We start from the raw sequence: 230,193 nt of genomic DNA, 5'->3' as shown, positions 1-230,193 counted from the left end.
GCAGCCGGGTCGTGGTCATCGGGTGCGGCGGGCTCGGCGGATACCTCGTGGAGCAGCTCGCGCGCATCGGCGTCGGAGAGCTGGCGCTGGTGGACCCGGACGTGTTCGAGGAGCACAACCTGAATCGCCAGCTGCTCTCGTCGCCCGCGCACCTCGGGCGGGCGAAGGTCGAGGTCGGCTGCGAGCGGGTCGCGGCCGTCAACCCGGCGGTCACCACCAGCGCGCACCGCGTCGCGTTCTCCCTCGAGAACGCGCGAGGGCTCCTCGCCGGCAGCGCCGCCGTCGTGGACGGGCTCGACAACACCCTCGTCCGGCGCGATCTCGCCGCGGTCTGCCGCGAGCTCGGAGTGCCGCTCGTGCACGGCGCGATCGCCGGCTGGTACGGGCAAGTCGCGGCGCAGCTGCCCGGGGACGATCTCTCGCCGCTGCTGCGGTCCGCGAGCGCGAGCGGCAGGGGCGTGGAGGCGACGCTCGGCAACCCGTCCTTCACGCCGGCGGTGATCGCGAGCCTGCAGGTCGCCGAGGTCGTCAAGGTCCTGCTCGGGCGAGGGCGCCCGCTCAGCGGCCGGTCGCTGTTCGTGGACCTGCTGGACATGAGGTTCGAGGAGATCGGGCATGCGTGACGGCCCTTCGCGCGAGCGGTTTCACATGATCGACGTGGGCGAGAAGCCCGCCACGCGCCGGCGCGCGGTGGCGCGCGGCAGGATCGAGATGAGCCGCGCCGCGTTCGATGCGCTCCGGGGCGGGGCGAACCCGAAGGGCGACGTCCTCGCCCAGGCCGAGGTCGCCGGCATCCTGGCGGCGAAGCGGACCTCCGAGCTGCTCCCCCTCTGCCACCCGCTGGCGCTGGACCGCGTCCGCGTGGGCTTCGAGCTCGTCGCGGGGACCTGCTCGGTGATCGCGTCCTGCGAGGCCGCCGCGACGGCGCGCACGGGCGTCGAGATGGAGGCGCTCCAGGGCGTCACGGGCGCGCTCCTCGCGATCTACGACCTCTCGAAGGCGGTGGATCCGGTGCTGACCATCTCCGACGTCCACCTCGACGTGAAGGAAGGCGGCAAGAGCGGAAGGTGGGTGCACCCGCGAGCCGTGGCGCGCGCCGCGGGCGGGGCTGACGAGGAAGGAGCGACGACGTGAAGCCGATCCAGGTGCGTGTCCGGCTCTTCGGGGCCTTCCGCAAGTACTCGAGCGGCGCGGAGCTGCGCGTCGACGTGCCGTCCGGCACGACGGTGTCGGCGCTGCGGGCGCGCGTCGGCGAGGCGCTCCGTGCCGCGTGCCCGACGTTCGGGGACCAGGGGCTCCTCGACGTCTCGGTGCTCGCGGACGACGAGCGGATCCTCGACGAGGACCAGGCGCTCGGCGACGGGCACGACGAGATCACCCTGGCGGTCCTTCCGCCGGTGTGCGGGGGCTGACGTGGGCGCGGTGCTGGCGCGGGTGGTGAGCGAGCCCATCCACCACGAGCAGGTCGCCGCGGCCCTGTCGGCCCCGGCGCACGGCGCTGAGCTCGTCTTCTGGGGCGTCGTGCGCGACGCCAACGAGGGACGACGGGTCCGGGCGGTGAGCTACGACGCGCACGTCCCGCTCGCGGAGCGGACGCTCCACGACATCGCCGAGGAGGCCGTCGCCCGCTCCCGGGCGGCGCTCCGGGTCGTGGTCATCCATCGCACCGGCCGGCTCGAGGTCGGCGAGGCGAGCGTCGTCGTCGCCGTGGCGTCACCTCACCGCGACGAGGCCTACGAGGCCTCCCGGTACGTCATCGAGCAGCTCAAGGTGCGCTCCCCGATCTGGAAGCAGGAGCACTACGCGGACGGCGACAGCGAGTGGCTGCGGGGGCACACGCTGCGCAGCCCCACGGCCGCGGAGTAGCGCCCGGCACGCCGCCGAGGAGGTCCCATGCGCTCCGTGCCCGACGCGGCCCAGCCGACGCCCCGTGCGCTGCGACCGCATCCGTCGAAGCTCTTCGTGGAGGTGACGACGCGCTGCAATCTCCGGTGCGCGATGTGCGTGAAGGAATCCTCGGGCCAGGGGATCCCGGAGGGCCACATGACGCGCGAGACGTTCGCGCGGCTCGCGCCCGCACTCCCCCACCTCGACGCGCTCGTCCTGAACGGGATCGGCGAGCCGCTGCTCCACCCGCACCTGGAGCACTTCGTGGAGCTCGCGCGGCGCGACATGCCCAGCGCGGGCTGGATAGGCTTCCAGACGAACGGGCAGCTCCTCGGGCCGACCCGGGCGCGGGCGCTGGCGCGCGCGGGCGTCGATCGCATCTGCCTCTCGGCCGACGCGGTCACCCCCGAGCTGTTCGGCGCGCTCCGCGGCGGCGGCCGTCACGACGCTGTCGAGCGCGCCGCCGCCTCGCTCCACGACGCGGCGCGCGAGCGCGGACGGCCGATCGTGCTCGGGGTCGAGTTCGTGGCGATGCGGGACAACCTCGACCAGCTCCCCCACGTGGTCCGCTGGGCCGCCCGGAGGCGCTTCGGGTTCATGATCGTCACGCACATGCTCCCGTACGCGGAGGAGACGCGGGGCGCGGCGGCGTTCGACCCGAGCACCGATCGCGCGCGCGAGGTGTTCCTCGCCTGGAGCGCGCGCGCCGCGGCGGAGGGCGTCGACCTCCGCCGGTACTTCGACGTCTTCCTCAAGTTCCGCCCGACCCCCGCCGACCGACGCGTCGTGTCCCTGGTGAAGGACCTCGTCGCGGACGCGGCCGCGCAGGGGATCTCGCTCAGCGTGGACCGGCTCCTCCGCGCCGACGAGGCGCTGCGTCGCCGGGTCTCCGAGGCGTTCGCCGAGGCCGACGCCATCGCGCGGGCCGAGGGGCTCGAGCTGAAGCTCCCCGCGATCACCCCGACCCGCGCCCGCCGGTGCGAGTTCGTCGAGGACGGCGCCGCCTTCGTCTCATGGGACGGCGGCGTGCACCCCTGCTACTTCCTCTGGCACCGGTACAGCTGCCACGTCGGTGGCCTCGTGAAGCACGTGCACCCGAGGTCGTTCGGAAGCGTGGCCCGCGAGGAGCTGCTCGCGCTCTGGCGCGGCGACGCGTCCCGCGGGTTCCGCGAGGAGGTGCTGAGGTACGAGTTCCCGTTCTGCTACGACTGCAGCGTCGGCCTCTGCGACTACGTGCAACCGGGCGACGCCGCCGCGGACTGCCACGTCGGCGCGGTGCCGTGCGGCGCGTGTTTGTGGTGCACGGGGGTGTTCCGGTGCCTGCAGTAGGCGCGCCGGGGACCGGCTACTTGCCGAGCATGACCTCGGTCGACTTGATGATGACGGTCACGGCGTCGCCGGTCTTGAGCCCGAGCCGCTCCGCCGACGACTTCGTGATCTCGGAGACCATGTCCTGGCCGGCGAAGTCCACCACGACCTCGGCCATGATGGCGCCGAGCTTCACGGACTTCACCGTTCCCTTGAACTGATTGCGCGCGCTGAGCTGCATCGTCGCCTCCTGCCCTGGGTGCAGCGACGTTAAGGGGAGCGATCCCCGCGGCGCAATCGATCGACGTCGCCGGGCCCGTCAGGAGTCCCGCCCCGGCGGTGTGCTCAGGCCCCCTCGGGGCGACGCGCGATCCCGCACCGGCTGAGCCGGCGATACAGCGTCATGCGCGAGACGCCGAGCTGCTGCGCGGCGCGCGCGTAGTTCCACGCGCAGGCCTCGAGCGCCGCGAGCAGCGCCTCCCGCTCCGAGTGCAGCACGGTCGCGCGGAGCGTGCCGCGAGACGCGCCCGGCGAGTCCGGTGCGCTCGGCCGGACCACCACGCGGTCTGCAGGGGGCTCCGCCCCCGCGCCGCGGGACGCGGGCGCGGCTGGCGCGTCGGGCTCGACCCGGTCGAGCAGGAGGTCGGACGCCGTGATCCGGGGACGCGGCGCGACCGCGGCGGCGCGGAGTATCACGTTCCGGAGCTCGCGGACGTTCCCCGGCCAGCGGTGCGCCTTCAGCGTGGCGATCGCGTCCTCGCCGAGGCTGAGCCCGCGCCGGCTCACCTCGCCCTCGGCCTCGGCCAGGAACACCTGCGCGAGGAGCTCCACGTCGTCGCCGCGATCGCGGAGGGGCGGAACGGCGATGGAGAGGACGTTCAGCCGGTAGTGGAGGTCGCGCCGGAACCGCCGGGCCGCGATCTCCTCCTCGAGCGGCTTGTTCGTCGCGGCGACGATCCGGACGTCGACGGCGATCGGCGTGCTGCCGCCCAGGCGGACGACCTCCTTCTCCTGGAGGACGCGCAGCAGCGCCGTCTGGGCCTGCGGCGGGAGCTCGCTCACCTCGTCGAGGAAGAGGGTCCCGCCGTCGGCGTCCTCGAACTTCCCCGCGTTCCCCTCCCGCCGCGCGCCGGTGAAGGTCCCGGACTCGTACCCGAACAGCTCCGCCTCGACGAGCTGCGCCGGGATCGACCCGCAGTTCACCGCCACGAACGGCCCACCCTGGCGGTCGCTCGCCGCGTGGATGGCCTGCGCGAATAGCTCCTTGCCCGTGCCCGACTCTCCCGACAGGACGACCGGCAGCTGGTTCCGCGCCGCGGTGCGCGCGAGCTCGACGGCCCGCCGCAGCGGCGCCGAGCTCCCCAGGATCCGCCCGAGGTCGTACCGCGCGGACGGGCGGGTGCGTGCCCGGCTCGCGCGTGACGGCGCGCTCGCGGGCGCCGGGATGCGAACGATCGTGCCGACCCGCGACCCCTCGTACTCGACCGGCGAGGTGATGAACGCCGGACCGTCCGGGGGCTCGACGCGCACCGGCGCCGCCGGGAGCTGCGATCGCGCGGCGCGCGACAGCGCGACCCGGATGGCCGCTGGCAGCGCGCCCGCGTCGAGGATCCGCCGACGGGTCGCGGCGTCGTTCGCGGCGATGACCTGCCCTCGCGCGTCGACGGCGACGAGCGCATCCCCCGACTCGTGCGCCGCCCGGAACGCGTACTTCACCACCTCGTCGCGGATGCAGACGGCCGCGCGCAGGCGCTCCTCCACGGCGCGCGCGATCGCCTTCGCGACGAGGATCGCCTGGCGGCGCTGGACCTCCCACGGGCCGGTGATGTCGATGACCGCGGCGGGCGCCGACTGGTTCAGCCGCCGGACCGGCGCCGCGGCGCAGCTCCACGGCTGCCAGGCCGCCACGAAGTGCTCCGAGGCGAAGACCTCGATCGCCTTGCCCGAGGCGAGCGCGGTCCCGGGGCCGTTCGTGCCCGCGTACTCCTCCGACCAGTTCGCGCCGGGACGGAAGTTGATGCCCTCGACCAGGTCGACGACGCGCCGGTCGCCGTCGATGGAGAGCATCCAGCCGTCCCCGTCGAAGTAGGCGAGGACGTGCCCCGTCAGCCCGAGGCGCCCGGCGAAGTCGCGGAGGATGGGCGAGGCGAGCGCGAACACCGCGTCCCCGTCGCACCGCTCGGCGAGGGCGTCCGGGGGGAGGATGCGCTCGGGGCGCTTGATCGCCGGATCGATCTGGTAGGACTCGCGCGCGCGGCGCCAGGAGCTCGAGATCTCCTCGCTCATCCCGGCCGGCTCGAGGCCGTCCTGGACATACCGCTGCCACGCACGGTCGACGAGCCGTCGCCGCTCGAGTCGCGTTCCTGGCGTCCCGAACAGGCGCATTCGGATCAGGACCGTAACAGAGTCGACCGACGCGACACCAGCGCGCACCCCGGTCGAGCACGGCGAGGGGGCGTATGACCGGGTGGCCGGTCCATGGCTCGGCCAACAGGCTAGCGAGAGCGTGACGCGCAGCGTCGTCCGGCAGACGACCCTGGCTCCGCGCTCCCTCGCCTACCCCGCGAGCGCCTCGACGCGGCCTTCCGGCTCGCGGCACTCGACCTGGACGATCCGGCCGCTCGCGTCGTGATGCACGACGCACACCGCCGCCCGGCGCCCGGCCTGGAGCTCGTGCACCGGCAGCTGGAACTGCCGGGCGTACTCGCGGACCGACAGCGCCTCGCCCGCCCGCGGCCGGCGCGCCGGCAGCCGGTTCCACACCATCAGCGTGCCCGACGTCCCGACGAGCGCGAAGAGGGAGCGCCGGAACCCACCGCCGCCCGCGGCGGTGGCGAGCATCAGCGAGTTCACCACCGGGAACGATCGCGCGCCGAGGTCCGCCAGCCAGGAAGACGAGTTGAGGATGGGCGACCACAGCCACAGCCAGCCGCCCCACATCATCGCAGTGGAGGCATCGGACACGAGGCGCTGGTGCCAGGCGAGGCGGTGACGCGCGTTGATGATCAATGGACCGCTCATGTTCTTGCGCTCGACCGTCGTCGCTTCGAGGGGCGGACCTTCCGCCGGTCTCGAGCCACGATCACCATCCGTGCACGGCGTCCGTTCACCGGGGTTCACGGTGGATGGACTCCGCGGCGCCTGGGCGTATTCAAGGACGGATGCCGCGGTCCGGGCTGATCCAGCGCGCGCGCTTGCCGCGGCTGCGCAGGAGGACCTTCGGATATGCGACGACGGTGGAAGCACAGTTGATGGCCCAGAACGCGATCGGGTACCAGATCATCCAGAACAGGTTTCGCCCGAGTCCGCGGTCGTAGCGGCTGTCCAGCCAGCTACTGAACGCGAACTGGAGCAGGCAGGTGGCGCCGAGCAACAGGCCGCCCCCCTGCGGGCTGAGCGGGGAAACTACCACCGGAAGGGTGCCGGGTGGAAGAACGAGACCGAGCACCCACATCACCGACAGCAGCAGCATGGTGTACGCCCAGACCACACTGGCACACATCTCGAGCAGCAGCGGCCAGAGGAAGCTCTCCCCCGGGACGAGCCAAGCGTCGAGGTTCTTGAGCAGCACCTGCGCGCCGCCCATCGCCCACCGGAGCCGCTGCTTCCAGAGCCCGCGGAGCGTCTCCGGCATGAGGATCCAGGTGAGCGCGTTGGGCTCGAACCGCACGTCCCAGCCCGCGCGGTGGAGCTTCCAGGTGATGTCGATGTCCTCGGTGAGCATGTCGGCGCTCCAGTAGCCGACGTGGTGCACCGCGGACTTCCGGAACGCGGTGATGACCCCGCTCACGGTGAAGATCCGCCCGAAGCTCCGCTGCGCGCGCTTGATGATGCCGACGAGGGAGGAGAACTCGCCGACCTGGACGCGCCCGAGCAAGGTCGAGCGGTTGCGGATCCGCGGGTTCCCCGTCACGGCGGCGACGTCCGGGCTCTCGACGAAGTGGCGCACGAGCCACCGCGCGGCGTGCGGGTCGAGCAGCGCGTCGCCGTCGATGCAGATCAGGATCTCGTGCCGCGCGAGCAGGGCCCCGGCCTGCAGGCCCATCGCCTTGCCCTGGTTCTCCGCGAGGTGGACGACCCGCAGCCGCGGGTGCAGCGCGGCGAGGCGCTCCAGGACCTCGCCCGTGTCGTCCGTGCTCCCGTCGTTGATCGCGATGACCTCGAACTCGGGGTAGTCGAGGGCGAGGGCGTGGGTGACCGTCTCCTCCGCGTTCTCGCCCTCGTTGTACGAGGGGATCAGGATGCTCACCGGCGGCGTGTCGGGGATGACGCGCGGCCCGTCCCAGTCCGGCTCACCGCGCTCGAAGCGCCACCAGAAGAGCGCCGCCCCCGTCATCCACAGGAACGACATGAACAGCGGGTAGTAGAAGACGAACGCCAGCAGGCCGTGCCACGCGGTGGTCTCGGGGGGTCCCATCACGCGGCGGTCCTCAGCGCATCTCGGGCGCGTTCGGCTTCGCGTCCAGCGCCGGCTTGAGGACGCGGGGGGACGGATGATCGCGGAAGAGGGCGTCGGGATAGAAGCCCACGTGCTCCACGCCCATGCCGTAGAGGCTCCGGATCGTGTCGGCGAGCTCCTCGCTCGGGACGAGCCGGCTGTCGTTCCGCCAGTCCACGGTCTGCAGCTCGAACACGACCTTCTTCATGGCGTCGCGGTAGTCCACCGCGTGCACCAGGTCGTGGAAGAACGCCGCCTGATCCGGCGCCTTCTCCATGTACGGCATGGCCATGATCGCGGTGAAGTCGTACCGGGCGATGGAGTTGTCGAGCGACTGCGAGTACCAGACCTCCGCCTTCGGGTTCAGCGCCACGCGTGCGTAGAGGTTCCGCGCGACGCGCAGCGCAGGCTGCTGCCGGCGCACGACCGCGGCGAGGTCCAGGGCGAAGTCGTCGAGCGCGTTGATCTTGAAGATGGTCCAGCGCCCGAGCAGGTCGTCGCTCTTCCGGATCTCCTCGACGGATCCCGGCAGCCCCCACGCCCGGTAGGTGGCGAGCGCGGACGGGCTCGCGTCCTCGTAGTCGGACAGCGTGAGGTCGTCGTGGAACAGGATCCCCTCGAACGGCGCGGCGCGCGCGAGGTCCTCGTAGATCTCGCGGATCGCCTCGCGGGCACGGGGCGAGAACGGCGAGAGCCGGCGGTACCCCATGTTCACGCGGTCGGTGTGATCGCCGGCCACCGTCTCCACCCGGTCGTGTGCGGCCGGGTCCGTCGCCGGCAGCTCCCACGCCAGCGCCGGCATCCAGGCGTAGAGCCGCTTCACCTGCGTCCGCGTCCGGATCTGCCACGCGGCGCGGTTGAACAGATCGGCGCGCATGGGGAGGCGCCGGCACGGGAAGTAGACGGAGTCCGCGGAGCCGTTGCCGTCCGGATCGGAGAACGCCTGCAGGTAGACCGTGTTCACCCCCATCTTCTCGATGCGGTCGAGGAGGTGGCCGAGGTTCCGGTCCTGCTGCGCGGGATCCGCGTCGTACACGTAGTCGAGATCCACGTGCATGATCTTCTGGGGACGGTCGTTGTCCGAGAGGTTCTGGTTCCGGATCGCGATCTCGCGCGCGAGGTCCCAGAGCGCCATCCCGCTCTCGACGAGGATCCGGCGCAGCGCCCAGAGCGGCGTTTCGTGCACGTTGGCGCCGTCGTCGAGCGTGAGCCCGATTGGCATCCCGAGCTTCGCGGCGATCTCGCGCGTGATCTCGTTGTAGCGGCCGTACGGCCACGCGATCACGCGGGGCGCCTTCCCGGTGTGGCGCCGGATGAGGGAGTTGTTGCGCTCGAGGTCGGCCTCCACGCGCCGGCGGTAGGTCGCCTCGTCCTCGTAGCGCTTCTCATCCGGCAGGTACCTCCGGGTCGTCGCCGCCGGCTCCAGGTTGCCCTGCGGGTTGCCGACGATGCCGCGGTGGAGGTCGCAGCTGTGGCTGCCGATCTCGACGAGCCCGCTCTCGCTCATCTCGCGGAGCTCCGGCCACGACAGGAGCTTCCCGCGCGGCAGCTCCTTGCCGTCGAAGTTCACCCTCCCCTTCTCTTCCAGCCAGCCGCCCACGACGTTGATGACGGCGGGGATGCGGAACATCTTCAGGACGGGCCAGGCGTGGTCGTACACGGACTGGTACCCATCGTCGAAGGTGACGAGCACGGCCTTCGGCGGGAGCGGCGCGCGGCCCTCGCGCGCCGCGAGCAGGTCCCGCACGCCGACGAAGCGGTACCCGTGGTTCCGCAGCCAGTCCATCTGCCGCACGAAGTTGGTCGGGGTCACCGCGTACTGCGGGACGAGCGCCTCGCCGCGCTCGGCGACCTCGTGATAGCTGAGGACGGTGAGCTCCTCCTCGGTGTCGGCGCTCGCGCGCGGCGCGGGAGCGAGGAGCAGCAGCGCCCAGAGCAGGGACACGAGTCGCGTCTTCATCGGCGTGTGGTCGTCGGTCGGTTGAGCGCGGTGGACGCCGCGACGTGTGCGGAATGCCCACCGCCGTCGGGGCGAACGGTGACGCGTGCGGCGGCCGCATGATCGCCGCGACATCGAGGCGGCGTCAAGGCGCGGGGCTCCTACCTGGCCGTGGCGCCTGGAGGTTTCGGCGGCGCGCCGGCCACCGGCGGCGCCGGGAGCGGGCCGGCGCGCGCGCCGGGGATGCTCACCACGACGAGCTGCCGCCCCGTCTCCGGGTGGTCCGCCGTGAGCAGCAGCGTGTCGCCGAGCACGATCAGGTCCGCCGGGCTCGACGAGCGTGCCCCCGGCGCGAGGTCCACCACGCGCCGCGTGCCCTCCCGGGAGCCGTCGGTCGTCCAGAGCTCGTCGCCGCTCGCGCCGTCCGAGGCCGCGAAGAAGAGCGGCCCGTCCGGACCCGCCGGGACGAGCCGCGCGTCCGGCGCGACGGAGGGCGCCGGTCCGGGGTTCAGATCCGCGAGGAGGTGCGTGCCGTCGGCGGTGCCGTCCGTCACCCACGGCTCGCGCCCGTGCGCGCCGTCGTCGGCGAAGAAGACGACGCGCGCGCCGATCGCGGCGAAGCCCGACGGCGCCGAGCCCGCCGGCCCCGGGAGCAGATCGCCGAGCGGGACGGTCCCGGCCTCCGTCCCGTCGCTCACCCAGGGCTCCGGCCCCGTGTCCGCCTGGTCCACGCTGAACCAGAGGCGGCCCGCCGCTCCCGCGAGCGACGCGAGCGACGCGAAGCCGCGCGGATCCGGGAAGCGGCGCACGAGCACGGGCGCCGTCTCGGAGCCGTCGCTCCGGAACAGGCCGGCCACGCCCGGCTCCGCCTCCCCGACGAGGTAGAGCGCGCCCGCCGCGGCGGTGAGCGCGGCGGGCCGCGCCGGGAACGGCAGGGGCCGGATCGCGTCGCCGCGCGTCGCGAAGACGCCGTCCCCGCTCACGAAGAAGAGCCGGTCGCCGAGCGTCGCCGGCCACGCGATCGGGTCGAGCGCGCCGCCCGGGACCGGCGCCGAGGTCGTCCCGTCGTCCGCCCAGACCTGCGGCGCCAGCGTTCGCGGATCCTGCACGACGTAAAGCGCCCGGCCGCCGACGGTGACGGGTCCCGGCGCGCAGGGCGGGCCGATGCAGCCGGACGTGAGGAACGCGTCGCGCCGCAGCACCGTCCCGGCCTCCGTCCCGTCCGTCGCGTGGAGCCGGACGGACGACGTCGGGTACCCCTGCCCCGCGAGCGCGGGATCCGACACGTCGAGGAACCACGCGCGCCCGCCGGATACCGCGTACCCGCGCGGCTCGCCGCCGGCCGGGCCGGACCACAGGTCCGCGAGGAGGTGCGTCCCGGCGTCGGTCCCGTCGGTCCGCCAGGGCTCGGAGCCGTGCACGCCGTCGTTCGCGGTCAGCAGGACCTGCTGGCCGAGCACGGTCAGGCCCGCCGGCTCGGCCCCGAGCGCCGCCGCCGCGACGCCCACCGGCCGCGTCCCGGCCGACGTCCCGTCGGTCCGCCACGGCTGGCCGTCGGGACCGGCGAACCACGCGTCGCCGCCGCCGACCGAGGTGAGCGCCGCGATGGGCGCGGCGAGCGGGGCGAGGACCGCCGTGCCCGCGACGGTGCCGTCGCTGCGCCAGAGCCCGAGCGCACCGTCCGCTGCGCGCGCCTGGAAGACCACGCCGCTCCCGAGCGGCACGAGCGCGGGGACGTCCTGCAGGCCGGTCGCGAGCGCGCCCGTGCCCGCCGACGTGCCGTCCGACGCCCAGAGCGCGAGCGGGCCGGCCCCCGTGCCTCCCGGGTCGACGAGGAAGAACACCCGCCCGCCCGCCGCCGCGAGCCCGTGCAATCGCGGCGTGCCCGGGGCGGGCACGGGATCCGCGACGCGGCGCGTCCCCTCCGCGGTCCCGTCGCTCCGCCACAGCTCCGACGCTTCGCGGCCGATCGAGCCGCCGCCGGCGGGGAACAGGAGGACGTCGCCGAGCGCCGCCGCGTCGCCGGCGGGGCCGTTGCGGACGTCCGCGTCCGATACGCGCCGAGCGTCCGTTCCGGTCGCGACCCAGACGCCGCCCGCCTCGTCGTCGCGCGCGAAGAAGACACCCGCGCCGCTCCACCCGACGAGCCGGCGCACCGGGGTGCCGACGAGGACGGCCTCTCCGGAGCCGTCCACGCGCCACAGCTCGCCCGGCCGCGACTTGAAGAACAGCGACACGAAGAGGCGGTCGTCGATCGGCACCACCGCGCCGACGCCGCACGGGCCCGGGCAGGCGCGCCCGAGGAGCTTCGTCGCGGGCGCGGCCCCGTCCGAGCTCCAGACCGACGCCTCGGGCTCGGAGGTCGTCACGGTGAGCCGCCCGGGGACGGCGCCGAGGAATACCGTGCTCTGCCGGTCCGACTCCGGGAAGAGCGCGGTCGGGCGCGTCCCGGCGCTCGTGCCGTCGGTGACCCAGATCCGGCGAGTCCGGCCGTCGCTGGCGGGGAAGAAGGCGCGGTCCCCGACGACGGTCACGTCCGTGGGATCGGAGCTCCCCGTCCCCGGCATGGCGTCGAGCACGAGCGTCGTGCCCTCCGGCGTGCCGTCCGAGCGCCAGAGCTCCCGCCCCTCCGCCGGCGTCGAGCCCTGGAACAGCACGGCGCCACCGAGCCGGGCGAAGCCTCTGGGCTCGAGGCCCGCCGTCCCGGGACGGCGGGCGATCTCGACACGCCGGACGGACGGCGCGGGCCGCGACGGGGAGCACGCGGCCGCGAGCGCCAGCGCGGCGGCGACGGGACGCACCACGCCTGGAATGTGCGCCCGGCCCGGCTCAGGCGCCGGAGACGCTCGCCCCGCCCGGCGGCGCGCCGCACGACGCGCGCACGACGAGCGAGCCGTGCAGCAGGATGTCTCGCGTGGGCAGGTCGGCGCGGGCGACGCGGTCGAGCATCGCCGCGAGCGCCGCCGCCCCGATCTGGCGCGTCGGCTGCCGGAACGTGGTGAGGGGCACCGGGAGGAGCGGCGCCCAGGGGACGTCGTCGATCCCGACCAGGCGGACGTCTCGCGGCACCGCGATCCCGAGCGCGAGGAGCGCGTGCATGAGGCGCGCGGCGGTCCAGTCGTTGGCCGCCACGATCGCGTCGGGGTGATCGGCGTCGAGGAGCGCCCGCACCTGGGCGACGTCCGTCGGGTCGAGCCGGTGCACCAGCGAGGTGTCGCAGGGGAGCCCGCGCGCGTGGAGCGCCTCGCGATAGCCCGCCTCGCGGGCGTCGACCGTCGCCGCCGCGTTCCGGAGTCCGACGAACGCGATCCGGCGCGCGCCGAGGCGGACGAGGTGGTCGGTGACGACGTGGCCCGCGCGGCGATTGTCGATCCCGACGAGATCGTGGTGCCCGCGATCGGGGTACGGGGCCGCGGGCCGGTCGAGCAGGACGATGGGGATCCCCGCCTCGTCGAGCGCGCGCGTGATGCGCCGGTTCATCTCGTCCTTCGCCGGCGTGAGCTCGAGCGGCGCGAAGAACACGCCCGAGACCCTGCGCTCGATGTACTGGCGGCAGATCCCCCAGGCCTGCTCCTCCTTCGAGCCTGCCGAGCTGCCCCAGACGAGCGCGTGCGCGCGCGCCAGCGGCGAAGAGGCGATGCCCTGCCAGATGGGCTCGAAGATCTCCGTCTCGCCGAGATCCGGGACGAGCATCCCGAACGAGAGCGCCGCCGGGTCGCGCGCCCCCTTCACGAACGTCCCCGAACCGGCGCGGCGCTCGACGAGCCCCGCGACCTGCAGGTCCCGGACGGCGCGCCCGACGGTGATGCGTGACGCGCCGAACTGGCGGACGAGCTCCGCCTCGCTCGGCAGCCGATCACCGCTCTTCCAGCGGCCCGAGTGGATGCCCTCCTCGAGCATGGAGGTGACCTGCTGGTATTTGGGGATCCTCGCTGCCCTGGAGGTCATCACGAGTTGATATATCAACATCGACCGCGGTCGCACAAGCCCGCACATCGCGCACCCATGGCCGCACTTTTGGGCGATTTGTGACGATTCGGGGCCGAGCGTTGCTTTGCCGCAGTGCGGCGGTTAGGGTCACGGGACACATCGAGGCGGACCTAGTTGCCATGTCCAGTGTTCATGCTGTCATGTCCGCTTCGCCAGCCGCACGAAACGAAAGGAGCCGTCGTGGTAACCACCTCCAACCGCCCGAAGCACTTCCTCCTGGTCTCGGACTTCGACCAGACGCTCAGCTTCAACGACTCCGGGCTGATCCTGAGCGAGCTGCTCGGCGCGCCCGGGTTCCAGGGGAAGGTCGACGGCCTCGCGCGCTCCCACCTGGTCCAGCAGGGCGCCGAGCTCGCGTACCTGATCCGGCACGACCCGGACTTCCGGGGCGTCCGCCGCGAGCACCTGGTCGAGACCGGCCGCCGGGTCCGCCTCCGCCCCGACATCCGCCCGCTCGTCGAGTTCCTGCAGCGCGGGATCGACGGCGTGCAGTTCTCGTTCTTCATCGCGTCCGCCGCGCCGCGCGAGGTGATCCAGTCCGCGCTCGACGGCGTCGTGGCCCCCGAGCACATCTTCGGGACGGAGCTCGAGTTCGACGAGCGGTCGGGCGAGGTCACGTCGATCCGGCGGGTGCCCGCCGGGTACGGCAAGGTCTCGGTCGTCGAGGAGCTCGAGGCGCGCGTCGGCACGGAGCCGGAGCGGACGATCTACGTGGGCGACGGGGGCTCCGACGTGCACGTGATGCTGCACGTGAACAACCGCGACGGCCTCACCATCGCCGTCTCGGAGAACCGGCTCCTCGCGCGGATCGCGAAGAGGACCGTCCTGAGCGACAGCGCGTTCGGCATCCTGGTCCCGATCCTCGAGCAGACCGCCGGGTGGCGCTCGCCCGAGATCCGCGAGCTCTTCGAGACGTACGGGCTCACCCTGCAGGACTGGGAGAAGGCTCGCACCGACCGGATCACGGTCGCCGACACGGCGCCGGCCGCGCTCGTCGCGGGGGCCGCATGACGGTCCAGCCCTCGACGCTCGTGGAGGCGCTCGGGTGGGCCGCGACCGCGACGTTCATCGCGTCGTACCTGTTCTCCCGCACCGAGCTCCTCGTCCGCGCGCAGATGGTCGGCGGCGTGATGTGGGTGATCTACGGCGCCCTCGTGCACGCGAAGCCGGTCGTCGCGGCGAACGTGCTCGTGGTGTGCGCGGCCGCGTGGAAGGCGTGGCGCCCGAGCGGTCGGCGCGGCGCGGATCCCGCGGGCGCCGTGGATCCCGCCGCTGCCGGCGGGTGAGCCGCTCAGGTCCCGCGAGCCCGCGGGGCGAGCGCGGCGCCGGGTGGGCACGCGCGCCCGCCCGCGCCGCGCGCGAGCGGCCGAGGGGCCGCCTTCCACACGAGAGACACGTTGCACCTCGTGCGACTCCCTGGTGCGCCGGTTAAAAGACCTCCTTGCAGACACTCCACACCACGACCGCAGCCTCGTCTCGGAGCATCCCGCTCCCTCACCCGGCCGGCCCGAGGGAGACGAGATGAGCACCGAAACCTCCGAGAACCTGGTTCACTTCTACGACACCGACGAGCACGCGATCCTCTGCGGACTGCGTGGCTTCGCCCACCGCTCGACGAAGCATTCACGCGGCGTGACGTGCCCGGCGTGCGTCGCGCTCCTCGCGGACCGCCGCGAGGCCGAGCGGCACGGCGACACGCACGCGGCGGCCGAGAGCAGCGTCGGCGCGTAGCGCGACACCCGTAGCCCCTCGTCGGCTGGCCTGGCGCCGGGCACGAGCGCGCTGACCTCCGGGTCGGCGTGCCGATGCCCGCCGCCGGCCTCCGGGTCGGCGTGCCGATGCCCGCTGCCGGCCTACGGATCGGCGTGGCCGATGCCCGCCGCCGGCCGCCACACGACCTCCTCCGCCCGGGACGCACGGAGGGGTGTCCCCATGAGACGGGTTGCCGGGCCATCGGGCTCCGGAAACGCTGGCGCCGCAAAGCCCCTGCCGCAGGCGGGCACGACGCTCCGGGAGCCGAAGTTCCCCCGCGCCAGAGCGCCCCTCGCCGGAAAGGGTCGTCATGAGGCTCAGGCCGGCGCTGTCGCTCCACCTCGCCCTCTTCGCCGCCACGGTGGCGATGCCCCTGCGGTCCGACGCGATCCCCGCGTTCGCGCGCAAGCACGGCACGAGCTGCCTCACCTGCCACAGCGTGTATCCGCGGCTCACGCCGTTCGGCGAGGCGTTCCGCCGGAACGGCTATCGCTTCCCCGGCGTCGACTCCGACTACGTGAAGCAGGACACCGTCGCCCTCGGCCAGGAGGCGAACAAGAAGACGTTCCCGAACTCCGTCTGGCCCGGGACGATCCCGATCTCCGTCCCCATCGCCGTCGGCGTCAACGGCCAGGCCTTCGTCTATCCCGACAAGGGTGCGAGCTTCCCGCGCGCCAACCAGGGGACGCAGTTCGTGCTCGACGATCTCGTCGCCGAGGGGCACGTCTGGCTCGGCGCGTCGCTGGACGACACGATCACGCTCTGGGGGGAGCTGACCTTCAGCGGCGCGGCTGAGGTGGAGCACGCGCAGGTGCTGCTGAACGACCTCGTGGGGCCGAAGCACGCGGTGAACCTCTACGTCGGCCGCGGGTTCCCCACCCTCACCAGCTTCGGGCCGCACTCGAGCTACCTCGGGGACGCCCGGATCACGACCGTCCCGATCACCGGCATCTACGGCCTTTCGACCGACCCGTTCACGCTCGTCGACAACTACAACGGCGTGGAGCTGGCCGGCGTCGTCGCGGGCTACGTGGACTATTCGGCGGGCGTGAACGCGGGGAAGAACGCCACCGCCGTCCGCCTGAACAGCGAGAACTGGTACGCGCACGCCGGCACGAAGCTCGGCGGCCTGCGGCTCGACGGCGAGGGCTCGCAGGGGCCCAAGGACGCGATGCGCCCCTGGGCCGAGGACGCCTTGACCCTCGACGCGTTCGTCTTCCACTCGCGCGAGTACTACCCCGCGCCGGGCGGCGGCGCGTCACCGCCGCCGCTGGGCGACACCTCGTTCACTGCCGGCGGCACGGTCCGGGGCCAGCTCGGCTCGCTCGAGCTCGACCTCGGCGGCTACGACCAGAAGCACGATCGCGGGACGAGCGGCCTCGCGTCCGTGTCCACCGACGTGGAGTGGGCGGAGCTCTCGTACGTCCTCTTCCCGTGGATGGTGCCGGCGGTGCGGGTGGAGCGGATCGGGCTCCGCCCCGCCGGCGGCCCTGACGTGATGGCGTACCACTTCATGCCGGGCTGCGCGTTCCTGCTCCGCGCGAACGTGAAGGCCGTGCTGGTCCTGAACGTCGAGACGGCGAGCGGCTTCCCCGCCGACTCCGGCGGCGCCCCGCTGGGCTGGGCGGGAGGGAACGCCGACTGGGGCGGCTTCATCAACGCTCCGAGGTCGACCGCCACGCCCACCAGCCACCAGGCCGAGTTCGAGTCCATCGCGCTCTTCCTCGCCTGGGCCATCTGACCGCCACCCGCACCCGAGGACTCACGCCATGACCCGCCATGCCCGTCTCGCCACCCGCCTCGCGCTCGCGCTGCTCGCGGCGCACGCGCTCCCGGCCCTCGCCCAGACCGGGACCATCACCGGCAAGGTCGACTCCACGCCGCCGAAGTACCTCCCGGACACCGTCGTCTACGTGAAGCAGGCGCCAGGGACGTTCGCCCCGAAGAGCGAGGCCATGGATCAGAAGGGGCTCGCCTTCGTCCCGCACATCCTCGTGGTCACGAAGGGCGACACGGTGAAGTTCCTGAACCACGACACCGTCGCGCACAACGTCTACTCGCCGGACGAGGACGCGTACAACCTCGGCACGTTCAAGCCGAACGAGGAGCGGGCGCACACCTTCGCCAAGGAGGGCGCGTACACGCAGCTCTGCAGCATCCACCCCGAGATGCTCGGCTACATCTTCGTGAGCCAGAACCCGTACGCGGCCGCGGTGGACGCGAAGGGGAGCTACACGATCAAGAACGTCCCGCCGGGCAACTACAAGCTCGCGGTGTGGAACGCCAAGCTGAAGGCGCCGGAGCAGTCGGTCACGGTCGCCGGCGGGAAGACCGCGGAGGCGAGCTTCAGCCTGAAGCGCTGAGGCGCGACGTGGTGCGCTTCCGGCCCGGCGCCGCCGCGGTCCTCGTCGCCTCCGGCATCGCGCTGGCGCGTCCGGGCGCGGCGGCCCCCGCCGGGCCCGTCCAGCCCGTCCCCTTCAGCCACCGGGTCCACGCCACGGACGCCGCCATCGGCTGCACCTCCTGCCACGTCTACGCCGAGCGCGGGCCCGTCGCCGGCGTCCCGTCGATGGCCCGGTGCCAGGGCTGTCACAAGTTCGTGAAGGAAGACCCGGAGCACCCGCAGCTCGACGCCCAGCTGAAGCCGTTCGTGAAGCTGCTGCGGGACGGCAAGCCCATCGAGTGGGTCCGCGTGACGCGCCTGCCGGACCACGTCTACTTCACGCACGAGCGGCACGTGAGGGCCGGGGTCCGGTGCCAGGAGTGCCACGGCGAGGTGGAGAAGATGGAAGCCGTGCGGCAGGTGGCGCCGCTCACGATGGGCTGGTGCCTGGAGTGCCACCACCGGAAGCAGCGCGAGAAGCCCGGAGAGCGTCGCAAGCTCACCGAGTGCGTGACCTGCCACAAGTGAGGAGCGGATGTCGGATCCGAGCGAGCGGCGCCTCGGGAGGAGGACGTTCCTCCAGCTCGCCGGCGGCGCGGGCGTCGCCGCGGGGTGCTCGCCGAAGGCGGCTACCGAGAAGCTCGTGCCGTGGATGGTGGCGCCCGAGGAGATCGTCCCCGGCCGTCCGCTCTTCTACCGGACGGCGTGCCGCGAGTGCGGCGCCGGCTGCGGCGTCACGGCCCGCACGCGCGAGGGCCGCGCGACCAAGCTCGAGGGCAACCCCGAGGATCCCATCGGCCGGGGCGCGCTCTGCGCGCGAGGCCAGGCGGCCATCCAGGAGCTCTACCATCCCGACCGCTTCAAGGGCCCGCTGCGGCGGGGGAAGGACGGCGCGCTCACGCCGGTCTCGTGGGACGAGGCGGAGGACGCGCTCGCCCGGGCGATCGCGGCCGCGCAGGCGAAGGGACCGGGCCGGGTCCGCCTCCTCACGCGCCTCGAGCCCGGCAGCACCGGCGCGGTGCAGCGCGCCTTCATGAAGGCCGCCGGGGGCCGCCCCGAGGACCGCGTCGTGCTCGCTCCGCTCGCCCCCGCGCCGCTCCGGGCCGCGAGCGCGGCCCTCCTCGGCGTGCCCGAGCTGCCGGTCGTCGACCTCTCGGCGGCGCGGTCCGTGGTCGCGTTCGGCGCCGACCTCGTCGAGACCTGGAGCTCGCCGGTGGAGCTCGCGCGCCAGCTCGCCGAGGGGCGCGGTCGCCTCGGCGCGGAGCGGAGGAGGCTGACGTGGGTCGGGCCGCGGCTCGCGCTGACCGGCGTGAGCGCGGATCGGTGGATCGGGTGCCGGAGCGGCGGCGAGCTGGCGGTGGCCCTCGGCCTCCTGCGCTGGCTCCTCGACCCGGCGAGCCGGGTCTCCGTGGCCGACGCGGTCCGGCCGCTGGCCGCCCCGGTGCTCCGCCACGCGCCGGCCGAGCTCGCGGCCCGCGCCGGCGTCGAATGGCGCGAGATCGAGCGCGTCGCCCGGGAGCTGGCCGTGCGGCGTCCGTCGGCCCTGCTCGCGCCCGGGCCCCAGAGCCAGGGGCCGGACGCGACCGCGCTGGCCGCGGTCGTGCTCGTGGCCAACCTCGCGCTCGGGAACGTCGGGCGCACCCTGCGGTACGGGCTCGATCCGCGGGAGGACGTCCCTTCCTCGGCGGCCGAGGTGCGCGCGCTCGTGGCCGCGATCGGCTCCGGCGGCGTCGACGTGCTCCTGCTCCAGCACGCCGATCCCGTCGGGACCCTCCCCGCCGCGCTCGGCTTCCGCGAGGCGCTCGCGAAGGTGCCGCTCGTGGTCAGCTTCGCGCTCCGGCCCGATCCGACCACGGATCGCGCCCACCTCGTCCTCCCGGATCACCACACCCTCGAGTCGTTCGAGGACACCGTACCCCGCGCCGGCGTCGTGAACCTCGTCCAGCCGGTGATGACGCCGCTCGCCGACACCCGCCAGTCCGCCCAGGTGCTGATGGAGGTCGGGGCGAAGCTCCCGACGCCCGCGCCGTTCCCCTCGACGGATCCCTGGGACGTCGTCCTCGCCCGGGCGGCGGAGCACGCGAAGGCCGCGCTCGGCGCGGCGCCCGCCGACGTCGCGCCGGTGCACCGCGCGGCGTTCCAGCGCGGCGGGTACTGGTTCGAGCCCGCGGCGACGCCTGCGCCGACCCTGCGCGCGGCCGCGGCGGAGCCGTTCCTCGAGCTGCCCCCCGCGGCGCCCGCCGCGGCCGGAACGCTCGACCTCGTCGTCTTCCCGACCCCGCTCCGGGGCGACGGCCGCGGCGCCGATCTGCCCTGGCTGCGCGAGGTGCCCGACGCGCTGTCGAGCGTCTCCTGGAGCCCGTGGGTCGAGCTGTCGCCGGCGACTGCGCGCCGGATCGGCGTGTCGACGGGCGACCTGGTCGTCCTCGGCACCGCCGCGGGGCGCGTCGAGGTGCCGGCGTACCTCTTCCCCGGGATCCGGGACGATGCCGCGGCGCTGCCCATCGGACCCGAGGCGCTCGCGCTCCTGCCGGAGGGCGCCGGGGACCAGCACGTCTGGGCCGGCGTCCGCGCGACGGTCGCCGCCGCGGGGAAGCGGACGCGGCTCCCCGTGCTCGAGGGGAGCCCGTACCAGCACGGGCGAGAGATCGTGCCCGCCGTCTCGGCCGCGGCGCCGTCGCCGCGGCGCCCCGACCTGTCGGCGAAGATGTACCCCGAGCCGGCGCACCCCGAGCACCGGTGGGCGATGGCGATCGACCTCGACCGGTGCACCGGGTGCCAGGCGTGCATGGTCGCGTGCCACGCCGAGAACAACGTGCCGGTGATGGGGCCCGAGGCGGCGCGCGCCGGGCGCTACATGGGGTGGATCCGGGTGGAGCGGTACCTCGGCGACGAGCCCGGCGGCGCGCTCGACGTGCGGCTGCTCCTGATGCTGTGCCAGCAGTGCACCAACGCGCCCTGCGAGCCGGTCTGCCCGGTGTACGCGACCTATCACACGCCGGAGGGGCTGAACGCGCAGATCTACAACCGCTGCGTCGGCACGCGGTACTGCTCCAACAACTGTCCGTACAAGGTCCGGACGTTCAACTGGCGCGACGCCCGCTTCGAGCGCCCCCTCGACATGCAGCTCAACCCCGACGTCACGGTCCGCTCGCGCGGCGTCATGGAGAAGTGCACCTTCTGCATCCAGCGGATCCGCTACGCCGAGAACGAGGCGCGCGACGCGGGCCGCCCCGTCGCGGACGGCGAGATCGTCCCCGCGTGCGCGCAGACCTGCCCGAGCCGCGCCATCGTCTTCGGAGACGCTAACGATCCCGCGTCGCGCGTCTCCCGCCTGGCGCGCGACGGGCGCGCGTTCCGCGCCCTCGAGGAGGTCAACGCGCAGCCCGCGATCACCTACCTGGCGCGCGTGGAGGACGGCGAGCCATGAGGGCGAGCGACTCCTTCAGGTCCATCGAGGAGACGGTCCGCGCCACGCACGAGCGGCCCGGCCCGGCGTACTGGCTCGCGCTCGCCATCGCCGGAGGCGTCGCAGCCTTCGGCGCCTGGTCGTACTCGCTCATCGTCCGCGGCGGGCTCTACTGGACGGGCCTCGAGCGGCCCGGGATGTGGGGCAACCTGATCACCGACTTCGTGTTCTGGGTCGGCATCGCCCACTCCGGCACGCTCATCAGCGCGATCCTGTTCCTCTTCCGGGCGCGGTTCCGGACGGCCGTCTACCGGGTCGCCGAGATGATGACCGTGTTCGCGGTGATGACGGCGGGCCTCTACCCCATCCTCCACCTCGGCCGGCCGTGGTTCGCGTACTGGCTCTTCCCCTACCCGAACCAGCGCGAGCTGTGGGTGAACTTCCGGTCCCCGCTGATCTGGGACGTGTTCGCCATCTCGACGTACCTCATCGTCTCGACCGTGTTCCTGCTGGTCGGGGTCGCACCGGACGCGGCGGCGCTGCGCGGCCGCGCGACCGGGTGGCGCCGCAGGCTCTACGCCGTGCTCGCGTTCGGCTGGCGGGGCACCGACGAGCAGTGGCGCCACTACACGCGCGCGTACCTGTTCTTCGCGGCGTTCGCCACGCCGCTCGTCGTCTCCGTGCACAGCGTCGTCTCGTGGGACTTCGCGGTGTCGGTGCTCCCGGGCTGGCACTCGACGCTGTTCCCGCCCTACTTCGTGGCCGGCGCGATCCTGTCCGGCGTGGCGATGGTCATCACGATCCTGATCCCGCTCCGGCGCGCGTTCCGGCTCGAGGCCCTCATCACGCCGCGCCACCTCGACATGCTCGCCCGGCTCGTCGTCCTGACCGGCCTCATCGTGACGTACTCGTACGCCACCGAGATCCTCCTGGCGCTGCAGGAGCCGGCGCACGATCCGGAGCGGAGCACGTTCCTCTACCGGATGTCGGGGCCGTACGCGCCGGTGTTCTGGACGATGGTGACCTGCAACTGCCTCGGGCCGATCCTGCTCCTCTCCCGCCGGATCCGGCGGCGGACGCCCGCGCTCCTCGGGATCTGCGTCGCCGTCAACGTCGGCATGTGGCTCGAGCGGTTCAACATCGTGGTGACGTCGCTCTCGCACGACCGGCTGCCGTTCGACTGGCGCGTCTACGTCCCGACGTGGGTCGAGTGGGCCATCACCTTCGGCGCGTTCGGCTGGTTCTTCCTCCTGTTCCTGCTCGGGCTCAAGATCCTCCCGCCCGTCTCCATCTCGGAGCTGAAGGAGGAGGCCGCCCACGACGCGGCGCACCCGGACCCAGGGGAGGAGGCCACCCATGCCCGGTGATCGCGCCGTCCTCGCGACGTTCGCCGAGCCGTCCGACGCCGCGCGGGCGGTGCGCGCGCTGCGCGCGGCCGGGTTCCAGGTGCAGACGGCCATGCCGGCCCCGTTCCCGGAGGTGATCGCGGCGCTGGGGCGGCCGCGGAGCCGGCTCGGCCTCGCGACGCTCCCGGGCGCGATCGCCGGCCTGCTCGCGGGCGTCGCCCTGACGGTCGGCACGTCGCTCGCGTGGCCGCTCGTGACGGGCGGGAAGCCCGTCGTGTCCGTCCCGCCGTTCGTGATCGTCATCTTCGAGATGACCGTGCTCGTGGGCTCGCTGACGAACCTCGTGGCGGTCGTCGTCGGGAGCCGGGCCGGCGGCCGGCGCCAGGCGGCGGTCTTCCGGCCGCGCGCCGTGGAGGACCGCGTCGCGGTGCGCGCGGTGGTCGGGGCGGGCGCGGACGGCGCCGCGGCGCTCCGGATCCTGCGGGAGAGCGGCGCGGACGAGGTGGGCGATGCGTAGCGCGCGCGCGCTCGGGCTCGTCGCAGCGGTGGCGCTCGCGGCGCCGGCGTGCCGCAACGACTGGCGGACGGACATGTGGTACCAGCCCTCGATCCGGCCGGAGCAGGCGCCGCGGCCGGAGCCGGAGCGCTCGGTGCCGCTCGGCGCGGAGCCGCGGTACGAGAGCCGGGACGACACCGAGGACCTGAAGGACCCGTTCCCCGCGACGGCCCGCTCGCTCGAGCGCGGGCACGCCCTGTTCCTCGCGCGGTGCGCGCCCTGCCACGGCAAGGAGGGGCGCGGCGGCGGGCCCGTCTCGAGGTTCTTCCCCCCCGCCCCGGACCTCGCCTACGTGAAGGTGCGCGAGCGGACCGACGGCTTCATCTGGGGGACCGTGAGCTACGGCGGCAAGGCGATGCCTCCGGCGCGCGAGGGGCTCACGGCCGAGGACCGCTGGAACCTCGTGAACTGGGTGCGGGAGATCCAGCGGACCTCGCCCGTCGTCACGGTGCCGCCCCTCCCGCCCGAGCCCCCCGCCGGAGCGGGGAAGCCATGACCCCCGATCCCGCCGTCCCCGCCGGCCCGGCGACCTCCCCGCCCCTCGCGCGCCTCGCCCGCGCGGCGGTCGCGGTCGGCGTCGTCGCGTTCGTCGCGGGCGTCTTCTCCGGCCATGCCCTCGCCGCGCTCGCCGCGCTCGACGCGAGCTGGCTCTTCTTCGCCGGTCTCTCGGCTGGCGCCGTCGCGCTCGCGGCGGCGGTGCGGATCGCGCACGGCGGCTGGGCGCGGACGGTCCTCCCCGTCGCGGACGCGGCCGCCCGCTTCTTCCCGGTCGCGCTCGTCCTGCTCCTCGTCCTCCTCCTCGGCGCGCGGACCCTCATCCCCTGGACGCGCGACGCCTCGGCGCTCCGCGTGGGCGGGCTCGCGCTGCGACAGCTCCTCTCGAGCGCGCTCGTCTTCGGGCTCGGCGCCCGCGCGGTCGCCGTGGCGCGCCGGGCCGGGCCCGGGGTGCGCGATCCGGAGCGCGTGCGCGTGGCGAGCCTCGTCTACGTGCTCGGGTACGTCGTGGGCCTCTCGCTCTGGTCCTTCGACCTCGTGATGTCGCTGTCCGACGCGCCGCCCTACACGGTGCTCCCCGCCTACTACTTCCTCGGCGCGTTCCTCTCCGGGCTGGCGTGGGTCGCGGTCGTGGCGGCCGTCCAGGATCGGGGCGGCCCGGATCTGCGCCACGACCTCGGGAAGCTGCTCTTCGCGTTCATCGTGGTGTGGAGCTACCTGCTCTGGGCGCTGTTCCTGCCGACCTGGTACGGCAACGTGCCGGAGGAGTCGGCGGCGCTGCTCCGGCGCTGGACCGGGCCGTTCCGGCCCGTGTCCGCGGCGGTGCTGGTCGCGGTGTTCGCGTGGCCGTTCTGGCTGCTCTTCTCCGAGCGGCTGAAGCGGCGCCGCGCGACGCTCGCGGCCGGCGCCGGTGCGATCCTCGTCGGTCTCTGGGCCGAGCGGTTCCTGCTCGTCGTGCCGTCGCTGCCCGCCTCCGCCGGCGGCGCGGCCGCCGTCCTCGTCGGCGGCGGCGTCGCGATCGGGGTCGCCGGGCTCTTCCTGCTCGCGACCTCGGGTGGCATGGCGCGCGGCGCCCCGACGCCAGGGTGAGCGCGATGTACGCGGGCCTCGCCCGCGGTGCGCGGCCGCCCACGCGGAGGTCGCGCGGCCGCCGATTCCAGGGTCGGTGGACGCGCGAGCGGGCGAGCCTCCGGAGGAATGCCCGCCTGCCCTTGCGGGTTCCCGTGAACGCCGCGACGCCCTCGACCTGCACCGCACGGAGCCCCCTTGAAGCTCGTCCCATCGCGCATCGCGCTCGTCCTCGCGGCCGTCGCCGTGGCGACGGTGGGTGGCGGTGTGCTCGCGTACCGCATCCTCGCCCACGCGCGCCTCGACGCCGCCGCGGCCGCCGACGCGTGGCAAGCGAGCTGGTCGATCGAGCCGCTCGTGGCGGAGCTCGACCTCGCCACGCGCATCGTCATCGCAACCGGGATCGCCGTCCTCCTCCTCGTCGTGATCGCGGCGTTCGCCGTCCGCCGCCACCTTCGCGAGCGGGAGCTGCGCGACCGGGAGCATGCCCGCGTCGTCGAGCTCCAGAACCAGCTCCTCGCGATGGTCGGCCACGATCTCCGCACGCCGCTCAGCGCCATCGCCGGCTCCGCGGCGCTGCTGGCGCGCGCGCCGGACCTGCCGTCGAACCGCGTGAACCTGGCGCAGCGCATCGTCTCGAGCGCGGGCCGGATGTCCCGGCTCGTGCGCGACCTGCTGGACTTCACCCGGGTCCGGACGGAGGGGCACCTGCCCGTCTCACCGGAGCCGGTGAACCTCGGGGCGCTCTGCCGGCGGGTCGTGCAGGAGGTCCAGGCCGCCCGCCCGGGCACGACGCTCGACCTCGAGGTCGAGGGCGACGTCACGGGCGAGTGGGACCCGGCGCGGCTCGAGCAGGTCGTCTCGAACCTCCTCACGAACGCGTGCCACCACGGCGCCGCCGGCCGGCCCGTGCAGGTCAGCGTCACGGGCCTCGACGACGCGGTCCGCATCGCGGTGCACAACGAGGGCCCGCCCATCCCGGAGGACGTGCTGCCCCACATGTTCGATCCGTTCTGGCGGGGCGACGGAGGAGCCGATCGCGCCGGCCTGGGGCTCGGCCTTCACATCGTCCGATCACTCGTGGAGGCGCACGGCGGGACCATCGAGGTGACGTCCGGCGCCGGCGGCACGACGTTCTCGGTCGTGCTCCCGGCGCCGGTGGCGCCACCGCCGCGCCGCTCCGATCCGCCAGGCGAGGCGCTGGCGCACTGAGCGGCGCGGCGATCGGCGGCCGCCTGTCACGGCTTCGGGCCGCCGCCACCACCCGCGCCGCCGGAACCGCCGCGGCCCGGCCCACCGCGGCCCGGCCCACCCCGGCCCGGACCACCGCGGCCGCCCGGTCCGCGCGCGCCGCGCTCGCCCCGGCGATCCTCCCGGACGGCATCCATGGAGAACCCGCCCGTCGTCCCGGCGCCGGCACCGCGTCCGCCGCCGCCGCCGCGCCCCCCTCCTCCACCACCGCCGCGACCGCCGCCGCCGCGCCCGCGACCGCCCCTCCCGCCCCGGTCGTCCCGGGACGGGCCGGAGCCCTGCCGCATGCTCGGGGGGAAGAGGTCGACGAGGTACTGGTGACCGCCGATCGTCTTCGCCCCGGCGACGGGCTCGCCGGCCTCGAACACCCGGACCAGCCGCACGTCCGCGGTCCGCCGCCCCGCGACCTCGACCGCGGCGCGCAGCATCGCGAGCCGCTCGCCGGAGAGCCCCGTCGCCTGCGCGACCGCCGCGTCGAGCGCCGCCTTCACGGCGTCGCTCTCCCCGGCCGGCGCGGATGCGGCCGGCTCGGCGGCCGGTCCTGCCGCAGGCGCGTCCGTCGCCGCCGCCTCGGTGGCGGGCGCCTCCGTCGCCGGCGCGTCGGGCGCCGGCACGCCGGCGGCCGTCGTGATGTCCTCGGACGGAGCGTCCGGGGCGACGGCCGCAGCCGCCACGGGGGACGGAGCCGCCTCCGATGGGAGCGTGCGCCGCGCGTCCGCCAGCGCTGCGGCGGCCTGCCTGATGAGGGTACCGCTGAGCTCGGTGAGAGTCTTCATCGCGTAGCCATATACCCTCCGCAGCCACCGCGAGAACCCCAAAGTGCCGCCATCGCTCAGGTGGCGGCCGCGTGAGGCGGCCCGCCGGCACGCGTCCGGGAGAGTGCTCGCTTCTCCGGCACCACGCCCGATCACCCGGCACACGGCGCCGAGAGCTGCCCCGTTTCACGGCACCCCGCCCGGTTCTCCGGCATCCCGCTGCCCGCGTATTGCGCAATGACCTGGGCGAGTTGCCAATCGCTTCGGGGATCGGCATTGTCCGGCGCCCAAACGGGGGCAGTTGCCCCAGAACGAAGCAGCAGGCCGCCGGCGCCGCGGGCTCCTGCGACCGCCGAGAGGAGCTTTCGATGAAGTTCGTGATCGCGATCGTGAAGCCGAACCGGGTCGAGGACGTGCGCGAGGCCCTCTCCGCCGTGGGCGTGAGGGGCATGACCGTCACGGAGGCGAAGGGCTACGGACGGCAGAAGGGACACACCGAGATCTACCGGGGCGCCGAGTACAGGATCGACTTCACGCCCAAGGCGAAGATCGAGGTCGCGGTCGACGACGCCGAGCTGACGCCGGTGCTCGAGGCGATCCGGCGCTCCGCCAGCACGGGGAAGATCGGCGACGGGAAGATCTTCGTCCTCGAGCTGCTCGAGACCATGCGCATCCGGACCGGCGAGACCGGCTCCTCGGCCCTCTGATCGCGAGCCCGCCATGACCACCGCGCTCGACACCGGCAACACGGCCTGGGTCCTCACCGCGACGGGGCTCGTGCTGTTCATGACGCTGCCCGGCCTCGCGCTCTTCTACGGCGGCCTCGTCCGGACGAAGAACGTCCTCTCCGTGCTCATGCAGTGCTTCTCCATCGCGTCCGTCGTGACCGTGCTCTGGGTCGCGGTCGGGTACTCGCTCGCGTTCACGCCCGCGGCGGATCCCGGCCTGAACGGCTTCATCGGCGGGCTCGGGAAGGCCTTCCTCGCGAACGTGCCCCGGGGCGCGCTCACCGGCTCGATCCCGGAGACGGTGTTCGCGATGTTCCAGCTCACCTTCGCGATCATCACCCCCGCGCTCATCATCGGAGCGTTCGCGGAGCGCGTGAGCTTCGGGGCGATGCTCCTCTTCATGGGGCTCTGGTCGCTCGTCGTCTACGTCCCCGTGACGCACTGGATGTGGGGCGGCGGCTGGCTGCAGCGGCTCGGCGCGCTGGACTACGCCGGCGGGATCGTCGTCCACGTGACCGCCGGCATCGCCGGCCTCGTCGCCTGCCTCTACGTCGGGAAGCGGAAGGGCTACCCGACGACGCCGATGCCGCCGCACAGCCTCACGCTCTCGGTCGTCGGCGCGGGCATGCTGTGGGTCGGCTGGTTCGGGTTCAACGCGGGGAGCGCGCTCGCGGCGAACGGGATCGCCGGGATGACGCTCACGGCGACGCAGGTCTCGGCGGCGACCGCCGCGATGGTCTGGTCGCTCATCGAGTGGCAGCGCCACGGGAGGCCGAGCGTGCTCGGCATCATCACGGGCGCGGTCGCGGGCCTCGCGACGGTGACGCCCGCCTCCGGCTACGTCGGGGTCGCGGGCGCGATGGCGATCGGCGCCGCCGCCGCGGTCGTCTGCTTCTTCAGCGCGACCACGCTGAAGCGCCGGCTCGGGTACGACGACTCGCTCGACGCGTTCGGCGTCCACGGCGTGGGCGGCCTGGTCGGCTCCATCCTGACCGGAGTGTTCGCCTCGGTGTCGCTGGGGGGGACGGAGCAGATCTCCATCGGGCGGCAGCTCGGGGTCCAGCTCCTCGCGTGCGCCGTCACCGCGGCGTGGTCCGGCGGCATGACCTGGGTGCTGTTCAAGGTCGCCGACCTCGTGGTCGGCGTGCGCGTGGACGACGAGCAGGAGTCGGTCGGTCTCGACCTCTCGGACCACGAGGAGCGTGGGTACGATCTGACCTGACCGGAGAGGGGCCGCGTCCCCGTGGTGCACCTCGCCTCCCGGCGGGCGCGCGCGAGGACCGTTCTCTCGCACCCCGACGACGGACCCCACCGGACCCGCTCCGCGCGTCCCTGCCCCCGGCGTTAGGATGGCCGCGCTCGGGGAAGCGAGCCGCACAAGGGGGGACGCGTGCTCCGGCGCGCGCCCATGCGAGCCATGAACGTCGCCAGACGCGCGTCCGTAAGTTTCGCCGCCTTCGCAGCCGTGCTCGCGCTGCCGCTCGCGAGCTGCCGCCATTCCGATCCCGGGGTGTACATCTGGGCGGAGGACGCCCGCCAGGCCGCGCGGCGAGAGACGGGGTACGTCATCGAGCCGGGCGACGTCCTGAGCGTCCGGGTCTGGAATCAGGAGCCGATCTCCACGACCCGGGCTCGCGTCCGCACCGACGGCAAGATCTCGCTGCCGCTCCTGCAGGACGTCCAGGTCGTCAAGACCACCCCCGACGAGGCGGCGCGCCTGATCTCGGCGAAGCTGAAGGCTTTCGTGGCGAACCCGGTGGTCACCGTGACGGTCGAGGAGACGTCGCCGCTTCGCGTGACGGTGGTCGGCGAGGTCACTCGCCCCGGGCGGTACGATCTCGAGGCCGGTGCAGGGGTGCTCGACGCGCTCGCCGCCGCCGGCGGGTTCACCGCGTTCGCCTCCCCGGACGGCATCTACGTCCTCCGTCGCGGCTACTACGAGGACGGCCGCCAGGAGCGGGCGCGCATCCGGTTCCGGTACGACGCGCTCTCGCGGGGCGGACGCGCGGCCTCGTTCCAGCTCTCGCCTGGCGACGTCGTCGTCTTCGAGTGACCCATGGCCCCGGCCGGCCTCGCCGCGGTCGCGCTCTGGGTGCTCGCCGCGGCGCCACGTGTCGAGCTCGACGCGGGGATCGAGCTCCGCACGGAGTCCGCGGGGAACACGCTCGGCGCGCCCTTCGAGCAACAGGTGGTCGAAGCTCGGCCGAGCGTCGCGCTCCGGCTCGAAGGGCCGCGCACGCGCGCGGCGGCGACGTACGCACCGTGGTTCCTGCTCGCGAACCCGGGCGCGGAGACGGGCACCATGCACCGGATCGACGCGACCGTGCGGCAGGCCTTGAGCGCCGCGTGGAACGCCGAGCTGCACGGCGCCGCCGCCGGCGGGGTGACCCCCTCGTGGCGTTCGCTGCTCGGCGGACCGCTCGAGACGGCGCCGACGGCGCTGCTCATCCGCCGCGAGCAGGCGCAGCTCGACGCGCGGGTGACCGGCCTCCTCTCGCCGCGCGCGTCGCTGTCGATGGACACGAGGCTGCTCGCCGGCCAGGGGTCGGCGCCGACCGTGCGGGCGCTGCGGGTCGGCGCGGGCCTCGAGTGGCTCGCGACGCCGCGCGATCGGCTCGCGGGCGGGGGGTTCGGCGAGGTCGCGGACGCGTCGGGGCGCCAGTCCGCGGCCGTCGCCGTGCTCGGCGGGCCAGCTCGGCGTCTGACGCCGAGCGCGGAGGGCTCCGTGCAGGTCGGCGTGGGCGCGCTCAGGGACGGCGCACCCGGCGCGCCCACCACGGTGCTCCGGACCGCGCCCACCGCCTCGTGCGCGGGGACGCTTCGCCTCCTCGAGAACCGGCTCACGACGGACGCGTCGCTGCGGTTCGTGCCGGCGCTCAGCACGTGGGACGGGCGGGCGAGCTGGCGGACCGAGCTGCTCGCCACGATGCACGCGGTGGTGAGCCGTACCTGGGCGGCGTCGGTGTACGCGAACGGCGCCCGCATCGAAGGGCCCTACCAGCCCCTCGCGCACGTCGGCGAGCTCATCGTGTCGACCACGTGGGCGGCGCCCGGCGGGCGGGCGGCCGTCACGGGCGGCATCCTGACCCGCTTCCAGCGCGGCGGGGGAGTCCCGGGCGTCGTCGAGACGGGTGCGCTCGTCTCGGTGTCCCTGTTGCGCATCCCGGTGACGGAGGCGTCCCCGGGCGGCCCGAGGTAGCCGGATCAGGACGCTGCGGAGTGGTGGCGGGGCACGCGCTCTCCTCCGTGGGCCGCGCGCGGCGCCGCGCGGTCGCGCCCCCGGTGACCGATCACGGACTCCTTCAGCCTCGCTGCGACCGGTACTCGTAGCGCCGATAGCGTCCGTACCCGTACCGACCACCCACCGAGCGAGCGTCGTTCAGCACGGCGCCCGTGATCGAGGATCCCGACCGGGCGAGCACCTTGAGTGCCAGGTTGATCTCGCGAATCGGGTGCTCGCCTGCGCGCAGCACGAACAGGGTCGCGCCCGCGAGGGGCGCCACGAGCGCAGCGTCGGTCACGGCGAGGACGGGCGGCGTGTCCACCACCACGAGATCGTACCGCTGCCGGGCCAGCTCGATCGTCTTTCCGAGCGCGGCGCCGCCGAGCAGCTCCGACGGATCCTTCGGAAGCGAACCGGTCGTGAGCAGGTCGACGCCGGCGATACGCGTCGGCCGGACCGCCTCCTCGAGCGGATGCTCGCCGCGCAGGACCTCCGCGAGGCCGGTTCCGCGATGGAGGCCGAAGAACTGGTGGACGCGGCCGCGACGAAGATCGGCGTCCACGAGCAGGACGCGCTTTCCTTCGGCGGCGTACAGCTGCGCGAGGTTCACGGCGACGAAGGTCTTGCCGACCCGGGGTGAGGGCGCGCCGATCACGATCACGTTCCGGCGAGCGGCCGCGAGTGCGGGCTGCACGGCGGTGCGCACCGCACGAAGCGCCTCCACGGCCGGGTCCTCCCGCGACGCCTCCGCGAGCGCGGGTCTCGAGCGACGCCGACCGCCGGCGGCGCGCTCCAGCGTGCGTTCCGCGCTGCTCCGGACGATCGTGGCGAACACGGGCACGCCGACCGCGGCCTCGATCTCCTCCGGATCCTCCTCCCCCTCGCTCAGCACGCGGTGGCCGAGCGCGAGCGCGACGCCCGCCCCCAGCCCGAGGAGCAGCCCGACGGCGAGCACGATCGCGGGGATCGGGCGTACCGGGTCGACCGGGACGCGCGCGATGTCGATGAGGCTCACGGCACCCGAGACACCCGCCCGCGCGATCCGGATCTCCTGCGCCTTGGCCTGGAGATGGAAGTAGAGCCCGGACGCAACCTCGACGTTGCGCGAGAGCCGCGCCGCCTCCGCCTCGCGGAGCGGCAGGTCCCGCATCCGCCGATCGATCGCGGCGCGCTGGTCCTCGAGCAGCTTCATCCGGCCCCGGATCGTCGGCAGCTCCGGGTGGCTGTCGTTGAACTGGAGCCGGAGCTCGGCTTCCCTGGACCGCAGGTCCGAGAGGCCGCGCTCGATCCCCACGATGCGCTCGAGCAGCGACTGCGTCTCCTGCGAAACGTTGACGGCGCCGCGCCGGACCTGGAATTCGTTCAGCGCCTGTTCCGCTTGCACGACGCCCTTCTTGAGCGTCGGGAGCTGCGTCTCGAGGAAGTCGAGCTGCCGCGAGAGCTCGGCGGTGCGGCGCGCGATCTGATGCTGCGCGTAGGCGGCCGCGAGCGCGTCGAGGGTCTGGGCGAGCCTCTCCGGATCCGCTCCCTCGAGGGAGACGGAGATGACGCCGGACCGCTTCACCTTCTCCTCTACCCGGAGCGCCTTCTGCAGGTCGTCGATGACGTCGTCGCGCGACCGCACCTGCGCCGTGAACGACGTTCCGGGCCGGGCCACGAGCTCCGCCAGCTGGAGCGTCAGCGGCCTTCCGCCCACCGAAGCGACGAACGGCACCCCGACCCGGCCCTCGCCGAGGTCGGTGCCGTCGGGACCGGCGAGGCGGAACGCTGCGTCCTGCAGCGCGGTCACCCGGAGCTCCCGCCCGACGAGCGACGGGGGCACGTCGAGCCGGGTCACCCGGATCCGCTCGCCCCCCCACGCCCACCCGTCCAGCCCGAGCGGCGCGGCCGCTGGCTCCTGGCGCGGCACGCGCCGGGCCATCGCCGCGCCGAACACGGGGAAGCTCCGGGGCGAGGCCTCGACGGCGAGGCGAAGCTTGTCGACGACCTGGCCGAGGAGGGTCCGCGAGCGGAGCACCTCGATCTCGCCGTTCGCGACGGTCGGATCGGCCGTCGCGGGGAGATCATCGATGCCCGCCACCGCGGGCGGCGTCCGCTCGGGCAGCTGCAGGATCACGGTCGCCTCGTACGTCGGCGCCGTGGCCACGACCCACGCGGCCGCCGCGACGAGCGCGACGACGGTCGTCGCGGCCACCGTCGTCCACCGGTGGACGAGCATCCGGACGAGGTCGGCCGGCGTGACCTCGCGCGCCCCCCGGCGGTGCGTCGGCTCAGGGGATCCGCTCGGCAACGCCGTTCCTACGACCCGCAGGCTCTCCCGCTCGGTACCCATGACGTCCTCCCAGGTTGTTCGGCGCTGCCGGCTCGCCCGCGCCCTCGCGCGGTGGCGCACGGAGCTCGCTCCCGTCCTGCGTCGAGGCCGCCGACGGGTCCGGCGATCGGTAGGTCGGCACGAGTCGCCGCAGCGCGACGACGACGCCCGCCGAGTCTCCCGCGTCCGCGAGCCGCCGCAGCTCCGCGAGGCGTGCCTCGAGATCCGCCGGAGGCGGCGGGCTGCTCGTGACGTGGATCCGTCCCCGCGCGACGAGGACGCGCTCCTCCTCCTCCGTGAGGACCTGCTCGTGCAGCTTCTCCCCGGGGCGCAGCCCGGTGTACGTCAGCGCGACGTCCTCGCCCGGGACCCGTCCCGAGAGCGCGATCATGTTGCGCGCCAGGTCGACGATCCGGATCGGCTCGCCCATGTCGAGCACGCAGAGCTCGCCGTAGTTCCCGAGCCCGGCGACGAGGACGAGCCCCACCGCCTCCCGGATCGTCATGAAGTACCGCGTGCACTCCGGGTGCGTCACGGTCACCGGCCCGCCGTTGGCGATCTGCTGCTTGAACAGCGGGACGACGCTCCCCGCCGACCCGAGGACGTTCCCGAACCGGACCGCGGTCACCCGCGTCGACGTGCAGGAGCGCCCGAGATCGCGCACGACCAGCTCGGCCACCCGCTTGCTGGCGCCCATCACGGACGACGGGTTCACCGCCTTGTCGGTCGAGATGAGGACGAACCGCTCCGCGCCGCAGTCGACGGCCATCCGCGCGACGTTGAGGCTGCCGAAGACGTTGTTCTTCACCGCCTCGTCGGCGGCGCACTCCATTAGCGGCACGTGCTTGTGGGCGGCGGCGTGGAAGACGTCCTGGGGGCGGTACCGCGCCCCGAGCCGGAGGAGCGGCCCGGCCTCCCGGACGTCCGCCACGACCGCCTCGACGTCCGTTCCCGGGTGAGCGTCGGAGAGCGCTCGGGCGCGGAGGTAGAGCTCGTTCTCGTTCATGTCGACCATCACGAGGCGGCGGACGCCGGCGCGCGCGAGCTGACTGCACAGCTCCCCGCCGATCGAGCCGCCCGCGCCGGTGACGAGGACCCTTCGGCCGGACACGAGCGCCCGGACGTCGCCCTCCGAGAAGGCGACCGCGTCGCGAGGGAGGAGGTCGTCGGGCGAGAGGTCGGCGAGGATCGCACCTGGCGAGCCCGGGCCGATCCGTGCGAACGAGGACGGGACGATCTTCAGGCGGACGCGGCTCTTCGCGCACAGATCGACGAGCTCGCGCATCCGCTCCGCGGGCTGGAGCGCGTCCGAGAGCAGCACGGCGCCGATGGACCTGTGGCGGAACAGCTCCGGCAGGTCGCGGAGCGTCCCCAGGACCCGGTGGCCGTCGATGCGGCAGCCCACCATCTCGGCGTCCGCGCCGACGAAGCCGACGACGCGGTACGGCGCGTCCGGCGCGCGCGCGATGGTGCGCGACAGGAGCTCGGACGCTTCCGCCGGGCCGGCGATGAGCGCGCGCGGCGTCCGCGCCTGCATGCCGTTCCACGCCGCCCGCCACCCGAGCGCGGCACGAGGGACGAAGCGGACCATCATGAGGAGGGCGCCCGAGAGGAGCAGCTCGAGCGCCAGGACCGCCCGCGGCATCAGGAAGCCGACGGTCGAGAGTGACGCGACGGCGAAGAAGATCGACCCGAGCACGGCCGCTGCACCGACGCGGATCGCGTCCGAGAACCCCGCGAGCCGATACGACCATTCGTGAATCCCGGTCACCGCGCCGGCGATCGTGCGGCTCGTCGCCACGAGCAGCACGGCCGTCGGGAGCACGGCGGCGTACTCCGCTTGCGGTGCTCCATCGAAGCGGAGCCACGACGCGGCGCACAGCGCCGTCGCCGCGATCGCAGCGTCGACTGCGGCGAGGCCCAACCTCCGCGGCAGGCGGATCCTCGCGCGGGGCACTCCCGGGATCCCGTGGGCGAGCCTGGCATCCGCCGCTGCTCCGCGTGCACGCCCGCGGCCGGCCGCCGGAGCGGCTTCCTCCCGAGTCATGTGTCTTCCCCCCGTCGATGGCCGAGAAGGCGAGCCCCCGACGCCACGGCCCCTTATCCCACACGCCGATCGCGGCACGCGTGGATTGCAGGGGTCGCCACCACGGTGGAACCGATCCGCAGCAACACGCGCGGGCCGAGCGTGATCCGGCCGCACCGCCGCGGGGCAGCTACGTGCTGCCCTTGCGGCGAGCACCGGCGCCGCAGGCGTCGACGAGCGATCGGTATTCGATGGCGAGCGCATCCCAGATGCGCTCCCGCTGGTACGCGGCGACGACGCGTCGCCGCGCCGCCTCGCCGTGGGTCACCCGCAGCGCGGGATCCGCGACGTACCGCGCCAGGGCCGACGCGAGCCGCCCCGGATCGCCCGGTGGGACGAGCAGCCCCGTCTGCCCGTCCACCACCGCGTCGACGCACCCTGGTACCCGGGTCGCCACCACTGGGAGCGCCATGGCTGCGGCCTCGAGCGCAACGCGCGAGGAGGTCTCTCCACGCGGGGGCAGCGCGAGGACGTCCATCGCCCCGTACGCGCTGGCCAGATCCTCGACGTCACCCGCGACATGGACACACGGCTCGCCGCGGAGCGTCGCGACGATCAGACCCGAGCGGACATCTCGGGGGTCCGCGTTTCCCACCAGCACGAGGTGGAGCCGACGATCGGCGTCGCGGAGGCGCCTGAACGCCGCGTCGAGCTCCGCGATCCCCTCGTCGCGCGCGAGAGTGCCGACGAACCCGACGACCACTGCGTCCTCGGGGATGCCCAGGCGGGCCCGAGCCGCGCGCCGGCCCTCGGCGTGGAGCGGCCTGAAATTCCCCGCCGCATCGACGCCGTCTCCGCACCCGTCCGCCAGGACGAGGATCTTCGCCGTCGGGCAGAGCCCCTCCCTGATCGCCTCGAGCCGGAGCGACCCGTTCGCCGCCAGCACGCGATGCGCGAGGGCGCACGCGACCCACTCGTCCGCCCAGAGGAGGACCCGGCGCGGAAGCGTCGCGGCACGGAGCTGGAGGCGGCGCATGCCGTAGACGCGAACGGGGGTCCGCGCGAGGCAGGCGGCAAGGAGGGCGAGCCGAGCGCCGGCCGGGGCGTCCGCGTAGACGACGCTCGCACGAGCGGCGGTGATGACCCGCCAGAGCCGGAGCACGGCGAGCGCGGCGCGGAGCGGAGCGAAGCCGGACGGCATCGGCACCGCCGAGACGTCCGCTCCTTCCTGCGCGGCGAACGCCTGGAGGTCCGGGCCAGGCGACGAGACGGTTCGGAACGCGAAGCCGTGCGCACGGAGGTAGGCGGCCTGCCCGCTCACGGAGACCAGGGAGGCCGCGTTCGTCGCCACGTGGACGACCGTCACCTGCCGTCGGAGCTGCGCGACCTCCGCATCCTGCTCCGCGCACGGCGCTGCGCCCGTCCGCTCCGGCGGGGCACGTCCCGGGCGTTCTCGCGCGCGAGCGCGATACATCGCCACCGCGAGCACCACGGCGCCGATCGCGAAAACCATCGTCCAGACCGTGGCGATCGGTCGACCGGCGGCGCGAACCACATACGCGTCGGCCCTCGTGAACAGCACCAGCACGCCGAGGATCGCCAGGACGCGCCCCCCGGCCGCGAAGAGCGTCGAGGACGCGCCGCGCGGTGCGCTGCGGTCCTTGCGTCTGGCACGGCGCCTCGCGCCGTGTTCGTTCGTGCGCGGACCCACGTGGTCCCCCAACCACGAGCTGGATGCTCGAGCCGGAAGCTAGCACCAGCGTGTGCAGCGGACCTCCCTCGTCGTACCGGCCCCGCTCGCGGCCTGACGTTCCGTGAATCCTCGCCCGGAGCGCGCGGCTCCTCGGGGCCAAGCCCTCGCGCACGCGGCTTCGCCGCGCACCTCGACCGGATCCCGCGCACCTTGAGAGGTCGGCTACCGCCGCGGCGTTCATCGGGCGCTACCATGTCGCCGATCCGGAGACGACCCGCGTCGTGCTCGCGCCGCGATGTCTCCCGGAGCGGGGGGGAACATGCGCTCGCGCGTTGGGATCCTCGCGCTCGTCGTGCTCGGGGCGACTCCGGGGGCGAGCCTCGGCCAGACCGGCCCCGCGGCCGGCGGCGCAGCACCGGTCACCCACGCGCGTCGCCTCGCGCTCGCGCCGAAGCTCGGCGTCGCGTGGTCGCCCGGGGGCATGCGTCCGCTCACGGTCGCGGCGGAGGCGACGTGGCAGACGGCGCTCGCCGACGGGCGCGTCGGGCTCGCGCTCGAGGTCGGCAGCTACGCGCACCACCGGACCGACTCGGTGCTGCTCTCGGGACGCGCGGTGGAGATCAGCGGCGACGCGCAGTACGTCCCGATCCTCCTCTCCGTGGCGTGGCGCGACGGAACCGAGGGCTGGCCGATGTGGGGGACGGTCGGCGGCGGCGCGGCGCACGTCGAGGGCGACGTGACCGTCGCGGGGAGCGACGCGCCGCCGGAGGCCGGGTGGGTGCCGGTCGTGCACGCTTCGATGGCCTGGGGCCTCCGGCTCGGTGACGCGACCCCGTTCGCCGAGGTCCGCGTCGCCTGGCACGGCGATCCGGGGTTCGCGAGCCTCGGAGGATCGCTCACCACCGTCGGGCTCGCGCTGGGGTTCCGCTATGACGCGCTCTGAGCTCCTCGCCGTGGCGGCCGCGGCGCTCCTCGCGGGCTGCCAGCGCGCGGCCACCCCGACACCGCCGCACCCGACCACCGTCGAGCCGCCGGCGGGGCTCGCGGGCGCGCCGCAGGAGGTCACCATCCGCGGCGAGGCCTTCCGGCTCGAGGTGGTCCAGAGCGTCGATCATCGCGAGAGCCGGGTGGCGGGCACGTACCGCGCCTGGCTGGATGCCGTGGACCTGGAAGCGGTGGAGTGGGTCGACCCCGGAACCCTCCGGGCGCGCGTGCCGGCCTCCATCGCGCCCGGCCTCCACGACCTCGTGGTCGAGGGGCCCTTCGGCCGCGGCGTCCTCGCCGGCGGCTACCGCGCGCTGGCGGACGCGCCCAGCATCCTCGCGGCGACGGGCAGCCTGGTGCCGGCGCTCGCGAGCACCGGGCAGACGATCACGGCGACGCTCACGGTCGAGCACCGCGGCGGAGCTCCCGTGGAGCTCTCTCCTGCGATGGACGTCGGCGGTACGGTCACGCTCGTGCAGACCGGCGCGCCGGCGGCGCGGCGCCTCGACGAGGGCGCGCGCGCGGTGTTCACGTGGACGTACCGGGCGGAGACGGCTGGCGACGCGGCGCTCTCGCCGAGGGTGGACTGCGTGGACGCCGCGAGCGGGGCGCCGTTCTCGGCCCCGCCGGCATCGGCCCCGCTCCGGCTCGCCGCCCGCGTCGAGCGGCGGGCCGCCCTCGAGGCGGCGCTCTCGCTTCCGGACGCGATCGCGGCGGGGGCCTTCGCGGTCACGATGACGGTCGCGAACCGCGGGGACGCGGCCGCGCTGGGCGTCGCGCCGGCGCCGCTCGCGCCCGCGCCGGGGAGCACGGCCGCCGTCTCGCTCGTCGCCGCGCCCGCGGGCCCGGTGGACGTCGCCGGCGGCGCGGTGGCGACCTTCTCCTGGACGTACCGCACGGAGGCGGGCGGGCTCCTGCGGCTCTCCGGGTCCGCGAGCGGCACCGACGCGAACGACGGCGGGCCATGCCTCGCGGCGGCGATCTCCAACGACGGCGTCGTCGCGGGCGTGACGGTGCCCGGGGTGAGCGCCAGCGTCGTCGCCGTGGATCCTCTCGGCGACGCGAGCACGTTCGCGTTCGTCGCGCCGCTCGGCGCGGATGTCTACCTAGGTCCGAGCCGGACGGGGACCGGACTCGCGCGGATGTCACCGGACGGCGGCGCGCCTGCGTCCGTCGCGCTGTCCTTCCCGCGAGACACGACGGGCAACCTCAGCCGGAACGCCCATCCGCCGTACACGTCCGTCGGGTTCTACGGGTGCGTGCGCGACGCCGCGGCGGACACGTGCGGACCGGACGACGAGGACGGACGCGGGCTCCTCGCGACCGCCGTCGTCGGCGGGCAGGAGTGGCTGCTCCTCGGCGGCGCCCGTGCCGCCGGAGATCTGGATTACGTCTACGCGAGCCAGCCCGGAACGTCGCCGCTCGCGTTCTCGTACGTCGACCTCTCCCAGCTCCTCGGCGGCGCGACGCGGAGCCTCACCGCCGCGCTCTCGAGCGGCGGGTGGCTGTACCTCGGGTTCTCCGATACCGGCGGCAGCAGACCGTACGGGATCGCGCTGAAGACCACGCCGCGCGCGCCGGGGCTGGACGCGCGGGTCGGCTCCGATGCCGTCGACCTGCGCGTCGATGACGCGTTCCGGGCCGCGACGGCCACGTTCCCGCCGATCGCGATGGTCGACGCGCTCGCGGAGCACGCGGGCCGGCTCTACGCCTTCTCGAGCGTGGGCTGCATCGTCTCGAGGACGTCGACGCCGGCGGGGCCGGCCGACTTCGCGGACTGCGCGCCGGCCTCCTCCGCCGGGTACGACGCCGGCGCGTCCGTCGCGCCGGTGCGCGCGGCCGACCTCCTGCCGCGCGACCGTGCGTGGCCGCAGGTGGCGAGCTGGAACGGCCGGCTCTACGCGATCCGCAACACGAGGTCGGGGCCGCAGCTCTGGGCGTGCGACCCGGCCGGCGGCGCCGATCCCGTCGCCTGCGAAGGCGGCGACTGGGCGCTCGTCGCGGCCGACGCCGCCGGCCTCGCTCGGCTCGGGCAGCCCGCCGCGGACGCGGCCACGCTGCTCGTCGCCACGCCCGCGGCGCTGTACGTCGGTCTCGACGACGCGGTCTCGGGGGTCCACGTCTACCGGACGACGGCGGCCGTCCCGGCCCTGATCACCGACTTCGCCGGGGAGGACGGCTGCGTGGCGGGCTCGGCGGGGTGCGCGGGCATCGGCGGGGACGGGTTCGGGGCGCCGGCCGCGCTCACCCGGATCTTCGACGCGAAGGCGGTCACGGGGACCGACGGACGGAGTGGCGTCGTGCTCACGGCCGGGAACGGGGTCGCGCCGGTGCAGGTGATCCGGATCGCGGAGTGAGGACCGAGCGCCGCGCCGGGCCGGTGGTTATGAGGGCCCCATGCAAGTCGACCTGAGCTACGGGCGCGGCATGCTCCCGGTCCGGCTCCCGGACGACCTCGACGTCACGATCGTGCGGAAGCCGCCCATGCCGCTGCTCCCGGACCCGGTCGGCGCCGTGGCGGGCGCGCTCGAGGCGCCGGTCGCCGCGCGCCCCATCGTCGAGGAGGCGCGCGGCGCCGCGAGCGCCTGCATCCTCGTGTGCGACATCACGCGGCCGGCGCCGAACGGCCTCGTGCTGCCACCCCTCCTCCGGGCCCTCATCGCGGCAGGCGTGGAGCCGGCGCGCATCCGGGTGCTCGTCGCGACCGGGCTCCACCGGCCGAACGTGGGCGCCGAGCTCGAGGAGCTGATCGGCGATCCGTGGGTGCTCCGGACCGTGTCCGTCGAGAACCACGACGCGCGCGACGACGCCGCCCACGTCGATCTCGGCGCGACCGCCGCCGGGACGCCCGTCAAGATCGACCGGCGCTTCGCGGGGGCGGACCTGAAGATCGTCACCGGGCTCGTCGAGCCGCACTTCATGGCCGGCTACTCGGGCGGCCGGAAGGTGATGGCCCCGGGCGTCGCGCACAAGGACACCATCACGACGTTCCACAGCGCGCGGTTCATGGCGCACCCGCGCGCGGACAACTGCGTCCTGGACGGGAACCCGCTGCACCGCGAGCAGCTCGAGGTCGCCGGCAAGATCGGCCGCGTCCTCGCCGTGAACACCGTCATCGACGAGCAGCGGCGGCTCTCGTTCGTGAACTTCGGCGAGGTGGTGGCGAGCCACCGCGACGCGGTCGCGTTCGTCGAGCGCTACGCCATGGTGCCCGTGTCGCGCCGGTTTCGCACGGTGGTCACGAGCGCCGCCGGGTACCCGCTCGACAAGACCTACTACCAGACGGTGAAGGGGATGGTGGCGCCCCTCGAGATCGTCGAGCCCGGCGGCGACCTGATCATCGCCTCCGAGTGCTCCGAGGGGATGGGCTCGCGCGCGTACGTCGACGCCCAGCGCCGTCTCGTCGGGCTCGGGCCGGATGGGTTCCTCGCCGACATCGGCCGGAAGCGCTTCGCGGACGTCGACGAGTGGCAGACGCAGATGCAGCTCAAGGCGACACGCCGCGCGCGCGTGCACCTGTACGCCCCGGCGCTGAAGCCGGAGGAGCGCGCTCTCACCGGCGTGGAGGTCGTCGCCTCCGTCGAGGCCGCGGTCCGCGCCAGCGTGCGGGACAGCGGGGATCGCCACGTCGCCGTCATCCCCGAGGGCCCGTACGTCGTCCCGGTGCACCGGCCCGGCCCGTAGACCTGGCCCCCGGTCCGCCGGACTTCCCCGCCGCCTCCGGCCGTGCTCTCCTCTCCTCCGGGAGGGAGTCACGCATGGTCTACGTCGGCTTCTCGACACCGCGGCGCTGGAACCCGCTGTCGGCGCTCATCCGCGCCATGACGCACTCGAGGACGAGCCACGCCTGGCTCCTCGTCGAGGATCCCGTGTTCCAGCTCAGGCTCGTGCTCGAGGCGCACACCACGGGGTTCCGGCTGGTGTCGCTGACGCGCTTCGTGAAGGACAACAAGGTCGTCGCGCTCGTGACGCCCGATCCCTCGCACCCGCTCGACGAGGGCCTCCCCGCAGCCGGCGAGTGGCTCGGAGCGAAGTTCGACGTGCTCGGGCTGTTCGGCATCTTCCTCACCCTCCTCGCGCGGTGGTTCCGGCAGCGGCCGTGGAGGAACCCGTTCCCGACGCCGAGCGCCCTGTTCTGCTCGGAGGCGGTCGTGCGCGTGCTCAAGGAGGCGCACTACCCCGGGAGCGCCGCGCTCGGCGACGAGACCACCACGCCCGCGGGGCTGCTCGAGTGGCTCCGGGCGAGCGGCAGCTGCGTCCTCGAGCGGGACGACCTCCAGCTCTGGCGGAGCATGAAGCCCCACCGTCGCGTCATGCGGCCGCTCGCCGAGGGAGCGCCGCCGGCCGAGCCGGGCGCCGCGTCGCCGGAGCGGCCGCGGAGCGTGGCCTGATCCGGCCGGTGCGCCCCCGGCCTCCGTCAGCGGAGCGCATACCGCGGCAGCGCCATCAGCACGGACTGCAGCCCCTCGGCGAACGCCGGGTGGATCGCCTCCATGTCCACGATCGCCCGCGCAGGCGCCCCTGCCTGCATGAGCGCGACGAACACGTGCACGAGCTCGCCGGCCTCGGCGCCGACGATCCGCGCGCCGACGATCCGCTCGGTGCCGGGGTCGACGAGCACCTTGAGGAGCCCGGCGGTCTCGTCCGTCTCGATCGCGCGGGCGATTGCACCGAACGGCAAGCGTGCGACCTCGACCGGCACCCCGCGCGCCCGCGCCTCCGCCTCCGTCGGTCCGACCGCGCCCACCTGCGGATCGACGAAGACCGTGTAGGGGACGATCCGGTCGCCGCGGCCCCGCCCCGGCCGGCCGTCGAGCACGTCGAGCAGGAGGCGGTGATCGTCCCACGCGGCGTGCGTGAACTGCGGCCCGCCGGTGCAGTCGCCGACCGCGTAGACGCCGGGCGCGCTCGTCCGGTACCGGTCGTCGACGGTCACGAACCCGCGCGCGTCGAGCGCGACGCCGGCCGCGGCGCACCCGAGATCGTCGGTGTTCGGGCGGCGGCCCGTGCAGACCAGGAGGTGCGAGCCCTCGAGCGTCGCGCCCGTCGAGAGCGTCAGGGCGACGCCGCCGTCACGCGACGCGACCGCATTCACGCGCGTCGCGAGGTGCACCTCGAGGCCCTCGGCCCGGAACACCGCCTCGACCGCCTCGGACACCTCCGCGTCCTCGCGACCCAGGAGGTGCGGCCCGGGCTCGACGATCGCCACCGCCGCGCCGAGCCGCCGGTAGGCCTGGGCCAGCTCGCAGCCCACGTACCCGCCGCCGATCACGAGCAGCCGCCGCGGCAGCTCGCGGAGCTCCATCACGCGCCGGTTGTCGAGCCACGCCACGCGCTCGAGGCCCTCGATCGGCGGCACGGCGGGACGGCCGCCGACGTCGAGGACGATCACCGGGGCACGATGCTGCTCTCCGCCGACCTCGACGACGCCGTCGCCCGCGAGCCGCGCCTGCCCGCGGGCGACCGTCAGCCGATCGCCGGCCTCCGCGAGCCGGCGGGCGACGCCCTCGCGCCACTTCGCGACCATCGCGTCCTTCCGCGCGATCACCGCCGGGAAGTCCACCTCGACCGTGCCGGCGCGGACCCCCAGGCGGCCCGCCGTCCGCGCGACGTGCGCGGCGCGCGCGCTCGCCACGATGGTCTTCGTCGGCGTGCACCCCGTGTTCGTGCACGTGCCGCCGAGCTCGCCTCTCTCCGCGAGGAGCACGCGCTTCCCGCGGCCGGCGAGCCGCGTCGCGAGCGGGACGCCCGCCTGCCCGCTGCCGATGACGATGACGTCGAGATCCATGGCCTCGCTCTCCCGTCCACCCCGTTGCGCCCGCCCCCCGGCGGCCGCCCATCACGTTGAGCCCGGCCGCGGGCCGGCGCCCGGCCGCGAGGGGCCCCACCGCGAGGCGCGCGCTCGCCCTCCCCCTCCCGGGTCCCGCCACGGCGGTGCCGTGCCGCCCGCCGCGCCATAAGAAGAGGACGGACATGCGCCCGCCCGCGAGAGCCGTCCCCGTCGCGCTCGTCCTCGCCGCCGCCTGCGCCGGCCACGCCGGGGCCCCTCCGCCGCCGGAGGCGGCCTTCGATCCCGCGCGCGCTCGCGCCGAGGTCGGCTGGCTCGCGGACGCGGCGCGCACCGGCCGCGGCGTGGGGACCCCCGGCGGCGCGGAGGCGGCGGACTGGATCGCCGCTCGCTTCCACGACGCCGGCCTCGCGCCCGCGCTCGAGGGCGGGTACCTCCAGCGATTCGAGGCGCCCTTCCGCGCGACGCTCGAGAAGCGAAACGCGCTCACGATCGGCGCCGCGGCCGCGACGCTCGGGCCGGACTTCCTCCCGTTCGGCTTCAGCGACGACGGCGCGGTCGAGGCGGAGGTCGTCTTCGCCGGGTACGGCATCACCGCGCCGGATCTGGGCTACGACGACTACGCGGGCGTCGACGTGAAGGGGAAGATCGTGCTCGTCGCGCAGGACTTCCCGCGAGAGGCGGATCCCGCGTCGCCGTTCCGCGATCCGCGCCACTACCGCTTCTCGGAGTGGCGCTACAAGGCGATCAACGCGCGCGACCACGGCGCGGCGGCGATCCTGGGCGTCCGCGACGTCTGGGGGCACGACGGACCCGACGACCTCCCGCCCTGGCGCGGGCAGGTGTCGTCGCGCGCCGGGATCCTCGCGGCCCGCGTGACCGCCGCGGCGCTCGGGCGCGGCGGCGTCGACGTCCGCGCGCTCGCCGCCGCCGGGGAGGTGGACGGCCGCCCTCATCCGCGTGCGCTCGGCGTGCGGGCGCGGCTCGAGGTCGAGGTCCGCCACGAGCGCGCGCCGACCGCGAACGTCGTCGCGATCCTGCCCGGCCGCGATCCGGCGGTCGCCGGGGAGTGCGTCGTCGTGGGGGCGCACCACGATCACCTCGGCTTCGGCGGCGACGCGTCGCTCGCGCCCGAGCAGACGGGCACCGTCCACCCCGGCGCGGACGACAACGCGAGCGGGGTCGCCGCGCTCCTCGCCGTCGCGCGGGCCTTCGCGGCGGAGGGGCCGGCGCGGCGGACGGTGCTGTTCGCGGCGTTCGGCGCGGAGGAGCTGGGGCTGCTCGGCTCCGCCCACCTCGTGAAGAACCTGCCCGCGCGCTGCCCGGTCGACCGGCTGCAGCTGATGGTGAACCTCGACATGGTGGGCCGGGCGCGCGGCGGGAAGGTGTACGTGGACGGCGCCGACACGGCGAAGGGGCTCCGCGAGGAGGTCCGCGCCGTCGCGGACCGCGCGCCGCGCCTCCCGCTCGTGCTCGCGTTCGGCGGCGATGGGTACGGCCCCTCCGACCACACGAGCTTCTACGCGCGCGGCGTGCCGGTCCTGTTCCTCTTCACGGGGGCGCACGCCGACTACCACCGGCCCTCCGACACCGCCGACAAGATCGACGCCGAGGGCCTCGCCGCGGTCGCCCGGCTCGCGTACCGCGCCGCACGGGACGCGGCGGATCGCGACGGCCGGCTCGAGGTGGTCCGCGCCGCGGCGGCGCCGCCGCGGGAGCGGACCGGCGAGCGGGGCTACGGCACGTACCTCGGCGCGATCCCCGACTTCGCCGAGCGGACCGACCCCGGCGTCCTCCTCACCGGTGTCCGGCCGGGGAGCCCCGCCGAGCGCGCCGGGATCGCGGGCGGCGACGTGCTCCTGCGCGTCGGCCCGACGAGGATCATGAACCTGCAGGATCTCGCGTTCGCGCTCCGATCCCACCGCCCCGGCGACCTGGTCGAGGTCGAGTGGAGCCGCGGGGCGGAGCGCCGGACAGCGCAGGTGAAGCTGGAGGAGCGCCGATGAAGCGGACCGCCCCAAGCCTCGTCGTCGTCCTCGTCGTCGTCCTCGCCGCGGCGTGTGCGGCCTCGCGGTCGCCCGCCCCGGCCTCCCCGCCGGCGAAGCCCGCATCCGGCGCGCCGGACCTCGCGCTGCCCGGCGAGAGGCACCTCCGGAACGTGCGCCAGCTGACGTTCGGCGGCGAGAACGCCGAGGCGTACTTCTCGTTCGACGGGAAGGAGCTGGTCCTCCAGTCGACGCGCGACGGCGCCGGCTGTGATCGCCTGTACGTCATGAACGCCGACGGGTCGGGCGTCCGCCAGGCCTCCTCCGGGCAGGGGCGCGTCACCTGCGGCTACTTCTTCCCGGGCGGCGACCGGATCATCTACGCGTCGACCCACGCCTCGGGCGCGGAGTGCCCGCCGCGGCCGGACATGTCCCAGGGCTACGTGTGGGCGCTGTACGACTACCAGCTCTACACCGCGCGCCCGGACGGCTCCGAGCTCCGGCCCATCGCCCCCGCGCCGGGGTCCTACAACGCCGAGGCGACGATCTCGCGGGACGGCTGGATCGTCTTCACCTCCACCCGCGACGGCGACCTCGACCTGTACAAGATGCGGCTCGACGGCTCGGGGCTCGTCCGCCTCACCGACACGCCGGGCTACGACGGCGGCGCGTTCTTCTCCGCGGACGGGAAGCGGATCGTGTTCCGGGCGAGCCGCCCCCGGACCGACGCGGAGCTCGCAGAGTATCGCGCCCTCCTCGCGCGCCGGCTCGTCCGTCCCGGCCAGCTCGAGATCTACACCATGAACGCGGACGGGTCGGACGTCCGCCAGGTCACCCACCTCGGCGCGGCGAGCTTCGCGCCGTTCTTCCACCCGGACGGCCACCGGATCGTGTTCGCCTCGAACGTGGGCGATCCGCGCGGGCGGAACTTCGACGTCTACCTCGTGAACGACGACGGGACCGGCCTCGAGCGGATCACGACGAACGAGACGTTCGACGGCTTCCCGATGTTCTCGCCGGACGGCACAAAGCTCGTGTTCTCGTCGAACCGCAACGGCAGCCGCCCGGGGGAGACGAACGTCTTCCTCGCGGACTGGGTCGAGTAGCCGCGCGGCACGCCCGCCCGCTCGTTTCCGAGTGTCATCGGGTCGGCGCCCTTGTCGTTTCGCCCAGGTCCGTTATGATTCTGGTCGCTCCGGGACGTCGCGGGAGGGAGAGCGCCCAGCGACTCGACCCCGGACGCGCGACGCTCTTACCACCATCCTCGACGATGTCCGGCGCCGACGGCGGCCGGGTCGGGCCGCCGGGCACGGAGCCTCGGGCGGCCAGCGCGCCGGGCGGGTCGAGCGACCGCCGGATGGCCAACTTCAGCAGCAGGAGCACCCACGTTGAACCAGCCACATCGTGATTCGAACCGGCAGCAGCCCCGGGGGCGACGCCGCGACCGGCGCGCCGGGCGCGTCGTCCTCCACCACCGGGTCGCGCCCATCGCGCTCACGGAGGAGGGCGTCCCGGCGGCGGTCGCCGACGCACCCCCCACCTCGCCCGTCGTCTTCGTCTCCGACGCCAGCCGGGCGCGCTTCCCGTGGCTGCCCGGGCGCGTCATCGCCGGCAGTGTCTGGCGCGGCTCGGGGCACGAGCGCGTGCGCATCGACGAGCACGGCGAGGCCCAGCTCTGGCGCTGCCCGGCCGCGTTCGGCCGGTAGAGCGGCCCGGCCCCCGTGGCGCCGGACCGCACCCGGCGCGACCCGCGCGCTAGTGCAGCTTCCGCTCGGCCTCGTCGCCGAGCTCGCTCCAGAGCTCGTCGAACCTCGCCCGCAGCACCGCCGCGCGATCCGCGCGCGCGTTGCCGATCTCCTCGATGATCCGGTACAGCTCGGCGCGCTTCTCCTCCGGCGTGTCGCGCAGGGTCGTGGGGGCGCTCGCCTCGTGACCCGTCTGCTGCATGGCCATGGTCGACTCCTTTCGCAGCCTCCCGGGCGAACGCATGCCGCGGGGGCACGGCCCGCGCGCGGCCAACATGGGCCGACCCCTGCGCGTCTGCACGCCGGGGTCGGCGTTGCCCGGGGAGGAGCCGCCGCCTATGGCTCGTCCGTGAGCGCGAGCGAGCTCGACGTCCTCGAAGCGAACGCGGCGTTCTACCGGGCGTTCGCGAGCGGCGACGCGGACGCGATGGGGTCCGTGTGGTCCGAGCAGCACCCCGTCGCGTGCATCCACCCGGGCTGGGACGTCCTCGACGGCCGCGATCGCGTCCTCGAGAGCTGGCGGGGGATCCTCGAGTCCGACAACGCGCCGGAGGTCTCGTGCTCGGTCGCCGAGGCGCACGTGCTGGGCGACGTGGCGTTCGTGACCTGCCACGAGGTCATCGAGGAGGGCGGCCGGCTCGCGGCGACGAACGTCTTCGTCCGCGAGGACGGCACCTGGCGGATGGTGCACCACCAGGCCACGCCGATCGCGCCGGGGCAGGCGCGATCGCTCCCGCGGCGGGGCCCGGCGAACTGACGCGCGCCCGCCCTGCGGGACGGCCGACGTGCCGCGGCTGCCGGACCCGCCGGTCCCGACCGATCGGCCCCATCGAGGCTGGACCTTCTCCCGCTCGGAGCGCCTCCGTGCTCCCGTGACAAACCCGTGGCGCAAGGCAACCATCGTCGGTGTTCCAGCCGATGCGAGGAGCCATGCCGCCGAGCGCCGCCACCCCCGAGATGCCGACCCCCGGCGCCGCCGCGATGTCCGCCGTGCAGCTCGCCGCCCCCGCGAAGCCGAAGCTCCGCGGCGTCTCGCATCAGATCGCCGCGTTCGCCGCGCTGCCCGCCGCGGTCGCGCTGGTGCTCCGCGCGAGGACCGGTACCGCGGCGCTCGGCGCCCTCGTCTACGGCGCGAGCCTCGTCCTGCTGTTCTCGGTCAGCGCGACCTACCACAGGATGCACTGGCCGATCGCCGCGCGGCGCATCATCGCGCGCGTGGACCACTCCGCGATCTTCGTCCTCATCGCCGGGACCTACACGCCGTTCTGCCTGCTGCTCGGCCCGGGGACCGGCCACCGGCTCCTCGCGATCGTCTGGGCCGGGGCGGCGGTGGGCATCGCGATCGTGATCTGGCTCACCGGAACGCCCAAGCCGGTCCGGGCCGCGATCTACGTCCTCCTCGGCTGGTTCATCGTCCCCGTCGCGGGGGCGCTCCGCGCGGCGATGGGCGATCACGCGCTCATGCTGCTGTTCGGCGGCGGCTTCTTCTACACCGTCGGGGCGGTGATCTACGCGCTCCGCCGCCCCGACCCGTTCCCGCGAGTCTTCGGGTTCCACGAGATCTTCCACCTGCTCGTCGTCGCCGCGGCAGCGTGCCACTTCGTCGTCGTGGACGCGGCGCTGCGCGCAATCCGGTGACGCGGGATCACCGGCGGCGCGCGTCTTCGGCTATCGTCGGGGCGTGCCGACCCCCGATCCCTCCGAGAGCGGAGTCCGCCGCGCCGCCGCGCAGGCCGGCGTCGTCGCGAGCGCGCTCGCCGTCTTCACCTGCGGGTGGCTCGCGATGCGCGCGCAGGAGTGGCCACGGATCCTCCTGTACTCGGTGCTCGCGGTCGGCGCCGCCGCCCTGGCGTCGTGGTTCCGGCGCGCGGCGCGCTGATCCGGGACCCTTCGCCCCGGGCCGCGCGGCGGCTACGGGCGGCCGAGCGGGTGCCGCCAGACGCTCACGAAGATGACGCAGGGCACCTCGCCCTCCGCGTCGTAGCCGGTCCTGCCCGCGAGCGCGTCGGCGAGGGCGTCCATCTCCATCCAGCGAGGGTCCTGGTGGAGCGGGTCGCCGATGACCGCGTGCCCGATCTCGTGCACGAGGACCGTCTGCTCGACGCACGAGAACGTCCCCGCTCCCACGTCGTTCGTCGAGACGCGGATGTTCCCGTCGTAGCAGCCGATCGCGGAGGCGTTGCCCTCGCACGCGACGTGGGTCCCGCCGTCGAGCGTGATGGTCCGCCCCGCGACGTCGGTCCAGCTGCCCTGCCAGTAGTCGAGCGCGGCCTGCACGGTGCTCTCGAGCCGCGTCTCGAGGTCCCCCCGCTGCGCGAACGGTGCCGTCGTCTCGACGTAGACGGCGACCCCGTGCACGTGCAGGTCCGGTGCGCGACCGCACGAGGCGAGGAGCACCGCCGTCACGAACCAGCGCACGCCGTTCACCGGAGACACGCGCCCACCCCCCGGCCGTCCCGTGTGCCGAACGGTAGGACATGGAGCGCTCCCCCGGTAGACGCCCGGGACGCGACACCGGATCAGGTGACGCCCCCGCGCCGCACTCGCGGCTCGGGTCCCTCCTGCGAGGCTGTGGGTTGGGGTCGCCTGTCGTCTCCCGACCTTCCGCGGGTTTCCGCGGAATCGGGATGATGCGAGGGTGCCATGCGTTTCACTGACACCCGTTCATGTGACGCGCGCCGGGCCGCCGGTGCGGTCCGCTACACACGAAAGGCGCTGCCGAAATGCACATGCTCCGACGCGTCGTCGCTGGCCCCGCTCTCCTCGCCCTTCTCGGCGCCCTGTCCGCATGCGACGGCACCGCGAGCCATGCTCCCTCCAGCGCCGCCCAGGACGTCTCCGTCCAGGTCGCCCCCGGCGACGTGCAGGTCGCCCCGGCCGGGACCGTGGCGTTCACGGCGACCGTCACGGGCACCATCGACACGAGCGTGGTCTGGGACGTCGTGGAGACGGGCGGAGGCGCCGTCGATGGCGCCGGCCTCTACACCGCACCGGGGGCCGCCGGAACCTTCCATGTCCGCGCGACGAGCAAGGCGGACGCGCAGAAGCAGGCGACGGCGACCGTGACGGTCACGCCGTCCGCGCCCCCGCCGGTCGTCGCGATCGCCGTGACGCCCCGGACGGCGACGGTCGCCGCGTCCGGCTCCCTCGCGTTCACCGCCGCGGTGAGCGGCACCTCGAACACCGCGGTCGCCTGGTCGCTCCAGGAGGCGAGCGGGTGCGGGACCATCTCGCCCACCGGCCAGTACACGGCGCCGGCCGCGGCCGCGACCTGCCACGTCGTCGCGACCAGCGCGGCCGACACGACCAAGCGCGACGTCGCGACCGTCACCGTGACGGCCCCGGCGCCCGCCGTCGCGGTGAGCGTCTCCCCGGCGTCGGGCAGCACGAACGCGTGCCAGACGCTCCGGTTCACGGCCGCGGTCGCCAACGCGACGGACACCTCCGTCACGTGGTCGGTCCAGGAGGGCACGACCGGCGGCGCGGTCGCCGCGGACGGGACGTACACGGCGCCTTCGGCCGGCGGCACTTACCACGTCGTCGCGACGAGCCACGCGGACCCGACCAAGCGGGCCATCGCCACGGTCGTCGTGACGGAGAAGGTGCTCTCGGTCGCGGTCACGCCCGCGGACACGACGGTGACGGCGGGCGCGTCGGCCCAGTTCACCGCGACGGTGACCACCACCTGCGGCGCGTTCAGCTCCATCAAGACGATCGCCGCGGCCGGGACCGTCTCGCCGAACTAGCTACGCGCGCTTGCCGCGGTTGCCCGTGCCCCGCTTCGCCTTCGGGCTCCCCTTCCGCGGCGCGCTCTTCTTCTTCCCGGCGTTCCCGGCGCGGCCGCGGGCGGCAGCCCCGCGCGCCGCGGTCCGGGCGCCGGCGGCGCGCGTCGAGCGCTTCCCCTTCGCCTTCGCGCCGGTGCGCGCCTTCTGACGACCGCGCGGGCCGGCGGGCGCCGCGCGCCGGACGCGCCTCGCCGCCTTGGCGCGCCGCGGCGGGGCCTGCTGCTCCGGCGTGGGCGCGGCGTCAGAGCCCGCCGGCGGCGGGCTCTCGATCGGCGCGTCGCGCGGGCCGGTGGGTGGGGTCTCGATCATTCGGAGCTCCTCGAGGACGTTGCGACGACGCGTCGAAGATGCGCATCGCGCGGAGGCGACGCGAGGCGTCGGCTCCGGCGCTGCTCCGAGGTGTACCGGCCGTCGACCGGAGAGTTCGAGGCGAGCGCGAGCCGGCTTCCGTCGGGGCGGATGGGGCTCGCGCTGGTGCGCTTCGCGGACGGGCGCGTGCTGGTGCACGGCGGCCGTCCGGCCGGCGGATTTCCGGACGGTGCTGCGGGCTTGTACGGGTAGGGGAGCGGATCAGCGGGTGCGGCGGTCCATCAGGTTCAGCACGAGAGCCATGCGACCACCCGACACGTGCAGCTTCGCGAGGCGCCGGCGGGCGAGCATCTTGGAGCCGGCGACGTAGGCAACCACCGCGAGGACGAGGACGGGGAACAGCGCGGACTGCATTGCGAGACACTCCTGAGCGACGGACGGCGGGTGAGTTGGGAAAAGCGCGCTCGCGCGCGCGAGGGGACTGCGCGGACCCTAGACCCCTCGCAACGAGCGGTCAAGGTGGCCCCCCGGCGGCCCGGCGAGCAAGCAAGCAGGCACGCGACTCAAGCACGCGGATCGCTATGGGAACGTGCGCCGACGGGCTCGCGCACGCGCCGCGCCTCCCACGAGACGACGTACTCGCAGCAGGCGCGGCGGCTCTCCGGGAGCGACGACACGTACTCGAGCGCGCCGCGCGAACCGCCGAGATCCGCGAGGTCGAAGGTGCTCACCGGTAGACGAGCGAGATCGTCCGGGCGCTCCGGAGAGTCGCGTCGAGCTACCCCGGAAGCGGTATCCCACCGTCGGGACGGCGGGGCGCGCAGGCTCACCAGGGGAGGCGCGAACTTCGTTCGCGGGAGGTCGAGCGCGCTCAGTGGATCCGCTTCGCCTGCCCCGCCCACTCCTTCTCGCGCAGCTTGAACTTCTGCGTCTTCCCGGTGGAGGTCTTCGGCAGCGGGCCGAACTCCACCTTCTTCGGGCACTTGAAGTGCGCCAGGTGCTCGCGGCAGTAGCCGACGATCTCGGCCTCGCTGGCGCTGCGGCCGGGCCGGAGCGTGACGAAGGCCTTCGGCACCTCGCCCCACTTCTCGTCGGGCACGCCGATCACCGCGGCCTCGAGCACGGCGGGGTGGAAGAAGAGGACCTTCTCGACCTCGACGGTGGAGATGTTCTCGCCGCCGCTGATGATGACGTCCTTCTTCCGGTCGCGGAGCTCGACGTAGCCGTCGGGGTGCATGACGCCGAGGTCGCCGGAGTGGAACCAGCCGCCGGCGAAGGCGGCGGCGGTCGCGTCCGGATCGCGGAAGTAGCCCTTCATGACGTTGTTCCCGCGCATCACGATCTCGCCCATGGTCTCGCCGTCGGCGGGCACGTCGTTCAGCTGCGCGTCGACCACGCGAAGCTCCGGGGCATGCACGTACCCGACGCCCTGCCGCGCCTTGAGCGCCGCCCGCGCGGAGATCGCCTTGCCGTCCCACTCCGCCTTCCACTTGCAGACGGTGTGCGGCCCGTACGTCTCCGTGAGGCCGTAGACGTGGGTGATGACGGCGCCGAGCCCCTCCATCCGCTCGATGACCGCCGGGGGCGGCGGCGCGCCGGCGGTGACGGTGCGGAGCGGCTGCGGGAAGCGGTAGCCGGGCGACGGCAGCTCGGACTGCAGCATCACGAGGACCGTCGGCGCCCCGCAGAGGTGGCTCACCTGCTCCTGCTCGACGAGCTCGAAGACGCGCGCAGGCTCGACCTTCGGCACGACCACGTGCCGCGCTCCGGCCGCCGTCACGGCCCAGGTGAAGCACCAGCCGTTGCAGTGGAACATCGGCAGGGTCCAGAGGTAGACGCTCTCGGCCTGGAGCCCCGTCTCGACGATCTCGCCGAGCGCGTTCAGGTACGCGCCGCGGTGCGTGTACATGACGCCCTTCGGCTGCCCGGTCGTGCCGCTCGTGTAGTTGATGGTGATGGTCTGGTCCTCGTCGTCGACGTCGGGCGCGAAGGGCTCGGGCGAGCCGGTCTCGAGGAAGCCCTCGTAGCCGATCTCCCCCCACGCCGGATCCCGGCTCCGGCCCTCGCCGGTCCAGACCACCAGCGAGAGGTCGAGATCCCGCCGGAGCGACGCGACCGTGTCGGCCAGCGACGCGTCCGCGACGAGCACGCGTGCGCCGCTGTGCCGGACGATGGCCGCCACCTCGCTCGGCGAGAGCCGGACGTTGATCGCGACGAGGACGGCGCCGATCTGCGGGACGCCGAAGTGCGCCTCGAGCACCTCCGCCGCGTTGGGCGAGAGCACGGCGACGCGGTCGCCCTTGCGGACGCCGGCGCGCCGCAGCGCGCTCGCGAGGCGGTACACCCGCTCGCCGACCTCCCGGTACGTGAAGCGGCGGTCGCCGTCGACGATGCCGATCTTCTCGGGGAACACGTGCAGCGTGCGCTCGAGGAACGACAGGGGCGTGAGGAGGGATCGATGGACGGGGAGGCCGGCCCAGCCGTCGCGGGACCAGATCTTCTGGAAGAGCGTGCGATCCATGCCGGCAGCCTAGCAGCGCGGCCGCCGCGCGCGGGAGCGACCCCGCGTGGGTTTCTCGCGGCCACCGACGCGGCGCGTCGCGAGGCGCCCCGCTTCACTCGACGGGCAGCCGCGCTCCCCCGGCGAACGCCGACGCGCGCGCGGGGTCGGCGAGGAACAGGCCCGCCATCGCCGAGACGTCCCGGGTGCGGGCGTCCAGGCCGTACGCGGCCAGCGCCTCGCCGAGCGCGCCGAGCGCGACGTCGTGCACGGCGCGCTGCAGGAGGCTCATCCGGACGAACCCCGGCCCGTCGTCGTCGGCGCGCTCGGCCAGCGCGCGGCGGCAGTCGGCGGCGTCGAGCGACGACACCCCCCGGCACGCGAGCGGCCGCACCGGATGGATCGCGCACGCGCCCCGCTCGTCCAGGAACGGGCAGGCGAGCCGCGCCCGGATCCGGTCCGCGTCGTCGAGCCAGCGGACGCGGGCGTGGAACTCGAGCAGCGTCGTGCCCCGGCGCCGCGCCTCGTCGGCGCCCAGGCGGCGGCGCAGGAACGCCGCGATCGCCGCGCCCTCCACCGCGAGCGTCGCGACGTTCACCGTGCAGCAGGTTGCGCACCCCGGGCGGCACGCCGGCTCGGGCTCGTCCGCGGAACGCGCGCGGAGCTCGATCGCGACGCGCCGCTCGACCGCCGCCATGAGCTCGGCCAGCGCGACCTCGCCGCGGGGCGTCTCCCGCAGGATCCGCTCCGTCATGCGGCGCACGTCTCGCCCGCACTCCGCCACGCGCTCGGTGTCCATGGGTCCCCCACCCCGGACGCCGATGATGCCACCTCGTGCGCGCGTCAGGAGGCGCACGGCGCCGCGGGAGCCCCGCCGGGCCGCTCCCCCGGGGGACCCCTTTCGTGCGAGAACGCCGGCCGTGCGCCGGCTGATCACGTCGCAGGTCGCAGGGTTCCCCGCCACGTTCTGGTGGCTGTGGGCGGGGGCGCTCCTGTCGGCGCTCGCGTCCTTCGTGTTCGTGTTCCTCGCGGTCTACCTCACCGCGCGCGGGTTCGACGCCCGCACCACCGGGCTCCTCGTGTCGGCGATGGGGGTCGGGACGCTCGCGGCGGGGCCTATCGGCGGTGCGCTCGCCGACCGGATCGGGCGTAAGCCGACCCTCCTCGCCGCGCTGCTCGCGACGGCGGCCTCGGCCGCGTTCCTCGGCGCCGTCCGCGCGCCCGCCGCGATCGCGGCGGGGGTCCTCGGGTTCGGGCTCTCGACCGCGACCATCTTCCCCGCCGTCCGCGCGATGGTCGCGGACCTCGTGGCGCCCGCGGACCGGACCCGCGCCTTCGCGCTCCTCTACTGGGCGAACAACCTCGGCGCCGGCCTGTCCGCGGCGGTCGGGGGCGCGGTCGGCGAGCGGAGCTGGCTCGGCCTGTTCCTCGCGGACGCCACGACGACGCTCGTGTTCGCCGCCGTCGTGTGGCGCCGCGTGCCGGAGACGCGGCCGGCGCCCGCCGCGCCGGGCGCCGGCAGCGCCACCGCGCCCGCGCGCGGGTACGGCGCGGTCCTGCGAGACCGACCGTTCGTGGCGTTCGCGCTCGTCTTCGTCGCCTTCATCACCGTCTTCTGGCAGTTCGCGGCCGCGGCGCCCATCGCGATGACGCGCGCCGGGCTCCGGCCCGCCGAGATCGGGCGCGTGCTCGCGGTGAACGGGTTCCTCATCGTCGTCCTGACGCCGCTCGTCTCGCGCGCGGTGGCCCGGCTCGATCCGGCGCACGTCCTCGCGGTGGGCGCGCTCGCGGTCGGCGCCGGCTACGGCGCGTACGCGCTGTGCGACGGCCCGGCGGGCTTCGCGGCCGCGACCGCGGTCTGGACGCTCGGCGAGATCGCGTCGCTGCCGGTCGCCGCGGCCCTGGTCGCGTCGCTGTCGCCTCCGGACCTGCGGGGCCGCTACCAGGGGATCTACGCGCTCTCGTTCGGCGCCGGGCAGACGCTCGCGCCGATCGTGGGCGGGTCCGTGCTGGAGGCGGCCGGCCCCGCCGTGCTCTGGCCCTCCTGCCTCGGCGCGATGGTCGTCGTGGCCGGCGCGCACCTCGCCCTGGGCGCCGGCCGGCGCTCCGCGGCGTCGCGGACGAGCGAGGCGCCGTGATCGCTCGCGCCGCCACGACGGCGCCGTGCGGCGGCGCCGACGGCTGCCGCGCCGGCTGGATCATCGCGACCGCACGCGGCCTCGACGACGCGCCCACGTTCCGCCTCTTCGGCGACTTCGACACGCTCGCCCGCGCCGCCCTCGCCGACGGCGGCCTCCTGGGCGTCGACATGCCCATCGGGCTCGCCGACGGACCCCGCCGCTGCGACCGCGAGGCCCGCGCGCTGCTCGGTCCGGGGCGCGCCTCGAGCGTCTTCACCCCGCCCGCGCGCGCCGCGCTCGCGGGCCGGACCGCGGCGGAGATCCGGGCCCGGAACGTGGCCGCCACCGGCCGGAGCCTCTCCGAGCAGGCCCTCAACATCCTCCCGCGGATCCGGGAGGTGGACGCGGTGATGACGCCGGCGCTGCAGGTGCGCGTCCGCGAGGTCCACCCGGAAGTCGTGTTCGCGTCGCGGTCGCCGGGCGGCCGCGGGCTCGCCGCGCCGAAGCGGACCGCCGCGGGCCGGACCGCACGCCTCGCGCTCCTCCCGCCGGCGTTCGCCCGGGCTGCGCCGTCGGGCCGGGGCCGGCCCTTCCCCGCGAGGGACGTCGCGCTCGACGACTACGTCGACGCGCTCGCCGTGCTCGTGACCGCGATCCGGATGGCGCGCGGCGAGGCCGGGCGGCTCCCCGCGGCCGGCGAGGAGCGCGACGCGCGCGGGCTGGTGATGGAGATCGTCTACTGACCGGTCGGGACGACCTTCCCGCCGCCGAGCTCGTGGTCCCCGAGCAGCTCGAGCGCCTTCACGAGCGCCGAGTGATCCCACCGCGCCCCGCCGTTCGCGCGGCACGCGTTGAAGAGCTGCTGCACCAGCGCCGTCCCGGGCAGTGCCAGGCCCATCCGCCGCGCGCTCGAGAGCGCCAGCTCGAGGTCCTTCTGGTGCAGCTCGATCCGCGCGCCCGGCTCGAAGCGCCGCGCGATCATGCGCTCCCCGTGGACCTCGAGGATCCGGGAGGACGCGAACCCGCCGAGGAGTGCCTGGCGGACCTTCGCCGGGTCGGCGCCCGACTTCGAGGCGAACAGCAGCGCCTCCGCGACCGCGGCGATACCGAGCCCCACCGCGATCTGGTTCGCGACCTTGCAGGTCTGGCCGGCGCCGTTCGCCCCTACGTGGGTGACGTTCTTGCCGAGCAGGTCGAGGAGCGGCTTCACGCGGGCGAAGCCCTCGTCCGTCGCGCCGACCATGATCGTGAGCGTCGCGCTCCGCGCGCCCACGTCGCCACCCGAGACCGGCGCGTCCACGTAGAGGCACCCGCGCTCCGCGAGGCGCGCGGCGAAGTCGCGCGTCGCGTCCGGGGAGATGGAGCTCATGTCCACGAGGAGCTTCCCGGCGGCGAGCCCCTCCGCGATGCCGTCGGCCCCGAACAGCGCCTTCTCCACGTCCGGCGTGTCGGGGAGCATCGTGAACACGACCTCGGCGTGCGACGCGACCTCGCGGCCGCTCCGGCACGCGCGACCGCCGGAATGGGTCAGGTCGTCCGGGACGCCGCTCCGGCTGTGGAGCCACAGCGTGTGACCACCCTTCAGGAGGTTCGCGGCCATCGGCCGCCCCATCACCCCGAGTCCGACGAAGCCGATCTCGCTCATCACGCCTCCCCGCGCCCGCCGGGGGCGCGCTCCATCCACGGCCGCATCCACCCGAGGCCGGCCTCCGTCGTCGTCGCCGGCCGGTACTCGCACCCCACCCAGCCCCGGTAACCGAGCGCGTCGAGCCGGCGGAGGAACCCGGCGAGATCGATCTCCCCCGTGCCGGGCTCGTGCCGCCCGGGCGCGTCGGCGATCTGCACGTGACCGACCTGGCCGAGGTTCCGCTCGAGCGTCTCCAGCGGCGGCTCACCCATGACGTGCAGGTGATACGCGTCGAGCTGGAACCGGAGGTTCGGCGAGCCGATCGCGCCGATCACCTCGAGCGCCTGGCGCGCCGTGGTGACGTGATAGCCGGGCATGTCGCGATCGTTGATGGCCTCGACGAGCAGCTCGAGCTCCTCGCGCGCGAGCGCGTCCGCGGCGAGGCGGAGGCTCGCGCGGTACGTCGCCTCGATCTCGTGCAGGTGGACGCCCGCCGGCCGGATCCCTGCCATGCAGTGGACGCGCGGACAGCGCAGCGCCCGCGCGTACGCGATCGCCAGCGGGATGGAGTCGCGGAGCTCCGCCGCACGGCGTGGATCGCAGGCGAGCCCCCGGTCGCCGTGCTCCCAGTCGCCGGGCGGCAGGTTGAAGACGCTCACCTCGAGGTCGTGCGCACGGAGCCGTGCCGCGATCGCCTCGGCCGGGTGCGCGTAGGGCGAGACGAACTCGACCGCGCGGAAGCCCGCGGCGGCGGCCGCCGCGAAGCGATCGAGGAACGGGACCTCGGTGAAGAGCAGGGTCAGGTTGGCGCTGAAGCGCGGCATGGGCGCAGGCCCCCCGCCGGCATTACCGGCGGGAGGGCGCGCCGGCCACGGCCCGAAGCGGGGTCGAGCTCGGCAGCTCGTCCCTTCGGCGCGGCGCCCCCGCGGGCGCGCCCGCGGCCGGGCGTCCGGCGCGGGCGCACGTTACGAGTGCCGGACGATGCCCGCCCTCCGAGAGAAGGCCGAGATCCTGCGGAAGCTCCACGCCGGACCCCGCATCCTCGTGCTGACGAACGCCTGGGACGCCGCGAGCGCGCGCGTGATCCAGGCCGCCGGCTTCCCCGCCGTCGCGACCTCGAGCGCCGGGATCGCGTACGTGCTCGGCTACCCGGACGGCCAGCGGATCTCGCGCGCCGAGATGCTCGACATGGTGCGGCGGATCGCGGCCAGCGTCGACGTGCCGGTGTCGGCGGACGTGGAGGCCGGCTACGGCACCACCGCGGACGCCGCCGCCGAGACGGCGCGCGGGGTCGTCGCGGCCGGCGCGGCGGGGATGAACCTCGAGGACGTCGACGACCGGGGCGAGCTCCTCCCCGTCGACCGGCAGGTGGAGCGGCTCCGCGCGGTGCGCGCCGCCGCGGACGCGCTCGGAGTACCGCTCGTCGTGAACGCCCGGACGGACACGTTCGGCGTGCCGAGCCTCGCGCCGTCGGACGCGCCCGACGAGGCGGTGCGCCGGGCGAACGCGTACCTCGCGGCGGGCGCGGACTGCGCCTTCGTCCCGTTCGTGCGCGACCGCGACGCGATCGCGCGCCTCGCCCGCGACGTCGCGGGTCCGCTGAACGTGCTCGGCCTCCCCGGCGCGCCGCCGGTCGCGGAGCTCGAGAAGCTCGGGGTCCGGCGCGTCACGGTCGGCTCCGGCGTCGCGCGCGCAGCCTACGGCCTCGCGCGCCGGATCGCGCTGGAGCTCCGTGACGCGGGCACGTACGGCGCGCTGGGCGAGGGCGCGCTCTCGTACGCCGAGATGCAGGCGCTCATGTCGTGACGCCGGACACGGGCGCGCCGGCGCTCGCGGCCGGCGCCGACTTCGCCGTGCCGGCAGGATCCTTCGAGGACGGGCCCGGCGACGTCGCGGCGCCCTTCGCGGGTGCGGCCGTCGCGTCCTTCGGCGCCGCGCTGCGCTCGTGCTCCTCCCAGCGCCGCGCGACCTCCGGCGGCAGATCCTCGAGCTTCGGGTACACGTCCTTCCGCCCGACGACCTGGTGGCAGAGGATGCACTGGTGCAGGCCGCCGTCCACCGGCCGGATCCAGCTGATGTGATGGACGCAGGTCAGCACGCGATCACGGATACTCCCCGGCCGCGTCCGGGGCACGCGCCGGGCGGGGCGTACCGCCTCCACTCACCCTCCGCGCACCGCCCTCTCCACCCACCGTGCCACCCCGGCCGCCGTGCGGAAGTCCTCGACCGACCGCGCTGCCACGCCCGGCAACGCCTCGGCGGCCATGCGCGTGAGTGCGCTCCCAGGCCCGAGCTCCAGGAACACCTCGCACCCCATCTCCCGCGCCACCGCGAGGCACCGCGCCCACTCGATCCGCTTCGCCACCTGCCTCGAGAGCGTCGCGATCGCGTCGCCCCGCGTCCGCACCGGCTCGCCCGAGATCCCCGCCAGCACCGGGATCGCCGGGTCCGCGAGGGGCGAGGCCGCGAGCGCCGCCGCGAACGGCGCCACCGCGCCACCGAGCGCGGCGGTGTGGGCGGCGACCGCGATCGGGAGCCGGTGCACGAACGCGCCCGCCGCCTTCGCCCGCGCCTCCACGACCTCGAGCGCGGCGACGGGACCGCCCGCCACGACGTGATCGGGGCCGTTCACGATGGCGAGCTCCGCGCCGGCCTCCGCCGCGAGCAGCGCCACGGTGCCCACCGGCAGCCCGCGGATGCCGGCGAGGCCCCCCGGCTCTCCGCTCGCGGCGTCCATCGCCGCCGCACGGCGCGCCGCGAGCGCCACGAGGTCCTCGACTCCGAGCGCCCCGGCGCAGCCGTACGCCGCGAGCTCACCGACGCTGTAGCCGGCGGCGAGGCGCGGCGCGGGGAGCAGGTCCCGCAGCGCCGCCCAGGTCGCGGCGGTGGCGGCGCACACGAGCGGCTGCGCCGCCGCGTTGGCGAACGCGCCATCGCCGCGCGCGAGCGCGACGAGGTCGACCTCGCCGAGCGCGGTGCCCGCGCGGCGGACGGCGTCGGCCCCGGCGGGCGACGCGAGCGCCAGGTCCAGCATCGCGGGGTGCTGGCTCCCCTGCCCCGGACAGAGCAGCGCGAGCCCCCTCACCCGGGCGCTCCCATGCGGTCGAGGCGATGGACGAACAGGGACGCGGCGAGCAGGTCCGCGCTGCCGCCCGGCGAGATCCCCCTCCGGACGAACGCCTCGTGGATGGCCCTCGCCCGGACCTCCCACCCGTCGCGGTGGACGCCCCCGTCCCTCAGGAAGACGCGGGCCGCCGCGCGCGCGAAGGCGAGGCCGGTGGGTCCGCCGCGGTGGAGCACGTTGGTGTCGGGGACGGTCGCGACCAGCGCGAGCAGGCACTGGACCGCCGCGGCGCGCCGGCCGGCGCCGCGGGCGAGGCTCGCGCGGAGCGCCGGAACCCCGACCGCCATCACGTGCGGGAAGCCCGCCGCCGCCTCCTCACGGGCGCCGCCGGCGCCGTACCGCCGCGCGACCCCGGCGCCGTGGCTCCCCGGCGCGGGCGGCAGCGCCGTCCAGATCCCCGCCGAGAACGCCTCGCGCACGGTGTCCGCCAGCGCGGGCGCCGTCCACGGCCGACCGGCGGCGGCGAGGCGACCCGCGGCGGCGGCGAGGAGGCCCAGGCCGAAGATCGCGCCGCGGTGCGTGTTCACGCCGCCGGTCGCGACCAGCATCCGCGCCTCCGCGGCGCGGCCGAGCGCCCGCAGCGCCTCGAACGGCGCGCCCTCCACGCCCGCGCACGCCGCGGCGGCGAGGTCGGGCCGGAGCGCCCGGAGGCTCGCGAGGAACGTCCGGGCGTCCATGTCCCGGTGCGCGCCGGGGTCCCGGAGCGTCACGAGTCCCGGCTTCGGCGCGGTCGCGAGCTCCTCCCGGAGCGCGGCGGCCGCCGCCCGCGCGATCACCTCGGCGGCCTTCGCGAGGCGCGGCTCCCGCGTGGCCGGCGCCGCCGCCTTCACGGCTCGCCTCCCGCCCGCGCCGGGCGCGGCCCGAGGACTTCCTCGAGCGGCACGAGCGAGACCCCGTCGTCGCCCTTCAGGAGCACGCGCGCCGGAGCGGCGAGGAGCTCGCGCCAGGCGACGCCGCCGGCGGCGACGACGAGCTCCCCGTCGAGGGGCGGCGGTGCCCGGGACGCCCACCGGCCGAGCAGCGCCAGCGCGCGCGCCACCGCGGCGGCGCCGCGGGCGGGCACGAGCAGGTCCACGTCCGACCCGTCGCGCAGGTACGCGTCGCCGGTGAGGGCCTGCCACGCGAGCGAGCCGTGGACCCGGAGCACGAGCCCGGCGGCGCGGGCCTCGGCGGTGAGCTCCGCGAGGGGCGCGCGCCAGGCGCACGGCGCGGCGCGGATCGCGTCCCGGAGGCCGAGCGGCGCAGCGACGCGGGCGAGCGCCGCCGCCTCCGCGGCGAAGGCGATCCGCGTCCCGCCGCGCGCGGGCGGGAGCGGCACGCCGAGCGCGACCTCCGCCGCGCCGAGGCCGGGCTCGTGCCGCCGGACCACCGCCGGACGCGCGAGGTCGAGCCAGCGCGCGAGCTCCGCCGCGCACGCGGCGTCCGCGGGGAGGCGCACCGAGGCGCGCCAGCCCGGGCCGAGCCACGCCAGGTCGTGGCGGCGGGGACGTCGCTCACGCGCCGTGGCCGCCTCCCGCCACCGCGCGCGCGACCGCGGCGGCCAGGGTGCGGCCGCCGCGCTCCCGGCCACGCTCCGCGCGCAGGTCCGGTCCCGCCGGCCGCGCCAGCGCCCCCTCGAGCGCGGCCGAGAGTGGCGGGGGCCACACCGACTCGACCGCGCCGAGCGACACGAAGCTCTCGAGCCCGGGCGCCAGGACCGGCGTCGTCGCGGAGAGGGCCTCGAGCCGCTCGACGGGGATCTTCGTGACGCGCGCCATCGCGGGGAGGGACATGACGCCGAGGCGGGCGCCGGCGAGGGCGTGGACCTCGTCGGCGACGAAGCCGAGCGCCAGCGCCCCCGCGCTCACCGCCTCGCCCGTGACCAGCGCGACCGTGCGATGGCCGCGGCGCCGCGCCAGCTCGATGGACGACGCCAGGTGGCCGAGGAAGCCGTTCAGGCCGAGCAGCTCGTCGCGCCGGCTCATCCGCTGGCCGCGGGTGTCGACGAGCAGGAGGATCGGCCGCCGCGGCGCCGCCCGGACGACGGCGAGGATCGCCCCCGCGAGCGCGAGCGCATCCTCGGCGCCGACCTCTAGCCCGCCGCAGGTCCCGACCACCGCGACCTCCCCCGCCGCGGCGGTGCCGCCACCGGCGAGGATCCCTCCCTCGCGCGACACCGAGTGCCCGCGCGGGAAGAGGTCGTCCAGGACCGCCCGGACCTCCGGCGGCGGCGCCTCTGCCGGAGCGGCGCGCAGCGGAGCCCGCGCGCCGGCCGGGGCGCGGGCCGCGCCGGCGACGCGCCGGAACGCCTCGGCGCCGAGGAGCGACGCCGCCGCGGGATCGGCGACGCCGAGCGCGCGCCAGATCTCCGGCGAGTCGGACGCCGCGCCGTGCTCCGCGAGGCGCCGCGCGAGCGCGGCGTGCTCGGCGTCGAGCGCCTCGAGCGTGATCGGCCGCGGCCGCGCCGCGAGCTCCAGCGCCGCGGCGCGGAACGCGTCGACGTCGTCCTCCACGAGGAGGTCCGCCTCCCCGAGCAGCACCCGGTGCTTCCCGCCGTACAGGCGCCAGACGAGCGCGCGATCCTCGGCGTCCAGCTCCTCCACGCCGCGCGTCTCCTCGATCACGTCCGGCCCGGAGAGCCCCACCCGCCCCTCCTCGCTGACCGCGATGCGGTCGCAGCAGCGCGCGACGATGCCCATCCCCCCGAAGCAGCCCCACCCCCCGCCGACGAGCGCGACCACCGGGATGCCCTCCGAGCGCGCCGCGAGGACGCCGCGCATCACCTCGGAGACCGCCACGAGGCCGGCGTTCGCCTCCTGCAGCCGCACGCCGCCCGTGTCGAGGAGGAGGAGGACCGCCGCGGGCCGCTCGCGGCGGGCCCGCGCGAGGAGACCGGCGAGCTTGGCGCCGTGAACCTCGCCGACGCCGCCGCCCATGAAGGCCCCCTCCTGCGCCGCGACCAGGACCGCCCGGGCGCCGAGGCGACCCGACCCGACGACGACGCCGTCGTCGAACGCGACGGGCAGGTCGAGCGCGGCGAGGTGCGGGCTCGTGATCCGGTCCGCGGGGCCGAGGAGCTCGACGAAGGTGCCGGGGTCGAGCACGCCCGCGAGCCGCCGCCGCGCGGGCGCCTCCCGGAAGCTCCGCGCGAGGCCGGGGACGCGCGCGGTCATCCGGCCTTCCCGAGCCACTCCTCGACGGCCTGGCCGAGCCGGAGCGTCACGACCGCGGGCGTCGCGCCGGCGTCGTTCACGGACAGCGCCAGGCCCCCCACCGCGTGCAGCGCCGCGAAGTCCTCGAGCACGGCGCGCCAGATCTCGCCGAAGCCCACCGCGGAGGTCGCGACCTCGACGTGGCAGCGGCCCGGGGGCGCGGTGCCCTCGACGAGCACCTCCAGGTTCCCCGACGCGACCACGCCGACGACGACCGGCGCCGCGCGCTGCGCCGGCGCGCCGGGGCTCTCGAGCTCGAACGTCAGCCGCTCCATCCGAAGGCCTCCTACCACCGCCGGAACCGCGCCGGCGGGTCGTACAGCCCGCCCGACCACGACACGAGGTCCTTGACCGTGCGGGCGGCGAGCAGGTCCCGGGTCGCGTCCCGGAGGTCGATGCCGAGATCCTCGGGCCGTCGCACGATGCCGAGCGCCCGGAGCGCCTCCACGGCGCTCCGCGACCGCGCCCGCCCCACCGGTGTGTAGCCGGCGACGCCGCGGATCGCCTCGGCCCGCTCGGCGTCGCTGCGGCAGAGGAGCAGGTTGGCGATCCCCTCCTCCGTGACGACGTGGGTCACGTCGTCACCGTAGATCATCACCGGCGGCAGCGCCGTCCCCATCCGCTCGGCGAGGTCCCACGCGTCGAGCCGCTCCACGATCGCGGGCTCCATGTGCTCGCGGAACGTCTCGAGGAGCTGGACCACCAGCTTCCGGCCGCGCGGCATCCCCCCGGGGCCGGGCGGCGCCTCGCGGCCGGCGCGGAGCCACGCCGGGGTGGCGTGGCGGCGCCCGCGCGCGTCGCTGCCCATGTTCGGCGCGCCGCCGAACCCGGTGATCCGGCTCGCGGTGGCGGTGGAGCTGTTGCCGGCTAGGTCGAGCTGGAGCGTCGAGCCGACGAAGAGATCGCAGCCGTACAGGCCCGCGGTCTGCGCGAGGGCGCGGTTCGAGCGGAGGCTCCCGTCGTGCCCGGTGAAGAAGACGTCCGGGCGGGCCGCGACGTACGCCTCCATGCCGAGCTCCGAGCCGAACGCGTGGATCGACTCGACGAAGCCGGCCTCGATGGCGGGGATGAGCGTCGGGTGGGGGTTCACCGCCCAGTGCCGGCAGATCCGCCCCCGGAGCCCGAGCGCCTCGCCGTAGGTGGGGAGGATGAGCTCGATGGCCGCCGAGTCGAAGCCGATGCCGTGGTTGAGGCTCTGGACGCCGTACTCCGCGTAGATACCCTTCACCACCATCATGGCCATGAGGACCTGGATCTCGCCGATCTCCGCGGGATCGCGGGTGAAGAGTGGCTCGATGGTGCTCGGCGCCGGCGCGAGCGTCAGCACGTCCACCCAGTCGCCGGGGATGTCGACGCGTGGGAGCCGCTCGAGCCGCTCGTTCACCTGCGCGACGACGATGCCGTCCCGGAACGCCGTCGCCTCGACCACCGTCGGAGTCTCCTCCGTGTTCGGGCCGGTATAGAGGTTGCCGGCCGCGTCCGCGGCCTGCGCCGCGACGAGCGCCACGCGCGGGGTGAGGTCCACGAAGTACCGCGCGTACAGCTCGAGGTAGGTGTGGATGGCGCCGATCTCGATCTTCCCGGCCTGGACGAGCCCGGCGAGACGGAGCGCCTGCGGGCCGGAGAACGAGAAGTCCAGCCGGCGCGCGATGCCGCGCTCGAAGAGGGCCACGTGCTCCGGCAGCGCGAGCACCGAGAGGACGAGGTGGAGGCCGTGGACGCGCGCCGGATCCACGCGCGCGAGCGCGCCGGCGAGGAAGTCCGCCTGCTTCTGGTTGTCGCCCTCGAGGCAGACCCGGTCCCCCGGCTCGAGGATCGCCTCGAGCAGCGGCGTCACGCGTTCGGGCGGCACCCACCGGTCCGGCCAGACGCCGCGCGCCCGCTCGAGCCGCGCGCGCCGCGCGGCGCGGGCGGTGTCCCAGGGCGCGGTCGGATCGCGGCGCACGGTCATGACGCGTCAGAGCCCCAGGTACGTCTCGCGGATCCGCGGGTTCGCCGAGAGCTCCGCGGCGGTCCCCTCGAGCCGCACCTGCCCGGTCTCGATCACGGTGCCGCGGTCCGCGATCTCGAGCGCCTTGCGGAGGTTCTGCTCGACGAGCAGGACCGTGACGCCGCCGCGGTGCAGCTCGGCGATGACTCCCATCACCTGGTCGACGATCACCGGCGCGAGCCCCAGGCTCGGCTCGTCGAGCATGAGGAGCGCCGGCTCGCTCATGAGCGCCCGGGCGATGGCGCACATCTGCTGCTCGCCCCCGGAGAGGCTGCCCGCGAGCTGCCGGCTCCGCTCCGCGAGCCGCGGGAAGAGCGCGAGGACGCGCTCGAGGTTGCGCGCCGCGACCGCGCGGGCCCTCCGGCCGTAGGCGCCCAGCTCGAGGTTCTCTTTGACCGTGAGCTGGCCCCACAGCTCGCGCCCCTCCGGGACGAGCGCGATGCCGAGCCCGCTCCGCGCGGCGGCGGGCACCGCCGCCAGCGACGCCCCCCGGAACCTGATGTCGCCGCGCCGCGGCGGGCGGAGCCCGGCGATCGCGCGGAGCGTCGTGGTCTTGCCCGCGCCGTTCGAGCCGAGCAGCGTCACGATCTCGCCCTCGCGCACCACGAACCCGAGGCCGTGCAGCACCTGGACGTCGCCGTAGAACACGTCGATCCCGTCCACCTCGAGGAGCGGGGCGGTCATGGCGGTGACGCCTCCGCCGCGCCCTTGCCGAGGTAGGCCTCGATCACCTGCGGCGCATGCACGACCGCCTGCGGCGTCCCCTCCGCGATCCTCCGGCCGTGGTCGAGGACGACGACGCGATCCGACAGGCTCATCACCGCCGGCATGACGTGCTCGATCATCACGATGGACACGCGGCGCTCGTCGCGGATCCGCCGGATGAGCGCGGCGAGGGCCAGCGCCTCGGTGGGGTTCACGCCCGCGATCACCTCGTCGAGCAGGAGGACGCGCGGCGCGGTGGCCAGGGCGCGCGCAAGCTCGAGGCGCTTGCGGCCGGCGAGCGTGAGCGTCGCGGGCAGCTGCCCGGCGCGATCCGCGAGGCCGGCGAACGCGAGCACGTCCTCGGCGCGTTCCCGGGCGCCGCCGCCGGCCCGCCGCGCGCCGTGGATCGCGCCGACCATGACGTTCTCCGCGACGGTGAGGTTCGGGAACGGCCGGACGATCTGGTGCGTGCGCACCACTCCCGCCCGCACGACCCGGTGTGCGGGGAGCCCGCTCAGGCGGCGACCGTCGAGCAGCACCTCCCCCGACGTCGGCGCGAGCGACCCCGCGATGAGGCTGAAGAGCGTCGTCTTGCCCGCGCCGTTCGGCCCGATGACCCCCAGGATCTCGCCCTCCGCGAGCGCGAGGTCCACCCCGTCCACGGCCTTGAGTCCGCCGAAGCGCCTGGAGACGGCGCGCGTCGCGAGGAGGGTCGTCACGGCGCGCGCCCCTTCCCTCCGCCGCGGGCCTCGGGCCCCGCGGGGCTGCCGGCCGCCGACGAGGCGAGCGGCGAGATCACGGGCCCGGCGCGGCCGCCGTGCCCGAGCCGCCGCGCGAGCCGGAGGGCGAGCCCGGTGAGGCCGAGCGGCTCGAACAAGATGATGAGGATGAGCAGCAGGCCGTAGAGGCCGAGGTAGAGCTGCGGGTACGACGCGAGGAGGAACTGGCGGAGCAGGACGAACACGATCGCACCGAGCACCGGGCCCAGGACGGTGCCCACGCCGCCGATCACGCACATGAGGACGAACGAGATCGACCGATCGAAGCCGAACATGTCGTTCGGCTCGATGTAGCTGAAGTACGAGGCGTAGAGGCCGCCGGTGACCCCGACGACGGCGCCGGAGATCGCGAAGACGAGGTCCTGGTGGAACGTCGCCGACACGCCCACGTCCGCGGCGGCGTCCACGTCCGCCTTGATGGCGAGGAGCTGCAGGCCGAGGCCGGAGCGGCGGATCGTCCACGACGCCGCGACCGCTGCCGCCGCGAGCGCCAGCGCCCAGAGGTAGAGCGCCTCCTTGCCGCCCGCGACGATGGGGAGCGAGAGCCCGGACGCGCCGCCGGTGAAGCGCTCCCAGTAGGTGAACACCAGGCGCGACGCCTCGCCTACGCCGATGGTGGCGATGGAGAAGTACGGGCCGCGCAGCCGGAGCGTCGGGTGCGCGCCGAGAGCGAAGATCCCGGCGGCGAGGCCGCCGGCGAGCCAGGCGAGCGGCGCGGGCAGCGGCGTCGCGAGCAGCAGGCGCGCCGCGACGAAGCCGCCGATGCCGAACATCGCGGCGTGGCCGAAGCTCACCTGGCCGACGTAGCCCCCCATCCAGTTCCAGGCGAGCGCGCCCGCGATCATGACGAAGGCGAGCGTGAAGAGGTTCAGCACGTAGACGTCGAGCAGGAGCGGGAGCACCGCGAGCGCGACCACGACGGCGCCGAACGGCGCGGCCGCGCGGAGTGGCACGCCCGCGACGGCGCGCGGGGTCACCCGAGCACCCGCTGCCCGAAGAGGCCGCCCGGCCGGACCACCAGCACGAGGACCAGCATCACGAACCCGACCGCGGACGTGAGGTACGCCGGCAGGACGAGGATCGCGAAGACCTCGACGACGGCGAGGACGAGGGCGGCGACGCCGGTGCCGACGACGCTCCCGAGGCCGCCGAGCACCACCACGACGAACGACTTGAGGAGCTCTCCCGCGCCGAACGTCGGGTTGAACGCGAACAGCGTCGCGAAGAGCACCCCCGCGAGGCCGGCGAGCGCGGTGCCGATCCCGAACGTCACGGTGTAGATGCGCTCGACGTCCACGCCGACGAGGGTGCAGCTGTCGGCGTTCTGCGCGACGGCGCGGATCGCCTTCCCGAGGTACGTCCGGTGGAGCACGCCGTGCAGCGCGACGGGGATGACGAGCGCGATCCCGAGGACGGCGAGGCGGTTCACCGAGACCCACGTGCCGAGGAACGGCAGCGCGTGCGTCGAGTACGCCGTCCGGATCGCGCGGTCGTTGCCGGTGAAGAGGAGGTAGGCGGCGTTCCGCAGGACGAGCCACACGCCGAACAGCAGCAGGAGCGACGCCGGCCCGCCCGCCGCCCCGCGCGGCAGGTGGCGAACCAGCACGCGGTACAGGAACGCGCCGAACGCGAAGGTCGCGACGAGCACGAGCGGGATCGAGAGGTACGGATCGAGCCCGAGCCAGCCGTGCAGCACCCACCCCAGGTACGCGCCAGCCATGATCACGCCGCCGTGCGCGAGGTTCACCACGCGGAGCACGCCGTAGATGAGGCCGAGCCCGTAGGCCATCGTCGCGTACAGGCCGGCGAGGAGGACGGCCGAGATCGCGAGGTCGAGCAGGCGCGCCATCGAGGACCGCTACCTCGCGCAGCGCGGGTTCGGGACGATGCCCTGGCCCGTGGCGACGACGGGCGGGAACACGATCGGCGACGTCCCGTCCGGCATGTTCTGCTGCACGACGAACGGGTAGTAGGCCTGCTGCCCGTGCTCGGCGGCGAAGGAGAGCTTGCCGCCCGGCAGGATGGAGTCCATCTGGAGCGCCGCGAGCTTGCTCCGGACCGCCTCCCGGTCGGTGGAGCCCGCCTGCTGGATCGCGGTGAAGAGCGCCCGCGCGGTCTCGTACCCGAGCGCCTGGTACCACTCCGGCGCGCGACCCGCGTACTTCGCCTTGAAGGCGTCGACGAACGCCTTCGCGGGGCCGCCCTTCGCCGCGAGCTGGGCGCTCCACCACACGGCCGAGAGGATGCCGTTCACGTTCTCCTGCCCGAGCGCGTCCACCGCGCCCTTCTCCGAGCCGCGGGCGCCGTAGCTGATCACCTTGTTGCAGAGGCCGGCGCTCACGTACTGGCGCTGCATCGTGATGTAGTCGGGCAGGTGCGCGTCGGCGAGGAAGAGGTCCGCGTTCGACGCCTTCACCTTCCCGAGCAGCGCGCCGAAGTCCTTCCCGGAGAGCTCGAACGACTCGTCGACGACGATCTCGTAGCCGCCCTTCGCGCCGTTCACGAAGTCCTGGACGCCGCGGCGGAAGTCCTTCCCGTGCGCCGTGTTCTCCCAGACCAGGGCGATGCGCGAGGGCCTCGGCAGCTTGCCGGCCTTCTCCTGCTCGTCCACGAACTGCATGAGGGTGTTCCCGAGCAGCTCGACGGGCGCGAGCAGGCCGAAGACGTACTTGTAGCCCCGCTTGTAGATGTCGGTCGCGCCGCCCCCGCCGTTCACGTAAGGCATCTTGTTCTGCTCGGCGACCGTGCTCTGCGCCTCGACGAGGTGGCTCGCGTAGGTGCCGAGGAGGAAGTCGACCTTGTCGCTGTTGACGAGGCGATCCGCGAGGCTCACCGCCGTCGCCTGGGTGGACGTGTCGTCGAGCAGCACGAGGGTGACGGGGAGCTTGCGATCTCCGACCTGGAGCCCGCCCTGCCGGTTCACCTCCTCGAAGGCGAGATCGTAGCCCTCCTTGTAGAAGCCGCCGATGCGCGACTCGGCGCCGGTGAGCGGGAGGGTCGCGCCGATCCGGAGCTCCTTCTTCTCCGCCTGCGAGGAGCGGGACTTGCAGCCGGTGCCCGCTCCCAGCGCCGCCACGACGACGAGGAGGGGCGCGGACCAGCGGTGAATCCAGCTTCGAGGGAGCATCGGTCCTCCGGGGTGCGCGACGGCGCGTGACTGTCGGTTTACGTCCGGGCGCCGCGAGTCGCAGCGGGGCCTCGCGTCCCGGGTGGGCCCGCTCCCGCCCGCGGGGGGCTCGCCGGTCGTCCGTCCCCTCCCCGTCGAGGCCGTGACGGCGCCGGCCGCCGGCCCGGCCGTCCCTTCGCGCGCCGCCGGCGGCGCCCGTCGCGGCGCAGGTGAGTACCTTCCCGGTCGAGCCCGCCGCCACCGAACCGAGGAGCCCCTCGATGCAGGTCGAGACCCCCGCCCCGCGCCCGGGACCCCGCGCGCAGCTCCGCGTCGAGGAGATCGCCTCCGTCGAGCGGCTCGAGGCTCTCCGCCCGGCGTGGGACGCGCTCTGGGCCAGCGCACCCGCCGCGACGCCGTTCGCCTCGCCTGCCTGGCTCCTGCCGTGGTGCCATCACCTGCTGGAAGGCGCGCCCTGGGCGCTCGCCGCCTGGCGTGGGCGGGAGCTCGCGGGTCTCCTCCCGACGTTCGTCTATCGCGTCGGCCCGCGCCGCGTGCTCGGCCTCCTCGGCGGACGCGTGTCGGACTATCAGGACGTGCTCGCGGAGGACGCGCCCGCGACGGAGGCGCTCCTCGCGTTCGCGGCGGGGCACCGTGACCGGTTCGACGTCGCCGACCTGGAGGCGCTCCCCGCCCGCTCGCTCCTCCTCCGCACGGCGCCGCCACCGGGCCTCGAGGCGGCCGTGCGCGACGAGGACGTCTGCCCGGTCCTGGCGCTGCCCGCGCGCGTCGAGGACCTGACGGCGCGCGCCTCGCCGAAGCTCCTCTCGGACGTCCGGTACCGGCGGCGCCGTCTCGCGGCGCGACACGGACCGGTGGAGCTCCTCGCCGCGGACGCGCGAACGCTCGACCGGATCGTCGGCGACCTCGTCCGGCTGCATACCGCGCGGTGGGGCACGCGCGGACGGCCAGGCGTGCTCGCGGACGAGCGGCTCGTGCGCTTCCTCGCGGAGGCCGCGCGAGGGCTGCTCGCCCGTGGCCTGCTCCGCGCGTACGCGCTCCGCGCCGCGGGCGCGACGCTCGGCGTCCTCCTCGGTTTCGCGGCGCGGGGACGGACGTACGCGTACCTGCACGGGATCGCTCCGGACGCGGCGCGCCACAGCCCGGGGAGCCTCCTCTTCCTGCACGCGATCGAGGCCGCCATCGGCGAGGGGCACCGCGAGCTCGACTTCCTCCGAGGCCGCGAGCCCTACAAGTACCGCTGGGGCGCCGAGGACCGGCCGACGCGCCGGCTCGTGCTCGCGCCTCGACCGGAGCGCGCCCGTGGCTGAGGAGGCTCGAGCCTCCGGGGCGGCGGGCCCGGCGGACGCATGGTGGTCGGACGCTGCGTTCTGGGACGAGATGTTCGACTTCATCTTCCCGCCCGCGCAGCTCGCGCTCGGGGCCGACGTGGCGGCGCGCGCCTCCCGGCTCCTCGACCTCGCGCCCGGGTCGGCCGTGCTCGACCTCGGCTGCGGCCCGGGCCGCGTCGCGGTGCCGCTCGCGCGGATGGGCCACCGCGTGGTCGGCGTGGACGCGCAGCGCGGCTACCTCGCGCGGGCCAGGGCGTGGGCGGCGCGCGAGGGCGTGACGGTCGAGCTGCGGCACGCGAACGTGGCCGAGCTGGAGCTGCCGCCGGTGTTCGACGCGGTCCTCTCGGTGTTCACCTCGTTCGGCTACTTCGCGGATCCGGAGCGGGACGGCGCCGTCCTCGCCCGCGCGCGGGCCGCGCTCCGCCGCGGCGGGCGGCTCCTCCTCGAGACCGCGCACCGCGACGGGGTCGTGCGGCTCATGCACGTGCGCGAGACCGAGGCGCCCGACGGGCGGCGCTGGCGCGAGGAGCCGCGGTTCGACCCGGTCACGGGGGTACTGGAGGCACGCTGGACCCTCACGTCGCCGGCGGGGACGCGGAGCTACCTGTCGCGCATGCGCCCCTACTCCGCGACGGAGCTGGACGCGATGCTCCGCCGGGCGGGGTTCAGGGGCGTGACCTTCCACGGCGACCTGGACGGCGGGCCGCCCTCGCTGGACACCTACACGATCGTGGCGATCGGCGAGACGTAGGGCACGCTGGCTCGGAAGCGGGCCCGCACGGTTCGTCGCGCTACGGCCCCGCCGACTGCGCCGCGGCCGCCCGGGAGCCCTCGGCCGGCGCGAGCGGCAGCCGCACGGTGAACGTGGTCCCGCGCCCCGGGCCGCCGCTCTCGACCGCGACCGTGCCGCCGTGCAGCTCCACCATGCCCTTCACGAGCGACAGCCCGAGGCCGAGCCCGCCCTTGCTGCGGTCGAGCGTCCGGTCCGCCTGCGTGAACGGCTGGAAGATGCGCGCCTGCAGCTCCGGGGAGATGCCCACGCCGTCGTCGGTGACCCGGATGACGGCGGCGACACCGTCGCGCTCGAGGGCGAGCGCGACGTGCCCTCCCCGTTCCGTGAACTTGAGCGCGTTCACGAGCAGGTTCCCGACCGCCTGCGCGAGCCGGGTCGGATCCGCCTCGACCCACACCGGCTCCCGCGGCGCCTGCGCCGTGAACGCGATGCCCGCCTCCGCGAAGCTTGCCCGGTGATCGTCGGAGGTGCGGCGGACGGACTCGGCGAGGTCGAGGCGCTCGCGGTGGAGCTGGACCTTCCCGCTCGTGATGCGCGTCACGTCGAGCAGGTCGTTCACGAGTCGTGACAGGTGAGTCACCTGCCGCTCCATCACCTGCTGCGCGCGGCGCGCCTGCTCGCTGCCCGCCGGGGCGCGCTGGAGGATGTAGAGGCCGTTCCGGATCGGCGCGAGCGGGTTCCGCAGCTCGTGGGAGAGGAGCCCCAGGAACTCGTCCTTCCGGCGCGCCGCCTCGCGGAGCTCGCCCTCGGCCTTGCGGAGGTCCCGGAGCTGCTCCGCCAGGAGCAGCTTCTGGCGGTGCAGCTGGAGGAAGACCTGCACCTTGCTCCGGAGGACCCGCGCGTCGAGCGGCTTGTGGAGGAAGTCCACCGCGCCCGTCTCGTAGCCGCGGAAGATGCGGGACTGATCGTGGAGGCCGGCGGTCACGAAGATGATCGGCACCTCGCGCGTCCGCTCCGCGCCGCGCATCAGCTCCGCGAGCTCGATCCCGTCCATCTCGGGCATCTGCACGTCCACGAGCGCGAGGGCGACCTCCTGGACGAGCAGCAGCTCGAGCGCCTCCCGCCCGGAGCGCGCCCGGAGGAGCACCGCGCCCTCGCCGGCGAGGAGCGCCTCGAGCGCGACGAGGTTCTCCTCGAGATCGTCCACGAGCAGGATGCGCGGCGCGGCGGGCATCAGGCGTCCCTCCCGGCGCCGGCCGGGGCGAGCGCGACGAGGAGCGCGGAGAGCTCCGCGACCGGCAGCGCGGCGGCGCATGGGCAGCGGGCCAGCGCGGCCGCCGGCATCGTCGGGAGGGCGGCGCCCGCCGGCGCCTGCACCGCGACGACGCCGCCGGCCGACTCGATGGCGGCGAGCCCCGCCGCGCCGTCCGCGCTCGCTCCCGAGAGGACCACGCCCGCGACGCGCGGGCCGCACGTGGCCGCCGCCGACTCGAACAGCACGTCGATGGACGGGATCGAGAAGTGCACCGGATCGTCGACGGACAGCGCGAGCGCCGGCCCGGCCTCGACGAGGACGTGGTACCCCGGGGGCGCCACGTGGACGACGCCCGGGGCGAGCGGCGCCTTGTCGACGGCCTCGCGGACGGCGAGGCGGCACCCCGCCCCGAGGACGTCGGCCAGCGCGCTCGGCCCGGTCCGAGGCAGATGGAGCACCACGACGACGGGGACGGGGTACCCGGCCGGGAAGGCGTGGAGGAGCTCGCGGAGCGGCTCGAGCGCGCCGGCGGACCCGCCGATCACGACGACGGCGGGCGCGGCCGGAGCGAGGCTCGTCTCGACAGTGGCGATCACGTCAGCGCTTCCGGAAGATCCGGACCTCCGGGACGAACGGGGTGAAGGCGTCCGCGTGCCGCGAGAAGCGCAGGGTCTCCTTCGAGCCGAGCCCGAGGAAGCCCCGGTGACAGAGCGCGTCGCGGAACAGGCCGACGGCCCGGTCCTGCAGCTCGTGGTCGAAGTAGATGAGCACGTTGCGGCAGGTGACGAGCTGGACCTCGGCGAAGACCTGGTCGGTCGCGAGGCTGTGGTCGGCGAAGACGACGTTCCGCCGGAGCGCGCGGTCGAACACGGCCGCCCCGTACGCCGCGGTGTAGTAGTCGGAGAGCGACCCGCGGCCCCCTGCCGCGACGTAGCTCGCGCTGAACTCCGCGATGCGCTCGAGCGCGTAGATCCCCTCCTCCGCCGCCCGGAGCGCCTGCGGGCTGATGTCGCTCGCGTAGATGAGCGTGCGATCGAGCAGCCCCTCCTCCGCGAGCAGGATCGCGACGGCGTGGACCTCCTCGCCCGTGCTGCACCCCGCGATCCAGACGCGGAGCGACGGGTACGTCCGCAGGTGCGGCACGACGTCCTCGCGCATCGCGCGGAAGAACGCCGGGTCGCGGAACATCTCGCTCACCTGGACGGTGAGGAACGGCAGCAGCTGCTGGAAGAGCTCGGGGTCGCGCAGCACGCGCTCCTGGAGCGCCGCGAGCGACGGGATCCGGAGCCGCTCCATCGCCTGCCCGACCCGGCGGCGGAGCGACGCCATCGCGTACCGCCGGAAGTCGTGCTGGTACCGGAGGTAGATCGCCTCGAGCAGGAGCCGCAGCTCGAGATCGAACTCGGTCTGGGTCGGCTCCTGCGTCATCTCGGCATCCAGACCCGCATGAGGGACAGGAGCTTCTCGACGTCGAGCGGCTTCGCGATGTAGTCGTTCGCGCCGGCCTCGAGGCACCGGTCGCGGTCGTCGGCCATCGCCTTCGCGGTCAGCGCGATGATGGGGAGCTTTCGCCACCCGGGGCGACCGCGGATCTCGCGGATCGCGGTGAGCCCGTCCATCACCGGCATCATGACGTCCATGAGCACGAGGTCGACGCCCGGAGCCTCCGCATCGGCGGCGCGGGCGAGCGCGTCGAGCGCCTCGCGGCCGTTCCGCGCGATGTCGAGCCGGGCGCCCTTCGGCTCGAGGACGCTCGTCAGCGCGAAGATGTTGCGCACGTCGTCCTCGACGAGCAACACGCGCCGGCCGTCGAAGACCGCCTCGCGGTTCCGGGCCTCCCGGAGCAGCCGCTGCTGCTCGCGCGGGAGGGAGGCCTCGACGCGGTGCATGAACAGCGTCACCTCGTCGAGGAGCCGCTCCGGCGACCGCGCCCCCTTGATGACCACCGACGTGGAGTACCGCCGCAGCCGGACCTCCTCCTCGGCCGAGAGCGCCCGCCCCGTGTAGACGATCACCGGCGGGAACGAGAACGCGGCGTCCTCCGACATCCGCTCGAGCAGCTCGTACCCCGAGATGTCCGGGAGCCCGACGTCGAGGACCATGCAGTCGAAGGTGCCGCTCCGCAGCTCGCCGAGCGCCTCGCCCGCCGTCGCGACGGGCACGATCTCGACGCCCTCGCTCTGGAGCAGTGCGCGGAGGCTCTCGCGCTGCGCCTCGGCGTCCTCCACGACGAGGACGCGACGCGTCCGCTGCGCGAACTTCTCCTCGAGCTTGCGGATCGCCTCGGCCAGCTCTTCCCGCTTCACGGGCTTGAGCGCGTAGCCGACCGCGCCCATCTCGAGCGCGCGCTGGGTGTAGTCCACGACGGACACGACGTGGACCGGGATGTGGCGCGTCTCCGCGCTCCGCTTCAGCTTCTCGAGCACGGCGAGGCCGGACTCGTCCGGCAGGTTCACGTCGAGGACGATCGCGCTCGGGCCGAACCGGCGCGCGAGCTCGAACCCCTCGGCGCCGGTGGGGGCGACGAGGCACCGGAACTCCTGCTCGTGGGCGAGGTCGCGGAGGATCTGCGAGAACCGCGGATCGTCCTCGATGACGAGGAGGGAGCGCGTCCCCGGAGCGAGGCCGTCGCGATCGTCCGGCACGGACGGTACGGCCGCCCGGCGCGCGCGGGGCGGCGACGGCGGGGCGTCCGGCGCCGGAGCGGGCACTGGCGCGGGCGCCGCGAGCGCCGGCCGCGGCGGGGGGAGGTCGGCGCCGAGCCGGAGCGGCAGGACCAGGCTGAACGTGCTCCCCTCCCCCGGCGTGCTCTCCACGAACACGTCCCCGCCGAGCCGGCGCGCGAGGTCCCGGGAGATCGTGAGGCCGAGCCCGGTCCCGCCGTACTGGCGGTGCGTGCTCCCGTCGAGCTGCCGGAAGGCCTCGAAGATCACGGCCAGGTCCGCCCGCGCGATGCCGATCCCGGTGTCGCGCACGACGAACGCGACCCGGTCCCGGCCGGACGGCGAGACCCGCAGGGTCACCTCCCCGCGCTCGGTGAACTTGATGGCGTTCGAGAGCAGGTTCTTCAGGATCTGCTGCAGCCGCTGGAGATCGGTCTCGAAGGTGTCCGCCAGCGCGGGATCCACCTGCGCGGAGAAGCCGAGCCCCTTCTGGCGCGCCATCGGCTCGAACTGCCGCGCGAGCGAGTCGACCGCCGCGGCCAGCCGGACGCGCTCCGGCTTGAGATCGAGCCGGCCCGCCTCGATCCGGGACAGGTCGAGGATGTCGTTGATGAGCTCGAGCAGGTCGTTGCCGGCGGAGTGGATCGTCTCCGCGTAGCGGACCTGCTCCGGCGTGAGGTTCGCGCCGCGGTTGTCGGCGAGCAGCTTCGCGAGGATGAGCGTGCTGTTCAGCGGCGTCCGCAGCTCGTGGCTCATGTTCGCGAGGAACTCGGACTTGTACTGGTTCGCGCGGGCCAGCAGATCGGCCTTCTCGACGAGGCCCGCCTGGGCGTGCTCGAGATCGTCGCGCTGCGCCTCGAGCTGGCGCGTCTGCTCTTCGAGCTGCGCGTTCGAGACCCTGAGCTCCTCCTGCTGCGCCTCGAGCTGCGCCTGGGACTGCTGCAGCGTGCGGCTCTGCTCCTGCAGCTCCTCGTTCGCGACGCGGAGCTCCTCCTGCTGGGTCTGGAGGTCCTCGGCCTGGCGCCGGGTCTGCACGAGGAGCAGCTGGAGATGGGCGCGGTACCGCGCCGAGCGGAGCGCGCCGCCGCCGACCTCCGTGGCGGCGCGGAGGTACTCGAGGACGCGGGCCTCCGGCGCCGCGAGGAACCCCAGCTCCACGACACCCGTGACGCGGCCGCTCGCCGTGAGCGGGGCGACGACGAGGTGGCGCGGGCTCGACCGCCCCGTCCCGGTCGCGATCTTCACGTGATCCGCCGGCACGTCGTCGAGCTCGACGACGCGATTCTCCTCCGCGACCCGCCCCACCCAGGACTCGCCTGGCTGCACCGTCGCCGGCGGCGCGCCGTCGCCCTCCGCGCAGCCGATCGTCGCGGCGCGCGCGAGCGGCCCCTCCGCGTCCGGCGCCGCGTAGAGCACCCCGACCTGCGCCTGGACGTAGCGCGCGATCTCGGCGAGGAGCCTCGCCGCGAGCGCCTGCTCCCCGAGATCGCCGCGCACCACGTCCGCAAGCTGCGCGCGCCCGCTGCTCACCCACTCCTGCAGCCGGAGCACCTCGGACTGCCGCTGCTCGGCGGAGAGCGCCGCCTCGTGTCGCGCCGCGAGGCCGACGAGCCGCCGACGCCCGGACACCGCGATGCCGGCCCCGGTCGAGAGCGCGAGGAGCGCCGATCCCCAGAGCGCCGTACGCCCCGCCGTGTCCGCGTCGCGGCTCCGCTCGACCCGGAGGGCCTGCTCCGTCTCGATGAAGTCCGCCATCAGCGCGCGGAGGCCGTCCATGATCCCCTTGCCCTCCTCGGCCTCCTCGAGCGTGATCGGCTGCCGGCTCTCGTCCCGGGCGATCCGCGCCCGCGCCGTCGTCGTCCACCGATCCCAGCGCGTCGAGACCTCGTCCACGCGCGCGACCTGCCCAGGGTTGTCGGAGGCCAGCTCGCGGAGGCGGTGCAGCTCCGCCGGGAGGGCGGCCTGCGAGGCGTTGTAGGGCTCGAGGAACACTTGCGCGTGCGTGAGCAGGAACCCCCGGAGGCCGGTCTCGGAGTCGAGGAAGAGCTTCTGGACGTGGTTCGTCTGCGCGAGGACCCGGTCGGTGTGGTCGACCCAGCGGTTCAGGTTCCGCAGGTGGACGATCTGCGCGATGAACGCGACGCAGACGAGCGACAGCAGCACGAGCGGCAGCGCGACCGTGCGGTTGAGCAGCCGGCGGAAGGACGAGTTCTCGTCGGGGGCGTCGCGGAGCATCGCAGGAGTGCCCGCCACCTGAGGGCGCGGGTTGGTCCCTCTGGCTTATCGCCGTGGCGCGGCCCCTGCCACGCGCCGTGAGGCAGTCGCGCGGGGGCGTGCCGGCGAGGCGACCGAGCGCCAGGCGCGCCCGCTCCCGGGCCCGCTCCCGACCGGGAGGACGAGCGGGACCCGGGATGCGGCTCGAGGAACCCGGGCACCTCCGCCTACACCGGATTGCGCCGCGCGTACCTCCCGTCCGGGATGCCGCGACGTCTCCGGACGTGAAACAAGCGATCCCGTCCGGGCCGGGTCGACGCGCGGCGAGGCCAGCTCGACCTCGCCGCGCGTGACCTCCGCCCGCCAGTCCCGGAGGGACACATGCCGACGCCGCGCCTCGCCGCCGTGCTCGCCGCGCTCCTCGCCGCGCCCGCCGCCCGCGCCGGCACGCCGCCGCAGGGGGCCGTCGATCCGGACGAGCAGACCATGCAGGAGCTCGAGTCGGCGCTCGATCGCGAGACGTCGGTGGCGACGAGCCGGATGCGGCGGCTCCGCGAGACGCCGGGCGTCGTCACGATCCTGACCCGCGAGGACCTCCTCGCGAGCGGCGCTCGCGATCTCGCCGAGGTCCTGGCGCGCGTGCCCGGGTTCCAGCTCGGCGTCGACGTGTCGAACGGGCTCGGCGCCGGGTTTCGCGGCATCTGGGGCCAGGAGGGGAAGATCCTCTACCTCGTGGACGGCATCGAGCTGAACGACCTCTCGTACGGTGCGTTCCAGCTCGGGGAGCACATCCCCGTCGATCAGCTCGACCGGATCGAGATCATCCGCGGGCCGGGCTCGGCGCTCTACGGCGGCCACGCCGAGCTCGCCGTCGTGAACGTCGTCACGCGCGCGACGCACCTCGAGGGCGTCGGCGTCTCCGCGACGGGCGCCCGCGTCGCGCGGGCGACGTCCACGAGCGGGCTCACCGCCGCGGCGGGGACGACCGCGGGCGGCGTGCAGATGGGCGCGACGGCGGCGCTCGCGACGGGCGTCCGCAGCGACCGGACCTACACCGACTTCGGCGGCGGGCAGGTCGACCTGGCCGGCGCGTCGCGCGTGACGCCGGCGACGGTCACGGCGCGCGTCACCTGGAAGGCGCTGGACGTCCGCGCGCTGTACGACGACTACCGCGTCGTCGCCGGCGACGGATACGACGCGGTGGCCCCGCGGAACGTGTCCGTCCGGTGGCGCTCCGCCGCCGTCGACGCGCGCGCCGCGCTCGAGCTCACCGACCGGCTGACGCTCACGCCGCAGCTGACCTACCGCTGGGAGCAGCCCTGGCAGTCCACGGCGCCGGACCTCCCGGACTTCTACTACGACGTCACGAACCAGCGCGTCACCGGCCGGCTCGCCGCCGCGTGGGACACCGTCACCGGAGCGAGCGTGGTCGCGGGCGCCGAGGCCTACGCGGAGCAGGGCCGCGTGAACGACTTCGCGAACGGCCTCCTCTCGTACCAGGGCAAGCGGACGACCACGAGCACGAACGTGGCGGGGTTCCTCGAGGTCGCCGCGGACACGGACTGGGTGAACCTGCTCGCCGGCGTCCGCGCCGAGCACCACAGCGCGTTCGGCTCCGCCTTCGTCCCGCGCCTCGCGCTCACCCGCGTCTTCGACCTCGTGCACGTGAAGCTCCTCGCGAGCGGCGCGTTCCGCGCGCCGTCGATCGAGAACGTGAACCTCGCGTCCGAGCCGATCCGCCCCGAGCGGACGTGGACGTTCGAGGCCGAGGTCGGGTGGCAGCTGTCCGACGCCGTGTACGCGGTCGCGAACGTGTTCGACGTCACGGTCCTGCGGCCGATCGTGTTCGCGTTCGACGGGTCCGAGGCCTACTCGAACGAGGATCGCACGGGCAGCCGCGGCGTCGAGGCGGAGCTCCACGTCCGCCGCGGCGGCAACTCGGCCCTCGTCTCGTACTCGTTCTACTCCGCGCGCGGGAAGAACCGCGTCCCCGCCTACGCCGTCGCGGGCGACCCCGGCCTCCTCGTCGGCTTCGCGGGCCACAAGGTCGTCGCCTCCGGGCAGGTCCGGCCGTTTCACGGCATGTTCGTCTCGCCCGCCGTGACGGTCCTGTCCTCGCGGGCCGCGTACGACGGGACCGAGGCTCCCGGCGAGCCGGCCGCCGGCCGGGTCGGCGCCCGCGTCTACCTGGATCTGTTCACGGGCTGGGAGAACGTGGGCGCGAAGGGCGTCGAGCTCGGCATCGGCGTCCGCGACGCGCTCGACCAGGGCACCCTCTTCGTCCAGCCGTACCCCGGCGGCCACGCGCCGCTCCCGGGCAACGGGCGCGAGGTGTGGCTCCGGTTGCGGTACGACCGCGGCTGAGCGGCGAGCCGGCGCTCGCGGGCGGAGCGGCGCGCTCCGGTGTACGATGGTTGCTTCACCCCTCGCCGAGCGCCCATGCCCTTCACCACCGACGACCTCCGGATCCGCGACATCAAGGAGCTCGCGCCTCCATCCCACCTCATCCGCGAGTTCCCCTGCACCGAGAAGGCGTCGACGCTCGTCCACGACACGCGCCAGGCGATCCACCGCGTGCTGCACGGGATGGACGATCGCCTGGTGGTGGTCGTCGGGCCCTGCTCGATCCACGACGTGCGGGCGGCCAAGGAGTACGCCGCCCGCCTCCTCGAGGAGCGCCGCCGGCACGCCGCGGACCTCGTGATCGTGATGCGCGTCTACTTCGAGAAGCCGCGCACGACCGTCGGCTGGAAGGGCCTCATCAACGACCCTGACCTCGACGGCAGCTTCCAGATCAACCGCGGCCTGCGCCTCGCGCGCGAGCTGCTCCTCGACATCAACGAGCTCGGCGTGCCCGCGGGGTGCGAGTACCTCGACATGATCACGCCGCAGTACATCGCGGACCTCGTGTCGTGGGGCGCGATCGGCGCGCGCACGACCGAGAGCCAGGTGCACCGCGAGCTCGCCTCGGGGCTCTCGTGCCCGGTGGGCTTCAAGAACGGCACCGACGGCAACGTCCGGATCGCCATCGACGCCATCAAGGCAGCCCAGCAGCCGCACCACTTCCTGTCGGTCACGAAGGGCGGCCACTCCGCCATCGTGTCGACGAACGGGAACGAGGACTGCCACATCATCCTGCGGGGCGGGAAGGCGCCGAACTTCGACGCGGCGAGCGTGGAGGCCGCCTGCCAGTCGATCGCGAAGGCCGGCCTCGCCCAGCGCCTCATGATCGACGCGAGCCACGCGAACTCGAGCAAGAAGCCGGAGAACCAGATCCCGGTCTGCGCCGACGTCGCCGCCCAGGTCGCGCGGGGCGAGGAGCGGATCATCGGGGTGATGATCGAGAGCCACCTCGTCGCGGGGCGCCAGGACCTCGTGGCGGGGAAGCCCCTCACCTACGGCCAGAGCATCACCGACGGCTGCATCGGCTGGGAAGACACCGTCCGCGCTCTCGACGCCCTCGCCGCCAGCGTCCGCGCGCGGCGCGTGGCGGAGGCCGGGTTCAACGCCGAGGCAGGGCCCGCCTGACGCGCCGCGGCGCCATTTGGTCGCACCACCAACGGGTTACCCCCACCGGCCAACCGGTCGCCCTCCCGGCACCGCGAGCGTCACACCCCGAGGCGTGATACGCCCTCGGTCATGGTCCCCGGCCATCTGTTCGAGAGCGTCCTCGAGACCCTCCCGAACCCGGTGTTCGTCAAGGACGAGGCGCACCGCTGGGTGCTCCTGAACGACGCGTACTGCCGGTTCATGGGGCTCCCGCGGGAGCGGCTGCTCGGGAAGTCGGATCACGACTTCTTCCCCGAGAGCGAGGCGCGCGTCTTCTGGAGCAAGGACGACGCCGTGTTCCGCACCGGCGAGCTGAACGAGAACGAGGAGCGCTTCACCGACTCCTCCGGGCGGCGCCACGTCATCCTCACCCGGAAGTCCCTCCACGTCGACGCGGACGGCAGCCGCTGGCTCGTCGGCGTCATCACCGACATCACCGACCGAAAGGACGTCGAGGAGGAGCTCCGGCGATCCCGCGACGAGCTCGACGTGCGGGTGCGCGAGCGGACCGCCGAGCTCGAGCGGCTGAACGCGCAGCTCGAGGAGGAGTCCCGGCGGAAGACCGAGTTCCTCGGCGTGCTCTCCCACGAGCTGCGGAACCCGCTCGCCCCGGTCCTGAACGCCCTCGAGCTCCTGGACCGCGCCGCCCCCGGCAGCGAGCGGGCCGGGGCGGCGCGCGCCGTCATCGGGCGCCAGGTCGGCCACCTCACGCGCCTCGTCGACGACCTCCTCGACCTCACCCGGATCTCCCGCGGGAAGGTGCACCTCCGCCGCGAGCGGCTCGATCTCGCCGACGCGGTCCGGCGCGCGGTGGAGGATCACCGGCCGCTGCTCGACGCCCGCGGCGTCGCCCTCGAGCTGCGCGGGCCGGACCGCCCGCTCGCCGTCGACGCGGACCCCACGCGGATCGCCCAGATCATCGGGAACCTTCTCCAGAACGCGGCCAAGTTCACGGCGCCGGGCGGCCGCGTCCGCGTCACCGTGGACGCGGCCCCCGACCGGCGCGCGCGCATCCGCGTCGAGGACACCGGCATCGGGATCACGCCGGCGATGCTCGGCCGGCTGTTCCACCCGTTCACGCAGGCCGACGAGAGCCTCCACCGCAGCAGCGGCGGCCTCGGCCTCGGCCTCGCGCTCGTGAAGGGGCTCGCGCTCCTGCACGGCGGCGACGTGTCGGCCCGGAGCGCCGGGACGGGTCGAGGCGCGGAGTTCGAGGTGCTGCTGCCGCTCGTCTCGGAGGCGGCGTCCGCGGCTGGGTCCGGCCCGCCGCCGCCGCGCCCCACGCGGCGGCGCGTGCTCGTCATCGAGGACAACGTGGACGCGGCCGAGACGCTGCGGCTCCTCCTCGAGATGGGCGAGCACGAGGTCGCGGTCGCGCACGACGGCGTGACGGGGCTGGCCCGCGCGCGCGCCTTCCGCCCGGACCTGATCCTGTGCGACCTCGGGCTCCCCGGCATGGACGGGTACGCGGTCGCGCGGGCGATCCGAGCCGACCCCGCGCTCGCGGCCGTCGACCTCGTGGCGATCTCGGGCTACGCGCTCCCCGACGATCGCCGCGCCGCGCTCGAGGCGGGATTCGACGCCCACCTCGCGAAGCCGGTGCCGCTCGACCGCCTCGAGGACGCGCTCCGGACGCGGCGCCGCTGACGTCCGGGCCCGCTCCTCGCCGGGGGCGGCAGGTCGCCGCTCCCACCGAGCGCCCGCTGCCGCACTCGCGCCCGGTGCGCCGCGCCGCTATATTGCCCGGCTTGACCACGTTCAGAGACCTGAAGCTCTCCGAGAAGATCCTGCACGCCCTCGAGCGCGCCGGCTTCGAGCACCCCACCCCGATCCAGGCGCAGGCGATCCCGCCGGCCCTCGCCGGCAAGGACGTCATCGGCACCGCGGCCACCGGCACCGGCAAGACCGCCGCGTTCCTCCTCCCCATCGTCGAGCGGCTCGCGGCGCGCCCCGGGCGGCCGGGGCCGCGCGCGCTCGTGCTCGCGCCGACCCGCGAGCTCGCGGTCCAGATCGAGGAGCAGCTCGAGCGGTTCGGGAAGACGCTCCACGTCCGCGGCGCGCTCGTCATCGGCGGCGTCGGGATGGGCAACCAGACGCGCACGCTCCGCGAGCACGAGGTCGTCGTCGCCACGCCCGGCCGCCTCGTCGATCACCTGCAGCAGGGCACCGCCCGCCTCGACGGGATCGAGGTCCTCGTGCTCGACGAGGCCGACCGCATGCTGGACATGGGGTTCAAGCCGCAGCTCACGCGGATCCTGTCCCGGCTACCGAAGGTCCGCCAGACGCTGCTCTTCTCCGCCACGATGGCGGGCGAGGTCGCCGACTTCGCGCGCGCCCACCTGAGGGATCCCGCAAAGGTCGAGGTGGCGCGCAGCGGGACGACCGCGGAGCGCGCCGAGCAGCAGGTCTTCCACCCCGGGCAGCACGAGAAGCTGCCGCTCCTCCTCGCGCTGCTCGAGGACGACGAGCTCTCGACCCTCGTCTTCACCCGCACGAAGCGCCGCGCCGACAAGGTGGCGAAGGTGCTCCAGCGCGCCGGCCACAAGGTCGCGCGGATCCACGCGGACCGCTCCCAGGCGCAGCGCCGGATGGCGCTCGACGGCTTCAAGGACGGGACGTACCGGGTGCTCGTCGCGACGGACATCGCCGCCCGCGGGATCGACGTCGCCGAGATCGGGCACGTCGTGAACTTCGACCTGCCGCACGTGCCCGAGGACTACGTCCACCGCGTGGGCCGGACCGCGCGCATGGCCGCGAGCGGGCGGGCCTCGAGCTTCGCCTCGCCCGAGGAGCTGCCGCTCCTCAGGGACATCGAGGGCCTCACGCGGAAGGCGCTGCCGAAGGTGGAGGTGCCGCGCGACCGCGCAACGTTCCAGGCCGAGCTGAAGCGCAGCGCCGAGGCGCAGGCGAGCCCCGGCGCCGGAGCCCAGCCCGCCGGCTTCAACCGGAACCGGCGCCGCGCTGCGGCGCACAACGCCCGGCGCGGTGGCGGTGGCGGAGGCGGAGCCGCGCGCGCGAGCGGCGCCGCGAGCGGCGGTGGGCACGCGGCGCGCGGCGGTGGGCACGCGCCGCAGGGTGGCGGCGCCGCGGGTGGCTCGGCGAAGCCGAAGCTCGTCGGTTCCTGGGGCGGGAAGCGGCGGCGGTAGCAGGCGGTGAAGATCGCGCGGAGGCGGCCAGGAAGTCCGCCTCCGCCGCCTCGGCGCTCGCGTCAGCACGAGCGCTCGCGAATCTTGAATTGGGCACATATTCGTGAGCGGCGCTGCGCCGGGCGGGAAGCGGCCGCGCACTCGGAGCGACGCCCCACTCGCGACGGACGGCTCAGAACGGCGCCCTGATCACGAGCAGGTCACCGGGCTCCGCGGTTCCGGACGCGTCGGGCCCGAACGCGTAGGCGCCAGTAGGTTGCGATGAACAGCGCGTCCGGCCCCACGGCGACGCTCGCTGCGCGCTGCCGCCGCTCGGGGCGATGCTCACCGGCCGAGGATCCGGGACCGGCCGCCTCCCCTCTCCCCCGGTTGGCTCATGATTCATCACGAGTCGATCGAGAACCGCCGCCGCGCGCCCAAGGGTCTCGAACGGTGAACGTGAAGGGGGCTGAGAAGAAGGGGGACGGCCGAGGCGTCTTCCGCGGTGGGGAGACGTCGACCGCGTGGATCGGCTTGCAGTGTTGCAGGGCCTGCGAGGTCGCGGCGCAGCACGGGAGCCGCGGGCGGCGAGGCGTTCGGGGGAACCCAACGGATCGCATCGGGTGGTTGACGTGACTTCGGCTCGCGCGCGCGTCGCGGGTCGCGTTCGCGCAAAAAGGCCGCTCTCGCAGCGCATCGCGCGCGTGAGGCGGCGCGCGCGGGCTTCGAACGTCCGTGCGAGGGTCGGGACCCGTTCTCGCGAGTGGCGCGCTCCTGGTGCGTTTCCGGAGGACGAGAATTCGCGTGCGACGATGCCCGCATGCACGCCCGCGATCTCTCGAACCTCTCCGATCTCCTCCCGCGAGCAGGGCGCCATGGCGGAGTTCCTCGTCGCCCTGGCCGAGTTCGACGCGAAGCGCGTCTGGGTCGAGCTCGGCTATCCGAGCCTCTTCGCGTACCTGCACCGGGAGCTCGGGGTCTCCAAGGGCGCCGCCTTCTACCGGAAGCCCGCCGCCCAGCTCGTCCAGCCGCTTCCGGGAGATCGACCTCGGTCCGGGCGGCCTCGCCGTGACCGGCGCGGTGCGCCCGGAGCCCCGCCGCCGGAGGAAGGCGCGTCCGGTTGACCGCTGGGTGGTACGCGCCGCGGCACAGGCATCTTGCAGGCCGATCCACGCGGCGACGTCCCGTCCCCGCGGGTCCGCCCCGGCCGTCCTCTTTCGTCTCAGCCCCTTCCACGCCTCATCTATCGGTCACGCTGCTTTCCGCGGTCCGCCGCACCGGGTTTCGCGGCGAGATGTGATGAATCCTGAGCCCGGTGGGGGAGAGGGGAGACTTCACCAGGCGCGTCTTCGCGCGGCGGGGCGCGGGCCGCGGACGTCGGCGGGCTCGCCGCGCTCGGCGCGGGCGCGCAGGAAGGCCACGATGCTCACCGGCGCGGCGCCGCCGCCGAGCGTCCGCGCGGCTCGGTCCGAGCGCGCGCGCCGGTCTTCCGCGGCGCGGCCTCGAGCACCTCGCGGCGCGCCCGCTCCGCGAGCTCCGCGGCGCGCGCCTCGCCCTTGCGCACCGCTGCGAGCAGGAACGGCGCGGCGCGGGCGCGATCCCGCGGCGCGCCCATCCGTCCCCACCAGTACGCCTGGCCGACGAGGTAGGCGGCCCCGGCGTGACCGCGGGTCGCCGCGCGGCGGAGCCAGCGGAGCGCCGCCGCGTCGTCCCGCTCGACGCCGGCGCCCTGCCGGAGGCACAGGGCGAGGTCGTGCATCGCCGAGACGGCCCCGGCGACCGCCGCGCGCCGGAAGAGCCGCACCGCCGCCGGACGGTCCCGCGGGGCGCCCTCCCCGTGCTGGAGCGCGGCGGCGAGGCTGGCCATCGCGTCGGGGCGCCCGCGCTTCGCCGCCTCGGCGAACCAGCGGACCGCACGGGAGAGATCGCGCCGCCCGCCGCGGCCATCGCGGAGCATCTCGCCGAGCAGGGTCATCGCGTCCGCGACGCCCGCCTCCGCCGCGAGCTCGCAGGCGCGCCGCGCGGCGGCGTGATCGCGCGGCGGGTCGCGATCGAGCGTGCGCGCGAGGGCGAGCGCGGCGCGCGCGTCGCCGCCACGGACGCGGGTCCGGAGGATGGCGCGGCGTGCGAGCAGCTCGGCGCGCGAGGTCACCGGCGCATCGTGCCACGCGGATCGCGCCGCCGCGAATCCGCGCCCTTCGACTCCGCGGCGCCTCGCGCCGCGCTCAGGGCGAAGGGCCGGTCATTTCCAGCCGGGGAACGGGTAGACCGGCTTCCCGTTCGCGATCTTCGGGGGGTAGACCGTCACGATCTTGCCCTGCTGGTACTGGAACACCGGCATCTGGTGGTCGTTCTGGTTCGTGAAGCCCTCGCCGTCGGTGAACTTCACGTTCCCCATGATGCCGGTCCAGCTGCCGGTCTCGAGGGCCTGCTTGATCTTCGTCCGGTCGCCGCCCGCCTGCGCGACCACCTGGCCCATGATCATCATGGACTCGTACGCCGTCGCCGCGTGGTAGGTCGGGCGCTTCTTGAAGCGCGCCTCGTAACGCTTCGCGAAGTCCGGCGCGGCGGGCGCCATGTCCGGCGTCCACTGCGTCACCGAGAAGACGTCGTTCGAGATCTGCTGCTCGCTCTGGAACTGCTGCGTGTCGAACCCCGCGCCGCCGCCGAGGAACGCCTGCGGGGAGAGGCCCACCTCGCGCGACTGGCGCATGAGCAGGATCGCGTCGGCGACGTACGACACCATGAAGACGAGGTCCGGGTTCGCCGCCTTGATCTTCGTGAGCGTCGACCGGTAGTCGGGCGCGCCCTTCTGGTACGCCTCGTCGCCCACGATCTTGAGCCCCTTCTGCTGTGCGTACGCCTTGCCGAGCGAGCTCACGGAGGTGCCAAAGTCGGTGGACTCGTAGATGAACGCGATGGACTTCGGCTTCCCGAACGCGAGGGCCGCGTCGATGAGCTTCTGGGCGTACTCGTGGGCCGGCGCGCAGAGCCGGAACACCCAGTCGTAGCCCTGCTTGGTGATCTCCTCCTTCGACGCCACCGGGATGAGGAGGGGCACCTTGTACTGCTGCGCGAACTTCGCCAGGGCGTTCGCGGGCGCGGACGAGTACGGCCCGACCACCGCCGGCACCTCGTCGCCGGACGCGAGCTGCTCGAAGGCGCTCATCGCGACCTGCGGCTTGCCGGTGTCGTCCTGCCGGATGAGGGTGACGTCGATCCCCTTCTTCTTCAGGTCGTCCAGCGCGAGGTCGACGCCGTTCGTGAGGGCCTCGCCGATCGGCGCCTCCGGCCCGGTGATCGAGTTGATGAAGCCGATCTTCACCTTCTGCTGCGCGTGCACGCCGCCCGGCGCGGCGAGCGCGAGCACGGCGAGGAGTGGGGCGAGCGTCTTCGACACGGGGACCTCCGCTGAGAATGCCCGTTCATTGCGCACCGGGGCCCGCCCGCGCCGCGACCGTGGGGCGTCTGCCCCGCGCGGGACCCCTCCCGTGGTGAAACACCGGCCGGGCGGCCACCGCCCCGCGACGAGGCTACGAGGGAGCGGACGTCACCCCGCCGGGGTCGCGGTAGCAGACCACCTCCTGCCGGACGCAGCTCGCGTTGAGCCAGAGCGTCCGCGCCTCGCCGGGCAGCGGGAAGTCGATCACCCGCAGCACTTCGGCGAGCCGCGCGTCGTCCGGGAGGAGCTCCGGGAGCCGGTTCGGGGCGGCGCGGAGCCTGGCCTCGTCGAGCGCGTGCCCCGGGTACCCGGGGTAGAGCGCGACGTACAGCATGTTCTCCTCGACGAGATCGTTGAAGAAGTGCGAGCCGAGCGAGACGTCGGGGATGACGTCGCCGATCTTCATGATCTCGCAGAGCGCCGAGACCCGCTGGATCTCCGGGAACGAGACCGGCACCCCGAGCGCCGGCGTCGTCGTGCCCCACCGGCCCGGCCCGAGGAGGAAGATCTTCCGGGCGCCCGCCGCGTCGAGGCGCGTCACGCGGCCGATGATCCGGGCGACCTCGTGCCGATCCTGCGTGCCGAGCCGGGCGTACGCGTCCGGGTCCACGTAGACGATCCGGTCGATGGGCGTCTGCGTGCTGGGGCCGACCACGGGGCCGCGGCTCGCGAGGAGGACCGCGTCCTCCGGGAGCCCGGGCGGCGGCGGCACGATCGCCCCGCCCTCGCGGACCTGGAGCGGCCGGCACTGGACGAGGTTCAGCCTGAGCTCGCCGTCCGCGAGGAAGTTGCCCGTGAACTCCACGTCGACGGGGTAGCGGTAGGCGTCGCGCAGCACCGCGAGCAGCGCCCGGATCTCCTGGACGAGCGGCGTCGACCAGAGCAGCTCGTCGAACGTGAGCACCCAGCCCCCGCCGGCGCGGCGCGTGGCGAACCGCTGGATCGGCAGATCGGGGCTCTCCGCCACCACCTCGTCGATGCCGAGTGCGCCGAACCGGCGCTCCTCGAGGTCGATGACGTCCACGCGGCGCTGCGCGTACTCGGTGGCCTCGTCGAGGCTCGCCTCCGGCCGCAGCGAAGGCGCGTTCAGGGCGACGATGCGCGTGTAGTCGTCGTCGGAGCGCTCGACGGCGCGCGTCCCGAGCCCGAAGACGAGGCGGACGACGCCCGCCTGCGGATCGATGGCGTGGTTCCAGACGTAGGGGTTGTACGAGAGCGCCACGCCCGCGAGCTGCGGGTAGAAGAGCCGGCCGTGCACCGCGCCGGACACGCGCTGCACCAGGATCGCCATCTGCTCGTCGCGGTCGAGGAGGCCGCGCCGCTCGCGGTACCGGAGCGCGTCCTCGCTCATCGTGCTCGCGAACACTGTCTTCACCGCGGCGAGGAGCTGCTCGAGCCGCTCCTCCGGCGAGCCCTGGTTCGGGCAGAAGACGCTCTCGTACTTGCCGGTGAAGGCGTTCCCGAACCCGTCCTCGAGGAGGCTCGACGACCGGACGATGATGGGCGACTGGCCGTAGAACTCGAGCATCGAGACGAGCTGCCGGAGCACGAAGTCCGGGAAGGCGCCGGCGAGGATCCGCTCCCGCGCCGCCGCCGCGCCCTCGAGCCACCCGGCGCGGCTCCGCTGGTCCCGGCGCGCGCCCCAGCAGCCGTTCCGGACGAGGTAGGTGTAGAACACGTCCGAGCCGAGGAACCACGAGTCGTGCGGCTCGAGGCGGCGGTTCCACCCCGGGCTGGTCTTCTGCAGGATCGCCCGCGCGACCAGCATGCCGGCGGCCTTGCCGCCCACGAGCCCGGTCCCGATCATCCGGCGCCGGATCGCGAACAGGTCGTTCAGGTCGAGGTAGCGGGCGGCGAGCTCCGCGAACCGCTCGTCGCGCGTGAGCATCATCCGCAGGATCGACTGGAAGACGGCCTGCTCCTCCTCCCAGGGCCGCGCGCCGGCGAGGACGCTCGCCTGGAGCTCGCGGGCCTCCAGGAAGCGGCGATCCCACACGTCGAGGTGCGAGACGGCGTCGAGCCGCCGCTCCGAGACGTCCGCCAGCGCCTCGGAGACCGCGGCGCTCTCGGTGAGCGCCCGGAACGTGCCGTCCTCCCCGCGCACGTGCGGCAGGTACATCGTCGGGGAGTGGCGGCCCTGCACCTTGAGCGGATGGACGTGCAGCGCGCGGTGGTGGCGGAACACGTCGATGAGGAGCTGGGTGGTGCTCCGGATCGCGTCGACCGCCTGGTGCGAGTGATCGTCGCGCAGGAGCGCGAAGTACGTCACGGTCTCGAGCTCGTAGAGGTACGGGCACGTGACCATGAAGAAGTTGCCCAGCATGAGGTCGCTGTACCAGTCGGCCGCGAGGTCCGAGAGGCAGTCGAACACGTAGAACGTGCCGCGCCCGCAGGACTCGATGACGTCGTGGATCGCCGCCGTGAAGCTCTCGAACCCCAGCGCCGGCGACAGCCGGTGGATCTCGGCGCCCGCGCCGTCCTCCACGAGCGGCTCGTGCCGGGCGAACCGGAAGTAGACGACGCGCCGTCCCTCCGCGAGGGCGCGCTCGACGAAGGGGCGCGCGAGCGGCGGGTAGTCGTCGACGGTCTCCACCTGCCAGACGACGTTGTCGCCGGCGCGGAGGCTGCGGAGGACGGCGTCGAGCGAGTCGATGCCGGTGCTCGGTTCACGTGCAGGCGTGGTCATCGTGGACCCGGCATCCTCTCAGCACGTTTCGCCCGTGTCGACGGGCCCCTCCGCGACCGGGGGCGACGAACGGTCGCGCGGCCCCCGGTTGATGGGATGCCGCCCGATCGGGCACAGTGCCGGGCTTTCGGGCAGGGATCGCGCCCACAACCGAAAGGAAGCAGCGATGACGACCAAGATGGACGAGCGGCTGGAGACGATCTACCAGGACGTGCTGAAGCGGAACCCCGGCGAGGTGGAGTTCCACCAGGCCGTGCGCGAGGTGCTCGAGACGCTCGGGCCGGTCCTCGCGAAGTACCCCGAGTTCCGCGAGCGCAAGATCATCGAGCGGATCTGCGAGCCGGAGCGGCAGATCATCTTCCGCGTGCCGTGGCAGGACGACCGCGGCGAGGTCCAGATCAACCGCGGCTTCCGCGTGCAGTACAACAGCTCCCTCGGCCCGTACAAGGGCGGCCTCCGCTTCCACCCGTCCGTCTACCTCGGCATCATCAAGTTCCTCGGCTTCGAGCAGATCTTCAAGAACGCCCTGACCGGCCTGCCCATCGGCGGCGGCAAGGGCGGCTCCGACTTCGATCCGAAGGGCAAGTCGGACAACGAGATCATGCGGTTCTGCCAGAGCTTCATGACCGAGCTCTGGCGGTACATCGGCGAGCACACCGACGTGCCGGCCGGCGACATCGGCGTGGGTGGCCGGGAGATCGGCTACATGTACGGTCAGTACAAGCGGCTCACCTCGAGGTACGAGGCGGGCGTGCTCACCGGCAAGGGGCTCGACTACGGCGGCTCCCTCGTGCGCACCGAGGCGACGGGCTACGGTGCCACGTTCTTCGTGCAGGAGATGCTGAAGGCGCGCGGGAACGACTCGTTCGAGGGCAAGACCTGCGTCGTCTCCGGCTCGGGCAACGTCGCGATCTACACGATCGAGAAGATCGCCCAGCTCGGCGGCAAGATCGTCGGCTGCTCGGACTCGAACGGCTACATCCACGACGAGAAGGGCATCGACCTCGAGCTCGTGAAGCAGCTCAAGGAGCGCGAGCGGCGCCGCATCAAGGACTACGTCCAGTATCGCAAGCACGCGCGCTACGTGGAGGGCGGGAACATCTGGGAGATCCCGTGCCAGGTGGCGATGCCGTCCGCCACGCAGAACGAGATCAACGGCAAGGACGCCGCGCTCCTCGTGAAGAACGGCTGCATCGCGGTGGGCGAGGGCGCGAACATGCCGACCACGCCCGAGGGCATCAAGGTCTTCCTCGACGCGAAGATCGCCTACGGCCCGGGCAAGGCCGCGAACGCCGGCGGCGTCGCGACGAGCGCCCTCGAGATGCAGCAGAACGCCTGCCGCGACAGCTGGACGTTCGAGTACACCGAGAAGCGCCTCGCGAACATCATGAAGAACATCCACCAGACCTGCTGGGAGACGGCGGAGGAGTTCGGCGCGACGGGCAACTACGTGGTGGGCGCGAACATCGCCGGCTTCATCAAGGTCGCGAAGGCGATGGTCGCGCACGGGCTGATCTGATCTAGCGAGGGCTGCGCCCCTCCCCCCACCCTGCGTGCGGGTTCCGCGCCGGCGTCTCCTTCTGGAGGCGCCGGCGCTCTTCCTTGACGCGACACGTCACCCGAGCGCGAACCCGCGGGCTGGGCTCGTGACGCCGTCCCCTGGCGCAGGGCCCGCGGCCCGTCAGGCGGCGCCCCGTGCCCGAGTCAGATCGAGGTGAGGGTCAGGCTCCAGCTCGCGGGCGGGATCGGGGTCCGGCAACGGCTCGGGCCAAGGCCGACGGGCCGCGGGACCGGGGTCGCGGGCACGGAGACGCTCGGGTTCGGGTGCGGCGCGTCACGCACAGGTCCCTACGCCGATCCGGCCGCGTTCTCCGCACCTGCAACCACATTCCCCTCCATCGATCCCGGACCGTCGGTCCGTGGTCGGTCGATTTTCGCTGCCCACCTACACTTTCCGACAACCAACAGCGGAATTCCGGCGAGGCCGGGAGCCGTTGGTGGGGATGCAGCAGCGACGTTCGAGCAGGCGCCGCTTCGCACATCCGCCCACCGATGACCACCGCGCTCCTCCTCCTCGCCACGGCCCTCGCGACCGCCGCCCCCGCGCCGGCCGCGCGCGCCGCCGACGCCCTCGCGACCGCGGCTCCGGCCGCCGTCGCTCCGGCTTCCGTCGCGACGTCGACCGTCGCGCCGGACGCTGACGCGTGCCGGAGCGTCGACGAGCTCGAGACGCCCGCCTCGTGCGGCGACGCCCCGCTCTGCTCGGCGCGCAAGCGGGTCCGGATCGCGTGCGAGCTCCGCGACGCGATGGAGTCGCGCTACGTGTTCGAGTCGGTCAAGGCGCGGATGCTCGCCGCCGACGGGCGCCCCGCGTTCGACGCGCGGCGTCACCTCGAGGCGTGCGCCGCGGCCGAGCGCGCGATCCCGGCCGAGGACGATCCGCTCCGCTTCTACGACCGCATGCGCCGCTGCACCGCGGCGTTCGAGGACGGCCACCTCATCCTGACGGTGCCCCGCGGGATCCCGCAGGTCGCGCTCGGGGTCTCGCTCCGGCTCACCGCCGACGGCCAGGTCCGCGTCGCGCACCGGGACCCCGGCCTCGTCACCGCCCTGGACGCGGTCTCGCGCGCGACCGGCGCGCCCGGGTCGGCCGCGCTGGCCGTCGGCACCCGCGTCGTCGCCGTCGACGGCCGGCCGGTCGAGGCGCTCGTCGACGAGCTCGGCCGGTACGTCCCCGCGTCCTCCGAGGGCGCGCGGCGCGAGCGGGCGGTCGACGCCCTCACCCGCCGGAGCTTCGCGTTCCCCGCGCGCCGGACCGCCACCCTCACGGTCGAGCGCGGCGGCTCGACCGAGGACGTGACGCTCACGTGGTGGCTCTCGCCGGGCGGCGAGACGCACCCCCTCACGGTCGCCTTCGCGCGCCGCACCGGCGTTCGCTCGAGCGCCGTCGTGGACTGGCGCCCCGAGGCGAGCGGCGCCTGGCTGCGCGACGGCGACGCCGAGGGCCTCGTGCGCGGCGATCCCATCGTCCCGCCCGACGACGCGGCGCGCCTCCAGGCCTGGCGCGGCGACCGCGGCCAGCTCGCGGTCCGCCTCGGCGACGCCACGCCCCCCGGCGCCCCCCGGTTCTGCTACGCGCAGATCCTCACCTTCCACACCGAGACCCTCGCCACCGGCGACGAGGCCGCGCGCCCGTTCCCGGCGGTCCTCGAGGACTTCGTGCACGACTGCGCGGAGCGCCACCTCGATCTCGTGCTCGACCTGCGCCAGAACGAGGGCGGCTACATCAACCACTCGACGGCGCTCGCCGCCCTCCTCACGCCCCCGAACCAGACGTCGCCGGGTGGCGTGCTCCTCCTCCGCGCCACGGCGCAGACCGAGCGCGTGTACCGCGAGCGGGCTCCGATGCTCGGCGGCGAGCCGACCGGCGCGCCCGCCCAGGAGAGCTCGGAGCCGCAGAGGATCCTCCGCGCCATCGAGGACGCCCGCCGGGATCGTCGCGAGTTCACGCCGGCGTTCTTCGACCCGCCGCTGCGGTCGTCGGCCGAGTTCGGCGGACGGGTGGTCGCCCTCGTCTCGCCGACCTGCATGAGCGCCTGCGATCGCATCGCGGCGATGCTGAAGGGCGCCGGCCGGGCGGTCCTGGTCGGCGGGCCGACCGAGGGGGCCGGCGCGAGCCAGCAGGAGGCGCGCGGCCTCTCGGTGCGGTGGTCCGACGCGGACGGTCTCCTCGCCGTCGCGATCCCGAACGCCGCGATGGGCGTCCAGCCCGCGCCTTCCGGCGGCGCCCGCGACGCCACCGCGGACGAGTTCTTCGCAGCGCTCGCGTTCGAGAACCGCCCGGTCGAGCCGCAGGTGCATTACGCCACGCGCCTCGAGGACCTCACCGGTCACAACCGCGGCTGGCTCGAGCAGACGGTCGCGGCGCTGCGGGTCGCGCCGGCGGTCGCCCACGCGCCGGATCCCACCGCCGCGCGCTGAGGAGCACCTGCGAACGTTCCCTCTCTCTCCCGGGCAGAGGGCAAGGGTGAGGGCTCGGCTCGGCGACGGGTTCGGGCCGCGCCGCAGCGCTCGGCGGCGAGCTTCACTTTCCCGGACTCTCGGCGGCGGCGTGCTTCGAGAGCGCGCCATCCACCGCGTCGGCGAGCGCCGCCGGCGTGGCTGGCGCCGGGACGAACACGTCGACACCGGCGGCCGTGAAGCCGACCCGGGTCCGCGCCGTCGCCGTCCCGACGATCACCGCGTCCCGGAGCGCGCGGGTCGCCGACGCGCGGATCATCGACACGAGCTGCGCGCCCGAGATCCCGGGCAGGTCCTGATCGACGATCCAGGCATCCGGCGGGCGTGCGGCCGCGAGCCGCAGCGCCAGGTGCGCGGCCTGGACCGCCGTCGCGGCGAACCCGCGGCGGACCAGCGCGGCGACGATCGCGGCGCCGCGCTCGCCGCTCGGGTCCGCGACGAGCACGGTCCGGTACGCGAGCGCGTCCGTCATCACCATGATCGACAGATGGGCACGCTCGCCTGCCCGGACACCGCCCGTCCGGGGATGGATTCCGCCGCAGCTCCGGGTCCATGCCCGGGGTCACCCGCTGGAGCGGCGCCGTTCGGGCGGGCCGCATGAGAGCGGTGTCGGCGCGCCCCCGTCGAGGAAGACGATGCTCCGACGTGCGCGGCGCAGCGTTTCCCGCTGGAGCGCGCGCGGCGGAGGCCACATGGCAGGGATCGTCGTGTCGGGGCGGATGGCAGTCCTGTTCGACAAGGTGGCGCTCGACGTCGGCGGCGATGGCCAGGAGCTGGTGGACGGGTACCGGTGCCGGTGGTGCGACTGGACGTACGTCGTGGACGACCCGAAGCTCATCCCGGATCACGAGTGCCACGGCGCATCCGGGGTGCAGGGCAAGGCGCGCGCCGGGGCTTGACGCGCGCCCGGACGCTCAGGTCGCGTGGGCAGGCCGCGGCCGCCGCCGGATCCGCGGCACGAGGATGAGCGCCGCCCCGTAGCAGGCGAAGCCGGCGACGAGCGTCGCCGGCCGGCCGCGCGGCAGGTCCTCGAGCAGGATCTTCGCGCCGATCGCCGCGAGCGCAGGGACCGCGAGCCAGCCCGCCTCGCTCCACGCGTCCCGCCGTCCGAGCCACGCCGCGCCGAGCGCGACCGCGACGAGCGCCGCCGTCCGGACCGCGGCGACGGCGCCGGGCGCCGCGTCGCGCCCCGGCGAGCCGGCGACGATCGGGACGACCCAGCCGATCACGACGCCCGCGGCGCAGGCCGCGACCGCAGCGACGAGCGCGAGCTGCGGGAGCCGCTCGACCGCTCGACCGCGGTCGACGCCGGCGCAGAGCCAGGCGGTCGCGGCGGCGGCGACGAGCGCCGGGACCGCGACCGCCGGCGCCGGCGTCCACGGCGACCAGGGCGACGCGACGATCGCCTCGGCCGCGTGCGCGAGCAACCCGGAGGCGCCGGCGGCGACGAGCGCGTAGGCTGCGGCGTGGCCCGCGAGCGTCCGGCGGTGGAGGCGGCGGGCGAGCGCGGCCGCCCCGATCGCGAGCCCGGACGACGCGATCCCCAGGGCGGGCGCCGGCAGCAGGAGCGCGACGCCGGCGACGAGGAGGAGGAGGGCGAGCGACGCGTAGAAGACGAAGTTCCCCCGGTGCTGCTGGTGCCGCTCGACGAACGCGAACGCGACGCCGTACGCGGCGAGGCCGAGGACCACGGCGGACGCGCCGAGCCCGACCGACCCCATCCCGGACCGGAGCGCGACGACCGCGGCGCCGCCGAGGCCGACCGCGATCGCGGCCACGCCCTGCACGATCTCGAACGGCACGACGCGGCGCCCGAGCAGCAGCGTGCGCGTCGCGATGCTCCCCAGGTACGCCGCGACGAGCACGACCTGGATGGCGAGGGCCGCGACCGGCCCCTCCGCGGCCCCGGTCAGCGCACGGAACGCGAGGATCGTCACGGCGAGGTCCGCCGCCGCCGCGACCGGGCTCCGGAGCGCGTGCCAGTCGAGGACGTACGCGATCCAGAGCGTCCCGACGCCGAGGGCGACGAGGTAGAGCGCGGGCGGGACGAGCCGGCCCGTCACCCCCGCGAGCGCGGCCGCCGCCACGATCCCGCCGAGCGTCACGATCCAGGCGAGGGCCTGGAGCCGCCGGCGGATCGCCACCGCGAGCGCCGCCCCGGTGAGCGCGGCGAGCAGCGCCGACGCGAGCGCCGGCGAGAGGAGCCGGAAGCGCGACGCCGCCTCGACCACGAGCGGGAACCCGATCATCACCGCCGCGGCGCCGTGGAACCCTGCGCTCGCGCCGCCGCCGGTCCGGCCGGCGCGGTCGGCGAGGGCGATCCACGTCCCCGCGTAGGCGAGGCCGAGCGCGACGCCGAGCGCGCCGGGGAGCGTGCCCGCGTCGGTGAGCGCCCGGAGCACGAAGGCGCCGGCGAGGACGAGGAGCGTCCGTCCGACGAGCGAGACGCTGCCGACGGCCGCGGCGAGGTCGGAGCGGGCCTGCGCGACGTCCGCGTCCCGCGCCGCCGCCGCCGGCCGCGGGCGCGGGGGGCGCGGGGCGGGCGCCGCGGCGGCCGCGCGCTCCAGGGCGCCGAGCCGCTCCTCGATCCGCCGCAGCGCCTCGTCCTGCGCCGCGAACCGCGCCTCGAGCTCCGAAAGCCGATCCGGCACGACCCCCTCCTCCGGGCGCCGCCGCTCCGGCGGCGCCCGCGACCTCTACGCGGTGCCCGGCGACGCCTCCGGGGCGGACTCCGGCGGGTGCGCCGGCGGAGCTGCGGCCGGCTCGATCGGCAGCACGCGATCGAACACCCACAGCAGCACGAACGGCAGGATGAACAGCGCCACCGCGACGAGCACGCCCTCGCGGTCGAAGAGCTGCGGCGTGTAGCCGGAGCGGAGCCCGCGGAAGGACTTCGAGAGGAGCTGGCCGCCGATGACGACGTTCCAGCGCATCGAGAAGACCTGCACGAGGAGCAGGATCGATGCGACCACCGAGAGCGTGTTCCGCACCCGATCGTGCAGGTAGCGGTTCATGAGCACGACGATGGCGAGGAGGATGAGCGGGATGAGGCTCCCGACGATCATCTGCATCGAGATGAACGAGAACTCCAGCCGCGTGGTGAGGAGCTGCGAGATGATGTGCCACGCGTCGGACTTCTCGTACGCCAGCAAGACGATCTCGAGCAGCTCGAGCGTCACCGTCAGGATGAGGAAGAACCAGAGCCAGCGCGCCATCGCCTGGACCGTCTCGCGCTCCACGGCCCGCCGCCAGAGCTTGGCCGTCACCTGGTACAGGATGACGAGGAGCGCGATCCCGGAGACCGCGGCGGACAGCAGGAAGATGACCGGCATGAGCGGCGTCGACCACCACGGGTTCGCCTTGATGCCGCCGAAGATGAAGCCGACGTAGCCGTGCAGCATGCACGCGGCGGGGAGGCCGATGCCGGACAGGATCTTCACGGCGCGGTGATCGACCTCGAGCGCCTCCGGCGAGGTGTCGTAGGTGCCGAGGGCGAGGACCGCGTAGACGAGGCGCTTCACGCCGCGGCTCCGCCGGGCGGTCTCGATGATCTCCCGCCGGTGCACGAACCACACCTCCAGGCACAGGATCACGAGATACCCGGAGTAGAGGAACCCGAACCCGGCCATCGCCGAGGAGAGATTCGGGGTGACCATCACGTACCAGCTCCGCTCCGGGTGGCCGAGGTGGAGGTTCAGCGGGAACGTCGCGATGGCCATGAAGCAGAAGGAGGTCGCCATCGCCAGGCGCGCGACGGGCTCGAACTCCTTCTTGCCGAAGAGGTGGTAGAGCGCGGTGACGATGAACGCTCCAGCCACGAAGCCCGTGATGTACGGGTACATCACGATCATCAGGCTCCAGTGGACGTGGATGTCGTTCGGGAAGGCGTAGCCCGTGATCTCCGGCATCACCGCACCTCCTTGTCGAGGCCGAGGTAGTAGCACTGCGGCTCCGTGAGGAGGTGCGGTTGCAGCACCTCCACCCGGCCGCGCGCGATGGCGAGGCGCACCGGATCGTCCTCGCGCTGCATGTCGCCGAACCGACGCGTCCCGGTCGGGCAGACCTCGACGCACGCCGGCTTCATGCCCTTCGTGATCCGGTGGTAGCACCAGGTGCACTTCTCGGCGGTGTGCGTCGTCGGCGACAGGAACCGGCTCCCGTACGGACAGGCCTGCACGCAGTAGCCGCACCCGATGCACCGCTCGCCGTCGACGAGCACCACCCCGTCCTGCGTCCGGTACGACGCGCCCACCGGGCAGACCTGGACGCAGGGCGTCTCCTTGCAGTGGTTGCACATCTTCGGGACGAAGAACGACTTGGTGGGCGTGAACGGCGTCTGGATGGGCGGGAAGCCCTCGAGACCACCCTTCGGCGAGTCCACGTGCGACGCCTCGGGGGAGACGAGGTAACGCTCCACCCAGGTCCGGACGAAGCCGTCGGGGACGGCGTTCTCCGCCTTGCACGCGCGCACGCACGAGCCGCAGCCGATGCACTTCTCGGTGTCGATGAGGTACGCCCAGCGGTGCTGGGTCCAGTCGTAGCCGTCGGCCACGTGGTCCGCCCCGCCGTGCTCCGCCGCGCCGACGGGCACGCCGGCGAGGAACACCAGCACGCCGCCGCCGAGCCGCAGCGCGCCCGCAAGGAAGTCGCGCCGGCCCACCGGCCGCGGCGCCGGGTCGGGCGCCGGCGCGGGGGCGTCGCCTCTCGTCGTGTCGTCCATCGAGCCTCTCCTCTCCTAGAGCTTCGGGCTGTGCGGGTCGTGGCACTCGATGCAGGCCTTGCCCTCGACGCCGCCCTGGTGCTGGCCGAGATCGATCTGCGGGAAGCCGGCGGGGCGGCCGTCGATCTTGCGGTGGCAGCGGGCGCAGAGCGTGAACGAGCGGTCGATCCGCATGTCCGCGATCTTCGTCGTGCCCTTCGCGTGCTGGGCGAGCGGCGCGTGGCAGATCTCGCAGGACACCTTCGCGTGCGCGCCGGCGCCGACGGCCTTCAGGCGCTCCGCGTGGCAGGCGCCGCACGACGCGGCGCCGCCGTGCTGCGGGACGCGGGCGGCCGCCTGCTCCGCCACGTTGTCGAAGCGGTACGGCCCGTAGGCTCCGTACGACCGCGGCACGAGCAGCGACCGCCCGAGCACCACGACCACCACGGCGACCAGGAGAAGGAAGAAGACTCGGAAGACGTGCCGGGCGGACTCCATGTCGGCCTCCTCAGGGCGGGTCGAGCGGCTCGGGCGCGAACAGCCACCGCAGCCACCGGCCGCGGCGCCGCGGCGTCGCGGGTCCGGACGCGGGCGGAAGGGTCTCGACCGCGAAGAGGAGCCGGAGCGCGCCGCGCCTCGCACGCGGCGGTCGCTCCGGCTCCCTCGCGAGCGGCTCCGGCGCGAACAGGAAGCGCGCGACTCCGCGGGTCGTGCGCGGCGGCGCCAGGGTCCGCTCGGGTGGCGGCGGTAGCGGCTCGAGCGCGAAAACCTTGCGCAGTTGCGAAAGAATCGCGGCCGCTTTTTTCGTCACGAAGGAAAAGCAATCACAACGACCGCAGGCGACGCAATACCCCCCAATCCCTCGTACCTCCGGGAATATTCGCTCTGACCCAGGTCCTCTCGCGCGGATCCCCGGGTAAACATGCGTCAATTGACGCACTGGGTGCGCGAGAACGCGCAGGTCCACGATTGATCCACGTCAATCAATTCTCTGCCACTTTAGGGCTACTGCGAAGCGCGCTCGACCGCGAGTCCATCCGGCCCGAACAGATGGCACCGGCGCGCCTCGACACCGACGGTGACCGGCTCGTCCGCGGCCGCCGCGGCGCCACCCTCTCGCCGCGCGACCAGCGTCTGGTCGCCGGCGCTGCGGAGGTACACGTACGTCTCCGCGCCGAGCCGCTCGACGACGAGGACGCGCCCGGAGATCGCAGCGTCGCCCTGCCCCCCGAGCATGACGTCCTCCGGCCGGACGCCGAGCGTCACCTTCGTGCCCGGGGCCAGCGCCGGCGCGGTCGGGGCGACGGGGACGGTCACCTTCGTCCCGCCCGGCAGCACGACGGCGAGCGCGCCGGGCCGGGCCGCCTCGACCGCAGCCTCGAGCAGGTTCATGCGCGGCGACCCGATGAACCCCGCGACGAAGAGGTTCCGCGGGCGCCCGTACAGCTCGAGCGGGCTCCCCACCTGCTCCACGCGCCCGGCCTGCAGCACGACGATGCGGTCGGCGAGCGTCATCGCCTCCACCTGGTCGTGCGTCACGTAGATCATCGTCGCGCCCAGCCGGTCCTTGAGGCGCGCGATCTCGAGGCGGGTCTGCACGCGGAGCGCGGCGTCGAGGTTCGAGAGCGGCTCGTCGAAGAGGAACACCTTGGGCTCGCGGGTGATCGCGCGCCCGATGGCGACCCGCTGCCGCTGGCCTCCGGAGAGCGCCTTCGGCTTGCGATCCAGGAGGTGCTCGATCTGGAGGATCCGCGCCGCCTCCCGCACGCGCTGGTCGATGGTCTCGCGGCGCGCCTTCGCGAGCTGGAGCCCGAACGCCATGTTCTCGTACACCGTCATGTGCGGGTAGAGCGCGTACGACTGGAACACCATGGCGATCCCGCGCTGTGACGGCAGCGCGTCGTTCACGCGGGCGCCGTCGATGAAGAGGTCGCCCGACGTCACGTCCTCGAGTCCCGCGATCAGCCGGAGCAGCGTGGACTTCCCGCAGCCGGACGGCCCGACGAACACGACGAACTCGCCGTGCGCGACGTCGAGATCCACCGCGTGGATCACCTCCGCCGCCGCGAAGGACTTCGACACGCCCCTCAGCTCGACCCGCGCCACGTGAGCCTCCTCCCTACCCCTTCACGGCGCCCGCGGTGAGCCCGGAGACGATGCGGCGCTGGAAGATGAGGACCAGGACGACGAGCGGCACGGTGACGATCACCGAGGCCGCCATGACGCGCCCCCACGGCAGCTCGAACTGCGACGCGCCGCTGATGAGCGCGATGGCGACGGGGACGGTGCGGCGCTCGTTCGAGAGCGTGAAGGTGAGCGCGAACAGGAACTCGTTCCACGCGGCGATGAACGCCAGCAGGCCGGTGGTCGCCAGGGCCGGCCACATGAGCGGCAGGAAGACCCGCGTCACGAGCGTCCTCGGCCGCGCGCCGTCCACCAGCGCCGCCTCCTCCAGCTCCTTCGGCAGCTCCCGCATGAACGTGGTGAGCACCCACGTCGTGAACGGCAGGGTGAAGATCATGTACGAGAGCGTGAGCGAGAGCAGGTTGTTGTAGAGGCCGAGGGCGCGGATGAGCTCGAACATCCCGGAGAGCACGGCGACCTGCGGGAACATCGAGACCGAGAGGACGACGAGGAGCAGCGTGGCCCGCCCGCGGAACTGGATGCGGCCGAGGGCGTAGCTCGCCGTGATGGCGAGGCCGAGGGAGAGCGCGACCACCGTCGTCGCCACGAAGACGGAGTTGAGGATGTTCCGTCCGAAGGGCTGCTCCCGGAAGATGCCGACGTAGTTGTCCCACTCCGGGTGGCGCGGCAGCGGCTCCACGACGTAGAGCGCGCTCCCCGCCTTGAGCGACGAGACGATCGCCCAGTAGAACGGGAAGACCGTGTAGACCACGATGACCGCGACCAGCAGGTAGAAGAGGATCCGGCCGACCACCCTGCGCGCACGCATCGTCACTTCTCCGTGAAGCGGACGCGGCCCGCCGTGATGTAGATGACGGTGAACACCGCGACGACCAGGAAGAGGAAGGTCGACGCCGCCGAGCCGTAGCCGACGTCCTGGAACTCGACGAGCTGCTGGCGGGCGTAGATCGCCATCGACGCGGTGTACCGGCTGTTGCCCGTGAGGACGTACGGGAGATCGAAGATCCGGAGGGCGTCGAGGGTCCGGAAGATGATCGCCACCATGAGCGCCGGCCGGATGAGGGGCAGCGTCACGCGCCAGAACACCTTCCGCGCCGGGATGCCGTCGACCCGGGCGGCCTCGTAGATCTCCCCGGGCAGGAGCTGCAGCGCCGCGAGGATGAGGAGCGCCATGAACGGCGTGGTCTTCCAGACGTCCACCGCGATGACCGCGAACAGCGCCAGGCTCGGGTCGGCGGTCCAGGCGTGCGGCTGGTGGGTGATCCCGACCGCGAGGAAGACCGCGTTCAGGACGCCGTAGAGGTCGTTGTACATCCAGTTCCACATCTGCGCGGAGACCACCGTCGGGATCGCCCAGGGGATGAGGACCGCGGCGCGGAGGAGCCCCCGGCCAGGCAGGTGGGCGTTCAAGGTGAGGGCGATGACCATCCCCAGGATCGTCTCGAGGGTCACGGAGACGAGCGCGAAGACGACCGTGTTCAGCACCGCGCGCCACCAGTCGCCGTCGCTCGCGAGCGCGGCGAAGTTCGCCATCCCCACGAGCTCGTGGCCCTCGAGGTTCGAGAGGTTCGCGTTCGTGAACCCGAAGTAGATGGTGCGGAGGAGCGGCCAGCCCGCGACGGCCGCGAGCACGGCGAGCATCGGCAGCACGAACAGCCAGGCGGCGTTCCGCCGCTGCCGGGTCAGCCGCGAGGGCGCCGCGGTCGGGCGCGCGCCCGGACGGACCGGGTGCGCGCCGGACGGCGCCGCCGCGGGCGGGATCGCGCCCATCCGCCCCTACCACTTCCCGCCGCGCGAGAGCCGATCGAGCCCCTTCGAGAGGCGGGCGAGGCTGTCCTGGGCCTTCGAGCGCCCCGTGAGCGTCTCGTGCACCGCGTTCCAGAACTCGCTCGAGACCTGGTTGTACTTCGCGCCGGTCACGCGCGACGGCCGCGCCACGGCGCTCGTGAACGTGTCGAGCAGCTCGCCGAAGAACGGGTTGGCCTTGAGGATCTCCTCGTCCTTGTAGAGCGCCGGCCTCGTCGGGTTGAGGCTCGCGGTGAGCGCGGCGCGCTTCTGCTCCTCGGGGCCAGTGAGCCACATCGCGAGGTCGATCGCCGCCTTCTGGTTCTTCGAGTACTTGTTCACGGCGAGCTGCCAGCCGCCGAGCGTGCCGGTGTGCTTCCCGTCCGGTCCGCCCTTCGGCAGCGGCGCGACGCCGACCTTCCCCTTCACCGGGCTGTCGGCGGCCTGCGAGAGCGCCCACGCGTACGGCCAGTTCCGCATGAACACCGCGTTGCCGGACTGGAACCCCCCGCGCGCCTCCTCCTCCGCGTAGTTGAGGACGCCCTCGGGCGAGATGGTCCTGATCCAGGACGCCGCGAGCGTCAGCGCCTGCGCCGCCTTCGGGTTGTCGATGGTCACCTTGCCCTTCGGGTCGACGATCTGTCCGCCCCCGAAGCTGTCCACCCACTCGAGGGCGTTGCAGGTGAGCCCCTCGTACGCGCGACCCTGGAAGACGAAGCCCCACATGCTCGCGTTCCCGGCCTTGCGCTCGCCGTCCTGGACGAGCTTCGCGGTCTCCGTCAGCTCCTGCCAGGTGGCCGGGACCTTGCGCCCGTACTTCTCGAGCAGGTCCTTGCGGTAGTAGAGGAGCCCCGCGTCCGTGAACCACGGCAGCGCGACGAGCTTCCCGCCCACGGTGTTCGCCTGGATGATGGCCGGGAAGTGCTGGCCGATGACGTCCTTCGGCACTGCCTGGCTCAGGTCCGCGAGGTGCTGCGCGAGGAGCCCGGGCCACACGACGTCGATGCGGAGCACGTCGATGTCGCCGGACTTGGACGAGAGGAGCTGCTGGTACTGCGCGAGGATCTCGTTGCTCTCCTTCGGCGTCGAGACCACGCGCACCTGGTTGCCGGTCTTCTTCGCCCAGGCCTCAGCGCCGCTCTTGCAGAGGTCGAACTCGACCCCGACCGAGCCGCACGCGATGGAGACCGTGGCACCTCCCTGCGCCGAGGCGGTACCCGCGGAGAGGACACCCGCCGCGAGCCCCGGGACGAGCAGCGCGTGGACGAGGAGGGCGAGGCGACGAGCGAGCATGGGGATCTCCTTTCGAGGGCGGCGCGGCGGTCGCGTCCGGAACGACCCGCGCGCGGCGCGCGCCGGTGGTGACACCGAGTGGATCAACGATGTGAACTGTGGACGGCTTTGGACCGCGTCAACTGAAAGAGCACCTCGTGTAGCACCGTGAGTGCGAGCGCGACGAAGAGCACCGCCGGCGCGATCGCGCCGACCCCCGCCCGGGCGGCCAGCACCCCCAGCGCGCCGGGCAGCGCCGCCGCGGCCAGGGTCGCCGCGGTCACCTGGAACCCGACCGCGTGCGGCGTCGTGTCGTGGCCCAGCCGGTCCGGGGTCCGCGCCATGAGCGTCGGGTACACCGGCGCGAGGCTCGCCCCGAGCAGGACGAGGCCCAGCCGGCCGGCGAGGCCGGCGCTCGCCGCGAACGCGGCGCTCCCGGCGACCGCCCCGGCCGTCGCCAGCCGGAGCAGCCGGTCCGGCCCGACGCGCTCGACCACGAAGCCGAGCGCGATCCGCCCCGCCGCGATGCTCCCCCAGTACGCCGCGGTCCAGGCCCCGGCGCGCTCGACGTCGAGGCCGCGCGCCTCGCGGAGCACCGTGAAGCACCACTGCCCCGCCCCGGCCTCGAGCCCCGTGTAGACGAAGAAGATCCCGATCTGCAGCCACACGCGGCCGCGCCGGAGCGCGTCGCGCGTCCGGACCGGCGCCGGCGCCGGCTCGCCGCCCCCCGCGGCCGCGGCCGGGCCGCCCCACCGGCCCCGCGTCGAGAGGAACGCGAGCGCCATGGCGCCGAGGGCGGCCGAGAGCAGCGCGTAGCCGGCACGCCAGGGCGCCCCGCGCGCCAGGACCGCGGTCATCGCGAGCGGTCCCGCCGTCGCGCCGAGGCTGTACGCCGCGTGCATCCAGTTCAGGTGCCGCACCGGGAAGTGCCGCGCCGCGTACCCGTTCAGCGCCGCGTCGATCGCGCCCGACCCGAGCCCGACGAGCGTGCCCATGCCCAGGAACGCGAGCCACGCCGGCGCGAGCGCCTCGCCTGCGAGGCCGAGCGCCACGAGCCCGCTGCTCCCGGCGAGCAGCCCGCCCACGCCGACCGCGGCGACCAGCCGGCCGGCGAGCGCGCCGGACACGGAGTAGCCGGCGATGGTGGCCGCGAGGGCCAGGCCGAGCTCCGCCTGCGACCGGCCGAAGGTGGCGCGGAGCGAGGGCCACGCGACCCCGATGACGGTGTCCGGGAGGCCGAGTGACACGAAGGCGGCGTAGGCGAGCGCGAGCAGGGCGGCGGCGGGGCGGCGCATCGGGACGCCGTGTCGGTAGCCGATCCCGGCCGCCGCGGCAGCGGAATCGAAGGGTGCGGCGGGAGGTCCGCCGGGCACGTCTTTTGCGACTTCACCGAAGGTCCCGTATACTTTCGGCGCACACGGACGCTGCGGAGGTCGGGCTGCTCACGGACGGCGAAACCTCCACGCTGGTGGCGCGCCTGGGCGTCGAGGACCAGCGCAGCGGCGGCGTGCTGCTCGTCGACGACGAGGCCCTGAACCTCAAGGTCCTCGCCGACCTGCTCGCCGACGACTGGACGGTCCACTGCGCCTCGTCCGGGGCCGAGGCGCTCGAGCTCGCCGCGCACGTCCCGCTCGACGTCGTGGTCGCCGACCAGCGCATGCCGGGCATGACGGGCGTCGAGCTGCTCGAGGAGCTCCGGCGGCGCCGCCCGGACCTCGCCGGGATCGTCCTCACCGCCTACAGCGACCTGCACGCGCTCGAGTCCGCGATCAACCGCGCGAACGTGTTCCGCTTCATGAGGAAGCCCTGGGAGGCGGCGGAGATCCTCCGCGCGCTCGAGCAGGCGGCGGCCCACGTGGTCCAGCGCCGGACCATCGACCGGCTCGTCACCCTGCTCGCGAACCGCAGCGAGGAGCTGCGAGCGTCGCTCGATCAGGTGCAGCACCAGCAGCAGGTCATGCTGCACCTCGAGCGGCTCGGCACCATCGGGCAGCTCTCGGCCGGCGTCACCCACGACCTCCGGAACGTCATGGTCGCGCTCCGCAGCGCCGACTGGGAGATGACGAACGCCGCGGTGTCGCCGGCGATGCGCGAGATCATCGGCCTCGGCCTCGCCGGGATCGACAACCTCCTCCGGACGCTGCAGACGCTCCACGAGTACGCGCGCACCGGCGCGCTCGAGCTGCAGCTCGCGCGCGTCGATCCGGCGACGGTGCTGCACGACGCCATCGCCATCGCCCGGATGGACCTCGCCTTCAAGCTCCGGCGCGTCCGGAGCGAGGCGCCCGCCGGGCTGCCGCCGGTCGCGGCCGACCGCCAGAAGCTGACGCAGGTCCTCGTGAACCTGGTCCGGAACGCGCTCCACGTGACGCCGAACGGCGCGTCCGTGCGCGTCCTCGCGGCGTCCCGCGACGACGGCGCGGTGGAGTTCGTCGTCGAGGACGAGGGGCCCGGCGTGCCGCCCGAGATCCGCGAGCGCCTGTTCAGGCCGTTCGTGTCGACGAAGGGCGACCAGGGGCTGGGGCTCGGGCTCTACATGGCGCGGCTCATCGTCGACTCGCACGGCGGCCGGATCCAGGTCGCGGATCGGGCCGGCGGCGGCGGCAGGTTCGAGGTGATCCTCCCGGCGGCACGCGCCGCGGAGGACGTGCGGGGGCACGGAGAGGGAGGGTGACGTGGCGATGAGGAAGGACAACGTCGAGCGGGACGCCGCGCCGCCCGACGCGGGGAGCGGCGACTTGGCGTCGCGGGGCGCCCGGCCCGCGCCGGCCGCGCGTCCGGTGGGCGTCGGGCGCGTGCGCACCTACGAGGAGCTCGACGGCGCCGAGGGGCGCGCCGTGTTCTTCCGGCCGCACCGGTACACGGCCGCCGACCTCGCGCCGGTCCGCGGAACGGTCCTCCTCGCCCTGGGCGGGCTCGAGCGCGTGTGCGCCCTGCACGACGTGTCGCAGAACGGCGCCGCGTTCTTCTGGCCGCGCGGCGTGCCCGTCGAGGCGCGCCAGCGCGTGGAGCTGACGGTCCTCTTCGACGAGCACCAGGCCTTCCGCGGCGCGGGCGTGGTGGGATCCGTGCGCGACCAGGGCGGCGCCCCGCTCGTCGGCGTCTCGTTCGAGGACTTCCTCCTCGACGTCGACGAGGTGCTGCAGCTCCGCGCGGTCCAGCGCTGGGCCGCGGAGGATGCCCAGCCGGCGAGCACGGAGCGCAGGTGGTCCGTCGCGGGCTGCGAGCGCTACAAGGCGCTCGTCGCCGAGCTGCGCCTCCTCCTCGAGGACGCGCAGCGCGAGCTCTCCGCGCTGGAGGCGCGGCTGCCCTGGCACGTGCTCCACGGGAAGGACAACCCCGCGCGCGCGGCGCTGGTGGACCAGCTCCGGACCGACTTCGTCCCGGAGACGATCCGGCTGACCGAGGCGCTCGACGTGGCGGTCCGCGAGCTCCCGGAGGGCCACCGGGATCCTGCCGCGCGGGAGTGGTCGTACCGCTACCTCGACGAGTTCCTGATGCAGTCGCCCGGGTGCCACCGCGCGCGCCACAAGCCGTTCGGCTATCCCGGCGACTACCAGGTGATGAACTTCATCTACGGCCAGCCGTTCGAGGGCGCCTCGCTCTTCGCCCGCGCCGTGGAGCTGGCCTTCTGGCACTCGCGCTCCGCGATCGCCGTGCGCGCGCGGAAGGATCTGCTGAAGCGCGAGCTCCGGGCGCTGGTCTCGCGGCGCGACGGGGGCGAGGGGCCGGTGCGCGTCCTCTCCATCGCCTCGGGGCCCGCGCAGGAGCTCGTCGAGCTCCTCGACGAGCTCGAGGACCTCCCGCGCGCCGTCGAGATCGTGTTGTTCGAGCAGGACGAGAACGCGCTCGCGCACGCCTGGCGGCGGCTCCAGCCGGCCGCGCGCGCCCGGTTCCCCGGCCTCGTGTCGTTCACGTTCCTGCACGACTCGATCAAGCGCCTGCTCCGCGACCCCCGCCTCTTCTCGCCGTTCGGGCACTTCGATCTGATCTACTCGGCCGGGCTCCTCGACTACCTGCAGGCGCGGACCGCGGCGGTGCTCACGCGCCACCTCGCCCAGGCGGCGGCGCCCGGCGGGCGCGTGCTCGTCGCGAACATGGTCGACCACCCGGCGCGCTGGTACCTCGAGGTGCCGCTGGACTGGCCGCTCGTGTATCGCACCCACGACGAGCTCCTCGAGATCGGCGCGGCGGCGTTGCCCCGCGCGGCGCTGCGGATCCTCGAGGAGGACAGCGGCGCGAACCCCTTCCTCGAGCTCGTCCCGCCGTAGATGGACCCGAGCCAGGCGGAGATCGAGGCGCGCTGGCGCCGCTGGCTCGTCGAGCGGAACCGCCGCGGGCTGCGGATCGGGCTGATCATCATGATCACGCTCTATCCGGCGTTCGGGCTCCTCGACTGGCTGCTCGCGCCGCCGCGCGCGGTCCCGTGGCTCTGGGCGACTCGGGCCCTCGTCACGGTGGTGACGCTGGTGCTCTTCCCCGTGCTGCGGACGCGCTTCTTCGAGCGCTGGGGCGAGCTCGTGAGCGCGACCTACGTCTGGCTCGCGGCCGGCGCGGTCGCGGCGATGACGTCCACGCTCGGCGGCCTGTCCTCGCCCTACTACGCCGGGCTCTCGCTGATCCTGCTCTCGGCGGGGCTGCTCCTCGTGTGGCGCCTCCCCGTCGTCGTCGTCACGCACTCGGCGGTCGTCGCGACCTTCATCGTCGGGAACGCGGTCGCCGGCCAGATCGGCCCGGCCGCCACCGTCTCGTCCAACCTCGCCTTCCTCTGCACGACCGCGCTCGTCGCAGCCGTCGGTCAGGTCCTGTTCTACCGGACGCAGCGGGAGCAGATGGTGCAGCGGGTGCGGCTCGAGCGGATCACCGCGAACCTCGAGCGCGCCCACGCCGACCTCCAGCAGCTCGATCAGTTCAAGTCGCGGTTCTTCGCGAACATGACCCACGAGCTGCGGACCCCGCTCGCGATGGTGCTCACGCCGCTCGAGCTCCTCCTCCAGGGCGAGATGGGCACGTTCAGCGAGGCCCAGCGGAACGCGTTCGGCAGCATGTTCAAGAGCGCGCTCAAGCTCCTGAAGCTCATCAACGACCTCCTCGACCTCTCCCGGCTCGAGGAGAGCCGGCTCCGGCTCGACATCGCGGACCACGACCTCGTCGCGCCCCTGCGGACGCTCACCGAGCAGACGCAGGTGCTCGCGCAGCGGAAGGACATCTCCCTCGCGTTCCGCGCGAGCGCCGACCGGCTGGTGGTCCGCGGCGACCTCGAGCGCCTCGAGCGCGTCTTCGTGAACCTGCTCTCGAACGCCATCAAGTTCACGCCGCCCGGCGGGCACGTGCGCCTGTCGGCGCTCGACGGCGAGGGCGCCGTATCGGTCGTCGTCGAGGACGACGGCCCCGGGTTCCCGCCGGAGGCCGCGGAGAAGATCTTCGAGCGCTTCTACCAGGTCGACATGGCGGGGACGCGCCGGCACGGCGGCGCCGGGATCGGCCTCGCGCTCGCCCGCGAGCTGGTCCAGCTCCACGGCGGGACCCTCGTCGCGACGAGCGATGGGCGCTCCGGCGCGCGGTTCGTCGCGACGCTCCCGAAGGACGCCGCCCACCTCCCCGCCGCGACCGCGCCCGAGCGCGCCGCGGGCGCGGACGGCGGGCTCGATTGGGCGGTCCAGCTCGCGAACCGGACGGAGTTCCGGCTCCTCGACATCGACGAGGCCACGGAGCGCCGCGTCGTCGAGCGCGACGCGGACGAGGAGGCGCGGCCGTACACGGCCATCGTGGTGGAGGACAACCCGCAGGTCATCCAGGTCGTCCACATGACGCTGCGCCGGGAGTTCAAGGTGTTCACCGCGCCGGACGGCCTGAAGGGGCTGGAGATCGCGCTCCGGGAGCGGCCGAACCTCGTCGTGACGGATCTCATGATGCCGGGCATCGACGGGCTCGAGCTCACGCGGCGGCTCCAGGCCGACCCGCGAACGCGCCACGTCCCCGTCCTGATGCTCACGGCGCGCGGCGAGCTCGACGACCGGGTGCAGGGGCTCGAGACGGGCGTGAGCGCCTACCTCACGAAGCCGTTCTCGCCGCGGGAGCTCGTCACCTGCGCCCGGCAGCTGGTCCGCGCCGAGGAGCAGACCGCCGACCTCGTCCTCACGCACCGGATGGAGTCGGTGGAGATCGTCGCCGCGGGGCTCGCGCACGAGCTCAACAACCCGCTCAACTACGTGAAGAACGCCCTCGCCCGCGTGCGGGACGACGCGGCGCAGGCGGTGGAGCTGGTCCGCGCCGCGCGGTCGCGCGCGCTCGAGGAGCGCGAGCTGGCCCGGCTCGACCGCGCCGCCGAGCGGATCGCGGACATGCTCTGCGTGGCGGACGCGGGGCTCCGGCGCATCGGCCAGACCGTCGAGCTCATGGGCCGCTACGGCCGCGCCGGGTTCCGGCGCGAGGTCGTCCCGCACGATGCGTGGGCCGCGGTGCGCACCGTCGTCGACGTGGTCCTGCCCGCGACGGGACGCCCGGTCCAGGTCGACGTGGAGCTCTCGGGGGACGGCACCGTCGAGTGCGTCCCGGAGGAGCTGAACCAGGTCGTCACGAACCTCGTCCAGAACGCGATCGAGGCCGCGCCGGAGACCGGCGGCCGCGTGTCGGTCACGGGGCGCGCCGACGATGGCGAGCTGGTGCTCTCGGTGAAGGACAACGGCGGCGGGATCCCGCCCGCCGTGCTCGGGCGAATCTTCACGCCGTTCTTCACGACCAAGGGTCCGGGCCGCGGGATGGGGCTCGGGCTCACGATCACGCGGCGCGTGGTCCAGGGGCTCGGCGGAAGCCTGCAGGTGTCGAGCTTGCCCGGCGAGGGTGCCGAGTTCGTCGTACGCCTTCCGCGGCGACGCGGATAGGTCCGCGCGCCGCGGCGCGCGACCATCTGCCTCGTGCGGTGATGAGCCGCTCCCACTTCGGGCGTCTTCCTCCGCGCGCACGCGGATTGGTACGGTGCCCACCTCCGCTGGAAACGAATGGGGATCCGCGCGCTGCGCGGGAAGGGGGACCCGCCATGACCACCTTACCGACCGTGAAGATCGCGGCAGAAGGCCTCCGCACGCTGCCCGGCGACGACGTGCGCCAGCTGCTCTGGCGCTTCGCCGACCGGTTCGATCTCCAGATGCTCGTGCAGTCCGCGCGCGGTGTCGCGCGCGGCCCCGTCGCGCGCCTCGTCGCGGGGGGCGGCCGGAACGTGCACGAGTGGACCCCGGAGAAGGGCGCGCTCCTCGAGGCCTACGACGCGGCGGGGATCACCTCCGCGTTCATGGAGCCGGCCGACGGCGGGTTCATCGAGGGCCCGAAGAACCTCGCGCTGGCGCTCATGGCGTTCGAGCTCGCGTGGGTGGACGCGGGGGCGGCGACCGGCGCGCTCGCGGGCTTCCTCGGCCTCTCGCCGATCAAGGAGCGCGGGACGCCGGAGCAGGTGCACCGGTACATGTCGCTGGCCTCGACCGGCGACGGCAAGAAGCCGTGGCGCGCCGCGTTCGCGCTCACCGAGCCCATCCCGTACGTCGGCGTGGACACCGGGATGCTCTCCGGCCGCGTGCGCGTCCTCGAGTGGAAGGAGGGCGCCGAGCCGGTGCTCCACGTCGAGAAGCGCGGCCGGTTCATCACGAACATGGGGTTCGCGAACTTCGTCACCGCGGCGGTGGACTCCGGCGACCCGCGCATCAAGGGCAGCTGCATGGTGATCCTGGAGGAGACGGATCCGGGCACCTTCGACCGCGGCACGCCCACGAAGAAGCTCGTCCACCAGCTCTCCTCGACGAACGACCCCATCTTCAGCCTCGACGTCCCCGCGAGCCGGATCGTGGGCGGCTACGACGTGAAGGACGGCGTCATCGTCCCGCGCTTCTCGCACTCCGAGGTGATCGAGGCGGTGTTCCGCCGGACGCGCGTCACCGTCGGCGTCATGACCGCGGCGAAGCTCCTCTCCGCGATCGAGCCCATCATCCGCTACCAGCGCGGCCGGTTCCGGGGCGCCGAGCAGGCCGCGCCCGGCTCGCTGCGGTGGGAGCTCGGCATCCAGCAGCGGGAGGACGCGCTCCACCGGCTCGTCGAGATCTGGGCCACCGGCGAGGCCGCCGCGTCGCTCGGATTCGCAGCCGCGCGGACGTTCGACGCGCTCGATCCGCTCGAGCGGGAGAAGGAGGCGCTGCTCGCCGCCGAGTGCATCCGCGGCGGGCGCGCGGAGCTGAAGCGCATGAAGCTCGTCGAGGCGTCGGCCCTCGAGCTGCTCGCGCTCGAGGCGCGGCCGCGCGGTGGCCGGGACGAGGCGCGGCTCGCGGCGCTGCGGGCGGATCCGCTGGTCCGGTACGCGCTCCTCGACGCGCAGGCGAACGTGCTCTGCCCCGCGGCGAAGCTCTGGAACACCGGCCACGGCGCGACGGTCCTCCGCGAGGCCGTGTCGCTCATGGGCGGCTACGGCATCACCGAGGACTGCCCCGGCTTCCTCGGGCAGAAGTGGATGGACGCGCAGCTCGAGGCGACGTACGAGGGCCCGGAGGCGGTGCAGCGCCGTCAGCTCTCGGTGACGATGACGCAGCCGCTCTTCCTCGCGCAGGTCCGCGCCTGGGTCCGCGAGCTGCGGCACGTCTCGGCGGGCCGGCCGGGCACGGGCGCGTGCACCCTCGCCACCGCGTTCGAGCTGTGGCTCTGGACGATGCGGCACGTCGAGGGCGCCACGGACGCCGCCGGCGCCCGGCTCCTCCAGAGCCCGCGCCAGGGCGTCTCGTTCCCGCTCGCCGACGCGCTCTCCTGGCTCGTCGCGGCGCGCCAGCAGATCCTGGACGTCCTCGAGCTCCAGGAGAAGGGCGCCGCCAACGCCGCCCTCGCCGAGGCGCTCCCCGGGCTGGTGTCGTTCCTCGGGGACCTCTCCCACGTGCAGGCCGCGCGCGCGGCGGGCGAGGTCGGGCGGATCTGCGCCGAGCTGGTCCACGGCTACAACCGCCACCCGGCCTGGGACGCGGACGGCCTGACCGCCTGCTGGCAGGCCCAGGACCTCGACGCGCTCGAGGGCATCTTCCCCGGGCTCGCCGGCTGCGCGCTCGATTCGGTCTCGGGCGAAGCCCACCCGGACAAGGAGGGGCCGTGCGCCTCGTGCCGCGGCGCCTCGGACTTCCGCGCGCTCCGGGTGAAGCTCGACGGCTGCCTCACCGGCGCGAAGCTCGCCCAGGACCGGGCCGCGGAGGCGCTCTCGAAGGTGATGATCCCCGAGGCCCTCGACTACCCCGCGTAGCGGACGAAGGAGCGAACCTTGGAACGCCCGTCGATGGCGGTGGACGTCGCCTGCGTCGGCTTCGGCCCGGCGATGGCCGGCTTCCTCCTGACCCTCTCCCGGCGCCTGGCCGATCCCGGGAAGCCGCCGCTCGAGAGCGCCGCGGCGCCCGGTCTCCCGCTGCAGGTCGCGTGCTACGAGCGCGCGGACGGGCTCGGGTTCGGCGTGTCCGGCGCCGTGACCCGCGCGCGCGCGATCCGCGCCGCGATCCCGGATCTCGACCCCGCCGCGATCCCCATGGCCGCGCGCGTGGTGAACGAGAAGGTCCTGTACCTCCTCGATCCCGTCGGCGCGAGCCGGCGCTCGGCGGCGCTGCGCGGCGCCGACGCCACGATCCGCGCCCTCCGCTTCGCCCTCCCCTACGACGCCGAGGCCCTCGAGCTGCCCTGGACCCCCGCGTTCCTGCACAAGTCCGACGGCCTCGTGCTCTCGCTCGGCCAGTTCATGCAGTGGGCCGGCGAGCGCGTCCTCGCGACCGGCACGGTCCAGCTCTGGCCCGGGACGCCGGTGGCGGGCCCGCTCGTCGAGGACGGCCGCGTGAAGGGGATCCGCCTCGTCGACCAGGGCGTCGATCGCGCGGGACACCCCGAGCCCGGGCACGCGCCCGGCATGGACGTGCTCGCGGCCCTGACGGTGGTCGGTGACGGCCCGGTCGGCCCGGTGGGCCGCGAGCTCGATCGCGCGCTCGGCATGCCGGACGGCCACGCGCGGCGCGAGTGGGCCGTCGGGATGAAGCTCGTGGTCGACCTCGGCCCGGGCGTCGACCTCCCCGCCGGCACGGTCCTCCACACCTTCGGCTTCCCGGAGCCCGAGATCTTCGGGTTCCTGTACGTCCACCCGGACCGCGTGGCGAGCGTCGGCGTCTTCGTGCCCTCGTGGTTCGAGAGCCCGGCGCGGACGACGTACCGGTACCTGCAGCACTACGTCCAGCACCCGTACCTCGCCCGCATCCTCGCCGGCGCGCGGCTGCGGTCGTTCGGGGCGAAGTCGATCCTCGAGTCCGGCCGCCGCGCCGAGCCCGCCCTCGCAGGCGACGGCTTCGCCCGGATCGGCGAGGGCTCGGGATCGACCAACGTGCTCACGTCGTCCGGCGTGGACGAGGCCTTCGCGACGGGCGTCCAGCTCGCCGAGGGCGTCGTCGAGCTGCTCGAGGCGGGCAAGCCGTTCACGCGCGAGAACCTCGCGGCCGCGTACGTCGCGCGGCGCCGGGCGAGCGCGTTCGAGCGAGAGGCGCGCGTCGCCGAGCGCGCCCGCGACGGCTTCCACCGCGGGGTCGTGACGGGCCTCCTCGGGATGGCGCTCGCGGGGCTCACGAAGGGCAAGGTCGCGCTCGGGCACGAGCCGCCGCCGTCGCGGGAGCAGCTCGACGGCCTGGAGGGGTTCTACGCCGGCAAGATCCCGCCCGCGGAGATCGCCGCCCTCCGCGCCGCGTGCGAGGCGCGGGGCGTCCCGCTGCACGACGCGCTGATGGACCGCGCCGGGTGGCCGCCGGTCGCCCACGACGGCGCGCTCCTCGTCTCGCACCAGGACGCGCTGCTCATGGGCGGCAAGGTACAGGCGCCGTCCGGCTACGCGGACCACGTCGTCTTCCGGGATCCCGGCGTCTGCCGGTCGTGCGGCGCGCGGGTGTGCATCGAGATCTGCTCCGGCGAGGCGCTGCGGCCCGGGCCTGACGGCGTGCCCGCGTTCGACCGGGAGAAGTGCCTGCACTGCGGCGCGTGCCTGTGGAGCTGCAGCCAGCCCGCGGCGCCCGGCGCCGAGGAGCCGAACCTGGACTTCCGAGCGGGGGCGGGGGGCCTCCACTCCGCGGAGAACTAGAGGAGAGCCATGACCGCCGGATATCAGCTCGTCGTCCTGGGGAGCATCGTCCCCGACCCGCTGCAGACCCTGGAGCCCGTGCCCGGCCCGGCGCTCCGGAACGAGATGATGCTGCCGGCCGTGCTCGATCCGTGGGCGGCGCACGCGCTGTTCGAGGCGGCCCACCTCGCCGCCGGGGCGCCCGGCTCGAAGGTGACGCTCGTCTCGCTCGGGCCGAAGGCGAAGCTGCAGCAGGTGATGATGGCCGTCGGGCAGAAGGTGCCGTTCGAGCTCGTCGCGCTCGACGGGCCGGCGTCGGGGTTCGTCGACGCGCACGAGACGGCGGCGCGCCTCGCCGACGCGGTGCGCGCGCTCCCGGGGCTCGACCGGTCGCGGCTGCTGCTCTGCGGCGGGTGGGAGTCCGCGTCCCGCGGCGCCGGGGTGACGCTCCAGCTCGTCGGCGAGCGGCTCGAGATCGCCGACCAGTTCCAGGGCGTCGACGCCGTGAAGGTGCTGCCGGACGGCGCGCTCGAGATCCTGGAGCGCGTCGAAGGCGGGCGCCACCTCGCCTCGGTCTGCGCCGGTCCACCGGCGGTGCTCGGGTTCGCGACGGGCAGCCTGCCCGAGCCGCGGAACGATCCCAAGGTGGGGATGGCGAACATGCGGGCGCTCATGCCGGCGCTCCAGAAGGCCGGGGCGGCGCCGGTCGGCGGCGGGGGCGTGGAGTGGGTGGAGGTCGCGCTCCCGAAGCAGCTCCGGGAGACGCGCATCGTGAAGGACCGCTCGCCGGCGGAGATCGCCGCCGAGATCGTCGAATGGATCGGGCGCGACTGACGCCGGGGGACGCCATGGAAAAGGTACTCTTCCTCTGCCACACCGACGCCTCCGGCGCGCTCCCGCGCGCCGCGCTCGAGGCGCTCTCCGCCGCGAAGGAGCTCGCGAGCGCCCCCGGGGCCACGCTCACCGCGGCCGTGTTCGGCGCGGGCGCCGGCGCCGCCGCGGCGACGCTGGGCGGCGCCGGGGCCGCGCGCGTGCTCGCCACGGACGGCAACGACGTCGAGGTCCCGCGCTTCGCGACCGACGCCGCCGCCGCCACCGCGCTCGCCCGCGCGGCGGAGGCGACCATCGTCGTCGCGCCGCACACGTCGCGGCTCGCCCGGGTCATGGCGGCCGTGTCGCTGCGCCTCGGCGGGAAGATCGACACGCACGTGACGGCGATCCGCCCGGGCGCGGCGCCCGCCGCGACGCGGTGGCTCTACCGCCAGCGCATCGAGGCGACGCTCCGGCGCGCCGAGCGCCCCTGGATCCTGCTCGTGGATCCCGGCGTCGCACCGGCGTGGCAGCCCGGCGGAGAGGCCGGCGCGGTCGAGGCGATCTCCGTGACCGCCGCCGCGACGCGGACGCGCGTCGTCGGCGAGCGCACGCCGGGCTCCGGCGCGTCCACCATCCGGCCCGACGCGAAGCTCCTCTTCGTCGCCGGCGCGGGGTGGACCAAGAAGCAGGCCGACGGGAAGATCCACGGCGAGGACGCGGAGACGCTCATCCTCGGGTTCCTCGAGCGCGCGGGCGCGTCCCTCGGCTCGTCGAAGTCCCTCGTGGACCAGGCCGGCGAGGGTCACGCCGTGCTCCGGTTCATGAGCCACCTGAACCAGGTGGGCCAGACCGGCTCGACGCCCCGCCATCCGAAGGGGCTCTCCACCTGCTGCCACGGCGAGGAGCCGCACGTGGTCGGCTGGCGGTTCGTCCGCGAGCGCCGCGCCGTGAACCTGGACCCGAGCTGCGGGTGGGCACGCGGCAAGGCGGACGTGCTCTACGTCGCCGACGCGTTCGCCGTCATGGAGCGGGTGAACGCGCTGCTCGTGGCGAAGGCGGCGGGGAAGTAGGTCGGCGCGCCGCGGCGATCCGGTCGTCATCGACCGGAGGAGCCCGGTTCCCGCTGCCGCGCCGGGGTGCCTCGACGAGGCGGCCCCGTGATCCGGCGCGGCGTTCCGTTGTACGGTGTCCGTCCACCCGAACGCGGAGCAGCGCGTCGTGCCCGGAACGGACGAGCCGAGCCCAGGAGGCGCGAAGGGAGCCGGCGCTCCCGCGCTCTCCGTGCTCCTGCGCGAGCTGGTCTCCGCGCCCGCCGCTCCGATGCCGTGGGCGGAGGGGCTCTACCCGGGACGGGTCATCGGCCGCTTCGAGCTGGTCCGGGAGCTCGGCCGCGGCGGGTTCGGGGTGGTGTTCGAGGCGCGCGACCGGGAGCTGGGCAGGTCCGTGGCGTTCAAGGCGGTCTACCCGGGCACCTCGCCGCGCGCGGGCGAGCAGCTCCTCCGCGAGGCGGAGGCCATCGCGCAGCTCCAGCACCCGAACCTCGTGACGCTCTTCGACGTCGGCCGGTGCGCGCTCGGCCCGTTCCTCGTCCTGGAGCTGCTCCGGGGCCGCACGCTCAAGGACCGGATCGAGCTCGGGCCGATCCCCGTCCCGGAGGTGCTGGCGATCGCGATGGACGTCGCGGCCGGCCTCGCCCACGCGCACGCCGCGGGCGTCGTGCACCGGGACCTGAAGCCGTCGAACGTCTTCCTCTGCGAGAGCGGCGCCGTGAAGGTGCTCGACTTCGGGATGGCGCACGCGTTCGGCCGCCAGCGCGTGAGCGGCGGCACTCCCGCGTACATGGCGCCGGAGCAGTGGCGCGAGGAGCCCGACGACGCCCGCACCGACGTCTTCGCGCTCGGGGTCCTCCTCCACGAGATGCTCTCCGGCGACCTGCCGTTCGGCCCCGAGGGCGAGGCGCTCCGCGCCGGCACGCCCGCGCCACGCCTCGAGGTGCCCGGCGCGCCCGCGCTCCCGGAGCTGGTCGCGTGCTTGCTGGAGCTGGATCCGGCGCGCAGGCCGCGCGACGCCGCCGACGTGCTCGACCGCCTGCGCGCGATCGCGGCGCCGGCGCCGGGCCCCGCCGCGCGGCGGCGGCTCGCCCGGATCACCGCCGCGGTGCTCGCGTCCGGGCTCCTCGCCGGCGCCGTCGCGCTCACGCTCCACCGCGGGCACGCGACCGCGCGGCCGGCGGGGCCGCGCACCGTCGCGGTGCTCCCGTTCGCGAGCCTCTCGGCCTCGCAGGACGACGCGTTCTTCGCCGACGGCGTGCACGGAGAGCTCATCACGCAGCTCGCGCGCCTCTCCGGCCTCCGCGTCATCGCCCGCGGCTCCGTCCAGCAATACCCGCCCGGCGCGCGGGACCTCCGCGCCATCGGGGCGGCGCTCGGGGCCGACACGATCCTCGAGGGCACCGTGCAGCGCGCGGGCGACCGCGCCCGCATCGCGGTCCAGCTCGTCGATCCGCGGAGCGGGACCGAGCTGTGGGCGAATCGGTTCGATCGGGCGGCGTCCGACGTCTTCGCGATCCAGACGGAGGTCGCCCTCGAGATCGCGGGGGCGCTCGGCGCGACGCTCAGCGCCGCCGAGCGCCGGGCCATCACGCGCCCCCCCACGCGCGATCGCGAGGCGCACGACCTGTTCCTGCGCGGGCTCTACTACTGGCAGCGCTCGATGGGCGTCGAGTCGGACAACCGAACCGCGGAGGAGCTGCTCGAGAAGGCCGCCGCGCGCGATCCGGCGTTCGCCCTCGCCGAGGCGTGGCTCGCCGCGGTCACCGTCGAGTGGAAGGAGGACTGCGACGCGGCCCGCCGGCACGCGGCGGCGGCCGCCGCCCTCGAGCCCGATCTCCCCCAGCTGCACGTCGCGCTGGCGGAGATCTGCGACGTCTGCGACCACGACACGCGTGCGGCGATCCGGGAGCTCGAGCACGCCGTCCGCGCGGCCCCCGGCGACGCGACCGCGCGCGCGCTGCTCGGGACGATGCGGACCACCGTCGGCGCGTACGACGCCGGGCTCGACGACCTGCGCCTCGCGCTCGCGCTCGACCCGCGCTCGTACCTGGGCGCGATCGGCCTCGCACGCGAGCTCGTCATCGTGCGGCGGTTCGACGAGGCGGAGCGGGCCTGCGACCGCGCCCGCGAGCTCGCGCCCGGCGACGTTCACGGGCTGGTCCTCTGCGCGCTCGTCCCATTCTGGCGCGACGGGGACCTCGCGCCCGCGCGGCACGCGCTCGACCAGCTCCCGCGGGAGCTGCCGAGCGCCGGCAACGGTGCGTGGTCGCTGTTCCAGCTGCTCGCGGTGTTCCCCGACGAGGCGCTCCGCCTCGCGGCGCAGGACCGGCTCGCGTCGCCGTTCTCGTCGCGGCCGCTCATCCCCCGGGCGTACGTGGTCGGCGCGGCGCACGCGGCCCGGGGGGAGCCGGAGGCGGCGCGGGCCGCGTTCGCCGAGGCGCTCCCGGACCTGGAGGCGCGGGCGCGGGCGGAGCCCACGAGTATGCTCGCGTGGCTGTTCCTCGCGCGGGCCGAGGCCGGCGTCGGGCGCGCGGACGAGGCGCTCCGCGACGCGGGCCGCGCGGCCGCGCTCGCGTCCGAGCCCGAGCACCGCGCGAGCGCGCAACGGTTCGTCGCCGAGATCGCGGCGGCGGCCGGGCGCCCCGCCGACGCAGTCGACGCGCTCCGCGAGGTGCTCGCGCGGCCGGACGGCCTCGTCACTCCCGCGGCGCTCCGCGTCGACCCGCGGTTCGCGCCGCTGCGCGGCGATCCACGGTTCGACGCGCTGGTCGTGGACGCCGCGGCGCGCCAGGCCGGCGGCGCTACTCCGCGAGCCCTTCCTCCCGGAGCCGCTCCGCGAGCCGCTCCTTGAGCCGCTCGTAGCGCTTCCGGAGCGCGGCCGGCTCGACCGGCGCGCCCTCCGCGGAGAGGACCTCCGCGACGTCCGCCCACTCGAGCTCCTGGTCCAGCCGGAGGAAGAGCAGCGTCTGCTCCTCGGCCGTGAGCGAGCCGCGGATCCGATCGAGCGCGCGCCGCCGCTGCTCGTCCCGGATCACGGAGCGGGTGCGGATGTCCTCGGCGAGCCGGGAGGCCTCGCCCGTCTCGAAGCGACGGCCGCGCCGGCGCCAGGCGTCGCTCCGGACGTGCATGGCGGCGCACCACGCGATCTTGTACGCCCACGTGCGGAACGACGCCTCGCCGCGGAACCCCTCGATGCCGCGCCAGAGATCCTCCGCGAAGTGGCTGAACGCGTCGGCGGCGTCCTCCTCGTCGCGCAGGATCGAGCGGAGGTAGCCGAACACGCTCGGCCCCAGCTCGCGGATCGCCTCGGTCGCGGCTGCTCGGGGGTCCCCGGCCGCGATGAGCGCGCGCACCCGCTGGTCGACCGACATGTGCGGAAGGGTACCCCGGCCGAGCCGCGCACGCGAGAGGGCGACAGGCAAAACCGAGCGACGGAGGCGGGATCCTGAGGATCTCCGCCCCGTCGCTCACCCACCCCGCCACGCGATCGGTGGACGCCGCGTGGCGTCCCGGAAGATGAGACCCGGGACGCGGGCGCGTGTGACGCGTGGCACGGAAGATCCCGGCCAGGGCGACGACGCGCGCCACGCTAACGGGGCGACGAGCGACTCCGTTCTCCGTTGCCGTTCTCCGTTGCCGTCACCGGACCCGTTTCCGTGGCCCGCTTCCCGTCTGCCCGGGACAGGGGACACGGGACTCGAATCACGCTGAACGGAGAAGTCGGCAACGGCAACGGCGACGGCGACGGCAACGGCGACGGCGAAGCGCGGCCCCGTTACCCGATGATCGCCAGCGAGAACTCAGCGCCGTTGCAGACGATCCTCGCGGAGCGACCGGTCTTCGTCGCGGTCACGGCGCCGAGCCGCGTCTCCCCGGCATCCCACTCGGAGCCGAGCGCCTTCAGGAGGTCCTCGCGGATCTTCTCGCAGCCGGACTTCGGGGACGGGGCGGAGAGCGTGACGGAGCGGACCGCGTCGCGGTCGGCGAGACCTGCGATCGCAACCTGGTCGAACCGGTACCCGGCGACGACGACGCTCGACTTGGCGGTCGCGGTCCGGCCGCCCAGTCCGGCGGCGTCGCGGAGGTGCGGGTCGAGCCGCGCGAGCGCGTCGTGCGCGGACGCCCACGCCTGGCCCGGGGCGGCAGGCAGCGCGGCCTCGACGGTCGGCTGCGCCGCCGTGCGGGAGCAGGCCGCGGTGACGAGAAGGAGGAGGGGGAACGAGAGGCGCAGCGCGCTGGGGATCGAGATCATGGTCGGTGACTCCCGAGTCAACGGCGGGGCGATATACACCCGCGCGCCGTCCCAGGGAAGCCCCGGCGTCGGCCGAGAGCGGACGGAGGGGATGGGGACCCCACGGGGTGGGTGAGGGCAGCCCCCGCAGACCTACAGCGTCATCCGTTCGCCCTGAGCCGTCTCGAGGGCGGCTCGCCGCGCTCGTTCGTGGTTCGACAGGCTCACCACGAACGGTTCTCGCGCTGGACCGCCGCCGCGACGTCTTCCGGGCGCTCGACCAGCGCGTCCGCCCCGGCGGCGCGGAGCTCGTCCGCGCTGCCGTAGCCCCAGAGGACGCCCACGGCTCGCAGCCCGTGCGCGCGCGCCGCCGCGACGTCGTGGAGGCGATCCCCGACCATCACGGCCGCGCTCCCGTGAAGCCCGGTCGCCCGGAGCAGGTGCGCCATCAGCTCGCGCTTGTCGGTCCGCGTCCCGTCGAGCTCGCTCCCGTGGATCGCCTCGAAGAAGCCGGCCAGCTCGAAGTGCCCGACGATCCGCTCCGCGAAGACCGTCGGCTTCGACGTGCAGACGATGAGCCGGTGCCCGGCGGCGCGGAGCGACCCGAGCAGCTCCCGGATCCCCGGGTAGACGCGGTTCTCGTACATCCCCACGGGCGCGTAGCGCTCGCGGTAGAGCGCGACCGCACGCGACGCCTCCGACGCGCGCGCAGGTCCGAGCAGCTCGGCGAAGGACTCGTGCAGCGGCGGCCCGATGTACCGCTCGAGCGCGGCGTCCGGCGGACACGCGATGCCGAGCCGCTCCACGGCGTGCCGGATCGATCGGACGATCCCGTCGCGCGGATCGGTCAGCGTGCCGTCGAGGTCGAAGAGGATGGCGGGGAGCACGGGCGGTCGTGTACCGGAGGCACGTGACGGGGGCAAGCGACCGCCGGTTCCGCGCTTCCGGCGCGCCGCGCGACCTGCCACAATGAAGACCATCCGTACGTCCGACCCGGGTGCACGTTGCACGGCTCCTCCACCTCCCCTCCCCGCCGCTGGCTCCCACCGACGGCGTTCGCCCTCGCCGCGGCCGGCCTCGTCGTCGCCGCGGTGATGATGGCGGTCTGGATGCGCGCCGAGACGCGCCGCCGCGCGGGCGCGGAGCTCGACGCGGTGGCGGCGCTGAAGGTCGAGGCGCTCCAGGAGTGGCGGGAGGACCACCTCCGGAACGCGAGGTACGCGGCCCTGTACCCGTCCATCGCGCGCGCCGCCCGGGCCTCGGCGACCGGCACGCTCGAGCCCACGCTCCGCGCGCACGTCATGGAGATCCTGGGTCATCTCGCGGCGCGCCAGGGCTACGCGTCCATCGCCCTCGTCGGGGCCGACGGACTTCCGCTCGCCGCATGGACGCGGGACGGGCGTCCGGCGAGGCCGGTCGATCCCCGGCTCCTCCGCGCCGCGCTCGCGTCGCCGGACGGCGCCGCGGACGCCCTCCTCGCGGAGGCCGGCGAGGAGCCGCACCTCGACGTGGTGGCCGCCGCGCGCGCCGACGGCGGACCGCCGTGCGCCGTCGCGCTGCGCGTCGACGCGGCCCCGCTGTTCGAGGAGGTCCTCGACCGCTGGCCCGTGCCGACGCGGACCGCGAGCGCCGCGCTCGTGAACGCGGGCGGCGGGGAGGTCCGCGTCTTCTCGTCCGGGCGCGAGCTCCCCGGCGGGCACGCGGCGCTCCTGTCGGCATCGTCGCAGCAGGAGCTCCCGGCGTTCAAGGCGGCGCACGGGGCGATGGGGATCATGCAGGGCGTCGATCCCCGGGGCACGCCGGTGCTGATCGCCATCCGGCCCGTCCCGAGGAGCGACTGGAAGGTGTGCACGGAGGTGGCGCTCGCCGAGATCGACGGGGCGATCCTGCGCCCCGTCGGCGTCATCGCGGCGCTCGCGCTCGCGCTCCTGCTCGCGGGCGCCATCATGCTGGCGCTCTGGTGGCGCCAGGAGTCGGCCCGCGCCGCGATGGAGACCGAGCTGCGCGAGGGCCGCGAGCGGCTCGAGCTCGCGCTCGCGGGCACGCACCGCGTGTGGGACTGGGATCTCACGGCTGGCCGCCTCGAGATCCACCGGCGGTGGGGGCTCGCCGCGCTCGCTCCCGACGCGCACCACGGGACGGTGAGCGAGGTCCTCGCCCGGCTCGTCCACCCCGACGACGCCGCCGAGGTCCGGGCGCGCGTCGAGGCACACCTGCGCGGCGAGACCGCCGTGTTCGAGTCGGAGCACCGGATCGCGTCTCCCATGGCCGAGGTGCGGTGGGTCTTCGTCCGCGGCCGGGTGAGCCGCCGAGACGCACACGGGCGGGCGCTCCGCTTCACCGGCGTCTCGTCCGACGTCACCGAGCGCCGGGCGATCCAGGCGCGGCTCGAGCTCGCGCAGCGGATGGCCGGCCTCGGCATGCTCGCGGCAGGCGTGGCGCACGAGATCAACAACCCTCTCGCGTCTGTCTCCGCCAACCTGGACTTCCTCGCGGCCGAGGGAATCCCGCCGGGCGGCGACCCGGAGCTCGCCGCGGCGCTCTCCGAGGCGCGCGACGGCGCCGACCGCGTCCGGGACGTCGTGCGCGGCCTCCGGGCGTTCTCCAAGCCCGGGCCCGAGGATCGCGGGCCGACCGACCCGGGCGCCGAGCTCGAGGCGGCGCTCCGGCTCGCGCACAACGAGCTCCGCCACCGCGCTCGCGTCGAGGCGCGGATCGCCGACATGCCGCCGGTCGAGGCGGGCGGCCACGAGCTCGGGCAGGTGTTCCTGAACCTGCTCGTGAACGCCGCCCAGGCGATCCCGGAGGGGCGCGCGGATCAGAACGTCGTCCGCGTCGAGGCCGGCACCGACGCGGAGGGGAGCGCGTTCGTCGCGATCCGCGACACCGGCGCCGGGATCCCGCCCGAGGTGCTGCCGCGGATCTTCGACCCGTTCTACACGACGAAGGCGAGCGCCGGCGGCAGCGGCCTCGGCCTCGCCATCGCCCACCGCATCGTGTCCGGGGCCGGGGGCCGCATCGACGTCGAGACGCAGGTCGGGCGCGGCACGTGCTTCCGCGTCACCCTGCCCGCCCGGCGCGGGCCGGTCGACGCGTCGGCCGAGAGCGGCGTCGGCGACGCGACCCCGCCGTCGCGCCGCCGGCTGCTCGTCGTGGACGACGACGCGCTCGTCCTGCGCGCGCTCGTCCGGTCGCTGTCGCGCGCGTACGTCGTCGAGACTGCGAGCTCCGCGCCGGAGGCGCTGGCGCGGCTCGACGCCGGCGAGCGGTTCGACGCGGTGCTCTGCGACCTCATGATGCCGCAGGTGACCGGCATGGAGCTCCACGCGCACATCGCCGCGCGCGATCCGGCGCTCGCGTCGCGCATGGTCTTCATCACGGGCGGCGCGTTCTCCGACGCGGCGAGCCGGTTCCTGGCCGAGACGCGAAACGCCTGGGTCGAGAAGCCCTTCGAGGCAGCGCGCCTCGAGGAGGCGATCGCGCGGGCGCTCGCCGCGGCCGCCTGAGCGCCGGCGTCGAGAGGCGCGGCCGGGCGGTCGGGCCGGCGCCACGCGACGGCCTCACCTTCGGATCACTGGAGGTCGGCATGCTCCGCGTCGTCCCGCCCGCGCTGCACGGCGTTCTCGACTACGTCGTCGCGGCGGCGCTCGTCATCGCGCCGACGCTGCTCGGCGCGTCCGGCGGCGCCGCTGCCATCTGCTTCGTGCTCGGCGTCGGGCAGGCCGCCATGAGCCTCGTGACCGCCTACCCGCTCGGCGTGGTGCCGGTCGTGCCGTTCTGGGCTCACGGGGTGGTGGAGGTCGGATCGGCGGCGCTCCTCCTGTTCCTCGGCCTCCTCACCGGCCCTGCGAGCGGGCTCTTCGTCGTCGTGGCCCTGGCGATCTTCGGCCTCGCGGCGCTCACCGACTACCGGGCGACAGATCGCGATCCGGCGCTCCGCCGTCCCGCGCATGCGCGGGTCTCCGCGCGCCGGCGCTCCTGAGAGCTCGCGCGAAGGGGACGGCCCGGCTCACCCCACCCCCTCCCCTGCCGCCAGCACCTCCTGGACCACCTCCTCCACGTCGGCGTCGGTGGTCCGGTGGTTCACGAAGCACGCGCGGAGCGCGAAGACGCCGCCGACCACCGCGTTCGACAGGTACACCCGCCCGCGCGCGTTCACCGCCCGCAGCAGCGCTGCGTTCCGGGCGTCGGCGTCCGCCGGCCAGCGGTGCCGGAAGCAGACGGCGGAGAGGTCGCCGGCGGCGAGCAGCTCGAGCCGCGGCTCCGCGGCGACGCGCGCCGCGAGGGCGCGCGCGTGCGCGAGGTCCCGGGCGATGGCGGCGCGGAACGCACCCAGGCCGTGGAACTGGATCGACGTCCAGAGCCGGAGCGCCCGGAAGCGCCGCGACAGCTCGACGGACTCGTCGAAGAACGCGAAGCCCTCGACGGCGTCGTCGGAGCCGGTCTTCACGTACTCGCCGGAGTCGGAGAACGCGCGGCGCGCGGCGGCGGCGTCCCGGAAGAGGAGGCACCCGCAGTCGACGGCCTGGTAGAGCCACTTGTGCGCGTCCACCGAGAGCGAGTCCGCACGGCGGAGCCCGGCGAGCCGGTCCGGCGCGGCGAGCGCGGCGAGCGCGCCGTACGCGCCGTCCACGTGGAGCCAGGCGCCGTACCGCGCCGCGACGTCGGCGATCGCGTCGAGCGGATCGATGGCGCCCGTCGCGACGGTGCCGGCCGTGGCGACCACCGCGATCGGGCGCCGCCCCGCCGCGACGTCCTCCGCGAGCGCGCGCTCGAGGGCGTCGACGCGCATCCGCTGCGCGCCGTCCACCGCGATCCGCCGCAGGTTCCGCGTACCGATCCCGAGGAGCGCGACCGCCTTCGGGATGGACATGTGGACCTCCTCGGACGCGTAGACGACGCCCTCGGGGCGGCCCGCCTCGCGCGCCGGCGCCCGCCCCTCCCGCGCCATCGCGAGGCCCATGAGGTTCGCGGCCGAGCCGCCGCCGGTCAGGCTCCCGCCGAACCCGCCGCAGCCGAGCGCGGCCGCGAGCCAGCTCACCACCGTGCGCTCCACGGTGACCGCGGCGGGAGAGGACCGCCACGCGGTGACGTTCTGGTTGAGGACGCTCGCGAGGAGGTCCGCGACCGCGCCGGCCGGCTCGCCCGATCCGAGCACGTACCCGAGGAACCGGCCGTTCTGCGCGCGGGCGCGGGGCAGGACCTCGCGCAGGCGGTCCACGACGGCGTGCCCGAGCCCCACCTCCGGCGCCTCGCCGCCGAGGGCGGCGATCGCCTCTGCGCCGCGGGTCCGCGGCGCGATGGGACGGCGGTCCAGGTCGTCGAGCCAGTCGCGGGCGAGGCGCGCGACGGCGTCCGCGAGGCGAAGCCACTCGTCCGTCGGGAGATCGGTGGGCATGCGCCGTTGCATGCCCCTTCGCCGCGGACGACGCAAGCGCGCCGTCGCGGCGACGCGTCTGCGGCGGTGCTCCGCCCACGGATGAGGGGGCTAGGGCGCGGGCGAGTGAGCCGCCGCCGCGGCGACCCGCCGGCGCACCCCGCGCGACTCGGCCAGCACGGAGCCGGTCACCGCGTCCCGGGTCCGGAGCGCGACGATGTTCACGACGAGCGCAGGTGCGGGCGCGGCCTGGGCGCCGACCACCTCGACCTCGAGCTCGTGCACCACGCGCCGAGCCGGGTTCGTGCGGACGAACTCGAGCGCCTGCTCCCGCGGGACGGCCACGCTCGAGAACGCGCCGCCGTTCTTGAACACGACGAGGTACCCGAGCTCCTCGTTGCAGTAGTCGCCCGTGCCGAACCGCACGACGGCGCCCTCGTGGAGCGAGGTCGGGAAGCCGCCCACCGCGAGGTCGTACCCGCCGAGCGCCTGCGACACCGGCACGAGCCAGCGCGCCGTCGCCGCGGCCTCGGCGCTCGCCTGCGAGAGCGACGCGCGGGCGCGCTCGGCCGCGGCCCGGCGGGCGGCCGGATCGAGCTCGCCGCAGACCTCGCCGTACCACGAGACGAGGCGATCGTCCGGCGCCGGCGTGGCGGTCTGCTGATGGTAGAGCAGCGCGGTCTGGAGCGGGCCGAGGATGGGCCGGTCCGACATCGGCACCGACGGCGGCGTCGGCCGGGGCGCCGGGACGGCGGCGCAGGACGCGAGCAGGACGGCGGCGAGGACGGCGAGTCTCATGGTTGCACGCTCCGGGGGCGACTCCGGGTATTATCCACCGAAGGTGCGGGGCCGCGCCGCCCCGCGCCGACGTGACGGCGACGCGGACCTCGGGTCACTGGCGCACCGGCACATCTCCTGGAAAGACGTGACCGTCCGCCGACACGGCGGGTCGGTCGCAGCGTCTCGGACGTCCAACACCTCGTCAGAATGGAGCACGCGAATGTCACGAAACCTCCGACCTTTCCTGCTTGCCGCTGCGCTGCTCGCGGCCTGCGGAAAGAAGAGCAACGGCTGTGACCTGGCGGCACGCTCGGGCTGCAGCGACGGCCTCGTGTGCGAGGCCGTGGTCGGCGGCAGCGGCGGCGCTTGCTTCGAGCCGGTGGTGCTCGAGGGGACGGTGTACGACCTGTCGGTCGGGAAGGCGACCGGCGCGATCTCCGGCGCGCGCGTCGTCGCGGTGGACGTGAACGGCGCGCCGGTGGCGCCCGTCGCGATCTCCTCGGCGACGGGCTACACGGTGCAGGTTCCGGCGCCCCGGGCGCCCGACGGGACGCCGGCCGATCCCGACGTCACCCTGCGCGCCGACGCCAGCGGGTTCGAGCCGTTCCCCGGCGGCATCCGCGTGGCGCTGCCCGTCTCCGCCGCCGGCGCCGTCCACGGCCAGGGGCGCTGGACGATCTCGAACCCCCTCACCGACGTGGGGCTCGTAGCGCTCGCGCCCGCGGACGCCGCGGCGCGCTCCGCGGCGCTGCACGGCCACGTGGCGGTGCCGCCGGACCAGGCGGGCGTGATGGTCGCCGCGGAGACGACCGGCGCGACACCGAAGGGCTACACCACCGTCGCGAGCGCCGACGGCGCGTACGCCGTCCTGAACCTCCCGCCGGGCGACTACACCGTCCGCGCGTACGCCCGCGGCTCGAGCTACGAGTCGAAGGCGCAGACGCTCCAGGCGGGCGACGACGCCCAGGTGGACCTCGCGCGGACGGGCGCCGCGACCGCGACGGTGCAGGGCAGCGTGAAGCTCGTCTCCGGCTCGCTTCCGGTCGGCACCACGTTCCACACGTCCGTCATCCTCGTGCTCGCGTCCACGTTCGACGATCCGGCGGGCACGGGCCAGACGCTCGGCCGCGGCGACGCCATCCCCGGCCTGCGCGCTCCGGACGGCGGCGCGGCGCCGTCGATCACGTCCGCGTACTCCATCGCCGGCGTTCCGGACGGCCGCTACGTCGCGCTGGCCGGGTACGAGAACGACGACGTGGTCCGGCAGATCTCGGGCCAGGGCGGGACCGCGCCGGTCTTCCTCACCGTTGCGGGCGGGGTCGTCACCGGCGATCAGGTGACCGCGGGCGCGGTGAACGAGTTCAAGATGGTCGCCGCGGTCCCGCTCTACGCGCCGGGCGCGGACGCGCCCGCGGACGTGATCGGCGCCCCGACGTTCGACTGGGGCGACACCTCCTCCACGGACTTCTACCGGGTGCGCCTGCTCGACACGTCCGGCAACGAGGTCTGGACGGCCGATCTGGACCCGAGGACCACCCCGCTCTGCGTCGCGAAGCACTGCACCGTCGCCTACCCGTCGGCGGCGCCCTCGCTCTCCGACGGGCTCACGTACCAGCTCCGCGTCGAGGCCTGGGGGACCAACGCGAGCCTCCCGGTCATCAACAGCCGGACCGAGGACCTGCGCGGCATCTTCACCTGGCACGCGCCGGCGCCGTAGCGACCGCGGGCCGGCGGCGCCGTTCTCCCGGTCGCCGCCGGCCGCGCCCCCTTCACCCCACCCGCCGCAGCCGCTCGGCCGCCGGGTCCGCGAGCGCGGGCGCACCGCGCGCGACCGCCGACCGCTCGTCCCGAGCGTCCCGCACCTGGAAGTACGCGACGAGCTGCTGCAGCGCCTCCGCCTGCGAGGCCAGCTCCTCGGCCGTGGAGGACAGCTCCTCGGCGGCGGCCGCGTTCCGCTGCGTCACCTGGTCGACCACCGACATCGCCGTCGTCACCTGCGCGACGCCGGCGGTCTGCTCCGCGGACCCCGCCGCCACCTCCTCGACGAGGTTCGAGGTCCGCCGGATGGCCGGGACGAGCTCCACGATGAGCTTGGCCGAACGGCCCGCCACGTCGACGCTCGATCCCGCCAGCGCCCCGATCTCCTTCGCGGCGCGCTGCGATCGCTCCGCGAGCTTCCGGACCTCGCCCGCGACCACCGCGAACCCGCGACCGTGCTCGCCCGCGCGCGCCGCCTCGATCGCGGCGTTCAGCGCGAGCAGGTTCGTCTGGTAGGCGATCTCCTCGACGATCGAGGTCTTCTCCGCGATGGCCTTCATCGCGTCGGCGGTCTCGGCGACGATGCGGCCGCTCCTCTCGGCGTCGTCGGCGCCCTGCTTGGCGAGGTGCTCCGTCCTGCGCGCGCTCGCCACGTTCTGCTCGATGGCGGCGCTCATCCGCTGCAGCGCGCCGGTCATCTCGTCGGCGCTCGCGGCCTGCTCGCCGGTACCCTGCGAGAGCGCCTGCGAGGCCGTCGAGACGTGCTGGGAGGCCGTCGCGAGCGCGTCGGCGCCCGCGCGGACCTCGCCGATCACGTCGGCGAGGCGCCGGGCCATCGCCGCCATCGCCCCGAGGAGGCGCCCGAGCTCGTCGTGGCTCGTCACGGCGATCTCCTCGCGGAGATCGCCCGCGGCGATCCGGTCGGCGGCGGCGACGGCCCGCGCGAGCGGCCCCGTGATGCTGCGCGCGACGATCCAGGCGAAGGCGGCGAGGACGAGCAGGATCAGCGCGCCCGCTCCGAGGACGCGCCGCGCCTCCGCCGCCGCCGCCGCGTCGAGGTCGTCGAGGTACACGCCGGAGCCGACCACCCATCCCCACGGCGCGAAGAGCTTCACGTACGAGATCTTGCGCACCGGCACCGACGAGCCCGGCTTCGGCCAGAGGTACGCGACGTACCCGCCGGCCGCGTCTCGCCGCGCCACGTCCACGAACTCCACGAAGAGCCGCTTGCCCGCCGGGTCGACGTCGCGAGAGAGATCCTTCCCGTCCAGCTCCGGCTTCACCGGGTGCACCACCATCCGCGGCTCGAGGTCGTTCACCCAGAAGTACTCGCGCCCCTCGTACCGGACCGCGCGGATCGCCTCGATCGCCGCGCGCTGCGCGTCGGCGACCGCGAGCCGGCCCTCCGTGACCTGGCGGCCGTAGTGCGCGAGGACGCCGTGGATGGTCTCCACCGCGGCGCGGACCTTCGCCTCGCGCTCCGCGAGCATCCGCGCCTCCAGCACGTGGATCGACTCCCAGCCGAGGAGCGCGAGCCCGATGGCCCCGGCGAGCAGCATCAGCCGGAGCTTGGTCGCGACGTTGAAGGTTCCGGACGATCTACCCATTCGACGCTCCTCGGTGCCGTGGGGTGGGTGGTTGCAGGGAGCCGGTTGGAAGACCCGTACCACCTGCACGCGTCGAGTAAGGATCCGCGGCCGCGCGCATCCGTTTCCAGCAGTTTCGGGGAGTTCGCCCCGTGCGCCGGTCCGGCGCAAGCGCTGCGGTGCGCGCAACGTCCGGGAGGCCTTCCGGACCCGGGGTCGCGCGCGCCCCGGAGGAACCCGACACCGGCGCACGCGCTCGGAGCGCTCAGCCGGCCCGCTCGCGGCTGCCGAACCGGATGAGGTCGCGCTCACCTCGCGCGAACGCGGCGAGGAGCGGCTCGGGCCCGCGCGTCCGCGCGTCGGCGAGCTCGCTCGGCGAGAGGAACGTGGCCATCGACACCTGCACCACCTCTGCGTCGAACCGGACTGCGTCCGGAACACCCGGGAACCAGCGGCCGGAGCCCGGGGGCAGGAGCGCCACGCCGGCGCGCCCATGCCCGGCGAGGTACGGATCGTCGAGCGCGAGCACGTGGACGTCCGCGTCGGCGGGCGCCTCGTGCGCGGCGCGGGCGAGGATCGGGCCGACGCGCACCGGGTCGGCGCCCGTCAGCGTGAGCACGACCCGGCGGCTCGCGCGCGCGAGGGTGAAGACCGCGGACGTGCCCGGGACGGCCGCGAGCGGCGCGGCCGCGATCACCTCGGCGCCGCCGCCGGCGAGCGGCGACACCCAGCAACGCCCGCGCGTGGAGATCGGGAGCCGCTCGAGGAGGTACGCGAGGATCTGCGCCTCGAGGCGGCTCAGGGTCTCCATCCGCGGCGAGCTTGCCACGTCGGGCGGCGGCTGTCGCGAGGGCGTCCCGCCGCGGGGGCGCGGCCGCCGGCCGGCGCCTCATCCGGGCGGGCGAGCGGGGTGGACGGCCCCCGTGCGGCGGATCGCTCCCGCGCGCTGGCCGCGGCCGCCGCCGGGCCCATTTTCCGGTGGCGACGCTACGGCGCGGCCGCCTCGAGCGGCGCGTCGAGCGCGCGCGCATCGACGGACGGCAGCTCCACGCGGAAGGTCGCGCCCTGCCCGGGCGCGCTCTCGAGCGTGAGGTGCCCGCCGTGCGCCTCGGCGATCTTGCGAGCGATGTACAGCCCGAGCCCGAGGCCGCCGCTCGCCGCGCGCCGCCCCTGGGCGAAGGGATCGAAGATGCGCGCGCGCTCGGCCTCGGAGATGCCCGGGCCCGCGTCAGCCACGAGGACGAACACGCCGTCCTCGCCGCGCCCGGCGCGGACGGCCACCTCCCCCTTCCCGCCGTGGCGCACCGCGTTCGCGACCAGGTTCGTGAGGAGCTGCTCCACGCGGGTCCGGTCGCAGCGCGCGACGAGCCCGGGCTCCGCCTCGACGCGCAGCGTCCGCCCCTCCCCCGTGAGCACGTCGTCGAACCGGCCGGCCACGTCCCGGACGATCTCCGCGACGTCGCACGTCGCGAGCTCCAGCGTCAGCCGCTCGGAGCGTGCGCGGGCGAGATCCAGGACGCTGTTCACGAGGGCGGAGAGCCGTCCCACCTGTCGCGCCATGGAGCGAACGCGCTTCTGGAGATCGTCCTGCCGCTCGGGGGGGACGCCGAGGCGCCCGTCCGCCACGAGCTGCTCGAGGAGCCGCGCCTGGAGGTTGAGGGCCGTGAGGGGCGTGCGCAGCTCGTGCGACGCGACCGACAGGAACTCCTCCCGGGCTTGCACGGCGTTCCGCGTGTCCTCGTGCAGGAGCGCGTTGTCGACCGTCTGCGCGACGCGGGCGCCGAGCTCCTCGGCCGTGTCCCGCGGCCGGCCCACGAACCGGAGCGGATCCTCGGCGAGCAGGCAAAGCGTGCCGATCCGCTGCGCGCGCACGACGAGGGGCACCACGAGCGCGATCCGCACGCCGAGCCGGGCGACGGCGGCGCGCGCGTCCTCCGCCCCGTCCTCGAGCGGCGCGTCCGCCGCGAGCACGTCGGTCACCTCGACCGCGCGGAGCCGCTCGAGCGAGAGGCCCGCGAGCGCGGCGCGCACGTCGCGCTCCCGCGCGGGGTTCGCGTGCGCGACGGCGACCACGGGGGCGGCGCCGGCCGGCGCGACCTCGACGAGGCAGGCGTCCGCGAGCGGCCCTGCCGCCATCCGGCACGCGGCGTTGACGCTGCTGCGGACGTCGAGCGAGCGCGACAGCTCGGCCGACGCCGCCGACAGGAACCCGATCGCCTCGCGGCTCCGCACCGCGTCGGTGACGTCCACCGAGAGCCCGTGCAGCTCGAGCCGCCCGGGCTCCTCGCCCACGAGGAGCCGCACGGTCGTCTCGAACGAGGCCACCCGCCCGTCCGCGCGGAGGAAGCGGTGCTCGAGGGACGCGGGCGCGCCGCCCGCCTCGAGCGACCGGACGACCGCGACGAACCGCTCTCGCTCCTCTCGCGGGAGGCGCTCCATCCAGAGGCGGGGGTCGGACAGGCACTGCTCGGGGCTGAAGCCGAGCACCTTGCGGACGCTCGGGCTCGCGAAGGTGCAGGCGAGCGAGACGGGATCCAGGAGCCACACGACCGCATCCGTGAGCGCCTGGACCACGGTCTGGTACCGGCGCTGCATGGCCTGCTGCCGCCGCAGCGCCCGGAGCTCCAGCTCCGCCAGCGCGTGCGCGTGCTCGCGCCGCTCGGCTTCCCGCAGCAGCTCCGCCTGGCGCTGGATCTCGAGCCGCGCGCGGTGGAGCGCCACGAAGCCGGCGACCTTGGAGCGGAGCACCTCCGGCTGGACGGGCTTCAGGAGGTAGTCGATCCCGCCGCTCTCGTAGCCGGCGAGCACGTGCCGCTCCTCCGCGCCGAACGCGGTGACGAACACGATGGGGATGGTCCGCGTCCGCTCGTTCCGCCGGATGAGCCGGGCCGTCTCGTAGCCGTCGAGCTCCGGCATGTTCACGTCCATCAGGATCACCGCGCACTCGTCCTTGAGCAGGAACCGGAGCGCCTCGGCGCCCGACTCCGCCTTCACGATCCGGTAGTTCGGGGACGCGAGCGCCGACTCGAGCGCGAGCAGGTTCGCGGGGCGGTCGTCGACCAGGAGGATGGTCGCGGTGCTTCGATCCGGTGGGCTCATGCGTGGGCCTCCGACAGGTGGGCCCGGAGCGCCTCTGCGCCAACGACCCGCTTGGCGCTCGCGCGCCTCACGCGCGGGCACTGTACGCCCCCGAGGTACGAGCCCAAGGTGACGCGTTTCCTGCGGAGGCTCCCCGAATGAAGAACCGATCCCGGACGACCGGCTCGCGGCTCGGCGGCCCTCACGGCGCCCGCTCGCCGGCCGGCGGCACCGCGTCCCGGACCGCCCCCGGCGGCGCGCCCCGGAAGAGCGACGCCGCGCCCCCGCCGCCGGGCTTCGCGCGCAGGCGACCGGACGAGACCGAGTGGGATCTGCTCTCGCGCGGGAGCCAGGAGGAGGTCGCGCAGCTCGTCGACGTCCTCAAGGCGGTGAAGCAGGGCGACTTCAGCGTGCGCCTGCCCTACGAGAGGGACGGCATCCTCGCCCGCGCCGGCGAGCTCCTGAACGACATCATCGGGCTGAACGAGCACCTCGCGCACGAGCTGCTCCGCGTCGGCAAGATCGTCGGCCAGGAGGGGCGCATGACCGAGCGCGCCTCCGTGGGGCCCGCCAAGGGAGCGTGGGCCACGAGCATGAACGCCGTGAACCAGCTCATCGGCGACCTCGTGGCGCCCACGAACGAGGTCGCGCGCGTCATCACCGCCGTGGCGAAGGGAGATCTCTCCCAGAAGATGTCGCTCGAGATCGAGGGCCGCCCGGTCCGGGGCGAGTTCCTGCGCATCGGCACCACCGTGAACGCGATGGTGGACCAGCTCAACTCGTTCGCGGCGGAGGTGACCCGCGTCGCGCGGGAGGTCGGCACGGAGGGCAAGCTCGGCGGCCAGGCCGACGTAAAGGGCGTGTCGGGCACCTGGCGTGACCTCACCGACAACGTGAACGGCCTGGCCGCGAACCTCACCGCCCAGGTGCGGAACATCGCGAAGGTGACGACCGCCGTCGCGAAGGGGGACCTGTCGCAGAAGATCACCGTCGACGCGAAGGGCGAGATCCTCGAGCTCAAGAACACCATCAACGTGATGGTCGACCAGCTCTCCTCCTTCGCCGCGGAGGTGACCCGCGTCGCGAAGGAGGTCGGCACGGAGGGCAAGCTCGGCGGCCAGGCCGACGTGAAGGGCGTGTCGGGCACCTGGAAGGACCTCACCGACAACGTGAACGGCCTCGCCGCGAACCTGACGAGCCAGGTCCGGAACATCGCGAAGGTGACGACCGCCGTCGCGAACGGCGATCTCTCGCAGAAGATCACCGTCGAGGCCAAGGGCGAGATCTACGAGCTCAAGAACACGATCAACACAATGGTGGACACGCTCCGGTCCTTCGCGGCGGAGGTGACCCGCGTCGCGAAGGAGGTCGGCACCGACGGGAAGCTCGGCGGCCAGGCCGACGTGCGCGGCGTGTCCGGCGTCTGGAAGGACCTCACCGACAACGTGAACACGATGGCCTCGAACCTCACGGTGCAGCTCCGCGACGTCTCGAAGGTCGCCATCGCCATCGCGCACGGGGATCTCGGCCAGAAGATCACCGTCGACGTGAAGGGCGAGATCCTCCAGATCAAGGACGTCATCAACCGGATGGTCGATCAGCTGAACTCGTTCGCCGCGGAGGTGACACGCGTCGCGCGCGAGGTCGGCACGGAGGGCAAGCTCGGCGGCCAGGCCAACGTGCGCGGCGTGTCCGGGACGTGGAAGGACCTCACCGACAACGTGAACGCGATGGCGTCGAACCTCACCGTCCAGCTCCGGGACGTGTCGAAGGTCGCGACCGCCATCGCGAACGGCGACCTCACGCAGAAGATCACCGTCGACGTGAAGGGCGAGATCCTCCAGATCAAGGACGCGACCAACAAGATGGTCGACCAGCTGAACTCGTTCGCAGCGGAGGTGACCCGCGTCGCGCGCGAGGTCGGCACCGAGGGCAAGCTCGGGGGCCAGGCCAACGTGAAGGGCGTGTCGGGCACCTGGAAGGACCTCACCGACAACGTGAACGCGATGGCGACGAACCTCACCGTCCAGCTCCGGGACGTGTCGAAGGTCGCGACCGCCATCGCGAACGGCGACCTCGGCCAGAAGATCACGGTCGACGTGAAGGGCGAGATCCTCCAGATCAAGGACGTCATCAACAAGATGGTGGACCAGCTGAACTCGTTCGCCGCGGAGGTGTCGCGCGTCGCGCGCGAGGTCGGCACCGAGGGCAAGCTCGGGGGCCAGGCCAACGTGAAGGGCGTGTCGGGGACGTGGAAGGACCTCACCGACAACGTGAACGGCCTCGCCGCGAACCTCACCAACCAGGTCCGCAACATCGCCCTCGTGACGACGGCGGTCGCGAACGGCGACCTCTCCCAGAAGATCACCGTCGAGGCGCGCGGCGAGATCTACGAGCTCAAGAACACCATCAACGTGATGGTGGACCAGCTCCGGTCCTTCGCGGCGGAGGTGACGCGCGTCGCGAAGGAGGTCGGCACGGAGGGCAAGCTCGGCGGCCAGGCCGACGTGAAGGGCGTCTCCGGCACGTGGAAGGACCTCACCGACAACGTGAACGTCCTCGCCGCGAACCTCACCACGCAGGTGCGCAACATCGCGAAGGTGACGACCGCGGTCGCGAAGGGCGACCTCTCGCAGAAGATCACGGTCGAGGCGAAGGGCGAGATCCTCGAGCTCAAGAGCACGATCAACGTGATGGTCGATCAGCTGAACTCGTTCGCCGCGGAGGTGACCCGCGTCGCGAAGGAGGTCGGCACGGAGGGCAAGCTCGGCGGCCAGGCGGAGGTCGAGGGCGTCAGCGGCACCTGGAAGGACCTCACCGACAACGTGAACGTCCTCGCGGCGAACCTCACGAATCAGGTGCGGAACATCGCGAAGGTGACGACCGCCGTCGCGAAGGGCGACCTCTCGCAGAAGATCACCGTCGATGCGAAGGGCGAGATCCTCGAGCTCAAGAACACCATCAACGTGATGGTCGATCAGCTGAACTCGTTCGCCGCGGAGGTGACCCGCGTCGCGAAGGAGGTCGGCACCGACGGGAAGCTCGGCGGCCAGGCCGACGTGCGCGGCGTGTCGGGCGTCTGGAAGGACCTCACCGACAACGTGAACTTCATGGCCTCGAACCTGACCATGCAGGTCCGGGGCATCATCAAGGTCGTGACCGCCATCGCGAACGGCGACCTCACGCAGAAGTTCGTCCTCGAGGCGAAGGGCGAGGTCGCCGCGCTCGCCGAGACGATCAACGACATGACGGACACCCTCCGGACCTTCGCGGATCAGGTGTCCACCGTCGCGCGCGAGGTCGGCATCGAGGGGAAGCTCGGCGCGCAGGCGCGCGTGCCCGGCGTGTCGGGCGTCTGGAAGGACCTCACCGACAACGTGAACTTCATGGCCTCGAACCTCACGAAGCAGGTGCGCGGCATCGTGAAGGTCGTGACCGCGGTCGCGAACGGCGACCTGTCGCAGAAGTTCGTCCTCGAGGCGAAGGGCGAGGTCGCCGCGCTGGCGGAGACCATCAACTCGATGACGGACACCCTCCGCATCTTCGCGGACGAGGTGACGACGGTCGCCCGCGAGGTCGGCATCGAGGGGAAGCTCGGCGGCCAGGCGAAGGTGCCGGGCGCGGCGGGCACCTGGCGCGACCTCACCGACAACGTGAACCAGCTCGCCGGCAACCTGTCCTCGCAGGTGCGCGCCATCGCGGAGGTCTCGACCGCGGTGACGAAGGGCGACCTCACCCGGTCCATCACCGTCGAGGCGCAGGGCGAGGTCGCCGCCCTGAAGGACAACGTGAACCAGATGATCGCGACGCTGAAGGAGACGTCGCAGAAGAACAACGAGCAGGACTGGCTGAAGACGAACCTCGCGAACTTCTCCTCCATGATGCAGGGGCAGCGGAACATCGTCTCCGTCGCCCAGGCGGTGATGTCCGAGCTGACCCCGCTCGTGAACGCGCAGCACGGCGCCTTCTTCATCGTCGAGCCTGGGACGGACGAGAAGGCCGGGGCGCTCCTGAACCTGGTGGCGAGCTACGGGTTCGGCGGGCGCAAGACCCTCTCGCACTCCTACCGCCTGAAGGAGAGCCTCATCGGGCAGTGCGCGTTCGAGAAGAAGCGCATCGTGGTGACGCACGTGCCGGAGGACTTCATCTACGTCGCGTCCGGCATGGGCGAGGCGCGCCCCCGCTGCGTCGTCGTCCTGCCGGTCCTCTTCGAGGACGAGATCAAGGCGGTCATCGAGCTCGCCTCGTTCCGCGACTTCAGCCCGAACCACCTCGCGTTCCTCGACCAGCTCATGGAGAACGTGGGCGTCATCCTGAACATGATCTCCTCCTCGATGCGCACGGAGGAGCTGCTGCAGGAGCTGAAGCGATCCAACGCCGAGCTGGAGGCGCAGGCCGCCGAGCTGAACGAGAAGGCGCGGCTGCTCGAGCAGAAGAACTCGGAGGTCGAGCTCGCGAGCCGGAGCCTCGAGGAGAAGGCGGAGCAGCTGCAGCTCATCTCCAAGTACAAGTCCGAGTTCCTCGCGAACATGTCGCACGAGCTGCGGACGCCCCTGAACAGCCTCCTCATCCTCTCGAAGATGCTGGCCGAGAACCGCGACGGGAACCTCACCGCGGAGCAGGTCAAGTTCGCGAGCACCGTGTACACGTCGGGGCACGAGCTCCTCGGGCTCATCAACGAGATCCTCGACCTCTCGAAGGTGGAGGCCGGCAAGATGCCCATCGAGCCGCGCGAGGCCCGGCTCGAGGACGTCCGCGAGTACCTCGAGCAGACCTTCCGGCACGTCGCCGAGCAGAAGGTGCTCGAGTTCCGGATCGAGATGGGCACCGACCTGCCGCCGTCGGTGTACACGGACGTGACCCGGCTGCAGCAGATCCTGAAGAACCTCCTCTCGAACGCGTTCAAGTTCACCGACCGCGGCGGGGTCACGCTCTGCGTCGAGCGCGCGCGCCGCGCGGGGTCACCCCAGCCCGGGCTCCTCGCGTTCGCGGTCCGCGACACCGGCATCGGGATCCCGAAGGACAAGCAGAAGATCATCTTCGAGGCGTTCCAGCAGGCGGACGGCACGACCAGCCGGAAGTACGGCGGCACCGGCCTCGGCCTCACCATCAGCCGCGAGATCGCGCGCCTCCTCGGCGGCACCATCGACGTCGACAGCACGCCCGGCGCGGGCAGCGTCTTCACCGTCGTCATGCCGGAGCGCTACGTCGGGCCCGAGCCGGCCCGGGACGGCGAGGGGCGGGCCACCGAGGACCAGCCGGACCTGAAGGCCTACCCCGCGCTGCCGCCCGGCACGGACCTCTCCGGCCGCACCGTCCTCCTCGCCGACGACGACATGCGGAACCTGTTCGCCATCAACAGCGTGCTCGAGTCGGTGCACCTCAACGTGATCCACGCCCAGACCGGCAAGGAGGCGATCCGCCTCCTCGAGGAGAGCCCGCACGTGGACCTCGTCCTCATGGACACGATGATGCCGGAGATGGACGGCCTCGCCGCGATCCGCGCGATCCGGAAGACGCCGCGCTTCGAGCGGCTGCCGATCGTGTCGCTGACCGCGAAGGCGATGAAGGGCGACCGCGAGAGCGCGATCTCCGCCGGCGCGACCGACTACGTCGCGAAGCCGGTGGATCCGGACCGGCTGATCTCCGTGATCCATCGCTGGCTGTCCGCGGCCGGCGCCGGGGCCGGGGCCGGGGCGGCGACGCTCCAGGCCGCGGAGGACGCGCCATGAAGATCCAGCTCGAAGAGGGATCCCTGGCCGCCGCCGCGGCGGCGCTCGAGGCGGAGCTCTCCGCGCTCGAGGCGCTCGCCCGGGAGGCGGCCCGCCCCTCGCTCACGTCGCGGCGCGCCGTGGAGCAGAGCTCGGCGCGGCTCGGCGCGCTCGCCTCCGCGGAGGAGCGGCTCGCGCCGCGGCTCCAGGCGCTCACCGCGGCGTTCGCCCGGATCGGCGCCCGCCAGCAGGCGCTCGCGGACGCGGTGACCGCCCGCGCCGCCGAGATCCGCGACCGGCGCGCGACGCTCGCCGCGCTCCTCGAGCGCTACGACGGGCTCGGCCGCGGCGCGGCCGAGGTGAACGCGCTCGCCCGGGACGCGCAGGCGGCGCTCGGGCGCGAGGACGGGCCGCCCGCGGTCCTCGACCTCGTGCCCATCGCGGACCGCGTCGCCGCGCTCCTCGACGGCGCCCGCGCCCTCTCCGAGGCGTCGCAGGCGAGCGGGTTCGCGGACCTCGCCTCGGAGGCGCACGCGCTCGAGCAGCAGCTGCTCTCGATGAAGAACCGCCTCGCGCTCGTCGGCGAGCGCGCCCGGGCGGGCCTCGGCGCCGCGAGCTGACCGTGAACCGCTCGTGGTGAGCCTGTCGACCCATGCGCCGGGGCGCCCCCGAGGCTCGGGACGAGCGGGAACCGCGACGAGCGCGCCCGTCAGGGCTTCGCGTCCACCTTCGCCGGCGCCCCGGAGTCGCCCGAGCGCGCAGCGCCGCCGGGCGGCGTGGGCGTACCCGCCGGCTTCGCCGAGGCCTGCTCGGCCACGACGCCCGCGCCGCCTGGCGCCGGCTCGCAGCGCGGCAGCGTCCGCGCGCGCGCCGCCTTGCGACCGAGCGCGGCGCGGAGCGTCCCCGCCGTCCCCGGCTCCGCCGGCGCGGCGCACGCCGGCGACACCGAAAGGGCGGGCGCGGCGGGCGACGTGACGACGGTCGTGGCCGGCGGCGCCCCTTCCGTGCTGCCGCTCAGCTTCCCGTCCGAGGTCGCGCTCGTCGTCGCCGTGGCCGTCGCGGTCGCCGGCGGGAGCGGCTTCTTCGCGGCCTCGCCGAGGTCGCCCGCGATGCGATCGAACGCCTGGAACATGCGGGAGCGATCCTCGTCGCTGCGCGCCGCCAGCGCGGCCCGGTCCGCCTTCACCTCGTCGAGCCGGCTCCTCGCATCCTCGAGGCGGTCCTTGGCGGCTTCGGCGCGCGCCTGCAGCTGCGCGTCGTGCGCGAGCGTGGAGAGCGCGGACTCGTCCAGGCACGCCTTCAGGAGGACGTCCGCCGGCGCGCGCTCCGGGACCGGCTCGCCGCGGCTCCACGCCGCCAGCGCCTGCGTCTGCCACCGCCAGTCCGCCTGCGACACGCACTCCTGGACGATCCGCGTCACGCGGTCGTCGGCCCACTTCGGCTCGGGGCGCTGGCACGGCCCGAGCTCCTCCTTCACGCTGCCGGGCCGCTCGGTGCGGCGCACCCAGCAGCCGTCGCGCTGCACGAGCTTCACCGTCGAGCAGGCGGTCGTGACCGCGAGCGCGATGAGCGCGATCGTCCTGTTCATGGCTCCCTCCCCCCGTGCGGAGCGCGCGCCCAGGCGCGGCCGCCATCGAGGTTAGTGCTCCGGTGTGCGTGCGGGCGACGCCCCACCGGCCCGTGCCCCGGGCGGGCGCGGGGGCGCTGCTACCGCTCGGCGCGCCGTTCCCTGAGCAAGCGCCGGCCGGCGACGTGCGGATCGTGACAGCGGGTGCACGCCGCGTCGGGCGCGTGCCCCGGCACCGCGAGGAACGCCGCCGCCTGGACGTCGTGGCAGCGGCCGCAGAGCGCCGGCGGCGCGGCCGCGAGCAGCCGCGCGCCGGCGGACGCGTGGTTGCGATGACACTCGAGACACTCGCCCGCGCGCGCGGGCAGGTGGGCGACCGCGCCGGGCGCAGCGAGCCGGGCGCGCAGCTCGGAGTGGCAGCCGAGGCAGAGCAGCCCCGCGGGGAACCGCAGGTCCTTCCCCTCGGCGGAGCCGTGTGGATCGTGGCAGAAGGTGCAGGCGCCCGCCTCGAACGGCGCGTGACGCGAGCCGGCCCGCGCCGAGGCGCTCGCCACGCCGGCGTGGCAGCCGGTGCACCGCGCGGCGCCGGACCTCGCGACGAGCGCGGGCGCGTCGCCGTGCGCGGCGTGGCAGTCGAGGCACGCTCCGCGGGCGAACGGCGCGTGCAGGTGCCCGGCGCGCCGCTCGAACATCGCCTCGTGGCAGCCCCGGCAGAGCGCCTCGCGCGGCCGCGCGAGGAGCGCGCGCGCGTCGGACGCGTGCGGCGCGTGGCACGAGGTGCAGCCCGCGGCGGCAGGCGGCGGGTGCGGACGCGCCCCGAGCGCGCCCGCGTGGCACGCGAGGCAGGCCGGGGCGAGGTCCCGCGCGACGAGGTGACGCTCGCCGCCGTGCGGGTCGTGGCAGGCGCCGCACTGGCCCGTCCGCGCGGGCGCGTGGACGAACGCCCGCCGCGCCCACTCCGCCGGCTCGCGGTGGCAGCGCAGGCAGAGCTCCCGCGCCGGCGCCACGAGCAGCCGCGGCTCCGCCGCGCCGTGGGGATCGTGGCACGCGGTGCAGGCGCCGCTCGCCGCGGGTGCGTGAGCGGCGGGAGCGCCCAGCCTCGCCTCGATGGCCGCGTGGCACCGGGTGCAGAGCGCGCGGGGCGGCGCGCGGAGGAAGGCCCTCTCGTCGGAGACGTGCGGGTCGTGGCAGCCGCTGCAGCGCCCCTCCGCCGCGGGCGCGTGCACCACGTTGCGCCGGAGCGGCGCGTCCGCGTCCGGGTGGCACCCGAGGCAGAGCGCCGGCTCGGGCGTCGGACGGGCGAACGGCGCCGAGGACGCCGCCTGCGCGTGGCACGCGGAGCAGTCGGCGACGGCGGGGTGCGGGACCGCGCGCAGGAGCTTCTCGCTCGCCGACGCGTGCGGGCGATGGCACTCGACGCAACGCCCGGGAGCGGGCCGGTACCCGCCGTGCGCCTTCGCGGCGTCGGCGTGGCAGCGCGCGCAGAGCGCCGCCGGGGCATATGCGAGGAGCCGGTCGCGATCGGAGGCGTGCGGCGCGTGGCACGCCGTGCACTTGCCCGCCGCCGGCGCGTGGACGCGCCCGCGGAACGCCTCGCGATCGTGGCACCCGAGGCAGAGCCCCGGCTGCGGCTCGACCAGCGACGCCTCGCCGCCGCCGGGGCCGTGCGGAGCATGGCAGGTCGTGCACGCGCCCCGGTACGGCGCGTGGACGACGCGGCGGGCGCGCTGCTCCGCGATGGCGCCGCGATGGCACGTCACGCACGGCCCGGCGCTCCCGGCGTCGGCGGCCGCGCCGGGCCCGCGGGGACTGCCCGCGCAGGCCGCGAGGGCGGTCGCGGCCGACACCACGAGCGCGGCGACGAGGCGGGCTCCGCGCGCGAGACTCGGGTGGGCGAGCGAGCGATCGGAGGAGCGCATGGGGAGCCGGAGGTTTACCACCCGGCACCGCGGGGCTCCACCGCCGGGGCGCGGAGCCCGCCGTCACCGCGCCTCCCGGCGAGCGGCGCGCCGGGCCGGCCCCGCGCCCTTGTGCCCAGGGCCGGCCGTCGGCAGCTTTTCCGGGCGAGACACTGACCGAGGAGGCGCGGCGTGGCGGACCAGGAACGGAAGGACCCCGAGAACGAGGGCGAGGGAAACCGCAGCGCCGACCGGCGCTACCGCGAGGGCGTCGCCGAGCACCTGCGGAAGGGGAAGGTCGAGCAGGAGGCGGAGGACGCCCGGCGAGACGTGGAGGCGAACCCGGACGAATTCCGGCGCGCCGAGGAGGAAGGGAAGCGGCACAGCGCGGGCGATCTGCCCGACGATCTCGCCGGGAAACCATCCGGGGAGTGAGATCGCGCGCGAGCGCGGATGCGTCGGGGACGGCGGGTTCCACCCGACCCGCGCGAGGGGGTGCACCCGGCGTGCTACCCTCGCGCGGTGCAGCTCCTCGCGTTCGATGCCGGCGGCCTCGCCTGCGCGCTCGACGTGGCGCGCGTGCGCGAGGTGCTCGATCCGGTGGAGCCGACGCCGGTGCCGGGCGCCCCCGCGGCGGCGCCGGGTGTCGTGGCCGTCCACGGCGCGGTGCTGACGTACGTCGAGGTCGCGATCCGGCTCGGCCGCGCGCCCGCCGAAGGCGCGCGCGGCGCGCTGCTGGTCGTCGAGGGGCCTGGCGACGTCGGTGCGTGCGCGCTCCGGGTGGACGCGCTGCGCGGCCTCGAGGCGGCGTCCGAGGGCGACGTGGTCCCGCCGGAGGGAGCGCTCGGCGCGGCGGCCGACGTGCTCGCCGGGATCATCGTGCGCGGCCGACCGTCGGTGCTGCTCGTGCTCGACCTCGACCGGCTGCTCGAGGCGGGGGGCGTACGCGCGAGCGGGCCCGCGAAGCCGGGTGGGAGCGCGGACGCGAGCGACGCGAGCGGGAGGGGGACTGCGAGCGCGGGTGGGACTGCGAACGCGGGCGGGACTGCGAGCGTGGGCGGGACTGCGAGCGTGGGCGGGACTGCGAGCGCGGGTGGGACTGCGAGCGCGGGTGGGACTGCGAACGCGGGTGGGACTGCGAACGCGGGTGGGACTGCGAACGCGCGGGGGACTGCGAACGCGGGCGGGACTGCGAACGCGAGGGGGACTGCGAACGCGAGCGCGAGACTGAACGCGACAGGTCCCGCCGAAGGAAGTTCCCCCTCTCCCCCCGCGCAGCGCAGCGAAGCGGGGGGAGAGGGTCGGGGTGAGGGGGGCGCGTTTGCGAGGACGACGCCGGGCACCGGAGGGTCCCTTCGAAGCGCCGACGCGGGGAGAATGACGAGCGGGAAGGTGCTCGTGGCCCGAGCGGCCCCCCTCACCCCTGCCCTCTCCCCCCGCGCGCAGGTGGATCCTGTATCCGGAGCGCGGGGGGAGAGGGAGAATTCCCGGTGGACCTCGACTTCGACCTCGACCTCGACCTCGACCTCGACGCCTCCGCGAGCGTCGACGCGGACCACCACGTTCACCCCAGCGGTCGCTCCGTCCTCGACTCCCGCGCGCTCGCGTCGGTCGGCATGGCTCGCCGCCATGTTCGTCTGCGCTGCGATCTCGGCCGCGCTCGTGGCCATCCTCGCGTCCGGGCGGGACCACCCTGCCGCCCGTGGCGCGCCGGTGTCCGAAACGTCGAGCTCCGCATCTCGAGTAGCCCGCCCCGTGTCCGCGCACGCGTTCGTGACACCCGCCGCGCCAGCGCGCCCTGCGCTCTCCGACCCGCGTCCGCCGCTCCCCGACCCGCGTCCGCCGCTCCCCGACCCGCGTCCGCCGCTCCCCGACCCGCGTCCGCCGCTCCCCGACCCGCGTCCGCCGCTCCCCGACCCGCGTCCGCCGCTCCCCGACCTGCGCCCTCCGCTCCCCGACCCGCGTCCGCCGCTCCCCGACCCGCGTCCGCCGCTCCCCGACCCGCGTCCGCCGCTCCCCGACTCGCGTCCGCCGCTTCCCGACTCGCGTCCGCCGCTCCCCGACCCGCGTCCCGAGCTCCCCGACCGGCGTCCGCCGCTCCCCGATCGACCGCGCGCGCCCGCCGGCGCGCTCCGCGTCGCGCCCGGCGACTCGCTCTGGCGTCTCGCCGCGATCCACCTCGGCGACCCGCGCGCGTGGCCGCTCCTGTTCGACGCGAACCGCGACGTGGTCCTCGACCCGGACCTGATCACGCCCGGGCAGCGACTCGCGCTGCCGGCCGCGGCCGGCGGCGCCGGCGCACCTAGAGCCGCCGCACGCGGGCGGTGAGCGGCGGCTGCTGCGCCCCGGCCGGCTCCGCCGACGCCGCACCGCCGCCGCGCTCGACCGTGGACCGGAGCGCTGCCGCCTGCTCCGCCACGGCCACCACGAAGTACGCCCAGAGCAGGATCCAACCGAGCACGAGGACGATCGCTCCGCGCGCCACTCCCGGGCGCCGCGGCGTCGAGAAGGGCGCCTGGCCGGACCGTGGGGCTGCCGGAGGCGCCGGGTCGGCGCGCAGCGGCGCGAGCGCCGGTGGCGTGCGCCGGATCGGTCGGGCGCCCCACGCGGGCGACGAGAGGGAGGTTCCGCGGGCCGTCGTCATCGGGTATCTCCTCCTGCAGCGAGCTCCGGACGCTTCGCACGACCGGCGCTTCGATGGGAGGAGTAGCGATGTCCAGGGCGCAGGTGAACGCGCAGGCACGCGCCGCCCCCGCGCAGGAACGCGCGGGGGCGCTCGACTGGGGACACCTCCGCTTCTTCCTGGAGCTGGTCCGCACCGGGAGCCTCTCGCGCGCGGCGCAGCGGCTCGGCGTCGATCGCAACACCGTGGGCCGCCGCGTCGTCGCGCTCGAGGAGGAGCTCGGCCTCGCGCTGTTCGAGCGCGGGCCGCAGGGCTGGACGTGCACCGCGGCCGGCCACGAGCTGTCCGCGCTCGCCTCGCGGGTCGAGGAGGACGTGCTCGCGCTCGCGCGCCACGCCGACGCCCGCGATCGCGGCGTCGAGGGTTCGGTCCGGCTCACCACCGCGACCCATCTCGCCGCGCACCTGCTCGCGCCCGCGCTCCCCGAGCTGCGCGCGCGCCACCCCGCGCTCCTCCTCGAGATCGCCGCCGACCAGCGGACGTTCGATCTCACGCGCCGCGAGGCGGATCTCGCGCTGCGGCTCGGCCGTCCGCGCGACACCGGCCTCGTCACGCGGAAGCTGTCGCCCGTCGCCTACCGGGTCTACGGCTCGCGGGCGTTCGCCGCGGAGCGGCGCGGACGGATCGAGCTGGAGCGCGACCCTGTGGTCGGGTTCGAGGAGAGCCTCTCGCGCACCCCGCAGGAGCGCTGGCTCGACCGGGTGGCGCCGTCGCGGCGCGTCGTCTTCCGCTGCAACAGCACCGCCTCGCTCGTCGCCGCGGCGCGTGCCGGGATCGGAGCCGCCGTCCTCCCCTGCTTCGTCGCCGAGCCGGATCCGGAGCTGGTCCGGCTCGACGGCCCCGAGCCCGTGGACCACGAGCTCTGGCTCCTGGTGCACGGGGATCTCCGCCGGGCGCCGCGGGTCCGCGCCGTGATCGAGTGGGTGGACGGCGTCGTCGACCGCGCCCGCGCCCTCCTCGCCTGCGCCCGGTGACGCCGCTGCCGGCGTGGGGAGCGCACGCCCATCGCCCGAGGTCCACCCACCTGGACAGGTCCGCACGCCCCGTGCTCTCCTTCACTCATCGCGCGGGCCGGGGGGACCGCGGGGAGCGTTCGCGATGGCCTACCCCGATCCCACACCCGGCAACCACGCGCTCGAGCTCATCAGCGAGGCGATGGAGGCAGAGGACGGCCTCGACGTCGTCGCCGATTCGCTGGCCGCCGCCACGTCCGTGGGCGACTGGCTCGAGATCCCCGACGCCGCCGCCGCGCTCGCCGCGGCGGAGCTGGTCGCCGCCGCGCGCGGCGCGCCCTCGCCCGTCCTGCCGGCGGAGGCGGTCGCGTGGGCGGCGCGCACGCCCGGCCTCGCCGCGCTCGCGCCCCGCGCGCGCTCCGCGTGCGAGGCGGTGCGCCGCGGCTCCGAGCTGCGCGAGCGGTGGGAGGAGTCCGGCGGCGTCGCCGCGTGGGACGCGGCCGTCGCCGCGCTGGCGCGCCGGCTCGCGTAGGCCGGCCGCGGCGCTACCGCCGCGCCTTGCCCGGTCCCCCGTGGGGATCGTGGCACGTCGTGCAAACGTCCGCCGTCGCACCGCCGTGCGCCTTCTTCGTGCTCGCCGCGGCGAGGTCGTGACACCCGAGGCAGAGCCCCGGGACCGCGTCCGTGAGCAGCCGCGGGTTCGCGGACGCGTGCGGCGCGTGGCACGACGCGCAGTCTCCGGCCTTGAACGGCTCGTGCACCCAGTCGGCCCGGGCCCGCTCGCGGAGCTTCGCGTGGCAGCCGAGGCAGAGGTCCGGCTCGGCCTTCACGAGGATCTTCGGGGTGCTCGAGCCGTGCGGCGCGTGGCACTTCAGGCACGCGCCGGCCCGAACCGGCGCGTGGACGGACACGCCCTCGAACCTCCGCCGCGCGTCGGCGTGGCAGCCGTGACAGAGGTCCGCGCCGCCCTGGAGGAGCAGGTGATCGCGGGAGGACGCGTGCGGGCTGTGGCACGCGACGCAGTCGCCGTCGCGGGCGGGCGCGTGCGGGACCTTCGCCACGCGCTGGGCGAGGTCGTGGCACTCGGCGCACGCGGTCATGAGGTCCTTCCGCACCTGCGCCGGCGCGGGCCCCCCGTCGGCGGGCGGGTCGTAGTGGCAGCGCGCGCACTCGCGAGCCCCGAACGGCGGATGGACGTTCGAGGGCGGGAGCTTGCTCGCCTTCGAGACGTGCGGGTCGTGGCAGGACGTGCAGCGGGCGCCCGCCACCGCGTAGCCGCGATGTGCCTTCGCGAGGTCCGCGCCCTCGACGTCGTGGCACCCGCCGCACAGCTCCGCCTGCTCCTTCACGAGGAGGCTCGGGGCCGTGGAGGCGTGGCCGCGGTGGCAGTCGAGGCAATCTCCGCCCGAGACCGCCTCGTGCACGACGGCCTTCGGCGCCGCGAGGCGCGCCGCCAGCTCCCGGTGGCAGCCGAGGCACACCTTCGCGGGCTCGGCCCGCAGCAGCTTCGGCTGGCCGGAGCCGTGCGCGTCGTGGCAGGACGGGCAGGCCCCCTGCGCGAACGGGACGTGGCGCGACCGCCCGCGGTCCCAGACCTTCAACACGCCCACGTGGCACTCGAGGCACGCCTTCGCGGGCTCGCCGCGCAGCAGCGCCTTCCCGTCGCCGTGCGCGACGTGGCACGCCGTGCACGCGCCGCCCGCGAACGGGTTGTGCCGGTGCTCGGGCTTCCGGCTCTCGAGCGTCCTGGCGTGGCACCCGAGGCACAGCGTCTCGGGGCCGGCGACGAGCAGCCGGGGACGGTCCCCCGCGTGCGGGCCGTGGCAGCTCGTGCACTCCGCGGCGGGGTGGCCGCGCTTCCCGACGTCGCCCCGGTGGCACTCGAGGCAGAGCGCCCGGCCCGGCCGGACGAGGAGCTTCCGCGAGCCGCCGTGAGGATCGTGGCACGCCGTGCAGTCGCCGGAGCGCACCGGCTCGTGCACCGTGGGCTTCGCGAGCCACTCGCGCGCCTGGCGATGGCACCCGCTGCAGAGGGCATCCGGCGCGACGAGCAGCGCTTTGCGGTCGGCGCCGTGGACGTCGTGGCAGCCGTCGCAGCGCCCCTGCGCGGCGGGCGCGTGGGCCTGCTCTGCCGCGAGCTTGCGCCCGATCTCGCCGTGGCAGCGGACGCAGAGGGCGGGCGGCGCGGCCGCGAGGAGCGGCGCCGCGTCCGCGGTGTGCGGGCGGTGACACTCCGTGCAACGGCCCGCCTTCACCGGCGCGTGAACGACCTTCCGGCTCGCCTTCTCCTCGATCCCGGAGTGGCAGCCGAGACAGAGCGCCGGCAAGGCGTCGGTCGCGAAGGGCCGCGCCGACGCCGGCGCGGCGTGGCAGCTCGAGCAGTCCGGCAAGACCTCGTGCCGGACGTCCCGGAGCAGCTTCTCCTGGGAGGCCGAGTGCGGATCGTGGCACGCGGTGCAGCGCGAACCGCCCACCGGGTACCCGCCGTGCGCCGCGACGACGTCCGGGTGGCACCCCGCGCAGAGCGCGCCGATGGGCTTCCGGAGTAGCTTCGGCTCGGCGGAGGCGTGAGGCGCGTGGCACGCGGTGCAGTGGTTCGCCGCCGGCGCGTGCAGGACCGCCTTCGCGAAGAGCTCGTCGTCGTGACACTCGAGGCAGAGCCGCGACTCGCTCGCCTGGAGGAGCAGCTCTCCCTGGACGCCGTGGGGCTTGTGGCAGGTCTCGCACGCGGCGTCCGCGAACGGCGGGTGCACGACGCGGAGCCCCGTCGCCGCCCGGATCGCGGGGCGGTGGCAAGGGCTGCACGCCGAGGTCGCGGCGGCTGCCGGCCTGGCCGGCCCCTGGCTCGCGCAGGCGATCGCGACGAGGAGGGCCGGGGCGAGGGGGAGACGGGTCGAGCTCACGGGTCACCGGGGGTGCGACGGGCGAGCAGGTATGCCATGGAACGACAGGGTCGCGAATTGACGTCAGGCAGGAGGGGTGGGGGGTGGATCCGCGCGCAGCACGCGTGGCATGCTCGATGTCGGCCGGCGCGCACCGAGCGCGAACCCGGCGATCGTCGGCGCCCTCCGCGCCGGCATCGGATCGAGTCGGTCCACTCCACGCGGTCGCTCGCACGTCCGCGCCGCTCTCCTGACACGCGAATCCGCCGCCGTGCGTCGAGAACGCGACGCCGCGCGTCGCTCACGCACGGCGAACCGGGGCGAATGGCGATGAGGCTCCAACGGGGGCTCGACCCGGGCCTCTTTCCGCCACACAATCACCTCAGCAGCTGACCAACCAAGGAGGTCTCATCGTCGAGCAAACTGCAGGAGACATCGATCGAATGCAGACCGGCGCAAGCCGGTGATCGCTCGCCGCAATGACGAGCTCGTAGGTGGTCGAAGAAGTAGTCGAAGGGGCCCGCTCCGGGCCCCTTCGTTCGTCGAAGGGCGGCTTCGCGCCGCCGCTCCCCCCGAAACCCCGCGCTGCGTGGCCGCGCGCCCGTCAGGGCGCCGTCGCGACCACCTCGCGCGCCCACGGGATCGACGGCTGCGCCCCGGGCCGCGTCACGCTGATCGCCGCGGCGGCCTGAGCGAACCCGATCGCGTCCGGGAGCGGGCGGCCGCGCGCGAGCGCGGCGCACAGCCCGCCGATGAACGTGTCGCCCGCGGCGGTCGTGTCGACCGCCTTGACGCTCCGCGCCGGGAAGTGCCGGGCCCCCTCCGCCGAGACGAGCACGACCCCGCGCTCGCCGAGCGTCACGAGCACGGTGTGCGCGCCCTGCTCGCGGAGCCGCGCGCCCGCGTCGAAGGCCCGGTCGATCGAGTCGACCGCCACGCCCGTGAGCATCCCCGCCTCGATCTCGTTCGGCACGAGCAGGTCCGCGTCCGCGAGCAGCGCCGGCGGGAGCGGCCGCGCCGGCGCGGGGTTCAGGACCACCGTCCGTCCGAGCGCGCGGGCCCGGCGCGCCGTCGCCTCCACGACCGCGAGCGGCACCTCGAGCTGCAGCGCGACCACCGACGCGCCGGCGAGGACCGCCTCCGGGACGTCGTCCGGGGCGAGCCGCGCGTTCGCGCCGGGCGCGACCACGATCCCGTTGCGGCCGTCGTCGTCGACGACGATGAGGGCGACGCCGGTCGCCTCGCCCCGCAGATCCCGGACCGCCGCGCAGTCGATCCCGTCCGCCTCGAGGCCGGCGCGGAGCGCGCGACCGAACGCGTCGTCGCCCACGCGGCCGACCATCGCGGTCCGCGCGCCGAGCCGCGCGGCGGCGACGGCCTGGTTCCCGCCCTTCCCGCCGGGGACCGTCGCGAAGGCGCCGCCGAGGATCGTCTCACCGGGCGCCGGCAGGCGCGGCGCGCGCACCACGAGATCCATGTTGAGGCTGCCCACCACCACGACGTCCCCGGCGCTCATCTCTTCCCTCCCCCGGCGCTCAGGGCGATCCGCCCGGCTCGAGGGTCCGGAAGAACGCCTTGGCGCGGTACTTGTCGATGACCACGGCCACCACGATGATGAGCCCGGTCACCATCATCCGGGCGAAGTCGCCCATGCCGAGCAGCAGGAGGCCGTTGTTCAGGACGCCCATGATGCAGGCGCCGAGGAAGGTGCCGGTCATGGAGCCCTTCCCCCCGCTCATGCTGGTCCCGCCGATCACGACCGCGGCGATGGCGTTCAGCTCGAACCCGACGCCGAGGATCGGGCTCGAGATGTTGAGGCGCATCATGTACATGACGGCCGCGAGCCCGACCATCGCGCCGCACACGGTGAACGCCGCGACCTTGTACAGGCGCGGGTCGTGCCCCGAGAGGCGCACCGCCTCCTCGTTGTTCCCGATCGCGTAGATCATCCGCCCGAACACGGTGCGGTTCAGGATGAACCGCCCGGCGAGGACCACGGCCGCGGCGATGACGAAGATCACCGGGACGCCGGCGAAGGTCATCGAGCCGACCGCGTTGAACGCGTCCGGGAACGAGAAGATCGTCCGGGAGTTCGAGATCTCCAGCGCCGCGCCGCGCGCGATGTTGAGCATCCCGAGCGTGACGATGAACGAGTGGATCTTCCACCGCTCGCAGACGAAGCCGTTGAACAGCCCGCACAGCATGCCGACCGCGCAGCTCGCGAGGATCGACAGCGTGATGGCGGGGCCGGTCGACCAGCCCTCGTGCGTGATGACGAGCCCGCCGACGACGGTCGCGAGCGCGAGCACCGAGCCGACGGAGAGGTCGATCCCGCCGAGCAGGATCACGAACGTCATCCCCACGGCGATGACGGTGTTGATGCTGATCTGCGTGAAGATGTTCGTCAGGTTCGCGAGCGAGGCGAACCGGGGCGAGATGAACGAGAACAGGAACGCCATGAGCGCGAGGGCCAGCCCGATGCCGGCCTCCCTCATGAGCAGGTTGAAGAGCTGCTTCGCGCGCATGTTGCCTCGCTAGCCGGCGCCGGCGGCCGCGGTCCCCGCGGTCGCCGCCTCCCGGCGGTCCCGGACGTACTCCTGGTAGGCGAGCGACAGGATCCGCTCCTGGCCGAACTCCGCCCGCGGCACCTCGCCGGTGATCCGTCCCCCCGAGAAGACGAGGATCCGGTGGCAGATCCCCATGAGCTCGGGCAGGTCCGACGAGACGATGAGGATGGCCTTCCCCTCCGCCGCGAGCCGCCACAGGAGGCCGTAGATCTCGTAGCGCGCGCCCACGTCGATCCCGCGGGTCGGCTCGTCGAACACGAGCACCGCCGCGTCGCGGAACAGCCACTTGGCGATGACGAGCTTCTGCTGGTTGCCGCCGGAGAGGTTCCGGGCGAGCTGGTCCACCGAAGGCGTCTTGATGGCGAGCTCCGCGACGAGCCGCTCGGCGGCGGACCGCTCGGCGCGGACGTCGAGGAGCCCCGCATGGGAAACGCGGGCGAGGTCGGTGAGGGTGACGTTCACCGCGCAGGACATGTCGAGCACGAGCCCGTGCGCCTTCCGGTCCTCGGTCAGCAGGGACATGCCGTGCCGGACCGCCTCGCGCGGGCTGCGGATCGCGACCTCGCGTCCGTCGCGCAGGACGCGGCCGGAGGCCTTCCGGTCGGCGCCGAACAGCGCCCGCATCGCCTCGGTGCGCCCGGAGCCGACCAGCCCCGCGACGCCGACCAGCTCGCCGCGACGGACCGCGAACGACAACGCGTGCCGGCCCCCCACCGTCCGCAGGTCCTCGACCCGCAGCGCCTCGGCGCCGGGCGCGACGTCGGCGCGGAACGGGTACTCCTCCGAGACCTCCTTGCCGACCATGAGCTTCACGATCTGGGGGATCGTCGCCTCGCGCGCCGCGAGCGTCTGCACGGTCCGCCCGTTCCTCAGCACCGTGATCCGGTCGCCGATGTCGAAGACCTCCTGCAGGCGGTGCGAGATGTAGACGATCGTGACGCCGCGCGCCTTCAGCCGCGCGACGATCTCGAAGAGGCGCCCGATCTCCCGGGGCGTGAGCGTCGCGGTCGGCTCGTCGAGGATCAGCACCTTGCTCCGGGTCGAGAGCGCCTTCGCGATCTCGAGGAGCTGCATCTGCGCGACCCCGAGCGTCTCGACCCGCGCGCGGGGCGAGACCGCGAGGCCGACCTCGGCGAGGACCGTCTCGGCGTCCCGGTAGAGGCGCGCGAAGTCGACGATCCCGAGCCGCCGCGGCAGGCGCTGGAAGAAGATGTTCTCCGCCACCGAGAGGTACGGCAGCAGGTTGAACTCCTGGTACACGACCCGCACCCCCGCCCGGATGGCGGCGAGCGTGCTCCGCGGCGCGTACGGCGCGCCGTCGAGGAGGATCCGCCCCTCGTCCGGCGTGTAGACGCCGCAGAGGAGCTTCACGAGCGTGGACTTCCCGGCTCCGTTCTGGCCGACCAGGACGTGGACCTCGCCCCGTCGGATCGCGAGGTCCACGCGGTCGAGCGCGACGACCCCGGGGAACCGCTTGGTGATCCCCGAGAGCTCGATGAGATCCGCCCCGCCCGCCGTCGCGCCCGCGTCCACGCTCTCCTCCGCCGCCGCGCGCCGGGCCGTCTACCCCGCGGCCCGGCCCGCGCGCGGGACTACATGACGAGGTCCTTCGCCGTGACGAGCTTCACGGGCGTCTTGATCCACCCGTGCAGCTTCTCGCCCTTCTTCATCTTGAACCCCGTCTTGATGCAGTTCGTGGCCATGTCCGGGCCGAACTGGTCGATGGTCGCGAGCACCTTCCCCTCGTGGATGAGCTTCTGCACCGCGGGGATGTTGTCGAAGCCGACCACCTGGATCTTCCCGCTCTTGCCGGCGGCGTCGAGCGCCTTCACGACGCCGAGCGCCATCGAGTCGTTGGCGGCCATGACGCCCTGGACGTCGGGGAACCGCGTGAGGAGGTTCGTCATGAGCGTGTTCGCCTCCTCGGTCTCCCAGTGCGCGGTCATCGACGTGAGGACCACGAGCCCGTGCTCCTTCGCGGCGCGCTCGAACCCGGCCTTGCGCATCTTCGCGTTGTCGGCGCCGGGGTTGCCCTCGAGGATGACGACCTTGCCGCCCTTCCCGAGCTTCTTCGCGAGCGCGGTGCCGGCGAGGTAGGCGCCCTCGGCGTTGTCCGGGCCCACGAAGACGAGGTCCTTCAGCCCGGCGGCCGCGAGCGCCTTGTCGTCGAGCTTCACGTCGAAGTTCACGACCGTGATGCCGGCCTGCACCGCCCGCTTCACCGGGGCGACGAGCCCGACCGAGTCGGCGGGCGCGACGCAGATGATGTCCACCTTCTGCGTGACGAAGTTCTCGACCGCGGCGATCTGCGTGTCGATGTCGGTCTCGGAGTTCATGCCGACCGGGATGAGGGTGAAGGTGCCGTCCTGCTTCGCGTACTTCACGGCGCCCTCCTCCATGCTCTTGAAGAACTCGTTCGCGAGGGACTTCATCACGAGCCCGACCACGGGCTTCTTGCCTGCGTCCGCCGCGTGCGTGGGAAGGGCGTGAGCGACGAGCGCGAGCGCGACGACGAACGGAACGGCCAGGATGCGACTGAACGTCTTCATCGGTGCTCCTCCTCCGACCCGGCGACGCCGGGTCGCTGCTGCTGCGGCCGCGCCGGCGCCCTCGCCCCCGTGGCGGCGGCGGCCGGCGCGCCCCGCCGGGACTGTAGGCCCGGCCGGAGGGGGGTGACCGGCGCGGATGGGGCCCTGCGGCGGTCCGGCCGAGCGGCGCGTCACCGCGGGGCGCACCGCACGCGAACGACCCGTGCGAGCCGTGCGCGGCGGCCCTACAACCACGGCGCGCTCCGCCTCGGGCCCGGTCGCCCGGCGAGCGCGGGGGCGGCGACATCCATGGACGGTTCGGCGAGCATCGGGCGGATCGCGGTGCTGGATCGCGGCGAGCAGGGGCGGCGGGTGCTGCGCGCGGTCCGGGAGCTCGCGCGCGCGGGGCGCGCCGGCGCGGCGGTGGCCGTGGTCGCGCCCGGCGAGCGGGACACGGCGTTCGCGCGCGACGCCGACGAGGTGATCGTCATCGACGGCTCGCGCGAGCTCGCGCTCGGGCTCGCCCGCGCCGGGGCGGCTTGGCTCGGCGTCGGGTCGCTCGAGGCGCGCGCGGTCTTCGCCGCGTCGTGCGACACCCTCGGCGTCCTGCACCTCGGCTGGCCCGCGGAGGCGCTCGCCCGCCTCGCCGGCCCCGGGGCGCTCGCCGAGGTGGCCACCGCGGTCGGGGCCGAGGTGCCCGGCGCGGCGCCCGATCCGCGGTCCCGCCTGGTGGAGGTCGTCGTGGCGCGCGACCGCTCCGGCGGCGCCCTGGCGCTCGGGACGGCGGACGCGTCGCTCCGTCGCGGCGGCGTGGCAGTGCTCGCGGAGTCGCCCGCTCCGGCGCTCGGCGCGGACCTCGACGCCGCGGCGCGGGCGCTCGCGGTGAGGGCGGCCGCGACGGCCGGGGTGGTCGGCGTCGCGGCGGTGGAGCTGCTGCTCGAGCCCGGCGCGCGCACGCTCGCCCTCGTCGGGATCGACCCGGTTCCCGCCGCCGCGGCCGCCGTCGAGGCCGCCGCCGCGGTGGACCTCGTCCGGCTCGCGCTCCACCTCGCGATGGGCGGCCCCCTCCCGGCGGCGATGGCGCCCGGCGGCCACGCTGCGGCCGCCCGGATCGAGGCGCGCGACCCCGAGGGCTCCTCGGCCCTGCCGGGCCAGGTCGTGCTGCTCCGGCTGCCCGCGGACCCGGACGTCCGCGCCTCCGCGGCCGTCGAGGTGGGCGATCCGGCGCCCGTCGACGCGCCGCTCGCGACGATCGTGGCTCGCGGCCCGGATCGCGACGCCGCGCTCCGCCGCCTCGCCCAGGCGCTCGCGGACTCCGACGTGCTGGTGTCGGGCACCGGCACGAGCCGCGCCTGGCTCCTCGCGCTCCTCGAGCGGGCCGAGGTCCGGGCGGGCGAGGCCGGGATCGGCCTGCTCCCGCGCCTCGCCGGCGCGGGAGAGCGGCTCGTCGTGCCGCGCCCCGGGCACGCGCTCCTCGCGGCCGCCATCGAGGCGTACGAGGCGGACCTCGACCTCGAGCGCGCGCGCTTCCTCGCGGAGGCGCGTCGCGGGCGGCCGCGCGTCGGCCCTTCCAGCGGGCGCGCCGTGGACCTCCGCCTCGCGGGGCGCCGCCACCGGCTCGACGTCCGGCAGACCGGCCCCGACGCGTTCCGGGTCGCGTCCGGCGGCTCGGCCATCGACGTCCGCGTCGAGCGGCTCGGGAAGCGCGAGCGCCGCCTCGACGTGGGCGGCACCCGCGTCCGGGTGCTCGTGGCCACCGAGGGGGCGCGTTTCCTCGTGGACGTCGAGGGGATCCCGCACGCGGTCGAGCGCGAGCCCGCCGGGCTCGTGGTCTCGCCCCTCCCGGCGGTCGTCGTGGCCCTGCCCGTCGAGCCGGGTCAGCTCGTCTCGAAGGGCGAGCCCGTCGCGCGCGTCGAGTCGATGAAGGTGGAGCTCGTCGTGCCGGCCCCGGAGGACGGCGTGGTGCGCGAGGTGCTCACGGTGCCGAACGCGCAGGTCGACGCCGGGGCGCCGCTGCTCCGGATCGAGCCCGCGAGCGAGGCGCCCGCCGAGGCGGGCGCACCGCTCTCGTTCGGCGCGCCCGCGGTGGAGGCGCCGCCCGACGCCGGCGTCGCGTACCTCGCCGCGCTCGGCGAGCTGAGCGCGCTCCTGCTCGGGTTCGACCTCGCGCCCGCGGACGCGCGCCGGCTCACCGCCGCGCTCGCGGAGCGCGCGCGGGCCGTCCCGGCCGACGACGCCGCCGCGCTCCGCGCGGAGGAGGACGTCCTCGCCGCGTACGCGGATCTGCTCGTGCTCTTCCGCCGCGCGCCCGAGGCGGGCGCCGCCGCCGGGGCGCGGCCGCCCCTCGAAGAGCTGTGGCGGTACCTGCACGAGCCGGAGGCGCGCGGCGCAGGGCTGTCCCCCGCGTTCGTCGCCCGGCTCCGGACTGCCCTCGCCCACTACGGCGTCTCGCTCGACGCGCCCGGCCGCGCCCTGGAGATCGCGCTGCTGCGGATCCAGAAGGCGCACGAGCGCGCGGAGCTCGCGGTCGCGGCCGTGGTCGCGATCCTCGATCGCCGCCTCGCCGCCGGCGGCACGCCGCCCGGGTTCGAGGGCGACGCTGCGCGCGGCCTCCTCGACCGCCTCGCCGACGTCGGCGAGGAGCGCGCCCCCGCGATCGCGGATCTCGCGCGCGAGCTCCGCTACCGTCGCTTCGACCGGCCCGCGTTCGAGCGCGTCCGGGCCGACGTGTACGCGCAGGCGGAGTCGGACCTGGCGGCCGTGTCGCGCCCCGGCGCGCAGCGTGAGGAGGCCCTCGCGCGCCTCGTCGCGTGCCCGCAGCCGCTCGCGACCCTGCTCGTCGCCCGGATGGCTGCCGCGGACGCGCCGGTGCGGCCCGCCCTCGTCGAGACGCTGCTCCGCCGCTACTACCGGATCCGCTCCCTCACGGGCGTCGCGACGCGCGAGGTCGGAGGGCTCGCCTGCGCGACCGCCGAGTACGAGCTGGACGGGCGCCGGATCCGGCTGGTCGCCGGGTTCGCCCCCGCCTCCGAGGCGCCCAGGCTCGCGCGGGCCCTCGCGCGCCTCGCGAGGGAGGTGCCGGCGGGCGTGGACGTCACCGCCGAGCTCTACCTCTGGTTCGACGGGCCGGCGGAGCCGACCGACGCCCTCGTCGAGCCGCTGCGCGCCGCGCTCGCCGGCGCCGGCTTCGGTCGGCCCCTCCGCCGCGCGTCGTTCGTCGTCGCCCGCGCCGGCCGGGGCCTCGGGCGCCAGGAGAGCCAGGCGCACCTCTCGTTCCGCGGCGGACCGGAGCGGTTCGAGGAGGAGCGCCGGTACCGCGGGGTCCACCCGCTCCTCTTCCGGCGGATGCAGCTCTCGCGGCTCTCGCGATTCGACCTCGAGCGGCTGCCGTCCGTCGAGGACGTGTTCCTGTACCGCGGCGTCGCGCAGGGGAACCCGAAGGACGAGCGCCTCTTCGCCGTCGCGGAGGTGCGCGACCTCACCCCGGTCCGCGATCCGGCCGGGCAGGTCGTGCAGCTCCCGCAGCTCGAGCGGATGCTGCACGAGGCGCTCGCGGGCATGCGGCGCTTCCAGGCGACCCGCGCGCCGCACCAGCGCCTCGAGTGGAACCGCGTGCTCCTCACGCTCGAGCCGCCGTTCCTCCTCTCCCGCGACGAGCTGCGCCGGCTCGCGACGCGCCTCATGCCCGCGGCCCAGGGGCTCGGCCTCGAGATGGTGATCCTCGCCGCGCGGATCCCCGACCCGCGCACGGGCGCCCTCGAGGACACGCTCGTCCGGATCACGACGACGGGCCAGGGGCTCTCCATCCGCTACGACCCGCCCCTCGACCGGCCGATCCTGCCGCTCGAGGAGTACCAGCAGCGCGTCATCGCGCTGCGGCGCCGCGGCCTCACCCACCCGTTCGAGCTCGTCCGGATGCTCGCGCCCCCCCGCGGCGCCCAGGCCGACGTCCCGCCCGGCGAGTTCGTCGAGCACGACCTCGATCCGTCCGGCGCGCTCGTGCCGGTGATCCGCCCGGCGGGGAAGAACACGGCCAACATCGTGGCCGGCGTGGTGCGCACCTTCACGGATCGCTACCCGGAGGGCATGCAGCGGGTCGTCCTGCTCGGCGACCCGACGAAGGCGATGGGCTCGCTCGCCGAGCCCGAGTGCCGGCGCATCGCCGCCGCGATCGATCTCGCCGAGCGGCTCGGCGTCCCCCTCGAGTGGTTCGCCGTGTCCGCCGGCGCGAAGATCTCGATGGAGAGCGGCACGGAGAACATGGACTGGATCTCGCGGGTGCTGCGCCGGATCATCGAGTTCACGCAAGATGGCGGCGAGATCAACGTGGTCGTCGCCGGCATCAACGTCGGCGCCCAGCCGTACTGGAACGCCGAGGCCACGATGCTGATGCACACCCGCGGGATCCTGGTCATGACGCCCGGCTCCGCGATGGTGCTCACCGGGAAGGAGGCCCTCGAGTACTCCGGGTCGGTCGCCGCCGAGGACAACCTCGGGATCGGCGGGTACGACCGGATCATGGGCCCGAACGGCCAGGCGCAGTACCGGGCCTCGAGCCTCGCCGACGGGATCCGCATCCTCCTCGCGCACTACGACCACACCTACGTGGCGCCCGGAGAGCGGTTCCCGCGGCGGGCGAGGACCACGGATCCGGCGACCCGCGACGTCCGCGCGTCGCCGCACGGGCCGGAGGGCGGCGCCGGGTTCACCACGGTCGGCGACGTGTTCAGCGCCGAGCGGAACCCGGACCGGAAGAAGCCGTTCGACATCCGCCGGGTCATGGCGGCCGCCGTCGACCAGGACCACGCGCCGCTCGAGCGCTGGCGCGACGTGCGCGGCGGCGAGACCGCGGTGGTCTGGGATGCGCACCTCGGCGGCTGGCCGGTCTGCCTCCTCGGCATCGAATCGCGCCCGCTGCCGCGCCTCGAGTTCGTCCCCGCCGACGGCCCGGAGCTCTGGTCGGCCGGAACCCTCTTCCCGCAGTCCTCGAAGAAGATCGCGCGGGCGATCAACGGCGCGAGCGGCAACCGGCCCGTGGTGGTCCTGGCGAACCTCTCCGGCTTCGACGGCTCGCCGGAGTCGATGCGCCGCCTGCAGCTCGAGTACGGCGCCGAGATCGGCCGCGCGGTGGTGAGCTTCCGGGGACCGCTCGTGTTCTGCGTGGTGTCGCGCTACCACGGCGGCGCGTTCGTGGTGTTCTCGAAGGCGCTCCGCGAGGACATGGAGGCGGTCGCCGTCGAGGGCGCGCGCGCGTCGGTGATCGGCGGCGCGCCTGCGGCCGCGGTCGTCTTCGCCCGGGAGGTCGAGACCCGCGCCCGCAAGGACCCGCGGGTCGTCGACGCGGAGAAGGCCGCCGCGACCGGCGGCGGCCCGGCCCGGGCCCGGCTCGCCGAGGTGCTCGCCCAGGTCCGCTCGGAGAAGGTGGGCGAGGTCGCGGAGGAGTTCGACACGGTCCACACGGTCGAGCGCGCGCGGCGGGTCGGCTCGCTCGACGGGATCATCGCGGCGAAGGATCTCCGGCCGTGGCTGGTCGGCGCGGTGGAGCGCGGGATCGCGCGGCACGGGAACGGCGAGCTGCGACGCCGGGCGGGCGAGCTCGAGGTCCCCGCGGGGAGCGGCCCCGAGGCACCTGTGACGCACTGACCGCTCGGGCGCCTCCGCGCGGTGTAGGATGCCCGCGTGCTGGCGCTCGACGCGGTTCACAAGCGGTACGGCCGGACCGTCGCCCTCGACGGCCTATCGCTGTCGGTCGCGCCGGGCGAGATCCTCGGGCTGCTCGGGCCGAACGGCGCCGGGAAGACCACCGCCGTCCACCTCGCCGTCGGGCTGCTCGCGCCGGACGCGGGCCGCGTCACGGTCGAGGGGCGCGATCCGCGCGACCCCGCCGTCCGCCGCGCGATCGGCCTCGCCCCGCAGGCGCTCGCGATCTACGAGGCGCTCACCGCCGAGGAGAACCTCCGGTTCTTCGGCGAGATGTACGGGCTCTCCGGTCCCGCCCTCGGGGCGGCCGTCGACGCGGCGCTCGCGCTCGCGGCCCTCGGCGACCGGCGCAGGGACCGCGCGGCGACCTTCTCCGGGGGCATGAAGCGGCGGCTCAACCTGGCCGCGGCCCTCGTCCACGGGCCGCGCCTCCTGCTGCTCGACGAGCCGACCGTCGGCGTGGATCCGCAGTCGCGGAACGCGATCCTCGAGCGGATCGCCGAGCTGCGCCGGTCCGGCCTCACCGTCGTCTACACCACGCACTACATGGAGGAGGCGGCGCGGCTCTGCGATCGCGTGGCGATCCTCGATCGCGGCCGCGTCCTCGCGCTCGGGACCGTCCCGGAGCTCCTGCGCACCCACGGCGGCGATCCGGTCCTCGTCGCGCGGACCGGCGGCGAGACGCTCCGGATCCCGACCCGCGATCCCGCCGGCGAGCTGGCGCGCCTCGCCGCCGCGCGCCCGATCGAGGACTTCCACGTCGAGCGCGCCGATCTCGAGGCGGTGTTCCTGTCGCTGACCGGCCGGAGGCTCCGCGACGTATGAGCGCGCGCGACCCGATCCTCCGCCCGGTCCTGGCCCTCGCCCGCAAGGACCTCGTGCTCCTCCTGCGAAGCCGCGGGCACCTCTTCTTCTCGTTCGGCTGGCCGATCCTGATGGCGGTGCTGTTCGGCCTCGTCTTCGGCGGCCGCGCCGGCGGGGACGGCACGATTACGGTCGCGATCGTGGACGAGGACGGCTCGCCCGCGGCGGCGCGCCTCGTCGCGCGGCTCCGCGCCGAGCCCGCCCTCGAGCTCGTGCCGGCGGCCGGCGCGGAGGCGGAGCGGCTCGTCCGGAGCGGCGAGCGCGTCGCGGCGATCGTCGTGCCCGCCGGCTACGGCGACACCGCGGACCGGCTGTTCCGCGGCCAGCCGCTCCGGCTCGAGCTGCTCGTCGATCCGAGCCGCAAGGCCGAGGCCGCGATGCTCGAGGGGGTCCTCACCGGCGCCGCGTTCGGGACGATCTCGGAGATCTTCACCGACGACGCGCGGGCGCGGGCGCTCGTGGACCGCTCCCTCGCGGACCTCCGCGCGGCGCCCGCGGATCGGCAGGATCGCGCGTCCCTCGAGCGGTTGCTCCGGGAGCTGGGGACCTTCCTCGACGCGCGCCCCGCGGCGCCGGCGGGAGCGCCGTCGGCGCGCCCCGCCTTCCAGCCGGTGGCGATCGCCCGCCGCGCGCTCGAGGCCCGCGAGGCGCGCCCCGGGAACGCCTTCGACTTCACGTTCCCGCAGGGCATCCTCTGGGGCGTGATCGGCTGCGCGCTGGGGTTCGCGCAGAGCCTCGTCGGCGAGCGGACGCGCGGCACCCTCGCGCGCCTCCAGGTCGCGCCGCTCTCTGCCGCGCACGTCCTCGCGGGGAAGGCGCTCGCGTGCTTCGTCACGATCGCCGCGCTCGAGGCCGCCCTCCTCGCCGCGGGCCGCGGCCTCGGGATGCGTCCCGCGTCGTGGCCGCTCCTCGCGGTCGCCGCGGTGTGCGTCGACGCCTGCTTCGTCGGGATCATGATGGCCGTCGCCGCGGCGGGCCGGGACGAGCAGGCCGCGGGCGGGCTGGGCTGGGCCCTCATGATGCCGCTCGCGCTCTTCGGTGGCGGCATGATCCCGCTCTTCATCCTCCCGGGGTGGATGCAGGCCGTGGGCGCGGTGAGCCCCGTCCGCTGGGGAATCCTCGCGCTGGAGGGCGCGATCTGGCGCGGCTTCGGCGCGGCGGAGCTCGCGCGGCCATGCCTCGTCCTCCTGGCGTTCGGCGCGATGGGGTTCGCGCTCGGAGCCCGGACGTTCCGCGCGCGGCCGTGAGCCACCGGGCGCCCGCTCGCTGGAGGGCCCTGCCGGGGAGACGTCCGGGAAGGCGGGCGCCCCGCCGAGGGTTCCCTTCCGGTACCCTCGACCGGAGGCCCGCATGCCCAACGCTCGCCCGCTCGCCTGTGCCGTGCTCCTCGCGGCCGCCTGCTCCTCGTCGACCGTCCGCACACCGTCCGCGGGGCCGGTCGCGTACGGCGCCCCCGAGCTGCTCTGGGCGCGCGGCGGGTGCTTCGAGTCGTGGTGCCAGACCGGCTGGTACGCCTCGCCCGCGCTGGCCGATCTCGACGGCGACGGCGTCCCCGAGGTCGTCTGGGGCGCGTCCGACGTCGTCGCGCTCCGCGCGTCGGACGGCGCGCTCCTCTGGCGCGCGCCGGGCTCCGGCCGCGTCTGGGCGCCCATCGCGGTGGCCGATCTCGACGGCGACGGGAAGCCGGAGATCGTCGTCGGGCGCAACGGCGATCTCCTCACGGTCTACGGGCCCGACGGGCAGGTCCGCTGGAGCCGCAACCCGTTCGGCGCCGGGGAGCTCCGGAGCGTCGCCGTCGCCGACCTCGACGGCGACGGCAAGCTCGAGATCGTCGTCGGCCGGGCGAGCGGAGGCGACACCGAGCAGGTCGCGGCCTACTCGGCCGCGGGCGTCCTCCTCCCCGGCTTCCCCGCGCGCCGCGCCGGCGAGCCCGGCAACGGCTGGGGGATGTACAACCAGAACCTCGCGATCGCGGACCTCGACGGCGACGGCACCCGGGAGATCGTCGCGCCGACCGACACGCACTACGTCACCGCGCTCGACCGGCTCGGGAACCAGCTCGGCGTGAACGCGCGGTACGCGCCGCGCGCGGTCTGGGCGGAGGTCGGTGTGCACGTGGACGACGCCGTCGATCTCCGCGGCTACGCGCTCTGCGGGACCGAGCACCGGCCCAACTTCGCGATGTCGGCGCCGGCCATCGGCGACCTCGACGGCGAGGGCACGAAGGAGATCGTGGTCGTCGGGGACGTCTACGACTGCGGCTCCGACCCGTACCGCAGCCTGTACCACATGCCGTTCGTCCTGAACCGCGACCGGAGCCGCTGGAAGACGGCGGCGTACGACTGGACGGTGATCCCCTCCCCGCGCGCCGACGCCGGCCCGCGCTCGCAGGACGACGCGGTGATCTTCCCGGCGCTCCCGAACGCGGTCCTCGCGGACCTGGACGGCGACGGGAAGAAGGAGATCCTCTTCGCCTCCTGGGACGGGAAGGTGCACGCGTTCGGTCCGGACCGGAAGGAGCACGGCGCGTGGCCGTTCACCGTGCCGGGCCCTGGCGCGATCCGGTTCGCGAGCGAGCCGGCGGTGGTGGACCTCGACGGCGACGGCCAGGCGGAGGTGATCTTCGCTTCCTGGCCCGACGTCGCGAGCGGCGCGACGGGGAAGCTGTACGTCCTCGACGCGCTCGGCCGCCTCGCCTACGCGGTGGACCTCCCGCCGTCGTTCCCGGCGGGCGACTGGAACGGCGGGCTCGGCGCGCCGACGGTGGCGCGCCTCGCGCCGGGCGGCGACGTGTACGTCTTCCTCGGCACCGCGCAGTCGGGCGTCGTCGCGTTCCGGATCCCGCACAGCGCGGGCGCGCGCCTGCTGTGGCCGACGGGGCGCGGCAACCTCCGGCGGGACGGGACCCCGCCCGCGTAGCTCACGGCGCCGCGCTCCGCGACCGCGCGCGCTGCTACGATGCCGGGCATGGAGCGGCTCTCGCTCGAGCTCACCGACCGCTGCGCGAAGGCGTGCGCCTTCTGCTACGCCCGCGCGCGGCCCGACGGGACGCGCGCGTGGGCTCCGGAGGACGTGATCGCCCTCGCGCTGGACTGCGCCGCGCACGGCACGCGCGCGATCTCGTTCGGCGGCGGCGAGCCGCTCGAGTACCCGCACCTCGGCGCGGTGCTCGCCGCGACGCGCGGCCGCCTCTTCCGCTCGATCACCACGAGCGGGCTCCTCCTCGACACGGCGCTCGGCGCCCTCGCGGCGGCCGCGCCCGAGAAGGTCCACGTCTCGATCCACCACCCCGGCGATGGCGCCGAGGTCGCGCGCGCGATCCGGCAGGTGGCCGCGCTCGAGGCGCGCGGGATCCGGGGCGGCGTGAACGTGCTCGTGCGGCGCTCCGGCCTCGCCGCGGCGCGCGCCGCCGGCGCGGCCCTCCGCGCCGCCGGCATCGGCGAGGACCGGATCGTCTGGCTGCCCATGCGCCCGGACGACACGCCCTCCCCCGCCGAGCTCGCCGCCGCGGCGGGCGGCCCGTTCCAGTCGGCGACGTGCCTCGGCGGCTGCGCCCCGAGCCCGCGCTTCGCCTCGCTCGCCGCGGACGGGACCGTCGCCGCCTGCTCGTACACCCGGAGCCGCGCGCCGCTCCAGGCCATGACCCACCGCGCGCTCCGCGCCGCGCTCGCGGTCGCGCCGCTCGTCCCCTGCGGAGGACCCCCGCCATGAGCGATCGCCCCGACTTCCCCGCCGCGCACAGCATGGACACCGCCTGGTTCGCGGTGGACCGGGACGGGCACGTGGCGTTGTTCCAGACCGGCGAGTCCGGCGCCGTCCCGACGGACGCGTACCTCGGCGAGGACGGCTTCGCGCCGCTCGAGGCGCTGCCGGTCCGCGGCGAGGCGCTGCGCGTCGCGCCGCTGCCCGGCTGGAAGCACGAGACGCAGCACGGCGTGAGCGCCAGCCTGCTCCAGGCGGCGATCTTCCACCTCCGCGACGAGGGTCCGGTCGCGGCCGAGCTCGCGGCGGGGAGCGCGGCGCGCGTGCCGGCCGCGGGGACCGTCGCGGTCCGCGTCGCCGCGCCGGACGCTGCGCTCATCGAGCGCCTCCACGCCAGCGGCGCCTGCCTCGCGTGCGCGTACCACTTCGAGGAGGCCGACGAGCTCACCGGCGCGCCGCGCGGCCTCTACGACTACGAGCACGTCACCGAGAACTGGATCGCCGGCCCGTACCGGCTCTCGGCGAAGCCGTCGAGCCCGGCGCGCCTCGAGGATCTCCCCCGCGACGTCCGGAAGCACGTGGTGAGGTTCGAGGGCCGCTTCGACGAGGCGCCGCTCGTGAACCCGCCGGCGATCTGGCCGTGCGAGTCGTGGGAGGCCATCTGGATCGACCTCGACGGGAAGACGGTCCGCCCCGTCCCGGGTCGGGAGGGGGACTACGACGAGGCGGCGGCGAACGCCGCGGACGGGTTCGCGGAGGAGGGGCTGGTGTTCGATCCGCCCCCGCACCCGCCCGCGCCGAAGCCGCAGCGCGCCACGCGGAGGCCCTGGTGGAAGTTCTGGTGAGCGCCGCGCCCGCCCCTCGCGGCGGCCCGGGCGTCAGCGCTTCCCGCCCGCGAGCGGATCCTCCCCCTCCGACCACGACGGCAGCACCTTCTCCTCGAGCTGGAAGTGCTCGCCGTCGTGCTCCGTGTACACGACGTACACCGCCTTCTTCGGCACGCCGAACGCCTCGTTCAGCTCGTCGATGATCGCGAGCGCGAGCCGGCGCTTCTGGTCCTTCGTCCGGCCCAGCCGGATGTCGGCGTTCAGGATGGCGATCCCCTTCGCCGGATCCACGGCGCGGCCGAACACGAGGTCGTCGCGCCCGTAGCAGCGGAGCGTGATCGCGATGTGGTCGGTGCCGGTGTCCATGATCGTCGAGAAGTGCCGGACCACGGCCTTCCCGAAGCGGGCCTTCTGCTCGGGCGTGGGCGTGAAGTTGAGCTCGAACTGGAGGTGGGGCATGGCGGCCTCGGAGTCGGGGATCCGCCACCTGGCGTAATCGGGGGATTCGCCGCGCGCCACGGCGGCGGACCGTGGAGCGAACGTCACCGGACGAGCGCGGGGCCGCGTCTCGTCGCGCCGCTCCCGAGGTAGGCGGCGACGGCCGTCCAGAGCTCCTCGAACTGCGCGCGCGTGAACCCCGTCCCCGAGGTGAGCCAGTCGAAGTGCGGCGGCACGTGCGTCGGGAGGTTGAAGTGTCCGATCACGTCGAGGTGGTCGGCCCAGACCGCCCGGATCACCTCGCCCCAGACCTGGCTCCGGGTCGGGACCATCCCGTCGTTCGCGCGGGCGTCCGGGAGCCGCCCGTACGCGAGCCGCAGCGGGTACGCCTGCTGGAGCGTGAGGGGCGGCTCCTTCTTCCGCGGCGTCCCCGACGCGACGCGGTACAGCCCGACGTAGAGCGCGTGCGTGGCCTGCCCGTAAGGCGAGAGCCCCGCGCCGATCGCGGAGCGGAGGCCGGGCGGCCGCGCCTGGCTGACGACGCAGCCGTAGCGGACCCCGGGGCGGTCCTCCGTCGAGGCGTTGAACACGTCCATGCCGGCGGGCGTGATCTGCCCCACGAGATCCTGATCCTGCCCGAGGCTCTCGAAGAACCGCTCGAGGCGGTGGCGGCGCTCCCGGGAGAAGTCGGCGAGGAGCTGCCCGAAGAGCTGGTCGACGACGCCCTTCGGCGCCACCCGCGGCCGCCGCACGATCCCCGCGAGCCGGAGCACCGCGCTCATCGGCAGCCGGCCCGCGCGGATCGAGTAGATGGTCGCGAGGGACAGGATGCGGAGCAGCTGCTGGCCGAGCAGGTTGTTGAAGAAATGCGCGACCGGCGTGCCGTAGTGCGGCGCCGACACCGTGACGACGCTGTGGACGGCTCGCGCGCACGACTCGACGTCGACGTCGGTCGGGAGCTTCACGTCGGGCGACACGACCAGCCGCGCGTCGAGGCCGCCGCTCGAGTGCCCGACGATGGAGATCTCGCCGCCGGCGCGCTCGAGCAGGTCCGTCATCGCCTCCGCGAGGAGCGCGGCGCGGCGGGAGAGCGTCGCCGTCGGAGCGGTCTTGATGACGCGGATCTCGCCGTCGAGCCCCTGGTCCGGCCCGATCTCCGCGAGGAGATCCTTCACGTGCGCGAAGTAGGCGAAGTCGCCGAGGTTCGCGAACCCGAAGAAGCCGGGGACGAGGAGCACGTGGTGCGGCGCCGGCACCGGGTGAGTCTAGCGCCCGGGCCTCGAGTCCCGCGGGATCGCGGCGGGGCGCGCGATCGCCGGCCCTGCGGCCCCGCGTGACCTCTGCACGGTGGGTGACAGCTCCCCACGCGGGGTGCGGCGAAGCGGCAGCTCCTCCCGTCCGCGACGTGGGCACCCGTGCGTGTTGTCAGGCGCTCGTGTGACTGACGGCGCTCGTGTCAGCACGGGTAGGCTCCCGACACACGTGGGTTCCGCCTCCTGGCGGATCTCGAATACGCAGCGATCGACGCGTCCTGGGGGGGCCATGTCACGATCGTCTCTGTTCGCACTCGCCGTGCTCGTCTCGACGACGTCGGTGCAGGCGCAGGATGCGGGTGGACCGGGGCACGCATCCGCGCTCCTGCCGGACCAGACCGTCGTGGTGATCGGCGGCACCGGCGCGGACGGCACGCCCACCGGCGCCACGCTGACGTACGCGCCGCTCGACGCGGCGGGCTCGCCGGCTGGGGCGCTCGGCGTGCCCCGGGCCTACCACTCCGCGACCTCGCTCTACGACGGCCGGATCGTGGTGATCGGCGGGAACGACGGCGCCGGGGCGATCGGCTCGATCGAGCTCTTCGATCCGCTGCTGAACGGGTTCCGCCCGAGCGCCGCGACGCTCGCGGCGCCGCGCCAGCAGCATCAGGCCATCGCGCTCGCCGACGGGCGCGTGCTCGTCCGCGGCGGCCGCGACGGAGCGGTGCCGGTCACGACGGACGAGGTCTACGACCCGCGGACGGACACCATCGGTCCAGCGCCGGCGGGCCTGGCGGTCGCGACCGTGACGACGGACCGCCCCGACTACCTGCCGGGAGACACCGTGTACGTGAGCGGCGCCGGGTTCGCGCCGGGGGAGACGGTGCTGCTGCTGATCGACGAGGAGCCGCTCCAGCACGTCCCGCGCGTGTTCACGTCGGTCGCGAACGACCGCGGCGAGGTGTGGGACTTCACGACGCTGCTCGTCGAGCCGCGCGATCTCGGGGCGAGCTTCACGCTGCACGCGGTGGGCGCGTCGTCGGGGCTGACGGCGGACGTTGGATTCACGGACGGTGCGGTGCTGCAGGTCACGGGGCTGCCGGGGTCGCTCTCGCTCGTCGTCGGCGACGTCCAGACGTTCACGTTCCGCATCAGCACGAAGAAGGACGCGCCGTTCAGGAACGTCCAGGTGTCCGTCGCCCTCCCGGCCGGGCTGGAGGGCGCCTCCGCGATCCCTCCGCCGTTCGACCTCGGCGCCGGCGCGGACGTGACGTTTCCGTTCGCGGTGCGGGCAGCCGCCCCCGCGTCGGGCACGATCACGATCGGCGTGGCGGGCACCTCCGCGAACCCGGCGGTCGTGTGCTCCGACAAGAACGATCCGTGCAGCGACGCCAAGACGCTGGGCTTCACGGTCACCGCGCGGTCGGACACGACGCCGCCCGTCGTCACCGTACCGGGCGACATGACGGTCGAGGCGGCCTCGCGCGATGGCGCCCTCGTGACGTTCTCCTCCTCCGCGACGGACGACGTCAGCGGCTCCGTCCCGGTCACCTGCACCCCTCCGTCCGGTGGCACCTTCGCGCTCGCGACGACGACCGTGACCTGCCGCGCGAACGACGCCGCCGGGAACACCGGGACGGCCTCCTTCACGATCACGGTCCGCGACACGACCAGGCCCACCTTCGGCGTGCTCCCGGCCCCGGTCGTCGAGGCGACCGGCCCGGACGGCGCCGCCGTCGACTTCGGCGCGGTGAAGGCCACGGACGCCGTCGACGGCGAGATCACCGCGACGTGCGTCCCGGCCTCCGGGACCACGTTCGCGGTGGGCAACACCGAGGTCACCTGCACGGCCGCCGACCACGCCACGAACGCCGCCACCGCGAGGTTCACCGTCACCGTCCGGGACACGACCCCACCCGCCTTCGGCGCGCTGCCCGCGCCCGTGGTCGAGGCGACCGGTCCGGCCGGCGCGGTCGTCGACTTCGGCACGGTGAAGGCCACCGACCTGGTCGACGGAGAGATCACCGCGACGTGCACCCCCGGATCGGGCACGACGTTCGCGGTCGGACGGACGCAGGTCACCTGCACCGCGACCGACCGCGCGACGAACTCCGCGGCCGCGACGTTCACGGTCACCGTCCGCGACACCACCCCGCCCGCATTCGGAGCGCTCCCGGCGCCCGTCGTCGAGGCGACCGGCCCGGGCGGCGCCCTCGTCGACTACGGCGCAGTGAAGGCGACGGACGTCGTCGACGGCGAGGTCACCGCCACCTGCACGCCCGCGTCGAACACGACGTTCGCGCTCGGGAAGACCGAGGTCACCTGCACCGCCGCGGACCGCGCCACGAACTCCGCGACCGCGAAGTTCACCGTCACCGTCCGCGACACGACGCCGCCCATCTTCGGTGCGCTGCCAGCCCCCGTGGTCGAGGCGACCGGCCCCAACGGCGCGGTGGTGACCTACGGCGTCGTCGACGCGGCCGACCTCGTGGACGGTACCGTCGTTGCGAGCTGCTCGCCCGCGTCCGGGTCGACGTTCGCGCTCGGCGCGACGCCCGTGAGCTGCACCGCGACGGACCGAGCGGGGAACTCCGCTCCCGCGACGTTCACCGTCACCGTCCGCGACACCACCCCGCCCGCCATCTCCGCGCCGCCGGACCTGGTCGTGGAGGCGACCGCGGCGACCGGCGCGGTGGTCGCCTACGCGGACGTCTATGCGACTGACCTCGTGTCCGGAGTCTCGAAGGCGAGCTGCACCCAGGCCTCGGGGAGCACGTTCGCTCCGGGCGTCACGGTGGTCACGTGCGCCGCGACGGACGGCGCCGGCAACACCGGCCACGCGAGCTTCGACGTGTGGGTCCAGTTCAGCTGGTCCGGCCTCCTGCAGCCGATCGGACGCGAGAACAACAGCGCGTTCAAGGCGGGCAGCACCATCCCGGTGAAGTTCACGCTCGACGGCGCCAGCGCCGGGGTCACGGAGCTTCGCGCCGCGATCGCGGTGTTCAGGGTGGGTAACGAGCCGACCGGCACGGCTCTCGAGGACGTCACCGAGACCGTCCCGGACACCGGGACGCTCTTCCGCCACGACAGCGGGCAGTACATCTACAACCTGTCGACGAAGGGCTACGTCGGAGGCGATTACTGGATCTACGTGAACCTGGGCGACGGCCTCGCGCGGGCGACGAAGATCTCTCTGCGGAAATGACGGGTCGAGGTCGCTCGATGAGGAAGTCCTCCCTCTCCCCCCGCGAAGCGAAGCGCAGCGGGGGGAGAGGGCCGGGGTGAGGGGGGCCGCGGGCCGTCGCCGGTCCGGACGCGGGCCAGGGTCCACGGGCCACGCGACGCGGGTCACGGGCACGGAGCGGCCGGGTACGTTCACGGGCACGGGTACGGGCACGCGGAACGTGGCCGAGGGCAGTCCGGCTCGCGCCGTGCACTCACACCCCCTCGCCGCCCGCAACCGCCCGGAAACTCCGGGCGGCGCGGCCGGCGGGACACGGCCCCCGGTGGCCGGGCGGACACGGAGACCCCCCATGCCAGCCCTCTCGCTCGTCGCAGCCCTTCTCCTCGCCGCGGGTAGCCCGACCCCGGACGCTGCCCCCTCCCCCGCGCCGCGCCCCCCGGCGCTCGTCTGGGTCGAGCACGATCTCGGCTGGGCGACGGTGCGCGTGCCGTCCGGCTGGATCGCCGTCGCGCGGTGCGGTCCGGAGGTGCCGGACAACCCCGCCTGTGGCTGCGCGCTCTCCGCGGCCGAGTTCCAGGACGGCGACGGCGCCTTCTTCGTCGTCGCGCTCGACCGCGACGGCTGCAGCGGCGGCAGCGGTGCCTGGGAGCTCGGCCTCGCCCCCACGGGCGACCGCGTCCGCGTGGTCGCGGCCCCGCCGCCCGGCTGCTTCGCGACGGATGGCGTGATGGACGACGCGGACGCCGACTGCACCGAGCCGACCGTGCTCGTCACCGCGGCGACGGCGGCCGCCGGCCACGGCTACACGTTCCAGTTCGGGCACGAGGCGGGCCGTGACCGGTTCGACGCCGCGCTCTTCCGGACGATGATCGAGTCCACGCGGCTCGCGCCGCGCTGGGCGGTCGCCGCGGTCCTCGAGCGGTGACGAGCTCCGGCGGGCCGCACCGGCCGGCCCGGCTCACCCGACCGTCTGCAGCCCCGCCGCGATCCCGTTCACCGTGAGCAGGAGCGCTTCCCGCACCCGCTCGCGCGCCTCGCCCTCCTCCTGCTGGAGGCGCGCGAGCAGCTCGATCTGCACGTGCGAGAGCACGTCCACGTACGGGTTCCGGCGCGCGGCCGCCCGGGCCACGGCGGGCCACGGCGTCATGAGCCCTGGATCGCCGGTCACCTCCAGGATCCGCTCCACGGTCCGCCGGTGCTCCGCGGCGATGAGGTCGAAGACGTCGCGGTCCGCGGGCGCCGCGAGCCGGGCGTACTGCGCCGCGACGTCCAGGTCGGCCTGCGTGAGCGCGAGCCGCGCGTCGTCGACCAGGGCACGGACGAGCGGCCACTCGCGGTAGAGCGCCTGCGCCGCCTGCAGCCCGTCCTGCTCGACCAGCGCCGCGAGGGCGGTGCCGAGGCCGAACCAGCCCGGGAGGCCGTGCCGGCTCTGGTTCCACGAGAAGACCCAGGGGATCGCGCGCAGGGCCTCGAGCGTCACCTTCCCCGTCCGGCTGGCGGGGCGCGACGCGAACCGCAGCTCCGGGACCTCCGCCATGGGCGTCGCCGCGAGCGCGTACCGGGCGAGCCGGTCGGGATCCGCGACCAGGCCCCGGTAGGCGTCGAGCGCCGCGGCCGCGGCGCGCTCGAGCCGTCGCTCCCGCTCGTCCCCCGCGTCCGCGGCGGCCGGCGCGCCCGCCCCGAACGACGCGACCAGCACCGCGTTCACCATCTGCTCGAGATCGCGCCGGGCGATGTCCATCCGCCCGTAGCGGGCTGCGATGGTCTCGCCCTGCTCCGTCACGCGGAACCGGCCGCGCAGCGCCGCCCGGGGCTGCGCGCGGATCGCGCGGTTCGCCGGGCCGCCGCCGCGCCCCACCGCGCCACCGCGGCCGTGGAACACCGTGAGCGTCACGCCCTGCGACTCCGCGACCTGCGCGAGCGCGAGCTGCGCCTTGTGCAGCGCGACCCGGCTCGGGACGTAGCCGACCTGCTTGCCGGAGTCGGAGTAGCCGACCATCACCTCGAGCTCGCCGCGGAGCGCGGCCCGGAGCGGCGGGATCGAGAGCACCTGCTCGGCGAGCGCCCCGGCCGCCTCGAGGTCCTCCAGCTGCTCGAGGAGCGGCACCGGCCGCAGCTCGTCCGGCGCGAGCCGCGCCGCGCGCGCGAGGAGCAGCACCTCGAGGAGGTCGCTCGCGGTGCTCGTGAACGAGACGACGTACCGCTCGCACGCCTCGGGCCCCGCGATCCGCCGCGCGCGCCCGACGACCACGAGTGTCTCGACCGCGTCCCGCGCCTCCGGCGGGAGGCGCGCGCGATCCGGCGCCGGGAGCGAGGGGCGCGCCAGCAGCTCGCCCAGGACGGCCACCCGGCGCGCCTCGGGCAGTGCCGCGTAGCCGGCGAGCCCGCCCTGCGCGAGGATCGCGTCCACCGCGCGCGCGTGGACGTCCGAGTGCTGGCGGACGTCGAGGGTGGCGAGGTGGAACCCGAACACCTCCGCGCGCCGGCGCACGTCCTCGAGCCGCCCGCGTGCGAGGCGCTGGAGCCCGCTCGCGGAGAGGGCGCGCTGCAGCAGCTCCAGGTCGTCCTGGTACGCGCGCGCGTCCGCATATCCGCCCTCGCCCGCGCCCCTCGAGGCCTCGAGGCGCGCCGCGACGAACCGGAGCTTCTCCCGGAACCGCTCGTCGGGCCGCAGCGACCGGTTGTCCGAGGGCGGCTCCCCGAGCCGCTCCCGGTCGGCCGCGATCGACGCCTCGAGCTCCTCGAGCGCGGCCGCGCCCGCGGGCGCGGCGGCGGACAGCTCGCGCCAGAGGGCCCGCGCGTCCGCGGCGTGGCGCGCGAGCGCCGTGGCGCGCTGCCCGGCGAACGCGGCCCGGGTCACGTCGGCGGTGACGAACGGGTTGCCGTCGCGGTCGCCACCGATCCACGTCCCGAAGCGGAGGAACGGCGGGATCCGCAGCGACACGCCCGGCCACGCGGCGGCGAGCGCGTCGGCGAGCGACCGGTACACGGCGGGCACCGCGTCGAGCAACGTCCGCTCGAACACGAGCAGCCCGGCGCGCACCTCGTCGTACGGCGTCGGGCGCGCGGTGCGTGACGCGCGCGTCGCGGCGAGCGCGGTCACCACCTCCCGGAGGCGCTCCTCCGCCGCGCGGCGCCCGCGGTCCCCGCCACGCGGGTCGTCGAGGCGGTCGAGCGCCGCCGCGACCTCGGCGAGGTGGTCGAGGACGGTCCGGCGTCGCGCCTCGGTCGGGTGCGCCGTCAGCACCGGCATCACGAGCATCCGGTCGAGCAGCGCCTGGACGTCCTCGGCGGTCGCGCCGGCGCCGCGCAGCTCCTCGCACGCCGCCGCCACCGAGCCCTCGATGGGCGCGTCGAGCCGGTCGCGCGCCCGGATCGCGCGGGCCCGGTGCTGCTCCTCCGCGGAGTTGATGAGGTGGAAGAAGTCGGTGAACGCCTCGGCGAGGAGCGCGAGCTCCGGGACCGAGCGCTCGCGGATCGCGCCGGCGAACGCGTCGCGCCCGCCCGGCAGCCGCCCCTGGCGCAGGGCGACGGCGGACTGCCGGACGCGCTCGACGAGCTCGAGCGCGCCCGGCCCGCTCAGCTCGGAGATGGTCTCGCCGAGGATGCGGCCGAGCTGCCGGATCTGCTCCTGCAGGACCTGTTCGCCTTCCGCCATCCCCCTCTCCTGCGAGGCGGCGGGCCCGGCGTCAAAGCGGCGTGGCGCGGCACCCGTTCCGGGGGGACGGGCGGGCGATCAGCCCCGGCGTGCGGTGACGGGCTCCTACCCGATCGCGCGCGGCCGGCACCGGCACCGCGCTCGCCTCCATCGGCCGTCATCCCGCGCCGCGGATGGGGATCGCCGCCCCGGTCACCGCCCGCGCCGCGTCGGAGCAGAGGAACAGGATCGCCGCCGCCACGTCCTCGGTCCGTGCCCAGCCGCGCCGGTCCGCGTCCGGCATCGCCACGCGGTTCGCCGGCGTGTCCATCGTCCCGGGCAGCACCACGTTCACCCGCACGCCGCGGCCGCGCGCCTCGTCCGCCGCGGCGAGGAACAGCGCGACCACCGCTGCCTTGGAGGCGGCGTACGAGGCCTGCCCGGGCTGCGCGCCGACCGCCGCGAGCGACGCGACCTCGACGATGACGCCGCCGCCCTGGCGGATCATCGGCGGCAGCGCGGCCCGGAGCAGCGCGTGCCCGGGCGCGAGGTTCGCCGCGATCATCCGGGCGAGGGTCTCGGGCGCCTCCTCGTACACCGGCGAGCCACCCGCCCAGGCGCCGACCGCGTTGACGACGGCGTCGAGCGAGCCGCCCCGCGCGGCCTCCGCGACGGCGTGGGCCGCCTGCGCCGGGTCCGCCACGTCGGCCGAGACGAAGACGAGGTGGTCCCGCGCGTTTCCCGCGGCGCGGGCGAGGCCGTCGGCCTCGCTGGCGCGCCGCCCCGCGACGGTCACGCGGGCGCCCTCCGCGAGGAACGCGAGCGAGATCGCCTGGCCGAGCGCGCCGGTGCCGCCGGCGACGAGCACGTTTCGATCCGTGAAGCGCATCGGGTCCTCCTGGCGTGGTCCGGGGGAACGATAGTGGAGGCCGCGGAACGCGCCTGGCCCGGGTGGGAGCGCGACCGCGCGACCGGGGCCCCCCGACCTCGACCCCGCCCTCCACCTCGACGCCGACCTCGCCCCCGTTCCCGGGTAGGATCTCTCCATGCCCGACGTGAAGCAGGTCTTCGACGCCGCGGCGGACGGCTACGACGCCCTCCGCCGGCGGCTCATCCCCTGCTTCGACGGCTTCTACGGCACGGCGGCCGACCTCGTCGCAGCGCACCTCCCTCCGGACCGCCCCTCGCGCGTCCTCGACCTCGGCGCCGGGACGGGGCTCCTCTCGGCCGAGATCCTCCGGCGGGTCCCGGCCGCGACGGCGACCCTGCTCGACTTCTCGGGCGAGATGCTCGCCCGCGCGCGCGCCCGGTTCGACGCCGCGGCGCCGGGGCGGGTCGCGATCCGCGCCGGCGACTACGTGCGCGCGCCGCTCGAGGGGCCGTGGGACGCGATCGTGTCGGCGCTCTCGATCCACCACCTCCCGGATCCGGAGAAGCGCGCGGTGTACGCGCGCGCGCTCGCCGCGCTCCGCCCCGGCGGCCTCCTGGTGAACGCGGACAACGTCCTCGCGGAGGATCCGGCGGCCGCCGCCCGCGACCGGGCGCTCTGGATCGCCGCCGTCCGCGCCACCGGCATCGCGCCGGCGGACCTGGACGCCGCCCTCGAGCGCACGAAGGTCGACGTCCTCGCGCCGCTCGCGCTGCAGCTCGGGTGGCTCCGGGAGCTCGGCTTCACCGCCGTCGACTGCGTCTTCAAGTGGCACCACTTCGCCGTCCTCGCGGGCGTCCGCCCGGCCGCTTCGGGGCCCCCCGCGGCGCGGTGACGAACCGCTGGCGCCGCGCGCCGAGACGTGCTTTTTTCTCGCGGTCCCCAACGGGAGGTCTCGACGTGAACCGCTATACGCTGCTCGGCCTCGTGGCCGGCCTCATCGTCGGCGCCGCGATCGGCTACAAGGCCGGCGCGAAGAGCGCGGAGATGGATCGTGGCCCCACGCCGATCGCGGAGGCGCCTGCCTTCCCCCCGATGGGCGGCATGCCGCCGCAGGGTGCCGCGCCCGCCAGCCCGAACAAGCTCCAGGCGCTCCAGCAGATCCCGATGCTGCAGCAGGTCGTGGCGAAGGACCCGAAGAACCACGACGCGTGGGTCACGCTCGGCAACGCCTACTTCGACAGCGAGCAGCCCCAGAAGTCGGTCGAGGCCTACGGGCGCGCGCTCGAGCTCAAGCCGAACGATCCGAACGTCCTCACGGATCAGGGCGTCATGTATCGCGCGCTCGGCCAGTACGACCGCGCGATCGAGAACTTCGAGAAGGCGAACAAGGCCGATCCGACGCACACCCAGAGCCTCTTCAACGAGGGCGTCGTGTACCTGAACGACCTGCACGACGCGGCGAAGGCACGGGTGGCGTGGCAGAAGGTCATCGACACGGCCCCGAACAGCCCGCAGGCGACGCAGGCGCGGGACGGCCTGCGGGAGATGGAGGCGCACGCCCCTTCTCCGGCGCCGGCGCAGGCGCCCGCGAACAAGAAGTAGCGCGCGGGACTCGACTGGCGCCGCGCGGCGCCGTATCTGGAAGTCATGCCGCGCCGCGCCCCCCCGACCGCCCTGCTCCTCGCCGCGCTCGTCGCCGCCTGCGCCCCCTCGCGGGCGATGCTCGTGTCCCAGCCGCTCGCCCCCGGGCGCGGCTGGCTGAGCCCGCTCCACCAGGATCACCCGCTCGCGGGGAAGATCTGGGACGTCCGCGGTCAGCGGTTCGTGGACGAGGCCACGCTCGTGGCGGCGCTCGCCGGCGCGCGCACCGTCCTGCTCGGCGAGACCCACGACAACGCCGATCACCACGTCCTCCAGGCGCGGCTCGTGCGCGCCCTCGATGGCGCGGGCCGCACGCCCGCCGTCGCCTTCGAGATGCTCTCGGTCGAGCAGCAGCCCACGATCGACGCGGCGCTCGCCGTGCCGCAACCGACCGCCGACGCCCTCGCGGCCGCGGTCCAGTGGGACAGGAGCGGCTGGCCGGAGTTCGAGATGTACCGGCCCGTGTTCGTCGCCGCGGTCGACGCCAAGCTGCGGGTCATCGGTGCGAACCTGCCGCGCAAGGACGTCCGCCGGGTGGTGATGGACGGCGAGAAGGCGCTGCCACCCGCCGTCGCCGCGCGGATCGCGAAGCTCGGGCCGCCCTCGCCGGCGGAGCGCGAGGCGCTCCGGAAGGAGATGGAGGAGGCGCACTGCGGGGAGCTGCCGGAGACGCAGATGGATCCGATGATCCTCGGCCAGCGCGCCCGCGACGCGCAGATGGCCGAGTCGGTGCTCGCGGCCGGCGCTCCGGGCGGGGCGGTGCTCGTGTGCGGCTCCCAGCACGCGCGGCTCGATCGCGGCGTCCCCGCGTACCTCGCGGGCGAGGGCGGTCCCGTCGTGTCGCTCGCGTTCCGGGAGGTCACCCCCGATCACCGCGCGCCCGCCGAGTACGCGGAGGACGACGAGCACGGCGCGCTGCCGTTCGACTTCGTCGTGTTCACGCCCGGTGCCGAGCGCGAGGATCCGTGCGAGGGGCTGCGGGCGAAGATGCGCTCGAGGAAGTCCGCGCCCCAGGGCAAACCCGCGCCGGCGGAGCCGCCGAAGGCTCCTTAGTCGGCCCCGGCGTCCGCCCGCCCTGCTACGCTCTCGTCCGCGGCGCCGCGAGGGCGCCGGGGAGGTTCGCCCGGGGTGAGCGATCTCGAGCTTCACGGTCTCGTCGTGCCCGGCGTCGCGCTCGCCGCGGCCGGGGGGCTCTTCTCCGCGATCTGGAGCTACGTCACTCAGCGCCGGCTCCAGGCGCTCACGGCCCGCCTCGACGCGCGCGGCATCGTGCTCGGCGCGCTGCACGGACGCCGTGTCGAGGCCGCGGTGCGCCTCTGGGGCGAGGCGGCCGCCTTCGAGCAGGCGCTCGGGGATCTCGTGCTGCCGTACCACGACCTCGCGCTCGACGAGGACGCGACCCGCGACGAGCGGCGGCGGTCGTTCCTCGCCCACGAGGCGCGGACCGCGCGCACGCTCGCGGCGCTCTTCCCGAAGCTGATGCGCGCGACGGCCTCGGCGGAGTGCCTCCTCGACGCCGACACCGGCGCCCGGGCCCGCGCCCTCGCCGACGCGTGGTCGGACGCGCACGGGCGGTACTGGGCCTCGCGCAGCGAGCCCGACGGCGAGGAGAAGCGCCGGCTCCGCGCCGGGGCCCGCGAGCGGCTCGAGGCGGCCGCGGCGATCCGGACCGAGCTGCTCGACCGGCTCCGGTCGGTGCTGCGCTCGGCGGACGTGTAGCGGGTGCGCGTCTAGCGCCCGCTTGACCGCGCCCGGTCCGGAGCGGAAGGTGGCTCCCGTGTCCGCTCACCCCCGCACCGCCGAGGAGCTCGCCGCGTTCGTGCGGGCGCGGACCGCGCCGGCGCCGGTGCCGCTCGTGCCGGAGCTGCGTCTCTACCAGGCGACGGAGCTGACCCCGCTCTGGCATGCCACGGCGGCGGAGCTCGCCGGCTGGGACGACTCGCCCTACTGGGCGTTCCCGTGGGCCGGCGGCCAGGCGCTCGCGCGGACGATCCTCGACGCACCCGCGCTCGTCGCGGGGCGCCGCGTCTTCGACTTCGCCACCGGGAGCGGGCTCGTGGCGCTCGCCGCGGCGCGGGCGGGCGCGGCCGAGGTGGTCGCCTGCGATCTCGACCCGTTCTGCGCGGCGGCCGTGGGGCTGAACGCGGCGCTGAACGGGATCGCGCTCCCCTTCCGCGCCGGCGATCCGATCGACGATCGGCTCGATGGGGTGGACGTGCTCCTCGCCGGCGACGTCTTCTACGAGCGCGTCCTCGCGGCGCGCGCGATCGCCTGGTTCAGGACGCTCGCGGCGCGCGGCGTCCGGGTGCTGGCGGGCGATGCCGGGCGCGCGTACGCGCCCGGGAACGGGTTCACGGTCCGCGCCGTCCACGTCGTGCCGACGACCGTGGAGATCGAGGACGCGCCCGTGCGGAGCGCCAGGGTCATCGAGCTCCTCCCGTGAGGTCGGCGCCGGCGCGCACCGGTCCGAGATCGCTCCACCACCCGAGCGACAGCGCGACGTTGCGGTAGCGCGACGCCACGTCCCCGCCGAGCGCGAGCTGGACGTCCCACGGCCAGCACGGGATCCGTTGCTCGACGCCGAACGTCCCGTGCCAGCGGGGCGCGGCCCCGGTCCGCGACGGCTCGACGTAGCTCCCGCCGCGGACGCGGATCCAGTCCGGCAGGATCTCCCACTCGGCGCCGGCGCGGAGCGCCAGGCTCGGTCGCCGGCCGGACGCGAGCGCGGGGGCGCCGTCGACGAGCGTGCTCTCGAGTCCGACCGCGTTCGCGACCGGCCCGATCACGTCCACCTGCGCCGTCACGAGGACCGGGCGTCGAGCGGCGGGCTCCCAGTCCGGGCCCTCGCCCCACTCCGGGTGGACGGCGAGCGCGATCGGCGGCGGCTCGTTGTAGCGGCGCGCGTTCGCACCCAGCCAGGCGGACGCGCCGGCGGAGACGCTCCACGGGTACACGAGCGCGGCGGGGGTCCGGACGGGGAACGCCGCCCGGTCGGTGTCGGGCCGGGCGCGCGCGCCGGGATCGTAGGCGAGCCCGAGGCGGAAGGGGAGGCCGCGCGGACGCCAGAGCGCGCCGAGCCGGAGGCGCTCGCAGGAGTAGCGCAGCCGCGCGTCCACGACGCCGGTCGCGGCGAGCGCGGTGAGCGTGCCGCGGCCGGTGGTCGCGGCGGCGCCGAGGACGAGCGAGTCCTGCCATCCAGACCAGCCGAGGGCGACCCAGGTGTCGGCGGTGTCGAGCTGGACGCGCCGCCCGTCCGCGTGGACCGCCGTCGTGCTCCAGCCGCGGGCGAGGATCCCGGCGCCGAGGCGACCGGCCTGGAGACCGCCGCCCAGCTCCGCGCTCGACCGCGCCGCGAGCCCGCCGTCGAGGCGACCGTCGTTGTCGAGGTCCTGACCCGCGACGTCGCCGGGCGGCGGCAGGTACCACGTGAGCACGCCGTCCAGATCCCAGGGCCGGTCGAGGTGACGGCGGCGGTGCGCGACCGCGGCCGGGTTCGACGGGACGCCGGCGAGGCCCTCGGCGACGCCGGCGTACGCGCCGGCGAGCCCGACCACCCGCCCGTTCGTGATGGTGGGCCCGCCGTAGGTGTCGAGCGCCTGCGTGCCGTCGAACTGCGCGGCGGCAGTGCGGGGCCGCGCGAGCAGGGCGACCGCGAGGGCGAGCGCGAGGCGGCGCGTGAGCATCGCACGCGCACGGTAGCAGAGCGCGCGCGGTGCACGGATTGAGCGGCGTCAGAGACGACACAGCGCGGCCGATCGATGCCGCGCCGCAGCGGCCCGCCCGGCCGTGCGCCTCCCCACGCGGTCGTCGCGAGTGCCCTTGCAGCCGGGTCGCGGCCTGCCCACGTTTCTGTCGCGGCACCCACACCGCCCACCGACGCGAAGCTGCGCGGGGGTGGAAGGCGGGCGTCGCAGGCGGAGTTTCGCTCCGCTGCTCGTGGGCGGCGACGGGAACACGGGCCTCCTGGCTCCCCGGAGACCGCCGCGGATGGTGAAGCGAAGCTCCGTGGAGGCGGCTCGCGAGGGCCGCCTCTCTTTTATGCGGGGCGTGCCGCCCCGCCCCGCCGGCAGAGCCGTCGGGGCCCCACCCCTGCTCGCGGGGGCCCGTGACCGCTCGCGCCCGCCTTCGCGGGCGCGCGAGCGGTCCCCCGCGGCGCGCTTCGCGCGCGGGCGTGCCACCCCGCCGGCGAAGCCGAGCGGTCCGCGTAGCGGACGCTTTCCCATCGACAGCCCCACCCCAGCGCGGGGGCCCGTGACCGCTCGCGCCCGCCTTCGCGGGCGCGCGAGCGGTCCTCGGCGCCCTTCGCGCGGACCGCGCGAGGCGGGTGGCCGCGCGCGGAGCGGGCGGCTACCATCCTGCGGAGGTGGTCGTGCCTCGCGCCCCGTCCCTCGCCGCCCGCGCGCTCCTCGCGCTCGCCCTGCTCGCCGGGTTCTACCTGGCCGCGCTCGCGGTCGCGGCGGCGCTCCTCTGGATCCCGGTCTCGCGCTGGCGCGGCGGCGCCGGCCTCGTCCCCGGCGACTTCCTGCTCGCCGCGCTCGCCGCGTTCGTCGTGCGCGGCACGTTCCTGGTCCGGGCACCGCGCTTCGAGCCGCCCGGCCCCGAGGTGCTCCCGGCCGATCAGCCGGAGCTCCTCGCGCTCATCCGGCGCGTGGCCGCGCGGCTCGGGACGTCGATGCCGCGACACGTCTACCTCGTCCCCGACGTCAACGCCTACGTCGCGGAGGTCGGCGGGTTCCTCGGCTTCGGCGCGCGCCGGGTCGTCGGGGTCGGCCTCGGGCTGCTCGCGGTGCAGACGGTGTCGCAGCTCGAGGGGACGCTCGCGCACGAGCTCGGTCACCACGCCGGCGGCGATACCCGGCTCGGCGGCCTGGCGTACCGGACGCGGGCGGCGATCGCCCGCGTGGTGGAGTCGCTCGACCGGACCTGGATCTCCGCGCCCTTCCGGCTCTACTTCGTGCTGTACCTGCGGGTCACGCAGGGGCTGTCCCGGCAGCAGGAGCTCGCCGCGGACCGCTGCGGCGCCGCCGTCGCGGGAGCCGCCGCGCAGATCGCCGCGCTCGAGCGCGCGAGCCGATCGGGAGTGCTCTTCGGGTCGTTCCTCGCCGAGGAGGTGCAGCCGCTCCTCGAGTGCGGGCACCGCCCGTACAACCTCTACGACGGGTTCCGCGCGTACGAGGAGGAGCTGGCGGCGCAGGGGCGCGTCGCGCGCGTCGAGGCCGCCCTCGCCGGCGGCCAGACCGATCCGTACGACAGCCATCCTTCTCTTGCGGAGCGGGTCACCGCCCTCCGCGCGCTCGGCGCGGCGACCGCGCCCGTCGACGATCGCCCCGCGCGGAGCCTGCTCGCGAACGCGGAGCGGCTCGAGCGCGAGCTGACGGCCACGCTCACGGCGCGCGCGGCGCCGGGCGAGCACCTCGAGCCGGTCACGTGGCCCGACGTCGCGGTCCGCGTCTTCGGGCCGCGGCTCGTCGAGGAGAGCCGCCGGCACGCAGCACGGATCTCGCGCGCGTACGGCGGCGCCGCGACACCCGACGCCGCCCTGCGTGCGCTCGCGGCGACGCTCGCCCGGTCGCACGACGAGGCGGCGGCGCTCGTGCTGGAGCCCGATCTCGCCGGCGTCCCCGCCGACGAGCGCGGCGCGTACGTGGAGCAGATCGTCGGGCGCGCCCTCGGCGCGCTCCTCGGCGCGTCGCTCGTGGACCGTGGCGGGACGTGGCGGAGCGAGGTCGGGCGGCCGCTCGAGGTGATGCTCGGCGCCGAGGTGGTGGCGCCGTACGAGGTCGCGGCGGAGGCGCTCGCCCACCGCGACGCGCTGGTCGAGACCGTCCTGCGGCCGGTGGATCCGGCGTGAGCGGCGGTCACTGCAGGTCGCACAACATCATCTCGGCGCGGAGGGTGTTCGGGGACGACTGGATGGATAGATAGTGCGACCACATCCCGGCGCACGTGAAGCGGGCCGTGATGGAGCGGGACGGTGAGTGGAACCGGCGCAGGTCCGCGGCGAGAGGAACGACCTCGGCGGGCCTCGGCGTGGGGGCAGAAGCATTTACTTCACGCTTAGTGAGTTCGCCTGACGAACCGGACGTTCGGTTCCCCGCCGGCCCGGCTTCGAGCGGGAGAGTCGGAGTCGTGTAGGCGGGGCCGGCGGCGAACTCGGAGGTCCGCACCGGACAGACGATGGTCCGGGTCGGAGGCGCGGGGTGCGGCTGGAGCTCCGCGAGGACCTCCATCGCCTCTCGCCGGGAGAGCCCGAAGAACCGGGGCAGCACGGTCTCCCAGTTCTCGGTGGTGACGTCGCATGTTCGAATCGACCCGGTCCCCGCGGAGCTGTTCCCCGCTCGCGGCCCGCGGCCCGCGGCTCGAGCTTGCTCAGCTCCGAACGCCCGGCGCCGCAACGCAGGCTTCTTGTGGGCCGATCCACGCTGCGACGCCCCGTCCACGCGGCTCCGCCCCCGCCGTCCCCGTCTTCTCAGCCCCTTCCCCGCTCAACCACCAGCCACGGCGGCTCCCGCGATCACGATCGCCGGCGCGCCAGGCCTCGCGGAGACACGTGATGAATCGTCAGCCCAGTGGGGCTTCAGCCAGGCCGAGCGGGGAAGATCGCTTACGACAGCACCTCGTCCGGCTCCGCGCCCGGCCCGTCCGCGTCCACCGCGTGCGGGGGCGGCGGGAGGCGGGAGCGGCCGGCGCGGCGGTGGCGCGCCCGCGCGTGCACCTCGAACGCGAACGCCTCGAGCGACTCCGGGTCGACGGGATCACCGTTCAGCGAGAGCGTGAGCGAGAGCAGCCCCTCGGCCTCGCCGGCGTGGACGAGCTGCGTCTCCGCGAGCTTGTTCGGCATGCACTCGAGCGGACCGACCGACAGCACCGCGTCCACCTGCCGCCGGCGCCACGCGTGCAGCGAGGCGCCGAGCGTGAGCACCGCCTCGCCCTCCACCGCGTCGCGGAGGTAGTCGCGCGCGGAGCGCACGACGTCGCGGACGTACGGCGCGGTCTCCCAGCCCATCGCCGCGGCGACGGGCGCCTCGCACGATCGCTCGATGCGCCGCCGGACCCAGGCGTCGAGCCGGCCCGCGAGCGTGCGCCGCCGGCCGCGCACGCCGAGCCAGTCGGAGTACTGCAGGAACTCCGTGACGGGGGAGATGCGCGCGCGGATCCCGCGCCGGGCGAGAGCGTCGACGGCGTGGCCGTTCGCGATCGGGACGTTCCGTACGTAGATCTCGCCGACGACCTGCACGAGCGGCAGGTCCTCGCCGGTGGAAGCCGCCGCGAGATCCGCGGCCGCCTCGGCGAGGAGCGCGGGGACGCCCCAGACGCGCCCCGCCCCGACCTCGCGCAGCACGCGCGCGACGGAGAGGTCTCCGCGGCCCTCGCGCCGGACGAGGGCGAGCAGGCGCGCGTGGTGCCGGGCCCAGATCGCGTCGGCGACGCCCGGCCGGACCTCGCGCGGCCGCACGTCGTGGAGCGCGTCGCGGAGCAGGTCCGTCGCGGCGACGCCGGCGAGGACGAGCGCGCCGAACCCGGGCTGGACGCCCTGGAAGTAGTCGCCGAACGGCGGCGACCAGATCGAGACGCGATCGCCGTGGCCGAGGCGATCGAGGACCAGCTGGTGGACCTCCTTGTACGTGCCGAAGCGGCACGGCCCGTCGGTGCCGGGCATGAGGAACGCGAACCGCTCGGTGCCGGCGCCGGGCCGCTCCACGCGCTCGAGCAGGCTCCCGAGCGTGAGGATCATCGGGAGGCACTCCTTCCCGGAGGTGTGCCGCCGGCCGATCGCGAGGGCGGCCGGGCCCGGGTCGGGCAGCGCCTCGGCGTTCGCGCCGGTGCCGCGCAGCGCCTCCGCCACGACCTCCGCCGCCGGCCCCAGGGACGGGACCAGGATCCGGTCCCCCGACGCGACGAGCTCGCGGAGGGAGCGGCTCCGGACCGTGAGGCGGCGCTCCGGGCGCGGCGCGCGGTCCCGCCCGCCGGCGCGGTGCTCCCGGGCGCAGTGCAGGAAGGCCTCCACGCGGGTCTTCGTGCCGGCGTCGCCGGCGTGACCGTCGGTCTCGATGACAGCGAACGGCTTCCCCTCCATGAGCGCGGCGAACAGGTGGAGCGTGAAGCTGTCCGGCCCGCAGGAGTAGTTCGAGGCGAAGAGCGCGTACGGCCCGGGCGTGCGCCGGATCTGCCACGCAGCGCGGAGGATCCGCTGCCCATGCCCCCAGTACATGTTCGGGAAGAGCGGCGCGGCGGGATCGACGGGGTACGCGTCGACGGGGATCGCGACGGCGCCCTGCTCGCGGAGGATGGCCGGTACGTTCGAGTTCAGCACCTCGTCGTGGATGGTGTACGTGCGCCCGAGCACGACGACCGGGAGGAGGCCGTCCGCCTCGCAGCGGGCGAGGGCCTCGCGGCCGGCGTCGAGGAGCCGCGCGTCGAACTCGAGCTGGGCGGCGCGCGCCTCGGCCCACGCGTCCCGCCAGCGCCCGCCCCGGACGCCGAGGTCCGTGGCGAGCCGGCGGCAGGACTCGAGGAGCCCCGGCGAGTCGAGGGCGCCCGCGCCGACGTCGAACACCGGCGCGACGAGCCGGTCGCGCGCCGCGCCGAGGTCCCACCGGAGCACGTCCGGGCTGCCCTGCACGACCGGGCAGAGCTGGGAGGCGCGCTCATCGCCGACGCGCGGGACCTCGCGCACGAGCGGGACGAGGAGCCGGTCGGCGTCGCTCTCGGCGAGCGCCGCGACCGCGCCGTGGAACTGCTGCATCGGGGCGCAGAACGGCACGTTCGCGCCCTCGGCGCCGCGCTTCAGCGCCGCGCGCCCTCCGCCGTCCCTCACCTCCACGCGGTGGCCGAGCGCGTCCACGAAGGTGGCGAAGAACGGCAGCATCCCCCGGAGCTGGAACGCGTCGACGAGCGCGACGCGCTCGCCGTTCCGCCCGTTCGCGGCGAGCCGCTCGACGAGCGCGGCCGTGAGCGCGGCGCGGGCGCGGAACGGATCGGGCGTACCCTCGGGCAGCTTCGCGCGGCGGGTGCCCTTGTCGTGGAGCGCGCAGCCGCCGCCCCAGGTGAACCGCTGGGCCGCCCCCTCGACCACCGTCGTGAGCCGGTCGATGCGGCACTTGTTGCCGGCGCCGCCGCAGCCCGCCGCCGAGCCGCAGACGAACGTGTCCTTCCGCTCGACGTGGGCGGCGAGGAACCGCTGCGGGTCGAGGGCCGGCCGCGCCGCGACCTCCGCCGCGTCGGCGGCGAGCAGCGCGATCCCGAGCGCGCCGACGGTCCCGGGGCTCGGCGGCACCACCACCTCCGCCCCGGTCTGGCGGGCGACGGCGGCGGCGAGCGCGTCGGCGCTGAACGGCATCCCCTGGCAGAAGACGACCTCGCCGACCGACCGGCTCCCCTTCACCCGGTTCAGGTAGTTGGCGATCACCGACTCGTAGAGGCCGGCGACGATCCCGTCGTGCGGCACGCCCGCGGCGATCGCCTCGTCGATGACCTCCGCCATGAAGATCGAGCAGTGCTGGCCGAGCGAGGCGCTGGCCTCCGCGCCGAGGGCGATCTCGCCGAGGCGGGCCACGTCGTCCACGCCCTCGAAGCGGCGGCCCTGCTCCTCGATGAACGAGCCGGTCCCCGCGCTGCACGCCTCGTTCATGGCGGCGTCCACGACGCGGCCGTGGTCGAGCCGGATGTACTTCGCGTCCTGCCCGCCGATCTCGAAGATCGTGTCGACGCGCGGGTCGTGGTGCAGCGCGCCGCGCGCGTGCGCGGCGATCTCGTTCAGCACGAAGACCGCGTCCGCGCCGTAGCAGGTGGCGAGGAGCGAGCCGACGATCTCGCGCCCGCTGCCGGTCGCCCCGAACCCGCGGAGCGCGCCGGCGGCGGCCGGCCCGTCGAGGAACGCGCGGACCAGCGCCTGGGCGGCGCCCACCGGGTCGCCGCGGGTCCGGAGGTAGCCCTCCCAGACCGGCGCGCCGCGTGCGAGGTCGAGGGCGACCGCCTTCGACCCGGTGGAGCCGACGTCGAGGCCGAGCACGACGCCGGCGCCGGGCTCGATGGCGAGCGCGGGGCCGGCGGAGAGCCGCCTGACCCGCCCGAGCGCGCCGCGGAGCGGCGGCAGCCGGTCGACGCGCGCCTCGTCGGCGGCCCGCAGGAGCGCATCGAGCGGCGGCGGGGAGGAGTCGAGCCGCGCCGCGTGCACCGCGCAGCCGGCGGCGTCGAGGTGGACGCCGAGCTCGGGATCGAGGTCGACGAGCGTCATCCCACGCGCCTCGAGGAACCGGCGCACGTGGTCGCGGACGCGCTCGGCGCGCGCGACGCCTCCTGCGAGGACGACGCGCGGCGGGCATCGGCGCGGCTTCACGAGCGCCTCGGCGCTCTCCGCGATGGCGTCGAAGAGGCCGGCGAGGATCCGATCCTGCGGCTCGCCCTTGTTGGCGAGGTGGGTCATGTCCGTCTTCAGGATCACCGGGCAGCGGCCGGACAGCGGCGCGGCGTCGGGTGCGGCCGCGGCGCGCGCGGCGGCCTCCTCGACGCCGAGCCCGAACCGCTCCACGAGCTGGCGGAGGAAGTTGCCGGTGCCCTGGGCGCAACGCGCGCTCTCGCGCCGCGACGGCTCGCCGGCCTCGGGCAGCTCGACGACGGAGATGCCGCGGCTCCCGATCGTGACGACGGTGACCGCGCCCGGACCGAGCAGGAGCCGGACGCCCTCCACGACCGCGCCCTTCTGCGGGACGCGCTCGAGCGCGACCTGCCGCCCGAGGCGTCCGGTCACCGCGGCCCGCGCCACGCCGTCCCAGTCCCAGGCGGCGAGCGCCTCGACGAGCCGTGGACCGGGCGCCTTCCCGTGGGGGACGAGGGCGCGGCGCACGAGCCGCGTGCCTTCCGGCCCCACCGCCAGCTCGACGATCTTGATGGTCTCGGCCCCGAGGTCGATCCCGACGTGACGTGTCATCCCGCCTCCGCGGCGCAAGGTAGCAGGACCCGCCCCGGAGGTGTCATTTCACCGACGTGACGCACGAACCCGGCGGCGCCCGGGCGGATCGGCCCCGAATGGAAACTGATTTCCACCCCAGGCGCGCCGCTGGAAATCAGATTGCGCCCGGCCGGACCCGCTGCTACCTTCGCCGTGCCGCGGCGGGGGCCATCCTGCGCCGCGCGAGGAGGGAACGCGATGGCCACGCCCGCCGCGTCCGCGCAGCAGTACCGCGGTGCGCTCCACGAGATGACCCAGACGACGCCGACGTGCCTCTGGAACGACTCCGCGTCGCTCGACGAGCTCACCGACGCGATCGCGAACGGCGCGGTGGGCGCCACCTGCAACCCGGTGATCGCCCTCACCGTGCTGAAGCAGGAGATGGCGACCTGGAAGCCGCGCGTCGCCCGGCTCGTCGAGGAGCTGCCCACCGCGACCGAGGACCAGATCGCCTGGCGGCTCGTCGAGGAGCTCTCGGTGCGCGGCGCCGGGCTCCTCCGGCCCGCCTTCGAGGCGTACCGGGGCCGGAACGGGCGCCTCTCCATCCAGACCGACCCGCGGTTCTTCCGCGACACCGCCGCGATCGTTGCGCAGGCGGAGCACTTCAGCCGGCTCGCGCCCAACATGATCGTGAAGATCCCGGTGACGCGCGCGGGCATCCCCGCCGTCGAGGAGGCGACGTACCGGGGCGTCAGCATCAACGCGACGGTGAGCTTCACGCTGCCGCAGTGCCTGGCCGTCGCCGAGGCGGTCGAGCGCGGGCTCCGCCGGCGCGAGGCCGAGGGGAAGCCGATCGAGGGGATGGGCCCGGTCTGCACGATCATGGTGGGCCGCCTCGACGACTGGCTCAAGGTCGTGGCGGAGAGGCAGGGCATCACCGTCGACCCCGGCGTCCTCGAGTGGGCCGGCGTGGCGGTGTTCAAGAAGGCGTACCGGCTGTTCCGCGAGCGCGGCTATCGCATCCGCCTCCTGTCCGCCGCCTTCCGCAACCACATGCACTGGAGCGAGCTCGTCGGCGGCGACGTCGTGATCTCGCCCCCGCACGCCTGGCAGAAGCGGCTCGACGCGAGCGGCATCCGGCCCGTCTCCCGCATCGACGCGCCGGTCGAGCCGCGGATCGTGAGCACGCTCGAGGAGAGGTTCGCCGAGTTCCGGCGCGCCTATTCCGAGGACGGCATCGCCGTGGCGGACTTCGACGCGTTCGGCGCGACGCGCCGCACCCTGCGCCAGTTCATCGGGGCCGTCGCCGACCTCGACGCGCTGGTCCGGGACTTCCTGCTCCCGAACCCGGACAAGTGAAGCGGCGCCGCGCCGGCGCCGTCAGCGGCGCCGGGTGCTGAGCCGCACGTTCACGATCACCGCGAGCGCGATCACGAGCCCGACGAACGCGTCCTGGACGTAGGCGTCCGTCCCGAGCAGCACGAGCCCGGTGCGCACCTCGGCCATGATGAACGTGCCGAGGAACGTCCCGAGGATGCTCCCGACGCCCCCGGACATGGCGGTGCCGCCGATGACCGCCGCCGCGATGGCCTCCAGCTCGAGCCCGGTCCCCTGGGTCGGCGTGACGGTGCGGAGGAACGAGAGCGAGATGAGCGCGGCGAGCCCGGACGCGAGCGCGGTGAGGAGGAACGCCGTCGCCTTCACCCGGGTCGTCTTGATGCCCGCGAGCTCGGCGGCCTCGCGGTTGTCGCCCGTCGCGAAGACGCGCACGCCGAAGGTCGTCCGGTGCAGCAGCACGTACGAGAGCACGCCCCACGCCGCGAACCAGACCACGGGCACCGGGAGGACGCCGAAGAGCTCGGCGCGGCCGAACAGGTCCATGAAGAAATCGAGCCGGAACGAGATCGGCTGGCCCTCCGAGAGCACCATCGCGACGCCGCGGTAGACCATCATCGTCGAGAGCGTCGCGATGAAGGAGTTGATGCGCGTCGACGCGATGAGGACCGCGTTGAGGAGCCCGAGCAGGAGCGCGGCGGTCATCCCCGCGAGCGCGGCCCACCAGATGTTCACGTCGTGCCGGCCGGCGAGGACGCCCGTGACGACGCCGGCCACCGCGTAGATGCCGCCCACGGACAGGTCGAACTCGCCGGCGACGATGAGCATGGTCATCGCCATCGCGATGATGCCCAGCTCCGCCGTCTGCCGCAGGATGTTGAAGAGGTTGTACGAGGTGAGGAAGGTCGGGGTGATGACGGAGAAGAACGCCGCGATGAGCACCGCCGCGACGAGCACGCCGAAGTCGCGCAGCCCGAAGATGCGCGCCACCGCCCCGAGCCTCTTCTTCGGCCTCGCCGCCGCGTCCATGGCACCCTCCCCGCTCACGTCGTCGCCGCCAGGATGATCCGGTCCTTCGTCGCCTCGGCGCCGGCGAGCTCCCGCGCGACGCGCCCGCGGCTCATGACGAGGACCCGGTTCGAGAGCCGGAGCAGCTCCTCCAGCTCCGACGAGGAGATCACGCAGGTGCAGCCGTCGCGAGCGAGCGCGAGCACGAGGTCGACGATCTCCTGCTTGGCGCCCACGTCCACGCCGCGGGTCGGCTCGACCATGAGCAGGATCCGCGGCCGGAGCGCGAGCCACCGCGAGATGAGCACCTTCTGCTGGTTGCCGCCGGAGAGGCTCCGCACCGGCGCGTCCACGCTCGCGGCCTTGATCGAGAGATCGTCGCGCATCCGCTCCGCGACGCGGCGGAGCTTCCCGGCGTCGAGGAGGCCGCGGCGCGAGAACCCCGGGAGCCCCGCCATGTTGACGTTCAGCTTCACGTCCATGTCGTCGAACAGGCCCAGGGCGTGCCGGTCCTCCGGCACGAACCCGATCCCCGCCCGGATCGCGTCCTGCGGCCGGGCGATCCGGGTCGGGACGCCGTCGACGCGGATCTCCCCCTCCGTCGCGGGCGGCGCGCCGAAGAGGCTCCGGACGAGCGCGGCGCGCCCGGAGCCCTGCAGCCCCGCGATCCCCAGGATCTCGCCCTTCCCGAGCCGGAACGAGACGCCCTCGAACCCGCCCCGCTGCCCGAGGTCGCGCACCTCGAGCCGCGCCTCGGCGGCCTCGGCGGCGGACCGGTGGCCGGACTGGACCACCGTCCGGCCGGCGATGAGCTGGGAGAGGCGGCCGAGGTCGAACTCGCCGCGGGCGAGCGTGCCGACGTTGCGTCCGTCCCGGAGCACCGCGATGGCGTCCGAGAGCTGGACCAGCTCCTCGAGCATGTGGCTCACGAAGACGAACGCGATGCCCTGGCTCGCGAGGCGACGGAAGATCGCGAAGAGGCGCTCCACCTCCGGCGGCGCGAGCGCCGTCGTCGGCTCGTCGAGGATGACGAGCCGCGCGTCGCGCGAGAGGACGCGGACCAGGAGCGCGAGCTGCTTCTCGGCCGCGCTGCAGGTCCGGACGAGGCGCCGCGGATCGATCTCCTCCCCGAGCAGGGTGCGGTAGAGCTCGACGCAGCGGCGCTCCATCGCGCGCCAGTCGGGCCCGAGGCCGCGGCGCGGCATCCGCGGCCCGAGGAAGACGTTCGCGGCGATGGAGAGATCCGGGCAGACCGGGATCTCCTGGTGGAACACCGCGATCCCTGCGGCCTCGGCCTCCGCGGGCGAGCGCGGCTGGTGCGGACGCCCGTCCAGCAGCACGCGGCCCGCGTCGGGCCGGTGGACGCCGCAGAGGATCTTGATGAGGGTGGACTTCCCGGCGCCATTCTCGCCGGCGAGGCCGAGCACGGCACCTCGCTCGACCGAGAGCGAGACGCCGTCGAGGGCGCGCGTCGCCCCGAAGCTCTTCGAGACGCCCTCGACGGAGAGGAAGGGAGGTCCGCCCATGGCTGAGGTGCCCCGGGCGCTCGCGCGCCGCCCCGGAGCGCCGGCGGCCTCGGCGGCCGGCGCCCCGGGACCGCCGGCCTACCGGTACCCCTTCGCCGCGAGATCCTTCACCGCCTTCACCGACGCCGCCGTGACCGGCGCGATGCCGGTGTTGATGTCCGCCGGCGCGATCGCGAACTTCTTGTTCAGGTACAGCTCCATCACGCCCTGGAAGCCCTGCAGATAGGGCTGCTGGTCGATGGTGAACTGCATGTCGCCGCGCTGGATGGCGTCGAGGATCTCGCCGACGAGGTCGAACCCGCCGCCCATGACCTTACCCTTGAGCTTCTCGCGCTCGATGATGTGGCCGATGGCGATGCCGGTCACGTCCTCCACGCCGAACATGCCCTTGATGTTCGGGTTCGCCTGGAGCGCCGCGCCGATGAGGGACTCCGCCTTCACGAGGTCGGTGCCCGTCGCGACGACCCGGTACTTGAACTTGCCGGTCTGGTCGAGCACGTCCTTCACGCCCTTGATGCGCGCCTCGAGGTTCTCCGCGCCCGCGGTGTGGATCGCGAGCAGCACGTCGCCGCCGTTCGGCAGCAGCTTCACGATCTGCTCGCCCATGGAGCGGCCGGCCTCGTAGTTGCCCTGGCCGATGTACGCCATCCGCTCGCTCTTCGGCGCGTCGGCGTTGATGGCGATGACCGGGATGCCCTTCGCGCGCGCCTCCGCCACGACGTCGTTGAACGCCGACGGGTCCGGGAGCGTGCAGGCGATCCCGTCGACCTTCTGCGCGATCGCCGACTTCATGAACTCGACCTGGCGCTGGATGTCGAAGCCGGCCGGGCCGGTGTAGACGACCTCCGCCCCGACGAGCTTGCCTGCGTCCTCTGCGCCCTTGCGGACGGGGACGAAGAAGGGGACCGCCGTCGCGTGCGTGATGACCACGAACTTGTACCGCTTCGCCTCGGCGGCGCGCGCGGGCAGCGCCCCGAGCACGATCGCGAGGAGCAGCAGCAGCGCGCCTGGGCTTCGATGTCTCATGGTGTCCCTCCGGTGCAGGATCGGTCGGGCCCGTGGGCCGGCACGGGTCGCGCGGTCGCGCGGCCGCGCCGGGGGCCTCTCGCCAGCGGGAGGGACGCTAGCAGGGGGAATCAGCCGTTTCCAGCGCTTTGCCGGAACAGAAAGGTAGTTCTATTCGCCCGCGCGCGCCCCGGCAGGGTGGTGGGGCCCGGACGGTGCGGCCGCGCGCCGCCCACGGCGCGGCGCCGCGGTCAGTCTTCCATCGTCGCGTGCTCCGGCGCCGTGGCGAGGTCCAGCTCGAGCCGCGACGCGAGCGAGATGAAGAGGCCCTGGCAGAGGCACATCGTGTTCGTGAGGGAGCGGAAGGAGAACGCGCTCGCCTCCTTGACGAGGAGGTGCGCCGTCGCGGCGCGCGCGATCGGGCTCATGGCGCTGTCGGTGAGCGCGAGGATGCGCGCCCGGCGCGCCTCGGCCACCCGGACGCAGAACCGCGTCTCCTTCCCGTACGGCGCGAAGCTGATCGCCACGAGCAGGTCGCTCTTCCGGATCGCGCGGATCTGCCCGGCGAACATCCCGCCCAGCCCGGAGACGAGCTCCACCCGCTTCGACGTGTGCTGGAGCAGGTAGGCGAGGTAGGCGGCGGCAGGGAGGGCGCGGCGCACGCCGGCGACGTAGACGTGCTCGGCGTCGTGCAGCAGCTTCACCGCGCGCTCCAGCGCCCGGTCGTCGAGGTGGAGCGCGCACTCCTCGATCGCCCCCTGGTTCGCGAGGAGCAGCTGCCGCATCACGCCGCCCGGATCCGCCTGCAGCTCGCCGGACGCGAGCTTCGCGCGGATCCGCTCGGCGTAGTTCGCGCCCGGCGCGGCGTGATCGCTGAACGCCTTCCGGAAGAGCGCCTGGAGCTCGCTGTACCCGGAGAAGCCGAAGCGCTGCGCGAAGCGGGTGACCGCCGAGGGCTGCACGGCGCAGGCGGCGGCGACGTCGGTGATGCGGGTGACGACCATCCGGGCGCGGTTGGTCTCGATGTGCTTCGCGACGGCGCGGAGCTGCTTGGGCAGCGCCTCGTACTCCGCCGCGACCGCGTCCAGGAAGGACCGCACGTCGTCGTACCGCGCGCCGCTGGATGAGGACCGAGCCACCATGGAGAGCCGCCTCGCCGTTCGTGTGGACCCGCGCACATACCGGAACGCGCCGCCTCGCCGCAAGGACGACCGGCGCGCCCCCGGTCACCCGAGCTCGACGATCCGCCCCGTCCGCTGCGCCTCCGCGAGCGCCTGGGCGATCCGCGTCGCCTCCGTGGCGTCGCGGAGCGTGAGCGGGGGCGGCCTCCCGGTCCGGACCGCGTCCACGAACTCCGTGGCCTCGCGGAGGAAGGCGTCCTCGAACCGGTCGTAGAACGTGGGCGTGCACGCGTTCGAGACGCCGGCCGCGTCTGAGAGCTCGACGCGATCGAGCCGCGGGTTCTGGCCCACGGTGAGGCGGCCGGCGGTCCCGACGATCTCCGTGCTGGTCTCGTGGCCGTGCGCCATCGTCCGCGACGCGAAGAAGCAGGCGAGCTTCCCCCCCTCGAGCTCCAACGTCGCGACCCCGTTGTCGACGTCGCCGGAGGCACGGAGCCCCTCGTGGAGCGCGATGGTGCCCGTCGCGAAGGCGCGCAGGGGCCGCGGCCCGCCGAGCATCCAGCGGGCGAGGTCGATGTCGTGGATGGTGCAGTCGAGGAAGATCCCGCCGGAGGTCGGGGCGAAGCGGACGAAGAACCCGGTCGGGTCGTTCCGGTCGCAGGTCCGGGACGAGACGAGGAAGGGCGTGCCGATCCGGCCGGCGTCGACGTGCGCGCGGGCGGCCCGGTAGCTCGCGTCGAACCGGCGCACGAACCCGACGAGCACGACGAGGTCCGGCCGACGCGCCGCCGCGGCCTCGACGCGGCGGCAGTCCTCGACGGCGAGCGCGAGCGGCTTCTCGCAGAAGACGTGCTTGCCGGCCGCGAGCGCGCGCTCCACCTGCGCCGCGTGGAGCGCGGTGGGCGTGACGAGGAACACCGCGTCCACGTCGGGCTGGCCGAGGAGGTCGTCGAGCCCCTCGTGGACGCGCTCGACCCCGAGCGCGTCGCGCGCCCACGCGCGCTCCTCGGCGACCGGGCTGCACGCGCCGACGAGCACCGCGCCGGGGACGCGCCGCGCGAGGTTCTCTGCGTGGTGGCGGCCGAGCCGGCCGAGCCCGGCGATCCCCACGCGCACCTTGCCGGGCGGCGTCACGCCGCGCCCTCCGCGATCGCGACGGGACGGCCCTCCCGCCACGACCGGCCCGCCGCCTCAGCGAGGGCGAGCGCGCGGACGCCGTCCTCGATGCCGGTCCTGGGCGCCGCGACGCCCCGGACCACGTCGGCGAAGTGCAGCATCTCCTCCGCGTACGCGGCCCGGTACCGCTCGAGGAAGAACGCCTCGGGGGGATCGGACGAGATCGCGCCCGCCCGGTGCGCCGTCACCTCCGTGGGCCGGTGATTCCCGGCCTGCAGCATGCCGGCGCTGCCGAGGACCTCGACGCGCTGGTCGTAGCCGTAGGCCGCCCTCCGGCTCGTGTTGATCTGGCAGAGGCGACCGCGGCGGGTGCGGATCGTGACGGCGGTCGTGTCGGCGTCGTCCGCGCCGGCGATGGCCGGATCGACGAGGCAGCTCGCCGCGACGTGCACCGTGTCGGCCTCGTCCGCGAGGATCCAGCGGCAGACGTCGAGATCGTGGATGAGCATGTCCTTGAAGACGCCGCCCGAGCGCCGGACGTACGCGAGGGGCGGCGGGGCCGGGTCGCGGCTCGTGATCACGAGCACCTCGGGGTCCCCGATCTCGCCCGCGTCGAGCCGCCGCTTGAGCGCGGTGAACGTCGGGTCGTAGCGGCGCTGGAACCCGATCAGGCAAGGCACGCCCGCCCTCGCCACTGCCGCGGCGCAGGCCCGGGCCCGCCCGAGGTCGAGGTCGACCGGCTTCTCGCAGAAGATCGCCTTCCGCGCCGCCGCCGCGCGGAGGATGAGGTCCGCGTGCGTGTCGGTGCTCGACGCGATGACCACCGCGTGCACGCCGGGGTCCTCGAGTACCCCGTCGACGCTTCCGACCTCCGCGCCGACGCGGCCGGCGAGGTCGATCGCCACCTCGGGGACCGCGTCGCAGACCCATCGGAGGCGCACGCCGGGCAGCCGCGCGAGGTTCGCACCGTGGATCTTCCCGATCCGGCCCGCTCCGACGAGGGCGACGTCGATCATCGATGGCTCCGGGGCTCGAGAGGGCGTCGAGTATAGGGAGCGCTCCCGCCGATTGGAAACGGGCTTCTTTTGGGGCTCCCGATTGGAAACCCGATTGCAGGTGACGTTTCGCCCGGCTACGGTGTGCGCCATCGCGGGCCCGCGTGCGCCTGCGACAGGATGTGAATGCCGCTATTCGCGGCACCCCGCCGCACCGAAGGAGCCGTCATGCAGAGGATCGGAAGGACGCTCGCCGCCGCATGCGTCGCCGCGCTCGCGACGCTCGCGCAGGCCCAGGACCACTACGTGCTCGTGAGCCACGCGCCCGACTCGGACTCGTGGTGGAACACGATCAAGAACGCCATCAAGGACGCCGGCCAGGACTTCGGCGTGACCGTCGACTACCGCAACCCGCCGAACGGCGACCTGGCGGACATGGCCCGCCTGATCGAGCAGGCCGCCGCGCGGAACTACGACGGCGTGATCATGAGCATCGCCGACTACGACGTCCTGAAGGGGGCGGCGAAGAAGGTGACCGCGAAGAAGATCCCCCTCATCACCATCAACTCCGGGACGCCGAAGCAGAGCGAGGAGCTCGGCGCGATCATGCACGTGGGCCAGCCCGAGTACGACGCGGGCAAGGCGGCGGGCGAGCGCGCGAAGGCCGCGGGCGTGAAGTCCTTCCTGTGCGTGAACCACTACGCGACGAACCCGGCCTCGTTCGAGCGCTGCAAGGGGTTCGGCGACGCGATCGGCGCGGACTACAAGAAGGCGACCCTCGACACCGGCGACGACCCGACCACGGTCGAGAGCAAGGTGAGCGCCTACCTCCGCAACAACCCGGGCACGCAGGCGATCCTGACGCTCGGGCCGAGCTCCGCGCACCCGACGATCAAGGTCGTCGAGAAGATGGGCCTCAAGGGCAAGGTGTTCTTCGGCACGTTCGACCTCTCGCCCGAGATCTCCGCGGCCATCAAGGACGGCACCATCGCGTTCGCCATCGACCAGCAGCCCTACCTCCAGGGCTACATCCCGGTGGCGGTGCTCGCCATCATGAAGCAGGAGAAGACGAAGGACCTCGGGAAGGTCATGGCCGCGCTCAAGGCGAACCCGAAGGCGCAGAAGCGGTTCCAGGAGTACGGCCTCGTGCCGGTGTACGGGAAGCGCCACATCAGCTCCGGCCCCGGGTTCGTGACGAAGGAGAACATCGCCAAGGTCGAGCAGTACGCCGGCCAGTACCGCTGACGCGCCGCTCGCCCCGCGAGGAGCGACGATGCAACCGGGCGAGCCCTCCACCACCCCGCCCCGCTCCGGCGCCCCCTCGGGCCGGCCGCCGGGCGGGGGCGTGCCGCCGGACGATCAGGGGACGCGCCCGACCCCGCCGGCGCCGCCCGGCGCCGCGGACGACGGCGGTGCGGACGGCGGCCTCCCCGCGCGCGCGGTCGCCGACGCGGTGGTACCCGGCGCGGGGCCCGCCGACGAGCGGGTGCGGAAGATCACCGGGTTCCAGCGCGTGATGGGCCGGCCCGAGTCGGCCTCGATCGCGGGCGCGGTGCTCGTCTTCGCGGTGTTCGCGCTCACCGCGCGCGACTCGGGGATGTTCGCGCTCGACGGGGTGATGAACTGGTCCACCGTCGCCGCCTACCTCGGCATCCTCGCCACCGGCGCGTGCCTCCTCATGATCGCGGGGGAGTTCGACCTCTCCATCGGATCGATGATCGGCTTCGCCGGGATGATGGCGGCCATCCCGCCGCTCTACTTCGGCTGGCCGGTCTGGGCCGCGATGGCGATGACGCTCGTCCTCGCGCTCGCGCTCGGGTGGCTGAACGGGCAGATCGTGGTCCGCACCGGACTGCCCTCGTTCATCGTGACCCTCGCCTTCCTCTTCATCCTGCGCGGCCTGACCCTCGCGTTCTCCATCGCGTTCGCGAACCGCACCATCGTGAGCGGGATCGGCGACCTCGCCGCGAAGGATCCCGTCGTCGAGGTCCTCTTCTACGGGACGTTCGGGAACGAGCTCTTCGCCTGGATGGCGCGCCACCACTGGATCAAGACCCTCGACGACGGCGTGACGCCGCTCGTCCACGGGATCCCGAAGGTCCTGCTCTGGTGGTTCGTCGTCGCCGTCGCGTCGTCGTTCCGGCTCACGCGGACGCGGCTGGGGAACTGGATCTTCGCGGTGGGCGGCGACGCCACCGCGGCGAAGAACGTCGGCGTCCCGGTGCGGAGGGTGAAGGTCTCGCTCTTCATGTTCACCGCCTTCTGCGCGTGGCTCTTCGCGATGCTCCAGATCTGCGACGTCGGCTCGGCCGCCGCCGACCGCGGCCTCCAGAAGGAGTTCGAGGCGGTCATCGCCGCGGTGATCGGCGGGAGCCTCCTCACCGGCGGGTACGGCTCGGTGGTGGGCGCGAGCTTCGGCGCGCTCATCTTCGGCGTCGTCCAGATCGGGATCGGCTACACGAACGTGAGCTCCGACTGGTTCCGGGTGTTCCTCGGCGTGATGCTCCTCTTCGCGGTGCTCTTCAACAACCAGGTCCGCCGGCGGGTCACGGAGGCTCGCTCCACATGACCGGCGATCCGCGCTCCGAGCACATCCTCGAGCTCGAGGACGTCTCGAAGTTCTTCGGGAGCGTCGTCGCGCTCCGCGGCGTCACGCTCCGGCTGCGCCGGGGCGAGGTGCACTGCCTCCTCGGCGACAACGGCGCGGGGAAGTCGACGCTCATCAAGATCCTCTCCGGCGTGCACCGGCCGACGGAGGGGGTCTACCGGGTCGACGGCGAGCCCGTCGTCCTCGGCTCGCCCCGCGACGCCCTCGACCGCGGCATCGCCACCGTCTACCAGGACCTCGCCCTGGTCCCGCTCATGAGCGTGGCGCGGAACTTCTTCATGGGGCGGGAGCCGACGCGCCGGTGGCTCGGGTTCCGGCTGCTCGACGAGGACCAGGCGGCCCGCGTGGCTCAGGAGAAGCTCGCGGAGATGGGGATCAGCGTGCGCGACGCGAGCCAGGCGGTCGGCACGATGTCCGGCGGGGAGCGGCAGTGCCTCGCCATCGCCCGCGCGATCCACTTCGGCGCGCGGGTGCTCATCCTCGACGAGCCCACCGCCGCGCTCGGCGTGAAGCAGAGCGCGAACGTGCTGCGGCTCATCGCCCGCGCCCGCCAGCAGGGCATCTCGGTGATCTTCATCAGCCACAACGTCCAGCACGCGTACCCCATCGGCGACACCTTCACGCTCCTCAACCGCGGCCGCTCCATGGGCACCTTCCGCAAGGACGAGATCACGCGCGACCGGGTGCTCGACATGATGGCCGGCGGCGTCGAGATGCAGAAGCTCATGGCCGAGCTCGGCGTGCGGGTGTGAGAGGGAGCGGGAGCGGCGCGATGACCGACGGTTCCCCACGGCGGCTGCGGCTCGGGATGGTGGGCGGCGGCCCGGGGTCGACCATCGGCGAGACGCACCGCCACGCCGCCCGCTTCGACGGCCGCTACGCGCTCGTGGCGGGCGTGTTCGCGTCGGATCCGGCGCGGAGCCGCGCCTTCGCGGCGACGCTCGACGTCCCGCCGGACCGCCGGTACGGCAGCTGGGAGGAGATGGCCGAGGCGGAGGCCGCGCGGCGGGACGGCGTCGAGGTCGTCGCGATCATGACGCCGAACGCGAGCCACCACCCCATCGCCCGGGCGTTCCTCGACCGCGGCGTCGACGTGATCTGCGACAAGCCGCTCGCGGTCGACCTGGAGCAGGCCCTCGATCTCCTCGCCGCGTCGCGCCGCGCCGGCGTGGTGCTGGCCGTCACGTACAACTACACGGGCTACCCGATGGTCCGCCACGCGCGGGAGCTGGTCCGCGCGGGCGAGCTCGGCACGGTGCGCCTCGTCCAGGTGGAGCACGCCTCCGGCTGGGCGGCCACCCTCCTCGAGGCGGCGGGGCACAAGCAGGCGGCGTGGCGCACCACGCCCGCGCTGGCCGGGAAGTCCACGGTCGTCGGCGACCTCGGGACGCACGCGCACCACCTCGCGCGCTTCGTCACCGGTCTCGAGATCACGGCCCTCTCGGCGGAGCTGTCCACCGTCGTGCCGGGTCGCGCGTCGGACGACAACGCGCACGTGAAGCTCCGGTTCTCGAACGGCGCGCGCGGGATGATGTGGGCCTGCATGGCCGCGACCGGCCACCTCCACGGGCTGCGCCTCCGCGTGTATGGCGACCAGGCCAGCCTCGAGTGGATCCAGGAGCAACCCGACCAGCTCGTCGTCCGGCCGCTCGACGGTCCGCACCGGATCCTCTCGCGCGGCGCCGGCTACCTCTCGGCGCCGGCGCGGCGAGTCTCCCGGCTCTGGCCCGGCCACCCCGAGGGCTTCCTCGAGGCGTTCGCGAACGTCTACACGGACGTCGCGGACGCGGTGATCGCCCGGCGCGACGGCGGCGCCGCGCCCGACCCGGGGCTCGCGCCGTTCCCCACCGTCGAGGACGGGGTGCTCGGGGTGAAGTTCGTGGAGGCGGCCGTCGAGTCGAGCCGGCGAGACGGCGCGTGGGTCGACGCGACACTCGACCTCGGGCGGCCCGGCGCTTGAGGCGCTACGACGGGAGCACGAGATGGCCCAGGTGATCGGAGTCGGCATCATCGGGATGGGGTGGATGGGCGAGGTGCACGCCCGGGCCTACCGCGCCGTCCCCGACCGCTTCGCCGACGGCGGCCTCCAGCCGAGGCTCGTCGTGTGCGCGGACGCCGTGGAGGCGCGGGCGCGGGCCGCCCGCGAGCGCTTCGGGTACGCGCGCTTCACCACGGACTGGCGGGAGGTGATGGCCGATCCGGAGGTGGCGGTCGTGGACGTCACCGCGCCGAACGGGATGCACCTCGAGCTCGTGCGGGCGGCGGCGCGGGCGGGGAAGCACGTCAACTGCGAGAAGCCGGTCGGCCGCGATCCGGCCGAGACGCGCGCGGCCCGCGCCGCCGCGCGCGAGGCCGGGATCCTGACGTTCGTCGGGTACAACTACCGCTGGGCGCCCGTCGTCCAGTACGCGCGCCGCCTCGTCGCGGAGGGCCGGCTCGGGCGGCTCACGCACTACCACGGCCGCTTCCTGAACGGCTACGCGGGCGATCCGAACGGGTTCCTCTCCTGGCGCTTCGAGCGGGAGCACGGCCTCGGGACCCTCGGCGATCTCATGTCGCACGTCATTGACATGGCCCACCTGATGGCGGGGCCCATCGCGTCGGTGACGAGCGACCAGGAGATCTTCATCCGCCGCCGCCCGATCCCGCGCCCCGGCAGCGGCACGCACTACGACCGCGGGACAGCGGAGGACCCGGCGGGTGACGTGACCAACGAGGACTACGTGAGCGCGCTCGTCCGGTTCGAGGGCGGGGCGCACGGCCTGCTGGAGGCCTGCCGGATCGTGAACGGCGCCAAGTGCGACATGTCGTTCGAGCTCCACGGGACGAAGGGCGCGGTGAAGTGGACCATGGAGCGGATGAACGAGCTGCAGCTCCAGTGGCGCCGGGACGACGATCCGGCGCAGGACGGCTACACGACCCTCCTCTCCGGCCCGGCGCACCCGTACCACGGCCACTTCAACCCGGCGTGGGGCCTCGGCCTCGGCTACGACGACCTGAAGGTGATCGAGGCCTGGGAGTTCCTGCGCTCCGTCGCGGCGGGCAAGCAGGGCGAGCCCGGGTTCGCCGAGGCCGACGCGGTGGCGCGCGTGCAGCAGGCGATCCTCCGCTCGTGGGAGAGCCGGCGCTGGGAGACGGTCGAGCGGGAGTGAGGGCGGAATGATCCGGGTCGCGAACGCGCCCTGCTCCTGGGGCGTCATCGAGAACGTGGAGGGCGCGCGCGGCGGGTGGACCCGCGTGCTCGACGAGATGCGCGACGCCGGCTACGCCGGGACCGAGCTGGGCGACTGGGGGTTCCTGCCCACCGATCCGGACGCGCTCCGGCGCGAGCTCGGCGCGCGCGGGCTCGCTCTCGTCGCGTCGTGGATCACGGTCCACCTCCACGACGCGGCGCGCCTCGCCGCGGACGAGGCGGACGCCCTCCGCGCCGCTCGCCAGCTCGCGGAGGTCGGCGGCCCGGAGGCCCTCGTGGTGCTCGGGAACGACCCGTACACGGATCCGGTCCGGACCGCGAACGCCGGCCGGATCCGGCCCGAGCACGGGCTGGACGACGATCGCTGGCGCGCGCTGGCGAGAGGCGCCGATCGCATCGCCCGCGCCGTCCGGCGCGAGACGGGGCTCCGGACGGTCTTCCACCACCACGCCGGCACCTGGGTCGAGACGCCGGAGGAGACGGCGCGCCTCCTCGCGACGACCGATCCGGCGGTGCTCGGGCTCTGCCTCGATACCGGCCACTGGCGCTTCGGCGGCGGCGACCCGCTCCTCGCCATCGCGCGCCACGCCGACCGGATCTGGCACGTCCACTTCAAGGACCACGCCCCGGAGATCGCGGACCGGTCGCGGCGGGAGGGCTGGGACGCCGTCCGGGCGGTGGAGCACGGCGTCTTCTGCGAGCTGGGGCGCGGCGACGTGCCGTTCCCCTCCGTCGTCACCGCCCTGCGCGAGCGCGACTATCGAGGCTGGATCGTGGTCGAGCAGGACGTGCTCCCCGGGATGGGCAGCCCGGGGGAGAGCGCGCGGCGCAACCGGAAGTACCTCGCCGGGATCGGGCTCTGACCATGGCCACCCCCGCCCACCCCGCGCCGTCGCCCGCCGAGACCCGGCGTCTCGACGTCATCTGCCTCGGCCGGCTCGCGATCGACCTTTACGCCCAGCAGCTCGGCGCGCCGCTCGCGGACGCGACCACGTTCGCGCGGTACCTCGGCGGCTCGTCGGCGAACATCGCGTTCGGCTGCGCGCGCCTCGGCCTCCGCGCCGCCATGGCGTCGCGGGTCGGGGACGACCCGATGGGCCGGTTCCTGTGCGAGACCCTCGCCGCGGAGGGCTGCGACGTCTCGCACGTGTCGGTCGATCCCGAGCGGCTCACCGCGCTCGTGCTCCTCGGCATCAAGGATCGCGAGACCTTCCCGCTCGTGTTCTACCGGCGGGACTGCGCGGACATGGCGGTCCGGGACGAGGACGTGGAGGAGCCGTTCGTCGCCTCGAGCCGGGCGCTCGTCGTCACCGGGACGCACCTCTCCACCGAGCACACCCACGCGGTGGCGGTCGCCGCCCTGGAGCGCGCGCGCCGCAACGACGTCCGCACCGTGCTCGACGTCGACTACCGCCCCGTCCTGTGGGGGCTCACGAAGCCCGCCGCCGGCGACACGTGGTTCGTGGCGAGCGACCGCGTCACCGCGCACCTCCAGGCGCTCCTCCCGCGATTCGACCTCGTCGTCGGCACGCGGGCGGAGTTCCGGATCGCGGGCGGCCGCGACGATCTGCTCGACGCCCTCCGGGCCGTCCGCGCGCTCACGCCGGCGGTGCTCGTCGTGAAGCTCGGGGCGGCGGGGTGCGCCGTCGTGGACGGCGCGGTACCGCCCTCGCTCGAGGCGGCCGCGCGCGTGCCGAGCTTCCCGGTCAAGGTCATGAACGAGCTCGGCGCCGGCGACGCGTTCATGGCGGGCCTGCTGAAGGGGTGGCTCGACGGCCGCCCCTGGGCGGAGAGCGGCCGGACCGCGAACGCGTGCGGCGCGCTCGTCGTCTCGCGCCACGCCTGCTCGGCGTCGATGCCCACTCCGGCCGAGCTGGACTGGTTCGTGGCGCGGCCCACGGGCAGCGGCGCGGACCAGGACCCGCGGCTCGCGCGGCTGCACCGGGTGAGCCACCGCCGGAAGGCGTGGGACGACCTCTGCATCTTCGCGTTCGACCACCGGAGGCAGCTCTTCGACCTCGCGAGCGAGGTGGGCGCGCCCGAGGCGCGCCTGCGCGAGCTGAAGTCGCTCTTCGTCCGCGCGGTAGGCGAGACCGAGGGCGCGATGGGGGTCGCGGGCCGGGTCGGCGCCATCATCGACGACACCTACGGCGAGGACGCGCTCCTCTCCGCGACGGGGCGCGGCTGGTGGCTCGCGCGCCCGGTGGAGGTCCCGGGCTCGTCGCCGCTCGAGCTCGAGGGCGGGCGCTCCATCGGCTCGCGCCTCGTCTCGTGGCCGCGCGAGCAGGTCGTGAAGTGCCTCGTGCGCCTCGATCCGGACGGGCCCGTCCTCGACCGGCTCGAGGACGAGACGCAGGTCCGCGCGGTGTACGACGCGGTGCAGGCGAGCGGCCACGAGCTCCTGCTCGAGGTGATCCCTCCGGGCCCGCTCGACGCCGACCGCGTCCTGCGCGCGCTGAAGCGGCTCTACAACGTCGGGATCTTCCCCGAGTGGTGGAAGCTGCCGCCGCTCGCGCCGGAGGCGTGGGGCCGGGTGGACGCGCTCGTCGCCGAGCGCGATCCCTCCTGCCGCGGCGCGCTGCTGCTCGGGCAGGGGGCCGCCCTCGAGACGCTCGCGGCCGGCTTCCGCGACGCCGCCGCGTCCCGCGCGTGCCGCGGCTTCGCGGTGGGCCGCACGATCTTCGACGCCCCGAGCCGCGAGTGGCTGGCGGGCCGCATCGACGACGACGCGCTCGTGGCCCGCGTGCGGGCGAGCTTCGAGGCGCTGATCCGCGCGTGGCGCGACGCCCGCGCAGGGAAGGAGAGGGCCGCATGAGCACGATCCGGTCGACCGCCGCCGAGGCGCTGGTCCGCTTCCTCGCCGCCCAGCGGGTCGAGACCGCCGGCGGGACGGCGCCGCTGTTCGCGGGCGTGTTCGCGATCTTCGGGCATGGCAACGTGGCCGGGCTCGGGCAGGCGCTCGAGCGCCATCGCGAGGCGCTCCCGACCTACCGCGCCCACAACGAGCAGGCGATGGCGCACGCGGCCATCGCGTTCGCGAAGGCGAGCCTCCGCCGCCGGATGATGGCGGTCACCACGTCGATCGGCCCGGGGGCTACGAACCTCGTCACCGCCGCGGCCACGGCCCACGTGAACCGCCTCCCCGTGCTGCTGCTCCCTGGCGACGTGTTCGCGTCGCGTGCCCCGGACCCGGTCCTCCAGCAGGTCGAGGACTTCCAGGACGGCACCGTCACCGCGAACGACTGCCTCCGCCCGGTGTCGCGCTACTTCGACCGGATCCACCGGCCGGAGCAGCTCCTCGCGGCGCTCCCGCGCGCGATCCAGGTGCTCACGGATCCCGCGCAGTGCGGGCCGGTCACGCTGGCGCTGCCGCAGGACGTCCAGACGATGGCGTTCGACTTCCCCGCCGAGCTGTTCGAGCCGCGCACGGTGCGGTTCCGCGCGCCGCCGCCCTCCGCGGACGAGCTCGACCTGGCCGTCGAGGCGCTCCGGCGCGCCCGCCGGCCGCTCGTCGTCTCCGGCGGCGGCACGCTCTACGCGCTCGCGACCGACGCGCTCCGGCGGTTCGTCGAGGGGCACGGCGTGCCGGTCTGCGAGACGCAGGCCGGGAAGGGCGCGCTCCCGTGGGACCACGCGCTCCAGCTCGGCGCCGTGGGCGTGACCGGCTCGCCCGCCGCGAACGACCTCGCGCGCGAGGCGGACCTCGTCCTCGCGGTGGGCACGCGCCTCACCGACTTCACGACCGGCTCGCACACCCTCTTCCCTCAGGCGCGCCTCGTGGACCTGAACCCGAACGCGCTCGACGCGCGGAAGTGGCGCGGGCAGCCCCTGCAGGCGGACGCGGGCGTCGGGCTCGACGCGCTCCGCGCCCGGCTCGCGGGCTGGCGCGCGGACGAGGCGTGGACGGCGCGCGCCCGGCACGCGGCGGGCGCCTGGCGCGAGGCGGTCGAAGCCTTCACCGCGCGCCGGGAGGTCGCCCTCCCCTACGACGCGGACGTGATCGGCGCGGTGCAGCGCTCGTCGCCCCGCTCGACCACCGACGACGTCGTGGTGAACGCCGGCGGGACGCTCCCCGCCGAGCTGCACAAGCTGTGGCGGACGTCCACGCCCGGCGGTTACCACGTGGAGTACGGGTACTCCTGCATGGGATACGAGATCGCGGGCGGGGTCGGGGTGAAGCTCGCGCGACCGGACCGCGAGATCATCGTGATGGTCGGCGACGGGAGCTACCTCATGCTCAACGCCGAGATCGCCACCTCGGTCCTGCTCGGCAAGAAGATGATCGTCGTCGTGCTGGACAACCACGGGTACGGCTGCATCACGCGGCTGCAGGAGGCCTGCGGCGGGGCGCCGTTCAACAACCTCTTCGAGGATTGCCTGCAGGGACCGCAGGGTGCGCCGGCCATCGACTTCGCCGCGAACGCCCGCTCCCTCGGCGCCCACGGCGAGAACGTCCGCACCATCGCGGAGCTCGAGGCGGCGCTCGCGCGGGCACGCGCCGCGGACCGCACCTCCGTGATCTGCATCGAGACCGATCCCCGGCGCACGACCGACGCGGGCGGATGCTGGTGGGAGGTCGCGATCCCCGAGGTCTCGCCCAGCGGCCAGGTGCGCGAGGCGCGCGAGGCCTACGAGCGCGCGAAGCGCGCGCAGAGGGTCTGAGCTCATGGCGTGGGAACCCCGGATCGGCGTGAACCCCATCTCCTGGATGAACGACGACCTGCCGTCGCTCGGCGGGGAGACGCCGCTCGAGGTCGCGCTCGAGGAGGGCCGCCGGATCGGCTATCGCGGCTTCGAGCTCGGGAACAAGTTCCCCCGCGATCCCGCCGCGCTCCGGGCGAAGCTCGGCGCGTTCGGTCTCGAGTGCGTCTCCGGGTGGTGGTCGGGACGGCTCGCGGGCCGGACGGTCGAGGAGGAGATCCGGGAGGTCGAGCGACACGCGGCCCTGCTCGCGGAGAGCGGCGCGACCGTGATGGTGTACGGCGAGGTCCAGGACGCGATCCAGGGCGAGATCGCCGTGCCGCTCCACAAGCGTCCGCGCCTCCGCGGGGCGGACGCGTGGAAGGCCTACGGCGAGCGCGTCACGGCGCTGGCCCGGCACCTGCTCGCCCGCGGCGTCCGCCTCGCGTACCACCATCACATGGGCGCGTACGTCGAGTCGCCCGCGGACGTGGACGCGCTCGTCGCCGCGACGGGCGAGGAGGTGGGGCTCCTCCTCGACACCGGGCACGCGGCGTTCGCCGGCGGCGATCCCCTGGAGCTGCTGCGACGCCATGGCCCGCGCGTCTGCCACGTGCACCTCAAGGACGTCCGTCCGGCGGTGATGCGGCTCGCCCGGAACCGCGCCTGGAGCTTCCTCCAGGCGGTCCTGAACGGCGTGTTCACCGTCCCCGGCGACGGGGCCATCGACTTCCGGGCGGTGCTCGCGCTCCTCCGGCAGCAGGGGTACCGGGGGTGGCTCGTCGTCGAGGCGGAGCAGGATCCCGCGGTGGCCCCGAGCTACGCCATGGCGGAGAAGGGCTTCCGTCACGTGGACGGGATCGTCCGCGCCCTCGACGCCGGGCAGGAGGCGGCATGAGCCTGCTCGTGAAGGGGGCCTCGACGGGCCGCGACGTGGTGGCGGTGACGCCCGCCTCGGGCCTGCGCTACGTCGGCTTCTCCGCGCACCGGCTCGCCGCCGGTGAGCGGCTCGAGGTCTCGCCCGCGCCGGGGCGCGAGGTCTGCGTCGTGATCCTCTCCGGCGTCGCCACGGTGGCCTCCGGCGACGCCGAGTGGCGCGAGCTCGGGGATCGCAGCGGCCCGTTCGACGATCGGCCGCCGTGGGCGGTGTACCTCCCGGGCGGCGCGCCCATCGCCCTCCGGGCGCACGCTCCGGCGGAGCTGGCGATCTGCACGGCGCCGGGCACCGGCAAGCTGCCGCCGCGCCTCCTCGAGCCCGGCGCGATGCGGCGCTCGACGCGGGGCCGCGAGCTGAACACGCGGTTCGTGACCGACATCCTGCCCGAGACGGAGCCCGCCGAGAGCCTGCTCGTCGTCGAGGTGCGGACGCCGACCGGCCACTCGTCGAGCTACCCGCCCCACAAGCACGACCGCAGCGAGCCCCCGGCCGAGACCGCGCTCGAGGAGATCTACTACCACCGGCTCGACCCGCCGCAGGGCTTCGTGTTCCAGCGCGTCTACACGGACGCGCGCGACCTCGACGAGTCGCACGCCGTCGAGGATCACGACGTCGTGCTCGTGCCGCGCGGTTATCACCCGGTGGTCGTGCCGTGGGGTTACCGCAGCTATTACCTGAACGTCATGGCCGGTCCGCAGCGGGCGTGGCACTTCCGCAACGACCCGGCCCACGAGTGGATCCTCGAGGAGAGGTGAGGAGGGAACCATGAGCCAGCCCGCAGAGCGCATGACCGCCCCGGCTCCCACGCCGATCGGCCACTTCATCGGAGGAAAGGCCCGCGCCGGCGAGAGCGGGCGCGCGAGCGACGTCTTCAACCCCGCGACCGGCGCGGTCACGGGCCGCGTGGCGCTCGCGAGCGCGGCCGAGATCGACGCCGCCGTCGCCGCCGCGCAGCGCGCGTTCCGGCCGTGGGCGGAGACGTCGCCGCTGCGCCGCGCCCGCGTGATGTTCCGGTTCCGGGAGCTGGTCGAGCGGGACCTCGACCGCCTCGCCGCGATCATCACGGCGGAGCACGGGAAGGTCCTCTCCGACGCGAAGGGCGAGGTCCAGCGCGGCCTCGAGGTCGTGGAGTTCGCGACGGGCATCCCCGAGCTCCTGAAGGGCGAGTACACCGAGCAGGTCGCGTCGGGCGTCGACGCGTGGTCCTTCCGGCAGCCGCTCGGCGTCTGCGCCGGGATCACGCCGTTCAACTTCCCCGCGATGGTGCCGATGTGGATGTTCCCGATGGCGATCGCCTGCGGGAACACCTTCGTCCTGAAGCCGTCGGAGCGCGACCCCTCGGCGTCGCTCGCCCTCGCGGAGCTGTTCCGCGAGGCGGGGCTCCCGGACGGCGTCTTCAACGTGGTGCACGGCGACAAGGTCGCGGTGGACGCGCTGCTCGCGCACCCGGACGTCCAGGCCGTGAGCTTCGTCGGCTCGACGCCCGTGGCGCGGCACGTCTACACGACCGGCACCGCGGCGGGGAAGCGCGTCCAGGCGCTCGGCGGCGCGAAGAACCACATGATCGTGATGCCGGACGCGGACCTCGCGCAGGCGGTGGACGCGCTCGTCGGCGCCGCGTACGGCTCCGCCGGCGAGCGGTGCATGGCCATCTCGGTCGCGGTCGCGGTGGCCGGCGCCGCCGACCCGCTCGTCGAGAGGCTCGCGCCGAAGGTGCGCGCCCTGAAGGTGTGCGACGGGAGCGATCCGTCCGCGGAGATGGGCCCGGTGGTCACCGGCGAGCACCGCGCGCGGATCCTCTCGTACCTCGACGAAGGGATCCGGGCCGGCGCGCGCCTCGTCGTGGACGGCCGCGGCCTCCGCGTCGCGGGGCGCGAGGGCGGCTTCTTCCTCGGCGGCTCGCTGTTCGACGGCGTGACGCCGGAGATGCGCATCTACAGGGAGGAGATCTTCGGCCCGGTCCTCTGCGTCGTGCGCGTCCCGGACTTCGCGACCGCCCTCGAGCTCGTGAACGCGCACGAGTACGGAAACGGCACCGCGCTGTACACGCGGGACGGGAACACCGCCCGGGAGTTCGTGCACCGCGTGCAGGTGGGGATGGTCGGCGTGAACGTCCCGATCCCCGTCCCGATGGCCTTCCACAGCTTCGGCGGCTGGAAGCGGAGCCTCTTCGGCGATCACCACGCCCATGGCCCGGAGGCGGTGCGCTTCTACACGCGCGTCAAGGCGGTGACCGAGCGCTGGCCGACCACGAGCTCCGGCCCGGCGTTCTCGATGCCCACCTTGAGCTGAACGACGGCGGGGCGCTGCCCCCGTTCTAGGGCGATCTCGTCTCGACCGGCGCCGCCGCGCCGGCGGACCCGGAGAGCACGGGCACCGCGGCGACGCGGGCGCGCGCCTCCGGGATGCGATCGAGCGCGTCCGCACCCCGCGCCTCGACGACGATCGACGCCGCGGCGGCGCCGAGCCGCGCCGCCTGCGCCGGGTCGGCGCCCTCGGCGAGGCCGAGGAAGAAGCCCGCGGAGAAGACGTCGCCGGCGCCGGTGGGATCGACCTCGTGCGTCCGGAACGCCCCGATCCGCAGCGTGCGGCCGCGGACGATCACCTCGCAGCCGCGGTCGCCGTGCGTGAACGCCACGATGGGGACCGCCGCGATCAGGCGATCGAGCAGGTCGCCCTGCCCGCGGAGATCGTCCTCGCCGACGCACGCCGCGTCGACGCCGCGGAGCTCCTCCGGCGCGGGCTCCCAGGGTGGCTGGATCACCGTGCCGTCGGCCGCGACCGCGCGCACCCACCCCTGCACCCCGATCCCGACGAACCGCCCTCGCACCGCCGGCAGCCAGGTGCGGAGCGCGATCTCGCCCATGATCGGCGCGAGGTGCACGAGGTCCGCCGCGAGCCAGCTCGCCGGCGCCTGCGACGGCTCGACGGGCGGCGCGATCGCCTCGACGCGCTGTGTGCGGATCCCGGCCGCGTCGTACGTGTTCACGAACGTCGTCGTCCGCGCCGCCGGCACGACGACGACGTCGGCGCCGGCCAGCGTGGCCGAGGGGTAGTCCGCCGCGGCCGCCGTGACGGCACGCACGCGCGCACCCAGTCCGAGATAGGTCCGCGCCGCGTAGCTCACGGTTCCGCCGGGCGTGAAGCCCCCGGGAACCCGGTCGAGCGTCACGTTCCCGGCGAGCAGCACCGTCGTGCGCGGCCAGGCCGCGGCGTTCCGTCCGTCACGTGCTGCGCCGTTCGTCCCAGGCACCCGGTCCCCGCTCCGAAGGCGGAACGCAGCGGGAGCGCCGCGTGTCCCCCCGAGTATCGCAATGTACCCATTCTCGGCCCCGCTGGAGCAACGGCCAGGAGGGGGGACCGCCGGGCGAGGGTTCGTTCAGCCCCGCCCGGACGCCCCCGGCCCCGACGCCAGCTCCGCCCAGAGGCGCGCCAGCGTCCGCATGGGCCAGGGATCGTCCGCGTCCGCCTCGCGGGGCGCCGTGGAGAGCCCGTGGGTCCGCGCGAGGACCTGGATCGCGTACTTCACGACGGTGTCCTGGGCGTGCTCGCGGCCGAGGACGCCGTCGCCGACCTCGCGCTCCTCCTCGCCGGGAGCGAGGACGCACACCGGGCGCCAGTAGTCGGGCTCGGAGTGGGGACGGACCGCGAGGAACGTGCCGGCGCCCTCCCCCGCGTCGGAGAGGTCGCAGAACAGGCCCCCGTCGCGGTCCTGCCAGGTGAGGGGAAGCATGAGGCGATCTTACTCCGTGCCCGTGCGCGTACGCGTGCCCGCCCCCCGGTACGTTCACGGGCACGGGTACGGGGAGCCGCCCCCCCCATCGAAAGCCACCCCACCCCCGCCCGCCCCGCGCTAGCCTCCGCCGGTGGCCACCTCTCCCCTCGTGATCTACGGCGCCTACGGCTACACCGGCGCCCTCGTCGCCCGCGAGGCTGCCGCCCGCGGGCTCCCCGTCGTCCTCGCCGGCCGCGACTCCGAGCGGCTCGTCGCGCTCTCGCGGGAGCTGCGCGTTCCCTGGCGCGCCTTCCCGCTCACGGATCCGGACGCGGTCCGGCGCGGCATCGAGGGCAGCGCCGCCGTGCTCCACTGCGCCGGCCCGTTCATCCGGACCTGGCGCGCCGTCGCGGAGGCGTGCCTCGATCTCCGCGTCCACTACCTCGACGTCACCGGGGAGCTCCCGGTCTTCCACGGGCTCGCCGCGCTCGGCCCGCACGCCGAGCGCGCCGGCGTGATGCTCCTCCCCGGAGCCGGGTTCGACGTCGTCCCCTCCGACTGCCTGGCGGCGCACCTCGTCCGGCGCCTGCCCGGCGCGCGATCGCTCGTCATCGCGTTCAGCGGCCTGGGTCGGATGTCCATCGGCACGGCGCGGACCTTCATGGCGCACGCCGACCTGCCCGGCACCCTCGCCGGCCCCGCCGTGCGCGCGTTCGACTTCGGCGACGGCCCGGTCCCCTGCGTCGCGCTGCCGTGGGGGGATCTCGCGACCGCGCCGCGCTCGACCGGCGTGTCCCAGGTCTCGACGTACATGGCGGCGTCGGTTACCGAGCGCGTGCTCCTCCGCCTCGCGCCGCGAATCGCGCCGTTCCTGCGGAACCCGCGGGTGGCGGAGCTGACGGCGCAGCTCCTCGCGCGCGGAGCGGCCGGACCGGACCCGGCCGTCCGGACGCGGGGGCGCTCGCGACACTACGCCGAGGCCACCGACGCGAGCGGCAACACCGTCGCCGCCCGGCAGCGCGGGCCCGACGGGTACACGCTGACGGCGCTCACCGCGGTCGAGATCGCGCGGCGGGTGCTCGCGGGCGAGGTCCGCCCCGGCTGGCAGACGCCGGCGTCCGCGTACGGCCCCGACCTGGTGCTCGCGATCCCCGGCGTCGAGCGCGAGGACGTGCGCTGAGCCGTGACGGAGGCGGGCTCACCCCCGCCCGAGCGTCCGGAGCGCCGCGAGCCACAGGCGCGCCTCGCGCCGCGAGAGCCGCGCCCGCCGGAGCGCCGCCGCGAGATCCCGGACGGCGTGCCGCTCCGGGCCCGCGAGGAACCCGGCCGTGCGGAGCGCCTCGCGGAGCGCGTCCTCGACGCGCTCCAGCTCCGCGTCGGTGGCGCCCTCCGGCGCCTTCGCGGGCCGCGCCGGAGCCGCCGCGAGCGCGGCGCGCCGCACCTCGTAGGCGTAGAGGAGCACCGCCTGCGCGAGGTTCACCGACGGCTGCGCCTCGCCCGTCGGGATCGCCGAGAGGTCGTGGCACCGGTGGACCTCCTCGTTGGTGAGGCCGCTGCGCTCGTCGCCGAAGACGATGGCGGTCCGGCCCTCCGCGGCGCGCTCGAGCGCCTCGCGCGCCACCGCGTCGGGCGCGAGGCGGCGCTTGCCGCGGACGGCGCGGCTGCTCGTCCCGACGACCCACGCGCAGTCCGCGACCGCCTCGTCGAGCGACGCGACCAGGCGGGGCCGGTCGAGGAGGTCCTCGGCGTGGACGGCCACCCGGCGCGCGGCGGCGAAGTCGTGCGTCCCGAGCGCCGCGATCGCCCAGTCCGACAGGCCGAAGTTCTTCATGGCCCGCGCCGCGGCCCCGAGGTTCTCGGGGTTCCGCGGCCGGAGCAGCACGATCCGCACGGGGAGGTCGGCCATGGCGGCGGGATGCTACCCCGGCGCGCGCGGGCCCGGGACGCCCGTGCTAAGAGTCCCGCCGTGCAGCCGCTCCTCGCGCAGCCGTTCCTCGACCGGCCGTTCGCGCTCGACATCGCGTTCGACCTCGCCGCGACGTTCCTCTTCGCGGTCACCGGCAGCCTCGTGGCGATCCAGAAGCGGTACGACGCCGTCGGCGTGGCCGTCCTCGCGTTCGTGACCGGCCTCGGCGGCGCGCTGCTCCGCGACGGCCTCTTCCTCCAGGACGGCCCGCCCGCGGTCATCACCGACGGCCGGTATCTCGCCGCGGTCCTCGCCGGCGCGATCGCCGCCGCGCTGTACAGCCGGCACCTCCACCGCCTCCGGCTGGTGTTCACGGTCGCCGACGCGCTGGCGCTCGGGACGTACGCCATGGTCGGCGCCCAGAAGTCGCTCGCGGCGGGGCTGCCGCTGCTCACCGCGACGCTCGTCGGCGTCGTGAATGCCGTGGGTGGCGGCCTCCTGCGCGACGTGCTCGTCCGCGAGGAGCCGCTCGTCTTCAAGCCGGGCGAGTTCTACGCGCTCGCCGCGCTCGCCGGGGTCGTGATCTTCCTCGTGCTGGGCCGCGGGCTCGGCGCGCCTGCGACCCTGGCCGCGCTGGTCGGAATTGTCGCAGCCTTCCTCGTGCGGCTGCTCTCCATCCGGCTCGGATGGCGAACCGGCGCGCTCTGGGACGAAGACGGCCGGAGCGGTCCATGACCGCACGCAGCAATTGTCGGCCATCAATGCGCAGACACGCCCCGAATTCGTACATTCCCGGCCCGTTCCCTGCCCTTCCAAGGAGTCTTTTCCACATGTCGCTCGTCCGTAGGCTGGTCCTCGTCGCTGTCGCTTCCGCCTTCCCGCTCGCCGCGCTCGCCGCCGGCGCCCACGACAGCGTGGGCTGCACGGGGTGCCACTCGATCCACACCGCCAAGGGCGAGATCATCTTCGCAATCCCGCAGAACAAGACGATGCTGAACCCGAAGACGAAGCAGCCGTACACCGGCACGACGGCGCTCTGCCTCGGCTGCCACGCCGACACGAAGGACGGCGGGCAGGGCTACGCCCCGGTGAGCGGCCACATGAGCCACCCGTTCGGCCTCGCCTCGGTGAACCCGAAGGTCGCCAAGGTCCCGCCGGAGCTGCTCCGCGAGGGCGGCCGCTTCGAGTGCATGGGTTGCCACGACCCGCACCCGTCGAACCCGTACTACAAGTACCTCCGCGTCGACACCGCGAAGGGCTCGAAGATGGACGCCTTCTGCGGCGTCTGCCACCCGATCAAGGCCGACTCGGCCACGGTCAAGGAGACCGCGGTCCTCTTCACGTCGATGGACGAGACCGGCAGCCGCGTGCTGAAGGCCCCGGCCGCCGCGCCGGCTCCGGCCGCCGCGCCCGCGAAGAAGAAGTAGCGCTCGATCGAACGTGAAGCGAGACGGGCCCTCCGGCGCTGCCGGGGGGCCCGTTCCGTTTTCGGCCGCCGCGCGCCCTCAGCGGCTCGCGGTCGCCGTCCGTGGCCTCCAGACCTCGAGCAGCCCGCGGGGCTGGGACAGGAACACGGGCTCGTACCGCTGCGCGAGCTCGGTCGCGAGCGCCGCGCCGCACGGCGTGTCGAGGTTCTCGCGCGTCGCGCCCCACACGAGCACGTAGTCGATGGCGCCGAGCCTCGGCGCCGCGCGGAGATCAACGCACGGCGGGACGCCCTCCATCCGCCCGAGGCTGCTCGCGATGATCCGGAACGGGTTCCGGTCCTTCGGCCACATCACCGGGCACTGGTCCGTGTTCGCCTGGCTGTTCTTCAGCTCGACCCCGCCGTTCTCCGCGATGATCCAGCTCGCGCCGTGCAGGAACGGCTTGATCCGGTACCCGAGGCGCCGGCCGTTCACGTCGCGAGGCCCGAACGGCGCGAGCGCGAGCGGGAGGATCACCCGGTCCTCGCCGATGGCCCGGCTCGCGGAGACGAGCTCCTCCATGAGCCCGGAGAGCTGCCGCTGCTTGTCGAACCGGACGCCGAGCGCGACGACCGCGATCGTCGCGAGCGCCACCGCGCTGCGCTTCACCGCCACCCGGGGCACGGCGCCCGTGCCGATCCAGGCCGCGACGCAGAGGAACGAGAACAGCGCCAGGCGGTCGGACACGTGCGCGCCCGATGCGACCACGTCCGGGACGGCGAAGTAGAGCACCGCGAAGGCGAGCGCGGCGAGGAGCCAGCCGTCGTTCGGCCGGAACCGTGGGCCACGGCCCGCCCGGACGAGCACGAGGTGCACGACGGTCACGAAGAGCACGAGGACGACCAGCACCGCGAGCGGGATCTCCCGGCGGTCGATCGACACCATCGCGTAGCCGGTCGCGAGCTTCGCCGCGAGCTCCCTGAGCGGGATGCGCGCCTCGGCCTTGTCGCGGTGGGCGAGGATCCACGCCGTGACGAGCGCCGTCCCCGGAAGCACCGTGAGCGCGCCGGCCCCGAGCCGCCGTCCGTATCCGCGGACGACGGCGCGGCGGCGGGACGCGTCGTCGCCCGCGCGGCGCCACGAGAGCCAGAACCGGAAGCCGAGGACGAGGCCGACGGCGAGCACCGCGCCCGCGAACGCGACGAGGTGCGCGAGGTAGAGCAGCACCGAGAGCACCGCGAGCACCGCGAACCGCGCCGGATCCAGGCGCCCGCGGGTGCGGAGGAAGAAGCCCGCGGCGAGGAGCGCGAGCGCGAGCCCCCAGGAGAAGTTCCAGAAGCCCATGTGATACGGGAACGCGTGCACGAACGGGAACACCGCGAGCGCGGCCCACCACCCGCGCGCGCCGCGGGGGAGGACCGACCGGAACGCGAGCGGCAGGAGGAGCGTGTAGCCGGTGAGGACGAGCTTCTCCGCGGTCGGGCCCGAGAAGATCGCGAGGAGCGGCGCGAGGAGCAGCTGGGTGAGCCAGTTCGGCTGCGCGCCCCAGTTCGCGAGGTAGTAGCGCTGGAGCAGCGGGGACGCGGCGTGGTGGATCAGGGCGAGCGTGTTCTCGACGTGCAGCGGCCCGTCCTGCGTCGGGACATAGGCGACCAGCCAGATCGGGAGCACGTGCAGCGCGAGCACGGCGAGGAAGATCACCCGGGGCAGGGCGGCTTCCCGGGATCGCGATCGCGGACGCGGCGCGCCGGCGGAGGACCCGTCCACCCACGCGAACCGGAGGCTGCCAGCGTACGTCCACGCGAACCCCAGCCCGATCCCCGCGAGCTGCGCCGGGTAGCGCCAGGCGCCCAGCTCGGGACGGCCGAGCAGGTGCCGCGCAGCGAGGGCGAGCGCCGAGAACGTGCCGAGCTGGAGCGCGACGCCGATCGCGCTCACGACGTGGTATCGCAGCAGCCGCCGGGCCACGCCGCCGCCGCCGCGACGGTCACGAAAAGTGAACGCGTCGTTGAGCAGGAAGTTCGACACGATGCTCGCCTCGATGGCGAGCGCCGACGCGGCGATCTCCGGGACGCGGAGTCCCGCCGCGAGCGCGTGGAGCACGCCGAGGTTCACCGCCACCCCGGTCAGCCCGACCAGGGCGAACCGGGCGAGCCGCGCGGAGTGCGCGGACGCACCTGTCACTGCGTCCGAGGACGAGGACTGCTTCATCGGGTCTTTCCCCTCCCGGCACTCACGCTGGCAGCGCGCGCCAGGCGGGGCATCCCGCGAAGGGAGAGCGTGCCCATCGGAGGCTGCACGCCCGGCGGTGCCGGGGGCGCACGGAGAGCGAGCATCACCTGGATGCCGGCTCGCCTCGGCCGTTCCCGCCTCAGACCTCCTCGGCCTCGCAGAGCGAGAGGACGATGCCGAGCAGGTCGTCGAGGTCGAACGGCTTGCGCAGGTGAGCGACGACCGGCTCGCGATCGGGCCCGTCCACGCCGGCGGTCATCGAGATGACCGGCACGTGCTCGAACCGCTCGTCGGCGCGGAGCGCACGCAGGAACTCGGGGCCGCCGAGCCGCGGCATCCGGAGGTCGAGCAGGATCACTGCGGGTGGATCGCCCGCGCGGAGCCGCTGGAGCCCGTCGATCCCGTCCACCGCGACGTCGACCACGAGGCCGGCTTCGGCGATCGCGTCCGCGAGGGCCTCGCGAACCGCCGCGTCGTCCTCGATGACGAGAATGCGCCTCGACTCCAAGCACCGGCGAGCTTACTCGCGCCGCCGCCGCGCTTCGCGTCCGGTGACCGCGGGACGCGGACTCTCAGTTGAGATAGCGCGGGCGCGCCGCGGCCGGCCCCTGCGGCGCCTCGATGCCCATCAGATCCAGACCCTGGCGCGTGAGGAGGTACCGGACGGTTCCGCTGCCGCGCTCGGTGTCGAGGCGTGCCTCGAACGCGGGGCCGGTGATGGCGCCGAGCTGCATCGTCTTCTTGAGGTTCGTGACGCGGCCGTTCATGAGATCGCCGGCCACCTGGCCCACGGCGTCGTCGCGCCGGTACAGGTCGACGGCCGCCTCGTGCAGCGTCGCCGCGAGCGACGGCGTGAGCGGGATGCTCGAGAACAGGACGGAGATGAGCGTCCAGCGGGGCGGCGGCGCTTCGGCGGGCATTCAGGCCATTGTACCCGACCGCGACGATCGCGGCTCCGGGTCGCCCCCGTCCACGGGACGGCAGCAGGGGCCGCGCGGACGAGACGCGGCCCAGGCAGGTACCGGTCGTACCGCCGTCGGATGATTACCCACCCAGAGAGCCCGCTCACCGACCGCGCAAGCGAACGCATGCCGCTCGCGCGCCATCTCCGGGTCTCGAGGAGCCGCAGCCGTGTCCGAGGAACGCCACCACCGAACGACCGACGCCGCAGGACCGGCGTCCCTTCCCCGCCGCCTGCGCACGTGGCTCGGGCTCGCGGCCGAGCCGCCGCTGCGACGCCCGCGCGCCGTACGTCTCGAGCCCATCCGGCGCACCTGGCTCGCCGCGTTCTGGCACGGCCGCGTCTCCGTCGCGGCCGGCGTCCCCCTCGACGATTACCTCCGCTCGCGCCTCGCACGCTACCTCTCGACGCTGCCCATCCCCCGCGCGCGCCTGCCGCTCGCGATCGACGTGCAGGACGGCGAGCTGATCGTCCACCCCCTCGAGCCCGATCGCCGCGCGGCCGCCGCGCTCGCGAGCGATCCCGACGCGTGGCTGGCGCCGCTCGTCGCCGTGGAGGGCCCGACGGTCCGGCAGGAGGTGCAGGAGCTCGAGGTGAAGCTCTCGGTGCTCGAGGGCGAGGCCGAGGCGGCGCGCCGGCGCGGCGAGGAGCTCTCGCGCCGCCTCGCGGCGGATGTCGCCGCCGGGCTCGTCACGGCGCCCTCGGGCGTCGAGGCGACCGCGGAGCAGCTCGGGCGTCCGCCCATCCGCTCGGCGTGGCCCCAGCTCTCGCTCCACGCCTTCATCGCCGCCGCGTTCGCCGCCGAGACCTGGCAGGTCGCGCTGCCCATCCTGCACACCGCCGAGGTGGACCCGGCGCGGCTCGGTGCCGAGGCCTCGCGACGTCCGATCGAGACGATCTTCGCCGCCCTCTTCGCGCTCGGCGTCTCGGCGGCGCTGTTCGCGCTCGCGCACGTCGGGCTCGAGGCCGGGCTCCAGGCGACGCGCGCCGGCGGCGATCGCCTCCGCCGGCGATCCCTCGCGGTCTCGGCCGTCGCCGCGGCGGCGATGGCCGCGCTCGTCGCGACCGCGCTCGGCGGGATCCAGGCGCCCGCCCGGATGGCGCACCACACGTACGTGCTGCTCCTCCTCGCCGTGCCGCTCGCGACGGCGCTCGTCCTGCGACGCGCGCGCGCCGAGGGCGCGGGTCGCGCGGCGGAGGAAGCGGCGGCGCTCGAGTGGGATCGCGAGCGGGCGCGCACCCTCGCCGAGCGGGCGCGGCGGCTCGAGGAGCTCGACTGGGCGGACGAGGAGGAGCGCGACCTCGAGCGGCAGCGCGACTCCTTCCGGCGGCGCCTCCGCGAGATCTCGGCGCGGGCGATGACCGCCGCGCGCCTCGCGGAGGAGACGGAACGCCGCGAGCGCGCGGCGCTCTCCCGGCTCGCCCAGAGCCTCGTCGGCGCCCTCGAGCTCGACCGCTACGAGTTCGTCCGGCTCGCGTCCGCGCGCGGCGCGACCCAGCTGCTCGCCCCGCGCCGGCGGAAGCCCGGGGTGGCCGAGGTCGCGGCCCCGACGCCCCCGTCGGTGGCGGTGCAGGTCGGAACCCCGGCGGAGGCGGGCCGGCTGGCGTCGTAGCCGGCGTTTGACAGCGGGCGCGGCCGGGGCGACCCTCCGGCCGCGTGAACCTCCTGCTCCTCGAGCCCGGCGAGCTCGCCGGGGACGGGACCGCCCGCCTCGCGGACCGTCGCGCCCGGCACGTGGTCGAGGTCCTCCGGGCCGCGCCGGGCGACGCGGTCCTGGCGGGCGTCGTGGGCGGCCGGATGGGCGAGGCGCAAGTGCTCTCCGCGACGGCATCCGAGGTGGTGCTCGCGCCACGGCTGGATCGGGATCCGCCACCGCCGGCAGCGGTGGCGCTGCTCCTCGCCCTGCCCCGCCCGAAGATCCTGCGCAAGGTGCTCGCCGCCACGGCGTCGATGGGCGTGAAGCGGCTCGTGCTGCTCGGGAGCTGGCGCGTCGAGAAGAGCTACTGGTCCTCGCCGCTGCTCGCACCGGAGGCGATGCGGGAGCACCTGCTGCTCGGCCTCGAGCAGGGCCGCGACACGATCCTGCCCGAGGTGATCGTCCGCCGGCTGTTCAAGCCGTTCATCGAGGACGAGCTCGCGGCCACGTTCCCGGAACCGGCGCGGCTGCTCGCGCACCCGGTCGGCGCCGCGCCGCTCGAGGCGCTCGCCCCCGCGGGCGGGCGCGCCGCGCTCGCGATCGGCCCGGAGGGCGGCTGGACCGCTTACGAGGCGGGCGCGCTCGCCGAGCGCGGGTTCACGCCGTTCTCGCTCGGGCCGCGCGTGCTCCGCGTCGACGCCGCCGTGCCGTACGCCGTCGGGCAGGTGGAGCTCTGGCTCCGCGGCGCCGCGCGCTGAGTGGCCGAAGGACGAGGGCGGCGCGAGGCCTGAGCCCCGCGCCGCCCGGAGCGCGATCGCCGGCCTAGTACCAGGGATCCGCGCGGCGCACGTCCCCGCCGCCGCGCCGGTCGTCGTACCGGTCGTCGCCGAGCGGCGTCGCGTCGAGGTCCTGGACGAGGTCGTTCCAGAGCGACTCGGAGAGGCCGGACAGCGCGCTGCGCTTCCGGTCGAGGCTCATCGCGTCCGTCCGGTTGCGCGCCGCCTGGAGCTCGCCGAGCGCGCGGCGGAGGTATCCGGAGATGCGCTGGTTCCGCTCGGCGCGCGCGGCGCGGTCCGCGTCCTCGAGCGCCTGGAAGACCTGCGCCTCGGCCTCGAGCACGCTCCGCCCGCTGCGGCGGACGCACGCCGCGTCGTACCGGGCCTGGAGCCGATCCAGCTTCACGAGGAACGCGGCCTCGCGCTCGTCGTCGTCGCCGGGGCGTGGACCGGGGGCGGGGCCGGGACGGGGCGGCGGGGCGCCGCGATCCTGCGCGAGCGCCTGGACCTCGCGGTCCTCGAGCACGCCGCGGTAGATGCGGACGTCGTCGAGCCGGCCCTCGAAGAACGTGCCGAGCCGGGGCCGCTTGCCGGAGGCGTCCGGCCGCGCGCCGAGGAGGACGGGGCCCTGCGAGGCGTCGAACGCCGAGAACGTCGCCTCGGCGTCGGCGGCGCCGTCGACGTACAGCACCGCGCGCTCCCCGTCGAACGACGCGGCGAGGTGCGCCCACCGGTTCGCCGCGAGCGGCCGCGTCGAGCGGACCTGCTGCGGGCGTCCGCCGGGGCCGCCGGGGATCGCGAGCGTCACCCGGCCGCCGGCGTCGATGCGGAGCTCGAGGAACCGGTCCTTCGGGCCGGGCGCGCTCGACCACTTCGAGAGGACGACGAGGTCGCGGTCGACGCGGGCGGGGCGCACCCACGCAGCGAGCGTGAACTGCTCCGGCTCGACGCGGACGCCGAGGTCCACGTAGTCGCGGCCGCCGAGGAGGAGCGCGCCGCGCGGATCGCCGCCGCGGTCCTCGGCGGGCTTCACCGCCCCGACGATCCTGCCGTCGGCCTGACCGGCGGCGTCGCGGGCGTCGCCGTCCAGCGGGTACGACGCGAGGAGCTCGCCGCGGTCGGCGCCCGGCGGCGGGCGGGCTGGCGGCGGCGCCGGGACGTCGAGGCGTCCCTGGGCGACGAGCGACGTCTCCGCGTCGGAGAGCGGCCGTCCCCAGATGCGGACGTCCTCGATCCCGCCGGTGAAGAACCAGGTCGGGCCCGCGGGGGTCCGGCCGTCGCGGCCGCCGCCCTCCGGGCGCGCGCCGATGAAGGTCTCGGTCCGCGTCTGCGCGTACGCGACCGCGACCGGCGCGCCGTCCCGCACGCCGTCGACGTAGAGCTGCGCGCGGGCGCCGTCGTAGACGGCGGCGACGTGCGTCCAGCGGCCCGGCGCGATGGCGCGCTGGCCCTGCACCGACTCCCACCCGTTGCCGCTCGGGACGTGCAGGAACAGGCGCCCGCCCGGCTCGAGGCGCAGCTCGAGGTTGCGCTGGTAGTGGTTCGGGAGGTTCCGGATCTTCGAGACGATCACCTGCACGCGGTCCACGAGCTCGGGGCGGATCCACGCCGCGATGGTGAAACGCTCCGGCTGCAGCCGGTCGCCGAGGCTCACGTACGACCGCGCGCCGTCGAACCAGAGGGCGCCGCGGGGCTGCCCGTCGTGCCCTTCCATCGGGCGGACGCCGACGGCCTGCGCCGGCGTGCGGGTGACGTCGTCGACGGCCTGGCCGTCGAGCGGGTACGAGGCGAGGAGACCGCGGCTCGGCTCGCCGGGCCGGACGGCCTGAGCGGCGGCGGCGAAAGGCAGCGCCAGCGCGACGGCGAGGGCTGCGAGGGTCGGGCGGTGCATCGATCCTCCTGGAGTCGAACGAGGTGCGCAGGCTGTCAGGCGCGGACGAGATCGGTCAAGCGCCAGGAGCCCACGACATCTCGACGTTCGCCCCGCGGCGCTATTCAGCGAGGGCGCGCGCGACCGGCGACGGGCCCGTGTCTTCACGCGACGTGATCGACGCCGAGGACACCCAACGGCTCGAAACCCCTAAGGGTCGCGCTGCCGCGAGCGCCGAGGGTAAGATTTCGTTCTCGTTCTCCCGGCCGCCCGCGCGCGGTCCAACTCCCACGAGGCCACACATGAACGTCTCCGCCGTCCCCGAGCTGGCGCCGCCCCTCCGGCTGCTGCTCGGCCCAGGCCCGAGCATGGTCCACCCGCGCGTCCTCCGCGCGATGTCGACGCCGCTGCTCGGCCACCTCGACCCCAGGTTCCTCGAGATCATGAACGAGGTCCAGGCCCAGCTCCGCGCCGTGTTCCGCACCGAGAACCCGTTCACGATCGCGGTGTCGGGGACGGGGTCCGCGGGCATGGAGGCGGCGCTCGTGAACCTCATCGAGCCCGGCGACGCGGCGATCGTCGTCGCCGCCGGCGTGTTCGGGAACCGCATGGCGGAGATCGTCGGCCGCTGCGGCGGCCGCCTGGTGAAGCTCGACGTACCGTGGGGCCAGGTCTGCGAGCTCGGCCGGATCGAGGAGGCGCTCCGCAAGGAGGGCAAGGTGAAGGTCGTGGCGGTGGTGCACGCCGAGACCTCGACCGGCGCCCAGCAGCCGATGGAGGGCCTCGGCAAGCTGTGCCACGCGCATGGCGCGCTCCTCGTGGTGGACACCGTGACGTCGCTCGGCGGCGTCCCGGTCGAGGTCGACGCCTGGGAGGCGGACGCCGTCTACTCGGGGACGCAGAAGTGCCTCTCCTGTCCGCCCGGCCTCGCGCCGCTCACGCTCTCGCCGCGCGCGCTCGACGCGGTGAAGGCGCGCAAGACGAAGGTGCAGAGCTGGTACCTCGACGCCGGGATGGTCGCCGACTACTGGGCGGAGGGGAAGCGCGTCTACCACCACACCGCGCCCATCTCGATGGTCTACGCGCTGCGCGAGTCGCTGCGCCTGGTGCTCGAGGAGGGCCTGGAGGCGCGCTTCGCCCGGCACCGCCGCCACTCCGCCGCGCTGATGGCCGGGGTCGCGGCCCTGGGGTGCTCGCCGCAGGCGCAGGAGGGGCACCGCCTCCCGAGCCTGAACTGCGTCCGTGCCCCCGCCGGCGTGGACGAGGGCGCCGTCCGCAAGGCGCTGCTCAACGAGCACGACATCGAGATCGGCGGCGGCCTCGGCCCGCTCGCGGGGCAGGTCTGGCGGATCGGCCTCATGGGCGAGTCGTCGCGCCAGGAGAACGTGCTCGCGGTGCTCGCCGCGCTCGAGCAGGCGCTCGCGAAGCAGGGCAAGGCGCCGAAGCCGGGCGCATCCCTCGCCGCCGCGCTCGAGTCGTACGCGCGAAGCTGATCGGGTGCCGCGCGGCCGCGAAACGCGTTCCGCCGACGCGAGCGGCCACTGGGTTCACGTTCCGTGACCGTGCCGCGGTGCGCCCCCTCACCCCGGCCCTCTCCCCCACGCGATGAAGCCGCGCGGGGGAGAGGGAGACTCTCAGTCGGCGTCGCCCTCGGCCGTCGCCGCCGTCCCGCCGTGGCCGCCGTGTGCCGTGGCCGCCGTCGCCGTGGCCGCCGTCGCCGTCGCCGTCGCCGTCGCCGTCGCCGTCGCCGCCGTCGCCGCCGTCGCCGCCGTCGCCGCCGTCGCCGCCGTCGCTGCCGTCGCTGCCGTCGTTGCCGTCGCTGCCGTCGCTGCCGTCGTCAACCACGGACCACGGACGGACCACGGCCACGACGTGACCGGGGTCACGGGCACGGATCGCGGGTTCGAGTTGGACGTCCAGGTTCGGGGTGGAGTACCCCGCCCCTGATCACCCCGCCGCCAGCGACCTCTCCACCGACCGCCCGCCGGGCAGCACCGTTCGCACCGCCTCGAGCAGGGGCGCCTCGCCGAGCGGCTTCCGCAGGGTCATGACCGCCCCCGCGCGGAGCAGCGCCTCCTCCGCGCCGTCGCGCCCCGAGAAGCCGATGACCGGGATCGCCTGCAGGCGCGGGTCGGGCGAGGTGCGCAGCGCGGCGATGAGCTCCGCCCCGCTCATGCCCGGCATCACGTGGTCGACGAGACAGAGGTCCGGGGGATCGGCGGCGGCGACCTCGAGGGCCGCCGCGCCGCATTCCGCGGTGATCACGTCGTAACCGCCGTGCTCCAGCGCCTGCGCGAGCAGGGCGCGGAGCACCTCGTTGTCGTCGACCACGAGGATCCGGGGAGGACGTGCGGGCGGCACGCGTGAACGGTACCGACACGCCTGCATCCGGGGTATCCCTTGGGTCACCGACGCCCTGAGGGTGACTCCCGGCGTCCGGCCCGCCCGGCTCGCCCCGCCGGTATCGGTTGGCGGTCTCCTGGCCGCCTCCCTAGCTTCGCCTCGGGGTTGGGGGCGGAGGCAGGTCGGTGACGGACGAGGGCGGGAGCACGGGCGCGGGGCGGCGCGAGCCGGGTTGGAAGCGGATCCTCACGAGCACGCTGGACGCGTGGCGCGCGCGCTCCGCCGCACGCGGCCTGAGGGTCCGACCCCCACCAGAGACCAAGTTCACGCGATCCGCGACGGGTGCCGCGATCGACGCACGCCGCGCGGTGCGCGCCGGTGTCCGACTGGAGGACTTCCTCCGGCACCGGCTCGCCCGGTACGCGACCCGGCTCCCCGTCCCGCTCGAGGCGCTGCCGGTGCGCATCGACGTCGAGAACGGCGAGCCCGTCGTGCTGGCGCGACCGTCCCGGGCGCAGGCGGCGACGCACGGCGCCGCGCCGCGCCCCGCAGCGGAGCGGTGGATCCGCGCGCTCGAGGCGCGCGAGGGCCCCGCCGCGGTGCGTGCGGTCCGCGAGCTCGAGGCCGCGCTCGAGGGGCTCGACCGTCGCGCCGCCGTCGCCCAGGAGCGCATCGCGGTCGTCGACAGGGGCATCTCCGACGATCTCGCGTCCGGCGCGCTCGCGGCGGCTCCCGCCGTCGACGCGACGGCGGAGCAGCTCGGGCGACCGCCCGTCCCGACCGCCGCGCCGGTCCACGTGCTCCGGGGGTTCGCGCTCGCGCTCCTCGGCGCCGAGGCGTGGCGGCTCGCGGACCCCATCCTCGCCCTGTCCGGCCTCCGCACCGCCGATCTCGGGCAGGCGGCGGAGCACGCGCCGGCGGCGGCGGCGCTCGGCCTCGTCTTCGCGCTCGGCGCCGCGGCCGCGGTGTTCACGTTCCTCGGCGCGGCCGTCTCGCGGCTGCACGCCCTCGCCGACGATCCCGCCGCCCCGCGCCGCCGCGCCCTCCTGCTCGCGGTCGCCTCGGGCGCGTCCGGCCTCGCCGCGGCGATCGCGATCTCCGGCGGGGCGCCCTCGCGCGCCGGCGCCCAGGTGCTGCTCCTCGTCGTGCCGCTCGCGGCGGTGCTGATGGTCCGGCACGCGGCGCGGCTCGAGGCGGATCGCGCGGTCGCGCTCGCGGCCGCGCTCCTCTGGGACCGCGCCCGCGCGGCCGAGGCCGTGGCGCGGGCGCAGCGGGCCGAGGCTCTGGCCCGCGCCCAGGGCGAGCTCGCGCGCATCGAGGCGGACCGCACCGTGGTCCGCCGCCGGCTCCGCGCGCTCGAGGAGCGCGCCGTCGCGGCCGTGCACGCCGCCGAGGAGGAGGCGCAGCTCGAGACGCGCCGGCTCGACCGCCTCGCGGAGGCGCTCGCCGCCGCGCTCGAGCTCGACCGGTACGCCTTCCTGAAGCTCGCCTCCGCCAACGCCCACGAGATGCTCTCGCGCCCGGTCCGCGCGGAGCGGCCCGCGCGGCTCGAGCCGGCGGTCGCGCCGGAGCGGCTGGGCGTCGCGTGAGGCGCTCACGCGCGACGCGGGACGGCACCGCGTACCCGTGCCGTGAACGTACCCGAGCCTCTTAGTGCCGACGACCCGCGCCCCGTGGCCGTCGGCTAGGCCGGTCCTCGACCCACCGCACCGGGTCTTCCGCCCTCCCCGCTCTGGCCACCCGACCGCCCGCGACGCACCGTACGAGGAGCCACAGGGAGGTGGCCCATGGCTGCGATCACCGAAGGGGTCGCTCGGAAGAGTGCCGGCGCGCGAGGGTTCGCGCGCGAGTTCCAGGAGTTCCTGCTGAAGCAGAACGTCGTCGCACTGGCGGTCGGCGTCGTCATCGGCGCCGCGGTCGGGAAGGTGGTGAGCGGCGTCGTCGACGACGTCATCATGCCGATCGTCGGGCTCGTGCTCCCCGCCGGCGACTGGCGACAGGCGAAGCTCGCGCTCGGCGGCAACAACGCGATCCTCTACGGCGATCTCGTCGGGCGGCTGCTCGACTTCGCGATCGTCGCCCTCGTCGTCTTCCTGATCCTGCGCGCGCTCGTGAGACGGCCGGCGCCCGCGCCGGCGCCGGCGATGAAGGGGTGCCAGTTCTGCCTCGAGACGATCCCGGCGGCGGCGACGCGGTGCCGCGCGTGCGGCTCGACGGTTTGATGGCGCCACGACGCCGCGCGTGCGCGCGTCGCCCTTCCGGCCTATCCTCCCCGCCGCGCGCCGCGCGCCGCGCGCGAGGGAGACGACACCGATGCGCATCCTCCACACCATGCTCCGCGTGGGCGACCTCGAGCGGTCGCTCGCGTTCTACACCGGCGTCCTCGGGATGAAGCTGCTCCGCAGGCAGGACTACCCGGACGGCCGCTTCACCCTCGCCTTCGTCGGCTTCGGCCCCGAGTCCGAGCAGGCGGCCATCGAGCTCACCCACAACTGGGACACGAAGGGCTACGACCTCGGGAACGCCTTCGGCCACGTCGCGCTCGAGGTGCCGGACGCGTACGCCGCCTGCGCGGAGATCAAGAAGCGCGGGGGTACGGTGGTCCGCGAGGCGGGGCCCATGAAGCACGGGACGACCGTGATCGCCTTCGCGCAGGATCCCGACGGCTACAAGATCGAGCTGATCCAGCGTGCCAGCTGAGCCGGCGCCACCCGACGGCTCGTCCCCGCTGACCACCGCCGGGCTCGTCGCGGCCGGGATCGCGCTCGCCTGGCTCGGGCTGCGCCTCTCGTCGCGGCCGGCGGAGACCCTCGCCGCCATCGACCGCGTCACCGGCCGGCTCGTCCCGCGGCGGCCAAGGGCGCCGGAGAGCCCGCGCGCCCTGCGCGTCGTGGCGGTGGAGGGCTGGCTGCTCTCGCTCGCCGGCCTCCTGCTCGCGGTGATCGGCGCCGGCCTCGCCCTCGCGCGCCTCCTGTAGCGCTCCGCTAGCGCCCGTCCACCGGCGCATAGAACGACACGCCGCGGACGTTCGCGTTCACCTTGAGCGGATGCTGCAGCGGCGGGAACGCGCGCTGCTCGCAGTCCATCCGCTCGCAGAGCCGGCACGTGAGCCCCACCGGCACGACGGCCTCGCGCGACTCGAGGTTCACCGCGTCCGCATAGACGAGCTCCTTCGCGCGCGACGCCTCGCACCCGATGGCGACCGCGAGCACGGAGCGGGGCGCGTGGAACCCGCCGCCCTCCCGCGAGACCGTCCGCGCCACCCAGAAGTACGTCGCGCCGTCCGGCATCTGCGAGAGCTGGGTGCGGATGAGCCCCGGGGTGGTGAACGCCTCGAACAGGTTCCAGCGCGGGCACGCGCCGGAGAAGCGCGCGAAGCGGAGGCCGGAGGCGCTGAAGCGCTTCGAGATGTTCCCGGCGATGTCGACGCGGACCATGTGGAAGGGCACGCCCTCGGCGCCGGGCCGGTGGAGCGTGGTGAGGCGGTGGCAGGTCTGCTCGAAGCTCGCCCGGAACCGGTGGCCGAGGAGCTCGATGTCGTAGCGCTCGATCCGCGCCGCGTGGAGGAAGGGGTCGTAGGGCATGAGCACCGCGCCCGCGAAGTAGTTCGCGAGCGCGACCCGGGCCAGGGCGCGGGAGGACGCGCTCGTGAGGTGCGGGTCGGCCGCGAACCGGTCCAGCGTCGCGGCCTGCGTGAGGAGGCCGATCTGGTATGCGAGCTGGAAGTTCCGGCTCCCGCGGCGCAGCACCTCCGAGAGGTAGACGACCTTCGCGTCGGGGTCGTACCGGCGCACCGCGCCCTGCATCTCGGCGGGCCGCACGATCCGCACCGTGACGCCGAGCTCGCCGAGGTGCCTCACGAGGCTCGTCGAGAGGTCGTCCCGGTCCGCGCCCGCGCCGCGCGACAGCTCCTCGGCGCCCGCCTCCAGCTCCGGGAAGTAGTTGCCGTGCCGCTGGATGAGATCCGAGACCTCCTCGGTGGGGAGGTGCGAGCTGTCCACGCCCTCGAGGTCGCCGTCGGACAGCGTCGCGGCGAGGGTGTCGGACGCCTCGCGCGCCGCGCGGTACGCCTGGTAGAGCGTGAGCACCGCGCGGGCGGCGGTGGGGGAGGATCCGGCGAGATCGCGGACCTCGGCGGTGGTCACGTCGTGCTGCTCGAAGATCGGATCGCCGAAGACCTCCATCAGGTCGGCGACCACGCGGGCGTGGTTCTCCGAGGAGAGCGCCTTGAGGTCGAGGTCGAAGAGGTCGGCGAGCTTGATGAGGAGCGGGGCCGACAGGCTCCGCCGGTTGTGCTCGATGAGGTTCAGGTAGCTCGCGCTGATCCCGAGCCGCTCGGCGAGTTGGGCCTGCGTGAGGTTGCGCTGCCGCCGCAGCACCCGGACCTTCGCCCCGAGGTGGGCCGTCTCCTGCATGGCAGTACCTCCCGCGCCGGGGCCTCCGCGCGCGCCTCGGGTGCGGCGCTCCGTTCGAGGGAGGTTGCCGCGAGGCCGCCGGCAGGCTGCCCGCACACCACGCGCCCAACATGTTGACGCGCCCCGGCATTTTCAAGATTTACAACCTGACAGGAGTTCATTGACTCCGCCGTTACACCTTATCTGTTCGAAATCCTTGAAGGTATTGTTCTTGATCTAAATCACGATCACGTTACCCGGGCACGGAGGAACCACCACACATGCCCGAGAACCAGTCGCCCCGTCCGCAGCTCCCGCCCGGCCTCGAGCTCCGCGGCACGATGCCGCCCGGACACGAGAAGGTCCTCACCCCCGGCGCCCTCGCCCTCGTCGCCGAGCTCGTCCGGACCTTCCGGCCGCGCGTCGAGCAGCTGCTCGAGCGCCGGCGCGACATGCAGCGCCGGTACGACGCCGGCGAGCGCCCGAACTTCCTCTCCGCGACGGAGGAGCTCCGGGCCGCCGACTGGACCGTCGCGCCGATCCCCGCCGACCTCCAGGACCGCCGCGTCGAGATCACCGGCCCGGTGGACCGCAAGATGATCATCAACGCCCTGAACTCC

General features: G+C 74.7%; 187 protein-coding genes and 1 pseudogene (2 of these 188 only partly in view). 101 read left to right on the top strand and 87 right to left on the bottom strand.

Features of this window, described 5'->3' with window-relative positions; translation table 11 throughout:
* The 5 genes in view from AMOR_RS22880 to AMOR_RS22860 are tightly spaced (at most 27 nt apart) and all read left to right on the top strand, a layout consistent with a single transcriptional unit that may run on beyond the window.
* Window positions 1-623: the 3' portion of a HesA/MoeB/ThiF family protein gene (locus AMOR_RS22880; protein ID WP_248354497.1), read on the top strand. 205 nt of this gene lie to the left of the window's left edge; the window shows 623 of its 828 coding nt (coding positions 206-828); its start codon lies beyond the left edge, outside the window; its stop codon occupies window positions 621-623.
* On the top strand, window positions 616-1,134 hold the full coding sequence (gene moaC, locus AMOR_RS22875; protein WP_248354496.1) for a cyclic pyranopterin monophosphate synthase MoaC: 519 nt from the start codon (window positions 616-618) through the stop codon (window positions 1,132-1,134). Before AMOR_RS22880 ends, moaC begins: the two co-directional genes overlap by 8 nt.
* The gene (locus tag AMOR_RS22870; protein ID WP_248354494.1) at window positions 1,131-1,412 is read left to right on the top strand and encodes a MoaD/ThiS family protein; all 282 of its coding nucleotides are present in this window, start codon (window positions 1,131-1,133) and stop codon (window positions 1,410-1,412) included. The genes moaC and AMOR_RS22870 overlap by 4 nt, the downstream gene beginning before the upstream one ends.
* Window position 1,413: 1 nt before the next feature.
* Window positions 1,414-1,866 (top strand): molybdenum cofactor biosynthesis protein MoaE, encoded by a 453-nt coding sequence (locus AMOR_RS22865; protein WP_248354492.1) that lies wholly within the window; start codon window positions 1,414-1,416, stop codon window positions 1,864-1,866.
* A 27-nt stretch (window positions 1,867-1,893) separates the two neighbouring features.
* Window positions 1,894-3,216: a radical SAM/SPASM family putative metalloenzyme maturase gene (locus AMOR_RS22860; protein WP_248354490.1), complete on the top strand. Its 1,323-nt coding sequence runs from the start codon at window positions 1,894-1,896 to the stop codon at window positions 3,214-3,216.
* Window positions 3,217-3,232: 16 nt separating this feature from the next.
* On the opposite strand, the gene AMOR_RS22855 is transcribed toward AMOR_RS22860, so the two are convergent.
* The 7 genes from AMOR_RS22855 to AMOR_RS22825 form a co-directional block, all read right to left on the bottom strand.
* Complete coding sequence (locus tag AMOR_RS22855) at window positions 3,233-3,436, bottom strand: TOBE domain-containing protein (protein WP_248354488.1); 204 nt, start codon at window positions 3,434-3,436, stop codon at window positions 3,233-3,235.
* Between the two features lie 104 nt (window positions 3,437-3,540).
* The gene (locus tag AMOR_RS22850) at window positions 3,541-5,580 is read right to left on the bottom strand and encodes a sigma-54-dependent Fis family transcriptional regulator (RefSeq protein ID WP_248354487.1); all 2,040 of its coding nucleotides are present in this window, start codon (window positions 5,578-5,580) and stop codon (window positions 3,541-3,543) included.
* Between the two features lie 171 nt (window positions 5,581-5,751).
* Window positions 5,752-6,216, bottom strand: a complete 465-nt coding sequence (gene pgaD, locus AMOR_RS22845; protein WP_248354485.1) for a poly-beta-1,6-N-acetyl-D-glucosamine biosynthesis protein PgaD — start codon at window positions 6,214-6,216, stop codon at window positions 5,752-5,754.
* Between the two features lie 130 nt (window positions 6,217-6,346).
* A complete protein-coding gene (pgaC, locus tag AMOR_RS22840) occupies window positions 6,347-7,612 on the bottom strand; it encodes a poly-beta-1,6-N-acetyl-D-glucosamine synthase (protein WP_248362590.1) in 1,266 nt (421 codons plus the stop codon).
* 13 nt (window positions 7,613-7,625) lie between these two features.
* The gene (gene pgaB / locus AMOR_RS22835; protein ID WP_248354482.1) at window positions 7,626-9,593 is read right to left on the bottom strand and encodes a poly-beta-1,6-N-acetyl-D-glucosamine N-deacetylase PgaB; all 1,968 of its coding nucleotides are present in this window, start codon (window positions 9,591-9,593) and stop codon (window positions 7,626-7,628) included.
* A gap of 140 nt (window positions 9,594-9,733) precedes the next feature.
* The gene (locus AMOR_RS22830) at window positions 9,734-12,376 is read right to left on the bottom strand and encodes a hypothetical protein (protein WP_248354480.1); all 2,643 of its coding nucleotides are present in this window, start codon (window positions 12,374-12,376) and stop codon (window positions 9,734-9,736) included.
* 25 nt (window positions 12,377-12,401) lie between these two features.
* Window positions 12,402-13,520 carry a GntR family transcriptional regulator gene (locus tag AMOR_RS22825; RefSeq protein ID WP_248354478.1) on the bottom strand — a complete coding sequence of 373 codons (1,119 nt, stop codon included), beginning with the start codon at window positions 13,518-13,520 and terminating at the stop codon, window positions 12,402-12,404.
* A 222-nt stretch (window positions 13,521-13,742) separates the two neighbouring features.
* On the opposite strand from AMOR_RS22825, the gene AMOR_RS22820 reads away from it, so the two are divergent.
* The 12 genes from AMOR_RS22820 to AMOR_RS22765 all read left to right on the top strand — a co-directional run bounded on the left by AMOR_RS22820 (window position 13,743) and on the right by AMOR_RS22765 (window position 25,783).
* Window positions 13,743-14,573 carry an HAD-IB family phosphatase gene (locus AMOR_RS22820; RefSeq protein WP_248354476.1) on the top strand — a complete coding sequence of 277 codons (831 nt, stop codon included), beginning with the start codon at window positions 13,743-13,745 and terminating at the stop codon, window positions 14,571-14,573.
* Window positions 14,570-14,848 carry a hypothetical protein gene (locus tag AMOR_RS22815; RefSeq protein WP_248354473.1) on the top strand — a complete coding sequence of 93 codons (279 nt, stop codon included), beginning with the start codon at window positions 14,570-14,572 and terminating at the stop codon, window positions 14,846-14,848. The genes AMOR_RS22820 and AMOR_RS22815 overlap by 4 nt, the downstream gene beginning before the upstream one ends.
* Before the next feature lie 235 nt (window positions 14,849-15,083).
* A complete protein-coding gene (locus AMOR_RS22810) occupies window positions 15,084-15,293 on the top strand; it encodes a hypothetical protein (RefSeq protein ID WP_248354471.1) in 210 nt (69 codons plus the stop codon).
* A gap of 331 nt (window positions 15,294-15,624) precedes the next feature.
* Window positions 15,625-17,055 carry a hypothetical protein gene (locus tag AMOR_RS22805; protein ID WP_248354469.1) on the top strand — a complete coding sequence of 477 codons (1,431 nt, stop codon included), beginning with the start codon at window positions 15,625-15,627 and terminating at the stop codon, window positions 17,053-17,055.
* A 28-nt stretch (window positions 17,056-17,083) separates the two neighbouring features.
* On the top strand, window positions 17,084-17,677 hold the full coding sequence (locus tag AMOR_RS22800; RefSeq protein WP_248354467.1) for a plastocyanin/azurin family copper-binding protein: 594 nt from the start codon (window positions 17,084-17,086) through the stop codon (window positions 17,675-17,677).
* Window positions 17,678-17,685: 8 nt separating this feature from the next.
* Window positions 17,686-18,225 carry a cytochrome c3 family protein gene (locus AMOR_RS22795; protein ID WP_248354466.1) on the top strand — a complete coding sequence of 180 codons (540 nt, stop codon included), beginning with the start codon at window positions 17,686-17,688 and terminating at the stop codon, window positions 18,223-18,225.
* Window positions 18,226-18,232: 7 nt separating this feature from the next.
* On the top strand, window positions 18,233-21,127 hold the full coding sequence (locus AMOR_RS22790) for a molybdopterin-dependent oxidoreductase (protein ID WP_248354464.1): 2,895 nt from the start codon (window positions 18,233-18,235) through the stop codon (window positions 21,125-21,127).
* Window positions 21,124-22,473 (top strand): NrfD/PsrC family molybdoenzyme membrane anchor subunit, encoded by a 1,350-nt coding sequence (gene nrfD / locus AMOR_RS22785; protein WP_248354462.1) that lies wholly within the window; start codon window positions 21,124-21,126, stop codon window positions 22,471-22,473. The genes AMOR_RS22790 and nrfD (AMOR_RS22785) overlap by 4 nt, the downstream gene beginning before the upstream one ends.
* Window positions 22,463-22,969, top strand: coding sequence for a quinol:electron acceptor oxidoreductase subunit ActD (locus AMOR_RS22780; protein ID WP_248354460.1), 507 nt, complete (start codon window positions 22,463-22,465; stop codon window positions 22,967-22,969). Before nrfD (AMOR_RS22785) ends, AMOR_RS22780 begins: the two co-directional genes overlap by 11 nt.
* The gene (locus AMOR_RS22775) at window positions 22,962-23,504 is read left to right on the top strand and encodes a c-type cytochrome (protein ID WP_248354458.1); all 543 of its coding nucleotides are present in this window, start codon (window positions 22,962-22,964) and stop codon (window positions 23,502-23,504) included. The genes AMOR_RS22780 and AMOR_RS22775 overlap by 8 nt, the downstream gene beginning before the upstream one ends.
* Window positions 23,501-24,592 carry a hypothetical protein gene (locus AMOR_RS22770; protein ID WP_248354456.1) on the top strand — a complete coding sequence of 364 codons (1,092 nt, stop codon included), beginning with the start codon at window positions 23,501-23,503 and terminating at the stop codon, window positions 24,590-24,592. The genes AMOR_RS22775 and AMOR_RS22770 overlap by 4 nt, the downstream gene beginning before the upstream one ends.
* Before the next feature lie 177 nt (window positions 24,593-24,769).
* On the top strand, window positions 24,770-25,783 hold the full coding sequence (locus AMOR_RS22765) for a sensor histidine kinase (RefSeq protein ID WP_248354454.1): 1,014 nt from the start codon (window positions 24,770-24,772) through the stop codon (window positions 25,781-25,783).
* Between the two features lie 26 nt (window positions 25,784-25,809).
* Here the strand turns inward: AMOR_RS22765 and AMOR_RS22760 are convergent, their stop codons facing one another.
* On the bottom strand, window positions 25,810-26,598 hold the full coding sequence (locus AMOR_RS22760) for a translation initiation factor 2 (RefSeq protein WP_248354452.1): 789 nt from the start codon (window positions 26,596-26,598) through the stop codon (window positions 25,810-25,812).
* Window positions 26,599-26,945: 347 nt separating this feature from the next.
* On the opposite strand from AMOR_RS22760, the gene AMOR_RS22755 reads away from it, so the two are divergent.
* The 4 genes from AMOR_RS22755 to AMOR_RS22740 all read left to right on the top strand — a co-directional run bounded on the left by AMOR_RS22755 (window position 26,946) and on the right by AMOR_RS22740 (window position 30,504).
* Complete coding sequence (locus tag AMOR_RS22755; RefSeq protein ID WP_248354450.1) at window positions 26,946-27,284, top strand: P-II family nitrogen regulator; 339 nt, start codon at window positions 26,946-26,948, stop codon at window positions 27,282-27,284.
* A gap of 13 nt (window positions 27,285-27,297) precedes the next feature.
* A complete protein-coding gene (locus AMOR_RS22750) occupies window positions 27,298-28,527 on the top strand; it encodes an ammonium transporter (protein ID WP_248354448.1) in 1,230 nt (409 codons plus the stop codon).
* Between the two features lie 195 nt (window positions 28,528-28,722).
* Window positions 28,723-29,358 (top strand): polysaccharide biosynthesis/export family protein, encoded by a 636-nt coding sequence (locus AMOR_RS22745; RefSeq protein ID WP_248354446.1) that lies wholly within the window; start codon window positions 28,723-28,725, stop codon window positions 29,356-29,358.
* 3 nt (window positions 29,359-29,361) lie between these two features.
* Complete coding sequence (locus AMOR_RS22740) at window positions 29,362-30,504, top strand: hypothetical protein (RefSeq protein WP_248354445.1); 1,143 nt, start codon at window positions 29,362-29,364, stop codon at window positions 30,502-30,504.
* A gap of 103 nt (window positions 30,505-30,607) precedes the next feature.
* Here the strand turns inward: AMOR_RS22740 and AMOR_RS22735 are convergent, their stop codons facing one another.
* From AMOR_RS22735 to AMOR_RS22725, 3 genes are all read right to left on the bottom strand, one after another.
* Window positions 30,608-32,860, bottom strand: coding sequence for a polysaccharide biosynthesis tyrosine autokinase (locus tag AMOR_RS22735; protein WP_248354443.1), 2,253 nt, complete (start codon window positions 32,858-32,860; stop codon window positions 30,608-30,610).
* Window positions 32,799-34,664, bottom strand: coding sequence for a nucleoside-diphosphate sugar epimerase/dehydratase (locus AMOR_RS22730; protein WP_248354441.1), 1,866 nt, complete (start codon window positions 34,662-34,664; stop codon window positions 32,799-32,801). Before AMOR_RS22730 ends, AMOR_RS22735 begins: the two co-directional genes overlap by 62 nt.
* A gap of 391 nt (window positions 34,665-35,055) precedes the next feature.
* Window positions 35,056-36,378: a glycosyltransferase gene (locus tag AMOR_RS22725; protein ID WP_248354439.1), complete on the bottom strand. Its 1,323-nt coding sequence runs from the start codon at window positions 36,376-36,378 to the stop codon at window positions 35,056-35,058.
* 499 nt (window positions 36,379-36,877) lie between these two features.
* On the opposite strand from AMOR_RS22725, the gene AMOR_RS22720 reads away from it, so the two are divergent.
* The 4 genes from AMOR_RS22720 to AMOR_RS22705 all read left to right on the top strand — a co-directional run bounded on the left by AMOR_RS22720 (window position 36,878) and on the right by AMOR_RS22705 (window position 41,933).
* Window positions 36,878-37,501, top strand: coding sequence for a hypothetical protein (locus AMOR_RS22720; RefSeq protein ID WP_248354437.1), 624 nt, complete (start codon window positions 36,878-36,880; stop codon window positions 37,499-37,501).
* The gene (locus tag AMOR_RS22715; protein WP_248354435.1) at window positions 37,488-39,899 is read left to right on the top strand and encodes a hypothetical protein; all 2,412 of its coding nucleotides are present in this window, start codon (window positions 37,488-37,490) and stop codon (window positions 39,897-39,899) included. Before AMOR_RS22720 ends, AMOR_RS22715 begins: the two co-directional genes overlap by 14 nt.
* Before the next feature lie 40 nt (window positions 39,900-39,939).
* Complete coding sequence (gene larA / locus AMOR_RS22710) at window positions 39,940-41,226, top strand: nickel-dependent lactate racemase (protein WP_248354434.1); 1,287 nt, start codon at window positions 39,940-39,942, stop codon at window positions 41,224-41,226.
* A gap of 74 nt (window positions 41,227-41,300) precedes the next feature.
* A complete protein-coding gene (locus AMOR_RS22705) occupies window positions 41,301-41,933 on the top strand; it encodes a hypothetical protein (protein ID WP_248354432.1) in 633 nt (210 codons plus the stop codon).
* A gap of 26 nt (window positions 41,934-41,959) precedes the next feature.
* Here the strand turns inward: AMOR_RS22705 and AMOR_RS22700 are convergent, their stop codons facing one another.
* Entirely contained in the window at window positions 41,960-43,330 is a 1,371-nt protein-coding gene (locus AMOR_RS22700) for a mercuric reductase (RefSeq protein ID WP_248354430.1), read from the bottom strand.
* A 185-nt stretch (window positions 43,331-43,515) separates the two neighbouring features.
* On the opposite strand from AMOR_RS22700, the gene AMOR_RS22695 reads away from it, so the two are divergent.
* From AMOR_RS22695 to AMOR_RS22685, 3 genes are all read left to right on the top strand, one after another.
* On the top strand, window positions 43,516-45,336 hold the full coding sequence (locus tag AMOR_RS22695) for a M20/M25/M40 family metallo-hydrolase (RefSeq protein WP_248354428.1): 1,821 nt from the start codon (window positions 43,516-43,518) through the stop codon (window positions 45,334-45,336).
* Window positions 45,333-46,421 carry a TolB family protein gene (locus tag AMOR_RS22690; RefSeq protein ID WP_248354427.1) on the top strand — a complete coding sequence of 363 codons (1,089 nt, stop codon included), beginning with the start codon at window positions 45,333-45,335 and terminating at the stop codon, window positions 46,419-46,421. Before AMOR_RS22695 ends, AMOR_RS22690 begins: the two co-directional genes overlap by 4 nt.
* A gap of 282 nt (window positions 46,422-46,703) precedes the next feature.
* Window positions 46,704-47,021 carry a hypothetical protein gene (locus AMOR_RS22685; protein ID WP_248354425.1) on the top strand — a complete coding sequence of 106 codons (318 nt, stop codon included), beginning with the start codon at window positions 46,704-46,706 and terminating at the stop codon, window positions 47,019-47,021.
* Between the two features lie 49 nt (window positions 47,022-47,070).
* Here the strand turns inward: AMOR_RS22685 and AMOR_RS22680 are convergent, their stop codons facing one another.
* Window positions 47,071-47,268 carry a hypothetical protein gene (locus tag AMOR_RS22680; RefSeq protein WP_248354423.1) on the bottom strand — a complete coding sequence of 66 codons (198 nt, stop codon included), beginning with the start codon at window positions 47,266-47,268 and terminating at the stop codon, window positions 47,071-47,073.
* A 141-nt stretch (window positions 47,269-47,409) separates the two neighbouring features.
* Between AMOR_RS22680 and AMOR_RS22675 the strand changes: the two genes are divergently transcribed.
* From AMOR_RS22675 to AMOR_RS22665, 3 genes are all read left to right on the top strand, one after another.
* Window positions 47,410-47,817 (top strand): nuclear transport factor 2 family protein, encoded by a 408-nt coding sequence (locus AMOR_RS22675; protein ID WP_248354421.1) that lies wholly within the window; start codon window positions 47,410-47,412, stop codon window positions 47,815-47,817.
* A gap of 173 nt (window positions 47,818-47,990) precedes the next feature.
* Window positions 47,991-48,698, top strand: coding sequence for a PAQR family membrane homeostasis protein TrhA (gene trhA, locus AMOR_RS22670; RefSeq protein ID WP_248354419.1), 708 nt, complete (start codon window positions 47,991-47,993; stop codon window positions 48,696-48,698).
* A gap of 43 nt (window positions 48,699-48,741) precedes the next feature.
* Complete coding sequence (locus AMOR_RS22665; protein ID WP_248354417.1) at window positions 48,742-48,939, top strand: hypothetical protein; 198 nt, start codon at window positions 48,742-48,744, stop codon at window positions 48,937-48,939.
* A gap of 32 nt (window positions 48,940-48,971) precedes the next feature.
* On the opposite strand, the gene AMOR_RS22660 is transcribed toward AMOR_RS22665, so the two are convergent.
* A complete protein-coding gene (locus tag AMOR_RS22660; RefSeq protein ID WP_248354415.1) occupies window positions 48,972-49,496 on the bottom strand; it encodes a hypothetical protein in 525 nt (174 codons plus the stop codon).
* 293 nt (window positions 49,497-49,789) lie between these two features.
* On the opposite strand from AMOR_RS22660, the gene AMOR_RS22655 reads away from it, so the two are divergent.
* Window positions 49,790-50,806, top strand: a complete 1,017-nt coding sequence (locus AMOR_RS22655; protein WP_248354413.1) for a hypothetical protein — start codon at window positions 49,790-49,792, stop codon at window positions 50,804-50,806.
* On the opposite strand, the gene AMOR_RS22650 is transcribed toward AMOR_RS22655, so the two are convergent.
* The 5 genes from AMOR_RS22650 to AMOR_RS22630 all read right to left on the bottom strand — a co-directional run bounded on the left by AMOR_RS22650 (window position 50,807) and on the right by AMOR_RS22630 (window position 54,453).
* Window positions 50,807-51,154, bottom strand: coding sequence for a hypothetical protein (locus tag AMOR_RS22650; RefSeq protein WP_248354411.1), 348 nt, complete (start codon window positions 51,152-51,154; stop codon window positions 50,807-50,809).
* 261 nt (window positions 51,155-51,415) lie between these two features.
* Window positions 51,416-51,568, bottom strand: a complete 153-nt coding sequence (locus AMOR_RS22645) for a hypothetical protein (protein ID WP_248354409.1) — start codon at window positions 51,566-51,568, stop codon at window positions 51,416-51,418.
* 149 nt (window positions 51,569-51,717) lie between these two features.
* Window positions 51,718-51,885 (bottom strand): hypothetical protein, encoded by a 168-nt coding sequence (locus tag AMOR_RS22640; RefSeq protein WP_248354407.1) that lies wholly within the window; start codon window positions 51,883-51,885, stop codon window positions 51,718-51,720.
* Between the two features lie 140 nt (window positions 51,886-52,025).
* Window positions 52,026-53,675: an acyl--CoA ligase family protein gene (locus AMOR_RS22635; RefSeq protein WP_248354405.1), complete on the bottom strand. Its 1,650-nt coding sequence runs from the start codon at window positions 53,673-53,675 to the stop codon at window positions 52,026-52,028.
* Between the two features lie 94 nt (window positions 53,676-53,769).
* Entirely contained in the window at window positions 53,770-54,453 is a 684-nt protein-coding gene (locus tag AMOR_RS22630; RefSeq protein WP_248354403.1) for a YkgJ family cysteine cluster protein, read from the bottom strand.
* Window positions 54,454-54,574: 121 nt separating this feature from the next.
* Here AMOR_RS22630 and AMOR_RS22625 point away from each other — a divergent pair, with 121 nt between their 5' ends.
* Window positions 54,575-55,792 (top strand): MDR family MFS transporter, encoded by a 1,218-nt coding sequence (locus tag AMOR_RS22625; protein ID WP_248354401.1) that lies wholly within the window; start codon window positions 54,575-54,577, stop codon window positions 55,790-55,792.
* Complete coding sequence (locus AMOR_RS22620) at window positions 55,789-56,517, top strand: DUF429 domain-containing protein (protein WP_248354400.1); 729 nt, start codon at window positions 55,789-55,791, stop codon at window positions 56,515-56,517. Before AMOR_RS22625 ends, AMOR_RS22620 begins: the two co-directional genes overlap by 4 nt.
* Here the strand turns inward: AMOR_RS22620 and AMOR_RS22615 are convergent.
* Together AMOR_RS22615 and otnI are read right to left on the bottom strand one after the other, a co-directional pair.
* Entirely contained in the window at window positions 56,511-57,419 is a 909-nt protein-coding gene (locus tag AMOR_RS22615; RefSeq protein WP_248354399.1) for a 2-hydroxy-3-oxopropionate reductase, read from the bottom strand. The two genes, AMOR_RS22620 and AMOR_RS22615, sit on opposite strands and share 7 nt — an antisense overlap.
* A complete protein-coding gene (gene otnI, locus AMOR_RS22610; protein ID WP_248354397.1) occupies window positions 57,419-58,225 on the bottom strand; it encodes a 2-oxo-tetronate isomerase in 807 nt (268 codons plus the stop codon). The genes AMOR_RS22615 and otnI overlap by 1 nt, the downstream gene beginning before the upstream one ends.
* Window positions 58,226-58,382: 157 nt before the next feature.
* Between otnI and AMOR_RS22605 the strand changes: the two genes are divergently transcribed.
* A complete protein-coding gene (locus AMOR_RS22605; RefSeq protein WP_248354395.1) occupies window positions 58,383-59,207 on the top strand; it encodes an isocitrate lyase/PEP mutase family protein in 825 nt (274 codons plus the stop codon).
* On the opposite strand, the gene AMOR_RS22600 is transcribed toward AMOR_RS22605, so the two are convergent.
* The 12 genes from AMOR_RS22600 to AMOR_RS22545 form a co-directional block, all read right to left on the bottom strand.
* Window positions 59,197-59,499, bottom strand: a complete 303-nt coding sequence (locus AMOR_RS22600) for a hypothetical protein (RefSeq protein ID WP_248354393.1) — start codon at window positions 59,497-59,499, stop codon at window positions 59,197-59,199. The two genes, AMOR_RS22605 and AMOR_RS22600, sit on opposite strands and share 11 nt — an antisense overlap.
* Before the next feature lie 63 nt (window positions 59,500-59,562).
* On the bottom strand, window positions 59,563-60,486 hold the full coding sequence (locus AMOR_RS22595) for an ACP S-malonyltransferase (protein WP_248354391.1): 924 nt from the start codon (window positions 60,484-60,486) through the stop codon (window positions 59,563-59,565).
* Window positions 60,483-61,355, bottom strand: coding sequence for a triphosphoribosyl-dephospho-CoA synthase MdcB (gene mdcB / locus AMOR_RS22590; RefSeq protein ID WP_248354390.1), 873 nt, complete (start codon window positions 61,353-61,355; stop codon window positions 60,483-60,485). The genes AMOR_RS22595 and mdcB overlap by 4 nt, the downstream gene beginning before the upstream one ends.
* Window positions 61,352-61,963 carry a malonate decarboxylase holo-[acyl-carrier-protein] synthase gene (mdcG, locus tag AMOR_RS22585; RefSeq protein ID WP_248354388.1) on the bottom strand — a complete coding sequence of 204 codons (612 nt, stop codon included), beginning with the start codon at window positions 61,961-61,963 and terminating at the stop codon, window positions 61,352-61,354. Before mdcG ends, mdcB begins: the two co-directional genes overlap by 4 nt.
* 55 nt (window positions 61,964-62,018) lie before the next feature.
* On the bottom strand, window positions 62,019-63,677 hold the full coding sequence (locus tag AMOR_RS22580) for a biotin-independent malonate decarboxylase subunit beta (protein WP_248354386.1): 1,659 nt from the start codon (window positions 63,675-63,677) through the stop codon (window positions 62,019-62,021).
* Window positions 63,674-63,991, bottom strand: coding sequence for a malonate decarboxylase acyl carrier protein (gene mdcC, locus AMOR_RS22575; RefSeq protein WP_248354384.1), 318 nt, complete (start codon window positions 63,989-63,991; stop codon window positions 63,674-63,676). Before mdcC ends, AMOR_RS22580 begins: the two co-directional genes overlap by 4 nt.
* Before the next feature lie 11 nt (window positions 63,992-64,002).
* On the bottom strand, window positions 64,003-65,667 hold the full coding sequence (gene mdcA / locus AMOR_RS22570) for a malonate decarboxylase subunit alpha (protein WP_248354382.1): 1,665 nt from the start codon (window positions 65,665-65,667) through the stop codon (window positions 64,003-64,005).
* A gap of 6 nt (window positions 65,668-65,673) precedes the next feature.
* A complete protein-coding gene (locus AMOR_RS22565) occupies window positions 65,674-66,390 on the bottom strand; it encodes an ABC transporter ATP-binding protein (RefSeq protein WP_248354380.1) in 717 nt (238 codons plus the stop codon).
* Complete coding sequence (locus tag AMOR_RS22560; RefSeq protein WP_248354379.1) at window positions 66,387-67,130, bottom strand: ABC transporter ATP-binding protein; 744 nt, start codon at window positions 67,128-67,130, stop codon at window positions 66,387-66,389. The genes AMOR_RS22565 and AMOR_RS22560 overlap by 4 nt, the downstream gene beginning before the upstream one ends.
* Window positions 67,127-68,167 (bottom strand): branched-chain amino acid ABC transporter permease, encoded by a 1,041-nt coding sequence (locus tag AMOR_RS22555; protein WP_248354378.1) that lies wholly within the window; start codon window positions 68,165-68,167, stop codon window positions 67,127-67,129. Before AMOR_RS22555 ends, AMOR_RS22560 begins: the two co-directional genes overlap by 4 nt.
* The gene (locus tag AMOR_RS22550; RefSeq protein ID WP_248354376.1) at window positions 68,164-69,039 is read right to left on the bottom strand and encodes a branched-chain amino acid ABC transporter permease; all 876 of its coding nucleotides are present in this window, start codon (window positions 69,037-69,039) and stop codon (window positions 68,164-68,166) included. Before AMOR_RS22550 ends, AMOR_RS22555 begins: the two co-directional genes overlap by 4 nt.
* A gap of 9 nt (window positions 69,040-69,048) precedes the next feature.
* Window positions 69,049-70,317: an amino acid ABC transporter substrate-binding protein gene (locus AMOR_RS22545; RefSeq protein WP_248354374.1), complete on the bottom strand. Its 1,269-nt coding sequence runs from the start codon at window positions 70,315-70,317 to the stop codon at window positions 69,049-69,051.
* Between the two features lie 260 nt (window positions 70,318-70,577).
* On the opposite strand from AMOR_RS22545, the gene AMOR_RS22540 reads away from it, so the two are divergent.
* Together AMOR_RS22540 and AMOR_RS22535 are read left to right on the top strand one after the other, a co-directional pair.
* A complete protein-coding gene (locus tag AMOR_RS22540; RefSeq protein WP_248354372.1) occupies window positions 70,578-71,627 on the top strand; it encodes a GNAT family N-acetyltransferase in 1,050 nt (349 codons plus the stop codon).
* Window positions 71,620-72,399 (top strand): class I SAM-dependent methyltransferase, encoded by a 780-nt coding sequence (locus AMOR_RS22535; RefSeq protein WP_248354370.1) that lies wholly within the window; start codon window positions 71,620-71,622, stop codon window positions 72,397-72,399. The genes AMOR_RS22540 and AMOR_RS22535 overlap by 8 nt, the downstream gene beginning before the upstream one ends.
* 40 nt (window positions 72,400-72,439) lie before the next feature.
* Here the strand turns inward: AMOR_RS22535 and AMOR_RS22530 are convergent, their stop codons facing one another.
* The 4 genes from AMOR_RS22530 to AMOR_RS22515 are packed head-to-tail and all read right to left on the bottom strand — an operon-like array spanning window position 72,440 to window position 78,534.
* Window positions 72,440-73,615: a hybrid sensor histidine kinase/response regulator gene (locus AMOR_RS22530; protein ID WP_248354367.1), complete on the bottom strand. Its 1,176-nt coding sequence runs from the start codon at window positions 73,613-73,615 to the stop codon at window positions 72,440-72,442.
* The gene (locus AMOR_RS22525) at window positions 73,615-74,232 is read right to left on the bottom strand and encodes a chemotaxis protein CheB (protein WP_248354365.1); all 618 of its coding nucleotides are present in this window, start codon (window positions 74,230-74,232) and stop codon (window positions 73,615-73,617) included. Before AMOR_RS22525 ends, AMOR_RS22530 begins: the two co-directional genes overlap by 1 nt.
* A gap of 1 nt (window position 74,233) precedes the next feature.
* Window positions 74,234-75,064, bottom strand: a complete 831-nt coding sequence (locus tag AMOR_RS22520) for a CheR family methyltransferase (protein WP_248354363.1) — start codon at window positions 75,062-75,064, stop codon at window positions 74,234-74,236.
* Window positions 75,061-78,534 (bottom strand): response regulator, encoded by a 3,474-nt coding sequence (locus tag AMOR_RS22515; RefSeq protein WP_248354361.1) that lies wholly within the window; start codon window positions 78,532-78,534, stop codon window positions 75,061-75,063. Before AMOR_RS22515 ends, AMOR_RS22520 begins: the two co-directional genes overlap by 4 nt.
* Window positions 78,535-78,894: 360 nt before the next feature.
* Here AMOR_RS22515 and AMOR_RS22510 point away from each other — a divergent pair, with 360 nt between their 5' ends.
* The 5 genes from AMOR_RS22510 (at window position 78,895) to AMOR_RS22490 (ending at window position 86,311) form a co-directional block, all read left to right on the top strand.
* The gene (locus AMOR_RS22510; protein WP_248354359.1) at window positions 78,895-80,877 is read left to right on the top strand and encodes a TonB-dependent receptor plug domain-containing protein; all 1,983 of its coding nucleotides are present in this window, start codon (window positions 78,895-78,897) and stop codon (window positions 80,875-80,877) included.
* A 75-nt stretch (window positions 80,878-80,952) separates the two neighbouring features.
* The gene (gene aroG / locus AMOR_RS22505; RefSeq protein WP_248354357.1) at window positions 80,953-82,041 is read left to right on the top strand and encodes a 3-deoxy-7-phosphoheptulonate synthase AroG; all 1,089 of its coding nucleotides are present in this window, start codon (window positions 80,953-80,955) and stop codon (window positions 82,039-82,041) included.
* Between the two features lie 111 nt (window positions 82,042-82,152).
* Entirely contained in the window at window positions 82,153-83,709 is a 1,557-nt protein-coding gene (locus tag AMOR_RS22500; protein WP_248354355.1) for a hybrid sensor histidine kinase/response regulator, read from the top strand.
* 101 nt (window positions 83,710-83,810) lie between these two features.
* Window positions 83,811-85,208 (top strand): DEAD/DEAH box helicase, encoded by a 1,398-nt coding sequence (locus tag AMOR_RS22495; RefSeq protein ID WP_248354353.1) that lies wholly within the window; start codon window positions 83,811-83,813, stop codon window positions 85,206-85,208.
* Window positions 85,209-86,062: 854 nt separating this feature from the next.
* Window positions 86,063-86,311 carry a hypothetical protein gene (locus tag AMOR_RS22490; protein ID WP_404800913.1) on the top strand — a complete coding sequence of 83 codons (249 nt, stop codon included), beginning with the start codon at window positions 86,063-86,065 and terminating at the stop codon, window positions 86,309-86,311.
* Window positions 86,312-86,613: 302 nt separating this feature from the next.
* Here the strand turns inward: AMOR_RS22490 and AMOR_RS22485 are convergent, their stop codons facing one another.
* The 3 genes from AMOR_RS22485 to AMOR_RS22475 form a co-directional block, all read right to left on the bottom strand.
* Entirely contained in the window at window positions 86,614-87,339 is a 726-nt protein-coding gene (locus AMOR_RS22485; RefSeq protein WP_248354351.1) for a tetratricopeptide repeat protein, read from the bottom strand.
* Between the two features lie 90 nt (window positions 87,340-87,429).
* On the bottom strand, window positions 87,430-88,587 hold the full coding sequence (locus AMOR_RS22480; protein ID WP_248354349.1) for an ABC transporter substrate-binding protein: 1,158 nt from the start codon (window positions 88,585-88,587) through the stop codon (window positions 87,430-87,432).
* A 133-nt stretch (window positions 88,588-88,720) separates the two neighbouring features.
* The gene (locus tag AMOR_RS22475) at window positions 88,721-91,315 is read right to left on the bottom strand and encodes a PEP/pyruvate-binding domain-containing protein (RefSeq protein WP_248354347.1); all 2,595 of its coding nucleotides are present in this window, start codon (window positions 91,313-91,315) and stop codon (window positions 88,721-88,723) included.
* Between the two features lie 166 nt (window positions 91,316-91,481).
* Here AMOR_RS22475 and gdhA point away from each other — a divergent pair, with 166 nt between their 5' ends.
* On the top strand, window positions 91,482-92,834 hold the full coding sequence (gene gdhA, locus AMOR_RS22470) for an NADP-specific glutamate dehydrogenase (RefSeq protein WP_248354346.1): 1,353 nt from the start codon (window positions 91,482-91,484) through the stop codon (window positions 92,832-92,834).
* Between the two features lie 533 nt (window positions 92,835-93,367).
* On the top strand, window positions 93,368-95,296 hold the full coding sequence (locus AMOR_RS22465; RefSeq protein ID WP_248354344.1) for a S41 family peptidase: 1,929 nt from the start codon (window positions 93,368-93,370) through the stop codon (window positions 95,294-95,296).
* 103 nt (window positions 95,297-95,399) lie between these two features.
* Here the strand turns inward: AMOR_RS22465 and AMOR_RS22460 are convergent, their stop codons facing one another.
* Window positions 95,400-95,807 carry a response regulator gene (locus tag AMOR_RS22460; protein WP_248354343.1) on the bottom strand — a complete coding sequence of 136 codons (408 nt, stop codon included), beginning with the start codon at window positions 95,805-95,807 and terminating at the stop codon, window positions 95,400-95,402.
* 220 nt (window positions 95,808-96,027) lie between these two features.
* On the opposite strand from AMOR_RS22460, the gene AMOR_RS22455 reads away from it, so the two are divergent.
* Window positions 96,028-96,234 (top strand): hypothetical protein, encoded by a 207-nt coding sequence (locus tag AMOR_RS22455; protein ID WP_248354340.1) that lies wholly within the window; start codon window positions 96,028-96,030, stop codon window positions 96,232-96,234.
* Between the two features lie 15 nt (window positions 96,235-96,249).
* Here the strand turns inward: AMOR_RS22455 and AMOR_RS22450 are convergent, their stop codons facing one another.
* The 9 genes from AMOR_RS22450 to AMOR_RS22410 form a co-directional block, all read right to left on the bottom strand.
* The gene (locus AMOR_RS22450) at window positions 96,250-97,986 is read right to left on the bottom strand and encodes a DUF2339 domain-containing protein (RefSeq protein WP_248354338.1); all 1,737 of its coding nucleotides are present in this window, start codon (window positions 97,984-97,986) and stop codon (window positions 96,250-96,252) included.
* Between the two features lie 45 nt (window positions 97,987-98,031).
* Window positions 98,032-99,243: an NrfD/PsrC family molybdoenzyme membrane anchor subunit gene (gene nrfD / locus AMOR_RS22445; RefSeq protein WP_248354336.1), complete on the bottom strand. Its 1,212-nt coding sequence runs from the start codon at window positions 99,241-99,243 to the stop codon at window positions 98,032-98,034.
* The gene (locus AMOR_RS22440; RefSeq protein WP_248354334.1) at window positions 99,243-100,055 is read right to left on the bottom strand and encodes a 4Fe-4S dicluster domain-containing protein; all 813 of its coding nucleotides are present in this window, start codon (window positions 100,053-100,055) and stop codon (window positions 99,243-99,245) included. The genes nrfD (AMOR_RS22445) and AMOR_RS22440 overlap by 1 nt, the downstream gene beginning before the upstream one ends.
* 15 nt (window positions 100,056-100,070) lie before the next feature.
* Window positions 100,071-100,532 carry a cytochrome C gene (locus AMOR_RS22435; RefSeq protein ID WP_248354332.1) on the bottom strand — a complete coding sequence of 154 codons (462 nt, stop codon included), beginning with the start codon at window positions 100,530-100,532 and terminating at the stop codon, window positions 100,071-100,073.
* A gap of 507 nt (window positions 100,533-101,039) precedes the next feature.
* Window positions 101,040-102,140 carry an ABC transporter ATP-binding protein gene (locus AMOR_RS22430; protein ID WP_248354330.1) on the bottom strand — a complete coding sequence of 367 codons (1,101 nt, stop codon included), beginning with the start codon at window positions 102,138-102,140 and terminating at the stop codon, window positions 101,040-101,042.
* Between the two features lie 13 nt (window positions 102,141-102,153).
* Window positions 102,154-102,987 carry a carbohydrate ABC transporter permease gene (locus AMOR_RS22425; RefSeq protein ID WP_248354328.1) on the bottom strand — a complete coding sequence of 278 codons (834 nt, stop codon included), beginning with the start codon at window positions 102,985-102,987 and terminating at the stop codon, window positions 102,154-102,156.
* 2 nt (window positions 102,988-102,989) lie between these two features.
* On the bottom strand, window positions 102,990-103,949 hold the full coding sequence (locus AMOR_RS22420; RefSeq protein ID WP_248354326.1) for a carbohydrate ABC transporter permease: 960 nt from the start codon (window positions 103,947-103,949) through the stop codon (window positions 102,990-102,992).
* A 6-nt stretch (window positions 103,950-103,955) separates the two neighbouring features.
* On the bottom strand, window positions 103,956-105,257 hold the full coding sequence (locus AMOR_RS22415; protein WP_248354324.1) for an ABC transporter substrate-binding protein: 1,302 nt from the start codon (window positions 105,255-105,257) through the stop codon (window positions 103,956-103,958).
* 83 nt (window positions 105,258-105,340) lie between these two features.
* Window positions 105,341-106,531: an MFS transporter gene (locus tag AMOR_RS22410; RefSeq protein WP_248354322.1), complete on the bottom strand. Its 1,191-nt coding sequence runs from the start codon at window positions 106,529-106,531 to the stop codon at window positions 105,341-105,343.
* Between the two features lie 173 nt (window positions 106,532-106,704).
* Between AMOR_RS22410 and AMOR_RS22405 the strand changes: the two genes are divergently transcribed.
* From AMOR_RS22405 to AMOR_RS22370, 8 genes are all read left to right on the top strand, one after another.
* Complete coding sequence (locus AMOR_RS22405; RefSeq protein WP_248354320.1) at window positions 106,705-107,910, top strand: hybrid sensor histidine kinase/response regulator; 1,206 nt, start codon at window positions 106,705-106,707, stop codon at window positions 107,908-107,910.
* Window positions 107,911-107,917: 7 nt separating this feature from the next.
* Window positions 107,918-109,507, top strand: a complete 1,590-nt coding sequence (locus AMOR_RS22400; protein ID WP_404800969.1) for a PilZ domain-containing protein — start codon at window positions 107,918-107,920, stop codon at window positions 109,505-109,507.
* Entirely contained in the window at window positions 109,508-112,120 is a 2,613-nt protein-coding gene (locus AMOR_RS22395) for an ATP-binding protein (RefSeq protein WP_248354316.1), read from the top strand.
* Window positions 112,121-112,275: 155 nt separating this feature from the next.
* Entirely contained in the window at window positions 112,276-114,501 is a 2,226-nt protein-coding gene (locus AMOR_RS22390) for an acyl-CoA dehydrogenase family protein (RefSeq protein ID WP_248354314.1), read from the top strand.
* 18 nt (window positions 114,502-114,519) lie between these two features.
* Entirely contained in the window at window positions 114,520-116,358 is a 1,839-nt protein-coding gene (locus tag AMOR_RS22385; RefSeq protein WP_248354313.1) for a 4Fe-4S ferredoxin, read from the top strand.
* A gap of 9 nt (window positions 116,359-116,367) precedes the next feature.
* Window positions 116,368-117,171, top strand: coding sequence for an electron transfer flavoprotein subunit beta (locus tag AMOR_RS22380; RefSeq protein WP_248354311.1), 804 nt, complete (start codon window positions 116,368-116,370; stop codon window positions 117,169-117,171).
* Between the two features lie 14 nt (window positions 117,172-117,185).
* On the top strand, window positions 117,186-118,220 hold the full coding sequence (locus AMOR_RS22375) for an electron transfer flavoprotein subunit alpha (RefSeq protein ID WP_248354309.1): 1,035 nt from the start codon (window positions 117,186-117,188) through the stop codon (window positions 118,218-118,220).
* A gap of 115 nt (window positions 118,221-118,335) precedes the next feature.
* Entirely contained in the window at window positions 118,336-121,053 is a 2,718-nt protein-coding gene (locus tag AMOR_RS22370; RefSeq protein WP_248354307.1) for a serine/threonine-protein kinase, read from the top strand.
* On the opposite strand, the gene AMOR_RS22365 is transcribed toward AMOR_RS22370, so the two are convergent.
* The 3 genes from AMOR_RS22365 to AMOR_RS22355 form a co-directional block, all read right to left on the bottom strand.
* Window positions 121,004-121,573 (bottom strand): RNA polymerase sigma factor, encoded by a 570-nt coding sequence (locus AMOR_RS22365; RefSeq protein WP_248354305.1) that lies wholly within the window; start codon window positions 121,571-121,573, stop codon window positions 121,004-121,006. The genes AMOR_RS22370 and AMOR_RS22365 overlap by 50 nt on opposite strands.
* 404 nt (window positions 121,574-121,977) lie before the next feature.
* Window positions 121,978-122,454, bottom strand: a complete 477-nt coding sequence (locus AMOR_RS22360; RefSeq protein WP_248354303.1) for a hypothetical protein — start codon at window positions 122,452-122,454, stop codon at window positions 121,978-121,980.
* Between the two features lie 203 nt (window positions 122,455-122,657).
* On the bottom strand, window positions 122,658-123,320 hold the full coding sequence (locus AMOR_RS22355; protein WP_248354302.1) for an HAD family hydrolase: 663 nt from the start codon (window positions 123,318-123,320) through the stop codon (window positions 122,658-122,660).
* A 117-nt stretch (window positions 123,321-123,437) separates the two neighbouring features.
* On the opposite strand from AMOR_RS22355, the gene AMOR_RS22350 reads away from it, so the two are divergent.
* Together AMOR_RS22350 and AMOR_RS22345 are read left to right on the top strand one after the other, a co-directional pair.
* Window positions 123,438-125,939 (top strand): ATP-binding protein, encoded by a 2,502-nt coding sequence (locus tag AMOR_RS22350; RefSeq protein ID WP_248354301.1) that lies wholly within the window; start codon window positions 123,438-123,440, stop codon window positions 125,937-125,939.
* An 80-nt stretch (window positions 125,940-126,019) separates the two neighbouring features.
* Window positions 126,020-126,415 (top strand): hypothetical protein, encoded by a 396-nt coding sequence (locus tag AMOR_RS22345; RefSeq protein WP_248354300.1) that lies wholly within the window; start codon window positions 126,020-126,022, stop codon window positions 126,413-126,415.
* Window positions 126,416-126,442: 27 nt separating this feature from the next.
* Here the strand turns inward: AMOR_RS22345 and AMOR_RS22340 are convergent, their stop codons facing one another.
* Together AMOR_RS22340 and AMOR_RS22335 are read right to left on the bottom strand one after the other, a co-directional pair.
* Window positions 126,443-127,831 carry a pyridoxal phosphate-dependent decarboxylase family protein gene (locus tag AMOR_RS22340; protein WP_248354298.1) on the bottom strand — a complete coding sequence of 463 codons (1,389 nt, stop codon included), beginning with the start codon at window positions 127,829-127,831 and terminating at the stop codon, window positions 126,443-126,445.
* A gap of 90 nt (window positions 127,832-127,921) precedes the next feature.
* Complete coding sequence (locus tag AMOR_RS22335; protein WP_248354296.1) at window positions 127,922-128,608, bottom strand: hypothetical protein; 687 nt, start codon at window positions 128,606-128,608, stop codon at window positions 127,922-127,924.
* Window positions 128,609-128,810: 202 nt separating this feature from the next.
* Between AMOR_RS22335 and AMOR_RS22330 the strand changes: the two genes are divergently transcribed.
* Window positions 128,811-130,307, top strand: a complete 1,497-nt coding sequence (locus AMOR_RS22330; protein ID WP_248354294.1) for a carboxypeptidase-like regulatory domain-containing protein — start codon at window positions 128,811-128,813, stop codon at window positions 130,305-130,307.
* A gap of 52 nt (window positions 130,308-130,359) precedes the next feature.
* Here AMOR_RS22330 and AMOR_RS22325 read toward each other — a convergent pair whose 3' ends face one another.
* The 3 genes from AMOR_RS22325 to AMOR_RS22315 form a co-directional block, all read right to left on the bottom strand.
* Window positions 130,360-131,838 carry a methyl-accepting chemotaxis protein gene (locus AMOR_RS22325; RefSeq protein WP_449658180.1) on the bottom strand — a complete coding sequence of 493 codons (1,479 nt, stop codon included), beginning with the start codon at window positions 131,836-131,838 and terminating at the stop codon, window positions 130,360-130,362.
* Between the two features lie 361 nt (window positions 131,839-132,199).
* Window positions 132,200-132,745: a hypothetical protein gene (locus tag AMOR_RS22320; RefSeq protein WP_248354290.1), complete on the bottom strand. Its 546-nt coding sequence runs from the start codon at window positions 132,743-132,745 to the stop codon at window positions 132,200-132,202.
* Window positions 132,746-132,921: 176 nt separating this feature from the next.
* On the bottom strand, window positions 132,922-135,033 hold the full coding sequence (locus tag AMOR_RS22315) for an ATP-binding protein (RefSeq protein ID WP_248354288.1): 2,112 nt from the start codon (window positions 135,031-135,033) through the stop codon (window positions 132,922-132,924).
* Window positions 135,034-135,170: 137 nt separating this feature from the next.
* On the opposite strand from AMOR_RS22315, the gene AMOR_RS22310 reads away from it, so the two are divergent.
* Window positions 135,171-140,744: a HAMP domain-containing protein gene (locus AMOR_RS22310; RefSeq protein ID WP_248354286.1), complete on the top strand. Its 5,574-nt coding sequence runs from the start codon at window positions 135,171-135,173 to the stop codon at window positions 140,742-140,744.
* Entirely contained in the window at window positions 140,741-141,343 is a 603-nt protein-coding gene (locus tag AMOR_RS22305; RefSeq protein ID WP_248354284.1) for a hypothetical protein, read from the top strand. Before AMOR_RS22310 ends, AMOR_RS22305 begins: the two co-directional genes overlap by 4 nt.
* Window positions 141,344-141,432: 89 nt before the next feature.
* Here AMOR_RS22305 and AMOR_RS22300 read toward each other — a convergent pair whose 3' ends face one another.
* Both AMOR_RS22300 and AMOR_RS22295 read right to left on the bottom strand, forming a co-directional pair.
* On the bottom strand, window positions 141,433-142,311 hold the full coding sequence (locus AMOR_RS22300) for a hypothetical protein (protein ID WP_248354282.1): 879 nt from the start codon (window positions 142,309-142,311) through the stop codon (window positions 141,433-141,435).
* A gap of 119 nt (window positions 142,312-142,430) precedes the next feature.
* Complete coding sequence (locus AMOR_RS22295; RefSeq protein ID WP_248354280.1) at window positions 142,431-144,209, bottom strand: cytochrome c3 family protein; 1,779 nt, start codon at window positions 144,207-144,209, stop codon at window positions 142,431-142,433.
* Window positions 144,210-144,380: 171 nt separating this feature from the next.
* On the opposite strand from AMOR_RS22295, the gene AMOR_RS22290 reads away from it, so the two are divergent.
* The 3 genes and pseudogenes from AMOR_RS22290 (at window position 144,381) to AMOR_RS22285 (ending at window position 146,516) form a co-directional block, all read left to right on the top strand.
* The gene (locus tag AMOR_RS22290) at window positions 144,381-144,623 is read left to right on the top strand and encodes a hypothetical protein (RefSeq protein WP_248354278.1); all 243 of its coding nucleotides are present in this window, start codon (window positions 144,381-144,383) and stop codon (window positions 144,621-144,623) included.
* 18 nt (window positions 144,624-144,641) lie between these two features.
* Window positions 144,642-145,061, top strand: a pseudogene (locus tag AMOR_RS29870) (chemotaxis protein CheW); the annotation flags it as partial.
* An 882-nt stretch (window positions 145,062-145,943) separates the two neighbouring features.
* Complete coding sequence (locus AMOR_RS22285) at window positions 145,944-146,516, top strand: LysM peptidoglycan-binding domain-containing protein (protein WP_248354276.1); 573 nt, start codon at window positions 145,944-145,946, stop codon at window positions 146,514-146,516.
* Here the strand turns inward: AMOR_RS22285 and AMOR_RS22280 are convergent.
* A complete protein-coding gene (locus tag AMOR_RS22280) occupies window positions 146,491-146,832 on the bottom strand; it encodes a hypothetical protein (RefSeq protein ID WP_248354274.1) in 342 nt (113 codons plus the stop codon). The two genes, AMOR_RS22285 and AMOR_RS22280, sit on opposite strands and share 26 nt — an antisense overlap.
* 68 nt (window positions 146,833-146,900) lie before the next feature.
* On the opposite strand from AMOR_RS22280, the gene AMOR_RS22275 reads away from it, so the two are divergent.
* The gene (locus AMOR_RS22275; protein WP_248354272.1) at window positions 146,901-147,845 is read left to right on the top strand and encodes a LysR family transcriptional regulator; all 945 of its coding nucleotides are present in this window, start codon (window positions 146,901-146,903) and stop codon (window positions 147,843-147,845) included.
* A 124-nt stretch (window positions 147,846-147,969) separates the two neighbouring features.
* Window positions 147,970-148,356: a DUF4259 domain-containing protein gene (locus AMOR_RS22270; protein ID WP_248354270.1), complete on the top strand. Its 387-nt coding sequence runs from the start codon at window positions 147,970-147,972 to the stop codon at window positions 148,354-148,356.
* A gap of 13 nt (window positions 148,357-148,369) precedes the next feature.
* Here the strand turns inward: AMOR_RS22270 and AMOR_RS22265 are convergent, their stop codons facing one another.
* The 5 genes from AMOR_RS22265 to AMOR_RS22245 all read right to left on the bottom strand — a co-directional run bounded on the left by AMOR_RS22265 (window position 148,370) and on the right by AMOR_RS22245 (window position 155,822).
* A complete protein-coding gene (locus AMOR_RS22265) occupies window positions 148,370-150,727 on the bottom strand; it encodes a cytochrome c3 family protein (protein ID WP_248354268.1) in 2,358 nt (785 codons plus the stop codon).
* A 583-nt stretch (window positions 150,728-151,310) separates the two neighbouring features.
* Window positions 151,311-152,222, bottom strand: coding sequence for a ribokinase (gene rbsK, locus AMOR_RS22260; RefSeq protein WP_248354266.1), 912 nt, complete (start codon window positions 152,220-152,222; stop codon window positions 151,311-151,313).
* A 19-nt stretch (window positions 152,223-152,241) separates the two neighbouring features.
* On the bottom strand, window positions 152,242-153,231 hold the full coding sequence (locus AMOR_RS22255; protein WP_248354264.1) for an ABC transporter permease: 990 nt from the start codon (window positions 153,229-153,231) through the stop codon (window positions 152,242-152,244).
* A gap of 9 nt (window positions 153,232-153,240) precedes the next feature.
* Complete coding sequence (locus AMOR_RS22250; protein ID WP_248354262.1) at window positions 153,241-154,806, bottom strand: sugar ABC transporter ATP-binding protein; 1,566 nt, start codon at window positions 154,804-154,806, stop codon at window positions 153,241-153,243.
* 59 nt (window positions 154,807-154,865) lie between these two features.
* Window positions 154,866-155,822 (bottom strand): sugar ABC transporter substrate-binding protein, encoded by a 957-nt coding sequence (locus AMOR_RS22245; RefSeq protein WP_248354260.1) that lies wholly within the window; start codon window positions 155,820-155,822, stop codon window positions 154,866-154,868.
* A 288-nt stretch (window positions 155,823-156,110) separates the two neighbouring features.
* Here AMOR_RS22245 and AMOR_RS22240 point away from each other — a divergent pair, with 288 nt between their 5' ends.
* The 6 genes from AMOR_RS22240 to AMOR_RS22215 all read left to right on the top strand — a co-directional run bounded on the left by AMOR_RS22240 (window position 156,111) and on the right by AMOR_RS22215 (window position 166,912).
* Window positions 156,111-161,444, top strand: a complete 5,334-nt coding sequence (locus AMOR_RS22240; RefSeq protein ID WP_248354258.1) for a carboxyl transferase domain-containing protein — start codon at window positions 156,111-156,113, stop codon at window positions 161,442-161,444.
* 36 nt (window positions 161,445-161,480) lie between these two features.
* On the top strand, window positions 161,481-162,326 hold the full coding sequence (locus AMOR_RS22235; protein WP_248354257.1) for an ABC transporter ATP-binding protein: 846 nt from the start codon (window positions 161,481-161,483) through the stop codon (window positions 162,324-162,326).
* Window positions 162,323-163,612 (top strand): ABC transporter permease, encoded by a 1,290-nt coding sequence (locus tag AMOR_RS22230; protein ID WP_248354256.1) that lies wholly within the window; start codon window positions 162,323-162,325, stop codon window positions 163,610-163,612. The genes AMOR_RS22235 and AMOR_RS22230 overlap by 4 nt, the downstream gene beginning before the upstream one ends.
* A 103-nt stretch (window positions 163,613-163,715) precedes the next feature.
* Window positions 163,716-165,284: an FG-GAP repeat domain-containing protein gene (locus AMOR_RS22225; protein WP_248354255.1), complete on the top strand. Its 1,569-nt coding sequence runs from the start codon at window positions 163,716-163,718 to the stop codon at window positions 165,282-165,284.
* 48 nt (window positions 165,285-165,332) lie between these two features.
* The gene (locus AMOR_RS22220) at window positions 165,333-166,076 is read left to right on the top strand and encodes a radical SAM protein (RefSeq protein WP_248354254.1); all 744 of its coding nucleotides are present in this window, start codon (window positions 165,333-165,335) and stop codon (window positions 166,074-166,076) included.
* Window positions 166,073-166,912, top strand: coding sequence for a hypothetical protein (locus AMOR_RS22215; RefSeq protein ID WP_248354252.1), 840 nt, complete (start codon window positions 166,073-166,075; stop codon window positions 166,910-166,912). The genes AMOR_RS22220 and AMOR_RS22215 overlap by 4 nt, the downstream gene beginning before the upstream one ends.
* Window positions 166,913-166,945: 33 nt before the next feature.
* Here the strand turns inward: AMOR_RS22215 and AMOR_RS22210 are convergent, their stop codons facing one another.
* Window positions 166,946-167,353, bottom strand: a complete 408-nt coding sequence (locus AMOR_RS22210) for a tautomerase family protein (RefSeq protein ID WP_248354250.1) — start codon at window positions 167,351-167,353, stop codon at window positions 166,946-166,948.
* An 83-nt stretch (window positions 167,354-167,436) separates the two neighbouring features.
* Window positions 167,437-168,588: an esterase/lipase family protein gene (locus tag AMOR_RS22205; protein WP_248354248.1), complete on the bottom strand. Its 1,152-nt coding sequence runs from the start codon at window positions 168,586-168,588 to the stop codon at window positions 167,437-167,439.
* 286 nt (window positions 168,589-168,874) lie between these two features.
* On the opposite strand from AMOR_RS22205, the gene AMOR_RS22200 reads away from it, so the two are divergent.
* Both AMOR_RS22200 and AMOR_RS22195 read left to right on the top strand, forming a co-directional pair.
* A complete protein-coding gene (locus AMOR_RS22200; protein WP_248354246.1) occupies window positions 168,875-171,790 on the top strand; it encodes an HYR domain-containing protein in 2,916 nt (971 codons plus the stop codon).
* Window positions 171,791-172,118: 328 nt separating this feature from the next.
* Complete coding sequence (locus AMOR_RS22195) at window positions 172,119-172,694, top strand: hypothetical protein (RefSeq protein WP_248354245.1); 576 nt, start codon at window positions 172,119-172,121, stop codon at window positions 172,692-172,694.
* 33 nt (window positions 172,695-172,727) lie between these two features.
* On the opposite strand, the gene AMOR_RS22190 is transcribed toward AMOR_RS22195, so the two are convergent.
* Together AMOR_RS22190 and AMOR_RS22185 are read right to left on the bottom strand one after the other, a co-directional pair.
* Window positions 172,728-175,427: a phosphoenolpyruvate carboxylase gene (locus tag AMOR_RS22190; protein WP_248354243.1), complete on the bottom strand. Its 2,700-nt coding sequence runs from the start codon at window positions 175,425-175,427 to the stop codon at window positions 172,728-172,730.
* A 157-nt stretch (window positions 175,428-175,584) separates the two neighbouring features.
* Window positions 175,585-176,295: an SDR family NAD(P)-dependent oxidoreductase gene (locus AMOR_RS22185; protein WP_248354241.1), complete on the bottom strand. Its 711-nt coding sequence runs from the start codon at window positions 176,293-176,295 to the stop codon at window positions 175,585-175,587.
* Window positions 176,296-176,452: 157 nt separating this feature from the next.
* Here AMOR_RS22185 and AMOR_RS22180 point away from each other — a divergent pair, with 157 nt between their 5' ends.
* The 5 genes from AMOR_RS22180 (at window position 176,453) to AMOR_RS22160 (ending at window position 180,361) form a co-directional block, all read left to right on the top strand.
* Window positions 176,453-177,169 carry a class I SAM-dependent methyltransferase gene (locus tag AMOR_RS22180; protein WP_248354239.1) on the top strand — a complete coding sequence of 239 codons (717 nt, stop codon included), beginning with the start codon at window positions 176,453-176,455 and terminating at the stop codon, window positions 177,167-177,169.
* Between the two features lie 65 nt (window positions 177,170-177,234).
* Window positions 177,235-177,879 (top strand): tetratricopeptide repeat protein, encoded by a 645-nt coding sequence (locus tag AMOR_RS22175; RefSeq protein WP_248354237.1) that lies wholly within the window; start codon window positions 177,235-177,237, stop codon window positions 177,877-177,879.
* Window positions 177,880-177,924: 45 nt separating this feature from the next.
* A complete protein-coding gene (locus AMOR_RS22170) occupies window positions 177,925-178,971 on the top strand; it encodes a ChaN family lipoprotein (RefSeq protein WP_248354235.1) in 1,047 nt (348 codons plus the stop codon).
* 75 nt (window positions 178,972-179,046) lie between these two features.
* The gene (locus AMOR_RS22165) at window positions 179,047-179,637 is read left to right on the top strand and encodes a hypothetical protein (protein ID WP_248354233.1); all 591 of its coding nucleotides are present in this window, start codon (window positions 179,047-179,049) and stop codon (window positions 179,635-179,637) included.
* Between the two features lie 58 nt (window positions 179,638-179,695).
* Window positions 179,696-180,361 carry a class I SAM-dependent methyltransferase gene (locus AMOR_RS22160; protein WP_248354231.1) on the top strand — a complete coding sequence of 222 codons (666 nt, stop codon included), beginning with the start codon at window positions 179,696-179,698 and terminating at the stop codon, window positions 180,359-180,361.
* Here AMOR_RS22160 and AMOR_RS22155 read toward each other — a convergent pair.
* Window positions 180,342-181,601 carry a hypothetical protein gene (locus AMOR_RS22155; protein ID WP_248354229.1) on the bottom strand — a complete coding sequence of 420 codons (1,260 nt, stop codon included), beginning with the start codon at window positions 181,599-181,601 and terminating at the stop codon, window positions 180,342-180,344. The two genes, AMOR_RS22160 and AMOR_RS22155, sit on opposite strands and share 20 nt — an antisense overlap.
* Before the next feature lie 686 nt (window positions 181,602-182,287).
* Between AMOR_RS22155 and AMOR_RS22150 the strand changes: the two genes are divergently transcribed.
* Window positions 182,288-183,769: a M48 family metallopeptidase gene (locus AMOR_RS22150; RefSeq protein ID WP_248354227.1), complete on the top strand. Its 1,482-nt coding sequence runs from the start codon at window positions 182,288-182,290 to the stop codon at window positions 183,767-183,769.
* 753 nt (window positions 183,770-184,522) lie between these two features.
* Here AMOR_RS22150 and AMOR_RS22145 read toward each other — a convergent pair.
* Window positions 184,523-188,848 (bottom strand): BadF/BadG/BcrA/BcrD ATPase family protein, encoded by a 4,326-nt coding sequence (locus tag AMOR_RS22145; RefSeq protein WP_248354225.1) that lies wholly within the window; start codon window positions 188,846-188,848, stop codon window positions 184,523-184,525.
* Between the two features lie 219 nt (window positions 188,849-189,067).
* On the opposite strand from AMOR_RS22145, the gene AMOR_RS22140 reads away from it, so the two are divergent.
* A complete protein-coding gene (locus tag AMOR_RS22140) occupies window positions 189,068-190,168 on the top strand; it encodes a transaldolase family protein (protein WP_248354223.1) in 1,101 nt (366 codons plus the stop codon).
* 21 nt (window positions 190,169-190,189) lie between these two features.
* On the opposite strand, the gene AMOR_RS22135 is transcribed toward AMOR_RS22140, so the two are convergent.
* The 6 genes from AMOR_RS22135 to iolG all read right to left on the bottom strand — a co-directional run bounded on the left by AMOR_RS22135 (window position 190,190) and on the right by iolG (window position 196,936).
* Complete coding sequence (locus AMOR_RS22135; protein WP_248354220.1) at window positions 190,190-191,173, bottom strand: ABC transporter permease; 984 nt, start codon at window positions 191,171-191,173, stop codon at window positions 190,190-190,192.
* Window positions 191,174-191,187: 14 nt separating this feature from the next.
* Window positions 191,188-192,678 carry a sugar ABC transporter ATP-binding protein gene (locus AMOR_RS22130; protein ID WP_248354217.1) on the bottom strand — a complete coding sequence of 497 codons (1,491 nt, stop codon included), beginning with the start codon at window positions 192,676-192,678 and terminating at the stop codon, window positions 191,188-191,190.
* Window positions 192,679-192,756: 78 nt separating this feature from the next.
* Window positions 192,757-193,704 (bottom strand): sugar ABC transporter substrate-binding protein, encoded by a 948-nt coding sequence (locus AMOR_RS22125; protein WP_248354214.1) that lies wholly within the window; start codon window positions 193,702-193,704, stop codon window positions 192,757-192,759.
* Window positions 193,705-193,934: 230 nt separating this feature from the next.
* On the bottom strand, window positions 193,935-194,825 hold the full coding sequence (locus AMOR_RS22120; protein WP_248354211.1) for a MurR/RpiR family transcriptional regulator: 891 nt from the start codon (window positions 194,823-194,825) through the stop codon (window positions 193,935-193,937).
* 84 nt (window positions 194,826-194,909) lie between these two features.
* Entirely contained in the window at window positions 194,910-195,938 is a 1,029-nt protein-coding gene (locus AMOR_RS22115) for a Gfo/Idh/MocA family oxidoreductase (protein ID WP_248354208.1), read from the bottom strand.
* Window positions 195,935-196,936 carry an inositol 2-dehydrogenase gene (gene iolG / locus AMOR_RS22110; protein ID WP_248354205.1) on the bottom strand — a complete coding sequence of 334 codons (1,002 nt, stop codon included), beginning with the start codon at window positions 196,934-196,936 and terminating at the stop codon, window positions 195,935-195,937. Before iolG ends, AMOR_RS22115 begins: the two co-directional genes overlap by 4 nt.
* 207 nt (window positions 196,937-197,143) lie before the next feature.
* Between iolG and AMOR_RS22105 the strand changes: the two genes are divergently transcribed.
* Genes AMOR_RS22105 through AMOR_RS22055 form a run of 11 tightly spaced genes read left to right on the top strand, consistent with a single transcriptional unit; the run spans window position 197,144 to window position 210,625 of the window.
* Window positions 197,144-198,160: a sugar ABC transporter substrate-binding protein gene (locus AMOR_RS22105; protein ID WP_248354202.1), complete on the top strand. Its 1,017-nt coding sequence runs from the start codon at window positions 197,144-197,146 to the stop codon at window positions 198,158-198,160.
* Between the two features lie 28 nt (window positions 198,161-198,188).
* Entirely contained in the window at window positions 198,189-199,484 is a 1,296-nt protein-coding gene (locus AMOR_RS22100) for an ABC transporter permease (RefSeq protein WP_263009829.1), read from the top strand.
* The gene (locus AMOR_RS22095) at window positions 199,481-200,275 is read left to right on the top strand and encodes an ATP-binding cassette domain-containing protein (RefSeq protein ID WP_248354199.1); all 795 of its coding nucleotides are present in this window, start codon (window positions 199,481-199,483) and stop codon (window positions 200,273-200,275) included. The genes AMOR_RS22100 and AMOR_RS22095 overlap by 4 nt, the downstream gene beginning before the upstream one ends.
* Window positions 200,276-200,295: 20 nt before the next feature.
* Window positions 200,296-201,483, top strand: coding sequence for a Gfo/Idh/MocA family protein (locus tag AMOR_RS22090; protein ID WP_248354196.1), 1,188 nt, complete (start codon window positions 200,296-200,298; stop codon window positions 201,481-201,483).
* Window positions 201,484-201,505: 22 nt separating this feature from the next.
* On the top strand, window positions 201,506-202,675 hold the full coding sequence (locus AMOR_RS22085) for a Gfo/Idh/MocA family protein (RefSeq protein ID WP_248354193.1): 1,170 nt from the start codon (window positions 201,506-201,508) through the stop codon (window positions 202,673-202,675).
* 7 nt (window positions 202,676-202,682) lie between these two features.
* Window positions 202,683-203,579 carry a TIM barrel protein gene (locus AMOR_RS22080; protein WP_248354190.1) on the top strand — a complete coding sequence of 299 codons (897 nt, stop codon included), beginning with the start codon at window positions 202,683-202,685 and terminating at the stop codon, window positions 203,577-203,579.
* 2 nt (window positions 203,580-203,581) lie between these two features.
* The gene (locus AMOR_RS22075; protein ID WP_248354187.1) at window positions 203,582-205,531 is read left to right on the top strand and encodes a bifunctional 5-dehydro-2-deoxygluconokinase/5-dehydro-2-deoxyphosphogluconate aldolase; all 1,950 of its coding nucleotides are present in this window, start codon (window positions 203,582-203,584) and stop codon (window positions 205,529-205,531) included.
* Window positions 205,528-207,378, top strand: coding sequence for a 3D-(3,5/4)-trihydroxycyclohexane-1,2-dione acylhydrolase (decyclizing) (iolD, locus tag AMOR_RS22070; protein ID WP_248354184.1), 1,851 nt, complete (start codon window positions 205,528-205,530; stop codon window positions 207,376-207,378). The genes AMOR_RS22075 and iolD overlap by 4 nt, the downstream gene beginning before the upstream one ends.
* A 4-nt stretch (window positions 207,379-207,382) precedes the next feature.
* Window positions 207,383-208,294: a myo-inosose-2 dehydratase gene (gene iolE, locus AMOR_RS22065; RefSeq protein WP_248354180.1), complete on the top strand. Its 912-nt coding sequence runs from the start codon at window positions 207,383-207,385 to the stop codon at window positions 208,292-208,294.
* On the top strand, window positions 208,291-209,088 hold the full coding sequence (iolB, locus tag AMOR_RS22060) for a 5-deoxy-glucuronate isomerase (protein WP_248354177.1): 798 nt from the start codon (window positions 208,291-208,293) through the stop codon (window positions 209,086-209,088). The genes iolE and iolB overlap by 4 nt, the downstream gene beginning before the upstream one ends.
* A gap of 10 nt (window positions 209,089-209,098) precedes the next feature.
* Complete coding sequence (locus tag AMOR_RS22055) at window positions 209,099-210,625, top strand: CoA-acylating methylmalonate-semialdehyde dehydrogenase (RefSeq protein WP_248354174.1); 1,527 nt, start codon at window positions 209,099-209,101, stop codon at window positions 210,623-210,625.
* 25 nt (window positions 210,626-210,650) lie between these two features.
* On the opposite strand, the gene AMOR_RS22050 is transcribed toward AMOR_RS22055, so the two are convergent.
* Complete coding sequence (locus AMOR_RS22050) at window positions 210,651-211,586, bottom strand: PfkB family carbohydrate kinase (protein WP_248354170.1); 936 nt, start codon at window positions 211,584-211,586, stop codon at window positions 210,651-210,653.
* 126 nt (window positions 211,587-211,712) lie between these two features.
* Window positions 211,713-212,066, bottom strand: coding sequence for a hypothetical protein (locus AMOR_RS22045; RefSeq protein WP_248354168.1), 354 nt, complete (start codon window positions 212,064-212,066; stop codon window positions 211,713-211,715).
* A 133-nt stretch (window positions 212,067-212,199) separates the two neighbouring features.
* Here AMOR_RS22045 and AMOR_RS22040 point away from each other — a divergent pair, with 133 nt between their 5' ends.
* Window positions 212,200-213,228 carry a saccharopine dehydrogenase family protein gene (locus tag AMOR_RS22040; protein ID WP_248354166.1) on the top strand — a complete coding sequence of 343 codons (1,029 nt, stop codon included), beginning with the start codon at window positions 212,200-212,202 and terminating at the stop codon, window positions 213,226-213,228.
* 18 nt (window positions 213,229-213,246) lie between these two features.
* On the opposite strand, the gene AMOR_RS22035 is transcribed toward AMOR_RS22040, so the two are convergent.
* On the bottom strand, window positions 213,247-213,954 hold the full coding sequence (locus tag AMOR_RS22035; protein WP_248354164.1) for an RNA methyltransferase: 708 nt from the start codon (window positions 213,952-213,954) through the stop codon (window positions 213,247-213,249).
* A gap of 60 nt (window positions 213,955-214,014) precedes the next feature.
* Between AMOR_RS22035 and AMOR_RS22030 the strand changes: the two genes are divergently transcribed.
* Window positions 214,015-214,689 (top strand): trimeric intracellular cation channel family protein, encoded by a 675-nt coding sequence (locus tag AMOR_RS22030; RefSeq protein ID WP_248354161.1) that lies wholly within the window; start codon window positions 214,015-214,017, stop codon window positions 214,687-214,689.
* Between the two features lie 95 nt (window positions 214,690-214,784).
* Window positions 214,785-215,381: a cytochrome c3 family protein gene (locus AMOR_RS22025; RefSeq protein WP_248354159.1), complete on the top strand. Its 597-nt coding sequence runs from the start codon at window positions 214,785-214,787 to the stop codon at window positions 215,379-215,381.
* A gap of 78 nt (window positions 215,382-215,459) precedes the next feature.
* Here AMOR_RS22025 and AMOR_RS22020 read toward each other — a convergent pair whose 3' ends face one another.
* The 3 genes from AMOR_RS22020 to AMOR_RS22010 form a co-directional block, all read right to left on the bottom strand.
* Complete coding sequence (locus tag AMOR_RS22020; RefSeq protein WP_248354156.1) at window positions 215,460-217,571, bottom strand: GtrA family protein; 2,112 nt, start codon at window positions 217,569-217,571, stop codon at window positions 215,460-215,462.
* Window positions 217,572-217,731: 160 nt separating this feature from the next.
* On the bottom strand, window positions 217,732-218,100 hold the full coding sequence (locus AMOR_RS22015; protein WP_248354153.1) for a response regulator: 369 nt from the start codon (window positions 218,098-218,100) through the stop codon (window positions 217,732-217,734).
* 64 nt (window positions 218,101-218,164) lie between these two features.
* The gene (locus AMOR_RS22010) at window positions 218,165-218,512 is read right to left on the bottom strand and encodes a hypothetical protein (RefSeq protein ID WP_248354150.1); all 348 of its coding nucleotides are present in this window, start codon (window positions 218,510-218,512) and stop codon (window positions 218,165-218,167) included.
* A 211-nt stretch (window positions 218,513-218,723) separates the two neighbouring features.
* Here AMOR_RS22010 and AMOR_RS22005 point away from each other — a divergent pair, with 211 nt between their 5' ends.
* Both AMOR_RS22005 and AMOR_RS22000 read left to right on the top strand, forming a co-directional pair.
* Window positions 218,724-220,166 (top strand): hypothetical protein, encoded by a 1,443-nt coding sequence (locus AMOR_RS22005; RefSeq protein WP_248354147.1) that lies wholly within the window; start codon window positions 218,724-218,726, stop codon window positions 220,164-220,166.
* Window positions 220,167-220,210: 44 nt separating this feature from the next.
* Window positions 220,211-220,948, top strand: coding sequence for a 16S rRNA (uracil(1498)-N(3))-methyltransferase (locus tag AMOR_RS22000; protein WP_248354144.1), 738 nt, complete (start codon window positions 220,211-220,213; stop codon window positions 220,946-220,948).
* A gap of 64 nt (window positions 220,949-221,012) precedes the next feature.
* On the opposite strand, the gene AMOR_RS21995 is transcribed toward AMOR_RS22000, so the two are convergent.
* Complete coding sequence (locus tag AMOR_RS21995) at window positions 221,013-222,857, bottom strand: LamG domain-containing protein (protein WP_248354142.1); 1,845 nt, start codon at window positions 222,855-222,857, stop codon at window positions 221,013-221,015.
* A gap of 281 nt (window positions 222,858-223,138) precedes the next feature.
* Between AMOR_RS21995 and AMOR_RS21990 the strand changes: the two genes are divergently transcribed.
* Both AMOR_RS21990 and AMOR_RS21985 read left to right on the top strand, forming a co-directional pair.
* A complete protein-coding gene (locus AMOR_RS21990; protein WP_248354139.1) occupies window positions 223,139-224,329 on the top strand; it encodes a pyridoxal-phosphate-dependent aminotransferase family protein in 1,191 nt (396 codons plus the stop codon).
* 196 nt (window positions 224,330-224,525) lie between these two features.
* Complete coding sequence (locus AMOR_RS21985) at window positions 224,526-224,783, top strand: hypothetical protein (RefSeq protein ID WP_248354138.1); 258 nt, start codon at window positions 224,526-224,528, stop codon at window positions 224,781-224,783.
* Here AMOR_RS21985 and AMOR_RS21980 read toward each other — a convergent pair whose 3' ends face one another.
* Window positions 224,784-225,197, bottom strand: coding sequence for a response regulator (locus AMOR_RS21980; RefSeq protein ID WP_248354136.1), 414 nt, complete (start codon window positions 225,195-225,197; stop codon window positions 224,784-224,786).
* Between the two features lie 167 nt (window positions 225,198-225,364).
* Here AMOR_RS21980 and AMOR_RS21975 point away from each other — a divergent pair, with 167 nt between their 5' ends.
* The 4 genes from AMOR_RS21975 (at window position 225,365) to AMOR_RS21960 (ending at window position 228,156) form a co-directional block, all read left to right on the top strand.
* Entirely contained in the window at window positions 225,365-226,768 is a 1,404-nt protein-coding gene (locus tag AMOR_RS21975; protein WP_248354134.1) for a hypothetical protein, read from the top strand.
* Window positions 226,769-226,966: 198 nt separating this feature from the next.
* A complete protein-coding gene (mscL, locus tag AMOR_RS21970) occupies window positions 226,967-227,401 on the top strand; it encodes a large conductance mechanosensitive channel protein MscL (RefSeq protein ID WP_248354131.1) in 435 nt (144 codons plus the stop codon).
* Between the two features lie 91 nt (window positions 227,402-227,492).
* Window positions 227,493-227,879: a lactoylglutathione lyase gene (gloA, locus tag AMOR_RS21965; RefSeq protein WP_248354129.1), complete on the top strand. Its 387-nt coding sequence runs from the start codon at window positions 227,493-227,495 to the stop codon at window positions 227,877-227,879.
* Window positions 227,869-228,156, top strand: a complete 288-nt coding sequence (locus AMOR_RS21960; RefSeq protein ID WP_248354126.1) for a hypothetical protein — start codon at window positions 227,869-227,871, stop codon at window positions 228,154-228,156. Before gloA ends, AMOR_RS21960 begins: the two co-directional genes overlap by 11 nt.
* A 7-nt stretch (window positions 228,157-228,163) precedes the next feature.
* Here the strand turns inward: AMOR_RS21960 and AMOR_RS21955 are convergent, their stop codons facing one another.
* A complete protein-coding gene (locus tag AMOR_RS21955) occupies window positions 228,164-229,594 on the bottom strand; it encodes a helix-turn-helix domain-containing protein (protein WP_248354123.1) in 1,431 nt (476 codons plus the stop codon).
* A gap of 260 nt (window positions 229,595-229,854) precedes the next feature.
* On the opposite strand from AMOR_RS21955, the gene aceB reads away from it, so the two are divergent.
* Window positions 229,855-230,193, top strand: the 5' end (the start) of a protein-coding gene (gene aceB / locus AMOR_RS29750) for a malate synthase A (RefSeq protein WP_318653823.1). Its footprint extends 2,988 nt past the window's final position; only the first 339 of its 3,327 coding nucleotides appear in the window; its start codon is at window positions 229,855-229,857; its stop codon lies off the right edge, out of view.

It is taken from the genome of Anaeromyxobacter oryzae (assembly GCF_023169945.1).
GTDB classification, from domain to species: domain Bacteria; phylum Myxococcota; class Myxococcia; order Myxococcales; family Anaeromyxobacteraceae; genus Anaeromyxobacter; species Anaeromyxobacter oryzae.
Note: the sequence above shows the minus strand (reverse complement) of the source record. Positions and strands in the feature narration are given on the sequence as shown.

Bases quoted from the DNA above. Each gene is read 5' to 3' on its own strand.
- moaC (WP_248354496.1), top strand. From the start codon at position 616: ATGCGTGACGGCCCTTCGCGCGAGCGGTTTCACATGATCGACGTGGGC.
- AMOR_RS22860 (WP_248354490.1), top strand. From the start codon at position 1,894: ATGCGCTCCGTGCCCGACGCGGCCCAGCCGACGCCCCGTGCGCTGCGA.
- AMOR_RS22855 (WP_248354488.1), bottom strand. From the start codon at position 3,436: ATGCAGCTCAGCGCGCGCAATCAGTTCAAGGGAACGGTGAAGTCCGTG.
- AMOR_RS22850 (WP_248354487.1), bottom strand. From the start codon at position 5,580: ATGCGCCTGTTCGGGACGCCAGGAACGCGACTCGAGCGGCGACGGCTC.
- pgaD (WP_248354485.1), bottom strand. From the start codon at position 6,216: ATGAGCGGTCCATTGATCATCAACGCGCGTCACCGCCTCGCCTGGCAC.
- pgaC (WP_248362590.1), bottom strand. From the start codon at position 7,612: ATGGGACCCCCCGAGACCACCGCGTGGCACGGCCTGCTGGCGTTCGTC.
- pgaB (WP_248354482.1), bottom strand. From the start codon at position 9,593: ATGAAGACGCGACTCGTGTCCCTGCTCTGGGCGCTGCTGCTCCTCGCT.
- AMOR_RS22825 (WP_248354478.1), bottom strand. From the start codon at position 13,520: ATGACCTCCAGGGCAGCGAGGATCCCCAAATACCAGCAGGTCACCTCC.
- AMOR_RS22815 (WP_248354473.1), top strand. From the start codon at position 14,570: ATGACGGTCCAGCCCTCGACGCTCGTGGAGGCGCTCGGGTGGGCCGCG.
- AMOR_RS22810 (WP_248354471.1), top strand. From the start codon at position 15,084: ATGAGCACCGAAACCTCCGAGAACCTGGTTCACTTCTACGACACCGAC.
- AMOR_RS22805 (WP_248354469.1), top strand. From the start codon at position 15,625: ATGAGGCTCAGGCCGGCGCTGTCGCTCCACCTCGCCCTCTTCGCCGCC.
- AMOR_RS22800 (WP_248354467.1), top strand. From the start codon at position 17,084: ATGACCCGCCATGCCCGTCTCGCCACCCGCCTCGCGCTCGCGCTGCTC.
- AMOR_RS22790 (WP_248354464.1), top strand. From the start codon at position 18,233: ATGTCGGATCCGAGCGAGCGGCGCCTCGGGAGGAGGACGTTCCTCCAG.
- nrfD (WP_248354462.1), top strand. From the start codon at position 21,124: ATGAGGGCGAGCGACTCCTTCAGGTCCATCGAGGAGACGGTCCGCGCC.
- AMOR_RS22780 (WP_248354460.1), top strand. From the start codon at position 22,463: ATGCCCGGTGATCGCGCCGTCCTCGCGACGTTCGCCGAGCCGTCCGAC.
- AMOR_RS22775 (WP_248354458.1), top strand. From the start codon at position 22,962: ATGCGTAGCGCGCGCGCGCTCGGGCTCGTCGCAGCGGTGGCGCTCGCG.
- AMOR_RS22770 (WP_248354456.1), top strand. From the start codon at position 23,501: ATGACCCCCGATCCCGCCGTCCCCGCCGGCCCGGCGACCTCCCCGCCC.
- AMOR_RS22760 (WP_248354452.1), bottom strand. From the start codon at position 26,598: ATGAAGACTCTCACCGAGCTCAGCGGTACCCTCATCAGGCAGGCCGCC.
- AMOR_RS22755 (WP_248354450.1), top strand. From the start codon at position 26,946: ATGAAGTTCGTGATCGCGATCGTGAAGCCGAACCGGGTCGAGGACGTG.
- AMOR_RS22750 (WP_248354448.1), top strand. From the start codon at position 27,298: ATGACCACCGCGCTCGACACCGGCAACACGGCCTGGGTCCTCACCGCG.
- AMOR_RS22745 (WP_248354446.1), top strand. From the start codon at position 28,723: ATGAACGTCGCCAGACGCGCGTCCGTAAGTTTCGCCGCCTTCGCAGCC.
- AMOR_RS22740 (WP_248354445.1), top strand. From the start codon at position 29,362: ATGGCCCCGGCCGGCCTCGCCGCGGTCGCGCTCTGGGTGCTCGCCGCG.
- AMOR_RS22735 (WP_248354443.1), bottom strand. From the start codon at position 32,860: ATGGGTACCGAGCGGGAGAGCCTGCGGGTCGTAGGAACGGCGTTGCCG.
- AMOR_RS22725 (WP_248354439.1), bottom strand. From the start codon at position 36,378: ATGGTTTTCGCGATCGGCGCCGTGGTGCTCGCGGTGGCGATGTATCGC.
- AMOR_RS22720 (WP_248354437.1), top strand. From the start codon at position 36,878: ATGCGCTCGCGCGTTGGGATCCTCGCGCTCGTCGTGCTCGGGGCGACT.
- AMOR_RS22715 (WP_248354435.1), top strand. From the start codon at position 37,488: ATGACGCGCTCTGAGCTCCTCGCCGTGGCGGCCGCGGCGCTCCTCGCG.
- larA (WP_248354434.1), top strand. From the start codon at position 39,940: ATGCAAGTCGACCTGAGCTACGGGCGCGGCATGCTCCCGGTCCGGCTC.
- AMOR_RS22705 (WP_248354432.1), top strand. From the start codon at position 41,301: ATGGTCTACGTCGGCTTCTCGACACCGCGGCGCTGGAACCCGCTGTCG.
- AMOR_RS22700 (WP_248354430.1), bottom strand. From the start codon at position 43,330: ATGGATCTCGACGTCATCGTCATCGGCAGCGGGCAGGCGGGCGTCCCG.
- AMOR_RS22695 (WP_248354428.1), top strand. From the start codon at position 43,516: ATGCGCCCGCCCGCGAGAGCCGTCCCCGTCGCGCTCGTCCTCGCCGCC.
- AMOR_RS22690 (WP_248354427.1), top strand. From the start codon at position 45,333: ATGAAGCGGACCGCCCCAAGCCTCGTCGTCGTCCTCGTCGTCGTCCTC.
- AMOR_RS22680 (WP_248354423.1), bottom strand. From the start codon at position 47,268: ATGGCCATGCAGCAGACGGGTCACGAGGCGAGCGCCCCCACGACCCTG.
- trhA (WP_248354419.1), top strand. From the start codon at position 47,991: ATGCCGCCGAGCGCCGCCACCCCCGAGATGCCGACCCCCGGCGCCGCC.
- AMOR_RS22655 (WP_248354413.1), top strand. From the start codon at position 49,790: ATGCTCCGACGCGTCGTCGCTGGCCCCGCTCTCCTCGCCCTTCTCGGC.
- AMOR_RS22650 (WP_248354411.1), bottom strand. From the start codon at position 51,154: ATGATCGAGACCCCACCCACCGGCCCGCGCGACGCGCCGATCGAGAGC.
- AMOR_RS22645 (WP_248354409.1), bottom strand. From the start codon at position 51,568: ATGCAGTCCGCGCTGTTCCCCGTCCTCGTCCTCGCGGTGGTTGCCTAC.
- AMOR_RS22635 (WP_248354405.1), bottom strand. From the start codon at position 53,675: ATGGATCGCACGCTCTTCCAGAAGATCTGGTCCCGCGACGGCTGGGCC.
- AMOR_RS22630 (WP_248354403.1), bottom strand. From the start codon at position 54,453: ATGGACACCGAGCGCGTGGCGGAGTGCGGGCGAGACGTGCGCCGCATG.
- AMOR_RS22615 (WP_248354399.1), bottom strand. From the start codon at position 57,419: ATGAGCGAGATCGGCTTCGTCGGACTCGGGGTGATGGGGCGGCCGATG.
- otnI (WP_248354397.1), bottom strand. From the start codon at position 58,225: ATGCCGCGCTTCAGCGCCAACCTGACCCTGCTCTTCACCGAGGTCCCG.
- AMOR_RS22605 (WP_248354395.1), top strand. From the start codon at position 58,383: ATGCCCGCCCTCCGAGAGAAGGCCGAGATCCTGCGGAAGCTCCACGCC.
- AMOR_RS22580 (WP_248354386.1), bottom strand. From the start codon at position 63,677: ATGACCGCGCGCGTCCCCGGCCTCGCGCGGAGCTTCCGGGAGGCGCCC.
- mdcC (WP_248354384.1), bottom strand. From the start codon at position 63,991: ATGGAGCGGCTGACGTTCGAGCTCGAGAGCCCCGGCGCGCCGGCGCAG.
- mdcA (WP_248354382.1), bottom strand. From the start codon at position 65,667: ATGACCGTGCGCCGCGATCCGACCGCGCCCTGGGACACCGCCCGCGCC.
- AMOR_RS22565 (WP_248354380.1), bottom strand. From the start codon at position 66,390: ATGACCGCCCCGCTCCTCGAGGTGGACGGGATCGACGTGTTCTACGGC.
- AMOR_RS22550 (WP_248354376.1), bottom strand. From the start codon at position 69,039: ATGGCGCGCCTGCTCGACCTCGCGATCTCGGCCGTCCTCCTCGCCGGC.
- AMOR_RS22545 (WP_248354374.1), bottom strand. From the start codon at position 70,317: ATGCTCCCTCGAAGCTGGATTCACCGCTGGTCCGCGCCCCTCCTCGTC.
- AMOR_RS22540 (WP_248354372.1), top strand. From the start codon at position 70,578: ATGCAGGTCGAGACCCCCGCCCCGCGCCCGGGACCCCGCGCGCAGCTC.
- AMOR_RS22530 (WP_248354367.1), bottom strand. From the start codon at position 73,615: ATGCCCGCCGCGCCGCGCATCCTGCTCGTGGACGATCTCGAGGAGAAC.
- AMOR_RS22520 (WP_248354363.1), bottom strand. From the start codon at position 75,064: ATGACGCAGGAGCCGACCCAGACCGAGTTCGATCTCGAGCTGCGGCTC.
- AMOR_RS22515 (WP_248354361.1), bottom strand. From the start codon at position 78,534: ATGCTCCGCGACGCCCCCGACGAGAACTCGTCCTTCCGCCGGCTGCTC.
- AMOR_RS22510 (WP_248354359.1), top strand. From the start codon at position 78,895: ATGCCGACGCCGCGCCTCGCCGCCGTGCTCGCCGCGCTCCTCGCCGCG.
- aroG (WP_248354357.1), top strand. From the start codon at position 80,953: ATGCCCTTCACCACCGACGACCTCCGGATCCGCGACATCAAGGAGCTC.
- AMOR_RS22500 (WP_248354355.1), top strand. From the start codon at position 82,153: ATGGTCCCCGGCCATCTGTTCGAGAGCGTCCTCGAGACCCTCCCGAAC.
- AMOR_RS22490 (WP_404800913.1), top strand. From the start codon at position 86,063: ATGGCGGAGTTCCTCGTCGCCCTGGCCGAGTTCGACGCGAAGCGCGTC.
- AMOR_RS22475 (WP_248354347.1), bottom strand. From the start codon at position 91,315: ATGACCACGCCTGCACGTGAACCGAGCACCGGCATCGACTCGCTCGAC.
- gdhA (WP_248354346.1), top strand. From the start codon at position 91,482: ATGACGACCAAGATGGACGAGCGGCTGGAGACGATCTACCAGGACGTG.
- AMOR_RS22465 (WP_248354344.1), top strand. From the start codon at position 93,368: ATGACCACCGCGCTCCTCCTCCTCGCCACGGCCCTCGCGACCGCCGCC.
- AMOR_RS22460 (WP_248354343.1), bottom strand. From the start codon at position 95,807: ATGACGGACGCGCTCGCGTACCGGACCGTGCTCGTCGCGGACCCGAGC.
- AMOR_RS22455 (WP_248354340.1), top strand. From the start codon at position 96,028: ATGGCAGGGATCGTCGTGTCGGGGCGGATGGCAGTCCTGTTCGACAAG.
- nrfD (WP_248354336.1), bottom strand. From the start codon at position 99,243: ATGCCGGAGATCACGGGCTACGCCTTCCCGAACGACATCCACGTCCAC.
- AMOR_RS22440 (WP_248354334.1), bottom strand. From the start codon at position 100,055: ATGGACGACACGACGAGAGGCGACGCCCCCGCGCCGGCGCCCGACCCG.
- AMOR_RS22435 (WP_248354332.1), bottom strand. From the start codon at position 100,532: ATGGAGTCCGCCCGGCACGTCTTCCGAGTCTTCTTCCTTCTCCTGGTC.
- AMOR_RS22425 (WP_248354328.1), bottom strand. From the start codon at position 102,987: ATGCGTGCGCGCAGGGTGGTCGGCCGGATCCTCTTCTACCTGCTGGTC.
- AMOR_RS22420 (WP_248354326.1), bottom strand. From the start codon at position 103,949: ATGGGCGCGATCCCGCCCGCGGCGGCGCCGTCCGGCGCGCACCCGGTC.
- AMOR_RS22415 (WP_248354324.1), bottom strand. From the start codon at position 105,257: ATGCTCGCTCGTCGCCTCGCCCTCCTCGTCCACGCGCTGCTCGTCCCG.
- AMOR_RS22410 (WP_248354322.1), bottom strand. From the start codon at position 106,531: ATGCGCCGCCCCGCCGCCGCCCTGCTCGCGCTCGCCTACGCCGCCTTC.
- AMOR_RS22400 (WP_404800969.1), top strand. From the start codon at position 107,918: ATGAGGAAGGACAACGTCGAGCGGGACGCCGCGCCGCCCGACGCGGGG.
- AMOR_RS22395 (WP_248354316.1), top strand. From the start codon at position 109,508: ATGGACCCGAGCCAGGCGGAGATCGAGGCGCGCTGGCGCCGCTGGCTC.
- AMOR_RS22390 (WP_248354314.1), top strand. From the start codon at position 112,276: ATGACCACCTTACCGACCGTGAAGATCGCGGCAGAAGGCCTCCGCACG.
- AMOR_RS22380 (WP_248354311.1), top strand. From the start codon at position 116,368: ATGACCGCCGGATATCAGCTCGTCGTCCTGGGGAGCATCGTCCCCGAC.
- AMOR_RS22375 (WP_248354309.1), top strand. From the start codon at position 117,186: ATGGAAAAGGTACTCTTCCTCTGCCACACCGACGCCTCCGGCGCGCTC.
- AMOR_RS22365 (WP_248354305.1), bottom strand. From the start codon at position 121,573: ATGTCGGTCGACCAGCGGGTGCGCGCGCTCATCGCGGCCGGGGACCCC.
- AMOR_RS22360 (WP_248354303.1), bottom strand. From the start codon at position 122,454: ATGATCTCGATCCCCAGCGCGCTGCGCCTCTCGTTCCCCCTCCTCCTT.
- AMOR_RS22345 (WP_248354300.1), top strand. From the start codon at position 126,020: ATGCTCCGCGTCGTCCCGCCCGCGCTGCACGGCGTTCTCGACTACGTC.
- AMOR_RS22340 (WP_248354298.1), bottom strand. From the start codon at position 127,831: ATGCCCACCGATCTCCCGACGGACGAGTGGCTTCGCCTCGCGGACGCC.
- AMOR_RS22335 (WP_248354296.1), bottom strand. From the start codon at position 128,608: ATGAGACTCGCCGTCCTCGCCGCCGTCCTGCTCGCGTCCTGCGCCGCC.
- AMOR_RS22330 (WP_248354294.1), top strand. From the start codon at position 128,811: ATGTCACGAAACCTCCGACCTTTCCTGCTTGCCGCTGCGCTGCTCGCG.
- AMOR_RS22325 (WP_449658180.1), bottom strand. From the start codon at position 131,838: ATGCTCGCGGAGCGCGAGGCGAAGGTCCGCGCCGCGGTGGAGACCATC.
- AMOR_RS22320 (WP_248354290.1), bottom strand. From the start codon at position 132,745: ATGGAGACCCTGAGCCGCCTCGAGGCGCAGATCCTCGCGTACCTCCTC.
- AMOR_RS22315 (WP_248354288.1), bottom strand. From the start codon at position 135,033: ATGAGCCCACCGGATCGAAGCACCGCGACCATCCTCCTGGTCGACGAC.
- AMOR_RS22310 (WP_248354286.1), top strand. From the start codon at position 135,171: ATGAAGAACCGATCCCGGACGACCGGCTCGCGGCTCGGCGGCCCTCAC.
- AMOR_RS22305 (WP_248354284.1), top strand. From the start codon at position 140,741: ATGAAGATCCAGCTCGAAGAGGGATCCCTGGCCGCCGCCGCGGCGGCG.
- AMOR_RS22300 (WP_248354282.1), bottom strand. From the start codon at position 142,311: ATGAACAGGACGATCGCGCTCATCGCGCTCGCGGTCACGACCGCCTGC.
- AMOR_RS22295 (WP_248354280.1), bottom strand. From the start codon at position 144,209: ATGCGCTCCTCCGATCGCTCGCTCGCCCACCCGAGTCTCGCGCGCGGA.
- AMOR_RS22280 (WP_248354274.1), bottom strand. From the start codon at position 146,832: ATGACGACGGCCCGCGGAACCTCCCTCTCGTCGCCCGCGTGGGGCGCC.
- AMOR_RS22275 (WP_248354272.1), top strand. From the start codon at position 146,901: ATGTCCAGGGCGCAGGTGAACGCGCAGGCACGCGCCGCCCCCGCGCAG.
- AMOR_RS22270 (WP_248354270.1), top strand. From the start codon at position 147,970: ATGGCCTACCCCGATCCCACACCCGGCAACCACGCGCTCGAGCTCATC.
- rbsK (WP_248354266.1), bottom strand. From the start codon at position 152,222: ATGAGCGCCGGGGACGTCGTGGTGGTGGGCAGCCTCAACATGGATCTC.
- AMOR_RS22255 (WP_248354264.1), bottom strand. From the start codon at position 153,231: ATGCGCGCGAAGCAGCTCTTCAACCTGCTCATGAGGGAGGCCGGCATC.
- AMOR_RS22245 (WP_248354260.1), bottom strand. From the start codon at position 155,822: ATGAAGACGTTCAGTCGCATCCTGGCCGTTCCGTTCGTCGTCGCGCTC.
- AMOR_RS22240 (WP_248354258.1), top strand. From the start codon at position 156,111: ATGGACGGTTCGGCGAGCATCGGGCGGATCGCGGTGCTGGATCGCGGC.
- AMOR_RS22230 (WP_248354256.1), top strand. From the start codon at position 162,323: ATGAGCGCGCGCGACCCGATCCTCCGCCCGGTCCTGGCCCTCGCCCGC.
- AMOR_RS22225 (WP_248354255.1), top strand. From the start codon at position 163,716: ATGCCCAACGCTCGCCCGCTCGCCTGTGCCGTGCTCCTCGCGGCCGCC.
- AMOR_RS22220 (WP_248354254.1), top strand. From the start codon at position 165,333: ATGGAGCGGCTCTCGCTCGAGCTCACCGACCGCTGCGCGAAGGCGTGC.
- AMOR_RS22215 (WP_248354252.1), top strand. From the start codon at position 166,073: ATGAGCGATCGCCCCGACTTCCCCGCCGCGCACAGCATGGACACCGCC.
- AMOR_RS22210 (WP_248354250.1), bottom strand. From the start codon at position 167,353: ATGCCCCACCTCCAGTTCGAGCTCAACTTCACGCCCACGCCCGAGCAG.
- AMOR_RS22200 (WP_248354246.1), top strand. From the start codon at position 168,875: ATGTCACGATCGTCTCTGTTCGCACTCGCCGTGCTCGTCTCGACGACG.
- AMOR_RS22195 (WP_248354245.1), top strand. From the start codon at position 172,119: ATGCCAGCCCTCTCGCTCGTCGCAGCCCTTCTCCTCGCCGCGGGTAGC.
- AMOR_RS22190 (WP_248354243.1), bottom strand. From the start codon at position 175,427: ATGGCGGAAGGCGAACAGGTCCTGCAGGAGCAGATCCGGCAGCTCGGC.
- AMOR_RS22185 (WP_248354241.1), bottom strand. From the start codon at position 176,295: ATGCGCTTCACGGATCGAAACGTGCTCGTCGCCGGCGGCACCGGCGCG.
- AMOR_RS22180 (WP_248354239.1), top strand. From the start codon at position 176,453: ATGCCCGACGTGAAGCAGGTCTTCGACGCCGCGGCGGACGGCTACGAC.
- AMOR_RS22170 (WP_248354235.1), top strand. From the start codon at position 177,925: ATGCCGCGCCGCGCCCCCCCGACCGCCCTGCTCCTCGCCGCGCTCGTC.
- AMOR_RS22155 (WP_248354229.1), bottom strand. From the start codon at position 181,601: ATGCTCACGCGCCGCCTCGCGCTCGCCCTCGCGGTCGCCCTGCTCGCG.
- AMOR_RS22145 (WP_248354225.1), bottom strand. From the start codon at position 188,848: ATGACACGTCACGTCGGGATCGACCTCGGGGCCGAGACCATCAAGATC.
- AMOR_RS22140 (WP_248354223.1), top strand. From the start codon at position 189,068: ATGGCCACGCCCGCCGCGTCCGCGCAGCAGTACCGCGGTGCGCTCCAC.
- AMOR_RS22135 (WP_248354220.1), bottom strand. From the start codon at position 191,173: ATGGACGCGGCGGCGAGGCCGAAGAAGAGGCTCGGGGCGGTGGCGCGC.
- AMOR_RS22130 (WP_248354217.1), bottom strand. From the start codon at position 192,678: ATGGGCGGACCTCCCTTCCTCTCCGTCGAGGGCGTCTCGAAGAGCTTC.
- AMOR_RS22125 (WP_248354214.1), bottom strand. From the start codon at position 193,704: ATGAGACATCGAAGCCCAGGCGCGCTGCTGCTGCTCCTCGCGATCGTG.
- AMOR_RS22120 (WP_248354211.1), bottom strand. From the start codon at position 194,825: ATGGTGGCTCGGTCCTCATCCAGCGGCGCGCGGTACGACGACGTGCGG.
- iolG (WP_248354205.1), bottom strand. From the start codon at position 196,936: ATGATCGACGTCGCCCTCGTCGGAGCGGGCCGGATCGGGAAGATCCAC.
- AMOR_RS22105 (WP_248354202.1), top strand. From the start codon at position 197,144: ATGCAGAGGATCGGAAGGACGCTCGCCGCCGCATGCGTCGCCGCGCTC.
- AMOR_RS22100 (WP_263009829.1), top strand. From the start codon at position 198,189: ATGCAACCGGGCGAGCCCTCCACCACCCCGCCCCGCTCCGGCGCCCCC.
- AMOR_RS22095 (WP_248354199.1), top strand. From the start codon at position 199,481: ATGACCGGCGATCCGCGCTCCGAGCACATCCTCGAGCTCGAGGACGTC.
- AMOR_RS22090 (WP_248354196.1), top strand. From the start codon at position 200,296: ATGACCGACGGTTCCCCACGGCGGCTGCGGCTCGGGATGGTGGGCGGC.
- AMOR_RS22085 (WP_248354193.1), top strand. From the start codon at position 201,506: ATGGCCCAGGTGATCGGAGTCGGCATCATCGGGATGGGGTGGATGGGC.
- AMOR_RS22080 (WP_248354190.1), top strand. From the start codon at position 202,683: ATGATCCGGGTCGCGAACGCGCCCTGCTCCTGGGGCGTCATCGAGAAC.
- AMOR_RS22075 (WP_248354187.1), top strand. From the start codon at position 203,582: ATGGCCACCCCCGCCCACCCCGCGCCGTCGCCCGCCGAGACCCGGCGT.
- iolD (WP_248354184.1), top strand. From the start codon at position 205,528: ATGAGCACGATCCGGTCGACCGCCGCCGAGGCGCTGGTCCGCTTCCTC.
- iolE (WP_248354180.1), top strand. From the start codon at position 207,383: ATGGCGTGGGAACCCCGGATCGGCGTGAACCCCATCTCCTGGATGAAC.
- iolB (WP_248354177.1), top strand. From the start codon at position 208,291: ATGAGCCTGCTCGTGAAGGGGGCCTCGACGGGCCGCGACGTGGTGGCG.
- AMOR_RS22055 (WP_248354174.1), top strand. From the start codon at position 209,099: ATGAGCCAGCCCGCAGAGCGCATGACCGCCCCGGCTCCCACGCCGATC.
- AMOR_RS22045 (WP_248354168.1), bottom strand. From the start codon at position 212,066: ATGCTTCCCCTCACCTGGCAGGACCGCGACGGGGGCCTGTTCTGCGAC.
- AMOR_RS22035 (WP_248354164.1), bottom strand. From the start codon at position 213,954: ATGGCCGACCTCCCCGTGCGGATCGTGCTGCTCCGGCCGCGGAACCCC.
- AMOR_RS22025 (WP_248354159.1), top strand. From the start codon at position 214,785: ATGTCGCTCGTCCGTAGGCTGGTCCTCGTCGCTGTCGCTTCCGCCTTC.
- AMOR_RS22020 (WP_248354156.1), bottom strand. From the start codon at position 217,571: ATGAAGCAGTCCTCGTCCTCGGACGCAGTGACAGGTGCGTCCGCGCAC.
- AMOR_RS22010 (WP_248354150.1), bottom strand. From the start codon at position 218,512: ATGCCCGCCGAAGCGCCGCCGCCCCGCTGGACGCTCATCTCCGTCCTG.
- AMOR_RS21995 (WP_248354142.1), bottom strand. From the start codon at position 222,857: ATGCACCGCCCGACCCTCGCAGCCCTCGCCGTCGCGCTGGCGCTGCCT.
- AMOR_RS21990 (WP_248354139.1), top strand. From the start codon at position 223,139: ATGAACGTCTCCGCCGTCCCCGAGCTGGCGCCGCCCCTCCGGCTGCTG.
- mscL (WP_248354131.1), top strand. From the start codon at position 226,967: ATGGCTGCGATCACCGAAGGGGTCGCTCGGAAGAGTGCCGGCGCGCGA.
- gloA (WP_248354129.1), top strand. From the start codon at position 227,493: ATGCGCATCCTCCACACCATGCTCCGCGTGGGCGACCTCGAGCGGTCG.
- AMOR_RS21955 (WP_248354123.1), bottom strand. From the start codon at position 229,594: ATGCAGGAGACGGCCCACCTCGGGGCGAAGGTCCGGGTGCTGCGGCGG.